The sequence below is a fragment of the Agaribacter flavus genome, from assembly GCF_042646125.1.
Lineage (GTDB): Bacteria > Pseudomonadota > Gammaproteobacteria > Enterobacterales > Alteromonadaceae > Glaciecola > Glaciecola flavus.
Genome location: NZ_JBHRSW010000004.1, coordinates 57672 through 288357 on the forward strand (window position 1 = coordinate 57672; position 230686 = coordinate 288357).

Here is a 230686-nt window from a genome sequence, read left to right on the forward strand (position 1 = left end):
CTCAAATGGTTAAAGTTTACAAAGTGTCAAAACGATTTGAAGACGATATTTCCGCGGTCTGTGCGGCCTTTTCTATTTGTTTAGATAGCAAGGGTTGTGTTCTCGAACTGAGTACAGGTTTTGGTGGCGTAGCAGCTACGCCAGTTCAGTGCTCTCATTTAAAGGAAGCGCTTGTCGGCAAACTATGGGCAAATAAACAAGTATTAGATGAGACAAAGAGCATTCTCGAAAACGCATTTACGCCCATAGATGACGTGCGTGCAAGCGCGCAGTACAGAACAACAGTGGTAGCAAATCTATGGCATCGTTTCTGGCTAGAAACCAATCACGCCACACAAGCAATTGAAACAAGAGTCATAAACCATGCGTAAATTACTTGAGCAAACAGGATCAACTCCAACAATCAAGCATGAGTCTCAAGAAGTAGGTAAAAGTACTCAACACGAAAGTGCGCAACGGCAGGTATGTGGCAGTGCTCGCTATGTTGATGATATGCCAGAGCCTGCGAACACAAAATATGCAGCGATTGGCATCAGCCGCGCAACGTGTGGAACTATATCCGCGATTAATCTCGAAAAAGTAAAGGCCAGCCTTGGCGTGATTGATGTTATTACCGCAAAAGATGTACCTGGGCATGTCGATATTGCCCCTGTATTCGATGGTGATCCTGTATTGGCTGATGGCGAAATCAAGTTTTCTGGTCAGGCGGTTTTTGCCGTCCTCGCAGACTCGATGATTAACGCGCGGCGAGCTGCTCTGCTTGGTGACATTCAGCTCATCGAAACCACCCCTATACTTGATGTTGATACTGCACTAAGCCATTCTTCATTTGTCCGTCCTACTCACGATATGATTGCCGGCAATGCAGGCCAAGCGTTAGCTGCAGCCGAAAACCGTATCAGTGGTCAACTTTCTGTGGGAGGACAAGAGCACGTCTATCTCGAGGGACAAGTGTCACTGGCCATCCCCGAAGAAGAAGACAGAATGCACATTTATACCTCCAGTCAGCACCCTAGCGAAGTACAAAAACTCGTGGCAGAGGTGCTGGATGTCAAACTCAACAGAGTCGTTGTCGATATGCGTCGCATGGGCGGAGGGTTTGGAGGAAAAGAGACCCAAGCGGCACAATGGGCCTGCATAGCCGCGCTTTTAGCTAGACGAAACAACTGCGCAGTCAAAATTCGTTTGCCTCGTCAATTGGATATGATCGCTACTGGAAAGCGTCATCCTTTTGAAAATGACTATGAAGTGGGTTTTGATGACAAAGGACGCATTCAATGTGCAAAAATTACAGTTAACGGAAACTGTGGGCATTCTGCTGATTTATCAGATGCAATTGTTGATCGCGCTATGTTCCACGCCGACAACGCATACTTTTTAGGTGAGAGCCACATTCAAGGGCACCGTCTCAAGACTAATATAGTTTCGCACACCGCGTATCGAGGTTTTGGCGGTCCGCAGGGAATGATAATGGCCGAAGCTATCATGGACGCGATTGCACGAAAAACCGGTCAAGATCCGCTGACCACCCGATTAAATAACCTTTACGACAATGCTGAAAGAAATACTACCCCTTATGGCATGAAGGTCGAGAACAACATACTCCCTGACATCCTCGAAAAGCTGAGCCAATCTAGCGAGTATTGGCAGCGCCGAGAAGCCATTACCACGTTCAATCAAGAAAACCCTATATTAAAAAAAGGCTTGGCACTGACCCCCGTAAAATTTGGTATTTCTTTTACCGCCAAACACCTCAATCAAGCAGGAGCACTGGTACACGTATATACGGATGGCAGCATTCAAGCTAACCATGGTGGCACCGAAATGGGTCAAGGGCTACATACAAAAATTGCACAAATCACAGCCAACGAATTTGGCGTTTCTATTGACGATGTAGAGGTCACCTCTACTCGTACTGACAAAGTACCCAATACTTCACCGACCGCTGCATCGAGCGGAACGGACCTAAACGGTAAAGCCGTACAAAATGCCTGCATTAAAATTAAACAAGCACTTGCTGAATTCTACGCTAGCCAATGTAAAGCAGAACCAACAGAGGTCGTATTCACAAACAATAAGGTATGTCTTGGTGAGCACAGCATCCCATTTGTTGAGCTTGTCCAACAAGCATATATGAATAGAGTCTCTCTTTCTGCCAATGGGTTTTATAAGACACCAAAAATACATTACGACAGAAACACAGGAAAAGGTCGGCCTTTCTTTTACTTTGCCTATGGTGCATCTGTGTCTGAGGTCACGATTGATACCTTGAGCGGTGAGTACGCAGTAAATCGAGTTGACATTTTGCACGACGTCGGAGCGAGTATTAACCCTGCCATTGACAAAGGACAAATAGAAGGTGGCTTTATTCAGGGTATGGGCTGGTTGACTAGCGAAGATTTACGCTGGAATGAAAAAGGCCATCTAACAAGCAATAATCTTGCAACCTACAAAATACCAGCGATTGGCGATACCCCTGAAATATTCAATGTCGATTTGTACGATCGTCCAAATGCAGAAGACAGTATTTATCATTCGAAAGCAGTCGGTGAACCTCCTTTTATGTTGGCAATCTCGGTGTGGTGCGCAATCAAAGATGCCATTTCGAGCTTAAGTGACTACCAGATTGATCCACAACTAGACACACCCGCGACGCCTGAACGTGTGTTACAAGCCGTAACCACAATCACTCAAGGGACGTCTAATGACTAGCATACGTCATCCTGCACAAGCCGGCATACCAATCAATACTTGGTTTGAAGCACTTTATCGGTGTCAACAACAAGGGCAAGCTTATGTATTGATAACTGTGTTGCATACTGCAGGCTCTACGCCTCGCGAAGGCGGCACAAAAATGCTCATCACCGAGGCCTCTCAGTTTGATACAATTGGTGGCGGGCATTTAGAATATGAAGCCATCCAAGAAGCCCGTTCCTTGCTCGCCGACGGCACCATGACGCAAAAAATAGTGTCGTATCCTTTATCGAGTAAACTTGGGCAGTGTTGTGGTGGTGCGATGAAGCTCTTATTTGAAGTTCACACTCAACATACCCAACATCTTGCTGTATTTGGTGCTGGCCATGTCGCGCAAGCACTTGTGCCAATATTGGCGCAGCTGCCCCTGCAAATAAAGTGGATAGATAACCGCGAGGATTATTTCCAAGGCGACATGCATGCTGAGTACTTGCCGAACGTTAAGAAAATCTTCGATGACGATCCCTGTATCGAAATGGAAAATTTACCCAAAAAAGCTTGGGCAGTGATCCTCACACACAACCATCAGTTAGACTATGATTTAGTAGAGACTGGAATTAAGCAAGGTAAATTGAGCTTTCTTGGCATGATTGGTTCAGAAACGAAAGCCAAACGCTTTAAATGTCGATTAGCTAATCGCGGTTATACACCCGAACAAATTAGTACGCTCGTCAGCCCTATCGGCTGCCGTGAAATCGCAGGCAAACGCCCTATCGAAGTCGCAGTATCAATCAGCGCACAACTGATCAAACAACTACAGCTCAAAGAGCAAACCTCAAATGAATCAGCCGAGCTTCCTAGCTTCAACGCCAGTCATGAGCAAACCGTATGACAATTGACGAATTAAATACACTGACGACAGTGGATGCCATTAATTGGTTTATGCAAACATGTACCGCCTCCCGTTGGTGCCAATTAATGGTTAGCAACCGCCCCTACAACGATGCAAAACAATTAAAACAACAAGCCGCGCGTTGTTGGGGCGATATGCTAAAAAACGATTATCTTGAAGCTTTCAGCGGGCACCCGATGATTGGCGACATTAACAGTCTACGAAAAAAATTCGCCAATACCAAAGCACTGGCAGCCAATGAACAAAGCGGTACCCAAGTGGCAAGTGACGAGGTGTTACAGTGTTTGAAAGCACAAAATAAAGCATATTTGGATAAGCACGGCTTTATCTTTATTGTTTGTGCGACAGGGCTTTCGGCACAAACTATGTTGAGTATATTAGAACAACGCTTAGTAAACAGCACCGAAGCTGAATTGAAAACCGCCGCAGCCGAACAGTTAAAAATTACACTATTGCGCATAGACAAAGCCTTTGGAGAAACAGAATAGATGAACAGCTTATCAAGCCACGTACTGGATACAACTTCAGGAAAGCCAGCAGCAGGCATGAAACTTTGCTTAACCACAGCAAGCGGCGATAGTATTGAAGCGGTGACTGATAACGATGGAAGATGCAAGCAATGGGGAGACGTGGAGTTTTCGGCGGGGATCTATACTTTGCGTTTTTACTGCAAAGAATATTTACTCGAGAAGCACGGCGAGAGCTTTTATCCCCATGTAGACATCGCGTTTGAAATACAAGAAAACGGCGGGCACTATCATGTCCCTCTGCTTATTTCACCATTCGGCTTTAGTAGTTATAGAGGCAGCTAACAGCGTGAGTGCGAACCTGTCTTCGTCATCAATGATTTTCCGAGGGAGTATTGCACACTTCCCCAAAGTGAGCACATCCCCAAAAGATGATATTGTTTATTTGCATGATGGCGCAATAGTGGTAGAAAATGGCAAAATCACAGCCATTGATGACTACAAACAAATTCAACAAACATTTCCCAGCATGCCGCTTACTGATTATAGTGGCAAGCTAATTGTGCCCGGCTTTATTGACAGCCACACGCACTTTCCACAAACCGAAATGATTGCCAGCTACGGCGAACAGTTACTTGCTTGGTTAGCCGAATACACCTTTCCAACCGAGCTAAAGTTTGCTGACAAGAGCTATAGTGAGAAAATGGCTGGCCATTTTATCCAACAGCTTGTGCGCAATGGTACGACTACCGCATTGGCGTTTTCTACTGTGCATGCTCATGCTTGCAACGCCCTCTTTTCAGCGGCTGCAAAACGCAATATGGCAATGATTACCGGTAAAGTATGCATGGATAGGCATTGCCCCGAAGATTTGCAAGATACCCCTGAACTTGCTTATCAAGAAAGCAAAGCATTGATAGAAAAATGGCATGGGAAAGGAAGAAGTTTATATGCCATTACGCCTCGATTTGCCCCCACAAGTAGCGACGAGCAATTGCAAGCGCTAGGGAAATTGGCCAGCGAGTATCCGGATGTTTTTATTCAAACACATCTATCAGAGAACAAAGACGAAATAGCATGGGTAAGTAGCCTTTTTCCACATTGCAGTAATTATTTGGGCGTTTACCAACACTATGGCTTAGTGCGTAAACGCGCTGTTTTTGGGCATTGTATTCACTTGCAAGATGAAGAATGGCAAGCCCTTTCATCTGCGGGTGCAACGGTCGCTTTTTGTCCGAGTTCCAATCTTTTCTTGGGCAGTGGCCTGTTTGACAAACAGACTGCTGACAAGTATCAAGTTCAACAAGCCCTTGCTAGTGATGTGGGAGCGGGCACCAGTTTCAATTTGTTGCGAACCTATGGTGAAGCCTACAAAGTAAGTCAACTAAAGGGGCAAGCCATTGACCCACTGCAAGGCCTATATATGATGACAATGGGTGCCGCTGCAGCGCTTGAGCTAGACAAAGACATTGGCAACTTAAATCCAAATACCTTTGCCGATTTTGTCGTCCTTGAGCCACATTTTAACAGTTTGTCAACGCTAAGAATAAACGATACGTCTGACTGCGCCGATACCTTATTTGCCCTTTCAATAATGGGTGACGAAAGATGCATAAATCAAACTTACATTGCAGGCATTGCGCAGTTAGGTACAAACAAAACAGTAGAGGAGCCGGTAAATGCCGTGGCTTGATTGGTTATCACTTTTCGTAAAATGGTTTCACGTTATTGCAGGTGTCGCTTGGATAGGTGCTTCATTTTATTTCATTTGGCTCGACAACAGCCTCAGAGAGCCACCTAAGTGGAAAAAAGACAAAGGCATAAAAGGTGATTTGTGGGCGGTGCATGGTGGTGGCTTTTACGAGGTGGCCAAATATGCCTACGGCCCGGAAAAAATGCCGAGTACCTTACATTGGTTCAAATGGGAAGCCTATACCACTTGGATAAGTGGCATGGCCTTGTTGATTATCGTTTATTATTTGGGCGCATCTGCTTATTTGATTGACCCTAGTGTTAAAGCGATGTCAGAAGGGCAAGCGATTACCTTGGGTCTAGCTTATATATTCGTTGGTTTAGCGATTTACGAAGCGGCTTGCAGAAGTCCACTCGGTCAATTCCCAAAAGCTTTTGCTCTGTGTTTAATGACTTTCATCACGGTAGCCACGTGGTTAGCTACAGAATGGTTTAGTGGCAGAGGGGCATATATTCACGTAGGTGCGCTGATTGGTACCATCATGGTAGGCAATGTATTTTTCAACATTATGCCTGCCCAGCGAAAAATGGTCGACGCCGTAGCCAATAAAAAAAATATCGATCCAGCTTGGGGTGCTGGGGCAAAACTGCGCTCAGTACACAACAACTATTTCACCCTACCCTTGCTTTTTATCATGATAAGCAACCATTATCCGATGACTTATCAGCATGAGTTGAACTGGTTGGTCTTAGTACTCATTATTGCTATCTCAGCTTGGATACGCCATTTTTTCAACCTCAAACACGCAGGTACAATTAAGCCTAGCATACTGATTTCAGGTTTTATCGCTATGCTTGCACTCTCCGCATGGGTTTCATGGCCAAAACAGAGTTCACCATCAGATATCGATAGCGCTGTAAATTCGGGTGTAGACATACCGACACAAGCAGTGGTGCAAAGTTTGATAAGCAAGCACTGTATATCTTGCCACTCTTCAACACCCACAGATGATATCTTTAAAGTTGCGCCATTGGGCGTAATATTGGATACGTGGGAAGATATCGAGCGCTTGGAAACGCAAATCATTCACCGAACGACCGTTACCCGTGATATGCCCTTTTTGAACAAAACACAAATGAGTGATGAGGAAAGAAATCTACTAAAGGCTTGGCATAGCAGAGAAAAAGAATAAAAATTATCCGCGCCGTTTGGTCGTTTGTTCACTTCGGACGTTGCACGGTAAATGGTGAGGTAATACCTGTATATTCATTTGCGCCAAGCCTAGCCAGCGGTGCTATTTTATCGGCGTGGATTTTTAAACGTTGTTTATCATCTCTCGAGGTGCTATCTGCGTTTATATACACCTGTTTAATTTCAACAAAAATGAGTACCTGAGAGGCGTTCTCGATATGTTTTACCTCAAACAATTCGCAAGCATATGCGATATCGCAGTCGGCCAACCTAGGTAAGTCAAAACCATCAAAATCTGCCGTACTCAACTCCTTGCCCGTTCCTTGAGATCGAATCATCGAAATCTCAGACTCACCGAGTTCAAGTGTTGCTGCAGTTTGAGTTACGAGTGCTGCTTGTGCACTTGAAGCAATATGAATCACTATTTTTTTATTCTCTAGCACATTGCTCAGGGTATCTTTGTTTTCACCAGACGGCTTTTTACCCACAGAAATCATCATTAATGCCGGCTCGCTGGATACAGCAGTAAAATATGAGAAAGGGGCAAGATTTAATATTTTATCACCAGACAAGTCAGATGCCGTCAAAGCCCAAGCTATCGGACGTGGAATGAGCGTTTGTGTCATCAAGTGATAACGCTCGCTTGAGGTATATGCAGTAAAATCGATTATCATATTTTGTGTCTTTTTATGGCTTGGTTTTGGTATTTCTAGTATCACATATTGTGAATGGCGTGCGTTTTAAAGCATGTATGCGCCATCAATAGGTCTGCTGACAGTACGAGCGTTGTCAGATTGTCTAATGCAATGCTAACACAATTTTGTTTTTTCGGCATGGCAGTAATGAAGTAGAATAACCTAACCATGATGGAAAATGTGTGATCCATATGTTTAAGATTTTAGCTGTGTTGAAACACTACTTAGTAGAGGATGTTTGTTGCAAGATAATAATTTTCAAGCACTAAAAGCGGTCGTGGAAAGTTACGCGCCTTTGTCGCAAAAAACTTGGAGAGTGTTCTCTGGACTTTGCAAGCCATTTAAATTGCAAAAAAGAGACTTGCTTTACAAAGCGGGAGAAGTCCCCACGAGTTTTGCATTTGTTGAGGAAGGATTGATCAGAGGCTATACCCTTAGTGAGCAAGGTCAAGAATACAACAAAAACTTTTTTTGCGAGGGGCGAGTGATTTTCTACCTTTGCCTTCAACCGTGTTTATTGATTGTTATAGCTGTATTGGCGTTTAATTTCGACCACTTCAACCGTGTATCTCTGATACCACTTTTTTTGTCCAAGTTGCTGTGCAATACGGTGTTTGGCATCTTGGTGCCAGCGCTGAATATCCTCCTCGTTAGACCAGTAAGAAATTGCAATTTCCTGTTCGCCCTCGGTCACCGCAATAAAGTCAACACAATTGTAATGTGTAATCGCTAGGTCTCGCATAACACCAACCGTTTGCGAATAGTGATCATCTTGCTGACCGATAACGGCTTTAAAAATTACTGCAAACATGTCAGTACCTCCTCCCTTTGGGTGTCAGATAAATCTGGTTACTAACGCTCAAGCATATTAATTGCTTCAGCGCATTGCGTTGTTCCGGCAACAATTGGGTTCGGTTTACCGTTGAGTATATTAGCGAGCGAGCTAATTGCTTGTGTAAGCCGATATTGCGCGCTGATTTTGCTCGCTTCCACAAGCTAAGAAAAGAAACCATCTACAAACGAAAACCTAACTCCGGTAGACAGTCTTAATCAAATGAAAGCCAAATTTGGTTTTTACTGGACCATGCACTTCAAACAAAGCCTTTTTGAAAACAATATCGTCAAAGGCTTTGACCATACCTCCACGACTAAACTCCCCTAAATCTCCTCCTCGTTTGCAAGACGGACAGATAGAATGCTTTTTAGCTAGCTGCTGAAAGTTAGCACCTTTGGCCAATTGCTGCCTGATTTTTTCGGCTTCTTCTTTTGTCTTCACTAGAATATGGTATGCGCTGGCACGTTGCATGATACTCTCCTCTGGCTGGCATTTGATCACTTAGCGAGGTGGTTCGCCAGTCTTCGTTAAAGTTGTGCATTTTTATGGCTCGCTTTTTTCCTTTTCTTCTTCAACGTTATCTGAACCTGTTTCTAGGTCATCTGAATCATCTGGATCGTCCGCATCATCTGCTTCTGGTTGTGTCTTGTCATTATCTGTTGATGTTTCATCTGAGCTTGGCTCTGGTTTATCATCTGCCGCTTGAATGCATGTTTCTTCGACAGACTCTTCAGAATGAGAGGGTAGCTCGTCTTCCTCAACCGCTTCTGTAAGATATTTTTCGTCAATCGATTTTTTAGAGCTAATCCCAAGCTTCTTAAACGACTGAGCTTGATTGATCAGGTTACCTCGACCTGTAGACAGTTTGTTCATTGCGGCCTCGTACGACTTGCTCGTTTGATCAATATGCTTACCAATTTTTTCCATGTCTAACACAAAGTTCGCGAATTTCTCGTACATCTTACGAGCTTGTTCAGCAATTTTTGCTGCATTTTGGTTTTGGTATTCGTACTGCCAAATATTGTGAATGGTACGTAGCGCCACGAGTAGATTTGTTGGGCTTACAAGTAATATTTGATTGTCTAATGCAAGTTTTACCAAGGTCTGGTCAGCCTCAATAGCCGCGATAAAAGCAGATTCTACCGGTACAAACATCAATACATAATCAAGGGTTTGTAAACCCTGTAAATCTTGATAGTCCTTTTTACTAAGCCCCTTAATATGGCCTCTAAGCGAATTCACATGCTCCTTTAAAGCCTGCTCACGTGCGGCCTTGTCTTCAGCATTCACGGCTCTTTCATAAGCGAGTAAAGACACTTTCGAATCGATAACGATGTCTTTATTGTCGGGTAGATGCACCACTACATCCGGTTGGTAACGTTTGCCTTCTTCATTTACTGCACTTTTTTGTACTTCATACTCATGCCCTGCGCGTAAACCAGACTCTTCTAACACTCGCTCAAGGACAATCTCTCCCCAATTCCCTTGTTGTTTATTATCACCTTTTAGTGCATTAGTCAGTGCTGAGGCCTCTTGTGTGATTTTTTGGTTTAATTCTTTTAACCCAAGAATTTCAGACTTGAGTGAAGCCCGTTCTTTACCTTCAGTCACATATTGATCGGTGATTTGTTTTTTAAAGTCATCAATTTGGTTTTTTAATGGACTGAGCAGCTGGCTTAATCCAGTTTCGCTGGTTTTAGTGAACTTCTCTGCCTTTTGTTCAAATATCTTATTGGCAATGTTTTCAAACTCTGAGCCCAAACGCTTTTCAGCTTTATTAACAAGTTCCAGCTTTTCTTGCATGTACTCTCTTTCTTTTTCAAGAGACGATTGAAGTACAGAATACCGCTCACTCAACTGTTGGTTTTTGTCCAAGAGTTGATCATATCGAGCTTGTAAATCTAGTCTTTCTTGCGCTATTCGCTCTAGATCTTCAATTTTTTGATGCATTTCTCCGATGGTTCGTTGGTTTTGCGTATTTAAGCTTTGCAAACCATCAATCTTGCCTTCAAAGCTTTGTTTATCAATGATTGCCTGTCGCTTGAGCTCGTCAAGCTGACTGTCCATTTCTTCTACTTTTTCACCACTTTGCAGGTATTGCACCTGTAAAACTTCGTAGTTTTTGTAACTTTCAACCAGTGCTAATTCGTTTTGCTTGTTCTTTTTAAGGACAATCATAAGCCAACACACACATACGATTAACAGCACACAAGGCAAAACGATGGCTAACTTTACAAGAACAGAAAGGGCAAGAAACGCGTCCATTTACTAACATTGACTCCGATGGGAAAGAACAAAAAATATTTAAGCGAATGGGGTGCTATGAAGGGAAAGCATCCCAATTGCTATGCAATAAAACACAAGGTCGTCTTCAATCAATTCAAGGGAAGATAATAAGACACCATGCCTTTTATTCTAGACTACATTGAGCATTGAAGAGACTGCAAACTGCTAATTTGGCTCACAAGCACAGCTTGCGAGCCTCAAACTTGGCAATTACTTGGCTAGTGCAGCGTCTAACTCAGCAATTTTAGCCTTCCAAATAGCAGGACCCGTTTGGTGAGCGTTCGAACCAGTGCTATCCACTGCTACGGTAACAGGCATATCTTCTACTTCAAATTCGTAAATGGCTTCCATTCCTAAATCTTCAAACGCCACGACTTTGGCTTGCTTAATCGCTTTTGAAACCAAGTATGCCGCACCACCAACAGCCATGAGGTATACGGACTTATGTTTAGCAATGCTCTCAACCGTTGCATTTCCGCGCTCCGCCTTACCTATCATGCCAATGATACCGGTTTCTTCAAGCATCAAGTCGGTAAACTTGTCCATTCTCGTCGCTGTCGTAGGCCCTGCAGGTCCTACGACTTCTTCACCCACTGCATCCACAGGGCCTACGTAGTATATAAATTTATTGGTAAAGTCCACGCCTTCTGGTAAACCTTCGCCGTTTTGCAGCATGGTTTGAATACGCTTGTGCGCCGCGTCTCTTCCAGTAAGCATTTTACCGCTGAGTAAAACGGTTTCACCGACTTTCCACTCTTGAATGTCTTCTTTAGTTAAGGTGTCCATATTTACGCGACGCGTGCCTTCGCTCACTTCCCAAGTTACTTCTGGCCAATCGTCCAAGGCCGGTGCTTTGAGCTCAGCCGGTCCACTACCATCTAAGTAAAAGTGTGCATGGCGTGTTGCGGCACAATTGGGGATCATGGCAACGGGCTTAGAGGCCGCGTGGGTAGGTACAGACTTAATTTTAACATCGACAACAGTGGTCAAACCGCCCAAACCTTGTGCACCTATGCCTAAGGCATTGACTTTATTGTAGATATCAACACGTAGTTTCTCTTCTGTGGTCTTAGCCCCACGCGCCAGTAGCTCAGGCATGTCAACGGGATCCATTAAAGACTCTTTAGCCAGTACTGCAGCCTTTTCTGCGGTACCACCTATACCTAAACCAAGCATACCTGGCGGGCACCACCCTGCCCCCATTAATGGTAAGGTTTTGACTACCCAATCTGCGATATCATCACTGGGATTGAGCATCACCATTTTTGACTTGTTTTCCGAACCGCCACCTTTTGCGGCAATCATTACTTCGATTTTTTCGCCGGCTACCATGTCGATATGCACTACGGCTGGGGTATTGTCTTTCGTATTCTTTCTTGAACCTGCTGGATCAGCCACAATCGAGGCACGCAAAGGATTGTCTGGGTTTAAATATGCGCGTCTTGTGCCTTCGTCGACCATTTCTTGCACAGTCATATCCGTCTTATCCCACTGCACGCCCATCCCGACTTTTACAAAGCAGGTAACAATGCCTGTGTCTTGGCAAATTGGGCGCTTGCCTTCTGCCGACATTCTTGAGTTGATCAGAATTTGTGCCATGGCATCTTTTGCTGCCTGACTTTGCTCTTTATTGTAAGCATCTTCTACGGCTTTAACGTAATCTAAGGGATGGTAATATGAAATAAACTGCAGGGAATCTTCGATACTGTCAATGAAGTCTTGTTGACGAATAATAGCCATGTCTTCCTCATAAAAATATGTTGCTGAGAGATTTTCGCACGTATACTACCGCTTAAAGTGTCAATACTCCAAGAAAACCTTTGTTGAATCTATGTCCACAAGTTCGTCTAAACCCAAGCTTACCATTGAAAAAATAGAAACGTTCGCTTCAACATGCCATGCCTTGTTTCAACGAGTACAGCATAAACCTTGGGCTATGTTGTTAGATACGGCAAATAACCGACTGAGTGACGGGCGTTACGATATTATCGTTTATGATCCCCTTGCTACTTATTCATACAAGGCCATAAACAACAAGGGAGACGCTACTTTTGAGGTCTTCAACAGCGCCTTTTCTTTATCCACACCAAGCGGCGACTGTCCATTTAGTAGTTTAGCCGAGTTGCACAACGAATTTACCAGCCAGATAAATTTGGCTCGAACTGCAACAAACGCTCCCCAATTGCCCTATAAACTGGGTGCAATGGGCTTGTTTTCATACGACATTAATACCGTTACAGATAACATAAAAGATGCCTTGCCGAGTCAATATACCTTGCCTGATATTGCAGTTGGCTTCTATAACCAATCTCTTATTGTAGATAATCAAACAGGCATTGTTTATCACTGTTCTGCCTGTCACTCTGAGCAAGAGAAAAAAGCGTGGCTACTCCCCTTTTTGAGCGACGAACGCACTTTGAGTCAATCCACTCCGGCGTTTAAGCTCAATTCGCCTTGGCAGTCGAATATGTCAAAAACCGAGTACGACGCAGGTATGCAAAAAATTGATGCATACTTACGAGCCGGTGATTGCTATCAAGTCAACTACGCCCAGCGTTTTAGTGCCACATACACAGGCTGTGAATGGGCGGCCTATAAAGCGTTGAGTGAAACCAATAAGGCGCCTTTTTCTGCGTTTATTCGATTGGAGAACGCGGCAATACTGAGCCTTTCCCCCGAACGCTTTCTACAATTAAAAAACCGTAAAGTACAAACAAAACCGATTAAAGGCACACGTAAACGCGCAGACGATCCAGTCAAAGACAAAGCCATGGCTGAGGAGTTGTTTAATTCAGAAAAAGATCGCGCCGAAAATTTGATGATTGTCGATTTACTTAGAAATGATCTGAGTAAACACTGCCAAGCATTTTCTGTCCAAGTACCGGCGTTGTTTTCTGTCGAAAGCTACTCTGCCGTTCATCATTTAGTCAGCACGGTAGAAGGTGAGCTCAAACAAGACGCTAGCCCCTTTGACTTACTTAAAGGCGCATTTCCGGGAGGATCAATCACGGGAGCACCTAAAGTGCGAGCGATGCAAATCATTCAAGAGTTAGAGCCCGACAAACGCAGTATTTACTGCGGAAGCATCGGTTATGTTGGTATTGATGGCGACATGGATACTAGTATCTGTATCCGAACGGTACTTGCAGAAAAGGGCGAGCTTTTCTGTTGGGCCGGAGGTGGAATTGTACTTGATTCAACGGCTAGTAATGAATATCAGGAAACACATGATAAAGTAGCAAGGATATTACCTATTTTATCCAACTACGGCGAATAACACAGTATAGATGGACACCCCCAGTTTTATTAAGGCTTTTCAACACCCTTGGTCGATACCCAAGCAATCTATTGTGCCTGCAGCAGAAAAATTGAGACCCGCGGCAGTATTGCTTTGCTTAAATCCAAAAGCTAGCGGCGCAAATGTAATCCTAACCGAGCGCGCCCACCACCTCAAACACCATGCAGGTCAAATTAGTTTTCCTGGAGGGAAAGTAGAAAGTAGCGATAAGAATCTGACTCATACTGCATGCAGAGAGGCCGAAGAAGAGATCGGTTTATTCTCAGATAAACTCACAATACTGGGCAACATGCCACCGTACACGACAGTGAGTGGTTTTTCAGTCACACCCGTTGTGGCTTGCCTAGAAAAGGCAATTGATATTTCAATTCATTTAAGCGCCGATGAAAATGAAGTCGCCTCTATTTTTGAAATACCCTTATCTTTCATCTTAGTCGGTAAGAACTACCAAAGCCTGAGCTTGACAAGAAAAAACAAGCAACAAATGGTGCATTTTATTCAATATGAAAACAGAACCATTTGGGGAGCCACTGCAGGCATTCTGTATACGCTGTATCAGCAGCTCTCTCTAGTAAGCTCGCAACAGACATAGAGATAGCTATAACCCATGTGTGTTTGCGATTTTAACTAGGGTCTGTTGACCTTTGCTATGATTTTTTAAGCGGGAAACTCACTTAACGGGAAGAGTTAAGCCTTTGAACATTTTTTCAACTTCTTCATTATTTTTTTGCATCATCGCCCGCTCAACCACGTCTTTTGTCAAATGTGGCGCAAAGCGCTCAATAAAGTCGTACATATAGCTGCGTAAGAATGATCCTTTTCTAAAGCCAATTTTTGTTGTGCTGTAATCAAACAAATGACTGGCATCGATTTTTACCAAATCAGAATCCAAGTTTTCATCCACGGCCATTGACGCAATAACGCCCACACCGACACCTAATCTTACGTAGGTTTTGATAACATCCGCATCAGTAGCAGTGAACACAATTTTAGGATCCAATCCAGCTTGGTTAAACGCACGATCCAACTCCGAACGACCATTGAAGCCAAATACATAAGTAACTAAAGAATACTTAGCTAAATCTTCCATAGTGATAGAAGTTTTTTTAGCTAGGGCGTGGGTTTTGCTTACAATGACAGAACGGTTCCAATGGTAGCAAGGCAGCATAACCAAGTCGTTGTACAAATGCAGAGACTCCGTCGCAATAGCAAAATCAGCCTCACCTTTTGCAGCCAAATCACTGATTTGAGACGGCGTGCCTTGATGCATATGAAGCGATACTTTGGGGTACTTGCTCATAAAACCTTGTATTACATCTGGCAGTGCATAGCGGGCCTGCGTATGGGTGGTCGCAATGTTAAGCTTACCTTGATCGGGTAAAGTATGTTCTCGTGCTACCGACTTGATGCTTTCAACCTTGGCCAATATCTCTCTAGCAATATTAATTACTTCATTGCCCGCATCGGTAACGTGGGTTAAGTGCTTACCACTTCTACCAAAAATTTGAATACCTAGTTCGTCCTCCAGCATCCGAACTTGTTTACTGATCCCTGGCTGTGAGGTGTATAGGTTCTCTGCCGTGGCTGAGACATTCAAATTATTATTTAATACTTCGACGATATAGCGTAGTTGTTGTAGCTTCATGAAGGACCTTGTTGAGAAAATCAAATGCGCGTCTAATTTTTTTGGCTTGGCTGCCGATATCTTGATACAAGCACTCGCTATAGATGATAGCGAATATAAAACTAAAATGCATAAGAAAATTACTTTTTTATCTGCATTTTACTTGTTTTCTAGTCACTAAACGGTTTGGCCTAACAACTATGTCGCAAATATCTACCGCAGAGTCAGCACACGTACCTGAACAAATTGAGTTCACCTCGGTAATGGCAGTAGCTATACACGACATGAAAAACAGCTTGAGTCTGCTGATTCAATCCATCGAACAAATGGCCAATAGTTTTCCTGAAGAGGCCGTGGAAGTACTCGATAAACTTAACGCTGTGCATTATGAAGCCAATAGAATGAATACCACACTCGTTCAAGTGTTGAGTTTGTATAAAGCGTCGGTAGAAGCGCTACCAATTAACGTAGACGAAGTTTACGTGGGCGACTTAATAGAAGAAATCATCGAATCTAACGCAGTGTATATAAAGCAAAAAGATATCCAAGTCAGTGCAGATGTCGATGAAGATTTGTCATGGTATTTTGACAGGGATCTGGTGTATATGTTGGTCTACGATGTCATCATTAACGCTATTCGTTACGGCTGCTCGTCAGTCAGCTTGCGCGCATACATTGACAATCAGCAGCTAGTGATTCAAGTAGAGGATGATGGCCCAGGTTATCCCCCCGCAATGTTAGAAATGTCTACAATTGAACTAACACAACAATGTATCAGCGAAGGCAGAACGGGTTTAGGCTTGTTTTTCGCTCGCCTGATTGCACAAACGCATAAAAACCAAGGCAAACAAGGAAACATCACACTGTCGAATAGCCCGATTACAGGTGGCAGTATATTTAAACTGCAGTTGCCGTAGTAAAGGATTGTCAATGAGCTATACAATAATCATCATATTAATTACCGCGATCATCGTAGGAGGCATTGCTGCTTCAGCTGTACAACAGCATAAAGAGCGCAAAGAAGCCCAAAAACGAGAGGAAATTAATAAACACAAACAAGTGTTTGATGAGACAGAAGTCGCCGTTTCTGCGGCACTGCAAATGCCAGTTTCGCAAGCCCTCATCGCAATTTTACGCAAGCGCGCTCTGTTGGCGCTTAAAGGCATGTATACACAATCACCTTCTACCGAACTAAAGAAAAAAATGAAAGAGCTGAGTACGGCACTTGATGAGCTCAACCTCGATGCACCTGCTCCTGAACTATCAAGTTTTACCTTGCCCTCTACTGACAAAGTCATCATAAAGTATATTCAAGCGGTAAAAAAACTACGCCAAATTTTGCGGATTGAAACCACCAAAGGCAATGTGAGTGCAGATATCCACGCTCGTGAAGATAAAGTTCTAGAGTGTTTGCAATTGCGGATAAATGTAGAAACGCTGCACAAACGAGGAAATGATTCTGTCACCGCCGGTATGCAAGGTTCAGCTCGGCAATATTTTGAAAAAGCCATTGCCGCTTTAAAAAACCACGCGCCACAAGACGAGTACACACAAAATAGAGCCGCTGAACTAAGCAAAATGATTATGCAACTGGAGAGCACCGTCAAAGACAACAACATGCAAAACATTCTTGCTAAGAAAAACAAAGACAGCGAAGAAATTGATAATTTGTTTGCACCGAAGAAAAAGTGGTAATCTTACTTAAATTTGTAAAAACCTTGCGATAAAAAATCATAATTTATTAACAAAATTTTTTTATATTTAAAACACTATTTTTACCATAGCATAATGAAAATCTGCGATGACTATGGAAGAACTACGTGAAAAACAACAAACTCATTTTAAGTGCCATTTTAAGTGGATTGTGCGCGGCTACGATGTCATGTACCAATACCACTGCTCCAGTCGATACAAAAAATCAAATCAAGGCCATGGTGCCTACCTTACAAGCAAAATCAATCATTGAACAAAATGGTATGATTGTTGTTGAAGCTGAAAACTATGCATCACAAACACTCAATGAAAAGCGCACTTGGTTTACCTTTGGAAACGCTCCCGGTCAGCTAAAAGATCATAATTTTGCCGACCCAGACCTCACGCACATTGAAGGCGCAAGTAATTCGGCCTATTTAGAAATATTACCCGATACTCGCACCAACCACGACGAACTATTAGTTCACGACGAAAACTTCACCAATGAGCCAGGTAAAATGGCCGTGCTTACATACCCTATTTATGTAAAAACCCCCGGACGCTACTATGTTTGGGCTAGAGCATTTAGCACCGGACCTGAAGACAACGGTATGCATGTCGGACTAAACGGCGCTTGGCCTGAAAGCGGTCAACGCTTGCAACTTTGTAAAGGAAAGTTTAATTGGACTTGGTCGAGTCAACAACGACGCCCTGAAAATCACTGTGGCACACCTAACACACTTTGGTTAGATATAGAGAAACCAGGCCAACACACGCTAATGATCTCGATGAGAGAAGATGGAACAGAAATTGACAAGTTTATTTTGACGCAAGACAAAAACTATACACCAGAAGGCATTGGTCCCAAGGAAACCGTTTATACCCCACCTATCATGCAAGAGCGCACGCAATTGGTTGATATAAAAGAGTACTATAAAATCTTTTATGCAACGGAAGGATTTGCTCCCGCTCCAGAGGCAAAACCGTATTTTTACATTGATAAAACGCGAGCGGCGGCGGCAATTAACGCTGTCAAGCCTGCGGCAAGGAATGTATTCTTACGATCTAGCTTCACAGTACCTAAAAAATTGTCTGACGAAGTGTTTGCCATGAAACTCGTGACCTTGTCGGAAATTGATGGCGAGTCGTCTTATCGCGTGTTTATTAATGATAAACTAGTGGGTGAATATACCAATGCAGAAACATCCGTTGATTATAGCGAAAATACCTTTGATTTAGGTACACACCCGCTCAAACAAGGCGACACTATTCATGTCGAAGCTAATGCGGTGACCAATGGAAAAATTCCAGAGGGTGATATTACTGCATTTTCGCGTGGCAGATGGCGTGCCTTGGTAATTCAGCACGTAGGAGAATAGTCGATTATGTGGTCATACGCGCAATAAGAGGTTTCGCGATGAAGAAAGTGATTGCAGGCATATTATGCCTGCTCTGTCTGTTTCCGATAGGCCACGCTTACGCGGCGTCTTCTATTGATGCTTTGCTAATTACAGGTCGCTCAAACAAATTTCACAATTGGCAGGCGACCAGTGCCGCTATCGAACAACATTTGCGAGATGCTGGCATTTTTAAACTTAGCAAAATAGTGACCTCACCGGGTGGCGAATCTTTGGACAACTTCGCGCCCAATTGGTCAGATTATGACGTAGTTATCCTCGATTATGAAGGTGAAGAGTGGCCTAGTACCACCAAAGCCGCATTCGTTAAGTACATTAAAAATGGGGGTGGCTTAGTACTGATCCACGCGAGTGATAATAGTTTTCCGAATTGGCAAGAATACAACGAAATCATAGGCCTAGGTGGATGGGGCGGTGCAAATTTGCATTCCCCGCCATTGTCAACTAAAGGCACCCCAAAAGGCAGTAATCGAGATGAACGTTGGGGGCCTCGGATCTATTTTAAACATGGTCAGCTAGTGAGAGACCACTCACCTGGTGGCACCTTTCATCCGCCCAGTCAGGACTTCTTGGCCACTACTCGGAATTTTACTCATCCCATTACCAAAGGTATGCCAGAAAACTGGTTATTGAGTAAAGATGAACTTTACTCTCGACTGCGAGGTCCCGCCAAAAACATTGAAGTGTTGGTAACAGGTAAGGCCAACCCCGCTATTGGTCGCACCTCCCCTTACCATGAGCCCATATTGTTTACTGTGCGTTACGGCAAAGGCAGGGTTGTTCATAATACGCTTGGGCATGCTGGCGCAAGAGATACCGCCAAAGCCGAGTCATTAAATAGTGTGCCTTTTATCACTTTTGTACAGCGCGGTACCGAATGGGCAGCAAGCGGTGAGGTGACTCAAGCCTTGCCCGACGATTTCCCCACGGCGTACACTAAATCTAACCGAATAACCGCCCTCTCAGAATGGACTAAGCTTTTGGATAGTGACTTGACGGACTGGGAAATATTCATGGGTGTGCCTGACAAAAGTGTAAAGTTTAACGGCAATACCGCAATTGATTACGACAAACCTATTGGCTTGAATAACGACCCCAAAGGGGTGTTTTCTACGCATCAGGAAAATGGTGAGATAATACTGCACATCACAGGAGAAATCTTTGCCGGCTTAACCAGTAAGCAATCATTTAAAAACTATCACCTCCAATTGAAGATGCGCTGGGGAGATAAGAAATGGCCTCCTAGGCTAAACAAAAAGAGAGACTCTGGTGTTTTGTATCACGCCCATGGCGAACATGGGGCTTTTTGGGATGTCTGGAAAAGCAGCTTAGAATATCAAGTACAAGAATCCGACATGGGTGACTTCATCACATTGGCCGGTCCCACCGCAGATGTGAGGTTGAGTAAAAAAGAAAATCGGCATGTCTTTGATCTCAACAGTCAATTCCAAACTTGGGAAGGATACCTACACGCGCAAGTAGAGGCAGACCGACCACTCGGCAAATGGAATACGCTAGACATTTATGTATTAGAAGATCAAGCCATTCATATGGTCAATGGTCGAATAGTGATGGCGCTAAAAAATGCAAGAGACAAACATGGAAACCCGCTGACGGAAGGCCAACTGCAAATTCAGTCAGAAGCCGCAGAAGTCGAGTATAAGGACATTAGGATCAGGAACATAGACGCTTTCCCCCCTTTGTTAAAACTAAGAGCGAAGCTATAGCACTTTCAAAGCACTGGTCTTTTTGAACGATATTAAACACATATTTGTTATCAATTTGTGAAGACTTTAATTTTTAAAAGGCCGATGATATTCGCATAAGCTTTCAACTAGGCGAACATCATGGATATAAAACAAACGGCTCTATTTTCTTTCACCCTAATTACTGTATCTTTACTGACGGCTTGTGGCGGCGGTGGTGGTGATGCACCCTCAGCTGCCGCACCGCCGGCCATTTCCACCCCTCCAACTCCGCCGCCTCCTCCGCCACCACCAGCTCCTGAACCAGAGCCTGAGCCTGAGCCTGAAACAGAAGACAATACTGAAGATGATTCTCAACAAAATGACGGCACAGTATTAACGGGGGTGTTTATTGATGCAGCCGTTGCCGGTTTGCATTTCAAAACTGATTCTCAAGAAGGTAGTACTAACGCGGAGGGCGAGTTTTCATTTATTTCGGGAGAAAAAATCGTTTTCTCTATCGGCGACATCACATTTCCAGAAGTGGAAGCCAGCGAAATGATTACACCGTTAACTGTCTTCAATACTGACAATACCCGCGACCCACGCGTACTAAACATGGCACGCCTCCTTCAAACACTCGACCAAGATGGCACACCTGGAAATGGTATCACTATTACTGATGACGCCCACAATCAAGCAAATGGGGTCAGCGTAGATTTTTCATCGAACGATTTCGACGCACAAGTCAATGATGTTATCGCAAATGCGGGTGCAGATAAGACAAGCCTGATTAGTGCTGAAGAGGCACTCACGCATTTAGAACTCAGTTTGGGCAATATGGAGATAAGCACTGACACTTGCGATATTGAAACCGACAAAAAAGGGTTTACTGGACAACTGTCAAGTTTTGCCTACGAGGTGGCTGGTACAGTCACTGTTATAGACGGGTGTACACTCGAAGTGACCATGTTCACCTATGTAGACGGTGGCGCACCCAAAGTGCAATTTTACACTGGTAATAATCTCAACTTTGTGGGTGCTAACTCGTATGGTTTAGGTCCCAATTTAGAAGGTAAAACCTTTAGAGAAGAAACCATAGTACTGTCTCTACCTGAAGGTCGCTCAGTGAATGACTTTAATAGTCTTAGCGTGTGGTGTGTTGATTTTAACGTAGACTTTGGAAGTACGGTACTTCGCGCACCTTAAGGTCGGTTGAAACAGTTGGTCAAAGTAAAACGCACTTTGACCAACTGGATAGCATAAAATCAATTAGTTAGAGCGGTTATGCATATCCTCTACTTCCTGAATAAAGTCTAACTTTTCAGGCATTTTAGGCTGAACAAGTAAGCCATTTTTACTCGCATTGTCCCTGAAGTTATACATTCGATACCCCATATCTCTTACACTATCAATCATTTCGGGGAAAGGTTTGTCAGCAAGGTCAACTAAACCAACATTGTAATTTTCGCCATCCCCTCTTCCCGTTGGCGGTTGCTCGCCATACTGAAACCAGTGAGTTCCAACAATGTAAGGATTTAACAGTGCACTTTCGACATACTTTGTGTACAAATCCGCACGTTCTGATTGACTAAATGCTTCCACAATACCTAAGTGCAACGCACCTCTATCTAATGAACCAAAGTGAAATTCACCAATCATAATCGGTTTATCTACCCCTTCGGGCAAACCAACGTTGGTGACATTGTATTGATACTTGTTCATACTGATTACGTCAGTATACTTTGCCGCCATTTTTATTACGATATCACTGTTTGCCCACGCTAAACGACAACCCAAATATAGGGCGTTTGGAGCAATAGCCTCAAGTTCGTTGTGAACGGTTGAAAAATAGGTCTCTACTATCTTTTTGTAAAACGCAAGAATATCGTCTTTTGCTTTGGCCAAACTTGGCGCTGTAGTTGACTTAATGAGTGCTTGCCACGACTTATGTTTGGTCCCCCAAACTTTGTTTAGCGCGTTGATTGAGTCATATTTGGCTTTCAAGTCTTTAACAAACTCAAGCTTTGCTGGTTGGTCTGCTGGACTTTCCAAAGCCGCAATCGCCAATGATCCCTCGGTTCCCCAAGACAACTCATTTTCAATAAAGAAACCCAAACACCACGGGTCATTGACCGCATGTTCACGCCCTTGAAGCGCTTTTTTTACTTGGCTGCGAAATGAGGGATCGAACACGTCATGAAATTTACCCCAATAACCTTTAGACGCTTCTATTTTGCGCGTACCAAATACCCATACAGTCTCAGTGTAAGGGGTAATGCCAGCTTCACATAACTGTCGGTCGGACGCCACAGCCAATGTGTTCATGCCCCAGCTTCGCAACCTGCTATGCGCCATTCGGTCAAACTCTTGTTTCCAGTTTTCACCGTACTTCTTATACAAGTTAGAAGCAGTAAAGTTATATGTGTCGCGCTGCGCCAAGGTAGAATAATAGCCGTGCGATGCGCGACCAGCAGTACCATAAAATTTACCGAACTCGGAATCTTTTGCAGGCAACCATTCAAAATAATCTTCGCGATCCGTTGTGCCAGTAATTGCGGTTCCTGGGTGCACAACACCAACACCATGAGACCAGAACAATCGTCCTTCAGGATCGACTAACCACCACGCACCATTATACTTTTGTGTCCTAAAAAAGCCTGTCGCTTCAAGTTGAGGGCCAGTCTTCCAGCCGCCATATTGGTTAAAGTCCTCTGGCCCTGGTATCGCCGCGAGTTCTCTATCTTCTTCTATTGCTTGCTGTTTCAAGTCGTCGATAGATAGTGTTTTTCCTGGCCAGTGTGCGTGTTTGTATTGGCCAAATTGATCGACAAAGGGCAAAAACCCTTCGTTACTTACCCAACGAATGGGGTTTGTTGCTCGAATATTATCGATCAACAACTTATGCTTATTCGCAGGGTAATTGATCGTAACTTTTACCTCATCAATCTCACTTAAATCTGTTTTAGCTTGACCGGGTGCTGCACGCATTGCTAATAAGTTCAACGATTCCGTAAACCGCCATGGGGTCGTCGCGATATCGTCTGATACAGTTTTTGTCTCTCCTGGCGCAATATCAAAGCGGATTTCCATTTGCCATGCTTCCATTCCATCAGCAGGGTCACCTACTTTGAATATTATTCTCGCAGGGTGTTCACCCATATTCGTTATGTCCATTTTCACATGGTAGTACGGGTTTAAATCCCAACTGCCGCGTCCTTTTTTTATGGTCACACCCGGCGAACCAGAACGCAAACCCGTTTCTAGCAACAATTGATTCGAGCCTTTGTATTCAATCAAACTCACCTTTGCATCGTCTGTTTCAGTTAACGCCAAATCAAAACTGTTTTCGAAATCAAACATCACGATGCTGTCTGCAACACTTTTTTCTGCTAGCGCATTGTTGCCCAAGCATGCTTGGGCAAGTATTAGCCCTGTACACAACTGCTGTATTTTGCCTAGAAACTTTCTCTTCATACTCTACCTTTCGTAATTTTTGTTATCGACGTTTTCCGCTCTCTAAGCGAAAGACATACCAACTAACAATTTTTAGTAATATCAATATGTTATTCATTAACTAGTCAAATAGCTATTACATATACGGGCACTTAGCGTTCAATATCGAACAGCGGTTTGCAAATGTTTGTCAAATAGCACGCATGCCTTTTAATACAGCCTGCTACCAGGGCTTTGTATCCAATTCTCTTTTACATATTCTGTATCATCGCAAGTGATGTGCAATGTGTACGCATGCCTTGATTTTTCGGATGTATTAGGTGCGCTAAAATGAGGTAATAAACCATTGAAGGCCACTAATGTTCCTTTTTTTACTTCAAGAGGCATCGCACTCTCGTCGGCAGGCCATGGCGTACAATCAAGTACCTTTAATTCAGTTGAATCATCGGCAAACCGCATAAATTGTTCGCGCAAGGGAGAATCAAAAAAGACCGCACTATTCGCATCAGCCGTTTTTGGTGCTTGTGCTTGCACTTGCAAACAACCATTTTCGATATTGGCATCTTCAACTGCCACCCAGAACGTGACAACAGAAATAGGATGTGTGTAAAAATAGGTAGCATCTTGATGCCAACGGATCACGCCACCTATTTTAGGCTGCTTAAAAATATACATCGACTGGCGAATACTGGGCGCTTGTATGCCAAGGTTGCGCGCTAATAGCTTTATTTTACTTGAATGGCTGAATGCCTTGAAAACTGGATGCAATATGTGTAGAGCATGTCCTATTTTGTTAATACTTAACGACTTTTCTTGCCGCAAATTGCCATGTTCATCAAAGGCCTCTTCTTCAAAAAAACAACGAACCTTGTCACTAGATCCCAAGAAATAGTCGTTTCTGGTTTTCTCGTGATCTTTAGTCGAAAAAATTGCGCGACTCTGCGAAGGGTCAAAGTCTTCAACAACTTGATTCGCGGCCGCTTGAATGGCATGCATTTCTTCTTCAGAAAAAAAATCCGCCAAGACCAGAAAACCATTTTTCTTATAGTCCAACAATTGTTGTTGATTCAGCATTATTTCCTCTTGTTTGGTAAAGCGTGTAATGTTGAGTTCTGCGTTCAATAAAATATACGAGTTTTGCTGTAGCTATACTCTACTCCAATTTAAAATAGCCATACTCTGAAATGTCAGTCGTTTAACAAGGTGTCACCGACTTGAATAAGGCAGCCTTCTCCTTTCGTTAAAATAGCATTGCCGCCAAAAAATGCCCCTGGATGATCCCTCATCGGGTTTAGTTCACGCAATACACCAAGAGGTTGGCTAGGCTCGAGTCTGTCACCATTAAGCTGATCGATGGTCGTCACCGGACAACGCTCACAAGGTTTACGGATAGACAATTGAAACTGACCATTAATGTCACTGCAGTTTTGATAAAACAACTCATGAAAAGCAGATTCACAGTTATCTATGACAATATTTGGGCGAAATCGCTCAATACCTATCGCCGAATATCCCTGCTCAACAAGTAGCGTATTCACCGCTTGCAAACTCACCATTGAAGTGATCAAATAAGGAAAGCCATCGGCAAAATAGGTATTGGCTAGCTCTTCATCAAACAAATATTTTTTCTTCAGCTCACGCTTGTGTTGTCTATCAAATCTAATCAATCGCAAAGCATGTCGTCTAAATAGACCGACTGTTTCAGTAAGCCACTCACTAACATGCACACCTTCGTCAAACCCATAAACCTGATCTGACCAAACACGCACAGAAATTTTGTTCCTTTCCTCATTGTTTGCCAGCGGAATTGTAACTTGACCAGTGAGTTTGTTAGATAGTATCAACTTCCCTTTAGACAGTTTTGTGCTAATCGTTGCTAACAGGGGCAGCTGTCTTTGGGTAACAAAATAACCATTTTTATCAACCAGCATCCACTCGCGATCATAAGGAAAGCCTTCCGTTTGCAAGGTAGCTTGCGATAACTCAATGCCTTGGAGAGATTTAACAGGATAAATAAATAAACGAGTAATTTTCATTTAAACAAAGAGACTTAATTTATATTCACATTTACAGAAGATTATACTTGTTCCTCGATGCTTAAGTATATTGACTATTTCCGTAGCAAAACGAACCGAACTAGTTTTAATATAGTGCAAATTTTGCGTTTTTAGTATCTTAAGCCTCTAAAATTCAAACAATATCGGCCTTGTCCTTTTGAGTCGTCAAGAAACCTTATATAATGAATGGATAAACCTACCACAATCTTACAAGCGAGCGTTTTCATTGCTGTTTTCTGACCTTCCACTCGATTTTAAACTGAAGAAATCCATCGAAATACAGGGCTTTAACGAATTAACAGAAGTGCAAACGCGCGCAATAACCAAGGGCTTGCTTGGTCAAGATTTAATGGTCGCGTCAAAAACTGGGTCAGGAAAAACCCTCGGGTTTTTAGTGCCCGCAATTAATCGTTTGTTGACCCAAAAGCCCTTATCGAAAAGAGACCCGCGTGTACTCGTATTAGCGCCAACACGAGAGTTAGCCAAACAGGTCTTTATGGTCGCTAAAAAGCTCATACAAAACACTCGGCTGTCCTGTGCATTGGTCGTTGGTGGCGAAAACTTCAATACCCAAGCAAAATATTTAAAAAAGAATCCCGACATAGTTATTGGCACGGCTGGGCGTATTGCTGATCATATTGATGCAAAGCATGTATTTTTTAATGGTCTAGAATTACTTATTCTCGATGAAGCAGATCGCATGCTAGAACTAGGCTTTAGTTCGCAACTCTCACTTATTCATGAGCAAGCTAATCATCGTAAACGCCAGACCATGATGTTCTCTGCCACAGTGGACTCTGCAGAAATGAGCAGGATGACCGATAACTTACTAAATTCACCTGAAAAGATAGTCATCGACAAGGTGAGCGTCCCCCACACGGGCATTGAGCAACGGTTTTATTTGTCTGATCATGTGGATCATAAAGACAAACAATTGCTTGCTTTACTGAGGCTTAGTGCTCGCCAACAGGCTATCGTGTTTACCGCAACTCGAGATGATACTGCACGTATTCAAACCGCATTGAATGAAAACGGTCACAATGCCCTATTTTTACACGGTGAACTGTTGCAAAACCAACGAAATGCCGTACTCAATGATTTTCTTAATAATAAAGCCGATGTACTCGTCACCACAGACTTAGCGGCTAGAGGCTTAGATATTCGTAATGTAGCACTGGTAATCAATTACGATTTGCCTAAACACGCAGACGAATACATACACCGAATAGGACGCACAGGACGTGCAGGTGACAATGGTATAGCATTGTCACTGGTTGGAAAACGCGACTGGTGGAGCTTTAAAGCAATTCAAACGCGATTAATGCAGAGTTTTAAATTCTCAGAACTTGAAGATTTTCCCGCTCGTTTCAAAGGTCTCGTTTCACCCAAAAAGCAAGCGCAAAAACCCCTCATCGATAAAAACCAAAAATGCAACAAAGCGTCTGAAAAAACTGTCGGAAAAGCCAAAATTGTGCGTAAAAAGCACGAGGCCAATGCTATAGACATTGGCAGTATGCCGATGAAGAAAAAACGTAAAGCTGAAGACTAGGGTCTGTACACCAAAGGTCAACAGCCCCTAATTTCGCCTACTAGAAATACCAATCAAGGCTGACTTGTAGGTGATCATCTTCACGAATGCTGTACAGTAAGTCGACACTTTCACTGCTTTGAATAATCCGGACATCGGCACTAAATTTAAAGCTATTTCCTAATCGCCGAGAAAACTCAAACAAGAACGACGATGTGCTGTGCTCCAAATCCGTCCCCAAACCCATCAATAACTCGCTGCTCTGGGCATCATTTAAGGCGACGCGGGTACCAATGTACAAGTCATTCTGAAAAATGGTGGTGATTTCAGTATCACTTCCCTCACCTCTTGAGTCCCATGCATGCTCCATTAACAAACCAACATCAATAACCGAATCAAACACCCCATAAAAAGTGTGCTCCAAACCTGCTTGCGAAGCCCAGTGATTGCCCGTATTGGTATTGCGATAAATCGCCTCTACCTTCCACAACGTATCACCTGTGATCATCTGGCCATCCAAGCCAAACTGCTCCATCTGCTGATAAAACTGGTGCAATGCTACTCCCTGTTCGTTTACATTTAAGGTGAGAAGAGGCTCTCGGTTTGTTCCTCTAAACCAATGGGTACCAATATCGATATCACCAATGCTATGACTCCAACGAATAGCAAAATCAACATGCTCATCTTCTTTAGAAGATTCATAACTGACCTGATCCGTATCTATAGGAAGCGCAGCACGTAAGCGACCATCTGTACCAGGAAAAGTACGCTCGCGAAAAAGGGGTAAAACGAAAACATCCACTATTCCCCAATCGTATACACCCGAAAAATTGAGCATGGCTTGACCCAATTTATCTTCACCATCAAAGTCTTCAACTGCGTCGGTTTGGTTGATGACGTCAACTAAATGTTGAAATTCGGTTACCCCCCAAAATTCTTTCCGTATTCCGGCTCTTAGCTCCCACCCATCGCTGGCATATATGTAAGAAAACTCTCTGATATCTCCGTGGTTTCGCTCTTCGTCTTGGCTATCAACACGATAAAAGGGTTTAAAGGTAAAGCTATTCTTGCCATTGTCTGATGACCAGTACAATTCCGGCTCTGCCAGCATCGACACTTGTGTGTTTTGCAATTGCCCCGCAAACAAAGGCTCATTGACAAAATAGCGACCTTCAATCCCTAGCCGACCACTGACTTCAAATGATCCAGCATAACTAAGGGGTACACACGCAAAGCAGGCAAATGCACTTAATATGCTTGTTTTATTATTCACGATTGACATCATTTTGCTCGCTTAAGCGCGTTCCGATTAAAATCTGATTCATCAAGACCGGTCTTAAACGCGTAATTACTCCACTCTAGTGTCGTACTCTTACCCGTTTGGTGATTGACCATTTCAGCTTTACCTGGTCGCCAAAATTTGCCTAAAAACTGTTGATAGTCTTCAAAAATCAATGTTTTAAGTAAACTGTTTTTGCGATCATAAAAGTCTATTTTTTGTGTACGATATTCTTCTTTGTCTAACCAAACTACACGTCTTGTGTAACCAGAATTTTCATCCACTGGGTACTGCTCTACTACATAATTATCTAGTTTATTGAACGCTTCATCTCGCAAATACTTATAGGTGTATTTTTCGACCTCGAAAGAGCTTAGATCTTCAAAAGAAAACTCAGTTCCCATAAATGGACCAGACTTGTTGCTCGACGAAATACGCTTTACGCGCTTTAGAGCTGGTAAGTATAACCATTGATCATCGGGTCCAATTGGGTGGGAAAAACTTAAAAATGCCGTGCCTTTAACATCTTTGGGTTTGTTAAAAATGGTTAAGCCTTTATCACCATCGTTTTCTTGTTCAAGCGTTTTTGATACGATTTCTCGCTCGCTTTCTTCACCTTGTTTATTGCGCAATACCATGCGCATATCAGCGTAGCTATCCTGCCAACCACGATCTCGGTTTTTAGCTTCAATGGCTATGCGCAAGCCCTTTTCTTCTGGAGTTTCAGCACTTACCATAGCAGCTGATCCAAGCGTAATAATAGCTAACATAGCACTTGTGCAGGTGTTCCAAAGCGCTGCCATTGACACCTTTTTATTCAATTTCATCGCACGATTCCTTATTCAAAATTCAAATTTGTTTAGCAACTGAGACTTGTTCACTTGCCTGAGATTGGTTTGGTTTGCCTTTGTTGTCCAGCCAAATCAACAGTGGTGGCAAAAAGAAAAAATCTACAACTAAGGCAATAATAATCGTCATCGCAGTGAGTAGCCCCATATCGGCGTTCATCACAAAACTCGACTGCGCCAGTACTGCAAACCCTGCCGCCAGTACAAACGTCGTAACAATCAATGCTCTTCCAACATTGTCAAAGGCATAGTGCACTGCATCAATAGCATCCAGTGACTTTTCTCTTTTAGCTCTGAGATATTTACTTAAAAAGTGTACCGTATCATCCACTACAATACCTAAAGTCATCCCCACAACCACTGACAATCCTAGGCCAACATAGCCATGGAAAAGTCCCCACATACCAAAACCAACCGCTGCAGGTACAAGATTGGGCACGAGACTAATCAACCCATACCGCCAACTCTTTAAAGCGATACCCAGCATCAATGAGATCAGCAGTAGAGCCAAACTTGTGCCCACAAGCATACTATAAATACTGCGCTGACCAATATGAGAGAACATTACACTTGGGCTCGCAACAACAGCAGTGTAGCCATTGCCATTTTCAACAAACCATTGATTAATTGCTTGCTCAAGTGCCAACATTTCATTGCTAGTGATGTTTTGCAATGTTACTGATATTTTTGACGCCGACTTATCTACATTTAATTGATTATTTAAGTCTAAGCCATAAGGTAAGGACATTTCATAAAGCAGTAAATATTGTGCGGATAAGGCTTGGTCGTTTGGTAAGGTATAATAGTTTTCATCATCCGCATGCATGTTTTTGTTCAAGCGCTTCAGTGTATCGGTTATGGTATTGACGTGATCAACTGATTCAATGTTTCGTAACCACTCAGCAAAATCAGCCACCGTTTGTAAGTATAATGGACTATTTATACCACTGCTTTCGCCAGACTCGACGGACACTTCTATTAGCGCCATACCTGAAATATTTCCTTGCATATAGTCAGCCGCAGTGCGAAATGCCACTGTTTCATCGAAATATTTGACGAAGTCGTCGTTTAATTCATTCTTAGGAAGGAACACCGAGCTCGCCATAATAATAGCAGCCATACTGGGCAAGAGTAGCTTCCTGTTCGAGACAACAAAACTCGACAATTTATGCATTTGATTGATTTTGCCCTCTTCGTCAACTTTCACCCTGATTGGTAATACACGCAGCATGGCAGGAAAAAGAGTGATAGAAAAGACAAAGGCCAGCATTACCCCGAGCGCAACCAAATTTCCCAGATCATGAAAAGGGGGCGAATCAGAAAAATTCATGCTCAAAAAGCCAATAGCGGTCGTCAAACTTGTTAAAAATATAGGTTGAAAATTTAATGCTAAGCTGCGTTTGATTGCATCTTGTTTTGTCGCACCTTTTCGCATTTCGTAAAACATAGAGGTCAAAATATGGATGCAGTCAGCAACGGCTAAGGTCAATATCATGGTAGGCGCAGAAGAAGATGGGCCTGTTAAATACATACCAGACCAACCGGCAAGTCCCATTGCAACCGCAATGCTGAGTATAATAATCACTACTGTCGCGATCGTTCCAGATATCGTACGTAGCAACACGCCAATGGTGACCACAACGATTAAAAACATAAGCGGTACTAGTGTCGCACTGTCATTTAAGGCCGCTTCAGTAAACGAGGTATTCATCATGACCATTCCGGCCAAATATACATCCGCATTAGGGTATTCGCTTAAATAAGTCGCTTTTATTTGTCGCGCACTTTCTGCCACTTCTGGCACTTCTTTACCAATATCCACACCGGGAAGCTGAACGGTTACATTGACAACCGACACATGCCCCGTAGGAGAAACCGTCTTATTAACCAAGAATGGCTCGTTTACCGCGATATCTTTGATCTTTGCGAGCGCAAGCTCATTGAGATTAGCCGTGCTTTCAACTAATTTTTCGACAATCATGTCATCTTCTTCAGCATAAGTATGCTGAAAATTTGTTACCGAATCGACTCGCGTTGAGTAAGGAATTTGCCAACTCGCTTTTGTCAGTGATTTGAGCGAGGCTAAGTGCTCAGCTGAGAATACATTTCCGTCTTTAGGTGCAACCACAAACGCCACATTGTCCGTTTTGCTGTATACATTTTGCATTGCCTCAAAGGCCAGTAATTCTGGATTGTTTTCACCAAAAAACACACGATAATCGCCCTTGAATACTAAATTTTGCGCACCCATCGCAGCCAAAAAAGCAAACACAATACTAAAAGCAATGACCCACAAAGGGTGCTTGTTTACAAAATCAGATAGTTGATTAACCATAATTCGATCCCTTGACATTATTGACGTTTCGTCATTATAAGTATTTTAAAAACGACTCATTGAGCCGTTCAGTTCATTGGCGATTGCAAACCGAAGATCACCAACATGTAAGAGGATACGTCTATAAATCTAAGCGAAGGCCAGCTTGCGCCAATTTTGCTAATTCCTCTGGGAATATCGTTTCCAATGCTTTGACTACCTCTTTCTTGTAGTCTCGGTCACCACTCAAAGGCAGCCATTGCATACCATCTAACAGAAAATTGTTGTTGTTAAACAGCTCTCTCTCTACTTTCAAACCGGCGCGAACATCACATTTCTCATCCTGTTGACTCAATAGCGAAATGATACCGTAAGCCATGGACCAATTTGAAAAACATACCTGTTCCACACCCATCGTTTCAGGCATCTTAAAATGCTGCTTGTCCACCGCTTCTTGAATGATACCGCCTATAATTAGTAAAAGAGTTGTTTGCTTAGCTTCAAATGTATCAATCCGCGTCTGAGCGCATCTTTCCAAAACACTTGGGCTCCTCGCGCACAACTCCACCGTAAACAAAACAGGATGTAATAGGGAATACATCAAATAAGAAAAATTCACCAACAACATCCTTTCTCTAGGCGAACCCTCGTATTTTGCCGCTCGAGCAAAAAAATCACACAGAATGACAAGTGATTGATTATTGATCGCTAGGATGACATCTTCTTTGCCATTAAAGTGTTTATATACCGTACCTTTGGAAAACGGCACTGACGCCACTACTTTGTCCATAGTGAAATTCTCTACACCCTCACGTTCAATAATATTTAACGCAGCCTCAATAATCATCTGCTCCCGAGCTAGCAGACTTTGTTCATCTAACACACGAGGTGACATCTAATTCTTAATCACTCTTATAAATCGCTTCAAACAAAAAAACCCAATAATGACGATTCGTCATTTATAGTGTAGATTAAAGAACATATTTGTCAACGGTAAATTCTGCAGAGTTCGGATTTAGCCTAGTAAAGCCCCAAAACAAAGTAACAGGGCTCGGATAAACACGATCATTAAAAGTCGCTAGGAATCCGCCCAGTAGTGATGTAATGCGCCCAATCGCTTCGTTTTCGAGCAGCACACTCTGCTGCAGCACGGTCAATATCATAGGGAACCCTTATGTGCTCGATAAACCAAGCAGCATTGTCGTTTTTTTCAATAAGCGCATAGGACGCAAAAGGGTTAAAATTTTCCATTGCATGTTTATAAGGTAAATCATCCGTGTAGGCCTGCAAGCCGACACTTCCAGGATTAACGATCCACTGTTTTGTACTCAAGTAAATAGCGCGCGGAATATGGGTATGACCACAACAAATCACCTTGGAGTTTTGTCCACCCGACAAGTACACTATATCTTTGTCTTCACGAATGCGCGGCCGACCTGACTCAACATTCTCCAAGAAATAAATCAAATCACTTTGTGGACTGCCATGACACAAATACACATCTTCAGTCAGCTGTTTATCAAAAGGCAGTGATTTTAGCCATGTGATCGCGTCTTTTTCCAAATCATCAAGAATAAACTGCATGGTAGGATTGGAGGCGATTTCGTCTTGCGTAGACTCATATATTTGCCGATCTTGATTGCCCGATATTGTCACAAAATCGTGTTGCATCAATAATTCAAACGTTTGCTTTGGCGCAATCGGCCCATACAAAATATCACCAAGGTTTGCACAAACATCCACCCCTCGCCTTTCTATATCCTTGATAACGGCATCTAAGGCATACACGTTGCTATGAATATCAGAAATCAGTGCTATTTTCATAAATCTATAGATGTTGAATAGGCGGTATTGTTTGCTTTATCAAATACCACTATACCCGATTGTTTTTCATCAAGAGAGGCTAAACAATTACCTTGCTCATCCCATATTGCACTGCAACCGAAAGACACAAAGTTATCAGCAGGACCAAGACCATTTGACATCATTACAGTAATGCCAAATTGCTTTGCAATCTTTGCATAATGCACATACCCTCGTTCGACGCCCTCCTTGTTCTTTGCAACGCTTGCAAGATAAAAATTAGCGTCGGCAGACACAGCTTGTTCAACATGAGGCATTAGCATTGATTCGTAGCAAATAGCAGGGGCGAGAATATTGTTGTCGCACCCAATGTAAACTGATTGCTCACCTGCGACAAAATAAGGCAGCTCATCTTCATGTAAGATTTGCTTGGCATACAAACTACGTGCTTGTTGGGGTTGAAAGATGACTTGTCCAATTTGCAAGGCCTTGTCTTTTTTAACAGGTATACCTAGACAAATAATGATGTTGTTTTCATCACTCAAGGTTTGGAAAACTTGCAGGTTTTGGTCGTCAACAGATATTGCTGAATCGCACGCGTTTTCCGCTTCGTAGTTAGAAAGAGAGAGTTCTGGGAAAAATATTAAATCACAGTTGTGCTCCACCGCAACCTTAGTTAACTTGATGTGCTTAGAGATATTCCCTTGAATATCTCCTGATTTTGACTGAAGCTGAGCTGCGGCTAGCTTCATCTATTACCCCACGAGTGACACCGTGCGTGGCTTAGTACTCCCACCAGCACTCATTCCACCAAGTAAGAAACTCTTCAAAATCAATGTAACCGTCACTGTTACCATCAATCAAATTAAAGCCTTCTTCAACATGACTGGCTTTTGTCTTTGGTGACAATATTGTCAGTAATTCGACAAACTCTTTTAAATCAATTTGACCATTTTTGTCTTGGTCAAAAAAATCAAAGTCTTTGCGAATTGAAGCGATTTGCTCTTGGCTTAATTTGTTTTCGGTACTTGTCTCGCTCATTAGCGCATTCCCCAACTATACTCTAAGTCTTAAGTTTACTCTGATACACAAGCCAGTGTCTAGCTAAAAGCCGCAATGGATATACTCGCAGCGGTTTTGCGGTAATAGAGGATGAACTTCCATGTATAACCCAAAGGCATTACCTATTTGATAATGCACGTTGTCGCTGTTCTTCTGCCTTTGCTTGGCGCTTTTGCAACATAACATCGCGTGCGCCTGTGCCGACGTGTTCTTCATCTCGTTTTTTAGCAAGGTTAACTTGTTTCTCGCGCTCTCTAAATCGCGCTAATTGTTCATCTGTGTGTGTCCCAAAGCACTTAGGACAACTGACCCCTTTCTCATACTGAGGGCTTTGTTTATCTTCTTCTGTTATCGGTAGTCGGCAGCCGTAACACTGGTCGTAGTGACTCTTCTCTAAGTCATGGTTGACTGCCACTCGGTTATCGAATACGAAACAATCGCCTTCCCACAAGGATTCTTCTTTTGGTACATCTTCCAGATACTGCAAAATCCCCCCTTCCAAGTGATAAACCTCATCAAAGCCTTTTTCTTTTAGAAAAGCCGTGGATTTTTCACAACGAATTCCCCCTGTACAAAACATCGCCACTTTTTTGTGCTTTTCAGGGTCGAGCGTGTTTTCTACGTATTCAGGAAACTCACGAAAAGACGCCGTATTGGGGTTAATAGCATGTTTGAAGGTACCGATTTCTATTTCGTAGTCATTGCGCGTATCAACGACTACTACCTCGGGATCAGAAATCAAGGCATTCCAATCTTGGGGTTTTACATAGGTGCCGACCGTTCTTTTGGGATCAATACCTTCTACACCCATCGTCACAATTTCTTTCTTTAACTTAACTTTTGTTCGATAAAACGGCTGTTCATCATGCCAAGAAAATTTGTGTGAAATTGGATTGATGCGACTGTCAGCATTCAAGTAATCGAGTAAGCTCTGAATATTTTCTCGGGTGCCGGAGACCGTGCCATTGATACCCTCAAGGGCTAGGAGCAAGGTGCCTTTTATGTTGTTTTTTTCCATAAACTCACATAGCGGTTTACGGATATCTTTGTAATTGTCGAGCGCAACAAATTTGTACATCGCGCATACAAGGTAATTTTTCATCTTTGATCCTTTGCTTGTTGGAACGTAAAACCAATGCAAAACTGCGGCGCGCAATCTAGCACAAAGCCTTTTACAAAGCGAGAAAAGCAAATGAAAACTTGATGTATATCAATCCATTTTTTTAAGTTTTAGTGCTTGCAGTATTTCATAGAGTTGAAGTGGGTCGGCAGTCATACCCTCACCTAAGTCGGCATCTTCGCCGTGCGCTAGTCGATTTTGAGCATGGTGTGAAGCATTGTGAACCACTTCATCTTCAATCTTATTAGCATTGTTGTGAATGGATAAAATGTCTGACCATAAGGCATTTGCGAGTGTAAAGCTGGCTACTTGCTTTTTATCCAAAAGCTCATTAAGTGCTTGTTGTTGCGCATACGTTGTGGGGTCAGCGGCAAGCTTATACGGTGTGTAATAGCCAGTACTCCTTTGACTAGTCACATCTGAAAACACATCAGTGTCCTCTAACGCAATATGCTCTCTCACCAACGCATCTTGCAAAATACCAGCAAACAAACCCAAAGTGGCTGTATTTGCATCGCCCACTTCGCCCAAATGCTTATTGAGCGATGTTTGATGTTCAATAAAATTGTCGAGTGAAATGAATTGCGGCATGAGCAAGTTTTGCCTATCAATTTGAGTTATTTTATACGCACGGCGTGTGCGTCTAGTTACTATACATGGCATGCCCTAAACATCGCCATGTATTTTGTTATCGGCCTTTACCACCAATACTCAAGGGAACACAATTTGGAACGATATATACATTAGCTACTAAACAAAAGCGCAATGCCGCGCCTCTTCCCTAAATCGAGCGAAAATTAAGTTCAATGGAAAAACTGGATTATTCAGATAAACGTTGCCTTCTGGTTGAAGATAGACGACCTTTTCTTTTATTACTCAAAGGCTTACTTAGTAACCTTGGAGCCAAACGCGTGACGACTGAACTGACCGCAGAAGGTGGTTTGAAAGCCTGTAAAAACACACGATACGACATAATCATTTGTGATCTCCACTTAGGAAATAACCGCAAAAATGGCTTTGAGCTCTTAGAAGAGATAAGAAAACGCCGCTTGGTAAAACCTTCTACTGTTTTTATCATGATTAGCGGTGACAGTGCCAAAAGCATGGTTTTAGGCTCCATAGAAAAACAACCCGACGACTACCTCATAAAACCCTTTTCCCAAGCGCAGCTTAATGCACGTATTACACGGGCAACTGCTAGGCGTGTCACTTTAGCGTCTTTGTACAGTCAAATAGATTACGAAAAATTCGACCTAGCAATAGAAAACTGCAAGCATTTTTTAGAAGTTGAACCTCGATACACCTCTCACTGCTTAAAACTACTCGTTAATTTGTATTGGAAAACGAAAAACTACCAAGCAGCCAATAAACTATTGCAAAAAATCCTAGATGAGCGCCCGATGCACTGGGCCGCTTGCGCTATGGCGAAAACACAGCTGTTGATGCAAAACTACGAAAAAGCAATCGAGCTTGGCAAAAAAGTGATTGATAATTCAGCCAATAGTGTCGAAGCCTATGACATCGTTGCCGAAGCGTATTTATTACTCGATAAAAAACCCGAAGCGCTGAAATACATTCAAGATGCGTTGAGCCTTTCCCCATTTTCCATCGAAAGACATTTCAGTGTTTGTGAAATTGCCAGAGAAAACGGTGATTACGAAATCGCCATGGATAGCGCAAAAGCCATCTACGACTTATCACGCCGCTCAGTACATAAAAATGTTAACCACTTATGTGGTTACGTAAGAAGTATTCTCGACTTTGCAGAGAATGCACCAGACAAAAAAATAAAAAATCGCCAAATTCAAGAAACCCTACTAACAATGCAGCGCCTGCAGCACGATGAATTGGTATCAAGCAAACGAGAAGATTTTGATTTTAAGATTTTCGAGCAAATTGTTGTAGCCCGCATGCAATATCTAGACGGTAAGCAAACCGAAGCTAAGCGAATTTTGGAAGAAGCACAAATCAAAATCGAAAAGGAATTTACTGAATACCCTGTATCCATGGCAGCAGATAGTCTTAAACTTATGTTTGATATGGGAGACTTTGAAGAGGCCAACAAACTTGTCAAACTCTTAAAACAAAATCCAAACAAAATCGATAGCGCCATTCGCTATTTAATGGAAACAGAGCAAAGTAGCGCAGAAACATCCAGAAATAAATACGTTGAGCATACCAAAAAAGGCATTGCGCTATACAGCAACGGAAACTTTCACGATGCATTTGAAGAGTTTCAGTTGGCGAAAAAAGTCGCCCCCCTTAATATCGGTGTTAACCTCAACTTGCTGCAATGCTTGGTTAAATTGATAAAAGCCAGTAAGAAGCCAGATCCAAACCTAATAAAAGATGCAAAAGACATACATCGCTTTGTAAAAAACATGCCACTTAAAAACACCCATTTAAAAAAATACGAAGAAATGAAAGAGGAAGTGTTTTCCACTGTTGGGGACTAGCGGTGGCGGATATATACCGAAAAAAAATGCCGTAAAGTTCAAGCGCCGTGACGCTTTCCTATACTAGCAATAATAGCTCCTAAAATAATCATACCAGCGCCAAAATAGGCAAGTAAATCCATTTCAGCGTCAAAGTAAACATCCGGCGCGATTACTATGGCGAGTTTATTTGCAAAATACGTAAATACCGGCGCTACGGCTACTATTGCACTCACTTTTGATGCTTCCCATATATGCATGGCACGTGTAAAAGCACCATATCCAACAATGGTATTCACACAACAAAACAAGAGCACCCACCATTGCCAATACGACAAATTTTGCAAACTTGAAAAGGTACTCAAGGGCGTCAGCAACACAGCACCAATAAGATAAATCAAAAATGTTAGTTGTCGGCTAGTAAATGCAATCAACAAACGTTTTTGCGCAAGGGCATACAGCGCCCATGCTGTCGCTGACAACACAACAATAAACACCCCTTCTATTGACTCTAGGCTAGATGACAAAATAACTGGAATACGTTGATTGAAAAATAATAGTAGTCCAACTAGTAAAAGCACTGCGCCAAACATTTGCCAAGCACTAAAGTGCTCCTTGTAAAACACGACTCCACCAACCAGCAAAATAAAAGGTGCAAGCTGCAGAATAAGCTGTACCGTTGCAGGGCTAATGTATTCCAAAGCAATAACATTCGTCACATAATTCAGCAATAAAAACAAGGTACTCAAGACTAGCAGGTACCACACTATGGGTTTAGCCTGCTTTAAACGAGGAACATCCCGACAAAACACGACCCCAACCGATACAAAGCCAAACGCAAAAACGAACCGTACAGCGGTAACGGTATATGCATCCAAAGCACTGAGTAGAAACTTAAGAAAAACAGGCAGCACACCCCACATCAATGCCGTTGTGCTTGCCAGCAAAAAACCTTGTACTGCTTTGTTCAAGTTATTCCCTTGTTGTCAGGTTTACCGTGTGTCGAAATCTAATCGCGAGACCAAGCCATAAGATCGATTAAATCTTGCCTGTAGTCATCGATTTCGTTTACGAGTCTTTTTTGCTGCTTATCAGTTGACAGTACTAACAAGGTTTGCAACATCACCATATTTGCTTGTGAATTTCGTTCAAAAGCCTGATTCAAAGCTTCAGAGCGATATACTTCAGGTTCAACTAACAAGGCATGCAGTCGCTCACTAAAAACCATCTTGTCGGCTTGTTCTTCAAATGTCTTCTTCAACTCACCTTGGTAGCGTCGATTGTAGTCAATCCACAACTGCCTAGAAGGCAAAATGCTGTCATAACTGTTCTCAATGTAGTTTTTTTGTTCCTCAGTTAATGAGCCAAGCCACTTACTGATTCGCTTTTTGTATTTTTTGACCCAATCTTTTTTACGTTTTTCTGGGGGCTTATCACGTAATTTTTTATAATCTTTTTCTTCGTCTTTTAACTCTTTTTCAAACGCTGTAAACATGTCTTCAATTTGCTTATCACTGAGCATAGGCGCTAATTCGACTAGATCTGGTGCAATATAATCGCGGGCTCTTTCCCAGTGCTCACGTGTTTTTTGTCGGTGATATTCCATCCGTGCAATACTCAACTGCTTTGTACTAATTTCATCGACAAGTTGATTTATATGCGCCAAGTATTTGGGCATCTCATTTGCTTTATGCCACGCTAACCACTTTTGCAAATACGTATCAAATGTCTCTTCTTGTTCATCAGTGAAATCAATAAAATCATCCAAATACCAATAGATCAGCCAATCAATATTCTTGTAAGCGAAGGTGGTCGAGCACCCCGCTAATATGAACACAGAAAAAAGCACGGCAAGTATTTTTTTCATCTGGATTACTTTCCTTCAGATATTGAGCTCTGCTAAATTAAATTTATGTTGGTTGTGTTCATTTTAGTGTTGAGTCAAAAGGCTGCAACAAAGAACAGATAGGCTATAATTGAACAAAACACATACAGCAAAGGTCGACAGACCTAACACATAAATTGTTATTTGTTGTTTACGACAGAATAAAGTAAAAGGGATGTATATGGCTATCAAAAAAATTGCCGTACTGACTTCAGGAGGTGATGCTCCCGGTATGAATGCCTGTATAAGAGCCGTCAGTCTCGCGGCCATTGGTGCAGGTGCAGAGGTTATTGGTTATAAATATGGCTACAACGGCTTACTGAAGCAAGAATACATACATTTAGATCCCTATGCCGTGCGTAATCTGCTGCAGCGAGGCGGTACGGTGTTGCATAGCGCCAGATGCGAAAAATTTAAACAAACGGATCAGCTGCACATTGCAGCACAACATCTAAATGACGCCGGCGTCGATGGCTTGGTTGTAGTCGGCGGAGATGGCTCATTTAAAGGCGCTGAACGGCTTCAGTCAATTTGGGACAAACCGATAGTGGGTGTGCCAGGCACCATTGATAATGACGTTGCAGGCACAGATTATACGGTTGGCTATCATACCGCCATTCAAACTGCGGTAGAAAGTCTGGACAAGGTACGAGATACCGCAGAGGCTTTCGAGCGCATTTTTGTTGTAGATGTAATGGGAAGAGAAGCAGGCTTTATTGCGTTAAACTCAGCGATATCAGCGGGTGCCGACCACGTACTATTGCCAGAAACCTTTACTACTGCAGCTGAAGAGCTGGTTAAAATTCTCGATAAACTCGACAAACGCAGAAAAAACAGAGCGAACAAAAGCCACATTATTGTGGTAACCGAAAACCTGTGGCCGGGAGGCTTGAACGTACTGGCGGACTCATTGCAAGCTGAATCGGGTGTCGACGTGAGAATTCTAACGCTAGGCCATGTACAACGAGGTGGCTCACCCGTTTGGCAAGATAGGCTACTAGCCACAAAACTCGGCACTTATGCGGTTGAAATAATTAAACAAGGTCAAAAAGGCATGATGTCAGCCATCAATCACCGTTTACCAGCCGCCGTTCCACTCAATGACGTGAGCATAGAACGAAAAGAACTGAACTCGTATTCTATGCAAATAAGAGATGAAATAAGCCTGTTGGGGTGAATGGGGGTATGCCCCCCTAAATTTTCAATACTGAATATTAACCCGTTTAAACCAATGCACCCACCACCACATTAGGCCAACCAATAGGTAGCGGAGGTCTTCAAAAAAGGAGGGCTTTTTGCCTTCAATCTTATGACCAACAAATTGCAATATCCACATAGCGACAAACAACGCTAGACAAAAATAAAGCACGTTTATTCCAACCGTCGCCAAGGCAGAAAGCCCGACAAATACGCCAATGGTCAATAGCGTCATTGCCGCTCCCATCGCGCCGGATAACTTAAAGTAATACATTAACGTGGGTACCACCAGAATGTGCGCCCAAGTGATATTAAATTGCGCAATAAAAGCGGGGACAGGTATAGACCAAATCAGACCAATCGTTACAAAGTAAATACTAGGTACCGCTATCGCATGAATCAACACATTGGTTTTATTTTGATGGCTTTCGCCATAATGTTTGATTAATCTGTCGACTTCTCTCATTTGCCTGACTCCCCTGCTCTTTTTACATTAATGTTACAAGCAAGCTACTGGTAAGACAAGTTGTTTTAATTGGTCATTGAAAAGCTTAAGTTTTATGTCGCTAGAGCCCACCACCTTTATGAGAACTTTCTGTTTATCACGGTGGTTTTATCCTTGGAAGTTCCCCTGCCTCGTCTGTCGCAAAACCGCTGCGAGTATATCCATATACGCTTTGATTTTTCATCCATGAAAAATAAATTTTGCGACAGACGAGGCAGGGGAACTTCCAAGGATAAAACCACCGTGAACTGAAGGCGTCTCGCCTTCCCTCTTTTCAAATACATTGGTAGTATTGCCAAAATTTTTCAGTCTTTGCTATATATGATCAAATATCGAATTACCCCTTTAAGTATCTCAGAGCATTTATTTGCAGTGTCAATGGTAGTGTCAGCGGGTGACCGACATACTGTCACACTGTCACTTCCCTCTTGGATACCCGGTAGTTATATGATCCGCGATTTTGCAAAAAACCTGATAGGCCTCAATTGCGCAAACAAAGAAGTCATTGTTACTCAACTTGACAAGCAAACATGGCGAGTTCAGCAATCCCGTGGACTACCTCTTGGCGACATTCAACTTGACTACCAAGTCTTTGCTTTTGATTTATCTGTTAGAGCCGCTTATATCAATGATGAATATGCTTTTTTTAATGGCACGAGTGTATTTCTGAAAGTGGTGGAATTTGAGCATACTGAGCATCATGTTTGTGTAGATAAATCGCATCTTAAGTCTTGGGAAAAGTTGGCTAACGCCATAGAAATTATCACCTCAATGCCATGTGTAGATAACAGCAATACCACGGCACAAACGCGCCACTTTTTGTGTTCGGACTATTTGACGATGGTCGATCATCCTGTTGTCATTGGTCAGTTTACTCGCGCGTCGTTTGAACTTGATGGCGTCACTTTTCATGCTGTCTTTACTGGCAACCATAAGCTAAATCTGGCGCGAATTTGCAAAGACTTGCAGCCGATTTGCAAACACCATATATCGCTTTTTAGCGAAATTCCGGTATCAGAATACTGGTTCATAACCTTATTGTGCAAAAATGGTTTTGGTGGTTTAGAGCACACCGCGTCAACTATTTTGCAGTATGCTTATGATGCTTTACCCAAGCCAAATGAGAACGACGGCATGGAAGAAGGCTATCGAGACTTTTTAAGTCTTTGTTCACACGAACTATTCCACACTTGGCACGTAAAAAGAAACAAGCCTGATGTATACCTTTCACCCGATTTAAGCCAAGAGGTGTATTCACCGCAATTATGGATATATGAAGGTTTCACCTCATTGTATGACGATTTAACATTGGCGCGAACAGGCCTGATCACACCTGAAGAATATTGCAAAATTGTCGGTCAAAATATTACTCGCCTATTGCGCAATCCAGGTCGCCACAAACAAAGTATTGAAGAGTCGAGTTTTAATGCTTGGACGAAATTTTATAAACAAGACGCCAATTCTGTTAATCACATTGTCAGCTACTATCTAAAAGGCGGTATCGCCGCCTTAGCTATTGACATAAAAATCAGGCAACTGAGTCAACAACAATATAATTTAGATCACGTCATGCAAGCCATATGGAATCAATTTGGCTCGAAAAATATTGGGACACCTGATGAGGTCATCAAGACTATCTGCCAAGATACCTTGGGACTGGATTTATCAGCATTTATCGATCTTACCAGTAAAACAACGCAAGACTTGCCTTTGTCCGAGTTGCTACAAACCATTGGCTTAAGTATGCATTTGCGTTCACGTACGGGTAACGATGACAAAGGTGGTATAGAATCTTCGGGGGAATCAACACGAGACTTTGGCGCACTATTAAATGACCAAACAATAGGCTGTAAAGTCACACAGATACTCGATGGTCGAGCGGCTAGTTTGGCAGGTTTGCAGCTAAACGATCACATCATTGCCCTCAACGGCTTAGAAGTTAATGCCAAAAGCTTGATGAGAGAGCTAAATACAATGGATGTTGGTACGGAAGCACAGATACATATACTCAGAGATGGCCGTCTTCTTTGTTTATCCCTACCGGTCATCGAGGCGGAAAAAGACACTTGTTACCTGAGTATAAATGATCAGAGCATGTTCGCTAAATGGTTAGGCATCGCATAAGGGCGAGCTGCACTAAAGGACTTGCACTTAATACACTAGCCTCGGGATGAGCTTGAACTCAGTATTAATAAGAGCATTACCAAAAATGACCAAATGTATTTTTAATTTTAAATCAGTCTACAAGTAAAGCAGGATCTACACGGGTACCAAACCAATTAATGCGCCAGTCTAGGTGTGAACCCGTTACCCGCCCCGTCGCGCCGATATCAGCAATACGTTCACCCTGCTCTACACGTTGTCCAACTTTTACATGTATTTTATCTAAATGAATAAATGTGGAAGACACGCCAAAGCCATGGTCAATGATAAGCGTGCCGCCCGAATAGTACATGTCGTCGTGAGCCAAACTTACCACCCCGCCTATTGGCGCAACCACCGGCTCACCAGTCTTATTGGCAATATCTAAGCCGTAATGTGGACGTTTGGGCTCACCATTAAAAAAGCGCTGGCTGCCGTAAACACCTGAAATACGCCCCTTAGCTGGCATAATAAGCTCAGATAAAAAATCTCGCAGTTCACTATTTGTTTTTCGCGCCTTGGCAATGGCTGTGTTTTCTTGTCTGATCCTATCTAACACCGCTTTTGGTGGACTCACATATTTACTCGGTACTCCCTCAATGCGCTCTATTTTATATTCTCGCTTTTGCAAAACTAACTGCATGGAGTCACGAGCAGGCATGTGTTGATGCTGCCAGCTAAGAGTATGTGTCAAAGCTGCATCCCGACCAAAGCCCATCACAAAATATCCATCGCTAGAGACTCGAATAACTTTGTCGTTCAACCAAACTTTGCTGCCAGCCTTGGTCTCGCCCCGGATCAAACTTCCTTGCATTAACTTGCCCTGTAGTTTGGGAACAGCTTGTTCTGCGAGGGCACGCGGCGTTACTGCAAAACATACCAGACTTAGTAGCAATAAATAAAAAAAGGTCGACTTATTCATTGTCTGACACGATGGCTCCTTTTCCGACGCCTTCAAAAGCACATACTTGAATGTTGTCAGGGTTTTCATGCTTTAACACTTCATACACATGCTGAGCAATACATTCCACGGTGGAGTCGTATTCAATTAAATCGCATGCTGACTTAGGCATAGCCAGTTCGAAACGCCCTTGAGATGACTCATATTGAAAACAAAGGTGAGTGTTGTCCGAAATCAAGGCACCTCGCTTGAGAAGCTGATCTGCCCCCACAAGATCCTCTGTCGTGCCAATGTATATATCCCGCCAACGCTCAGCCCATTGCTGTTCTAACAAGGTATCTCTCTCATGATTCCTAAAAATCATAATTTTTGATCGATGCCCATGTGCAATGCGCTGGCAATTGCCCTCATGTTTTTTTAATCCGTGGGTATAATGATAGTACGGACTGTTAATGAGTTCTTCTCTGAGTAGAATGTCGATACCATGCACATTTTCAGGCAAGTGAGTCGCAATAATATCTTTTAGATAAGAAATAACGCTTTGCATATCAATTTTATCGGCGTAAACAAATGCATAAGCTTCTGGTGGGCAACACAAATAGATAGATTTGTCCTCGGCATACTGGAAGTACACGTTAACTCTTCCGTCTGCACCACTATTTTCAATTTTTGAACCTGAGTATTCGGCTGGCACGACTAACTTATGATCCACATATTCATCGATAAGGCCTTTGAGCTGTTTTTTTACAATACCAAAGTCCTGAATCATACTTTCTTCATTTAAGCCACCATCCAAAACGATGTCGACAATCCAACTTTCGCCGACCATGCCTCGTTTTGGGCAAAGGTACGAAAAGTCCATAATGGTCAAATCGTTCACGAACAGCTTCATTCGTTATTTCCTTGTTGATCTGCCTTCAATAATTGGTCTTTTAGGTTTGGCGGTATGCCTTGTATCGTGATGCGGTCGTTCTGCAGATCAAAATGCACTCGCTCACCCAGTAGTTTTCGGTCAAAACTAATATTGACTCCGCCTCCGGCACCTGAAAACTTTTTCATTGCACTTAACATACTCCTGTCAGCCTGAAAGCTGGCTTCTAGAGGTTCTTGTTGCTGTGCGTTATACGAAGCAAAACCCGAATCACTCTCTTGCTTTTTAGGTAGTACGTCATTTAATTCTGCAATTTGAATATCTTCGCCCAGATCAACTTTTTGCTTGTAGTATTGCGCGAGAGCTTCGCGATGTTGATGTTTTTCGCTAGGATCAATTTGCTCAACAGCCAAAAATTCGTCTACTTGTTGCACTAAACGTTTGTTTTGTTGTTTGATATCGACAAGCTCCTCGCAACCAACAAACTGCATGAAAAAATCAGACACCTTGCGTCCCATTCTTCCCTTTAAAAACGAAATGTAACGATTCAACTCAGGTTGAACATCATAGTCAGTCAGGTCAATTCGTATCGCTATTTGCATTTTACTTAAGTCTAAATGCTGACTTTGGCTAATTTCTAAGTGCTGATTAACTTCAACATGTTCCTTTGTATCGAGCATGGCGATCAACAAATATCGTGTAGCTAAATATTCATACTGACTGAATATGACATAGCCCGTTTCAACCATTCCCTCATTGACAATACTCTCTAACAGTCGTGTGCCCGCTTGCAAACTGAATTCGTGAAAATCTATGTTCTGTTGTATACGATCGTCAAGTAGTGCTCGAAACTCTGGGGTGTCTTCAACAAACCCGCCTACACCTTTTCCAGGTTTGGCGTTAAACGTCGTATGCAGTTGCCCAGCTAAATGGCTAATATGATCGGTGATGTCAAACACGCTTCCGCGGGGTAAAAAATGCAGTTTACCGTCATCAGACAATAAAATTCGATGGACGACGAACTGCTCAACATTGGTACTCATAGAAAAAAGGGTGCCCTATATGTAGTGAATATATTTTTTGAATGTCAACCAAGCAACTATGCATAACATGCAACTACGCATAAATAGTGTACGAAAACAACAAAAGTTGGTGATTGACTTATCTAGCTTTATACTATTGTTCAGGCTTTGTTTCGCGATTATCAACACTTAAAGGAAACGCAGTCATTGCTTAACTGGCTGACCATCATTTTAATCTAGTGCAAAGCAGCCAAAAATAATTCACTAATTGTAACGAGTTTTCGTTAAAAAAACAGGACTATTAATGCCAATTCAGTCTCGCTATACCAATGAAGAATTCGAACTTTTGATGCAGGAAGTATTTGTTACATTAGAACGCAACAATGCTGATAGAGATTTGTCATTGATGGCTTTGGGCAATGTTATTTCAACAATATTTATGCAACAGGTGAACGAACAAGACAGAGATGCTATGGTAGAAAAATTCTGCCATGTGTTAAAAAAATCTACGTCGTCTAAATAATGATTTATACTGAAACACCGCGTCGCAAGCAAATTAATGCGAATGTAAGTTGGGGGCATTGGTTTGCTTTTGCCAATATTTTTATCGCTATTGGCATCGCATCGATCTATCTATTTTCTACACCTATTGCCGATACGCCAATTAGCTTCTTATACCTCATCACAACATGGCTCGGGCATACCAGTTTTATCACTTTTTTGTGTTTTGTGATTATTATACTGCCGCTTTGTTATCAACTCACTAACACACGAATACTAAGAGCAGTGGCTTCAACTGTATCCGCTATTGGGCTCGCCTTACTGGCTTTTGATGCGCTAATTTACAACAAAACAGGCTTTCACATTAGCTTTAGCTCTGCCGCGCTTATACGTTCCGAAACACAAGTTCAAGCCAGTGCATTTGGCTGGCTGCAATGGTTTTATTTGATTCTACTTTTTGTCATTTGGTTGATGCTCCAACTGGTCATAGCAAATGCTATTAATCACCGTCTTACCCGCTTAAAAAATATCAAATATACGCAGTACATTACCGCCTTTTTGGTCGTCTGCTTTGTCTCAAGTCACGGTATTCACGTATGGGCGGACGCTCGCTTATATACACCCGTTTTAAAACAAGACAACATGTTCCCCTTGTCGTATCCTGCGACGGCAAAAACCCTAATGGCTAGATATGGCTTACTCGACCTCGAAATGCGACAACAGCAAGCAGAGCTGCAGTACCAAGTTGGGAGTGGCTTTGTTTACCCACCTCAGCCAGTATATTGCAGCGTGAATTCTGGTGTGAAAGTCATCGTCTTAGCCTCATTAGAAAGTGCTGAGTATGCTGCACTGAGCAAAATAGAGAGCAACCAATATCATTTGGTTACCCACGAAGACAACAGTGACGCTTTTTTACGAAAGCTCACATATGGCATCCCCAATAACATGGCGGAATTAAGTTCAGTACCGCCGGTAATGACTGACTTGTTAGATGCGTTTAATGTACCCAATCAAGTGTACTTGCACTCCCCCGACATTGATGGCAAAGGCTTGCACATTCAAGATGATTTCAACAACTTTATTGCGGACATTGAAAAAAGTGACAGTGGTCTGTTTATTGGCTTACTCAATGCAAATGAATTAAAAACAATAGATCTTAGCCGCTACGCAAGTGATTCAAACTTGTTAGTCATTGCAAAACAAGACTCCCAAGCACATTTCATGTTGTATTCCAATTTTACAGATACATCGCAAGCCTCATCCAATGAGGATATCGCTCCTACTGTTTTACGTCAATTTGGCTGTTTAGCCGATGTGAATCGTTACTCTACGGGGCAAGCATTACAGTCCCCAACTCGTAATTGGATAGTCAGCACTAACGACGAAAACCTTGTTATTTTGCACTACCCTCGCTTGAGTGAAGTATCTCGAGATGGCAGTTACAAGGTTGTCGATGTCGTCGAACAAAAAGAATTACTGACTGATATAGATACTAACATGCTAAGCAGGAGTATCAGACATTTAGAAACTTTCACGCAAAAGTGACGATCACAATAAAAGTAACTATCACAATACTGTGAATAAAACGGCGTTTTTATAAAATAAAACGGAAGTTCTAACGAAATTATCAAGAAACATTTTAAATTTCTTCACTTCGAACTTGGGCATGTTGCGCTATCAATTGGCTGTGTATAGAGTGCATAACACAGTTTTTAAACCGACACCCTAAACAACTGATAAACGGAACATCTCATGACTGCCAAACCAATGAAGCTAAAAAAAATGAACTATACAAAATCACTTTGCTCACTCGGCGTTTGCTTAGCCCTATCCAGTATTAGCCAATTAAGCCATGCAGGTGCATGGGTGGCGGCAAAAGGAAATGGCTACAACAAATTATCCTACAACAGTTACAGTGCAGACGAATTTGAAGGCGAAAACGCGGATTTTGGTGAGTTTGACAGTACACAAGTTACTTTTTATGGCGAGTATGGCTTAGGCAACAACTTTGGTATTTTTGGTTCGCTTTCACACCAAGACTTAGAACAAACTGACGCTTCTGGTAACGCGACAACAGGCAGTGGTCTCAGTGACTTGGAGATTGGTATAAAATACCAATGGCAAGCGGATCCATTTGTACTCTCCACATCCCTCTTAGTTAAACTTCCCTATCTTTACGATGAAAATGATCCCCTACCAACAGGTAATGGGCAAGAAGACGTAGAATTCAAAGTACTGATTGGTAAAAGCTTGTATCCATATGGCTATTTTGGAGTGGAAGCAGGATATCGCTATCGTGCCGATGCCCCCTCTGACGAGTACCGTTACTTAATTGAATACGGCTATGATATTACTGAGCAGGTATATTTCCGCACCAAGCTAGATGGTATATTGAGTGCAAATAATGCGGATGCGGATCCTAACGCACCAGTGGGAAATTTATCGTTGGTACCCGAGTTTGACCTAGGAAAACTAGAATTAACTGTAGGCTATAATTTTAAACAAGGTAAGAGCAAGTCTAAATGGGGTATTGAGTTTACCTACACAGATGAAATATATGGTGACAATGCCCTTCAAGGTGAAACACTTTCATTAGGAATTACGCGTGTTTTCTAGTGATTTACCTTTATGGGGAGCAGTGTTGATGTCTCTCCATCTATGTTTATTAATTATGTTGTGTTTTTTTGGCATGCACCGTCTATCGATGGTGCTTCGCTGGTTTTATTACAAAAACAAACGTGCCGTTGTGAGCTCGCGATTTAAAACTTTACCTAAAGTAACGGTACAAATTCCTTTGTTTAATGAAAGAATGGTGGCCGAAAGGATTGTTGATGCAGTGTGTGCGTTTGATTATCCGAGCGAATTACTACAAATTCAAATTGTTGATGATTCGACCGACGAAACAGTCGGTATCACCGCTACGCGCGTGCAGTATTATAAAAAACAAGGCATCAATATTGAACACGTCACGCGTACCAACCGACAAGGTTACAAAGCAGGTGCACTAAAAAATGCAATGGAGACAGCAACGGGAGAGTTTATTGCCATTTTTGACGCAGACTTTATTCCCCACCCGAGCATTATTTTAGACACGATACACGAGTTTACCGATGAAAAAGTCGGTATGGTGCAGTACCGTTGGGAGCATTTAAATCGTCATAATAGTAAAATGACAGAAACTCAAGCTATGATGTTAGATGCCCACTTTAGCTTGGAGCAAACGGTTAGATGCAACAGCGGTATGCTACTTAATTTTAATGGTACAGCTGGAATATGGCGTACAAAAACAATTATTGACGCAGGACATTGGTCTGCGGACACCCTCACCGAAGACTTGGATTTAAGTTACCGCGCCCAACTAAAAGGTTGGAAAATGCACTACTTAAACGATGTCGTTTGCCACGGTGAATTACCCGCTGACATGAATGCATTTAAAAGCCAGCAACATCGCTGGGCAAAAGGCGGTATACAAGTTATGAAAAAGATGCTTGTTACCGTTTGGCGCGCACCTATTTCTTTAAAAATGAAGATTGAAGCAAGTTTTCATTTGTCTAACAACCTTGCTTATTTTGTGATGTTAGTCGACACCCTATTCTTTTTACTACCTAGCTTATGGTTACGCGAAAAATACCAAACCGAACAAATGCTCTGGTTAGATGTTCCCTTGCTATTACTCAGCTCAGGTGGTCACTTGGTTTATTTGTATTTTGGGCAGATAGCGCTCAATCACTCGCCTTGGCGGGCTTTGCTTCATATTCCACGGCTCATTGTGATGGGCATTCGCCTCGCATTCAACAATGCTAATGCCGCAGTAGAAGCATTACAAGGCTTAGAAAGTGAGTTTGTTCGCACCCCTAAAAGTGGCGAATTGAGCAAAGTCGATGTGCCGGTACCCGTCATCGAAAACAAGCCTGAAAAATCAAATTTTGCACTCAGCTTGTACCAAGCCGTGCCGCCCAAAGGCGCCTTTTTCGAACTGGCATTAGCGATCATTTATTGCATTGTCTTTGCTTGGGCTGTGCAACAAGAACTTTGGTTACTGCTTCCTTTTATATTTCTATTAATGTGTGGCTTTATTAGTGCAGCAAAACAGAGTTTTGTTGGGCAAATCAAGTTGTCTAAACAGTAAGGGAAGCCGTAATGCCAATTCGACAGCCTTTGCAAAACTTAAACAATAAAACGCTTGTTGCACTGGCTGTTTTATTGTTGTCGATATTGGCGAGTTTTCCTCTAGCCAACACAAATTGGGCGCAAGTAAAATCTCTAGGCTTGGGTTGGATGACCGTTGCACAATATATATCTGCCAGCCTTGCTATGATAATTGTATGGCGCTTCGGCCCACAATCTAATCGCTGGCGTGATTACGTCACTTTATTGATTTTTGCTATCGCCATTCGATTGTTCTTAGTACCTGTAGACACCTACACTTCAAACGATGTAGACAGGTACATGTTTGACGGTAAAGTTGCCTTAAGCGGTTATGACCCATATCGAGTCAATCACAATGCCCCTGAACTAGAGACGCTCAGACAAACATGGCCGACACCCGAAGAGCATGCTAAGTATCCGACACTCTATCCACCGGCAGCCATTGGCTTGTACGCGCTATCTGCCGCGAGTGGCTCTGAGTATGCAGAGTTAGTTTGGAAGTTTCTTTCGTTTGTTGCCAGTAGTTTAACTGTCGTTATTATGATGCTCGTACTGAAAGGAATAGGCAAGTTAAAGCACTTTTCCCTCGTTGCTTTTTCACCAATATTGATTTTTGAAGCCGGAGTAGGCGCGCACATTGACGCTTTTTCAAGCCTGGTGGTAAGTGCGGCATTGCTGGCATACCAGCGTAAAAACTTTGCACTGAGTGGAATGGCAATCGCTTTTGGTGCATTGAGTAAGTTAATGCCTATTTTATTGCTTATTCCTTTGTTTTTTTCAATGAACAAGCTTAGTCACGCATTAAAGTTTGCACTGGCTGCAGTGATTACTGTCGCGGCTGGGTATTTGATTGTTTTATCTTTGGGTATGCAAGCGATTGGTAGTACGCCCGTATTTTTCGAAAAATGGAGAAATGCCGCGCCATTGTTTGATGCCTTATCTCTGGTATTAAGCGGATACTATTTATTGGCGTTTATAGTGGCCACACTTTTTATTTCGTTTTGTCTTAACGTGATATGGACTTGGAAACACAGCCCCTCAACTGAATCAAATACCTTGTTAGCGGTTACCCCAGCGTTACAATGGATATTGATTGTGCCACTATTGCTCAGTCCAGTGGTGTTCCCTTGGTATTTAATGGTACTAGTACCTTTATTTGCCTTGCGCCCCACTTTTTTTCTAGCAGCTTGGTTTAGTCTACTACCATTATCTTATTTGGTTCTGAATCAATTTGCCTGCTGTCACATTTGGGCACCGCTCGAATGGACGAATTATTTACTTGCGGTCGGGCTCGTCTTAGGGCTTATTCTCGACCAACTTTATTTATCTTGTAACACAACGGAATCTTGTAACCATGGTCAACTTGCTTAAAAACTATACTCATTGGCTTCACGGTCAATGGCCCGACGGTAAAACGGAAACCTTACCTGCTATTGACGAAAACGGTAAAAGCTCTCTTAGTGGTGTGTACGTTGTTGGCGATTTGACCGGTATTCCACTGCTGAAATTTTCAGCTGACTCCGGCGCGAAAGCGGTAGCAGACATCACTCGGGACAGCAGCTTTCAAAAAAGAAGCGCAAGTGAAGATATATACGATATTGCTATCATAGGTGGTGGCGTAAGCGGATATTCTGCCGCAATAGAAGCACAAAAAGCCGGTCTAAAGTACGTGTTGATCGAAGCAAGTAAAGCGTTTTCAACCATTGCGAACTTCCCTAAAGGCAAACCAATTTATACTTACCCAACGGATATGAAGCCAGCAGGCGAATTGTCGTTTGAGCAAGATGTTTCTACCAAAGAAAAGCTTCTAGATAGCTTAATGCTGCAAGCAAGAGCATCTGGCATCGAGCCAACAATAGGCGTCGTAAACAAAATTGCTAAGCACGGCAGCACTCTCTCTTTAGATCTCGAAAACGACAAGGCAATTAAAGCGCATCGTGTGGTGGTCGCAATTGGTCGCGCCGGAAAATACCGAGAGCTGGGTGTAGAAGGTGAGTCTAAAGCAGTAAACCGCTTACATGATCCAGCAGACTACAAAGGTAAAGATGTCTTAGTCGTCGGTGGTGGTGACAGTGCAGTAGAATCGGCAATAGCGGTGGCAGAAGCAGGCGCAAATGTCACACTTTCATATCGTCAGTCAGAGTTTACAAGACCAAAACCAGAGAACCAAGATCGCCTTAAGCAAGCAGAAGCTGACAAACTTGTTAATGTTGTGACCAAAAGTGAAGTCAAACAAATTAACGATGATAGCGTGCAGCTTTATGTCCCCGACCAAGGGAGCGAGGTGGTCGTCAAAAATGACGCCGTCTTGACAATGCTGGGTAGAGAAGCGCCGTTAGCCTTTTTCAGAAAAAGTAAAATGGCAATACAAGGCGAAGGCACGGCACTCGGCTGGATTGCATTTGCTTTTTTCATGTTATTCGCTATTGGGGTCTACGACTGGAAAAACTGGGGCTTCTTAAATGGCTTATGGAGCTTAACGCAGTTTCCCAATACCATGCCTTCTGTGTTATCAGGTTTGGGAGAATGGTGGCAGAGTGAAATAGATGATCGCACAAGCTTGATAAGCACCATAGCCTACTCAATGAAAAGCCGTTCTTTTTACTACACGTTTGTATATACCTCGGCGATCGGTATTTTTGGTTACCTGCGGATCAAAAACCGCAATACACCCTATGTAAAAGTACAAACCATTACTTTGTTTTCTATACAAGCCATTCCACTATTTTTGCTACCCGAGGTCTTCTTACCTTGGATGGGCTACAATGGCGCATTTGATAGCGGCATAGGACAAAGCATCGCAAATAGCTTGTTCCCGAGTTATATTTCCGCTCAAGAGCTCGCCGCGCAACAATGGCCTGAGTGGGGACATCCTCGCGCATACTGGCACGCCTATGGCTTTATATTGGCTTGGCCACTCAACGTATATAACGTGTTTACCCCTACGCCTATTATGGGCTGGTTAATTATTAGCGCCATCCAAACTTTCGTTATCATTCCATTGCTTGTTTACAAATGGGGTAAGGGCGCATATTGCGGGTGGATTTGCTCCTGTGGTGCTTTGGCTGAAACGGTGGGTGATAAACAACGTCATAAAATGCCGCACGGCCCATTTTGGAACAAGTTAAACATGCTAGGACAAGCCATTTTGCTTGTTGCTTTTATCATGTTGGTCATTCGCATTACAGGCTGGATATGGCCTGACTCGTGGATGAATAATAGTTTCGTGTTCTTGCTAGAAGGTAAAAATTCAGATGGACAACTCACTAATCCATTTGCTTGGAAATGGATAGTGGATGTGCTGCTTGGAGGCATACTCGGTGTCGGCCTGTACTTTAAGTTTTCGGGCAGAACTTGGTGCAGATTCGCCTGCCCACTAGCCGCCCTCATGCATATTTATGCGCGTTTTTCTAAATTCAGAATTTTTGCAGAAAAAAGCAAATGTATTAGCTGTAATCAATGTACCAGTGTTTGTCACCAAGGCATCGATGTAATGAACTTTGCAAACAAGGGCAAGCCGATGGAAGATCCTCAATGCGTTCGCTGTTCCGCGTGTGTCAGCACCTGCCCTACTGGCGTGTTGAGCTTCGGCGAAATCAATAAGAAAACAGGCGAAATTGCACGTAAAGATTCACTCGCAGCCAGTAAAGTTCAAATGTCTGAAGTCATTTACAAAGCAAAAGTTTAAAAGGCGCGTATATGTACTTCGACAAAAAAGTCACAGTAGTGATGCCAGCTCTCAATGAGGCAAAAGCAATTGGTAAGGTAGTCAGCGAGTTAAAAGCCTTGAGGCATCAACACAAAGCCACGATAGATGAGATTATCGTATGCGACAATGGATCAACCGACGACACCGCCGCCGTTTGTGAAAGCCTCGGAGCAACAGTGGTGAAGCAAGTGATTGGCGGTTACGGCATTGCCTGCTTAACTGCCATAGATGCAATCGTTGATACTGACATTGTATTGTTTGTCGATGCTGATGACTCTTGCGACATATCACAAGCGCACTCTCTCCTTCAGGGAGTGATAGATGGAGCCGACCTTGTTATCGGCTCTCGCGTATTGGGTAATATCGAAAAAGGAGCATTGACTCCCTTACAGAGATTTGGCAATGCACTTTCTAGCGTACTCATTCGGCTCTTGTGGCACCACCCGATTACTGATCTTGGTCCTTTCAGAGCGATTAAAATGCACTCACTCAAACAACTCGACATGCAAGATAAAAAGTTTGGTTGGACAGTGGAAATGCAAGTAAAAGCTATTCAACTCGGTCTAATAGTCAGAGAGACGGCGGTTAATTCTAAGGTAAGGATTGGCAAGTCGAAAATAAGCGGCACGATCCGCGGCTCGATTGGCGCAGGTATCGGGATACTCTCGATGATAGCCAAACTTAGGTGGCAACAACGAGACTTTAGAAAAGCCAGTCTAGCGCAGTCTAACAATTAAGTAGGCTCTGGCAAGCATCAAGCAATACGGTGATATAACTAATGAAGAACAATCAAAAAAATAAACGAATCTTGTTTAAGGTGGCAAGTGCATTTTTTGTACTACTGGTGTTATTAGTTGGTTATAAAGGCTATGGGTACTACAAATTGATGGATCCCGATCCACTTACGTACTGGGATGCAAGCAACGAAAGTAACACGAGCAAAATTTCGCATCTAAAATGGCAACAAATTTTGAGTAAGTATGTTCATCCTTCTCCAGAGCTTGGTATTAATCTATTTGATTACGGTGGTGTGAGTGATGAGGACTATGAGCTGCTAGACACATACCTCAATGAAATGGCCGCTTTAGATCCAAGAGCTTATGCAAAGGACGAACAAAAAGCTTATTGGATTAATTTGTATAATGCGATCACGATTAAAGTTATCTTGGATGAGTATCCAGTCGAGTCGATCAAAGAGACGGGTGAAGGCTTAGTTGGTTCTGGTCCATGGGATGACAAACTCATTGCAATCAACGGGGTTGAGCTAAGCTTAAACAATATTGAACATGGTATTTTACGCAGAATTTGGAGCGATAATCGCATTCATTACGGCGTAAACTGCGCCAGTGTTGGCTGCCCTGATTTATCCGCTCAAGCTTATACTTCGGACACCTTGGATGCGCATTTAGCAGAATCAGCTAAAGGCTTCATCAATAACCCCAGAGGGGTTAACTTCACCGAAGACAAACTTATACTATCGAGTATTTTTAACTGGTTTGTATCGGATTTTGGCGGCAGTGAAGAAAACTTGCTCACAGATTTACAAAAGCATGCCACACCAGATTTGGCGAAACGCCTCAGCACTTACAAGGGCTCAATCAAATATGATTATGACTGGCGTCTAAACGATACCAGCCTCTTATTGCCAGAGTCTGAAGGAGACGAATAAATGAAGCTCAGTGAGATAGACGGTGAGCTTCCTACACTGGTTATTTTCTGTAAGCGTCCTTTACTCAATCAAGGTAAAAGCAGATTGGCAACAAGCCTAGGTGCAGAAAGCGCATTGAAAGTCGCCAATGGTCTACTCAACTGCGCACTAGAGGACGCGCTCGCCTGGCCGGGGCGCCTTGTGTTAACAATTTCAAACCATGCTGACATGGCATGGGCAGAACAACTACTGGATAGAAAACTACAAGTGTTGCCTCAAATTGAAGGTAACCTTGGCGAACGAATCAATCATATTGACCGAAAATTACGGCAAGAAGGGCACCAATCATTGGTGTTTATAGGTACGGACGCCCCCGTACTAGACGGCGATCACTACTACCAAACGATTCGCCAGTTGCAGAGCAAGCATTACGTATTTAGCCGAGCACAAGATGGTGGTGTGTGTTTAATGGCAAATGCGATCCCTTGGCCAACACTATCAGCGTTGCCTTGGAGTACCTCACGTTTATGCGATGCGCTTGCCAATTGTTGCGAACAAAATTTATGTAATACAGCCTCGTATAGGGAAGCAAACCGAGCGATAGCTTATGTTAAACCAAGCTACGATATTGATGAAGAAATCAGTCTCAATCAGCTTTATCAAGACTTAGAAAAAGACAGCCGCCCTGCACGCCGACAATTGCTCGCCACATTAGACGCTCTCAACTACATTAAGGAAAATAAGCAGTATGCCTGAGACTGAAATGCTAGCACAGCAAAACAACAAGCAATCGACGACTGAAAACCAAGTTAAAGATGTGGTAAAAGACTATTATGGCAAAGTGCTATCAAGTTCACACGACCTGCAAACTGACGCATGTTGCACAGATGCATTTATGCCTGAATACGTCAAAACCGCGTTAAAAAACATCCATGACGAAGTCCTAATTAAATACTATGGATGTGGCCTCGTACTGCCAGAGGCGCTAGACGGCAAAGTTATTTTGGATTTAGGCTGCGGAGCCGGTAGAGACTGCTATGCGCTCGCGCAACTAGTTGGTGAGTCTGGCAAAGTGATTGGTGTTGATATGACCGAGGAACAAATAGCTGTTGCCAAGAGACATGTCGAATATCATCGAAAAAGATTTGGCTACAAACAAGCCAACACAGAATTTAAACTAGGCTATATTGAACGCTTGAATGAACTGGATTTAGCAGATAACAGTGTTGACATCATTGTTTCCAATTGTGTGATTAATCTATCTCCCGATAAAAACAGTGTCTTAAAAGAAGCCTACCGCGTACTTAAACCTGGGGGAGAAATGTATTTTTCAGATGTTTACTCCAGTCGCAGAGTACCTTCTCATTTAGTGCAAGATCCAGAACTCTATGGTGAGTGCTTGAGTGGCGCTATGTATTGGAATGATTTTCATCAACTGGCCAAATGCGTAGGATTTTTAGATCCAAGAATCGTGACGGACCGGCGCTTAGAAATAAACAATGACAATGTCGCAAATAAAATTGGACATATAGATTTTTACTCAGCGACATACCGTTTATTCAAACTACCAGATTTAGAAACGCACTGTGAAGACTACGGTCAGGCCGTCATCTATAAAGGCGGTGTTCCGCATCACGAAGCCTGTTTTGTGCTGGATGGCCACCATCGTATTGATAAAGGAAAAGTTTTTCCCGTGTGTGGTAATACTTGGCGAATACTAAAAGATACAAGATTTTCCAAATATTTTGAGTTTATTGGTAATTTCGATACCCACTACGGTATTTTTGCGGATTGTGGTGATTTGATCCCGTTTAACGAGAGCAAAACGCAAAGCATGACAGGAGGTGGCTGTTGTTAACTAAATTGTCGTCTTTGTCTAAGGAAAACCATATAGCTTGTAAAACTTTGCAAGACGATACAACACGCTCCAGCCGTTGGAAATACACCCCATCAGGAGAGAAGGCAGGATTCATTCAACCCCACGGTTTAAAGGAGTTGTGGTTTCATACTGGCACCAAGTGCAATCTCTCTTGTGACTTTTGTCTTGAGGGATCATCACCACAGGACAAACGACTCGCCTCTCCTAAATTTGAGGAAGTCAAACCCTACATTGATGAGGCCTTAGAACTGGGCGTAGAGCATTTTTCTTTTACTGGTGGTGAACCACTGCTGGTAAAAGACATAATCGACATCCTCTCTTATGCGGCTCAACACAGACCCTGTTTAGTGCTAACAAATGGCACTGACCCGCTGATTAAAAGGCTTGAAAAACTAAAAATATTGAGAAATGCAAAACACCCTGTTTCATTTCGTATTAGTCTGGATTCCGCGGACGAAAAGACGCATGACATGGGACGAGGACAAGGGGAATTCAAAAAAGCATTGATTGGCTTGCGACGTCTGCACAACCTAGGCTTTAAAGTATCCGTCGCCAGACATATAGCAAAAGACGAAAACATCGATCAGGTCAACGCCGCTTTTGAAGCCTTATTTAGCCTAAATGGCCTACCCTCTTCATTAAACATTGTCGCGTTTCCTGATTTTTTAACGCCTGGGGCCTTGCCTGAAGTGCCGCATATTACTGAAAACTGCATGACTAGCTATCAAACTCAAGAACAACGCAAGCATTACATGTGTGCGAGTTCAAAGATGATCGTCAAAAAAGATAATAGAATGCAGATTTACGCTTGTACTCTCGTTGATGACGATGAGGAATACAGCTTTGGTTCTGACTTACGCGCTAGTTTACAACAACGAGTGAGCATGAAGCATCACCGCTGCTACAGTTGCTTTGCACATGGCGCAAGTTGCAGCGAAATGTAGATACAAAAAAAGCAAGGTACATTTCTATACCTTGCTTTTTTGAAAACAGTTCGGCTTATAGAGCGACGATGTTCTCTGCTTGAGGGCCTTTTTGACCGTCAGTGATAGTAAACTCTACCGCTTGGCCTTCGGCTAAGGTTTTGAATCCTGAACCTGTTATAGCACTGAAATGAGCAAATACATCTGGGCCAGACTCTTGTTCGATGAAGCCGAAACCTTTAGATTCGTTGAACCACTTAACGGTTCCTTTTACGGGTGTAGACATAGTAAATATCCTGAATGTTAATAAATTTTGCCAATAAAGGCCATGTATGCTTAAAAATGGAGACTTAAACTTAATACACTGCAGGACGTCTTGTTACGTAAAAATAACACCGAAATGTAGATATTAATTAGAGACTTATTTCTAGCTTAGTGTGCAGATTATAGGTATTGGTTTACTTTGTCGAGTATTATTTTAGTTTATTTTAATTTTATTAGGTATCTACGATTCTCTTTGCAAATTAAAGCCTTATGGCTTGAAATATGCTCTGCATTATCGCGCAAATTTGCACAACAATGATGCAAAACATCCCATCTAAGACAATTCTGTTATCTGCTCTCATACAGGATATATAAAGGTTGTGATAGCTTGTATTTCAGGAATTACGGAAAACTCACTTGCTCAAACGACTGAATAGATAAGCTTTGAAAGTGCCTATCAGGATGATTTGTCGCATTTGCATTCACCTTCCCACCTTTAAACAAATAAGCAGTGGCAAGATTTGCAGCTTCTGCAGCCTTGATATCGCTGAGCTTATCTCCGATCATAATACTCATGCTTAAATCAATGTCGTGCTTTTGTGAAGCCGCAAAAAGCATCCCTGGCTTTGGTTTTCGGCAATCGCAATTTAGTTTGTATTCGCCTAAAGACTCTGTCGGATGATGAGGGCAATAAAACACATCATCAATTACCCCTCCCTTGTTAGCCACTTTATGTCGCATCCAATCACTTAAGGCAAGAAATTGCAATTCCGAGTAAAAACCACGCCCAATACCAGACTGATTTGTCACGACTATTACCTTGTAATTTGCCCTGTTTGCCCGTTTTATTAGTGTAAAAATGCCATCTACCCAATCAAAGTTTTGTTGTTGGTAAACATATCCATGATTCACATTGATCACGCCATCGCGATCCAAAAACAATGCTTTGTTTTTCACACTTACCTACTACGCTGTTTCGAACTTAAAATATAATAACCTGAACTCGGGATAAGCAACTCCGTCCAGCAGCGCCCTAAATCCCGAACTCTGCGTTGCTCAAGCTTGAAATAACTCGTTATTCCTTCACTTGAGCGCCTTGATATCGAGCTTTAGGCCACTACTGGATAGTGGATTAGACAAATGAACAAAAAATTCAAGCGTTTGCAGAATTGCTTATCCAGAGTTCAGGTTATAGTACCTTGTTTAGTCGCTAAAAAAAGCGCTTTAGCACTAAAGGATAAGCAATTTTGGGCGCTAACACATGTATAGGATAATAAATATACAGTCAGTTTGAGCTACCATTTTGCGCGAATTACACCCACTTAAAATTGCAATCGTAGAAGACAATGCTACCGCAAGAACAAATTTACGCAGCCATTTACTGAGCCTTCAAAATTTTGATATCGCCAGTTATAGCAATGGTAAAGAACTGCGAAACGGGCTTCGCGTTACTGACTTTGACGCTATCTTTATTGACTATCACCTCGGTCAAAACAAAAACGGCGTTGAATGGATCCAAAGCCTGCGGGATACCAAGCTATTAAAACCTTCGACTGGACTCATCTTTATTACATCAGACTCTATGCCAAATACTATTGGGCAGATTCTAGATATGTATCCCGACTTGATTATTATAAAGCCTTATACAATTCGTAACTTGTTATCGTCGTTCAAACACTACATGAAAGTGCGTCAACAAACTAAACCGGTATTGGAATACATTAATAAGGCCTCCTTCGAATTAGCTTTAGATTATATTGACGAAAAACTAGATAATGGAATCGAAGCGCGCTTTCGCTCTGACTTTATAAAGCTCAAGGGACGTATTTTATTGCAGGCGCAGCAGTACGAAAAAGCCGCGGATCTATACAGTAAAGTGTTAAACAAATCTCAAAATGTCATGTGGGCGCATTGGGGCTTGATAAAAAGTGAGTTTTTCATTGGCAAGTGGAATCATTGTCAAGACATGCTTGATCGCTTAATCGAGCAAAGCTTAACTAAAGACAAAGCTTACGAGTGGCTTGCCAGTGTAGAATTGGGGAAAAAGAATTACGAAAAAGCCGAAGCCTTGCTAGACAAAATTAAAGAGAGTGAACTTAGCATTCAGGCTACACGCTTAAAAACAATGTGCTACAAAATGCAAGGCAAAGCGGATGCTGCAATAAAGCTTCTCGAACGCAAGATTCAAGGTAACCTGAGTATACGAGAGCGTATGGTCGACTACACCATGGAACTCGCCCGATACCATTTACACCTCGCCGACCAAGTGCTTAAACGCCATCAAAAGCAAGACGAGGTAAATGAAGCGAAAAAACTCATTGGTCGCGCGAGCCGCAATATTCTTGACAGACATGCCGAAATGCAAAAAGACTATATGCTAGCGCTGGCGCATTTGCTCGAAGACGATTCCCAAAAAGCCCACAAAATCATGCTTGCCAACGAGCAACTTTACCGCGTTGAAGACGCCAACATCGTCACAAAAGTTGATGCAGTTAAAGTCTGGTTTGGCTTGGGTGAAAAAGGCAAAGCAAATGAGTTGTTGGAATCGTGTGATGAAGTGCTAATGTCGCAAATCAATCATATAGACAGTATCGTGAGTAACGAGCTAATTACTAGCACCGAACAATCACTGGGCATAGAAAAAAACCGCGCAATGTCGGTAAATGAACAAGGCATGTCGTATTTTCAAAAAAATCAACAAAGTAAAGCGCTGCAATGCTTTCATCGCGCATATACTATGTTTCCGGGTGTCCCTGCTTTCGCGTTGAATTTGCTGCAAAGCCTCTATGAGTGTGGGCAATACGAATACAAGGGCGTCACAGCCGACATAATCATCAATGAACTGCAAAATCTAGCACTAAACGATAAAAATCAGCATCGCTTTAACATGTTGGCGGATGCCTTGAGTCATCAAGCAAAAGCGCAATAAATCCAAGTCGCCATCACCTTTTTCATTCAATACGTTTTAGACAATTTCTGTCATATATTCCATCATCGACTTTACTTGCTGTAAGCGAACTTGATCATCTTGCAATAAAAAATCGATTGACTGCACACTCTCCATTGATTCGACGTGATCTAAAAACAACACACCATTTAAATGATCTATCTCATGTTGAGCTAATGCCGAGTACTCTCCCTCTAATTCAAGCGTTTGGTCATTCCCCAATTCATCGGTGTACGCGAGACGAATACTTTGATGTCTTTGTACTTTTGCCCTGACGGCGTAAAAGCTAAAACACTCTTCCTCGTTTATACTTAAACCGTCGGATACGTCTATGATTTCAGGGTTAATCATCGGTACGAACATCCCATCAATGCGCAATAAAATCAGTCGAACTAGGTGACCCGCTTGTGGTGCCGATAAAGCATTACCATTAGTATCCGAGATGCTTTTTATGCCATCTAAGGTCTGCTTCATGGCCTTAATAATATTTTGAATGTACTCACTCTTTATCTCAGCTCGAGAAACAGGTGCCGATACTTGCCTTAACAGGGGGTCACCCAATTGCCTTATTCTCATTTTTATCTCTCAAAAGTCTTTTTGTGTGTACGGCTGCTCTATATTCGCTGTTTGCTCACGTACTTTTTTTATTTCTTCCGCTGATACATGACCGTCGATGTCAGCAGCATTCCCCCAACTATTCCTTATGTAAGTAGCAATAGCCGCCAGTTCTTCATTATCAATATCAGGGTGGTTTTTCAAACCAGGCATAACAGCCGGCGTATTAATAAGTCGTTTATTCACCCAAATCGGTCCAGACAATCCATGTAACAGTACTTTACCCAATCTTTCCTTACTTTCAATCACCCATTCACTTGACCAAAATGTTGGTCCTAATCCGTCCACGCCATCACCGTTAACACCGTGGCAACCAGCACAAGCTGCTTTTCCGTTGTACAAAGCTTTGCCTTTGTCATATAAAGCTTGCCCTAAACTGGAGAGCTGCGCGCGGTTAGTTCGCTCTTCAGGCCGCTTACCCAAGTTATTCATTATATTCATAAAAACTGAATTGTTTATCCGCTCTCTATACCCAGCCAAAAATCTTGCCGATTCTGTTCCTAAACCACTGGCTACAGCTTCTGCAACTAAGGGTAAACCAGAAAAGCTTTCAAGCGTATTAAAAGACACTAAAAATTTCTCTGGCGCATCAAAAGCGTACATATAAGCAGCGGCATTAAGGCTTAACTCAAAATTACCAGCCATTTCCTTTAGCAAGGCTTCAATAAAAGCGGTGTGTACATTTTTAGGCAACAGCACAGCCGTCGCGACCGCCGCAACTTTCACCTTAGTGTGAGTGTCACTGAGCGCATTCAGTGCCGTTTTTAAATCGACAGCCTGCAATCCATATAAGCTCCATAAGGCATTCACTTTAGCTCGGTGGTCGTGGGTATTTGAAAGCAATGCTTTGATGTCTGGTACAACGCTGACGTCATTACTCTGCACAATTAGTCGCCTTGCGGTGTCTCTCCACCAACCATTCTCATGTGCCAGATACGGCACCAGCTGCTTGCTATTTAGTGAGTGTAACTGAGGTTGACTAGCCAGCGCTTTTTCGGAATAACGCAAGCGATAAATACGTCCCATGGTATTGTTGTGCTTATCAAGTTCACGTGCGTGAATTTGCTCGCTCAGATATGTGGTCAAAAATTCTTTGTGTTGAAGGATACCGTGATACATATCCAACAAATAGAGGGAGCCATCAGGTGCTGTATATAAGTTTACTGGCCGAAAACGCTCATCCTTAGAAGCCAGTATTTCTTTATTTGGAAAAACCTCGATACCACTCAATTCCCCCTGATTTTCTTGAATATATCGCGCCGAAATCAAATTACCAGCGGGTTCTGGGGTTATCGCCATCCCATAGTACTGTTCAGGGAAGTTGTCACCTCGATAAACAACACTGCCACTCGCGGCCGTAAAACCTCTCAACTTTCCCCAGTGCTCTCCTTGCTCTTGAATAAGGATACCGTCCATATAACCACGATTAACGCCAGGATTCATTCTGACTGAATAAATCAAATTGCTACCGATCCACTTGGCTGGCATTTTCGGCCAATATTCTGGGTTGTGCCGCAACGCGCCCGGCATTAGGTATTCCCCACTAATCGGAGAGCTATTGCCATTGTGGTAGAGGCGACCATAGTCGTCCATGGATAAGCCCCACTGCCCTCGCCAATCGCTTTTCGCTTTTACTAAAATCCAATATTGATTTCTGTATATTTCGGTCGACGAGCTCGGAATAACACCACTATGTGGTACAACGCGATACTTATCGGCACTTTTTGCATTGTAATACCAGTTATCCATACCATACAGCATGGTATTTGGCTTGTGTTCTAAGTTACCACCTTTAGCATAGTCTGGGTCAGCGACTTCGCGAATACCCGCAGAAATTATACCATTCTCTTCGATAACTTCGGCGAAAAACAGCTGTGTATGATCCGCGTAAAATATGCCCCCTTTCACCAAGGCTATCGTTCTGGGTAAAACAATGTCACTTAGAAACACCGTGCGTTTATCAACTTTACCATCGCCGTCGACGTCCTCTAACACAGCGATATTTCCTTCTGGCACATGTTCGCCCGTGCCCTGTGTATCAGGCATATAACGAGTCATTTCTGCCACCCACATACGCCCATTGCCATCAAAACTCATTGCTACGGGATTAAACACATTCGGTTCGGCTACAACATTTTCTATCGCAAACCCTTCTTGAACAACAAAAGCATCTAGCGCTTGCACCACACTCAAAATGGGTGCAGGGGGGATCTTATCTTTAGGCACAATATCTTTCATCACGTGACTCGGGCGGTCACCTTTGTTTTTGGTTGGGGTGCTTGCGTACGACACGCTGGCTTGGAAAACGAGGCAAAACAAAACAAGAAATATACTTGTCTCTTTAAGCATATTCAGCGCCAGAGTTTTCGGAGCAATAGTCTTGTTCAATATCTTTGTTTTCCTTACCTATTGTGCGCCCATCATTAGACCTAATGCACAGCCGTTATCAACTGCGCAATACTACCTTACTTACTGGATACTTTTATTTGCGCGTATCCAATATGCAATGTACCAAAATACCCCACCCAGTATGAGCGAATAGACACTCACTTTAGCCATTATGGCATCGAACCAACTAAAAGCCTCCAATACGATTTGGCTATTTTGTATAAAAATAATACCCTTTTTATCATAAAACGTAACTAAGCCAAAATAATCAGACAGTGTATTAGACAAATAAGCGACATCAATGCCAAACAAACTTTCAGCCATAAATTCCAACAAAAACACAGTCAAAATAGGCAGTATTGCCCAAAGTGCCGGCGCCTTATTTGCGTATGCAGAGGCCATGAGTAGCCATGTGTAGACAGGAAAAAGCCATAAAAAAAATGGCACGATATGCAGGTATATTAAACCAAGCGTACTAAACACCCCAGCTTCAAGCATCCTCTTTAGCACTTCAACCTGATCGTTTAAAAAGGTCACGGCAAGGACACCAGATATCAACCAGACCAAAAGCACCAAAACTGCAAATACGGTCACAAACACCAAAGGAATACATAAAGCGCCCATAAATACCTTCACTGCTAAGGTCTTAAGATCTGAAAATGGTAAAGAGCGCCAGAACATTACAGACAAATCTTTTCTGTCGTCGTACAAACAGTGAGTAAAATAACTAAACTGCGCGAAAATCATGGTCACCACAAAGGGTAAGAACAACATTAAAATGCCAGAAAATACAATAAGGCTATAATTTGACCAATCTGCACTGTTCTGTATAAGCAAGACCTCCTCTAATCTTTTTATCTGATAGCTATCGAGACTCACAGCACCCAGCGCTAGCATGCTTAAAGCCAATAGAGCAATGATGATTGGTTGCCACACAACCATTCGCTTAAATTCCCAAAATTCGCGTTGCACCGCTATAATAAAAGATGAAACATTCATGCATTTGACTCCTGTCCAATAACGCCTACAAAAATATCGACCAGTGTTGGTGTACTCACTTTACCCAGAGATGGCAGATTGGGGCTAAGGTTTGCATCGAATAACATTGAGTGCATACCCATCATACTTTGACAATAAAGAGGATGATGAGACTTGGCGAGTTCCACAGAGTGATTATCAACTTGAACCAGTTTGTATTTTTCACGAATGTAATCAGTGCTTTCACTAAGCAAAATTCGACCATCGTGGATAAATGAAACATGCGTCAAAATATTTTCAATTTCTTCAATCTGATGCGTTGTAATCAGTATTGCTTTATCTTCAGAATAAAAGTTTTCGAGTAAATGGCTATAAAACTGGCGTCTAGAGACAATATCAAGACCCAGTGTAGGTTCATCTAAAATAAGGACTTTTGCATCGATAGCCATAATTAGCGCTAAGTGCAATTGAGCAACCATGCCTTTGGATAGCGTTTTTATCTTAGCTTGCATAGGAATCTTTGTTTTCGCTAAAAATGCCTTTGACTTTTCGAGATCAAAGTTGGGGTGCACACCACACATATACTTCAGCGCTTGACTTACTTTCAACCAATTAGGCAATACCGCCACATCCGAAACATAAGCAAGATCGCGAAGCATGGCATGGCGATTCTTTTTGGGGTTGTGCCCAAGCACATCAATACTACCCTCATATGGACGTAAACCAAGTATGGCTTGAAGGCAGGTTGTTTTGCCTGCACCATTTGGACCAACCAAGCCCATTATTTGCCCAGCTTCCAATGACAGCGACAGCCCTTTTAAGACTGCTTTATTTTGGTAAGATTTAGTTAAACCTTCGACTTGAATGAGTGGATTCATAGTTTGCCTCCACTGCCTTTTGGCAATAAGTCATCCAAGGACAAATGAAAGCGAGAGATTTTTTCTAGTACCCTTGGCCACTCATGCGTTAAGAAGTTGCTTCGCTCCCTTTCTAAAATATCTAGCTGCGCTCCGGCGCGCACAAATAAACCCTTGCCACGCACTTTTTCTACAATATTTTCGTCTTGCAACATTTGATATGCCTTCGAAATGGTAATGGGGTTGAGTTCATATTCTGCTGAAACGCGCCGTACAGAAGGTAAAGCTTCGCCCTCCAAGATATGCCCATCAATTATCCGCTGGATGACCTCTTGGTATAATTGAATATAGATTGGCGAGTCAGTTTGCCAATGTTTCACAGTATTGCACTCCCGACGTTTAAGATGCAATTGGTGTTTTACATCACCAGTACACTAAAACGCAAGTAAAATTTTAAAGGAAATGAATTGTTTTAAAATATGGGCGAGGTTTATTTTTTAGGGTCTGCTGGCCTTTGGTGTACAATTTTGCAGCGGTTTGTGCTTCATTTATACAATGCAGCGCGACTGTCGTGTAGTTGTCATACATCAAGGAGCGATAAAACACTAGTCAGCGGTAAAGTAATCCCACGCTGCTCTAGCAATATCAGCAATAATCCTCTCATTGGTATTAAAATCTTCTCTTGAGTCGGTGACAAAAACGCTGATGAAAAAATGCTCACCATTTGGTAAAAAGACAATTCCAACGTTATTCACCGCTGCGGTTACGCCCGTTTTTTTATTGCGACCTGACCAACCTGTCTTGTGTGCAACAACGGTTTTTTCTGGTAAGTAGCCTCTTAGCCTATTTTTACCGGTTTTTGTGCCCTTCATGACACCCCAGATAAAATTGTGACTTTGTGGAGAAAGCTCGTTGTTTTTGTTCTCAAAAAACCTAATTAGGATGCGATTGGACTCTGCGGGGCTTGTCCAATTGAGAAACTGTGAATCCCAATCACTTTGCATGGTTTCTTCGTTGATTTTCACTTCAAAATCTTTGAATCCCAAACCTGCAAAATAATTTTCGACAACCAACGGCCCTCCGAGTAATCTTAATAGCGCGTCACACCCAGCGTTATCACTCAAAGCCACCGTGTATTCAACAATTTCTGCCAAAGGAAGTGTTACGCCTTCGGGGTATTTTTCTCGAATGGGGCTCCACAAACCCGGCAAAAGTTGGCTTTTGTCTAGGGTGATGTTCTGCTCCAGAGAAAGCTTGCCCTTGTCCACTTCGGACAGCACAACCAGCGCAATGTGGAATTTAAAAACACTTTGCATGGGAAAGCGTGCATGACTGTTGATACTTACCACATCTTTTCTATGGGGGCCGACAATTTCGACCCCTACAGTGGCGTTTTTAGTCGCGAGGAGATCTTCAATGTTTTGTTTTAGGTTAGTCACATCTTTAGCTACGGCCTGCAGGCTGATGCTAAGTAACATCACAACTGATAGAGCAGTTTTTTTAATCATATTGTTCCTTTGTATTTGAGGATAGGCGTGTCTGTCACTTGTGACAACCTGAGGAGACTTTGTTGTGACTCTGGGGTTGTCGACAAGTTCAAGTAAAAACAACTATCCTCTCAACAGTCTATATTTACTTCTCAGCTTATCAACACTTAACTGACTCAATACCACGCCTGATAAAATAAACATTGCAGCGACGTATTTTTCATAACTGATCTGCTCTTGATAAAATATAACACTGCCAATTAAGCCAAATATAGGTACTAACATTGTCAAGGGAGAAACCGTAGACATTGGGTACTTGAGCAGTAAACGATTCCATATCCAATAGCCAAGTAGTGTTGTCGGGTACGCTTGAAATAGGATTGAAAACCATACTTCTTGATTGAGCTGACCTGGCAAGTCCACAAATACCTGACTCCCGTGAAAGCCAAAGGCCAAGCATGATAAGGCAAAAGGCGCAAACAACATCCCCCAAACACTAAAAGCGAAAACTTCAGTGGTACCCGATCGCTTTACTATGTAATTCATCACCGCCCAGCTCAATGCGGCTATGAGGATGAATACGAGGCCCTCCAAAGGAACAGAGCCATCTTCCAGAAATAAGCTAATGACTAAACCAATAACCGCAAAAAATGCGCCTAGCGATTTTTGCCATGAAATATGCTCTTTCAACAATAACCAAGCCAATAGCAAGCTGGCAACAATATTTAATTGTAAAACCAGCCCAGCCATTCCCGCTGACACACCAATTGTAATTGACCACGTCATCATGCCCCACACACCCACGCCAAAACAAAAACCGTAGCCTAAGATATAGCGCCACTTTACCTTGGGTTTAGCAATAAAAAATATAGCCGGAAGAATTGCAAAGGAAAATCGCATCGCAGTGAGCAAAATAGGATTGGTTTGATCAGCGCCCAGTTTGATTGCTGAAAAGTTAAACCCCCAGATTATCATTACACCCACACCCAGTAAGAAATCGCGTATCGTCATTATCTGCCTCCTATTGTTAAGGCACTTATAGTATGTGAGCAACATTTTTAAATACAGATACACTTTATTGTTATTTTTAGTATACAATTTGCATTTACAGGGGGATCTATGCGCTATAAACAAATTGCAGAACAAGTAATTGAAGATATCCAAAACGGTAAATTAGCAAAGGGGAGCCGAATGCCTTCTCTGCGAAAAATGGCGAACTTAAATAAGGTCAGTTTGACTACCGCGCAGAATGCGTTTCATCTGCTGGAAGAAGGTGGTTGGTTGTTAGCCAAACCACAATCAGGCTTTTTCGTTACCATGCCTTTTGTCGAAACTACACTGCCCACTATGCCGCAATTTTCGAGCAAAGCCATTGCGCCAAATGACAATCACCCACTTGAATTAAATGCAAAACCCGGCCCTTTGGGTGTTTCACAGCTTGCGCCTTGCCATATTCCCTACGAGGCCTTTAAACGCAGTATGAAACGAGCAGCCAATCAATTGGGCAATGACATCCATTTTTACCCCGAGGCAAAAGGGCTTGTGAATCTGAGGAAAGCCGTGAGCCATCAATTTTTGCAATATGGATTTCCGTTTCAAGCGGACGAGCTGGTTGTCACGAATGGCTGTATTGATGCAATTCGATTTTGCCTAGAAACCACCACTAAAGCCGGTGACGCAGTCGCCATCAGTTCGCCCTGCTTCAACGGAATTATCGATTTACTTTATGAGCTCAATAGGCAAGTAATAGAAATTCCTTGTTTACCAGAGGGCATCGACCTCGATCAGTTTGAGTGGCACCTCAAACGCCATTCGGTGCAAGCAGGATTGTTTAGTACGTCACACATGAATCCACAAGGTATTAGTTTGAGCATTGAGCAAAAAAAACGCCTAGCAGTGCTGGCAAATCAATACAAAACGCCGGTGATTGAGGATGACGTATACTTTGAGTTAAGCCATGCTAAAGTGCCCCCCCTACCTGCTAAATACTGGGATAAAAATGGCTACATAATGTGGTGTAATTCGATCTCTAAAACATTGTCAGCAGCCTTGCGCGTTGGGTGGTGTTTGCCGGGGCGATTTATTCAGGCCTACAACAGGGCTTCAAGCACGGCGCGACTTGGTATAAACAGCCATGCACAGGCGGCCATTGCAGATTTTATTAACACCGGTCAATACACCAAACATCTAAAAATACTTAGGCTGACGCTACGACAGCAAGTGCAAGAATATCGGAACTTAATCCTCAAATTGTTTCCAAGTGATACCGCAATCAGCGCGCCAGAAGGAGGAATGGTGTTATGGATCCAATTAAACAATTTTTGTCATAAAACTTTTACTGTTTTGGTCGCCGCTGCCAATATCGATCTGCGCTTAGGTGCTAATTTCACCACGCTAGATTTGTACAACGATTGTATTCGCGTCAATTGTGGGTGGCCTTTGGACGACAAAATAAAAAATCAGCTCACCGAGCTTGCTGAATTGATACTTCGTAGTCAGCTCAAGTAAGTTATAGTATTTGTTAATTTAATGTGTAATTATTGTTACACATTGAATGCAGCATAACTTTAATAAACAATATGAAAAAAATCGAAGCCATCATAAAACCTCACAAATTAGACGAAGTCCGTAAAGCACTCAGTGATGCCGGATTCTATGGCTTAACAGCTACGGAGGTAAATGGTTATGGAAGACAAAAAGGACATGCCGAAACTTACCGAGGCGCAGAATACAAAGTCGAATTTTTACCAAAAATCAAGCTTGAAATTGCCACTACTGATGAACACGCCGATAGATGCATAGAAGTGATATTGGCATCTGCGTCTACGGGAATTATTGGCGATGGAAAAATATTCGTCACCAAGCTCAACCACGTCATGAGGATCAGAACACAGGAAGTCGATGACGAAGCTGTTTAAAACAGCGCTAACGCTCTGATGTGCTCTAGTTTTTTGACTTTAGCTTAAGCACATCTCGCATTCTATCTTGCACCACTTCAACCAACATGTCGGGTTGAAATTTTGAAATAAAACGATTGCAGCCTACTTTTTCTACCATTGCTTCATTAAATCTTCCACTCAACGACGTATTCAAAGCAATAAAGAGAGAAGACAAATGAGGGTCGTCTCGGACTTCGGCAGTCAATCGATACCCGTCCATTTCTGGCATTTCTGCGTCCGTAAACATCATTAATATTTCATCATTGACATTTTTACCTTCCGCAACCCAAGACTTCAGTAAGTTAAGTGCTTGTAGTCCATTTTGTTGTTCAATAATTTCAATGCCCAATTGAGTTAAGGTGTCTCTCACTTGCCAACGCGCAGTGGCAGAATCGTCAACCACAAGTACCTTTTTGCCATTTAGGTGTTCTTTTACGTCTTTATCCAAAATTTCTTCATTGATCGTTGTATCGTACATAATAATTTCAGAGAGTACTTTTTCAACATCAATGATCTCGACCAACTGCTCGCGATCTTCTGTTTTGATCCGCGTTATTGCAGTTAAATAGTGGTTTTTACCGACGCCACTTGGAGGGGGTTGGATATCACTCCAAGAAGTATTAACAATGCTCATAATCGGGCCGATTAGAAAGCCTTGCACGCTGCGATTATATTCGGTAATGATGACATTTTCGGGTTTATAGTCTTCTCGTGCTTTCATTTTGATCGCCCAATTAAGGTCGATAAGTGGGATGGACTCACCTCGGTAGTTCATGACGCCTTTGATATTATTGTGCGAGCCCGGCATTTGATGAATTTTGGGAACAGTAATTACCTCCCTCACTTTAAAAACATTCAGCGCGAATGTGTGTCGGGAAGACAATTTAAACATCAATAATTCGAGTCTATTTTCACCAACAAGCTGTGTACGTTGGTCTACAGACGCCATGATATTGGACATACAGTCTCTCTTTATTCTTTGCTTTTATTACTCATCGCCGCTTGCGATGTCAGCATGTTTGACGCAGCCGCAGATTCTGTTGCGGAACAAAGCTGTCGGCGAACTACCGTTCCCTAACTGGAACAACAAAGTCAAACAGCCACATTTAATATTGACTATAGATATCGGCAGCTTGGCAGGAAATGCTTAGTTTTCTTTTATAATTAGGGTCTGTAAGTGGACTAAGCGCACTTTTTGATTAGGCAATGATAGTACTTTCCAAGGTATTTGTAGGGATGAGAGGCGCCGAATTTCTTTTCCATGCTCAAAATATCTTGATACCGCTCTTCAACTTTTTCTCTATCAAACATGTAATCATGGAAACAGCGCAAACCAGCATCATGCACGATCTCTACATTTGAGAACGCCCGCAAAATATCCAGAAATTCTGTTGGTCTTACAGGGTTTTGAGGATTCAATCTTACTTGATTTTTTACTTTCAAGCCTTTGTTTATGTAATCGAAGTTTCCATACAGCGCATTCGCGAATAGATTGGCATCGTGATTAAAAAAACTAAAAGACAAGTGACAATTTATCGGTGCCCTCTCGATTAGAGCCCGTACAACTCGCATAGGATCTGGCAACCACTCTAATACAGCATGACACAGGACTAATCCTGCGTTATCAAGTGAACCATTAGAAATGGACTCATAAATGCTTTGCTGTTTAATGTCGACATTTTGGTAGTCTGACAATCTGTGTTTGGCAATGGCTAATACGTCTTTTGAAATATCTGTTAGTAAAACACTGTGCCCCGATGCAGCAAACACCTTACTCATTACCCCCGTGCCGCCACCCAAGTCGACAACGTTTATGCTGTCAACCGAATCGACAAAGCCTTGCAAGTAGTGACATAGGAGTGCATGTCGCAATCTACCTTTGCTGGTACCGTATATATTTTTATCGAATTTGTTGGCTATTCCGTCAAAACTAGACACAAGGACATCCTATTGTTTAAGCCGGATTGTCAATATCAACAAATTGTACCTCTACATCGAAATGCTGGGCTAACCATTCCCCGACAGCTTTTACGCCATATCGCTCACTCGCATGATGACCAACAGCAAAGTAATCTATTCCCTGCTCTCGCGCTGAGTGAGTCGTTTGCTCTGAGATCTCACCAGAAATAAACGCATCAATGGGTTTACCCTCAACTTGTATATCCACCACAGCGTCAATGTAATTCTGCCCTCCGCCACTACACCATGCCAACTGCGAAATATTTTGTTTATCCCCAACAGAGACCACTTGTCGAGCAAAGACCGAAGACAATATGCTTGTCAGTTGTTGATGAGATATGGGCTGCGGAAGTCTGCCACTCATGACAATCCCTTGCGGGGTGATATCAGGCAAAGCCACAATGTTTTCCAATCCTAGGCGTTTGCCTATCTGCGCGTTATTCCCTAGCGTAGGATGAACATCAATGGGAAGATGATAGGCAAACAGGTTAATATCATTTTGAAAAAGGGATTTGATACGCTTGTGCTTCATACCAACAAGCACTTGCGCCTCGTTTTTCCAAAAATAGCCATGGTGAACCAAAATAGTATCGGCTTCTCGCTCAATTGCGCTATCAATCAATGCTTGGCTGGCGGTGACACCGCTTACTATTCGTTTTATTTCTTGACTGCCTTCTACCTGTAGTCCATTTGGACAATAGTCTTTTATCGAAGAAGCTGAAAGTAGCTCATCCAATACCTTGTTTAATTCTTGTCGACGCAAATTGGTTTCCTTAATTAGAGGCTGTTTATCTTTGTTTATCAGCAATGAATTATACTGACTGCCAAAAATGTGTCACCTAAGCTGCTTCGCTTATCTAAATTAACGAAATTAGACATTTGCTCAAATAATGTTTAAATTACAATAAAATAACAACAATTATACAAAAACAAGGTGCATATTCATTTATGAGCAAATTAGACAAAGATAGCGTAATCGAAAAATTTACTACAGCCTATACAAAAGCGAAGGGTAAAGCACCAGAAATTGAAGCCAAGGGTGGCTGGTACAGTGTAGATGGCGGAAAAAACCTACGCTTGGCTCAGCTAAACGAAATGGCAGATGAATTGTCAGATTCAAAAGCTGAAGACGATGCACCCAAAAAACAAGAAAAACCAGCTGAAAAGCCTGATAATGACACTAAAACAAAAAAAGCTAAGAAAGAGAAGAAAGCAGTTAGCACTTTTAGTGTAAAAGATTTTTATGCGGCGGAAGTGTTAGCTAAGAATCCCGGTTCACGGGCGCCGCGTTAAATCGATAGATAATAATTACCCACAAAAAAAGCAGCTTTCGCTGCTTTTTTTAATGGCTGAATATGACTCGAATAACATGCGACGTTTAAAACTTATTGTAGCGCATTAAACTGAATACTTTATCGCTAAGGTTATCAACAACAACATTTGCTGCCAAACCCAGCTTCTGTGCTAAAGTTTTCTTCGACTCATATTTCAGTTTAAACAGTTTGTAGTGTTCATGCGCCTTAAGCAAATAGTCATCAGATGTTTGCAATTCGTCCACAAGTGCCAACTCTTTGGCCTTCTGCCCATACCAATATTCGCCAGTTGCCACTTTATCTAAATCCAAGCTTTCGCGATTTGTTTTTACGTGCTCTTTAAAAAGCTCGTGGACGCCTTCAATTTCTTCCTTAAACTTTGCCCTTCCCTCGTCGTTATTTTCACCCAACATGGTCAAGGTTCGTTTAAATTGACCTGCTGTATGCATTTCAAAGTCAATATCATTTTTCTTTAATAATTTATTAAAGTTAGGCAGTTGTGCTATCACCCCTATTGAACCGACGATGGCAAAGGGTGCCGCAATGACTTTATCGGCAACACAAGCCATCATATACCCGCCGCTAGCCGCAACCTTATCAATACTGACGGTAAGCTTAATGTTTGCATCTTTCACCCTTTGTAACTGCGAAGCAGCTAGACCATAGCCATGCACAACACCTCCGCCACTTTCTACGTTGACCAAGATTTCATCTTCTTCTTTAGCAACGCATAAAATAGCCGTTATCTCTCTTCGCAAACTGTCGACTTCTTTAGCCATCGGTGAGCCAACAAAGTCAACAACAAACAAATTCGGTTTTTCCACATCATCCTTCTTTTTGCTTTCTTTTTTCTTCGATTTTTGCAGCTTTTTAAGTGCCTCTTTCGATAAAAGCATTTGCTCAGCATGTTGCTTAATATTGTCAAACTCTTCTGAGATTGATTCAAAAACCAGATTGCCTGCCCCTTGTTTTTGCTTACTAGCAAGACCAATAACCACAGCGACAACCGTAATAATTGCGATGACAAGTGTCAGTGCTTTGGCTAAAAATAAGCCATACTCAAATAAAAATTCCAAAAAAGTTACTCCGATTTTGCTTTTATTGAGCAAAGCTCCGTTTTAGTGTCGATGGAGCAATGCCTTTGAATGAAGTTTGATAAACCAAAACTTAAGACCTAAAGGTCTGTTGGGGACATGATATACGATCCCCTGTGCGAACGACAGGGGATGAGGCAACTAAAGACTACTCAAGACTAATTTTGGACAATGGCTTCGTTTGACACTTGGATCAAACGCCCCCCTGATGCCAGATAAGCCGCCACTTGCGTTTGCATTTCTAGTGTCACTGCGGGATCAGATACTGGATTAATGCTACTGGCATGGGCACCTGAAGTAAACTTAACAATTCCACCCGTGGGTTCAGCGAATGGCGTTGTAGTTGAAATAGTTTGCAAGTTCATCAACGCTGCGAGCGGCAACTGCCCTGCTGTGGGTAAGCCTGAGGTCACCGTAACAGGGATAACTTGGTCAGGGAGATTTTCCGCGCCATCGCCAACAACCGACATCATGTGTACCGGTGTAGTTTGACCTAAAGAAGCAAAATAGTTGATCGAGTCACCGGAATCGACAACTGTCTGTGCGGCAAATTTAAACTGACTCAGTAAGTTATCGACTGCCGCCATTTGTTCAGTATTTAAAGCAGCCATAAAACTGTCTTTTGCTTGCAGTAGCTCCAAATCAGTCGGACCATCCGGAAATTGTGCGTTAACAAAAGCAGCAAACTCATCACTGCCACCAAGCAGTAAATTGGCAATAATCAGCGGACCAAAAGAAGGTGAATCAAGCAGGAATGTTGCTAGACCGCCACCTGGAGACTCCAAGGATGCAGCGTCAACCGCAAACATATCACTTAGCGGTGCTAAATCACCAGTCAAAGGTTGGTTAGCGATAGAAACAAAATTTCCGCCTGTTATCGCGCCCAAAGATACCCCCATGAGCGTGACACTATCAGTATTAAGATCAACTAAATCAGTGTCAGTTTGATTTACCACTGCATTTAAGCCTAAACGCAGACCGAGTAAATCCGACACAGCCTGACGTGCGTTATCTCTAGCCGTGGGTAAGCTTGGGACATTCAAAAATACAGTGGGGTTGCCACCATCAACACGCGTTGCCGTAATTTCAATACCAGGTTGCAGTGGATTAATGTCAAAACCTCGCGCACCATGTAAGGGCAAATCGATAGCGACGGTAGCGATACCCGCTAGAGATAATGCACCTGAAATCGACAACATATCTTCTTTTCGAGACGTGATACCATGCACAAGTATTGCGACAGGCCAACCTGCTTGCGGTTTTTCAATGGCAAAACCTAGTGCACTGGCAACAGCTGGATTCGGCACAGTGAGTTGCACATCTATACTTTCTAATCCTTGTTGAGTGCCTTTCATCATCGGCACAGGATTGAACTTGGTGATATTCCGGTCTCGATCAACTTTTTCACCATTGATGCGTAGGTCACGTAAGCCAAGCGATTGGCACATTTGGTCATTTGGGCCTGGGCTAGCCGCAACGAGGGCACCAGCAGCCGCTTGCAAGACCACACCGGAGTCACAGGCAGCTTCCCAAAACTCGTTTAAAGGTGCCAAAGGGTTGTCTACGGTCGGTGTAGACAGATAGTACGGTAACGAAATATCACCACTTAATATGGTCGCCGCGCAAAGTGCTCCCGCTCCCTGCCCCAAAACCGCAGTACTAATAGTTTGCGCCAATTCATTTAAGCCTGCGTCGGCGGCAACGCTGAAGGATTGTCCAGTCGAAAGCGTAAATTGTCCTGCCGCTGAGGCCAATAAGCCGTTGCAAGTCGTCAACGAAGAAAAATCAGTAAGTTGGATGACTGGTACAAGAGGTGCTAAAGCAGGGGTAGACACAATAGCACTATCAACCGCAGCATCAATTGCCACTTGTTGCACAAGACCCAGTGTTTCAGTAGCAGGTTTACCAACTGTATCCACTGAAATTTGAGGCAACAATGCTGGGTTTTGCGTCGCAGCAAAAGGGGCAATGTGAAGTTGTTTAATCGTCGCAAGAATATTAGTGGTCGATTGCGTTGTAAATGCAGCGGCATAACTTATTTCTTCGCGCTGCAATCCTACTTGTGATAGGGAGTTTACGTGAGCGTTAATCAGTTGTTGAAGCAACAACTGGTCGTCAGATGACAAGGGGTTGGTGGCGATATCTTGCTTTACCAAATCCCAAGTTGTCGATCCTAATACCGCGTTTCCAGCCGTATCTTTTAAGGCATTAGTCACCACCAACATATGCCCTTGGCCTCCGCGTAGAGGTCGCAAAGGTACAACATTAATGGTATCGCGATCACCTAAAGTGGCAACAAAATCTTGCCCAAACACCAGTTCATCACCAATTTTACAACCAGCAGAAGGAAGCGTCACTGCAGCACAATCGGGATCGTTTCTGTCCAATCCTAAAGTCGCTTCGAAAATTCTAATACTTGCCGCTATTGTACTCTCATCCAGCGATAAGCCTGCGGGTACATCCACGTTAATCGGAAAGGGGGCATTGGTCGACCAGCCATCTAAGATATTCATCGCGTTTTGAGGGTCGCCAAAGTTATTGGGATCATCAACAGGGATGTTCAAGGTAAAGTCAAAAAAGCCGTCATCACCAGGTAACAAGAGTAAGTCATTCGGTACGTTTAATTCACTGTTTGCGGGATCGAATATGATGCGTGCAGACGGGCTGACTACTGGTGTATCATTTCTGATGTCTTCAATAGTTTCGCCACCACAGCCTGCCAAACCTACAGCGGCTATAATGCTTGTGCTTAGTAACAGTCTTTTCATTCTATCTCCCTACCAATACAGATATTATTTTCTCGTTTTATCTTGAACGGTACGTTCGTACAAACACATTACGAACGAAAACCATTGAGCCCAAGTAACAAGTATGACCAGTTGTGTGAGGCATATATTATTGGCTTTGGCCTCATTTTGCAAAGTGTTTGTAAATAATTTGTAATTGTTCAAAGCTCGTACAGTATAGACCGGTAAGCCTTAAAAATTTTTCTGCACAGAAGCATACGCTTTAGTATACTCTCGCATTATTTCGGCAATAAGCTAATTGTATGACAGCCAATCACCCTCACTTTTCCTTTGAAAGCCACGAAAAAAGTCTTGAAAACAAAGTCATATTAGTTACTGGAGCCGGTGACGGTATTGGCAAAGAGGCGGCGATTAAATATGCTAAATGTGGCGCTCGCGTAATATTACTCGGAAAAACTACGGAAAAGCTGGAACACGTTTACGATAACATCCTTGAATTAGGTGGCAAGCAACCAAGTATTGTACCTTTGGACTTATCAGGCGCAACACTCAGCCATTACGAAGGGCTCGCCGATACTATTGCAAGTGAATACGGAAGACTCGACGGCATTCTATTTAACGCCAGTATTCTCGGTAATTTATGTCCGTTTGGACAAATTAAAGAATCCGAATTTGATGAAGTGATACAGGTAAACGTAAAGAGTCAGTTTTTGATCGTTAAAGCCATGCTTCCGATACTAAAAATGTCGCCCGCCGCATCTGTTGTGTTTACCTCCTCTTCTGTCGGTTCAAAAGGACGCGCATTTTGGAGCACATATTCTGTGTCAAAATTTGCGACTGAAGGCATGATGCAAACATTGGCGGATGAATATAAAAACAGCCATATTCGTTTTAACAGTATTAATCCAGGCGCAACACGCACCAATATGCGAGCTAAGGCTTTTCCTGCAGAAGACCCCAGTGAATTGAAAACACCAAGCCAAATCATGCCGACTTATGTTTATTTAATGGATGATGTTTCTCGGGGTATCAACGGTCAATTATTACATTGCCAAGCAGGCAACTAGAGGCTGTTTACTTTAAATCGTCAGCCCCGACTACCGTTTCAACCAAATTGTTGCTGTCTTGATAGCTTGAAGCACGAATCAATTCATTTTGCATTTCGTAAATGATCTCATCTGCGGAGACAAGTGAGTTGTGCTGGCGTATTTTCGCGTCGCCACTCAAACTAATAATTCGATGTTGCGCCTGATAAATAATCGTTGACGCCTGCGCTTTAACTAATGAACCGTTTTCTAGACGCTGTTGATACCTTGCAGGGCTGCCAGTAATAATAATTTTGCCGTTGCGCTTTCCGTTGTGTGCGTCAAAGGCTAATCTATCTGCATTAATCAACAAACTGCCTTGTTTGACGACGACATTATCCACATAAACGGCCTCTTTGAGAATGCCATCCTGCTCGTGATTTCGCGAATCAATATTAATATCTTCTTGGAAGTCGGTCAGCATATTGGCTGTTGAAGCGACGTTCTGCCACGTAGACTCAGAAGCTTGAGCATGCCCAGCACAGACAATTGTGGAAAGCAGTGTAGCCATCACCGCATGGTGAAGTTTATTGACTAACTTAATCATGTATTCTACTTTTTGCACCGGAACCCAGATACTCAGGAGTTAAAACGCTAATAGTAATCCCTGCTGCCTTTCAAAACAATTCTATTTAGTGATTAAAGAAACACTTCCCTACGCTCACTTATATTTCCTTGTTCATCCAATAATCACAATGCGATTTATTTTTAATCGATACAAATATTTACATAAGTTAAATTACTGTTTAGTGTAGTGAAAAAAGCGCTCGTTTCGAAACGCAGAGCCTGAAAATCTGAATATTACTGATTTTCAGCAAAAATACATAACTCGCAGGAACAAAAATGCTTAACTATCGGGTACGTATTTTACGTACAGTGCTTAGGTGTAAATTCATTTTTACAATGCTGGTGTGCACTGGACTGTACCACTTCACCACTTACGCCAGCATTGCGCCAATACCAGCAATTGTCAAAAGTCACCTATCCTTAAACGACGAAAAAGCGCAAGTTACCGGAAGCTTGTCTAAAGTACACTTGATTTCAATTGACTTGTCATCAAAAGAGCAAGCGGTATTGGCGGTCGAACAAATCAACGCCGACCTGCGTGTCCGTATTTTTGATACGGGATATAGTGAAAACCAACTTTTAAAAGAAATAAGTACACCAGCAGACTATTGGCTGCCTGAAATTGTGTATTTGTCTAAGGAAATGTGCACGCAATGTATCTTAGAAATATCTCCCTTTGAAGCAATCGATGAAAATGGCACTTTTTCGCTCTCCTCAATAAGCATTGGCAATAATGAGACTGCCAGATTTGAGTCTTACAAGCTTCATAGTGAAGCTGGGGAGCTTTGGAATGTTATGTCTTCAGACAATACCATGCTAAACGAGCAGCTAGTAGCAATTCGCGCTATATATCAAGCAGCCTTTGACAAGTCATCTAACCACGATGATACAAAATTAGCTGAATTGAGTCTTTTCCGAGTAGCTTGTATTAATTACTTGATGGGTGATTACTCTGAGACTATGAAACAACTTGACGGACTCACATCAGGAACCAACACAGACTACAAGATACGTATCAGAGCCATATCATTGGGTGCGCATCTAGATACTTTTAGCAAAAGCCATATTGAACGAGCTAAGGCTGCCTTAAAAAGTTTAACGAATGAGAAGTTTCTAAAATCAGATTTACTCATGCACACAAATGTGAAATACCGTCTAGCGCAAACATACGAAGCAGAGGGTCAATTTATAATCGCAAAGCAACTACTTGAAGAGGCTACCAACGAGTTCATTGAATTGTCAGATATGCGAAGGGGAGTCATTGGACTCACTTATTTAGGCTGGCTGGAGTACAGAAAAGGGAATCCTATTCAAGCGCTAAACTTCTTAAGACAAGCTGAAGCTCTCTCTCCCCACGGCACGAGTAAATTTAAAATTGACATAAATATTAAGCTAGCAAAAGTGCACAGAAACCTAGGTGACTTTGAGAAAGCGAATTACTTTATAGAAAAAGCCCTGAAACACAGTTTTAAATACCCGCTAGAGATGTTTGATGGCTGGGCAAAACAAGAAAAAGCAAGAATATTGATGTATAGCGGTCAATTCGATTTAGCCGTCGACAGCCTATTTCAAGCTAAAAAGGCGTATCAAAACAATCATGCAAAGGTTGACGTAAACAACATTGATTATTTTTTAGGGGATATTTATTTACAGCAAGGGAACCTTAGCCTTGCGAAAACATACATTGAACGTGTACTGGCCTTTGATAAGACATCTGGTGGTCCTTACGAGATTGGCACGGGCTATTCAAAATTAGCCCGTGTCTTATTACACGAAGGAAAGTACCAAGAAGCCAATAGGCTGCAAGAAAAATCTCTGGAGTATTTGTCTTCTGTTGATGATGCAAGTGAACTAGGCCAAGCAATCGGGCAATTAGCTGCAATTCAAGTGATGAACAACGATGTTGAAGCTGCACAAAACAGCTTTGAACTTGCACTGAACAAGCTCAGTATAGCAGGCAATAGTACTGCTACATTAGGCGTAAGCTATCTGTATGCCGAAGCACTTGCAAAACGCAATCAGCACTCAGCCGCGAAACAAGTCATTGAACACACATTAGAAAGCTTAAACACCATCGGCATTACCATACAACGACCCGACCAAAAGCGCAGCTTTTTAGCTATCACGCAACAATCTGTAGATTTGTATATTCATCTTACATCACTGCTCTCACCTAGTGCAGACAATACCCCTGCCTTATTGCAATCTCAAGCGTTCAGAGCCATTACCCTGTCGGATAAACTAGCTTCACTGGGATCAACACACTCATTGTCAAACGAGACAAGCACTGAGCAAATTGCATTACTTAATCAATTGCACAATAACGCGGTCTTACTGCGTTCAAAAGACACGCCAAAAGAACGCGCGGGGATAGCGAGCGACATTAGAAAAATCACGGCTAAGCTATATAAATTAGATGCGAAGCGTTATGAGCTGAGCGATGCCCCAATGTCAGAAAAGGCATCCCATGCTCCTTTTACCCTGGATAGTTTGACTCATATCCAAACATCACTCTCAAAAAACGATGCCATCTTGTATTTTGATACCGGCCAATTGAGCAGTCATTTATGGCTAATTAAAAATCAAGACATCAAGCACTATACCCTACCCTCGTCGTCTGTCATTTCTAGCAGTATAAAACGCTATCATTCTAGTCTCGCTCAACAAATACACAGTGAAACTGAACAGAAAACCATGCTAGGCGAGATTAGTGAAATGTTGCTATCCCAACTTAATACCGCCGAATTGAATGGGCTTAAAAAATTAGTAATCGTGCCAAACGGCACCTTGAATTTGTTACCTTTTTCTGCACTTTACCTGCCCAAAACAAATCAGTCCTTACTCGAGCGTTTTTCCATTGCTTATTCACCTTCTTTGCAAATGATGTCGCAATCGAATATCAGCGATGCATTCAATAAGGAAGAACTAAGTATGTTACTGGTGGCAGATCCTGCCATGCAGACAAAAGAGAGCAACACAGAGATACATGCAAAGCTGGGCTTTGATTTAGAGGAACTCCCATACACTGCACTAGAGGCCGAGGATATCTTAGAAATAAAAAGCTTGAACACTACACAATTGTCTCGTGAACGCGCCAGCAAGGATCATGTCATCACCAGCTTAACGGAAGCGTTTGATATTGTTCATTTTGCGACCCATGGCGTATCCAATAGTCAATTACCTGCGATAAGTGGTCTGGTATTATCAAATTATAACAATGTTGATAATTTATTCATGGCGCCAGAAATTGCTGGCTTGAATATATCACCCACGTTGGCAGTATTGAGTGGTTGTGAAACGACACTGGGCAGTCTTGTAGACGGTGAAGGTTTTATGGGACTAAGCCGTGCATTCTTTGAGGCTGGCGCACAAAATGTCATTGGTAGCTTATGGGAAGTAAAAGATGACGCAACGGCGAAATTGATGGCAAAGTTTTACAAACTATTGATTGATGAGCAGCTACCGCCCATCGATGCTCTCCAACAGGCTAAGCTCTATATTAAGCATTATAGGCGTAAAAACGGTATGCGACCTTGGAAAGACCCATATTATTGGGCGGGCTTTGTTTTGCAAGGTAATGGGAGCTTGCTGAATGGATAATATGAGCGAGAGTGAGTTTGCACAATCAATCGTGGAGCGGATCATTGCTGGAGATGCTAAGGCCGAAAAAGAAATGGTCAAACGATATCAGCGTGGCCTGATGTTTATGCTTCGCAAACGAAGTGGCGACGAACACCTAGCCGCCGATGTATCTCAAGACACTTGGCGCTTAGTGATTGAAAAAGTAAGACAAGGCCAATTAAAAGACCCCAAAAAGCTGTCTGCCTTTATTGTCCAAATTGGCAAGAATCAGTTGATTATGCATTATCGCCGACCCGAAGCAAAAAAAACGGACAGCTTAGATGAAACACAGACTCGTGCAATGGAAGCCACTGAACAGCCCGAAAAAGTACTAGAAAACCACAACTTGGCTTTGATGGTGAGATCCGTGATTGGCGAGCTTAATACTCCCAGAGACCGCGAGCTTATATTTCGTTTTTTTATCGACGAACAAGAGAAACATGTCATCTGTCACGAACTTGATTTAGACAAAGTGCATTTTGACCGAGTGTTGTACCGAGCCAAACAACGATTTAAGCAACTGTGGGATTCGCAGTTTAATTAAATGGTGTTGACCGTGGAAGATTATATCTAACAGATGCAGCACCAGTGATGATACAAAAAATTATTACCAAGTGATGAGAGTTTTTCTTGTTCACGTACACCAAAAAATTAAATACGACAAACGGATTTGTTGTAGTGGAGACACACTTTGAATCAAAATGAAAAAATTGAACGATACATACTTAATAAGATGAGTGAAGAAGAGGCGAGTGAATTTGAAGCCTATTATTTGTCTAACGAAGCTTGTATTGAACAACTAGAATTAAGCGAAAGGCTGTACAGAGGTATCAAACTCATTACCCCTGAGCTTGATCGTGAAGACGAACTGTTAGGATCTAAGCGTGCCAATACTAGCCAAGCTTTTTGGCAAAAAAATGTGCCTGTTTGGTCTATTGCCGCCATGTTTATGCTGTTGTTACTACCAAATGTTTGGTATCTCAGCAAAATGGATGGTAGCTACCAAGATATACAAGTCGTCAATATCGATCTGTCTAGCGTGCGCGGCACAACAAGTGACGTGATAGATATATACCGAACAAATAAACAAACGGTTTTGGCTACGTATATCGATAGAGAAGCACCACATTTGCAATTTGAACAATATGGTTTTTCACTTACACCAATTGGTAAACAAGTGCCTGAGATTCAAGTGCTAGACGCGGAGATTTCACCGGACGATATGCTGTATATAAATCTAAAGGGAGTGGCTCCTGAAAACTATTCCTTAAAGATTTTTGGCCTGTCGGAAAGCTCTGACAAGGCGCTAATAAAAGAAACACAGATTAATTTAATACAACAGAAGGAAGGGTAAGATGGATCAACTTATTAAACAAATCACGCACAGTCGTTCTTTTTCAAGGGATTACCAAAAACTTATTTTGGAGCTAATAAAAGCCAACCCTTGCTTAACGTCAGGATTATGCCGTTCTGCTCGTTTGGTAGATATTCATTCTAGCTTTAATGACGATCCTTACCAAATTCTTCATGATCCTGCGATACCTGATTGGGAATACAAAAAGTTCTCAGTAGATTTAGTAAATGTGGCGGGCTCTGATATCGACATTGATATTACTTTTTTATCTAGCTCTCCACAAGTAACACGCTCACCAAACAAACCCACAGAGGTCTACTGTACAGACTTCGGTACACTGCTAGTTTACAGTTACCCCAAACATATTCTTGTATTGTTTATTTGTGACCCAAACGGAAGAAACGATTGCTGGTTTTTCTATTTAAATCTACCAAACATACCCTTTAATCCAGATGATATTGAAAACTTTTTAAACAGTATATTATCAAGCTATGAAAGCATAGATTCTGAATATGACATCGAAAGGATGCCCAGATATTCTGGGGGAACAGGTCGAGATTAATTCAGCCCTTAATTCTTTCAGTCAACTATTGGTTGGTAACAAAGAAAAAGGGAGACGATCCAAGTCTCCCTTTTAACTATAAAAACTAGGGTGTACTTTGCTCTACCTTGGCCCAAGTGTCTCGCAGCTCTACCGTTCGGTTAAATACTAATTTCTCAGCCGTGCTGTCTTTGTCGGCACAAAAATAGCCCTGACGCTCAAACTGATAAGACTGCAAGGTACTGAGATCTTTTTCCAATACTTCAGCCAATGCATGCTCGACTTTGGCCTGCTTAACAAGCAAGGAATCAGGGTTAATACAAGCAGCAAAGTTTTCTTCACCTGCAGGGTTCGCGACGGTAAATAAGCGATCGTACAAACGGATTTCTGCATCACGCGCATGCTCAGCACTTACCCAGTGAATCACACCTTTAACCTTACGTCCGTCGGCAGGATCTTTACCGAGTGTGTCCGCATCATAACTGCAAAATATGGTGGTGATATTGCCATCTGCGTCTTTTTCCACCCTATTCGCTTTTACCACGTAAGCGTTACGAAGCCTGACTTCCTTTTCTAATACCAGTCTTTTAAACTTCTTGTTAGCCGATTCTCTAAAGTCTTCTTGTTCAATGTAAATTTCTTTTGTGAAAGCAATTTTTCTGCAGCCCATTTCTGGATTATTGGGGTGGTTTGGTGCATCCAACCATTCCACATGCGCATCATCGAGGTTTTCAATCACCAGTTTAACAGGCTCTAAAACAGCCATTCTTCGCGGCGCATTCACATTTAATTCGTCGCGAATACAGGCTTCTAACATGCTCATTTCAACCATGTTTTCCATTTTTGTCACGCCAATACGACGACAAAATTCGCGCACGGCACTGGCGGTATAACCCCTACGACGAAGACCTGCAACAGTGGGCATTCTCGGATCATCCCAGCCACTCACATGCGACTCTTCTACCAGTTGAATCAACTTGCGCTTACTTAAAACCGTGTATTCAAGGTTTAAACGACTAAATTCGTACTGATGCGGAACTGAAGCTACCGACACATTTTCAATCACCCAATCATAAAGCCTGCGGTTGTCTTGAAACTCTAAGGAGCACAATGAGTGCGTAATGCCTTCAATGGCGTCCGACAAGCAATGCGTAAAATCGTACATGGGGTAAATGCACCACTTATCACCTGTTTGATGGTGGTGAGCAAATTTAACGCGATATAGGACAGGATCTCGCATACACATAAATGGAGAGGCCATATCAATCTTTGCACGCAAGCTACATTGCCCTTCTTGATATTCCCCATTTTTCATTTTTTCGAAATGCGCAAGGTTCTCTTCGATACTGGTATCACGATAGGGACTGTTTACTCCGGGCGCAGTTAAGGTCCCTCGCATTTCGCGTACTTGTTCCTGCGAACTAAAATCGACGTAGGCCAACCCTTTTTCAATCAGCTCTAGTGCATATCCATAGAGTGCATCAAAATAGTCAGACGAATAACGTTCTTTACCTTCCCATTGATAACCCAACCATTGCACGTCTTGCTTAATTGAATTCACATAATCAATGTTTTCTTTCTCGGGATTGGTGTCATCAAAACGTAAATTACAAGTGCCTTTGTAGTCCTGCGCAATATCAAAATTTAAACAAATTGACTTTGCATGACCGATATGAAGGTAACCGTTGGGTTCGGGTGGAAAACGGGTAGCAACCGTGTCGTGAAGACCAGAAGCTAAGTCTTTATCAATGATTTGACGGATAAAGTTGGTCGGACGTGAGGCAGTCTCGGCCATATAACGCTATTCCTTATTCTGTTGTTTATTTTGCAGTATAACACTAGAGGGTCTGCGCTATCATGTGGTTTTTTTAATTTCAGCAGGTATACCGGCAACTAAGGTATTGGGCGGCACATCTTTGGTGACAACGGCACCCGCGGCGACCACTGCATTATCGCCGATATTTACGCCATCTAGGATTTTGGCGCCCATGCCTATCCACACATTGTTACCAATATGGATAGGCTTGGCTGTTTCTAGGCCTTTTTTTCTTAATTCGGGATCGAGGGGGTGGCTTGCGGTAGAGATAAGCACACCTGGTGCCAGCATGACATCATCACCAAAAATGACTGGCGCAGCATCAAGTATCACGACGCCATGATTGGCGTAAAAGTTTTTCCCTGTAAATATATTGTAGCCATAGTCACAATAAAAATCTGGCTCTATCCATGCCCCTTTCGTTTCTCCAAACAAAGACTTAATTAATTTCCTGCTATTTTTTCTGTCATCAAGGTCATGCTGATTAAAACGCTGACATATACGTTTAGCCTGCGCGCGCTCATTTTGCAGTGTTTTGTCACTCGGAAAGTACAAGGCACCACTCAACATTTTTTCTTTTTCAGTTAGCGTTTGCTTGGTCATACTGGAATCAGCTTTTTTTCCACAAATTTTGCAATCTAGTGTAACTGAAAAACTCATGTGGATTCCAATAACTGGGTATCAAATCCAGTGTTTTTCTCTCTTCAAAATTTGATACTAATTTTTGTAAAATCTCATTTAATCGCTCCGGTTTTATTGTCTCAAGTCGCTTTTTGGCCACTTTAAAATAGAGGTTACTCTGTTTGCCAACCGTAAATACTGAGCCGGTTGCTATAAATGTCAGTTTTTTTGTTGCTATGCGACATAGAGGCTCGTGGGGATCGCTAGGGTTGAGCCCAGTTACGATGGCATATTCATAGCTATCAACTTGCTTTGTATCCGCTGGGATATAAGTAATACCAAAGCCTTGAGGGAAGTGACCAACAATATCTAGCAATTTATTCGCTACCATCTTACTGACAGCACCTTTTTCAGCAGCGTTCAACACAACTGTCGCCGCTTTAGACAAGTCCATATAATCGAAGTTTGGCTTTGACGAAAACACAATCGAGGTATAGATCTGCGGTATTTTGATCAGGTTTCCAATCCCCCCCTCTGGATTGAGGGCTTTTATCAATAGGGTGCGCGTAAAAGCCAAGCGTTGTTGCTGCTCTTTTTCAAATTGAGATTTTTCATCTTTAGAGTTTCCAATATATTGATCTTTACCAAGCCCCAGCGTGATGTAATCGAGTGTGCGCTCATAGTTTATTTTCAATAAAGCTTTTCTCTCTTCCACGTTTAATACGCGAAACTCATCTAAACTGCCGTCCTCTCCCTTTAATATTTTTTGTGCATCGGGGTGTAACAAACCGACATCTTGAAAAATCGCCGCAAGCACAACGGGCGCGACGATTTCTTGTTGAAAGGGTGTCATTTCACCTTCAATCCCTGAATAACGCTGCTCAGGTTCAAACTTGTTTACCACGTACTCATTATTAAAATCGCCGTCAAAAAGCAGCTTATCCAATAAGCGACAAGCCACGACAGCCTTATACAAAGGCTTGAAGCGCTGATGCAATTTACGCAAACTTTTTCCTTCGCAAGGCGACATGAGTTGTAGTGTCCCAAGCACGCGAGCGCTATTTATCTGTGTTTTATCCCAGTTATCACCCTCGCTGAGTTGAAGTAGGTTCTGGCAAACTTGGTTCACACTGGACAGGCGGGCCAATCTGGCCTTATTTCTCTCGTGAATTAAAGCTTTAAAAGAATGTTCAAGCGCTTTCAATTTCTCGACGTTTTCGCTTGTTTCAAGTGAAGTGGTTGAAGCTTTTAATTCTGTGAGTTCACGCTTTAGGGATGTGAGTTCTACTTTTTCTTTTTCAGCATTTTTAAAATAATGTTCTGCTTGTTTGAATAGCGACTGATATGAAGCATCACTGCTACAAATACTCTCGACTAAATCAGTAATTGATTTTGTGAAAAATGACTTCCCCGTTGGGCCGTGCATGCCACCACCGACTAATATTGACTAAAAAACCTAAGGCGTTTATGCGAAACACTTGCCTTTGTGACGCTACACCGCAAACAAAGACACACGAGCCTCCAGAACAGGAGAACGCCTATTATCTTAACGGCCACCTAAGATAAAAGCTTAATTGCTCCGAATTTAGCATGGGACATGTCGCTCTCTGCTGCACAAGTTCCTCTCAATGTGAGGTGCCCCCAGTGTAATATCTCCAAGTAAGCACGAGCACACAGCAAAGCCAAAAACGCAAGGATGCCTTTTTGGAGTGCCCATGGATGGGTTTACGACGACTTTGCTGTGTGCTCGTGCTTACTTGGAGACGTTACAAGGCGTTACACTGGGGCATCGCACATTTAAAAAAACCTTCCAAATCGAATCGGCGTTATCTGTTATTTACTGGCCAAAGCTTGAAAGGAATTCAAAACTTGCCATCCTTCTGTAGCTGGGTTGTGAAAACCCAGTTGGCGATAAAGGCGCTTAATTTCTCCACTCTTTTCAAGCTCTCTAATTCCGTGACCTATCGATTTTACAAGGCCTTTATCATCTCTTCTTTTTTTTGAGAACACTAATACTCGGCTTTCAGGAATGATCACTTTGACACCCTCTATGGGCATCATTTGTGCACCATGTAAGTCCAACGTTAGCTGCCCTCCTTGAGGAAACTCATGAAGCGTAAAATCACCACGTCCTGCCTCCAAGACCTTAACCAAAGAATCATATCGTAAAGTCGACACCACTCTGTCACTGATATCATTGAGAATTTGCCAATCGTGCTTCCAGCTTTTTATTGTCACGCCAGTATAATCATCAAGCTTACTCGTCTTTTGTCCTTTTACCAAAGGGTGTCCAGCAAGCGCATAAATGCCTTTTTCAAAATCGCCTACCGCCAACACAGGCGAACTAACATGCACCAAACTATCGTTTATGTCAGACAGCCAGACACTTTCAGCCATTGTGTCAACCAGTCCATCTTCAACCATTCGCAACGATCGGTAGTAACTGGGTGATTCCACCAATTGAATGGAGTAATCAATATTTTGCATGTCTAAGGCCGAGCAGATGATCATGATATCGACAGGAGGCCGCTCTATTTGCTCCTCGTATTTACGCAGTTTTTGACAAATATCACCTTCGACTAATTCAGGATGGAATTTAAGAACAGCACTGTTGATCGCAATTTTTAGTTCGATTGTTTGAGTTGTGTTGGGAACAATAACTGAGTGAGCGTAAACACGAGGAATACACCATATCGCGCACAGACAAAAGATACTCAGTCTCAGGCATAAGCTAGTTAAAACATCGCGTCTTAAGCAAAGAAGGGTTTTGGCTAATTGTATAACTCGAACGAATAAATTAATAACGCGATTGCTCCCAACTAGTAGAGGCTGTTACAAGAAAGCATCCACTGCTGGTTACATGCTAATTCAGACTGTATAGATGGCTATCATCAACAGCTAAAAAGAATATAGCGATATGAAATTAGCGATTCATACTTAAATCTAAGGCAATAGTTTAGTATTTTTCGGGAAAATGGTAAAGCGTCTTAGCCACCCTGCATTAATGCAGGCGCAGCGAGGATATACAGGCACTGGGTATATGGCGGCACGCATTCTGCGTTTTGTCTATGCTTACGCTGTAGCTTATAAGCAAATAAAAAATTAATGATATTAAGGGCTTGTACTGACAATTTCACAAGCCCCAAGCAATCCTCAATTACAAATCGTTTTCAGATGATTTTAAATAAATATCCTGATAAGCAGCGTGGATAGATGCATACGCTATTGGTACGACAACCAAAAACCCCAGAAACAGTGGAAGTGCAGCGATAATCATAAGCACGAACATCACAACGCCATATACTAAAAAAGGCAAAATGTTTTTTAAACAGCCAAAAAAACTTGCTTTCATAGCGGCAACAACAGGCATATCTTGCAGAACAATTAAAGCCGGTGCGAACCAAACAGCCATAAAGAGCGGGATCATAAGTGCGAATACAATCAGCATATTCAACATAAATGACATAAAATCAAAACTTTCAGGTACAGTATCCGCCCCTGCAAACATAAGATCGAAATAAACCTTTCCGACAAATATAAATACAATTGCGATAGAGACTAAGCCCACCAGAACAGACAAGCCCAATAGTTGCCCAAACTTGTTTTTAAAGCCCGCAAACAAATAGTTGACATCCATCTTTTCGCCTTGAGAAACTGCTTGGCATCCAAGCATCAGCCCCCCCATCCAAACATAAGTGGTAAACATTTGTACCAGCGAGCCAATGATTGGAATAATACTGATCAATATCATTATGACAAAACCAACTAACATTGTCACAAGCCAAGGCCCAGGGGACGCTTTAAAATTTTGATAGCCAGACGAAATCCAGTTGACTCCACTACCCGTTGGTCGACTTTGTGGTCCAATGTAAGTCGACGCCATCGATGGGTCTGTTGGTATTTCAAGATCAGCTTCTGGGGCTTGGAATGGGTTGTTATTTTCTTCCATATATTCACTTCCTTATTGAGGTTTTCATGTGGTTTATGCCTACCAGTGAATAGGCATTAGTTGTTAAACTGAACTGCGCTTTGCTGAACAGTATAATCCTTTCTTTTTTTGCAAGATACTAGGGACTGTTGACCTTTGGTGTACAAGTTTTGTTCAATTATAGTCTATCTGATCGCGGCGCAGACTTGCAGGCCTAATGGCTTAAGTCAAAAGGCTGCAAAAAGGAGCAGATAGACTATAATTGAACCCTTATGGGCAGGGCTTGTGCTTCATTTCTACTGCTTTATCGCTCCTTGATGTAGAACAACTAAACGACAGTCGCTCTGCGTTGTATAAATGAAGCACAAACCGCAGCAAAATTGCACACCAAAGGTCAACAGACCCTAAGCTAAAACACCATCATAAGTATTTGGAGAATTAAGGCAATAGCGAGCAGTGGCAATATAAACCTTGATATCTTTCCTGCTTTTTCTTGTGAAATGCTTAAGTTCGACTTTTCGATAAGCGGAATCAGCACGATTAAAGCCAAAAACAGCACGCCCAAAATGACAAACAAATTCATTGCTTATTTACTCCTCGTATCATAGCACGCTTTTTTTAGAGACCCATCGCATGTTTTAGCGCGATTTGTTTTGCCAAACCGGCTTTATCTGCCACCATCAGTGCGAGGTTTCTCATTATTTGTAGCGGTAAAACCTTGTTGCTAAAGCTTAAATATATCGCATCCATAAACGACATCACCGTTAAGTTTTGCATGCGTCTGCTTCGCGTGTACTGCTCAAATACACTCGTATATTCATGCAAACCTTTGTCGGCTAATGCATCCAATAATGCGCTGAGATCTTTAAAGCCTAGGTTTACCCCCTGCCCCGCCAGAGGGTTAATACTATGAGCCGCGTCGCCCAGTAAAACAAGACGAGAACGATAGTAGCGATTAGCATGACTTCTAGTTAATGGAAAGCTACCTCGGTCAATTAGTTCAAACTCGTCCAATTCATCTGGAAATGCATTTTGTATACATTGCTTCAATGTATCATCTGACATTTGAGCCAAGTTTGCTGAAAATGATTGATCGGCGTACCACACCAAACTTGCATAATCTTGGTACATGGGTAACAAGGCCATGGGGCCCGTTGGCGTAAATTGTTGCCATGTAATATCAGGACCGATATTTTTTAACCTAACTGAAAACACATTGGCGCGTTGCTTATATCCCCACCCCGTAGAGCCAATACCTGCCATGGTTCGGCTCCGTGAATTAGCACCATCGGCGGCAATAATGATTGACGCACGAATTTGTGTTCCATCGTCTAAACTCACCTGCCCATTTTCGCAATCTACATGTTTTGCATTCACGTTGGTTAATATGGATACACCGTCAGCATGTGATAAGCTGAGCTCTTCTAACAAGGCCAGTTGAACAATGCGATTTTCGACAAAATACCCCATTATCGACTGCTTTACGTCTTGGGCATAAAAGCTTGTTCTTGCTTGTGGAGATTCCCAGCATTCCAGCCCAAGATAAGGTCGGTAGCGCATGTTTTCTATATGCTGCCACGCACCGAGGGATTGCAATAAGTTAACGCTATGCAGGTTGATAGCAGAAACGCGTAAATCCGGATCTTGCTGCGGTTCAAATGTTTGCGGCATATGAGCTTCGATAAGACATACCGACAAACCTTGTTTAGCACAGCCGATTGCACTGGCGGCACCAATCATGCCTCCGCCTATGATGCACACATCTACATTTTTCATCTACACGAGTTCTACTTAGTTTTAACAACACAAAAACTATATTTGTGCAAAGTATGCCACATTGAAGGATAGATGAGTATAGCCCGATACTCACGAAAAAAAGGAGACAAGAACTGGCGTTTACCAGTGCACCGGTTTATGCCCAACAAAGCCCGTGTTGGGAATTTTGACTATTCGTTGATCTAATAAGCAACCCAAATACATGTCATCGCAGTTTTTTCCACCAAACGAAAGTGAGGAAATGTTTTTAAGTGCAGCGGGATTGTTGTCTAAATGTTCTCTACCCATCGCATAATCAAGATAGGCCTTTTCTGCCTTTTGCACATGCTCCTCGTTCGATTCTTCTAAAAAAATCTGACTGCGCCCGTCAGGAAAAACACAAATCACACGGTTGCTCACTATGCTCGTCACCCAGAGGTTACCTAGCGTATCACCCACCAAGCCATCGGGAAAGGTGCCTTCTGAAAAAGTAGTAAAGAGTTGTTTATTAACAAGTGCGCCTGTCGGCGTAATCGTCCATTTAAACAATTCTCGCGAAAATGTCGCATTCGCATAAAGCGTCGTACCATCTGGACTAACCCAACACTCATTGGTGTATCCCAGATTGTCAGCCACCACTGAGGCCTTACCTTTGTCCACCAACACGATAAAGCCATCTTTACACAATGGACTGTAGCCTCGCGATCGTGGTCGCATACGTGTACTTACTGTGATCCAAATTCGGCCTTGATGATCAATATGCACAAAATTGGTTGGGGGTAAATCAATGCCATCAATATTTTGCAGAAATGGCGTAATTTGCTTGTCACGACTTAAGCGATAGACCCCGCCTGAATTTGCCCCTAAATGCGCCACCAAAAACGAACCATCGTTTTGTATCGCAAAACCGTTGGTTTGCAACAGCCCATCTTCAATATCTGTGCTTTCACCTGAATATAGGGTTTGTTTACCCATCGTATCGATGCACGTCACACCGCCACGAAAATCAGAGACATATATCTCACCATTGGCTTTTGTCAGCACACACTCAGGTCGCACTAGGTCTCGCCCAACAAACTCAAACGAATGCGAAAATTGATTAACGGCAGCCATGCAGAAACCTTCCTTTAAACAGAAATGACGCGCTTTTCGTCATTCGATCGATACACTGCATCCTCAATTTCGACATTTCGAAGATATTCTGCGGCTGTATTTTCTATCGCAGTACCTGAAACAAAGTGCTCAACCACATGTTGTGTAAACAAATACACACAATCACCACCAAAGCCTTTATCCTGCCAGTGATATTGTTGCTCTTCACTCTTTTCACTGCCAAACAGACGTAAATAAATCGTGCCGTTGCCACTGAGGCTAATCGAACCTAATGTACCCTCGACCAACATTTCACCCATCGTTCTACGTTGATTACTGGCAGCATGATCCAAGCAACGGTTGCCATCAAACAACCCTTGTGCGCCATTTTCGAAATCAAAGCTAATCAACCCTGAATCTTCACCTAAGATCACTGGGTTGCACCGACGCAAGCGTGCACTAACATCAGTGACTTCGCCCATCAAAAAACGAAAGGTGTCGATTAGGTGGATAGCCGTTTCGTGCACCAAGAATCTCGGCATCTTTTGAAAATAAGGCTGTCGACTTAAGTACGCATCCTCACCTTGACCATCTCCTGGGCGCAGGCGAAACGTAATATTAAGTATCTCACCAATAGCCTTATCATCCAGCAAATTTTTTATTTTGCGATACCATGGCATGAAACGAAAATTTTCATGCACAATTAGTTGCCGATTTGCCTGCTCCGCCATCGCAACCATTCTCGCCGCGGCGGCGGCGTCTTCACCGAAGGGTTTTTGACAAATAACATGTGCACCATGCTTCAAACACGCATCTACGTATGCTTCATGAGTATTGGGTGGCGTAATAACGTCCACAATATCGGGCTTTGTTGACTTGAGCATGTCTTCAAGATCATCAAATGCATCCCCTATCTGATAGGTTTCTTTAAATGTTTCCGCATTAGACAATGTTCGGTTACATACCCCAACTAGATCAACTTTATCTATCCGCGTCCAAGCATCATAGTGAAATTGACTAAAATACCCTGTCCCCACACATGCGACTTTCAGCCGCTCAGGTGTTTTCACGTAAACTCTCCTTTCACACTGATTAAGAAGCGTCTAGTAGCTTTGAGATTTTATTGAAAATATCGTCGGTGCCATGGCTACCACCGAATTCGAATGGACGCAGTTCACCTGACTCATAGGCTTTTTCGACGGCTTCATTTAGCCGTTTTGCCGCCTCGCATGCCGCGGGAACATCGTGCTTGTCACCCAACCAATCTAACATCATTGCAGCAGACAAAAACATCGCGGTGGGGTTAGCTTTACCTTGCCCAACAATATCTGGTGCACTGCCATGGCAAGGCTGGAACACCGCATGTTCGTCACCGATATCGGCAGACGGCGCCATGCCCATTCCCCCCATTAAACCGGCTCCTAGATCAGATAAGATGTCACCAAACATGTTTTCAGTGACCATAACGTCAAAAATCCAAGGTTGTCTTACAAGCTGCAAGGCCGCCGCATCAACGTATATATGATCTGCAATAATATCGTCATATGGCTTAGCAACTTCATCAAAGACTTGACGGAAAAAGTAAAATGAACCAAGCACGTTAGCTTTGTCCACGCAGGTCACTCTTCCCTCATAACCTTTTGACTTTCTGCGCTGTGCCATTTTGCAAGCAAAATTAAACACCCGTTCGCTGCCCTTTCGCGTAATGACTTGTGTATCTTCAGCACGTTCGTTATTAATGATTTTGCCATTTTCGCGTGAAGCAAAAAGACCCTCAGTTGATTCTCTAATGAGCACAAAATCCAATGCTTGCGCCCTATCATCACCCAATGGCAGGGGTAAGCCCTTTAAAGTTTTGACTGGGCGAACACCAGCGTACAAATCCAAGGTTTCTCGTAATTCAAGTTGTGGCGCAATTTCTCTACCATCGGGATAGCGAATACTCGGCATCCCCATACACGCAAGCAATATTGCATCAGCAGATTTTGCAATATTCATCGCATCTTCCGGCAAGGATACCCCATGCTCTGCATAATGTGCGGCTCCCGCGTCTAGTACCTTGTATTCGCATTTAATGCCAATTTGCTCGCATACTTTATCAAGTATAGTTAGGGTAATGGGGGTGATTTCACTGCCGATGCCGTCACCTGGAAATACTGCGATGGTGAATGTAGATTGTTCTTGCATTTTATCCTCTAAAACTAATTCTCATAGTCTGTCTAAATCAAACTTCCTAATAATACCGAGCAAATTCTGCATGCCTTTTAAGCGATGTTCAGCATGTAATTGGAAAGCCAAATCCGCATTACCAGCTTTAATTGCATTTAGTAGCGCAACGTGGTCATCCGTTGAGTCCACTGGCTTTTTTCGGTATGGCAAGGTAAACAAACGCGCTCGGTGTGCTTGTCCCCAAAACTGCAATACCACATCAGTCAATCGCTGATTACCACATAATACTAACAAGGCATAATGAAATGCTTCGTCGGCCATTGCCCAATCGTACAAATTGTCATTAATCAGCGCGTTTTCCATGTCTATCGTGGTTTGCTCTAAATACTTAGCATCCTCTTCGCTTAGCAATCCTTTTGCTGACTTTTCAGCGACAAGCCGAGCAGCCTGAGGCTCAAGTGCACACAATATATCATAGATCTCGCTCATATCCTGTTCATTGATGGGCTTAATCGATACGCCGTGGCGAGGTGTAATTTCTATTAAGCCTTCACGTTCTAACTGAATACATGCTTCTCTTACCGGCGTGCGGCTCATATCCAAAGATTTCGCCAGCTCAGTCTCGAGTATTTTTTCCCCTGCTTTGAAGGAATTATCTAAAATCTTCTGCCGTAAAATTCGATAAGCTAACTGCGTTCTCGACGTCTTACTCGTACTGCCGTTAACTGTATGTTCATCGATTCGTAGTTGTAAAGTCATACTTTAGTGAACCCGTTTATGTTATTTTATCAATGAAACATCATTTTTATGTTTACAATTTATCTCAATTGAAAAATAATGTATACATTAATTGTTAAAAAGTTTTAAAATGTTTTCTACGATATTGGTCAATACAGCAGAAAACGCCTAATAATGGTGATTCATGGTAGCAGAAAAAACAAAAAAGGAAGCGGTTAATCCAATATTAGGCTGTATCGCTGACGATTTCACTGGCGCGTCAGACATGGCCAGTTTTCTTCGCAAAGGCGGCTTAAATACAATCCAAATAAATGGTGTGCCCGACGAGACGATAGATATCGATACAGATGTTGACGCTATCGTTATTGCACTTAAGACTCGCACCTGTGATAAACAAGTAGCAATTAATGAAAGCTTGCGCTCATTGTCATGGCTACAAGAAAAAAAATGCCATCGTTTTTATTTTAAGTACTGCTCTACCTTTGATTCAACAGAAACAGGCAATATTGGACCGGTGATTGATGCATTGATGGACGCAATTTCATGTTCTCAAACGCTCGTCTGTCCAGCCTTACCCGTTAATGGACGCACGGTATACAATGGACACTTATTTGTACATGGCGAGCTTTTAAACCGAAGCCCTATGGCTGATCACCCTCTGACGCCGATGAAAGACAGCGATCTTTCCGTTTTGCTCAACCAACAAGTGGCACCAGAATTTCGCGGCACTTGTGGTCACATTCGTTACCCTGAACTTAGTCACTTAGACACCCAAACGCAAGTACCTCCAGCACGTTACATTATTGCCGATGCACTTGACACTGAACATCTACGAATTCTTGCAAATTACTTTGCCACTCACGCTGATTTTCCATTGTTAACAGGGGGTTCTGGCCTAGCTGAATTTTTGGGACAGGCCTACCGACAAAAAGCTTGGCTAAACAAAACGTCGGCAGCAATGAAAGAAACACGGCTGCCTTCTCCAGTGTTGATTATTGCGGGAAGTTGTTCAAAAGCGACCCAAGGCCAAGTTGCGCATATAAAATCAAGCATACCGTCTTTGAACGTAGATCCAAATGCACTGGTTAGTGGAGAGCAAGATGCGACAAGTATCGAACAATGGCTGAGTGAACAACAAAGCAAATCAGTGATCTTGTATTCGACTGATAAGCCCGAAAATGTGAGCGCTAATCAAGAAAAACTCGGACAAGCCCACGCGGCTGAAATAATTGAGCATGCGCTGGCTGCGGCGGCAAGGTATGCTGCTAAATCTGGGCAATTTCGCAATATCATTGTTGCGGGAGGTGAAACCTCAGGTGCCGTTGTTTCGGCGCTCAATATAAAACGTTTTGTAATTGGCGAAAGTGTCGCGCCAGGCGTCCCCCTGATGCGCGCACAAACGGTATATGGTGACCTTCAGCTCGCACTTAAATCGGGTAACTTTGGCGATTTCGACTTTTTCTCATCTACTATGGAAGCAATGACACTATGAGCAACAACTCTGTAATAACGATTGAACAGGCCAAAAAAGACATCATTGATGTTGGAAAGTCGATTTTTGACCGAGGTTTAACTTGTGGCTCTTCCGCTAATATTAGTGTAAAAATCCAAGACGGCTACGTCGTCACGCCAACAAACTCATGTATCGGTTTTTTAAAACCCGACACCTTGTCTGTTTTAGATAGTGATGGAAAGCTTGTCTCAGGTGACAAACCATCAAAAGAATTTATTTTGCATGAAGCCTTTTATCAACAACGTCCCGATGCGAATTCGGTTATACATCTACATAGCTCTTATGCAACAGCCGTATCATGCTTTGACAAATTAGACGAAAACGATGTGGTCACTCCCTACACCCCGTATTTGATCATGAGGCTGGGAGCCATTTGTCTCATCCCCTACTTTCCACCGGGTGACACCTTGCTGGCAGATGCCGTGGCGCAAAAAGCGGCCAATTACGCAGGAATACTGATGGCTAACCACGGTCCAATTGTCGCTGGGAATAACTTGTGGAGTACCATGTATGCCATAGAAGAGTTAGAGGAAAGCTGCAAAATGATGGTGCTACTTCAACAACACCAGACGCGACAATTAAGCCCAGCTGACCGCCAAACCCTGATTGACAAATTTAAAAAATAGAAAAGGATAAGCATGTTTGTTGTTACCGTAGAGTTTGAAATTGACCCAAGCCATATTCAAGACTTCATGCCAGCGATGCTAGAAAATGCTGAAAAAAGTAAAACACTAGAAGACGGTTGCATTTATTTTGATGTCTGCCAAGATCAAGACGCTTCGCATTTAGTTTTTTTATACGAAATATACAAATTAGAAAGTGATTTTACTTTGCATCTACAAAGCCAGCATTTTCAGGATTTTGATAAGCTAGTTTCCCCATGGGTACAAAAAAAATCAGTAAAAACATGGACTAAATGCGATTAACTCAAATGACTATATGGAGTATTCGTGTCCTCATCTCTCAACGATACAAATTTTAAGGCAATTCAAGCCCTTAGTGCGGATAAACGTTATCAATACCTGATTAAGCAAGCGTTGCTCAACAAGGAAATTTGGATCCTTAAAGATACACATGGTTGTGTGATGCTCAACTCTGATGAAGAAGATTGTATTCCCATCTGGCCTCATAAAGAGTTTGCCGATGCTTGGGCGACAGACGACTGGAAGGGGTGCAAAGCACAAGGGATTGAATTGGACACATGGCTCAGCCGTTGGACTGAAGGGCTACTCGAAGACGGCATTGCCGTTGCAGTGTTCCCAGATGCAAATAGCGAAGGGCTCGTGGTGTACCCTGATGAATTTGACGCGTCCTTGCGTAAGACCTAAAAGCTTAACAACTCACTGGTCTAAGTATATCGTTGCGCCAATTTTGCAGTCTACGCCAATAGTCATTTAGCTGCAGTTTGACGCTACGGTTTAATCGAAGTTTCAACTGGGGAGCTAGACCTTTATAAAACAGCACAGACGAAACAAACAACAACGCTAATATCGCAAGCTTGCTGAGTTTAACGGTTGTGATTAGCGAAGCTAGCATCAAAAATACACTGACAACAATACCAGCAGTCCCTAACAGCAAAGCTAAATCCCTGAAGTTTTGTCTCACATTTGTGTTCATTTCACTCCCCTTGACGTTTAAGTAAGCAAATGTATCGAGTATTGAGATAAGAAGCAACACAGCTACTTGCTTTAAATGTAAGAATCTATGACATTGTCGCGAGTAGCCAAACCTAACGTGCTCAAGCTATGCGTTCTCTGGCCTATCATCGATTGCATTTGCCAACACACTTAGTTGAAGCTCTACCCGTTTTATTTCTCTAATCACCGACAAACGATTTAGCTCCATGAAGAAAAACAGCCTAGCGATACCAAAAGCAATACTCGCCACTATCACTCCTGCCAGCCAATTAAGTTTGATGGCTAAATCCGCCTCGTGAAACATCTGATAGGCGAAGTAGACAGCAAAACCTGCGCATACTATTTGAATGAGCACAACAACCGCAAACGTTAAGCGAAAAGAGCCCTTAAAACTGCGTACTATTAATTGCAATGCATTTGCTTGCTCTTCTATAGACTCATCTTGTTTTTCCGCGCTATCACGGATAGCATCGAGTAGCTTTTGATCTAATTTATTCATCTTACCCTCTAAAATATTTACGTTTTTAATGTTGCGCTTTAAGAATCCTACCCCTAGTTATCTCAAACCATTCAGCATGGTTAAAATAGCGACAAGTAAAGCAATGAGAATATCTACAATTGTCTCCATGAGCTCACTCGCCATTGAGTCGTATAGCGAGCTGCTCTCTCGCTTTGTAAAGTCGAGACTTTATTGTGCCGACAGGCACGCGTATTACCTCTGCAATTTCTGTCATGGTTAATCCTTCTAAATAATGTAAATAGACAAGTTGATAGTGCTCAGGGGATAAACATTTTACTAGATCGTTAAGCGCTCCCTGGTCTTCATCACTTTCTACATCGTAATGTTCAGTTTGCTGTTGCTCAGACAAAGTCGACGTTAATTTTTCTTGCCGATAATGCTCTCGCATTAAATCCGTACATTTTCGTTGTAAAATGCTGTAGATCCATTTGGGAAAACTTCGCGGATCACTTATTTTACTGATAGATTTTGTCAAGGCTTCAAAGCTCAACTGCACAGCATCCTCAGCTTTAGAACGATCACTTATCCTGCTATTCGCATAAGCCAATAGCTTTGGATACCAAAGCCGCAAAAGCGCTTCCAAGGCCTTTTCGTCTCCTAGCTGGCAGTTGATTACCAAATACTCTGTAATAATTTGTTCGTTAGTGCGCTTCATATAGTAAAGGTCGTCGAACGTATGCTTTCGGTTCATTTAATTTTTTAATTTATGAATATGGTGCGTTGATGGCAAATGATCCAGTTTGGGAGACGCAAATCCTATTGGGGTGGATACGGGTACTGACAGAGCTTACCCAGTCAATAGTCGGGACATTGGCTAGCAACTACGATTTATGAGCGAAGCGAAAAATACTTTAACAACAACTCTGGAAAGCGTCGCCAAGCGAACGTCCTTTGGGAATGCAGTAATTGAACACTCTCATATTTTAGTCTCTACAGTGCATTTCACACACACTAACTGCTTTCCCATTGTACTTAGCATAAAATTCATCGGATATTACAAAGCCATAGCTTTTATACAGTTGAATGGCGGGTATATTAGATCGCGTTACCCAAAGGCTAGTATTGCCAAGGGATTTTGCTAGTAGACACTCCAATAGTGACTTACCTATTCCTCGTCCACGCGCACTTGGTGCAACAAAGAGTGCCCTAATTTCAGACTTTAGAATTGCACCAAAACCCAGTACTATCCCATCTTCATAGACGAAAATGTTTGATTCCATTACCTTTGGAAACCTTTTCGGATCCTCTTCAAGTCTGATTAACACAAATTCTCCCTCTTCAAAGCGAAGTTCATCGAGTTTGGATTGTGCGTATATCTCAAATATTTGCGGCAGATCGTGCTGCTCAAATGGTCTGATTTTCATTTTTGTTATTCACCAAATACAAGCAAAGGCTTAAAGCCCTTGCTTGTATTAACAGAAGTTGATTACTTCTAAGGATTCAACTGTAAACTAAATCTATGTTTATATTCGCTATCCAGCAAGCGATACTTTTTGATCGGTGCCGCATTGGGCGTCCACGAGTTAGTACCACCGACTCCTGCTTGGGCTAAATCAATATTCAGGGTGTAAAACCCTTGTTCTACTAGTTTGTAAGTATGCGTGGCGCTATCCAAATTTTCCGCTGACCAAGGCCACACTGAGATACTTAGTTCATTGTCACTGTCAACTTTTAGACCGTGCTTTTTGCTCTTGTCGTGAAGTGTCAACCAATCAACGGCTGTGCGATTAGCACTTTCCTGCGGCCGCACATAGTGTTCTAAGAACGTTTCTACGGCACCCTCATAAATGCTGATTTCAGCACCGGCCGAACGATCGACATAGTTTTCCCAAGGGCCTTTACCATAATACTTCATTTGCGCAAATTTTTTGTTTACCCCCATGCTCATGCCAACACGCAGTAGGCCATGTTCGGTGAAATAGTCAGAGGCCGATTCGTTAATGTTTACCGCCATTTCTACATCAATTATACCCTTGCCACTCAGCGTGTACCGATATTGAATGGTCACTGCTTTGTCTATTGATTTTTGTACCGACACCAAGGCTTTGTTTTTGCTCAAACGTTTTGCCTCGACGCGATCAATATTAAGCTGAGAGGGCAATGCCTGCCATACCGCATGATGTGTTTTGGTATCCCAGCCCATGCGATCATTGTCAGTTTGTGGACGATAAAAGTTCTCGACCAAGGGGCTTTTTAAGACTTCCTCTGTGGCTGAGCGCCACGCAATCAAATTACCGCTTAGTTTTGAAAAGCTTGCACTGAACACGGCATTGTCGATGGTGATAACATCACCTTCATCACTTATGTTTATATCTTGTTGCGCCGTTTCAACAGGCTTTTTCGCTTTGTAATAGGGTAACTCGTAACGTTCTTTTGCCACTTCATAGCCTGCTTCAGCCCACAGACTGTCAGTTTTGGTGTGTACACTCAATCGCAACCAATATCGTTGCCCTGGTACAATTTTGGGTTTCTTGAAAGGAGCTTTAATGGTTTTAGTTTGACCCGGCGCGAGAGCCTCATCGCGCAGAGCACCCGAATCTAACAAAGTATTGTCAGCATACAACGACCAGCGGAGCTCGTAATCGGCTAAATCAACAAACGACAAACGGTTGGTGATAGCCACTTTACCGCGTGACAAGCGCTTTGGCTCAAAATCAAAAGGCTGAAAAACATACTTTGCTTCTTGTGCCATCGCTTTTGGTTGGCGATACGAGTCAACAATACCATTAATATTGAAATTACTGTCATTAGGCGTGTCACCATAGTCACCGCCATATGCCAAAAACACTTGCCCGCCTTCCGTTTCTTTAACCAGCCCTTGGTCAATCCAGTCCCAAATAAAACCGCCCATTAGATTGGGTTTTGACCAAACTAGATCCCAGTACTCTTGTAAATGACCCAAGGAGTTCCCCATGGCGTGAACATATTCACACATTAATACTGGACGCTTGTCATAGCCTGAACTGGATAAGCGGTCTAATTCATCAAGTCTAGGGTACATCCGGCTTACTACGTCCACGTATGGGTAATCCGTTGGATAATTCATCATGGACGCGCGTGTTGTAGGCGTTAGCTTTTTGTCTGCAATATGTAGAGGAACATAATTAGGATCGCGGCTATCGCCTTGCACGCTTTCGGCATGGACAAAACGCGTGGGATCATATTCTTTTAACCACGCCACCGCTGCTGCATGCGAAGGCCCCGCACCCGATTCGTTGCCGAGAGACCAAGAAATAATTGAGGGGTAATTTTTGTCTCGCTCGGCCATTCGCGTTATTCGTTGCATTATCGCGCCCGTCCACTCAGGATCATTGGCCAGCCGGGCACCAATGCCATGTGTTTCGATATTGGCTTCATCCATCACATATAAACCATATTCATCACATAGCGACAAAAAGTAGGGATCATTGGGATAATGTGCTGTCCTCACGGCATTAAAATTAAGTTGCTTCATTAAGATGACGTCTTGCCGCATATCCTCCCGCGTCAAAGCTTTACCAAGCACAGCATCATGATCGTGACGGTTTACGCCAATAAGCTTGACAGGTACGCCATTAATCAATAATTCACCAGAGTCGATAATTTTCACATCTCTAAAGCCCACACGCGTACTGCGAGACTCAACGTGCCTACCCTTATCATCTTTTAGGCTTAATACCAATGTGTATAGGTAGGGGGTTTCTGCTGACCATAAGTTCGGCTCATTGATAGCGATTGATAGATGAGTAAAATCAAATGCACCTCGGTGAGGATGTTTTCTTGGATTGAGAATGTCAGCCATAATGCTAGAAGGCTCTGACAACACAGCTTTACCAGTGTTATCAAACAACTGCGCTTCTACTTGCCATTTTTCTAGTGTTTGGTATTCCTGTTTGCCAAGTTCGATATTAAGTTGCAAATTGGCCTTGGTATAATCTTCGTTTAATACTGTTCTCACTGCAAAATCGTTGATTGACACTTTTGGCTCTGCAAACACCAATACTTCTCTGTGGATACCACTCAAACGCCAGTGGTCTTGATCTTCAAGGTAACTGCCGTCTGACCAACGAAAAACTTGCATGGCAATCGTATTGTTGTCTGCGTTTTTATTCACGAACTCAGTAATATCAAACTCTGCGGGTAAATGACTCCCTTGGCTGTAGCCCACATGTTGCCCGTTAATCCAAAGATGAAATGCTGATGACACCGCACCAAAATGCAATATTATTTTTTGTTCGCTACCCCAGTCTTCTGGCAATGCAAAAGATTTTAAGTAATAGCCTGTTGGGTTTTCTGTGTCTATATACGGTGGGTTAATCGGAAATGGGTAAGTATGGTTGGTATAAATAGGCGTACCATAACCAAGTAGTTCCCAATTTGAAGGAACCTTAATTACATCCCAAGACGAAGCATCAAACCCCAATGAATAAAAAGCTTGATTGAGCGGTTTATCATCGGGTTCAAAATGAAACTGCCAGTCACCATTTAAGTTGAGCAATTTAGCGCGCGTGCGATCACGAAGCAAAGCATCTTCAACACTTTGATAAGAATAGGATGTCGCACGCGCAGGCAATTTGTTTTTAGAGACAAACTGCTCGTTTTCCCAAACATTTGCATAGCCAAAATGAAAGCCACTAAGCAAGAATAAAATACTAAAGGTTGAAAACCATATAAAGGTTATTTTTTTGTTAAAATCATTAAGATTTATTTTTAACAAATATGGCCAAGCTGACCTCATAAATCGCCCCATTTTTTTATATATAAATATGCATTCCCGAGTAAATTGCTTTTACTCTGCTTTAAAAGATCAAAGAATAAACAGCATTTAGACTGCTTGCAATAGCGCAATGAACCTAACAATTTCAACATTTTCACAAATAAAACAGCCGCTACACTAAGTAAAATCAAGACGATTGAAGGATCAACTAACGCTTTTTGTAGCGAACACAAATAAAATAAAATAAGCGTATTCTAAAATTAAAGAACAATGTATACATTCACAATCAATTGACAATTTGCTAACAATACACAAATGAAAAAATATAATTAAGGATGGATTTAGCAGTGCTTTCACTTCCCATTATCTTCACGATAGTTTCCATGGTCGTTTTACTCGTACTGGTACTAAAAATTAAGCTACCGGCATTTATTGCACTTCTGTTGGTAAGTATAGGCTTTGGCCTTGGTGTACAAATGGCAACTGAAGATGTAATAGAGGCTGTAAGATCGGGTATGGCGAGTACACTGGGCTTTGTCGCCGTAGTGGTTGGGATTGGCGCCATGATGGGTGCGTTGTTGGAGCACTCTGGCGGTGTCAACGCGATATCTACTACTCTCCTCAATAAGTTTGGCGAAAATAAATCTCAGTATGCACTGGCTCTAATTGGATTTATCGCTTCGATTCCAGTGTTTTTAGACATTGCCTTTATCATATTAATGCCTGTGCTTTTGGGTATACAACGAAAAACGCGTAAACCTCTAGTTTATTACGCCATCCCTCTACTCGCTGGTTTGGCAGTCACCCATGCTTTCATTCCACCAACACCAGGGCCTATTGCCGTCGCCGATATTCTCAAGGCTGATTTAGGTTGGGTCATAGTATTTGGCACCATTGCGGGGTTACCTGCTGCTATTATTGCAGGTCCTATTTTTGCAAAAAAATTGGCTCAAATGTCGATGTTTCAAACAGATGCAAAACAGGAATCAAGTGAGCAAGCTGATGTGAGCAACGACAATACACCCCCCATCAGTTTTGGCGCAGCAATCACAGTCATTTTATTACCACTCGTTCTAATTTTAGCTAGCACATTAATAAAAATCGGGGAAGAAACAAGTAGTACCGACAATGTCATTGTACAAACTATTATCTTTGTTGGTCACCCTTTTGTCGCGTTACTTATAGGATGTTTAGTGGCTTGGTACTTTATTGGTATCCGCAGGGGCATGCCTGCAACAGCCTTAAATGAAGCAATGGTCAAGGCATTGCAACCCGCTGGTACGGTGATTCTTGTAACGGGTGCTGGCGGTGTATTTAAGCAAATTTTAGTTTCTTCTGGTGCAGGTGCAGACCTCGCAGCAATGCTGCAAGCCAATGCTCTCCCCATCGTATTTTTTGCTTTTTTTGTTTCCGTAATTATTCGCGTTGCGCAAGGCTCTGCTACTGTTGCGATGATAACCGCTGCTGGTTTAACCGCACCAGTGTCCGAAGCAGCAGGGTTAGCTGGTTCTGAACTCGCGCTACTTGTCGTAGCAATTGCGGCGGGAGCAACAATGCTCTCACACGTGAATGATTCTGGTTTTTGGCTGGTAAGCCGTTACTTGAAGTTTAGCGAATCTCAAACCTTACGCAGTTGGACGGTTTCTACAACTATTATCGGCATCGTTTCTTTTGCCATCGTTTGTTTACTTTGGATGATGGTTTGATTACAAACTAGCATGCATTTGAGTGCCTCCTTCTATCTATTGAATTGGGCACTCTTGTTGGATCAGCTGTCATTTCTGGAGTGATATATTGGTATATAGCTACCAAGGTCGACTTATAAAAAATGCGGCTAAACTGCCAACAATTAAAACAACACCCCAAAAGGATCCGTCTCACCTTCAAGCTCTTCTAAAGTAAAAGCCGCGTTAATTTCTGTCAGGCCAACTTCTAAAAAGCCTAAATCGTGGTCTTGAGCGACTTTTACCCCAGTGGATAATGTCGTCCAATTGTCCCAAGTCGCGGCTAGACCTTTGATTGGAATGATCGATACCCACATTTCAAAGCGAACAGGTAGAGCATTTTCACCAACAACCCATAAGTAACTGTCACCGGGTGTTACACCACCAGAATCATAACTCACTAAGAGTCCTCTCAACCCTTCTTCCATTGGGATAAATTGGCGCGAAGTACCTTGATCGAAGACCTTTGAAACAGGATTTAGCCAGAAGCTATCGTTTGCCCAGTGCGCCCATGCTTGTTCTAAGTATTTTTCTTTATCCTCATCAATGATTTGGCCATCCCTATACACCACGCCTTCTCGTGTGCTTAAATTAATTACAACCTCTAGCTTATCCCATTTGACACGCGCTAAATGGCGGCTTTTGTCCCACAAATGCTGTTGACGGCCTGCAAAATGCCACCTAATGGCACCGGTTTTAAGCCAAGCTTCGTGATTAATGGCTTGCAGCATGTCATTCGCAAGCGCATCTGCAACTGGACCTGATTCGCCTGTAGGCAGTGCCTTACTTTTGATTTTGACATAGCCAATCAAACTAAGCGCGATAGCCAAGAAAACGGCAAAAACAATAACTAAGGCTCTTTTCAATGGTATCTCCTATGTGAGTTCTATTTAGCTACATTTGTATTTAGTGAAGTATAAAGTGCAGTAGCTATTGCATATCGAGCAGTTAATGAGAAGTGTAATTGTATGGTGTTTGATATGTCCAATACTAGGGGAATCACATTGACGGAACAAGATATTTTAGAAGGCAGAATAGAGGCTGTTGAATGGTATTGGTGTCTACATACAACACATAGGCACCAATATTTAACGGAGAAGGAGGTCTTTTTTCAGCTAAAACCGTTATCTACCTTCCTTCAATCCTGAGACAGAAATGGATAATCCGTATAGCCAGTGTCGTCACCGCCATAAAATCGCTCAAAGTTCAGTTCATTAAACGCCGCGTTTTGCTTAAAACGCTCAGGTAAATCTGGATTGGCAATGAAATAGCGACCATAGGTAATCGCACTCGCTTTACCTTCTGTTATCGCTGCAGTCCCAGAATCCAGATCATAATTGCCGTTGGCAATATAGGTACCTGACCAAATCTTTCTTAAATCATCTATGATTGATCGTTTTTCTGGAGACAGCTGGCTAAATGGCATTTCTTCATTGACTTCTAAAAACGCTAAGCCATATTTGTCCATTTGGCTGTACACATAGCTGAAGGTTTCAAGAATATTGCCGTCACCAACATTGTTATACTCGCTCACGGGTGACAACTTAACCCCTACCCTATCTGCACCCCATATTTCAATTGCGTCTTCAGTGATTTCTTTTAAAAAACGAAAACGATTTTCCAGCGAACCGCCATATTGATCCTTGCGTAAGTTTGTCGTGTCCTGCAAAAAAGTATCAATAATAAAACCACCAGCCGAATGAATTTCTACTCCGTCAAAACCGGCCTCGAGTGCATTTCGACTGGCATTTGCAAAATCTTCACGCAGTTCGGCTATTTCGTCTAAGGTAATTTCTCTCGGTGGAGTTGGCGTTGCCATGCCATTTTCTATCATTACCTCTTGCGTAATCGGTATCGCACTGGGCGCCACTACATCTCTGCCTTCAGGCATAAGTGACTCATGGCTTGCACGCCCCGCATGCCATAGTTGCAAGAATATTAGGCCACCTTCTTTGTGTACCGCTTCCGTCGTTTCTTTCCACGATTCGACTTGCTCTTTAGTATAAATACCTGGGCAGTTAATTCCGCCTGACCAATTGTTTACGCGTGTTGACTCAGCAACAATAAGACCTGCCGAAGCCCGCTGGCGATAATACTCTGCTGTAGACGGTGGGTTGATTCCGCCAGCTAGCGCGCGATAACGACTCATGGGCGCCATGAAAATTCTATTTTTTGTGGCGTATCGACCGACCTTTCTCGGTTCAAAAAGTACTGACATTGTTATTTTCTCTACTATTAATGTATTTGATTCGCTTACTTTTCGTCGGAGACAAAGCTACCGTTTATCGGGTAACTCTCTTTCATATTTCGGTAGTAACGAATGCCCATCAACATCGAAGCCAAAGGGGGGCGCGCAAACGGCACATTTGATACATCAATCATTTGCAGTTGACCGTTTTCATTAACAACAAAAAGTCCTGGCTCGGCAAAAGGCCGGTCAGCTCCCATACCTAAACGAGGGGAAGATACATACAAACCAAGCGTCCGCATTTGCTGAATACTTAAGTCGTAAGCCACATCAAATTTGGGTTCGACTTCTGCAAGTTGTGCTTTCGCTTTTTCGAGCGAGTCTCCCGATACGGCGACAACATCAACACCAAGCGCATTAAACTCAGGTAAAAGTGCATTTAAGTCTTTTAAGTAATTAGTGCATAAAGGGCAGTGTTTGCCTCGATAAACAACGATCAACTTCCAATCAAAACCATCCCCTGATTTTGCTAAATCTGTTTCTAAACCATCGATCGTTTTAACCAAGACGGATGGAAATGTTTCACCCGCCTGTAAAATTTTTACACTCATAAAATTCACCTTTAAATTATGTATCAATCAATATATAATTCATAGTAATAATGAAACTAAGTGTATGTCAAGGATTATATATTGAACGATACAAAAAAAATCGGAAGGCCTAGAAATTTTGATGCCGACGAAGCACTTTTAGCGGCAATGCAAGTGTTTTGGAGTAAGGGATATGATGGGGCTTCACTAAAAGATCTCACCCGAGCCATGGGAATAAGTGGGCCAAGTATGTATGCCGCTTTTGGCGACAAACGCGAACTCTATTTGAAGACCATAGACCGCTATTCTGATGTTAACGGCTGTGCGCCAATTATTGCATTTGAATCAGAACCTAACTTAAGGCAAGCGGTGCGTGGATTTTTTGAAGCCGTCATTAATTACTCAACCGACCATGAAAACGGCATGCGGGGCTGTTTTCTAGCATCATGTGCAGCAACAAATGTGGGTGAAATTGAGGGTGTCGAAGCGCGAATGGTGAACGCCATCAATGAAACAGATACACGACTAGCTAAACGCTTCGATGCAGAAAAAGCAAAAGGAAACTTACCCGCCGACTTCCCTTCTTTGGCGCGCGCAAGACTGATGTTCGACATGCGGCAAGGTTACGTATTTAGAAGCCGCGCAGGATGGAAAGCGAATGAATTGTTAGAGGATATAGAACACAGGATCGACATGATAGTTAGTGCATAATGTTTACAATCGCGATAAAATACGCAGCTATTTTAGATATATTGATTTTTGTATTTTATGAGTAAAAAGCTATTTATAAAAACGTGGGGCTGCCAGATGAACGAGTATGACTCGGACAAAATGGCCGATTTGCTCGACGCTACCCACGGTTATTCAATGGCTGAAGAAGCAGAAAACGCTGATGTTATCTTGCTAAATACTTGCTCTATTCGCGAAAAAGCTCAAGAAAAAGTATTCCATCAGCTTGGTCGTTGGAAAAACCTGAAACAATCCAATCCAGATTTGATTATTGGCGTAGGTGGCTGTGTTGCTTCACAGGAAGGGGATGAAATCAGAAAACGCGCGCCTTACGTAGATATCGTGTTTGGTCCGCAAACACTGCATCGCTTGCCTGAAATGATTCAGCAAATCAAAGGCGGCGAATCATCTGTTGTAGATGTCAGTTTCCCTGAAATTGAAAAATTTGACAGGCTGCCAGAGCCGCGTGCCGACGGTCCAACTGCCTTCGTTTCTATCATGGAAGGCTGCTCAAAATACTGTACGTTTTGTGTTGTACCCTATACACGAGGGGAAGAAGTTAGCCGTCCAGTCGATGATGTTATATTAGAGATCGCACAATTGGCCTCTCAAGGCGTCAGAGAAGTCAATTTACTTGGGCAAAACGTTAACGCTTATCGTGGTGAACAGCACGATGGCAGCATTTGTCGTTTTGCAGAACTACTTGAACTCGTTGCATCTATAGATGGCATTGATCGTATTCGTTACACCACCTCTCACCCAGTAGAATTTACAGATGATATTATTGAAGCCTACAAAAACATACCAGAGTTAGTGGATCATCTACATTTGCCTGTACAAAGTGGCTCAGACCGTATACTCAACTTGATGAAACGCGGACATACCGCTATCGAATACAAAAGTACAATACGCAAGCTGAAAAAAGTTCGCCCGAACTTGTGCATGTCTTCCGATTTTATTATTGGCTTCCCAGGCGAAACAAATGAAGACTTCGAAGCAACAATGGATCTAATTAACTACGTTGGTTACGATCTAAGTTTTAGCTTTATCTACTCTGCTCGTCCAGGTACGCCCGCTGCTGACGCCGTGGATGATGTCTCTGAAGACACCAAAAAACAGCGTTTGCAGATATTGCAACAACGTATCAATCAAAATGCACAGCAAATTGCTCGAAATATGCTAGGGACTGTGCAACGCGTACTCGTCGAAGGGCCGTCTAAAAAAGACCCTCAGGAACTTACCGGCCGCACAGAAAATAATCGCGTCGTCAATTTTGTCGGAGCGCCAGATATGGTCGGTGAATTCGTTGATATTGAAATTAGCCACGTGTATGCTAATTCCTTACGTGGAGAGCTTATTAGACGTGAAAATGAGATGGGCTTGAGAATAGCGCGCTCTCCAGAGAGTATTCTCGCCAGTCAACCGACTCCTGACAAGCATGGCGTCATCCAAGTTATGCCAGCATAAAGAAAAGGAAGTAATTTGAGTACTGTAGTAACCAATCAATTAGTATTAGAGCCATCGGACAACAAACGATTAGCAAGCTTATGTGGACCATTCGACGACAACATTAAACAAATTGAACGTCGTTTAGGGGTTGAAATCACCTACCGCGCAAATGAATTCAGTGTACTTGGTGACCCTTTGCAAGCTAACGGAGCAAGCGAGTTACTCAAATTATTGTATATAGAAACACAGCCTGTCAAAGGCAGTGTACCTGAGCTCGATCCCAATCAAGTTCATCTAGCCATTCAAGAAGCGAAATGCCTTGAGCGCGCTGAAGCCGGCGATTACGCAAAAGAAGTTCAGATAAAAACGAAGCGCGGTGTCATTAAACCAAGAAACCCCAACCAGTCTAGATATGTGGCCAATGTACTCAACCACGATATCACCTTTGGTGTCGGCCCAGCGGGTACCGGTAAGACATATTTAGCGGTCGCCTGTGCTGTCGACGCTTTGGAAAAACAAGAAATTCGTCGTATTTTACTTACCCGCCCTGCCGTTGAAGCGGGTGAAAAGCTGGGCTTTTTACCGGGTGACTTATCACAAAAGGTCGATCCCTATTTACGTCCTTTGTACGATGCCTTGTTCGAAATGTTAGGCTTTGAAAAAGTCGAAAAACTGATCGAAAGAAACGTAATCGAAGTCGCTCCCCTCGCCTATATGCGTGGCCGCACTCTGAACGACGCATTTATCATTCTGGATGAGTCTCAAAATACCACCATTGAACAGATGAAAATGTTTTTAACGCGTATCGGGTTTAATTCAAAAGCGGTGATAACCGGTGATATTACACAAATTGACTTGCCGAGAGGTGCGCGCTCAGGTCTTCGCCACGCGATTGATGTACTCAGTAGCGTGAATGATATTTCTTTTAACTTTTTTACTGCCAGTGACGTTGTCAGGCATCCGGTTGTCGCGCGCATTGTTCAAGCTTATGAAGACTATGAAAGTGAGCAAGAGGCAATAAAGTTAGCTAAGCGGAATGAGCAAGGTGGAAACCAAACGCAATGAACAAACAAACACACGTGTTTGTTGATCTGCAAATAGCGGATGATCTTGACAAAGCGCATCCCTTTTTTACTCAGTTTGCATGCTCAGATATTACGCCATGGTTTGAACTAGCATTAAAACAGCTTGATCACAAACAAGCTGTTGAATGTACCGTGCGAATCGTATCAAAAAAAGAATCACAAAGCCTAAATTCGCAATATCGACAAAAAGATAAACCAACCAACGTTCTATCTTTTCCCTCAGATATTCCTGACTTCGTTGAATCGTCATATATTGGTGATATGCTGATATGTATAGATATCGTATGCGAAGAAGCCCAAGCGCAAAATAAGTCGATACGCGCACATTTTATCCACATGTGCATTCACGGACTCTTGCATTTGCTAGGTTATGACCATATTGAAGACAACGATGCTGAAGAAATGGAAGCTTTAGAGCGCGCCATTTTACAAAAATTAGGTGTTGACGACCCCTACGATGTTCAGTAAATATTGCGTGTAGGCGACACTAAAACAGATTAACTATTAGTCGGCGAGATTTTTTAAGCCATACACTATCAACAGTGACAGGAAATGAGCGAAGATAACCCCTACTCTAGCAACGGTTCAGCTAACAAAGGTTGGCTTGAGAAACTACTCAACAACTTTAAAGGTGAACCGCAAAATAAAGAAGAATTATCAGAAGTCATTTCTGATGCTGAGCAACGTGATCTGATTGACCCTCAAACAAAAGAGATGATCGAAGGGGTAATGGAGGTCAGCGAAATGCGAGTGAGGGACATCATGATCCCCCGCGCGCAAATGATCACCATTGATGTAGAGCAAGGGATAGACGAATTCGTCCCTACCATGATCCAATCCTCGCATTCACGTTTTCCTGTTATAAATGAAGACAAAGATCATATAGAAGGCATATTGCTCGCCAAAGACCTACTCTATTACGCGTTTAATCAAGACAAAGACTTTTCTTTAAAGTCACTGCTTCGAGAAGCCATTATCGTGCCCGAGAGCAAGCGTCTTGACGCGTTGTTAAAAGAGTTTCGTCAACAGCGTTACCATATGGCGATAGTCGTTGATGAATACGGTGGTGTGTCGGGTCTGGTTACCATAGAAGATATTCTTGAGCTCATCGTCGGTGAGATTGAGGATGAATACGACGAAGAAGCCAATGAAAATGACAATATTCGCCCTCTAAACAAATCCACCTACTCCGTGAAAGCACTGACGCCGGTAGACGACTTCAATACTTTTTTTGAAACCAGTTACAACGAGGAAGAATCCGATACGATTGGCGGAGTCATACTGAGAGCTTTCGGTCACATGCCTAAAACTGGCGAAAAAGTGGATATTGACAATATTCAATTTGAAGTCACTAACTCCGACAAACGTCGTCTTTTACAACTAAAAGTGTACATTCCAGAATTGGAGAAATAGCCTGAACACTTTTGCTGTAAACGCTATTGCTACGCTATTAGGTGCATCACTCACATTTGCCTTTGCACCTTTTGGTCAGTGGTATTTGGTGTACATTTGTTTGCCACTAGGGCTATACCTTTTACATCAATATTCGAGTAAACCTGTACAAACTGCTTGGTGGTTTGGCTTGGGGTATTTTGGTGCGGGTATCTCATGGGTGCATGTCAGTATTGCTACTTTTGGCGGGCTGCCCCTCGTTGTATCCTTGTTTTTGATGCTCTTACTTTGTGGCTATTTAGCTCTTTTCCCCGCCATTTGTGTGGCAATATTGTCTAGGTTTTTCACCTTTGCTTTGTGGCCTTTAGCTATCCCTTTGGTTTGGTTAGTCACCGAATGGGTGCGAGCGCACTTTCTGACAGGCTTTCCTTGGTTATCCATCGCTTATAGTCAAATCGACTCGCCTCTGTCGGGTATGCTACCCGTTATTGGGGAAATCGGTGTCAGTGCCCTTGTCCTATGCATAAGTGCTTCTATTGCTGTCGGTATAGCGCATAAAAAATGGCTACCTCCCGTTTTATTGTCACTATTATTGTTTACGCTGGGCTGGACAACAAAGTCAATAAATTGGGTAACAGAAAGCAACGAAAAAATAAGCGTAGCCCTCGTTCAAGGCAATATTGAGCAATCAATACGTTGGCAGCCTGAACAAGATATTCCTACAATCGAAAAATATAAACGCCTCAGCGAGACACATTGGTCGAGTGACATTGTCATCTGGCCAGAAGCGGCTATTCCAGTGCTTGAGTCAATGCCGCTTGCGCTTGAAACACTGCGTTCTTTGGATGAGCTCGCCACGAGCCATAACACAGCTCTGATTACCGGCTCCGTTGACTATCAAGGCCGTACCCAAGAGGCCTATAATAATTTGCTTGCTCTAGGCATGGATATTAAGGGCAAAAACACAATACCTTATTCGTACAGGCACGAAAATAGGTTTTCCAAGCATCATCTATTGCCTATTGGCGAATTTGTGCCATTCGAATCCTTATTGAGACCACTCGCCCCAATTTTTGATCTACCCATGTCCTCATTCAATCGCGGTGATTTTGAACAAGAAAATTTACTCGCAAATGGCTATCATCTAGTGCCAGCCATTTGCTACGAAATCGCGTTTCCCAAGCAAGTAAAGGCAAACATTAAAGTACATTCAGATCTATTGGTGACCGTCAGTAATGATGCTTGGTTTGGAGATTCTCATGGTCCTCATCAGCACCTTGAAATCGCGAGGATGCGAGCCATCGAATTCGCCCTTCCGATTGTTAGAGCGACCAATACTGGCGTGACGGCAGCATTTGATCACAGAGGTGACAACTTAGGTCAACTTGATCAATTTGTTGATGATGTTCTCAATGTCAATATTGCCCTAGTTGAGGGACGCACACCCTACTTTGTTTTCGGGGATATTCCCATTTATTTGCTCAGTACTGTTTTATTTGTCATCGCTTGCTTTGTATCGACGCGTTCAAAAGCGTGAAAGAAGATAAAAGCATAGCCTGAAAAAATCATGCTTACAAATGAACTAAGTTTCAAATAGTTCGTATTATTCGAAGTTCATATATCAATTAATCGACTTTTCTTGAATAAACACAGGGCTTATAAAGATAGTTCGAATACGATGGAGATTTTATGGTAGACAGTATTAAACGACTATTTAAGCATGATGCGGCGGGCGGTGTCCTCTTGGTCATTGCAGCAGCCCTTGCGATGATAATGGCAAATACACCATTAAACAGTTTATACGGAGATTTTTTAAACACAACAGTCACATTCAAATTTGGTGGGTTTGAGATAAATAAACCACTCTTGCTGTGGGTAAACGATGGCCTAATGGCAATCTTTTTCTTCTTGGTTGGTTTGGAAGTAAAGCGAGAAATTCTCGAAGGCCATTTGCAATCAAAAGAACAAATTATGCTCCCCGCCATTGGTGCTGTTGCGGGTATCGCGGTTCCCGCACTTATCTATGTAGCGTTTAATATTGACGAACCAATTGGTATCGATGGATGGGCAATTCCAGCTGCAACCGATATCGCTTTCGCCTTAGGGGTTTTTAGCCTTTTTGGTCGTATGCTCCCCATTACATTGAAGCTATTTTTGCTATCCGTCGCAATATTTGACGATATCGGCGCTATCATTATAATCGCCTTGTTTTATTCAGCCGAACTGAGCACAACGTCACTTGTCGTCGGTGCATTAGGATTATGCATCCTGTTTGTATTTAACCGCTTACAACTGAAATCAAGCGGTGTTTACCTACTGGTCGGCGTAGTGATCTGGGCTGCTGTGTTAAAATCGGGTGTGCATGCTACCTTGGCAGGCTTTGCTATCGCACTGTTTATCCCGTTAAATGGCAAAAACAGAAGCGGCCAACGAATGCTGGGGCATTTAGAGCACATGTTACACCCATGGGTATCTTTTTTAATATTACCCATTTTTGCCTTTGCAAATGCGGGTGTCACACTCATTGGTACAACATCAGAGCAAATTTTTAATCCTATTGTTATTGGCGTGATGGTGGGGCTCTTTGTTGGTAAGCAAGTAGGCATATTTGGTGCGTGTTACCTTGCCGTCAAGTCAGGACTGGCAAGACTGCCAGAAGGTGTGACCTTACAGCAACTATACGGTGCTTCCATATTGTGTGGTATCGGTTTTACAATGAGTTTATTTATCGGTAGCTTGGCATTTGAAACAGTCAGTGTAGACTACTTAAACAGTGTTAAGGTGGGTGTACTAGCTGGTTCGATATTATCCGCTATCCTCGGGGGGATAGTGATATCGCGCTCCGCCAAAAAAAGTATACCGGAGAGCGCCGGCGCGTCTCAACACGCGTAAATATCGCTTAACATAAAGGCGCTTTATAAGCGCCTTTTTTTTGAAATTAATATTCGCCTTACCGCTGAACGTAGCGGTTATAATTATAAGTAGAGAGAAGTACATTGCGCATATTCAATTTAATTCATACCAAAAACCTGAAAGGCGACCTGATGGGCGGTGTAACAGCAGCCATAGTGTCTTTGCCGCTGGCATTGGCTTTCGGTGTTGCTTCGGGCGCAGGTGCTGAAGCGGGTTTATACGGCGCAATTATTATTGGCTTGTTTGCCGCTTTGTTTGGCGGTACGCCCACACTTATTTCTGAACCAACGGGGCCAATGACGGTAATCATGGCTGCGGTCGTCACCTCTATGCTTGCGCAATACCCAGACAAAGGCCTCGCAATGGCCTTTACTGTTGTGATGATTGCAGGCGCAACACAAATCATTTTTGGCGTACTTCGCTTAGGGAAATATATTACACTTATGCCCTACAGCGTCATTTCAGGTTTTATGTCAGGGATTGGGTGTATACTTATTATCATGCAGTTTGCACCCGCCGTGGGTGTTGCGGCACCTGCAGGTGGGGTAACAGGTGCCCTGTCCTCACTACCTAACACTATCGCCAACATCAACCCAATCGAGGCAGCCATGGCTTTGGCTACCTTGCTACTAATTTTTTTTACACCTCGCAAAATAAAACACTTTGTACCGCCGCAACTCATCGCCTTAGTACTCATTTCTGTTGTCGCTGTTTTCTTGTTCAACGACGCCAACATAAAACGCATTGGCGAAATCAACGTTAGCCTGCCTAGCCTCGTATTTCCGACGTTTACTTCTACGCAATTACAAACCATGATTCTCGATGGTGTTGTTCTTGGAATGCTCGGCTGTATTGATTCAATGCTAACCTCTGTAATTGCAGACAACCTTACCCGCAGCGAACACAAATCAGATAAAGAATTAATAGGCCAAGGTGTCGGTAACTTGTTATCTGGTTTATTTGGCGGCCTTCCTGGTGCAGGTGCAACCATGGGCACAGTTGTTAATATTCAAACAGGTGCGCGTACCGCATTATCGGGGATCACTCGTGTATTAGTGCTTATCGTCGCTGTCTTTGGCGCGTCTAGCTTAATATCCACAATACCCATTGCCGTATTAGCTGGAATTGCAATAAAAGTCGGGATCGACATTCTCGATTGGAGCTTTATTAAGCGAGCGCACAAGGTGTCTAAACAAACCAGCTTAATAATGTGTGCAGTGTTATTGTTAACTGTGTTTGTCGACTTAGTGGTCGCAGTTGGCATCGGGGTGTTCATTGCCAACATTATCACGATTGAAAAATTGAGCGCCTCGCAAGCCAAGAATATTAAGGCAATCAGTGATGTAGATGGTCGTCTTCCCTTAAATCGTGAAGAACGTCGTTTGTTAAACAGAGCCAAAGGGCGCGTTTTGTATTTTTACCTAAGTGGCACAATGATATTTGGTGTATCTAAAGCACTTTCGCGTGAAATAGGCTCGTTGGGCGAGCATGAAGTGGTGATCATTGATTTATCCGATGTTTCCTACTTGGATGACACCATTGCCCTCACGATTGAGAACTTAGTTAAAGATGCACAGCAGAAAGACATGAAAATTTTGATGCTTGTCAATAACAAAGAAAAACAACGAAAACTCATGCATATGGGTTTTGAGAACTTGCTGTCAGATGCAGATTTTATTGACGGCAGAAAAGAAGCCCTTGAGCTAGCTAACCAAAAAATAAATGCAAATGACTCGTTTGCAATGAATATGTAGGAACAAATTATGAATGTCTGTGGCGTGGAAATAAAAGGAAGTGAAGCAATACTCTGTTTGCTATCGTTAGAAGACGATGTCTTTCATTTACCTGAATGTAGAGCCAGAAAACTTACCTTTGGCAAAAATGGTTCAGCGAAGTCACTAAAAGCCTTTCAAGCTGAATTTGCAAAACTCATGCAAGACTATAAATTTACCCATGTCGTCATTAAAGAGCGCCCAACTAAAGGCAAGTTTGCTGGGGGTGCCGCGGGATTTAAGTTAGAAGCGGCAATTCAACTGATTGACGAATTAAACGTGGAACTATTATCCCCTACCGACAAAAAGGCTCTGTTAAAACGAAATCCTATCCCTATTTCATTTAACGAAACTGGGTTAAAGATCTTTCAACAAGAGGCCTTTGAAACCGCCTACGCATTGCTGATGCAAATAAAATACCCCAATGCTATTGAACAAGACTAGGGGCTTTTTATTTTCTTAGTTAACAGGATAAATCAACGGAAAATACTTAGTATTTAATGGTTGTCCCTTAGGCACTCGAATATCGGTGCCTCTGAGCATGATGTCGTCAGTATCACTTATCGTTCCATCGGCAAACACATTCAATACCATTGCGCGTCTGCTGCGTTCAGATTTGTTTTCATATGACCCATGAACCATTAAAGGGTGATGGAAACAAGCATGCCCTTTTTTTAGCTCCATAGGCACTGGCTTAATTTGTGCGCGTTGCTCTTCGTCTAGCTGTTCAAATAAGGCATCCATTTCCCCTCCTAATTCTAATCGCTTGAGCAATCCCCAACGATGACTACTAGGCACATAATTTAAACAACCATTTTCTGTTGACGCGTCATCCAAACCTATCCAACAGGTTAAGTGCTGCATCGGGACTGTGCGGATCCAGTAAGAATAATCTTGGTGCCAAGCAACAACACCGCCATGACCGGCTGGTTTGCAAAATAACTGGTCATGCCAAAATCGTACAGGCTTGTCACCTAAGAGCTGACTAGCAGGTTTAGTGAAAGCTGGGTTCCAGAGCGCATCATGAAAGGCTTCAGAAATTCGCCAGTGTCCCAAGGAGTGGAACAAAACTGTATCTGGATTAGTCGAATGATTACCATGGAATTCATAAAATAGCTCTCTTGCCGGATGATCGGGCGCTTGGATTTTGTCTAACTCAGCGCGCAAGATATCGACTTGCTCTTCGTCATAAATTTTGACATTCGTGACATAACCATATTCTTCAAAGTGTTCAACTTGTTCTTTAGAAAGTGCGAAAGGTTCATAGTCTATTTTGCTTTTTATTTCAGCAAACAACGTTGATACAGGATGATGAAAATCTGCTAAATCTCTGATACTCATTAAATTTATTCCTTGTGTGCACTTACATATAATTATTTAAGCAGACTAGCATAAATCACACCTCAATTTAATATAAATTACACATTATTTACATTTTATCTAACTATTTATTTGATATTGCTGCTAATTTTATCCCATAAGCATCTTCAGCAAATCGGCATCTTATTCAAAGCGCAATGCCTATTTTTTACGAGTACTTCTGTGCTTACGCATGATAAGATCATATTATTGAAGTGCGCAATGCCATTAAACAGACTGAGAGCTGTATGGTATTTTCTGCGCTTATCACACCATAAAAAAACTTTATAAGTGAGAGACTACCTTGCCTCAATTGAAAGAGAGTATTTGGCTAAAATCACCTGCGGCTATTTTTACTGCCAATACCCATAATGCCGAAAATGGCTTGGTGATCCAAGGGGATCGCATTATTGAACTCGTAGCTTCAGGGCAAACACCAATGAGCCAAATTGATAAGTATATCGATTGCAGCGACTATGTGATTACACCTGGCTTAATCAATACCCACCATCATTTTTACCAAACCTTGACGCGTTGTGTACCCGGCGCGCTTAACAAACCCTTGTTCCCGTGGTTGAAGTTTTTGTATCAAGTTTGGCAGCACCTCGACGAAGAAATGATTTATAGTGCGACGCAACTCGCCAGTCTTGAGCTAATGATGTCGGGCACTAGCTGCGTTGGCGATCACCACTATGTTTTTCCCAAAGGCTTAGAAAATGCGATAGACATACAAGTTGAAGCTTTAAAAGCCTTGTCTTGCAGAGCAACATTGACCCGAGGTTCAATGAGTCTGGGAGAAAGCAGCGGTGGATTGCCACCCGATAGCGTTATTCAAACTGACGATGATATCTTGCTAGACAGCGAGCGTTTGATAGACAAATACCATAAAAACGATCCTGAGGATATGATTGAAATAGCCTTAGCTCCCTGCTCGCCATTTTCAGTTTCAACTGAATTAATGAAGGAAACAGCCCATCTCGCCGAACGCAAAGATGTGCTCCTGCACACACATCTAGCCGAAACAGAAGACGAAAATAGATTTTGCGAACATAAATTTGCCATGCGACCACTTGAGTATTTGTCACATTGCGGTTGGTTAAACGACAGAACTTGGTTAGCTCATGGTATTCACTTCACACAAGACGAAATAAAACAACTAGGTGATGCCAATATGGGTATTGCGCACTGCCCTAGTTCCAATATGCTTCTAGCCTCGGGGATTTGTCCAACCGTTGATTTAGAAAATGCAGGATGCCGAGTTGGATTAGCAGTAGATGGTTCAGCCTCGAATGACTGTTCAAACATGATCCAAGAAGCCAGACAATCGCTTTTACAACAAAGGTTGAAATATGGCGCCAAACAAATTACCGCTGAACGCGTCCTTGGCTATGCAACCAAAGGCTCCGCGTCTGTATTTAAGCGCGATACACTGGGTGAGTTGCGCATTGGAGCAAAGGCTGATCTGGCATGCTTTAAAACGGATGCACTGCGCTTTTCAGGCGCAGGCGATTTAATTGCTGCTTTGGTGACTTGCGGCGCGCACCAAGTTGACAAGCTCATGATCAATGGAAAATGGCTTATCATTGATGGGCAACATGTGTCCATCGACGCACGCGCATTGGCCCAAAAGCATGCACGTTTAGCTAAGAAGATTCAAATGCTCGAATAGAAATAGTTTTAGCGTAAGTGAATTTATGAATGCTTCCCCCATCGCTTCACATTGGGAAGAAAGCGATAAAGTATCGCGTGATAAATACGCTGCGGAATAAACTTCTTCATCAATTTAAATAAAACTGCGTCAAACGTACCGGACACGCGCAGAGGAGGATTTGACGCCTTAATTACTTTTACTACTTTACGCGCGACACTAGCAGAGGTAGAGGGCGTGAGCTTCATAATGCGCTCAATAAATCCTTCCATATTGATGTAGTGTTGGTGATAAGCCGAATCACTTTGTTTAAATGAATGCTCACTAAGCTTCGTCGTTCTGACTTTCTCGAACCCTTTAGAATTAATAAAGCCTGGTTCTACTAAGACAACATTTATTCCCCAAGGTTTGAGCTCATACCAAAGGCTTTCTGACGCACCTTCAAGGGCATGTTTTGAGGCACTGTACACCGCCATCGTTGGCATCGCCATTTGTCCACCTACTGATGAGATGTTAATAATTTTGCCTCGACGCTTTTTTCTCATACTTGGCAAACACAACCTAGTGAGCTCCATGGGCGCACGAAAATTAGTATTCATTTGGAGTAGACGATCTTCTTCCGACACATCCTCCACTACAGCACGAAAAGTAAAGCCTGCATTATTTATTAATATGTCTACACCACCATATTTTTCTTCAAGCTCATTGATTAGCTCGGCTCTCATCTGAGCATCAGTAACATCAAGTGGACGCAATAGTAGTTTTTTGCTCGCTTCTATTCCTTCTTCAGCAAATCGCTTGATCGAATTTGGCCGCGCAGTTAACACGAGAATATAGTGATCAAGCGGTATCAAGTGCCTCGCAATCTCTAAACCCAAGCCCGCGGAAGCACCTGTTATCAAAATGACTCGATTAGTATTCATACCTTAAAAACCAAGTTGTTACCAAGCGGACGCATTGGCCATATCCATGTCAAAGCGCCAATCAATCGGGGTAGTTTCATTGCTGAGCAAAGCACCACTTTCTAGTGTGGGATACAATTGCGCATAGCTTTTTACTTCTGTCCCTTTTATGCGCCTGTGAATATGCTTTGGCTCCAACTCATGAATGCCATTTAAACCTGCTGCACCAACCAATTCCACTAAGTTTTTCACGGTTTCTTTATGAAAATTTGCTACGCGTTGTGATTTATCCGACACCACGATCGCTTTGTTTCTTGACGGGTTTTGGGTTGCTATGCCCGTAGGACAATGATCTGAATTGCACGTTCTTGCTTGGATACAACCTAAGGATAACATCATACCTCTGGCAGAATTGACAGCATCAGCACCCAATGCCATGGCTCGCAAAATATGGAAGGCTGAAAACATTTTTCCTGATGCGATAACGCGAATTTTGTCGCGTAAACCAAAACCAATAAGTGCATTATTTACAAAGATAAGTGCGTCTTTGACAGGTGTGCCAACAGAGTTGGTCATTTCAGTTGGGGCTGCCCCTGTCCCACCTTCGCCACCGTCTACGGTGATAAAGTCTGGTAATATGCCGGTTTCAATCATTGCTTTACATATGGCTAAAAACTCGTCTCGACGACCAATGCACAGTTTAAACCCAATAGGTTTACCTTTAGACAGTTCTCTGAGATTTTTAACAAATGCCAATAATTCAATCGGCGTACTGAATGCACTGTGTGCAGGCGGTGATACAACGTCTTTCCCCATAGGCACGTGCCGGATAGCCGCAATTTCTTCGGTAAGTTTTGCCGCAGGAAGAATACCACCATGCCCTGGCTTTGCACCCTGAGATAATTTTATCTCAATCATTTTTACGACATCTTTGGCAGCATTTTCTTCAAAAGTTTTCGGGTTGAAATTGCCCTCTTCATCCCTACAACCAAAGTAACCCGTGCCAATTTGCCAAACAATATCACCGCCGTGTTTAAGGTGATATGGACTCATACTACCTTCACCTGTATTGTGCGAAAACCCTCCTATTTGTGCACCTTTGTTTAAAGCCATAATCGCATTCTTACTCAGTGCACCGTAGCTCATGGCCGAAATATTTAAGGGCGAAGCCATATAGGGTTGCGTGCAATCCGGCCCACCAAACTTCACTCTTGGATGCAAATCAGTTAAATGCTTCGGTTGAATCGAATGATTTACCCATTCGTAGCCATCACGATTGACGTCAAAAATTGTTCCAAATGGGCGCGTGTCTCTGTCTCCTTTGGCTCGTTGGTAAACGAGTGAACGAAACTCCCTAGGTATAGGAGTGCCGCTGATATCTGACTCAACAAAGTATTGCTGTATTTCGTCGCGAAATGACTCTAATAAATACCTAAAACGCCCCAAAACAGGGTAAAGCCTTCGTACACTGTGTCTGGATTGATACATGTCGTACAAACCGAGCGCAATAATTGGCGCGACAATGACAAATAACCACAACCAATCTGTAGATACTGTTGAAAGCGTTACTATTGTGCCTATTGCTATCACTGCAAAAGCGATAAATTTTTGCCGTACCGTCATAAAAGATGTCCAAAATTTGATATAAGAGGGGCGCAATACTGCGTTTATAGTTAGTTTGTTGAAAAGACCTAGGGCATATTGAAAAACTTTCATCTTTAACAATATCGTTCTGCTATGAAAGTCAAACCTAGGTAAATTATGGTATTCCAAAGCTAAATGAACGATTTTTATTTTGTTCCGCGAGAATCAATAGGCTGTTTTTCAGCTTTAGGGTGAGAGGTATTTGTTTTTTTTACACTTAGTTCGAGAAAAACAAACCCAAATAGGAACACATACATGAAGCATTTCTCGCTATTTATTTTATTGGCGCTATTTACACAGGTCGATGTATATGCCGATGACGGCGCCCCATCTTCTCAACTTCATAAATGTGAAGTTAACAATCCAATTGCAGCTTCCAGTGGCTCTAGCCTTGACAAATGGAAGGTAAGTCACAAAACAGCCGTCAACAAAAGAATTAATAAAGTCGTCACATGTTTAGTCACAATAGATAATCGAACGGAAGAAGAGGAAAGGCTATTTCAAACATATTTAAAGAAATACTACGAAGCAAATACACCTGAAAAGCCAAAATTTGAATTGGAAACGGTCAAGTCAGATACCCACCTGATCAGCACATTCGAATTTGGCTCTATGTTTCTACCGGACTATGAAGACGGGAGTAATGCAGGTTTTACCGATGTAAAACCCTATTTTGATGCCTATATTGATGGTCGGTATGATTTCTATGACACTAGCGAAAAAGAAGAGAAAAAGCGCAAAAACCTATTATTAAATGCCACATTTTTCGCATCTTTCTATGGAATTGGTGTCATCGAAACACCAGAAAGCAATGACTCACCAAACGGTGAGCCGCCAAACGGGAACAATAATGGATTTCAGCTACCTACAAGTTTTAATCAAGTATCAGATACATTAGATGCAAGCTTCGGATTACGCGCTTCATTTTCGCACTGTGTTGGAGGAATAAGTTGCTTCTTCAAAAGTAAAAGCCGGCGTTCAGATCTCGGCGTGATCCTAAGATATGGTTTCGTGAATCACGAAGAGCGGCTTGCTAACCAGGATACAGTCAATGACTACTGGGGATATGGATTAAACTATCGATATTACCGCTCTGACATTCAAGCATCAGAAAACGCGATTCCAGACTTTGTAGTGACTTACATGCGAGCAGAGTTCGAGCAGTATGGCGTAATGAGGCTTGACGATTCATGTGATGTTGAAGAGGCCGGTTGTTTAATTCCAATGAAGGATCAAAAAAGACATTTATTCCACTTAAATTACAGACTTATAGACAACAAACCAATATTCATTGGCTTTAGACTGAATGCAGGCGAAGGACCAGACAGTTATGGATTGACGCTCGGTCTTCGTAAAAATGGTGCAGATCTTCTAAAATTCTTCGGGATAAACTAATACGTAATTTGAAAAGATGGCTGTTTAAGACTTTATATAAACAGCCATTTTTTCTAATTCACACCCTCAAGCCAAACACCAACCTAAGCGCTTTCACGCGGCGTATTAAGGCAAAACTCAAGTAACAACTCACAAGGGTGAGCGTCAAAATACCCATAGCTTCAATAGCTGGGTGAAATTCAAAAAGGCTCAAGTTAGCAGCAAATAATATAATCAAACTCTGATGTAAAATATACCAAGGAAGCACTGCTTCATTTGCATAATTCAACAGTGCAGATGGCTGGTTGAGGTACCGGCCGACGTAGCCGATACAAGCAAGTATCCAACACCACATATCGCCAATCACAACCGAACCATAGGCAAATTGAACCAACGCATAGTTTTGAAATGCCTCGCCCATAAAGGGAAAAGCTTCGTTTCGGTCCAATACTATGAAGGCATAGCAGGCTAAACCTACATAAACAAATATGCGTCTTCTTTCAATTATTGTATTCCAAATATCTAAGCGGTGAGCAAACAAGTAACCAAACAGCATAATCGGAAAATACTTTACATGACTCCACCAGTCGTCGATGAGTGCATGAGTAGTAGGAAACTTCGGTCGAATATACACCCAAACCACTAACAAGTAGACGCTAAAAACTAAGAAGAATGGAACCGCACGAATGTGTTTAAAGACTGTTGTTTGCGTTAATTTATTTACTTGCGGTGCGACAGCCATAAAGACTACTGTGTAAACGAATAGATAAAGTAAATACCACAAGTGATTCCAAGTATACAAACCGATGATGCTTTGTCGCTCAATAGCTAAATCAGTGTTTATATTCAGATAACTCAGCAAAAATACCCCATAGTGTTCAATATCCTCGTATTGTTCGAACACGCCTTGTGCACTGAACTCGTAATAGACCTGCACCGGCACAATGAAGCACATACCAAAAATCAAAGGTAAAAATAAGCGCATAAATCTGGTTTTAGCGAGATCTCGCATTGAATACTTGTTTTTGATAAGTGCTATGCTGATTCCAGAAACAAAAAATAACAAATTCATTCGCCAGATACTGCTAAATACCATGATGTTTTGTAGCGCAGCACTTTGTGTATCGCTTTTAATATGCCATTCCCATTCATAAACGTAGTACATTCCTATATGGTAAAAAATAAGCAGTAAGAGCGCTAAATTTCTCAACCAATCAATGTCATACCGCCGAATCTGTCTATTTGATACATGGGCTTTTGTTTGCTTTTTTTTCACGCATTCAATCCTTATTTGCAATGCCAGTTTATTTGCGTACACTGCATGCAAGATTTACGAATACCAAGTCCAAAGTGCCTAAACTACAGGCCTCTGTGATAAGCGGTGGAACACAGGGATGAAAAACAAGCAAGCCAGTCTTTTTGAGCGATTCGATAGGCATCCACTAATATATAGCTGGGTAGCACTGTCGATTTATATATTTGTTAACAACTCTATCAATGTATTTTCGAAGATAACCGAGTCAACACGAAATCAGCGGATCCCTACTTTTGAAATTTGGGAACCCTTTGTCTGGGAATACACTAGTGCATTCAGCATTGTTCTGTTGCTCCCCTTATTGTATTGGTGGTTTAGCCGTAGCCACCGCAACTTTGCAAACATCCCTAGTTGGCTAGCTCAGCAAGCGCTGGCATCAGTTACATACTCTGTATTACATGTAGGTTTGATGATAGTAATGCGACAAATGATCTATTCACTAGCAGGCGCGAATTATGACTTTGGTGATACGGTAACTGAGTTTATTTACGAGTATCGTAAGGACTTCATGGCTTTCAACTGGTTTATGGGCGTCTACTATGCATTCACCTTAATATATGAAAGACTTAAAGGAGAGGCAAATCTCATTCAAGAAGCAGATAATGCAGAAAGTACTGAAAGTGTAAAAAGTGTAGAAAATGCTGAGACGCCAAAACATAGCCCCACTTCGACAGCCTCTCCTCAATACTTTTTGGTAAAAAAATTGGACAAGGAGTTTATCGTAAAAACCAGTGATATCGAATGGTTAGAATCAGTCGGAAACTATGTAAACTTGCATGTAAACGGAAGGATTTACCCACTACGTTCGACACTCTCTGGCCTTCTTGAGCGATTATCTGAACAAGGCTTCGTCCAGACTCACCGCTCGTTTGGCGTCAACCTCAGCTTTGTGGCAAGTGTATCACCTTTACCAAGTGGAGACGGCGAGATACATATGAAAAATGCTAAAACACTCGGTTTATCAAGGCGTTACCGAGAAAATTTTAAACAGCGCCTAATATGAGAGCCCAACTCTATCTCACCCTACAATAAATCGCCCAATACAAGCTTTAGTTCATCAAGCTGGGAGCCGTAGCGCTTCCACCTCCCGATAGAGCCAGAATACAAAGGCTTACGCACTTGTACAGAGCTTGCAGTTGATACTGCGGCTGTGTTTTCGTGAAAACGCAAACAAGCCTCGTCCCAATCCAATCCGCAAAAATCCAGTAATCGTTTAGTTTGCTTGACCTGGTCAAAAACAATGTCTTCGTAATGCACTTCTAAAAAACGCTCAGCAGGCAAATGATGGCGCCAGTGGCAAATCAAGTCATCAAAACTACGGTAAAATTCGGCAATACTATTAATGTCATAAGTGTAGTTGTAATATGCATGTTGAACAGTTAATAGCTGTCTATAGTTGCTTAAACAACTGTCCATAGCATGCCGACGAAGCACGATAATACGAGCATTGGGTAAAGCTTGGTGGATCAATCCGGCGTAAAAGAAGTTTAGGGGCATCTTATCGGTAAAAATACGTGATGCGCGGCGCAGTTCAGCAGTAGCCTCTAGATACATCTGCCCAATCGCATCCATATCTAGTTTTTTTGAAGCATCAAAGGTCTCCGTATCCATGACCAAATTTGACTGTGTTTGCGCTAATTTTTTAACGATGTTTGCGAAGGTATTTAACTCTCCCGCCGCGGTCACAGCCTGATGACTAGAAAGAATACGGTCAACTAAGGTTGTGCCTGTTCGTGGTAACCCAACAATAAAAATAGGCCGAAGCGCCTCATTATCATTTATGTCAAACCGCCTTTGCGACGCCGAGCCCCTGAAAGCCGTGTCTTTAGAAACCGTGCCTTTGGCCGCAGTAAATATTTTTTTATAATCGAGCGTAGACGATGCTTTTAACTTGTCAGCTTTAGCTTTACGCAGCCATGTAAAACTTTCGCTGTAATCGCCTAAGTCTTCATATATTTTGGCCAATGCATGACCCAAATGCAACTTAGCATCTGGATTGTCGTCGTATAGCTCAAAATTCTTTTGCAGTTGATCGACAATATTGTCTTGGGTAGTTTGTTTTTTCAAACTCACCAGTGCGGACAAAGCACGATAATGACTAGGCTGTCGACGCAGAACACTTTTGTAAGCTATTTCTGCATCTTCAAACTTGCCCAAAAACTGCAATGAGGCAGCTAAGTTGAAATGGTAATTGACTGGTTCAGGATCAAGTTGAATAGCCTTTCTGAACCATGGCAGTGCATTTTCGTGAAAACCCGTGATACTGTGAACCACACCAATAGTGTCACATAAATGCGCCGATTGAGCTTGCCCCTTTTCAGCCAAAGTTAGGTACTCTCTTGCACGAGCATGCTCACCTAACTTAGTCAAAGTTTGCGCAAAGTAAGTCAAGGCATACTCGTTTTGCATATCTAACATCAAGGACTTTTCAAAAAGCTCTGCGGCTTTTTTATAGTTTTGGTGATCTAAACAGAGTTTTGCCAACAAAAAATAAGGCAATGGATCACGTGTATTTTTATGAATAAGCGCAATAGCACTGGCGTGCACTTGTTCGTACTTTCCCTGGGCCATTAATAGAAGGTGAGCTTCCACTTTTTCTCTATCAATATCGTTCATAGTACTCCATTCATCGAAAAAACTGTTCAGTTCAACTTTGTATCCACACTATTCATGGATTGACAAAACCCGTTTGAATAGCGACACTGCAAGCTGAGGACACAGACAAGTAGTCAGCTTACACGCACTTACAACACTCAAAGCCAGATTATTTATCTAAACATAACAAATAAAAGTGTATCTCGTTGAAACTAGGGAGATTAAATGATTAACCGCATATTTGCACCCAATTTAATTGTCAGAGCGATGGCACTGACTACCGCATGTTCCGCAATATCAATGCCAGCCATGGCGCAAGACGAAGACAAACTCGCAGAAGTCGAAAAGATTACCGTCACCGCTACCCGTCGCGCCGGCTCGGTGCAAGACGTACCGATTAACATTGCCGCACTAGATGGCGCGCAACTTGAACAAAAAGGCGTTGGGGATGTATCTGAGCTGCTTCGTTTTGTTCCCGGCATCGTCGCAATTGACCAAGGGGGACGTAATGGTAACCCCATAATTGTGCGTGGTATCAATGCTGATCCTCTAGGTCAAGGCAGTGGTTCAGATCAAGGTGGTACCGTTGCAACCTATTTAGGTGAAATTCCCTTAGCGATAGATTTACGGATTACCGACCTAGACAGAGTCGAGGTGCTACTTGGACCTCAAGGTACACTTTATGGTGCCGGCACCTTGAGTGGCGCAATTCGCTACATTCCAAAAAAACCACAATTTGACGAAACAGAGTATTCGTTTAGGGGTGACTTTTTTCAAACGAGTGAAAGTGATGACTTAGGCAATGATTTTGGTATCACGTTGAATCTACCGCTTTCAGATTCTTTTGCCTTCAGAGCTGCGTTAGATCGTTATGACGACCCAGGTTTTATTGACCAACCGTTTATAGTGAGAGAAATTGGTGTGTCGGAACCGGACTCACCGAGAGGCAGCGATCAGCTTGCACCTCAGGAAGACGTAAATGGCCAAGAATCATTAACCGGAAAAGTAGGCATTCGATGGATGCCTATTGATGAGGTAGACATTAACTTAACTTATTATTTTCAGGATGAAGAAAATGAGGGAAGAACGATTTCCAGTCATCGCGGAGAGCTGCCTACCGGTCTTTTTGAAAATGCGCAACGCGTAGTCGAGCCGAATGACGAAAGTACCGATTTACTTGCATTAGAAATCGTGGCGGACTTGGGCTTTGCTGAGCTGACCTCTGCTACAGGTTCTTCAAACTATGAAGAGACGGGACAACGTGATCAAACTGATTTGCTGATTTCATTAGAGTATTCATACGAGACCTTCCCAACATTTACTGCTTTTACTAGAGAAGAGGAAGAAGAAGAAACATTTAATCAGGAAATCAGGCTAGTATCTACGTATGAATCAGACCTAACATGGATTGTCGGTTGGTTTTACAATAAGTTGGAAAATGTCGGATTTTCAGCAGAATTCACGCCTGGCTACGCCCAATTTGCAGGCTTTGATCGCCCAGATAACTTAGAGTACTTTTCTGCTAGTTCAGAAAAAATAACCGAACGTGCATTTTACGGCGAATTGGCTTACCAAATTACCGACGACTGGCAAGTTACAATTGGCGCACGTCACTATAAATATGCAATACAAAGCCAGCAAACGGTTGACTTTCCTTTATTTGATCCCGGATTTGTTGCTGCCAGCTTGGATGAAATAGAAGCACGTGAATTTGATCCTACGCTTGGACAAAATGATGATGGTTCACTATTCAAATTTAATACTTCCTATGCTATTTCTGATGATATAAACCTATATTTTACCATCAGTGAAGGCTTTAGAATCGGTGGCGTAAATGGCGGAGGCCCCTGCCCTGATTACGATCCAGATGCCCCTCAAGGAAACTGTAACCTAGCACCTGGACAACAATTTGGCCCAGGTCCAAACGATTTTGCACAGTTTGACGAAAGAGCTTATGGTCCGGATACCACGCGAAATCATGAACTAGGTATTAAGAGTCAATGGCTAGATGGTCTGCTGACTGTCAATGGTGCTGTATATCAAATTGACTGGGAAGACAATCAACTCTCGTCTGCCACAGTCAATGCGTCTGTCCCCATTACAATTAATGCCAACGGTGCAGAATCAAAAGGTTTTGAGATGAGCTTTAAGTGGCTTGCTGCAGATGGCCTAAGATTAAACGGCTCGTTTAGCCGCGTGTTGAGTGAACTTTCTGCAGACGTACCGTCTTTGGTGCGTTCAATCGAACCACCGGGTTTTACTACGCGCTTTATTGATGGTCGAAAAGGCGACCGTTTACCCGGCTCACCCGAAACCCAGGCTTCATTTTCTGCAACTTATTCGCAAGAACTGTCAAATGATGCCGAGCTCTTTTATAGCGCTGATTTTGCTTGGCAAAGTGATATTTTATCGCGTACTGCTGGATATGGCAGTAGCTTTACACTGCCGAGTTTTGGTGTAGCGAACGCAGGTATCAGTTATATTACTGATGACTGGACGGTCACCGCATATGCGAACAACCTGTTCGATAAGTTTGCAGAAACCGGTGTACAAAGCACAGAGTTAAGTAATCAAACGGTAAATGGTGCGAGTGTGCGAAGCTTCGTTACCAATGTTTTGCGCCCCAGAACCTTTGGTGTGCGATTCACTTATACCTTCTCTGACTAAATCAAAGACAAGAGCAATCTGATAAAAGCGGCATTTTCTTTGCCGCTTTTATCATTGTCTTCTTTCACACAAGCTTTACCAATTCAAACGAGTGAAACATGAACAGCATCAAACTCACCAAATCCAAAGCCCTCACATATTTACTCAGCACTATTGTATGTTTTTTGCTTAACGGTAATGCCTTAGCTACTAACAAATATTTGCTGGCAGATGCCATGCTTGACGTCAATTCGGGAAAGTTAATTCAGCAGCCTTTAATAGAAATCTCTGAAGGAAAAATCGTCAGTATCCAAACCAAGCCATCGAGTCTACCTGCAAATACTATTGATTTATCAGGTCATACTTTGTTACCTGGCTTAATGGATATGCATGTGCATCTTACCTCTGATGCCAAACAACATGGATACAAGCGCTTATCATCATCACTGCCCAGAGTGACTCTCACCGGTGTCAAACATGCGAAGCAGACCCTACTTGCAGGTTTTACAACGGTTCGCAATGTCGGTGCGCCTGGCTTTGCTGATGTTGCATTACGTGACGCCATCAATGATGGCGATATTATTGGTCCTAGAATGTTTGTTGCAGGACGCTCTATCGGTGTGACTGGTGGACATTGTGACAATAACCTTCTCCCCTATTTGTATAAGGCCAAAGCAGGGGGAGTCGCTGATGGTCCCTGGGCAGTAAGGGAGAAGGTAAGGGAAAATATCAAATATGGTGCCTCCGTTATCAAGTTTTGTGCTACTGGCGGCGTATTATCAAAAGGAACAAAAGTAGGTGTTCAACAGCTAACTTTTGAAGAAATGGCCGCGCTCATTGACGAGGCACATATGCGCGGCTTAACGGTCGCTGCACACGCCCATGGAACGGATGGTATTTTGACCGCAATCAAAGCAGAGGTTGACTCTGTAGAACATGTCAGCTTTTTGAATGACGAAGCAATAAAATTAGCAAAAAAAAAGGGCACCTACTTCTCAATGGATATTTACGTCACTGAGTACATTTTGGGTGAAGGAGAAAAGGCCGGTATCTTAGAAGAAAGCTTAGCGAAGGAACGAACTGTGGGTAAAAAGCAGCGTGATAACTTCCGCAAAGCCGTCAATGCCGGTGTAAATATGGTGTTTGGCAGTGATGCAGGTGTCTACCCGCATGGCGACAACCCAAAGCAGTTTTCTCGTATGGTGGAATTTGGTATGACACCTTTACAAGCAATCCAAGCGGCAACCATCAATCCTGCTACGCTACTGAAGCATACAGACACGATCGGCAGTATTGAAGTGGGCAAAGCAGCAGACATCGTCGCGGTCAAAGGTAACCCTTTGAAAAATATTAGCCTATTGGAAGAAATTAAGTTTGTAATGAAAGACGGAGTTGTTTACAAGCAAGATAAATGATTTCTGCGCGATTAGATGTAGAAGATTAGGTCTGTTGACTCTAGTTTAGCGAATACGCAGCGTCAACCGCGCATTCGCTAAAACTACGTTTTTCTATGCAGTAGCCTCAGCTGCTGCTTCTTTCATGACCGTTGCCAATACCGTATAAACCTCTACCCAAGCAGCTTTTACCTCATCAGTAAAGTCATCGCCTAAGCCTTGTTCAAGTGTCCATAACAGCGCTTCAGCAACCGTATCATAGTGTTTGTCCTCTACTCCATAGCCAACATGGCGCTCGCCAAGGCTTTGCACAACAGGCACCAATGCATCAAGATTGTTCAGACTGTTTACAGCCGTACCAATCATCTTCATTAATTTTGCCCCTTGTTCCTTCATGTCACCACTAAATAATGATTTCAAAGTCGGATCAAGTTCAAACAACTTGCCATAAAAAAGCTCCGCAGCCGTTTCTGCAATAGGTGCCACTTTGGCAAAAGTGCCTTGCACCAATTCAATAGTTTGTGTATTCATTTTGTTATCCTTAGTTATTCGCTGCTGTTTGCGACCATATAGTCCACAGCTAGTTTTACTTGTTCATCAGATAGCGCAGGATTGCCACCTTTGGCAGGCATATCTCCCCACCCCTCCAATGCATGTTGGTAGAGGCTTTCTTTGCCACGGGCTATCCGCTTTGACCAAGCCTTTACATCGCCAAATTTGGGTGAACCCGCAAGCCCAACCGAGTGACATACTTTGCAGGTTTCTTCCCAAATTGCTTTACCGGGATGTTCTTCTGCGGGTTTGCACGCACTTAATACAAGTAGCGAACAAATGCCCGTAACTACCTTTTTATCCAAGTGCATAGTCTCCCCCTATACTTATTTGTCTAATGGGACACGGATAACTACACCACCCATGACTTCACCGATTTTAAAATCGGTCTTCGGAGAATCTTTATGGTCATTGTGACATGAGGTACAAGCCGGCGAAACCGCAACATCAGGGTATACTGCCGTAAAGTAAGTCACACCACCCAACTCTTCTTCACCGTAGAAGTTTTCGCCTGGATTATCTGCAATGTAAGTTAAGCCTTCTTTTTCTAGCGGTGTTTTTGGTGCATTTTGTTTATTTACGGGCCACAAAGACTGTAATGAATACGTGAACTTATCGGTTACTTCTGCCACACCTTCCGCGCCATATCTGAACATCTGTGCGGGTAATGGGGCACCATCTGTTTTATCTTCCCAATGCTCATCTGGTTTGATGAATCCACCTTTGTTTGGCCCCAAACGTTGAACGATTAGCTTTGTGTAATTGGTTCTATCTGACTTCATCACAGCAAATAAGGAATCAGTAAAAACGCTTGGCTCAATACCTGCTTTTGCTTCTTCTTTCCCGCCACAAGCGGTAATGGTGAGTACGCTGCCTGCTATTGCAGTCGCGATAAGTGCTTTTGCGTAGTGCATTTGTGTTTCTCCAGTTGGTTGTAAATCGATTTTATTTCACACGTTCCAAGGACATGTCTATGCTTTCAATATGCTTCGCTGGCTTGCCAGTAAAGTTGTTTTTTATCAAAGTTTTATCCGCTAAAGCGTCGATTGAAAAAGCCAAACTATGACAAGACATACACACCGGCCGTATCATCTTTTCATTGGGTCTTAACACTGCGTTTTGATTGTGTTGAACCAGCACTCTATCGATGCCCATTTCATTGACGGTTATTCTCGGCATGTGACAACTCGCACAGCTCACCGCCTCAGTATCTGCAATCTGGCCATTTTCATAGGCTTGCCAAAGTTGCCCATGAGGAGAATCAAGAAACGATTCACTGTGTTGATCAGAGTGGCAACTCAAACAACTATTGACTGCCGCTTGCTTCACATCAACAATGTGTGGGTTGTGGCAAGTGTTGCAAGTAAGAGGCGTGTTCGAATTCGCTTCATGGAAAGACAGGGTACTATTGCTTGTTCTAGACATAGCAGGCGTCATGGGTGTCATACCCACGGCTAAACGCATGCCGTGTTTTCCGCTGGTAAAGCCATCAAACTCTTGCTGATGACAGTTTTGACACTGCTGCATAGGAGGTTTATCCAACCAATTGTCTTCAGAGCCATGACAATTGACGCAAGCTATATTGCTTTCATAGTGTTTAGAATGAGTCCAATCAGTCATTGCTGACAGTTCGGCATCATTCATTTGAGTTTTCACCTGTGGTTTGTCTTCAGGCACATTACCGGTTGCTTGCAAATAAGCCTTTAAATCTCGATTGATTGTTTGATAGTCGTCGTGTAACCAATGCCCCTGAGCATTATCAACTAAAAACTCTTCGTACAGGGCTCGGTTGTCATGATAATTGTGACACCCAGAAGAGGCACAGGTGTTGAATTCCATACCTTGGTGAGATGGCCTGTCTTCTGCAATATCTTGGTGGCAATGAAAACAAAAATCTTCGGGCAGACTCACCCCCATAGGGTGTGTAATTTCAGGATTGTGCTCAACATGGCAGGCAATACATTGACGCGCGTCAATGACTGCTAATCTATCGGCATTGCGCGGATCGGTAAACTTGCTCTTGGGGTGTGAGTCATGTGAGGCTTTTAGTTCTTCTGCATGACAGGATGTACACGCATTTTGCAACACTTCTGGCCCACCAAATGGCGATTCGTGGCAGGCGACACACTGCAATTCTATTTGATAGTGTCCGTGACTTGACTCACCAATCAAAAAATCAGGCTTTTGTTCTTCAGTAAACATTTGCGCACCTAAATACCCCGCTAAACCCAGAGCAACCAACAACCACGTACACCAAATTAATACAGACTTTAACTTCACGCCTTTCCCCTAAAAGTAATACACGGACAAAACGTGGTAAGCCAAGAGAATGGGAAACGGCCAAAATGCAAGAATATGCCCCCAAACCAACTTGCGTTTTATGGATTTCAATGTAGACGACGCCCAGTAACCCTCCATAGATGCTGTTATGCCAGATAAGACGCCCACGGCAATGATCGCGACGAAGTTAACGATTAACCAACGATTAATCCCCTCTCCCATTGATATGCCTGTGTGAGCAAATAAGGTGGCGAGGGCGATAGCGGTCAAAATAACATGCCATCCGCGCCAAAAATCAAAACTTAACCACGTGATTTTTGTCATGCGTTTTCGCAAAGAAAAGAGCAAACCTAGTGCCGTCAAACCGAGTATGACAAACCCGCTTATCTGCCTAGCTAAACCGTCCGTCCATAGCCAACTAATGTTAGTATCTTGAACAGATTGGGGAGCGAGGGGTGAGGGTAAAAAGACCAGTAGAGCGGCCACTATTGCAGCCAAAATCGAACTCACAAGCAGTACTTTTTTAACTGGCAATTGCTCAACCTTTTGATCGAGCATAGCCTGCACCAATGGTTTACAAGTACCACATACCTTACTGACACCCAGTGTGTCTTCCACGATGGCGATGTTATTGTTGTTTAATTTGGCGCATTGCCTGATTTGTCCAGCCGTCACTTGTTGGCAGTTACAAATCACTGTGTTGTCGGAGAAGCTTGCTGGACTTGTAGATTTATCGCTAAATAACCGCCCAAACGACATAAAGCGCTTTTTGTTCCAAGGCAAAACACGAGCGCGACTTTCTACGGCCTTTTGTAGCTGCTTTAATTCAGGCGAATCACCAACACAAATCGCGCCTACCAGACGCCCCTTATATAAAAGTAAACGACGGTACACTTCTTCATCTTGATAGATGATGTTTTCGTCTATTTGCGCTTCATATTCTTCACCGACTAGACCCATCGAAAACACACTCAATCCCATCACCTTGAGTTCGGTAATCAATGAAGCGCCTTTGTACACAAAGGATTTTCCAGTTAAATTATTGGCTAGAATAGAGGCTTGCTCAAGGCCGGGTGCCACCAAACCATAGACTTGCCCGTTAAAGTCTGCGCACTCCCCTATCGCATATATGTTTTGCGCGCTCGTGGACAATGTCTCATCTATCTTGATCCCTCTATTTACGGTAATACGGGCATCCATGGCTAGCTGCGTGCTTGGGCGAATACCTGTCGTGAAAATTACCGTGTCACAGATGATTTCTTCAGTGTTGTTTATTACGATTGACTGTACCGTGCGCTCACCCACGATTTTGCTCACTTGGCAGCCAACACGCACCTTAATCCCAGTCGATTCGGCATAGTCTTGTAAGCGCCTTGCCGCTTCGTCATCTAATTGCCTGTTCATAAGGCGTGGCGAATGATGCACGAGCAAGACTTCGGTGGAATACTTAAGCATGGCTTTTGCGGTTTCTAAACCCAGCAGACCACCACCAATCACCACTGTTGTGCGAGATTTCAAGCGCCTTGCATAGAGCGCTTGGGTATCTTTCATGTTTCGAAAACAATACACGCCTGTGAGCTCGCTTCCTTCTATTTGCGGCACATGAGGCGTTGAGCCAGTCGCTAATACAAGTTTCTTGAAGCGATAGCTGATACCCTGCTGGTCTGTGACAATTTGTAGCGCAGGGTCAATGTTCTCAATTCTACAATGCAGGTGTTCAACAATGTTGCTTTGTGCGTTTATTGGATTGTCTAAGGCAGAAAGCGGCATGTCACCATTTAAAAATGACGAGAGCTTGACCCGATTGTAAGGACCACATTCTTCCTCACCAAAAACCGCGATACTGCCCTCATAGCCTTGCTTATGCAATTGATTGACAAAATGCACACCAACAGGGCCGTTTCCTACCACGATAAGATCATAGGGAACAGTCTCAGATGTGTTGCTTGCTTGCGGAGTCTCTACTGCCAGCGTCATTTTTTAGCCTTTTAAAAACAAAAAAAACGCCATACTGCGTGAGCAGTATGGCGTCTTTGCCGGTATTCCAAATTGTTAGTTTGCTACTTTAACTCGGTAAATTTGAGCACTAAGCTTGAATGGCTATTTACATGCTTTAACTTACATACAGTGATAAGTAGGCTTTTAACGAAGTACGGAGAATGTCTACATATTCTCTACATAACGCCTTTGTTATATCACGTACTCGCTTAATTATGTCGAGACTGCATTATTTAAGCCAAAAATATATTCCAATACAAAACAAAGACTTAATTAATTTAGTTTCAAATAAATCACAAAATAGTGCACCATTTTGAGAGTGTTTACGCAAGGTCTTCCCTGAAAAAGGGCAGTTTCACTAATTCAAGTTTCCGTCAAACAGGTATGGAGTAGCTTCAATGTTTAATACTACCGCCTTGGTAAGTTGCCAAGCCCTTAAGCAACATTTGGGTAGTCCGAAATTACTTGTGCTCGATGCCAGTGTGCAAAAAGTAGTAGGCAAAACACCGATCGATTACGACGCATTTTACTGTTTGCCAAATAGCCAGCATATTGATCTTGACGATAGTTTTCACGATAAGTCTTCGTCATACGCGCACACGATGCCCAGCGCCGAACAATTTAATGCTCAAGCACAGGCCTTAGGCGTAAGACGCGATAGCACCATCGTTATATATGACAACCAAGGTATTTACTCAGCGCCTCGCGCTTGGTGGATGTTTAAAGTGATGGGCTTTGAACAGGTTTATGTGCTTGACGGTGGATTACCTGCATGGGTAGCAAACGATTACGCTGTAGACACCAAGTACACATCTGTCCCTCTAGGCGATATTCAACTGACTAGCAGCCCAAAAAAAGTCAGTACGTTTACCGATGTCCTCGCCAGCATAGCAAAACAAGATACCCATATCGTTGATGCACGCAGTGCGGGGCGATTTAATGGCACAAGCCCAGAACCTCGAGCAGGTTTGCGTAGTGGACACATCCCCTCCTCTATCAACTTACCTTTTGCACGGGTATTAAGCGATGATGGATTACATTTTCGTGATGTAACCACCTTAAATCAGCTATTTGAAGACATGGCTATAGCAAACAAATCACAAAACCTTATTGCATCATGTGGATCGGGCATGACCGCCTGTATTGTGATTCTGGCTGCTTATCTGTCCGGATACCGCAATCTGAGCCTCTATGACGGTTCATGGAGCGAATGGGGAGCAAACACAAGCCTGCCGATAGAGTAAGTCGCCGTGTTGCAGCTTTACGACATGTTTAGTAACAAATATAAATATCTGTTTTTATCGCAATAGATATACTACAGCTTACGACAAGCTTTGCTTTCACTAAATAATACTCGAGGGAATTTTAATGGTAACAACAAGTGGTGCGCGATATTTTCTGAATGGTTTTGAGCTCATCAAAACCAAAGGTATCAAACGCTTTGTATTTGTGCCGTTTGCCGTCAACCTTGTTTTATTTTCATTCGCTTTTTACTTTATATTGGGCTACATCCAAAGCAGTGTAACCTACATATTGGATCTTCTTCCCTCTTTTATGAGTTGGTTGAGTTATTTGCTTTGGCCAATAGCAGTGATTGCCGTTTTGTTGATTTTTACATTAGTATTCGGCACCTTAGCTAACTGGATTGCCGCCCCCTTCAACGGTATTTTAAGCGAAAAAATTGAGTTGCATTTGCGCAAGCAACCTCTAGGCAATGAGGGTTTGGGCGCGGTTATTAAAGATATTCCACGAACCCTTGGGCGTGAGCTAGCAAAACTTGGCTACTTCTTACCAAGAGCGTTTGTGTTTTTGTTAGCATTTTTCTTTCTTCCCGTTATTGGCCAAATTTTGTGGTTTTTATTTGGTGCATGGATGATGGCGATTCAGTATTGTGACTATCCCTTTGATAATCACAAAATTGGCTTTAAACCAATGCGTCAACAATTAGCCGAAGACAAAAGTCGCAGTTTTAGTTTTGGTATTTTGGTGAGTGTGTTTTCACTCATTCCAATTGTCAATTTTATCGTGATGCCTGTGGCAATCTGCGGAGCAACACAAATGTGGGTAGAGCAAATGCGCGAGGAGGCGCTGGCAAGGCGTTATGGCTAAGCTAAATGAACCATGTTTGTTCAAGGTTTGGATCTTGACCTTTTAAAGCGAATAGTATGCATCTGCCCAGAAATCAATTAAATCAGCATCTTTACTCTGGTTGGCTGCTTCTAAAAACAGCTTAATCAAAGGTTTTTCGGCTGCTTGTTGTTGTAATAACGCTTGCCACATCAACAAGTACAGTTCGGGGATATTCTCAGTATCATGATGCTCTAAAAACGTAATATCTGCGCTGGGCTTAAACACTTGTAAATCTAATTTTTTGCAGGAGCGGCTGGGCGCTATGCTTAGACTAGGTATGACATTTTGCTCTGAGGCTTGTTGGCTATCCATGTTTCCAACTTTGTCTTCGTTCTCAACGTAGTTAGTATTTTCAGTTAAAGATACAAACTGCTGACTGTTTTTTCGCTGCTCTAACGCGCCTGCCTGAGCTTGAGCAAACTGAGTCTGAGCAAACAAGCGGCGCCACCAATCCAATTTTCCTTTTGCTTTTTCGCTAATGGGATCATGCACTAACAAATTTGGCGCGGTGTCCGCTAAGCAATAATGTTCGGCCGCAGATTCACTCAAGGTGTATTCGTCAACAAAGCCAACAAAATGCGCCAATTCATGTACAAACACAGAGTATTCATCGGCGAGGTCAATGTACATCGCCCCGTTGTTTACATAGGCCTTGCCACGCTCAACAAAAAACACGAGATGGCTGAAGCTAGGAGCAGACTTTTGTGAAACCAAAGGATAAAAATCACAGGTATTTCTGCCACTTTTAGGATCAAATGCACAACGCACTTGCTCGCCATCTAGCCAAATTGGCTTTTGTAAACAAATGCCTAAGCTTGACATTCTATTATCGACTAAAAACTTCTCACGCATTTCTACCGCTTGCAACATCGATTCTAGAGAAAAAGCCAAGGCTTGGACTTCTTGCAAACATTTAGTTTGTTGTTGCTGCGGCGCAAACACCGATGTCACTGGCTGCACAGCGTAATTTTGCAATATATCAATATAACGGTCCGCTCGCGTACTACCAATCTCCTTCGCCAGCATAAACTTGGCAATTGCTTGTTCCTTGTTATTTTTATTCCACAAGCGTTTGGCTTGCTTTATCGCACTTTCGGCGTCCAGCAATGAGGCTTTTTCCAACCAATACAATACCTCATCTTCGTTAACCTTGTCGTTTGTATACTCATTTGCATGTAAATGTTTTGCGTATGCTATGATAGCGGGTGAATATGCTTGTTTAGCTGAAGCTTTTAAAAACCTTAACATCCCATTGATATTTGTATCGTGTAGGAGTGCATATTCAAACTGAGCCCTAGCATGACCTTGTTGTGCAGCTAAGGCGTAATATTTGGCTTGGGTTTGTTTGTTAGTGGCATTATCTGCCAAATAAACAGATGATATTACATGACCACTTTTTGCCAACATAGCTAGCCAAGGCTCTGGGGAAGATGCGCTAACACTGTACTCAAAAAGCGCATCATCTGCGTCTTCAGCGCCGAGAACATATGCCTGCCAAAGCAAATATGGCTGCTGTTTTTCTAGCCCTTGAGATAAAAGAAAAGCGGGGTTTAAATGCGAGCTACTCGACACAAAAACAAAAGTGAACAGCAACAATGCACATTGAAACAAACGTAAACGCATAGCCAGTGACTAAGGCTCTTCCGTTCGAGTTCTTAAGTTGCCCAGTTCTATTCTGGCATACTTATGTTCAACGTATTCATGCACGTTTGTGCTTAAGGACAATTTAAAATAATTGGTGGCAACCATCTCGTTACCCCGTGCGGCATGGTATTTACCCAGATAAAAATAGGCTTCACACAATCGATTATTTAATTCAGTTTGCGAACTCACATTGTCGAGTAAACTCGCAATCACGGCTTTCTCATCGATTTTGCCTAAATAGAAATCGACGATACTCGTCGCCCAATTGTCGGAGTCGAGTTGTAAACGGTTTTCTGATAACTCATTGTGCGCGGCAATTGGGTCAACTTTATTTTCAGTAATAAATCGCCACAACACCCGATATGGGTCTGATTTATCTTTTTGTAAAAATGCGGCAGTATCGACGGAAGCCAACTCAGCCCGACCAGCGTAATAAAGCGCGATCCCTCGATTTAACAAAGCAAAATCGTAATCAGGATTAATATCCAAGGTTGAATCGAAGGCTTCAAATGCCTGTAAATAATTACCTTGCTGGATGTAGTGTACACCAACAGAGTTGTAGGCTGCCGCCATGTCTGGCTTAAGACGCAGGGCTTCTGTGTAGTCAAGTCTTGCTAAACTTGTCAAGCCAATTGCATCGTAGGCAATACCACGTTGAAACAGCAACTCGGCTTTTTCTTCGTCACTGAGCGGTGCTTTGTACAAAATATGCGTATATCTAGCAATAACCATTTGAGAGCGCTGGCTAGTTGGCTCTGGTTCCGCCAATAAAAGGCTATTCATCAGCGTAGGTCTGACCGGCGCAGTTTGACATGCCGTTAAACTCAAGACCAATAAGCATAGCCATAATAGATTAGTACGCTTCAATGTCGCTTCCGCTCCCGTTTTAAGTGATGGGTCAATCCCTCACGCTGAGAGTAACAAAAACAGTAAAGCCTTTCAAAGGCGAAAAGTGATTTTGATCTTTTTCTAAATAGTGCCTCTAGTCTTCAATTTTTTGAAAAGGGGGTACAACAGTTTAATTAATTTGTGATTTTCGAGTGGTGCTTTTGACCGCAAGTTATATAGTTTTTGGAACGACATGATACCTTCGTATTGCGCCGTTTAATAGGTGTTTGGACGATTTGCACGTAAGGAAAAAGTTAGTGCCCGTTTATGATCATAAGCGGCATTTTAGTGTTTTTTCTTAATGCGATGCAGTGGGTAAAACCACCGTAGTCAGGATTGTTCATATTAAGACTAAAATATGTTTTTTTAGCTTGTGAGGTGTTTTACTCCAAATAAAATCCTCAATCATAAATAGCTTTCCATCGTTTTTTTCGCATACCGTTTTTTTGGTGCAAGAAATCACAGAACTGAGTCAAAAATTTAGAGAACAAAAATTAGTTACTTCCATGAAAAAGTTATCCTTGTCGTATAAGAGCACTTTTCCGACATTAGAAATCAATCACCACACTGTGAAAAAACGACATTCCACAGAACGCTTGCCATATACGGTATGAGGAAATATAGTGAAGAAAGAAGAAATTTTATACGCGACCTTGGGACAGAAAACTTATCCACAGGTACGCTTACAATAAATTGTTAGAGTGCAATCAGTGCTATGGAAATTCTTGGCGTATACCCAATCAATGCAGCAGAGCCTTGCCATTTGGTAGAGGTGATAGTTAGCACAGATATAGATGAATTTGACTGGGGAAAAGTGACACAGGAAGGTGAAGGGCAACCATTAGAAAACTGGCAGATAGCATACGATGAAAATCCAATTAATGTAGAAAAAGGGCATTGGGTTTTCTTTTTTCACTATTTGAACTTATCTAAACCACTAATTACACCAGAAGGGAAAACGAAAATACCTAAACCTAGCGAGTTGCCAGACCGGTTGAAATATATAGAATATGAAGAACCTTAATAAAATGTACTCTAACAAGCCGCTCCAGATGGACGATGCGCACTCCGCATTTTTGTGTTGCTCGCTTCGCTCAAACAATAACACAAAACCACTCCGCGCACCTCGCCACTGAGCGGAGCGTTGAGACTGTAGAAAAAGTCGTTCTATATTTTCATTTTAAAAAGTTGTGTAAATATTGAGCTTTTTCAGCGTTGCTACTTAAATTACAGATAGGTTCAACCATTGAACTATAAAAATAATTAACGTAGAGCGCGAAGTTTTTTCGCGTTTTAGCTTTTCTACAGCCTCATTAGTTTTTCATGATATATCTTCATTCTTTTCAATGCTATTATTCATCGAGGTAAGTTAGGAGACTGCAAATGAAGAGTGATTCAAATACTTTACTCGAAGATGTTTTAGCATTACCCGTGAATCAGCGAATAGAAGTCGTTGAAAAACTGCTGCAAAGCTTAGATATGCCCAGTAAGCAAACCGAAGAAATTTGGGCTGAAGAAGCAGATAGCCGAGTTGAAAGCTATGAAGATGGAAGACTCGGTTCATTGGCTGCTGAAGAGGTACTGCAAAAATATAAATGAAAACCAGATTTCTAAGTATTGCAGCTACTGAACTAGATGATGCTTATTCGTATTATGAAAGTGTTCATGTTGGATTAGGCCGGACTTTCATTGAAGAATTTGAATCGACCCTAGTGAGGTTAAAAAGAAATCCTGAAGCTTGGCAACGATTGAGTAAATTTACGAGACGTTGTTTGATGAACAAATTTCCACACTCAGTCATTTATCAAATTAGAGTTGATGAGATTCTAATCGTTGCTGTTGCTAACAATCATAGAAAACCGAATTATTGGGCTGAAAGGTATGAAAACTGACATGATATCTATGTCGCTGCGCTGTGACTCAGGACCTGACGGCGCTGCGCACCCTAATTAGGAGTTGAAGTTTTAGAAAAAAACAAATCAGCCCAAAAAACATCACTTATTACTTCCTCCAGTTCACGCTTTTTGATCAAATAGATATTGCCAAACAGGCTCATGAAGCATTGGTTATTCCGCGCTTTAAGCCCATCAATTGTCAGCAATAACTCGATGGTAGTGAGATCGTAAGCGTCGTTAGAACCACACTAGCCTAGTTCAACATTCCAAGGAAGCAATTGTTCCGGTTCAACGTTATCTTGCATGATTTTTTCCATCACATGCATGAGATAATCGTAAGGTACTAAGCCATTAGCGAATGCCGTTTGTACAATCGAGTAAAGGATTGCTTGTGTTCGCACCGTTGGCTGTTTTAGAGAATAACCAAGCCTTACGTCCAGTAACGAAGGGTTTTACTGCTCTCTCACAGCGATTGTTGTCGATGTCTAGTCGACCATCATCGACACGCATATTTTAAACGGTGGTGCTCCTCAATCTTGGTGGTCTCGGGCTCAAACACACATTTTTCAGTCACATCTTTGCCCATGACATGCATTTGACCTTGGCAGTACTCACAGACTTTATCCGCCTCATCAACATCGTGGATAATGACTTCACGCATTATATGAGCAGCAAAGGGCTTAGTATGTCGGGTGCGTTTCTTTTTCTCTTGAGCCGGCGCTTGCTCATCATCTGTTTGTTCACTATTCGCCTGTTCAAGCTCAAGCGCCGCAATCTCTTCCACTTCGTTAAATAGATCGTCATGCTTTGGTTGCACTTCACTGTTACTGGCAAAAAGCTTATGACGAGCTAAGCGAAACTGCTCCTCTAAAAAGTCTAATCTTGCTTCTTGCAAAGTAATCAGAGCGTCTTTTTCAGTCGTCGTTAAGCCTTGCTCATCGCGCTTTTGCTTGAGCAAGACTATTCGCTTACTTGACTGTTCGAGGCTTAATTTCATGGCCCGTACTTTACCGTAAAGCTGGGTTAAGGTGTTGTTTTTACTTAGACTAAATCGTGAACGATAATCGCTATTTATGAACTGCTGTTTTCCCCGTGTTGCTACTTAAATTTAAGATAGCTTGAACAATTGAACTATAAAAATAATCAACGTAGAGCGCGAAGTTTTTTTCGCGTTTTAGTTTTTCTACAGCCTCGTTAGGTATTACCATGCTCAGAGCTATCATTAACACTCTTTAGCACTTTTTCATTTAACCTCATTTGCTCAGGAAAGTAGAGTTGAGATTTGGAATTCTGACAAAACAGCTTCTGCTTCATGTGTTTTAAATAAATTCCCAGTTTGCCAGATCGTTTCAAATGATAAAATTATCGACGTCACTCCTGTAACCTATCAAAATATAGCTAAGCTCGGGATAAAGAAAATTAATCAATATGAAAAAGTGGTTACTGAACCCATAGAGTGGATCAAGAACGCCGAAGACACTCAAATGGTTCTCTTTAGGACACAAGCATGGAGTGAAGGAGAGAGATATACCGTCACTGAACCCGTAGTCGTCATAAATGGCAAATACATCAAGCGATGATAATATGTCTATACAAGCCGTTCGAGACACTGCAGCTAAAAGCAGATTGATTTGCGATAACAAAATACGTGTCAGTCAACACAACATCACCTAGTCGAGTTTAACGTTCTAGGGTAGCGTGCAACTGTATTGATTGACACGATGGTGCCATCAATCGCTTTTCTTAGATGCCTGACGCGCTTCAAATGCCGCCATTTGCTCAGGTGTTGCAGGTATCTGATGATTTTCTTTCCACTCTGAATAAGGCATACCGTAGATTGCTTCTCTGGCTTGATCATAATCCATGTCTATCCCTTGCTCTTTCGCAGCGGCCATATACCACTTTGACAAGCAATTCCGACAAAAATCAGCCGTTATCATTAAGTCTATATTTTGGACTTGCTTATTTTCGTCTAGATGCTCAAGTAAGCGTCTAAACGCGGCAGCTTGAAGCTTCTCTGAATCAAAATTTTTATCAACCATACTATTACCTCGTTACTTACTTAACAAATTCGTCGTTTCTGTGTTCTTTGTGAATGGCTGCTCAAAGGAAGCATCACCAATTAAAAAGGAGCCCCCTAGGCTCCTTTTTTGACTAAAACCAAAAAAAATTATTCAGCGTCACTGTCCGAATCTTGAGTATCGGCAGCCTCAGGTGCTGGCTTTTCAATAAGTTCTTTCATACTCAAACGTACACGATTTTGTCTATCAATATCCATGACTTTAACGTCAACCATTTGCCCTTCAGACAAATAATCTGTCACTTTAGCGACACGCTCGTGTGCGATTTGAGAAATGTGTACCAGCCCGTCTTTACCAGGTAGCACTTCTACAAAAGCACCAAAGTCGGCGATACGCGATACTTTACCGTGGTAAACTTTGCCAATTTCAACTTCAGCTGTAACCGCTTCGATTTTAGAAATAGCAAGATCGGCTTTCGCTTTTTCGGTAGCAAAAATCTTAATCGTACCGTCATCTTCAATTTCAATGTTGGTATCAGACTCTTCGGTGATCGCGCGAATAGTGGCTCCACCTTTACCAATGACATCTCTGATTTTATCTGAATCAACTTTCATTTGATAAATTCGAGGGGCAAACTCAGACATTTCATCTCTGTGGCCAGAAATAGCCTGATCCATTACACCAAGAATATGCAAACGCGCTTCTTTTGCTTGTTTCAATGCAATTTGCATGATTTCGGTTGTTATACCTTCGATCTTGATATCCATTTGTAAAGCAGTGACACCCTCGGTAGTCCCAGCTACTTTGAAGTCCATATCGCCTAAGTGGTCTTCATCACCTAAAATGTCAGACAGTACAACAAAGTTCTCGTCTGACTTAACCAGACCCATAGCGATACCGGCTACAGAGGCCTTTATAGGTACACCAGCATCCATAAGTGCTAGAGACGTACCGCATACTGAAGCCATTGATGAAGAACCGTTTGATTCCGTGATTTCTGACACCACTCGTACAACATATGGGAATTCTTTTTCAGACGGCATTACTGCTTGAATACCGCGTTTGGCAAGCTTACCGTGTCCGATTTCTCGACGTTTAGGTGAGCCAATCATGCCTGTTTCACCCACGCAATATGGAGGGAAGTTATAGTGCAACATAAAGCGGCTGTTGGTGGTACCTGTTAGCTCTTCGATAAGTTGCGCGTCACGCTCATTTCCTAATGTCGCGACAACAAGTGCTTGTGTTTCACCGCGAGTAAACAATGCAGAACCGTGGGTTCTAGGTAATGCACCCGTTGCAACATGCAAGGCACGTATTGTTTCTGGATCACGGCCATCAATACGCTTTTCACCGGCCAAAATACGCGAGCGAACAATGTCACTTTCTAGCTCATGGGTCAGTTCGGCGATTTCCGTTGCGTCAAGTTCTTCGTCTTCTGCGACCAGAGTTTCAATTGTTTTTTCGGTAATCGCGGTGACTGCGTCTTTGCGCGCTAACTTATCAGAAATTTGATAAGCCTCGGTCATTTCAGACTCGGCGATCGCTTTAATTTTGTCTTTTAATGCTGTGTTGGCCTCTGGTGCAACCCAATCCCAAGGCGTGACATTGACTTCTGCAGCAAACTCATTAACCGCATTTACAACTGTTTGAGACTGCTCGTGACCATATACGACTGCACCTAGCATGACATCTTCAGGTAAGATTGCTGCTTCAGATTCCACCATCAATACGGCGCTTTGCGTACCCGCAACCACTAAGTCTAGTTGGCTGTCGGACATTTCACTTGTGCGCGTGTTCAGTACAAACTCATTGTTAATATAACCGACGCGTGCAGCACCGATTGGACCGTTAAAAGGGATACCCGAGATAGCAAGCGCTGCTGATGTACCAATCATTGAGATAATATCTGTTGGAATTTCTGGGTTTGCAGAAACCACAGTAATAACAACTTGGACATCGTTCATGAAACCTTCTGGGAACAGAGGGCGAATAGGTCTGTCGATCAAACGAGCGATTAATGTTTCGCTTTCAGATGGGCGCCCTTCCCGCTTGAAGAAGCCGCCTGGGATTTTACCTGCAGCGTAAGTTTTTTCTTGATAGTTTACTGTCAGTGGGAAAAAGTTTTGCCCAGCTTTTGTTTCTTTTTTTCCGACAACTGTCACTAATACAGAGGTGTCGTCCATGCTCGCAAGAACTGCAGCAGTGGCTTGTCTAGCAATTACACCCGTTTCGAGTGTGACAGTATGTTGACCATACTGGAATGTTTTTGTAATAGGAGTCACTATTTATCCTTTAAAATTAATAACTATATGCTTTTAAACGCGCGCGTAGTATAGCCACATATACTCACCAATGCCATAAATCTAGCCCGTAAATACAAAAAATACCGCAATTTGTACTTTACTGTTGCACCTGCACCACTGTTTCATCCCGAAACTTCAATACCGAAGTATAAAAATCCAGATCTAAATACGCATATGAACGCTCGATACTAAGTTAGAGAAGGGAAACAAACTCGAATTGTCGAGTTATCATAGCGGAGGTTATCGCGATGCTAACGTTTAAAAAAATCAATGATTTTCAACCTACCCTCGGCATGGTCGAATACGGTGTTTTGCTTTGTGTTGTCGCTGTCTGCACGATTGCTGGCATCCTTTCACTTAAAGAAAGTGCTTCAGGCACAGTCGCGTTACTCAGCTTACTGATATTTGTTGGCGTTTTCGTCACATTCACTTTTTGTCATCTTCAAAGACGAAAACGCGCAATCAGCTTTTACACAGAATGGTTGCAGTCTTTGAGCAATGAAGAAATCAGTACCTTACAAAATCGACTTAAACCACAATCTGAGGAATTACTTATTATTGCGCGCTTGCAGAAACAATAAAATTGATTTCCTAGCAGATACAAAGGTACTAATTGAATATTATGTCTCTGGCTGTACTGCAAATCGCGGCAACGGCCGGATGGGTAACTTTTCGCTCTGCTGATATTGCATAAAACTTTTGGGTGATTTCACTCAAAGAGCCAATGATTTCAACACCAAAACTCTCTACGACCTCCTGTTCGATGATGCTTGGCATAAAAAATATACCAAAGCCTGCTCTGCCAAAACTCTTCATCAAAGCACTGTCGTCATATTGCCCTCTCACAATCGGGAAAATATTGGAATCTTGGCACCATTTGTCAAAGAGCTGTCTAACTGCATATTGCTTGGTGGGCAGCAATATTGGCTGGTCGTTTAAACAGGCTGGAAAAGTTCCGCTTAACTGCTTGGCTAAGTCCGGTGATGCAAAAAACGTCAGGCTGGACTGCCCTAAATAGTGATTATAAGCTTTGATGCTATATGCACTTGATAAGGGCGTATCTGTTAGTACCATATCAACTTCGTGCACCGCCAACTCACCCAATATCGTTTCTACCGGCCCTTCTTTACACAGGATGCTTAAATCTTTGGATAAATTGAGTGCAGGCTCTAAAATTTTGTACACAATGGTCTTCGGTAAAGCACTCGCCGCACTGATAATGAATTCTGATGTACCGACCAACGGCGCGCCTCTCAGTACATCATTTAATTCCTTGCCCAGCTCAAATATTTCGTCGGCGTAACGCAAAACTAAACGCCCAGTTTCGGTCAATCGCAATCGTCTCCCAACGCGGTCAAAAAGCGGTTGACCAATGCGCTCCTCCAACATACTTAACTGACCACTTATCGTCTGTGGCGTAATGAATAGTTTATCGGCAGCACGAGCAATACTCCCTTCTGTTGCCACAACCCAAAAGTAGTGCAGGTGTTTATAGTTAAAATTATCTGCCATTAATTATTGTTCCAAGGGATCCATCATTTTTTTCGATTGTTTCTTATACTTTTAATCGAATTTTTTTGTTCACTTTTTGTTGTTATGTTTAAGTCATCGGAGAAAGTAACTAATAGTCGGACATGCAACATAAACTCAATTCCGCGCAATTCAAGATAAGCGAAACAGACAGGAATATGATTGATACTCGCTTAGCGCTCAGCCTCTCGCGCTATGTTTCAGTGATCGACAACTTCATCATTGATGTAAAAGAAGAAACTAGCGCAGATGGCAGTCAATTAATTGTTACCGAGACAAAGTTCAATCTATCTGGCACAAATAAAATTCACCTAAAAGTTAAAGCTGACAATCTCGAAAATGCGATAACGCAACTGACAAACAAGGCCAAACGCACAATCGACCGGCATCTCAAACATCGCCAACTACATCGCATATCAACACAATCCGTCAGTCGCTTGTAGCTTTACGATATCGCGTATTCCTATCCAAAATCCCCGTGGTTCCGATATTTTTAGTCGGCACTTGTTAATTCATTGTTAATGCCTTATAGTCGAAAATAACATCACTAGTTGATGTAGTGTGTGCTTGGCCATTGCTCTTAGGATAAGAGACGACCAAGTTTTAGATTTGAGCGAGCATGAATCGCTTTTATTTAGGAGCAATATTTGTGATATTAAATCATTTGTTTGGTATTTACACCCACCCCAAAGAAGAGTGGAAAACCATTGACAAAAAGCATGAATCCTATGTGTATGCGTTAACACACATACTATTCATCGCGCTTATTCCATCTGGAATGGCGTATTATTCATCAAGTGTACTAGGTTGGAGTATTGGTGCAGGTGCAACTGCTGATACAATAAAACTTACCCATGACAGCGCTCTAGCAATGTCTGTTGCTATGTATTTTGGACTCATCGTTGGCGTTATTGCTCTAGCGATTCTCATTCACGAACTCGCAAAGTCATTTGACGCAGAGCCTAACTATACACAAAGTCTCGAAATTGCTGCATATACCGCTACACCGCTATTTATGGCAGGATTTGGTGCTTTCTACCCCGAACTGTGGTTTTTAATGATAGTAGTACTTGTGGGTATTTCTTACTCAGTTTATCTTTTGTACTCAGGCGTACCTATAATGCTGCACATCCCTGAAGAAAAAGGTTTCATATTTTCTAGCTCGGTAGTCACTTGTGGCTTAGTACTAATGGTTATACTAATGGCGGGGTCTGTTATTTTGTGGAGCTTAGGATTAGGTCCGCAATATGCCTAAGCGGAAGTCTTTATTTTTTTGTTGATCCCACAAGTGCAGATTATTTAGTTAATACAAATAATCTGCTGGGCTATGTTCCAAACCGTCAAAAGCGTGCCAACGTGATTTCACGGTGATTTCTTGGACATAGCCGCTACTGCTTAGTCTGTCCCCATATTGTGCATTTCTAGATTTGTCAGCTCTGCCTGAATACGCGGTGCGCTCTTAGCAGACTCACTTCTAGCTTTATCAATTGACTCCAGATACGCTTGATCTACATCGCCTGTCACGTAGTCGCCATCAAATACCGAAGTTTCAAACTTGGTTATGGCTTTATTTTCCAATGACACTGCGTCGACAAGATCGTCAATGTTTTGGAAGATTAAACCGTCGGCTTTAATACAATCCTTTATTTGTTCGATTTCTCTGCCGTACGCAATCAACTCTACCGCAGAAGGCATGTCGATACCATATACGTTAGGAAACCTGATTTCTGGCGCAGCAGAAGCAAAATACACTTTATTGGCACCCGATTCTCTAGCCATTTCAATAATTTGCTCAGACGTTGTGCCGCGTACAATTGAGTCATCCACCAGCAATACATTCTTGCCTTTAAACTCTGATGATATAGCGTTAAGTTTTCGTCTAACTGATTTACGGCGCATTGTTTGCCCAGGCATAATAAAGGTGCGTCCGATGTAACGGTTTTTTACAAAGCCCTGTCGATAAGGCAAGCCAAGCGTATTGGCAATTTGTAGCGCCACGTCCATCGATGTTTCTGGGATCGGAATAACAACATCAATATCTTTATCAGCCCACTCGCGCTTGATTTTCTCGCCGAGCTTTGTCCCCATATTTACGCGAGAAGCATAGACAGAAATGCCATCAATAAATGAGTCTGGTCTCGCAAAATAAACGAATTCAAAAATACAAGGGTGACACACGGGATTTTTAGCACATTGACGCGTATACAACTGACCTTCTTCAGTCACGTAAATAGCTTCACCGGGTGCCACATCCCGCACAAACTGAAAGCCGACTGCGTCTAAAGCCACACTCTCTGAGGCCACCATATACTCGTCACCTTTTTCTGTCTGGCGTTTACCCAAGACCAAAGGACGAATACCATGCGGGTCACGAAATGCGACCATACCGTAACCAATCACCGCAGCAACTACTGCATAGGCACCACGAATTTTTTCGTGTACTTTTTCTACCGCGTCAAAAATGTCATCGGGTTGAATACTCAGGCTAGCATTGGACTGCAGCTCATGCGCGATAATATTTAAGAGTAACTCGGAGTCTGAACTGGTATTAATGTGACGACGGGCAATGCGAAATACTTCTTCTTGTAATTCGTGGGCATTGGTCAGGTTGCCATTGTGAGCAAATGCAATACCAAAAGGAGAATTAACGTAAAATGGCTGGGCTTCTGCAGAACTCGATGTACCGGCAGTTGGGTATCGACAGTGCCCAATGCCCACATTACCACTTAATCGCTTCATATGACGAGTGTGAAATACGTCTCTGACCAAACCATTTGCTTTGCGCAAATTAAACATATTGTTTTCAATTGTCATAATGCCCGCAGCGTCTTGTCCTCTATGCTGCAATACGATAAGTGCGTCATAAATCGATTGATTTACTGGCTCTTTTCCGACAATACCGACAATACCACACATACAAAGACCTTTACTGTTGAGGCGAAATAAAGCTTGAGCCTTTTTTCACAAATTCAAAAAACCATTCAATAATAAAACCAAACTCAGGAATAAGAATGGAAGACACCCACCATTCTGCTTCTGAGGCAGAGGTAAATGTATCTAAGAAGAATAAAGCGGCACTCACGAATAATACTCCGCGAATGGCACCAAATACAGCGCCCAATGCTCGGTCTGTGCCAGACAAGCCAGTGACTTTGACGAGTTGGGAGATAATATAATTGAGCAGCGCACCCGCCAAAAGGGTGCCAAAAAACAAAATGGCGATAGCAACGCCATTTCTTACAAGTTCATCTTCAAATCTTGTAAGTAAGTGAGACAGGTTTGGATAAAATTGGCGTGCAATAAAAAAAGCGGAGATCCAAACAACAAGCGATATGGCTTCTTTAACAAACCCTCTAACGATACTGATAACGGCGGAAAACGCAATTACGCCCAATATCGTGAAGTCGAACCAATTCATTTATTGATGATCCCAAATAAATTAAGTGCCACATAAATTTGGCGCGAAGTTTATCAGATAAGATTACTGAGCGCTAACCTCAAATTCAGTTATTTTGCCACTTAAGCCGGTAATTTCTTTTAAATGAGGCAAGGCATTTTCTAATTCTGATTTAACTAACTCAGGCCCCACAAACACCTTTGTCAACACGCCCAAGCGAGTTTGAATGGGTCTACTGTAGACTCTGTACCCTGCACTTCTGACATTGCGCATCAGTTTTTTTGCATTAGCTTGATCACTAAAACTACCGAGCTGAATAACCCAACCTGAGTTTTTTATCTCAATTTGCGGCAATTCTTCTTGCAACTCAGGGGCATTTTGCTCTTTTGTTGCCGCTTCTTTTGCTACGCTTTCTTCTCGAATGCTAGAGCTAGCAAGCTGGCTTGCTGACGAATCTGTAGAATCAACACGACTATCATCACCAATATTTGAAGTAGCACCTTCCGGTGTAACGGCAATTTCCCCACCATCGACTGGCTGTTCATCGACAATATCCAAAGGGCGACTCACTGTTTGTTTAATGGCCTCTCGGTCAAATTCACTCTCAGCAGGGATTTCGAGCTCTGCAGGGGCTGGCGGCACGTCAACAAAAGACTTGTTGCTAACATTTTTTTCGCCGTCCAAAAATTGAGGCAATAAAATGACAGCAAGCGCAACCACGATCACTGTGCCAACAATTCTGTTCTTTAGTGCGCTAGACATTTTACAAAACTTCCCTATCTACAAATCGAGGAATAGCTTCAGCCACGGTTAAAAATGACCCGAATACACATATAATATCAGTTGATATGGCGCATTCAAGCGCCTTATCAAGCCCCGCTTCAACTGAGTCAAAAGGGCCGACAATATCCTGCCCATTACTTTTCAAATACTGAATCAAACGTTCAGCAGATTCACCGCGTAATGAACCAAGTGTACAGGGATACCAACGCGCCTTAATTGCGCTCATGGCTTGTAAAGTGGTGTCAATATTCTTGTCTTTTAGCATACCAACGACAAAGTGAAAAGTAAGGTTTTCAGCCAAATGCTCGTTAAGATTCTCAATACCCTGCGGTAAACACTGTAGCTGAGAGGCCAAATACTCTGCCGCTTGCTGATTGTGTGCCACGTCAGCTAAAACCAAAGGCGAAGTAGAAAGCGTCTGTACCCTTCCCAATAAACGCACTTTTTGAATACTCGTTTCAATCCGTGTTTTGTCAAGTAGACAATGTAGCAGTCGTTCTCGCTTTTGTTTTTCAAGTACATAGGTCAATTGCCAAAGTGCAGCAATAGCCGTCATCACATTTTGATTCGGGACTTGTTGATTCTGCCAAACATACTCTATAGGTGCGTCTAGTTCTGTTGCAGTTGGCACTAGCTGCGGATTGATTAGCCCTCGGCTTTTGTCGAATTTAGCATCATCATGCATCGCAGCGTCACCCGCCTCAAACAGCTTAAAATCGACACCCGCTTGCCATATACTGTTGTCACCATTCGCCTCGGCTTGCAGAGGCAATGACAAGCCAACTTCTTCAGCTTTAAAACCAAGCACTACTCGAGACTTTGGTTTAATAATACCGGCTTTTTCACGAGCAATTTGCTGCAATGTGTCACCCAACCAGTCTTGATGATCAAAGCCGATACTGGTGATAACCGCTACATTTGCATCGAGTACATTTGTTGCATCTAAACGGCCACCTAAGCCCACCTCAAGCACAATTACATCGACCTTAGCAGAGACAAAACAAACTAACGCCGCTAGGGTTGCATACTCAAAATAGGTCAGTGGTATGGCTTTTTGTGCATTGCATACTTGCTCGAAAGCGTAGCATATATCCGCGTCATCGGCTTCTTCACCATTTACCACTATCCGCTCATTAAAGCGCAACATATGAGGAGACGCATATCTGCCGACAGTTAAGCCACTGGACTGTAGGACACTTTCGATAGTCGTACATGTCGTGCCTTTCCCGTTGGTACCGGCGACAGTAACGACCCGAGTATTTGACATATCTAGACATAGTCTATCAAGTACTTGCTGTGTTCTTGATAGACCCATGTCGATTTCACTTGGGTGGTTTTGCTCAATGAAACGTAACCACTGAGCTAAAGTCTTAGGCATTTTAATAGCGTTTAGGCATCGTCGCTTGCAGGTAACTCTGCGACGGGGCTGGCACTCACGTGAAGTTTAGAAAGAATTCGATGTAAAGTATCTTTCATTTCACGCCTGTCAACAATCATATCAATCGCGCCTTTTTCTAACAGGAATTCACTCCTTTGAAAGCCTTCAGGCAATTTTTCGCGAACAGTTTGCTCAATCACTCGCGGCCCTGCAAATCCGATTAAGGCTTTGGGCTCAGCAACATTTATATCACCAAGCATAGCTAAGCTAGCGGATACACCGCCCATTGTCGGATCGGTTAACACCGAAATGTACGGTAAACCTCGCTCACTTAATTTCGCTAAAGCAGCACTCGTTTTTGCCATTTGCATTAGTGATAACAAGGCTTCTTGCATACGTGCGCCGCCAGAGGTAGAAAAACACACAAAAGGACAGTTGTTCTTGATTGCCGCATTGACCCCAGCGACAAACTTTGCCCCCACAACAGACGCCATAGAGCCGCCCATAAACGCAAATTCAAAAGAAGCGGCTACCACGGGCATACCGTTTAGTGAGCCTTTCATTACGATCAATGCGTCTTTTTCATTAGTATTTTTTTGCGCAGCTGAAATTCTATCTTTGTAACGTTTAGAGTCTTTGAACTTAAGTATATCCTGAGGCTCTAGATCAGCGGCAATTTCCTCACGACCCGCACTGTCTAAAAAGGCATTCAATCGAGCCCGTGCGGTAATACGCATGTGGTGCCCACACTTAGGGCATACTTCTAACTGTTTTTCTAATTCAGACTTATACAATACAGACTGGCAGGACGTACACTTCGTCCAAATGCCTTCTGGTACATTACTTTTAATTGATGATTTGGTTTTAGGCAGTATCTTTTCGATCCAGCTCATTCATAAATCCTGTTAATTTTTATTCGAAGCGCGAGCGCTTTTTAGCTAAAACTCGGGCGTACCTAGACAAGGCGCGCAATTGCGCCCAATTAAATCACATTACTCCCAACTAAAAAACCTAATTCATAGAAATCTGATCAGTAATTTTCAAGCGTTTAATTTAGAAACAAGGGACCTAAAGGAGGCTGTGGAATGTTATAGCAAGATGGGTAGGTCACTTTCACCAAATAAAGACCATTGGGTTTTGCCGTCGCCGCCGCTTTTGTTCGATCTCTTAAGGCTAATAGTCCGGTAAACCAAGCTACGCTTTGCTCTCCAGCGCCGACTTCTATCAGTGATCCCACTATATTTCGCACCATATGATGCAAAAAGGCATTGGCCTCAACTTCGACAACAATATATTGACCTGCGCGTTTGACTGAAATTTCGTTCATATGGCGACAAGGCGAATTTGATTGACAATGAGCCGCACGAAAACTAGTGAAATCATTTTCACCAAGTAAGCACTGTGCAGCTTCGTGCATAATTTCGGCATTTAAGGGGCGATGCACATGAGTAACACCACATGATAAAATACCAGGCCTTAATGTGTGATTAAAAATAATATAGCGATACCGACGTGCAGTTGCACTAAATCGAGCGTGAAAATCACTTTTTACTTCCTGCGCCCAACGCACAGCAATGGTACTCGGCAAATTGGCGTTCATTCCAAGCGTAAACGCGCTGACAGGACGCGTTTTATCGGTATCAAAATGGACAACTTGATTGGTTGCGTGCACCCCAGCATCGGTGCGCCCAGCGCAAACTACATCAACTTTTTCAGTAAGGATACCAGCCAAACAACGCTCAATGTTGCCCTGTACGCTACTTACGTTCGCTTGTCGCTGCCAACCTTTAAACGCTTCTCCTTGATATTCAATTCCTAAGGCAACACGCATTATTTTTGGCTTCTTGTTTTTGTCCGGTGACGCTGCCCAAGCACTTTTGTTTGCTTGTGTTTACGCAAAGAACGGCGCATTCGGCTAAGTTTTGTATGATCGAGCTTATCTTGGTCATGCACTTTGGTTTCTGTTTCGGGCGCAAGTTTTGCCATTTTTCGTAGTTCATTGACATTGCTTAAATCAAGCTCTACCCAAGCTCCCTGAGGCAATCGTTTGAACATTTCCAAATTCCCATAGCGCACACGCATCAAACGGCTGACCTTTAAGCCTTGCGACTCCCACAAGCGGCGTACTTCGCGATTCCGCCCTTCACTGAGCGTTACGTTATACCAGTGGTTCAATCCTTCATCTTCACCTGCACGCACATGGATAGAATTGAACTTTGCTAATCCGTCTTCTAGCTCGACTCCATTTGTCAAGCTGCGTAATATAGCGGGTGTGACTTCACCAAATACGCGCACCGCATATTCTCGCTCAATTTCATATGAGGGATGCATCAAACGGTTCGCAAGCTCTCCGTCATTCGTAAACAGTAACAAACCACTGGTATTGATATCCAATCTACCAATACCTATCCACCGCTCACCCACCAAACGGGGCAAGCGTTCAAACACCGTTGGCCTGCCATCTGGGTCTTTGAGTGAACAGATTTCACCTTCTGGCTTGTTGTACATCAATACGCGACAAGGAGACCTCTCCTTTTGCCTAGATATTTGATGACCGTCAACGCGAATTTGGTCGTTTATTTCAACACGGTCACCCAGCGTAGCAATCTTGCCGTTAACAGATACTCTCCCTTGTTCAATCCACTTTTCCATTTCTCGTCGTGAACCAACGCCGTTGTTCGCCAAAACTTTTTGTAGTTTTTCTGATGTATTTTTTTCAGGCATGTTATGTAATGTCACTCAATGTAATTTTTCTGCTGATTCGGGCTTTGCTGTTTCTTCCAGCCTGTCATCCAGTAATATTTCTTGCTGTTCAATGGCACTTTGCTCATCTATTGCAATATTTGCTGCTTTGTTATTTGCCTCATCCTTCGTTTCACCGAGCGCATGGCTGCTATCATGCTTATCGCCCTGCCCTTCAAACAGGGTGGCAGAGGGCAGTTCGGATAATGATGAAAGGGCAAAGTAATCCAAAAAGGTATTTGTCGTCGCGTATAATGCAGGCCGCCCCGGCACCTCTTTATGCCCAACAATTTTTATCCATTCGCGTTCGGACAAGCTTTTAATAATGTTACTACTCACTGCAACACCTCGAATCTCTTCGATTTCACCTCTTGTTATCGGCTGCCGGTAAGCGATGAGAGATAGAGTTTCTAGCATGGCTCTAGAGTATTTGGGCACCGTTTCTTGCCACAATCGACTCAATAACTGTGATAGTCCCGCATTAGACTGAAAGCGATACCCTGAGGCTACCTTGACCAACTGAATACCACGCGGCGCGTAGTCAAGTTCAAGCTCCTTAAGAGCCTTATTTAGCTGCCGAGTAGATACCGTGAGTTCACTGAGCACCGTCGCTCGCAGCTTGTCGGTAGACAAAGGTTCATCAGCAACAAAAATAGCAGCTTCTAATAATTGTTTGAGTTGCAGATCAGATATCTTGCTCATAAGCGCCCAGTTTAACATGTATATTTGCATAAGGCTTGGCTTGCTCAATCACAACCAATCCTTCTTTTGCTAATTCTAACATAGCAATAAAACTCACCACGACACCTGCTTTTCCTTCTTCTGCGCGTATTAGCTCGTCAAAGCGTGTGTAGCGGTCGTGTCTTAAACGCTGCAAGAGCATACTCATGCGCTCTCGGGTTGAAAGGACTTCCTTCTCTATTTGGTGGTGCTCAAACGCTTTTGCTCGCTGCATTACCCCAGCAAATGCCAAAGCCAACTCTTGCAAACTGACTTGGGGTAAATGCTTAATTGGTTGTACTTCATCGCTAGCTTCAGCTTTTGCTGGGTGAAAATCACGTTGCATCCTTGGGGCTCCATCCAAGGCTTCGGCCGCTTTCTTTATTAACTCGTATTCCTTCAAGCGACGAATCAGTTCGGCTCTTGGATCGCCTTCATCTTCGTCATCTGCTTCATGTTTGGGTAATAATAGTCGGCTTTTAATTTCTGCCAACATAGCGGCCATCACCAGATACTCTCCCGCCAGCTCCAACTTGATATCTGTCATTAACTCAACGTATTCCATGTATTGCTTGGTAACTTGAAGCACAGGTAATTCGACAATATCAAATTTTTGTTTGCGAATTAGATATAGAAGCAGATCTAAGGGGCCTTCAAATGTCTCTAAGATGACCTCCAAGGCATCGGGAGGTATATACAAATCTTCGGGTTTCTCGATAAGCGCTTCGCCATTGACGAAAGCTAATGCGAGCGGTTGTTGTTGTGTGAGTTGTTCTGAAACCTTGGTTTCGCTCGCCTGTTCAGGTGATTCGACCGTACTCACGATGCTTACTCGTTCTAGTCTTCAAAAGGCAAAGTGTCACCACTGCCTTCTCGTATGATAAGGGCTTCTCCATCCGACAAGTCGATAACCGTTGTCGGTTGCTCTCCAAGGTAGCCCCCATGAATGATTAAGCCGACTTGTCTTTCTAATTTTTCGCGTATTTCGTCGGGATCAGACTCAGCAACATCTTCATTTGGCAAGATCAGTGTAGTAGACATCAAGGGCTCACCCAACTCTTCTAAAATAGCCAAGGCTATGTTGTTATCTGGCACCCGAATACCAATGGTCTTGCGCTTGGGGTTTTGTAAACGTTTGGGAACTTCTTTAGTCGCTTTCAAAATAAAAGTATAGGGGCCTGGTGTATTGTTTTTGATTTGACGAAACGCAATATTATCAACCCTTGCATATTCTGATAACTCAGACATGCCGCGACACATCAAGGTGAAATTATGATCCTTGCCGATATTTCTAATCCGACAAATTTGTTCCAGCGCCTTCTTATTTTCCATTTGGCAGCCTATTGCATAACCAGAATCCGTGGGGTATACGATAACCTCCCCTTTTTGCACGAGTTCGCAAGTTTGCTTAACCAAACGTGCCTGGGGATTGTCAGGGTGTATGTAAAAAAATTGACTCATGATTAAAACGGATGCACGCAGGTAAGTACTTGATTGTAAGTATACCAAACAACTGGCATACCTGTTGAATTTACTTATATTTTTATTGCGGCGCGAAAAAAGCGCGTAAAACCCGCTCCGAAGGTTTATTTTGCGGTGTAAACCTATTGTCGAGTTCACCTCCAGCCTTGTCGTGGTAAGTAAACCATTTCCAGATAAAACCACCTGCAAACCAAGGCTCAGACCACAAAGAAATGAGCGTACCCTCGATAGCAGAAGCTTGACCAGCTAAGTTAGGAGCAGATAGCTTCTTTGAATGATCCCAAGGCGCTTTTGCGGTGTGATCTACGCTGCGAAAGCCCCATTCGGTAAATAATATAGGCCGTTTGAAACCTTGCGCTGTATCAGCCAATTCAGGTTTCCATTTCTCCCACGCTTGCACGATGTTATCAATACTTGGGGTATGTGCATCGCTCAATGGAAAGTAGCCATCTACGCCTATATAGTCCAACTGTGTCCAAAACGGCACGTGTGTATATTCATCCCAATTTGCAGCATAGGTGAGTTTGCCTGAATAAACATGCTTGATTTTTGATATTAACGCGCGCCAATATTTGGGTCGTTGTTTTACAAAGGTTTCTAACTCGGTTCCAATACAAAAAATATCGACTTTTTCATCTTCCGCTACTTTGGCGTAAGTCATAATAAAATGTGAATATGCTTGCTCAAATGCCTGCCATTGTTGTTCTGACTGAAAACCTAAATGTCTAGTGTAAACGCCACCGCGCAGCCACAAGTGAGGTTTAAGCATCGTTTTAATCTTATTGCTTTTCAGTTGCTTTATTACATCTTTTACGCCTACTATTCTTTCCCCATACCACTGTCTGTCGGAGTTAAAAATAACAGTTGGAGATTCATTTGAAGGAACGTAACCATACGGCATAACTGCAGCATAGTTAGCATAAGTATTAACTAAAGGCGCGATATGTTCTTGCTCAGTTTTATCGCGAGAGGCAACAAAGCTGATGCCATTTATTTTCGGCTCACTTGCCAAGGCAGGTAATGCAAATAAAACAACAAACGCAAGTAAGGTAAATAAGCAACGCCTCATTGAGTAACAGTCCCTTTGCTTTTGAAGGAAAAGTCATTGAGGCACACCGACGAAAGCGAAAAAGCGCCCCCGCTGATGTCGAAAACATTGTGGGTTGCGCATACCAATACTTTGAGCATTACACTAAGGCTGTTTTAAACAATGCCAACATTCGAGCCCAAGCTTTTTCGGCTTGTTGTTCGTTGTATACACTCGAATCTGGCGGACACCAACCATGCAAGGTACCTTTGTACACCTCTATTTCCGCAGGTACACCCGCAGCTTTATAGGCCTTTGCAAGATCATGCTTTACAGAGGGGAAGCGTTCATCATCGTTTTCTGCAATGGCATGTAATACATGAGCGGGTGAATTTGCAATCAGTAAATGTGGACTATCGCTTTCTTCAGTTACTAAACCACCCCCATGAAATGATGCTGCCGCACCAACTCGTGTTGGCACTGCACCCGCAGTACGCATAATAAGTGGCCCCCCCATACAATAACCAGCTGTGCCAATTTTTCGAGTAGTATCGACTGCACTCTGTTTATCAATAAACGCAATGTAATCGCGAGCGTCAGACATGCTCGCTTGATGATTGAGATTCCGATAAAAAGGGATCAACCTTTCCCGTACCTTGGGATCACTAAATTGCTCACCAGGACTAACAACTGGCGCTTTTGCGTCTCTATAAAAAGGATTAACGACTAAAACGGCATACCCTTCAGCGGCCAAGCGCCTAGCCATTGCCTTAAACGCTGGACGAAGTCCTCGTATATCAGGCCACAACAAAATACCCGGATATTGCCCCTTTGCAGGATGAACAAAATACGAGTCAGACACGCCGTTTTGCATAGGCACGTCTACTTCTGATTCAGTCAGTTCGGTGCTTAGCACTGCTGAGGCATTGGCAAGCCCTCCAAAACAAAGTGAAACTACAGCAGCAACACTTAACTTACTGAAATCTCGGCGGTTGAATTGTCCACCTGCTTGCCTGAATTTTTCATTGTCTTGTTCGGTAAAATCATCACACATGTTATTCCCCTAAGTATTCGATATTTTTATTGGTATGATATTTTTGCATTTACATCATCAACTACAAATGATGATGGGTTCATACTGTTTTATACAATAACAAGTCAAACTAGGTTTTAATTTAACCCTGTTGGCTCCAACAAATCCCATTTGTTACCCAAACAATCTTTAAATACCACGACCTTTGCGTAAACCTCGTTTCTGGGCGCTTCACAAAATTCCACGCCTTGTTGCAACATATCTTGATAACTGGCATCAAAATCATCTGTATTGAGAAACATCAGGACGTCATCACCGGCTTGCTTTCCTATGTACTTGGCATTCTCACCAGTGACTCTATTAAGTACAATAGACAAGCTGGCGTCCTTACTTGGTGCTAGGCGCACAAACCGCATGTCTTCCGTCACTACTTGATCAACTAATACCTCAAAATTCAAGCACCGCGTGAACCATGAAATGACGGAGTCATACTCTTCTACCAAAATTGAAACTGCACTCAGGTACTGCATGCCTAGCCTATACAAATAGTTTAAAACTGTAAGGTAGCATAAAAAACGTCTAAAAACCTTTAGCTCTCTTCTGCCACTTCAGCGTCAGACAAAATGTTCTCGGTCGTCAGATCGACTTTTGTTGCGTCAATTACAGAAACATCGGTAATCCCCACAAAAGCCAACACTTGCTTTAAATATTTGGTCGCGAGATCCATTTCACTTTCAATTGGTACGCCCCCAGAAGCCATCACCAAGTAAGCTTTTTTACCCTTTAATAAACCCTCTGGTCCTTTATCAGTATAGCGAAAAGTCAATCTTGCTCTCGCGATTAAATCTACCCACGCTTTCAAGACCGCAGGAATGCTAAAATTATACACTGGTGATGCAATCACGATTTTTTCCGCAGCCTGCAATTCTTCTACTAAACTATCTGAAAATGCCAGCTTTTCTTTCTGAGTAGCTTCTCTTTCAGCGGGATCGGTAAAATTTGCATTAATCCACTGTTCGTCGATAAACGGCAAGCCCTTCGCCAAATCGCGACTATTTACGCGCAATGTTGGTGAAGCAGCTTTTAATTCTTCAATCAATTTCGCCGAGACCTGTCGTGTAACTGAGCCCTCATAGCGGCCACTAGAATTAATCGATAAAATGGTATTTTGTTGAGACTGAGACATTGTTTTCACCTTTTATGTTGAGCTATGTTCACTATTTTACGGTTGCTAAAAAAAAGAAAAACACTGTAAAATCGAATTTATTGTTCTTTTTATTTGAACAATAAATAGGGAATTACGAGAATGAATCAATTTGAAGATATGCAAACCTTTGTTCGTATTGTAGAAGCGGGAAGCATTACCAAAGCAGCAGAGCAATTAGATACCGTAAAGTCGGCAGTAAGCAGGCGCTTAAGCGAATTGGAAAAGCGACTGGGTGTAACATTACTTACTCGAACAACTCGCTCACAAACGCTGACCGAATCGGGAAGATCCTATTATCAGCAATCCATTCGCATCATTGAAGATTTGGCGGAAATTGAATCGAGTATCAAAGACCAGCACTATGCACTCAGCGGCAACATTAGAGTTTCGGCTCCATTTTCATTCGGCATTAAACATCTTGCACCAGCTTTACGTCAATTCAACGACCAGCATCCCGACATCAAGTTTGACCTTGACTTCAACGATAGAAAAGTCGACTTGATTGAAGAAGGTTATGACGTAGCGATAAGAATTGCCAAGCTTTCTGATTCTAATCTCATTGCCAGGCGGCTTACCCAAGTGCGACCGGTATTGTGCGCCAGCCCTAGCTATTTGCAACGCTACGGTGAACCAAGATCAGTGGACGATTTATTAACACAAGGGCACGTTCGCCTTCGCTATAGCCTCGTACCCGACAGTTGGCAGTTAGTAGCCAAAGATGGGAAAGAAGTCTCCATCAAAATCCCCGTGATACTTAGCGCTAACAATGGTGATTATTTGTGCGATGAGGCAATTGCCGGAAGAGGTTTGCTGTTTACGCCTGACTTTATCTGTTATGACGCAATCAACGCAGGGCTGCTCAAACCTTTACTCTGTGATCAAGTGCAAGGTAAATCAATTGATGCATATGCGGTTTATCCACAGACGCGTCATTTATCACAAAGGCTTAGGCGCTTGATTGATTTTCTCGTGAGTTATTTTGGTGATGAACCTTATTGGCATTTAGATTAAGCATGAGCGCCTTACAAAGACTCCAGCCGTTTTGAAGCAACAGCGAGCACATGCTCTCGCAAGATCATTAAGGGCGGGCTTTCTGTTTGCCAATAGTGCCAATACAATGCCACATCAACCCAGTGACCGGGCATCAAATCAACGAGTACTCCTGATTCAATCGTATTCGCCAGTTGCAATGCTGGCAACAAGCCAAAGCCTAAACCAGCCAATGCCGCTTGTAAAAACCCTTCTGTCGACGGGCAATAATGCACAATAGTTGGCGACTGTGCGCCAAGATCGGCTAAAAACTGGTGCTGTAATTTGTCGTTTTCATCAAATACCAAACAAGGCAGTTTGGCAAGCTCACTTGGGTTTGAATAACGATAGGTATCAACAAATCGAGGACTCGCAACAATGTGATAGCGCATGGCGCCCAAAGCTAAGGATTTACCGCCATTGACGGGGGTTTTACTCGAACATACGCAAGCCATCACTTCACCCGACTTCATGCGTTTTAATGCAACGCTTTGATCGTCAACCACAATATCAAACTGGTATTGCTGCGCGGTTTTTTCTCGTGAGACGGCCAATGCTTCTGGCAGCCACGTCGCCAACGAATCAGCATTAGTCGCGAGCTTGACTAACAGGGGCGGACTAGGCTTTGTTTGTTCGTCCAAATTCGGTAGCGCTAAGGCAATTTCTAACTGTCTTACTTGTTGGTAGTGATTGAGCAGTCGCTGACCGAATGGAGTAGGCATCGGCGGTTTATTGCGAATGATTACAGGCTCACCCATTGATGACTCCAAGTGATGAATACGCCTACTGACTGCAGATTGCGTAATAAATAAGGTTTTGGCTGCACGTTCAAACCCACCTTCGGAGATGACTGCATGCAAAGCTTCAAGCAAGTGATAATCAATCATGAGTTTAGCGCATTAAACAATAAAATTATTCATTGGATTTATACTAGCACGCTGCCTAAGCTACTCACCACCAAAATCATCTCTTTTGAGGATATGAGCGTGTCGTTTTTATCTGGTGCTTCTGTAGGCCTAAGTTTGATCATCGCCATAGGCGCACAAAATATTTGGGTGCTGAGCCAAAGCATGGCCGGCGCAAATCGTTTAGCCATTGCTGGTGTTTGTATAGTATGCGATGCGTCACTCATCGTACTCGGGGTATTTGCCGCAAATGAAATTAAGCTATGGTTACCCAGCATTTTACCGTGGTTCACTTGGGGTGGGATTGTCATGCTGTGTTACTTAGCCTTTAGTTCATTGAAACGCGCTATAGTCGGCACTTCAGGTTTACAACTGACTGACACCACAGCTGCCCCATGGCAGCAAACGGCGTTCACAGCGCTGGCAATAAGTCTGTTAAATCCACATGTTTACCTCGATACTGTGTTATTGCTTGGTAGTATAGGCGCAGTGCAAGCGTCCCCCATGTTATTTGCCATGGGAGCATGTCTCGCATCACTCGTTTGGTTTAGCAGTTTGGTGTTATTTTCGCCCAAGCTAAAAGTCTTGCTTAGCTCACCGACGCGTTGGCGAATATTCGATACCACAATTGCGATATTATTAAGCATCGTTGCACTGCAACTTTATGCGCTCACCTGAATCTTTCGGAAAGGGCTGCAATTCGCCCCTTAAAAACTAGGGAGCATGCTCCCTATCCCATACACCAAACCAAAGGTACTGACACCTAATAAAACAGGGATCCCAAGCCCACCAAACTTTCGCCAAATTATGACCGTACCAACTACAGCAATAATCGTTGCTACCCAGCTTTCTGCGGAAATAGATTTTGGAATAAGCGACACGCCGAGCATAGATGCAATCATTAATGGTCCGAGTACACTTATCCAAACAGGCAGTTTTGCGTCACCATGGTTATTATCGCGTTTGCTCAAGTGGCGTTGAGTCCAAATCAAAGGGATAACTCGCAAGGCGTAGGTACCCAGCGCAACAATCACAATTACCATCCAAATTTCACTTCGCAATTGTTTGCCTCCGCTTGCAATCATAGTTAAGAATAAAAAAGCTGATCGCCCCAGCAGCAGCCGCTAGAGGGATTGCGGCATGCTTAAACGCCGACATTGTAATAAACAATGCAAAAACAATAGTCAGGGACAGAGCTATACACCAAGATTTGTCTGAAAAGCGTGGAGCCAGCAGTACAATAAACAACGCAGGTAAGGCAAAAGGTAGCACAACGTCCAATAAAGGCCATTGTTTGCTTAAGGTATCTCCCATTACCGCACCCAATGCTGTGCCACCGATCCAACTGAACCAAGCGATGAGCGACAAACCCTTGAACCAATTTAACTTTTGGCACTCTTCTAATGTGGGTAAACGCGTATGCGCAAGTGCAAAAACTTGATCAGTCAAGCCATGCATTAACCAAAGCCAAGCCTTGCTTTTGCTTAAGTGAGGCGCTAAATTTGGCGCATATACCACGTGCCGAACATTGACTAATAAGGTCATACATACAGCCAACCACAACGGTGAACCCGCAGCCACCATAGCCACCAATAAAAATTGCGACGCACCTGCATAAACTAAGGCCGAAATAAGCGTAGCCTCTATAGCTGTAAACCCAGCCTGAGCAGCAATCACACCAAAAGAAATGGCAACTGGAATGTAGCCACCCAGCAAAGGCAACCCATCTATGAAGCCTAGCTTCCAGCCGCTCTCCTCTTGCACACTATTGATTTTCATTATTTTCCTTGCTTGCTGGAAAGCTTTACTCTGCTTGATTTGGTTATTGTTGGGGGGATTGGGTGTATTTTTTTTGGAAGTGTAACTGACTTAGGATTTATCTGCAAAAGTTCTCCTCCAATCATTAACGATCAAATTTCACTCAAAAGTAAAGATATTATCTCAAGTACATCGACATTCGTCCGATATAAAGGCGTATAGGGCAAATTTGGCCGGCAAACCTAAAGGACTCGAGGCGTTAATTGATCGGCTTACATTTAATTTAATGTGGGTTGATGCAACGCCACACTGTTTTTGGAGCTCGGTCGTGAGATTTTTTTATTTAGTTAGATTTACTTTACTTATTCCATTCACTCTATTTATTGGTGTAGCCAGTGCATACGCCAACCAAAGTGATTTCAACTGGTCATTTGATGCTGGGTTTTTGCACTTGAGTCCAAACGACAGCAGCAGTGAAATTTCAGGTCCAGGTCTGCCACCCGGAAACGCGGTAGACGTGGGAAGCTCTTCTTCTGTATTTGGCAGCCTTACTTACTATTACAATGAGAATTGGAGCAGTAAGATATATTTAGCGCCATTTATGGATTTTGACGTCTATGCCGCTGGCTCACTCACCGGCGTTGGTCAGATCGCAAGTGTGGAAGCATTGTTTCCCACGGTATTTGTCAATTATACCCACACGTCGCTTTGGAAAGGTGTCCACCCATATATTGGTGTTGGGCTCAACTATACTCTATTTGACGACGAGCAACCCACGGCTATTCTGAATGGTGCACTCGGTGGCGAAACGACAGTAAGCTTAGACAGCTCTGTAGGTTTGGCGGCACAACTAGGCTTAAAAGTTAAGTTATCTCCGCAATGGTATTTGGACATTGGCTACGTATATATCGACGTAGATACCACGGCTAATTTGTCTACTGCTGCCGTAAACACGCAAAGAAGCGTCGATGTATCGGTCGATCCAGCAGGCACGTACTTGAAGTTTGGCTATCGGTTTTAAGTGTTATTGAGCTAGTTTTTTTGTTGCCAAAGCAAAGAAGTTAGGGAGAAAAGATTATGTTGCGCAAGTTATACAACCTGTCTATGGCTTCAAAGTCTCGCGTGCTCATTTCAGCCTTGTTATTTCAAGTAAGTATAGTGCTAATCAGTGTGTATGAGCTGGCTAAAATACAGACCTTTACACAATTGCAGGGTGAGCACTATTTTGCGGTAAACGAGGTGCAAATAAGAGCAATCGCCCTTGAAGACACATCCAACCCAGAAATATTCAATGAACTGCTTTTTGCTCGCTCAAACGATGTCAAAAAGCAAGGTATCGAAAGCTTAATGAAACGAGCAAACGAAATCGTGCAGATTTGTTTGGATAGGCTCAATTTTGCCGAGCGACTTTTGTTTCAAGCGGTTGGATTTGGCGAAACGATTGAAATTTGTAAGTCAGGCTTAAAAGATACTGCTGAAGCCCTCAAGGTTATCCAGCTGTTAAGAGAACCTGCCTTTTCTCAAGACTCAAACACCCTCAATCGATTGATTAATCTGGTTGAAAAAAACGCGAGAGAATCCAATCAATTTGCAGTATTAATGCCTGAAGTGGCGAGTTTTGTACGCGGATTTGTATTTAGCGTGGTGCCCATATTGTCGATTATTGCTGCGAGTTGTTTGTTAATCATTTTAAAAGACATGCGCAAAAAATTGACCTTACTATCATCAAAAATGCAAGTCATGCGAGAAACTAACACGCTGTCTGAAAGAATTACGCTCACGGACTGTGACGAAGAAACAACAAAAGACGAAGTGGTCTTAGTATGCCGAGATTTCAACGCAATGGTAAATCAGTTTGAAACAGTGATAAAAGACATCTCAAACATGAGTGAAATTTTATACGTCGCCACAAAACCGTTGTACGATTCGTCTCAACAGTCTAAATCGAAAATGGCTGAACAAAGCTCTGTTGCCGATAAGATCGTGATCTCAATGGAAGGGTTTGTTGGCGCAATCAACGAAATTGGAGAAAACACGAACAACACATCCAATTCTGCTAATCAAGGTTACGAAGAGACACAGGCTGGCCGCTCAGCGATATTAAAAGCAAAAACATCGGTTGAACAATTGTCAGATAGTGCGAAAGGCATGCAAGACGCCATCACGTCGTTAAACTCTAGCTCAAGTGAAATTGCCCTGATTATCGATGTCATCCGTGATATTTCAGAACAAACCAACCTGCTCGCTTTAAACGCCGCGATCGAAGCAGCTCGAGCTGGAGAGCAAGGCAGAGGCTTTGCAGTAGTAGCGGACGAAGTACGCTCGTTGGCATCCAGAACTCAACAATCTACAGAAAAAATTGATGAAATGATCACCACCTTACAAAGTGGCACTGCCGATACCGTCACACTCATTGACTCAAACGGCAAACTTGTAAGCGAGTTGATGGGCGAAATGAATTCGGCGGATTCCGTGTTAGATAGTATTGCCTCATCCACTGAACAAATTAAAGACATGAATGTACAAATTGCAGCCGCTACTCAGGAACAAATATATACCGTTGGTGAAATCCAGCAAGGCGTCACTCAAATGAAAGATATTTCCACTGACACGTCTGACGCGGTGACTGAAGTACTGCAAAGCTTTGAACAGATTTCAAGCGTCATTAAAAGCATGAATTCAACAGTCGAAACATTTAAGGTTTCAAAATAAGGAGTGCTGTGCTTTATGACGCAGACCTAAGGCTTACTTACCCACCCAATCCGTCCAAACGCCTTGCAAACCCTCTGGCAAGTGGGTGGTTTTGCCTAATTCACACCAACGGGAGGGTGCGTGAAAATCCGAACCAATACTTGCCTTAAGTTTGTATTCGATCGCCAAGCTTGCAATAAAGTCACGTTTGCTTGGTGAGATATTACGGTGGGTGACTTCCGTTGCATCCCCTCCAGCTTCGGCAAAGGCCACAAGCAATTTACGTAACCATTTAGCTTTCATGTCATAGTGAAAGGGATGCGCCAATACAGCAGCGCCCCCAGCCTGCTGAATCACTTTTACTGCCTCATGCATCTCAACCCAATCAGGCTGCACATAAGCACGCTTTTTTGCGCCAATAAATTTGTTAAAGGCCTGTTGTAAATCCTTGCAATGGCCTTCTTCAACAAGGACTTCAGCGATGTGCACGCGCGATACAATACCCGCTGTTTTACTTAGGCATTTTTGGTACAAGTCATCGATGTGCAAAAAAGCCAATTTTTCAGTTATACGTCTGGCGCGAGTGATGCGTTTTTCACCCTGCTCCGCAAGTAATTGTTTAAGCCCAGTGTGGTTTTCGTCAAAGTGTAAACCCAATACATGAATTTCAAAACCGTGCCACCTAGTGCTGATTTCTACGCCGTTTATTAATTGAATTTTAGCCTTAAACGCCTTAATTGCCTCTTGTGCTTGGGAGATTGCATCAATGTTGTCATGGTCTGTAATCGCCAGCATATCGACTTGCATTTGCTGCGCTCGCATGATCAGTTCTTTGGGGCTCAATTGCCCATCTGAGCATGTAGTATGGGAATGTAAATCTACCTTCAAGCAATAACCTTTGCTGTTTAATTATAAGAAATGCAAATATTTGCGGTTGACATCGGCATCGTTTTGTATTCTCCTATGCACCAGAAAATCAAAATAGATTTTAGTGGATAGTATTATATGAATTCGAACAACGTACGCAACAACTGGTGGTGGTGCAACCGGACCTAGGGCTCTGGCGGCATATGTGTGCACGAATTCCAAGGCCCATTTTAAGGGCCTTTTTTGTTTCCGACAATTGGCCCCTCACTGGCGACTAAGTAGTAACATAACAACGATAGCAAAGGAATAAACATGAGTTTGTCGGCGCTGGGGCAAAGCCCCGGAACAGTAGAAACTATTTCGAAAACACTCAGCTATATTGCTGATCCCCTCATTGCTTATAAAAAAGTAGCGGGAGAAAACTCGCTCTTACTCGAATCTGCAGAAATCGATAGTAAAGACGATCTAAAGAGTTTAATACTCATTGACGCCGCACTGCGAATAGAGTGTAAAGGGCAAGAAGTAGACATTGTTGCCACCTCTGAAAATGGCGAGTCGCTGCTGCCTTTTTTAAGGCAAAGTTTGGGTGATTTTGTAAAATCTACAAGCAACAAAAATGTATTATTCTCGTTTCCAGAGCCCAATAGTAACTTGGATGAAGACACACGCCTTAAACAACCAGCCGTCTTAGATGTACTGCGCACGATATCAAAACAAGTCAACGCGATTCGCGATATTGATCACGCAGTATTTTTGGCCGGTGTCTTTGCTTATGACTTAATCGCGACCTTTGAGCAACTGCCCGAGGTCAAGGCAGGTAAAAATACCTGTGCCGATTATGTATTTTATCTCGCTGAAACCTTGCTATTAATCGATCATCAAACAAAAACAACCGAGTTACTCGGTAGTGTGTTTTCTGGTGAAGATGTCGCGCAGCACTACTTTCAGGTTAGCCAACAAGTAGAAACGCTGTGCCATGCATTAGAAGATTTATCCACAGTTTCATTTACCGAAAACATGGTAGATGCGCCTTCAGTCAACTGTGATAAATCCGACGAAGAATATTGTAAAGATGTATCAGACTTGCAAAAGCACATTTTAGATGGTGATATTTTTCAAGTTGTACCCTCGCGCACTTTCTCGATGTCTTGTACCCAACCCCTACTCGCTTACAAGCGTTTAAAGCAAACCAATCCCTCGCCTTACATGTTTTATATTCACGACAAAGATTTTGTTATCTTTGGTGCGTCACCAGAATCGGCCTTAAAATATGAAAAAGCCACCAACCAAGTAGAGATTTATCCGATTGCTGGCACCCGCCCTCGAGGCAAACGATCCGATGGTAGCATCGATCTAGATTTAGATAGCCGCTTAGAACTCAATTTACAGCAAGATCAAAAAGAAAAAGCAGAGCATATTATGCTTGTAGACCTCGCGAGAAACGACGTAGCCAAAGTGTCTGTGCCAGGTACACGTTTTGTCAAAGATCTTTTAAAAGTTGATCGTTATTCGCATGTCATGCATTTGGTCTCTCGAGTAGTCGGGCAACTGCGTGATGATCTCGACGCCCTGCACGCTTACCAAGCTTGTATGAATATGGGGACGCTCGTTGGTGCACCTAAGGTTAGCGCCGCTTCATTGATTCGTACCACCGAAAAAGCAAGGCGTGGCAGTTATGGCGGTGCGGTAGGCTACTTTAACGGGCATGGTGATTTTGATACCTGTATTGTGATCCGCAGTGCTTTTGTACAAGACGATATAGCTTATGTTCAGGCCGGCGCAGGTGTTGTCAAAGATTCGATACCCCAATCTGAAGCCGACGAAACACGCGCAAAAGCACAGGCGGTGATTCATGCGATAAGCACCGCAAACAGTGCCTTAAGTCAAGGAGAAGAGTAAAATGACTAAGCCCGCTCATGACAATCAGGCCTTCGACATTAGTGCACTGCAAGTTATCCTTATCGATAATATCGATTCATTTACCTACAACTTAGTTGACGAGCTTCGCGTGTTAGGTCTTAAACTAAAAGTGTATCGCAACACAGTGGATGCGCAGCATATATTGAACGAGCTAGCACATGCACAAACACAAGGCCCATGTGTGTTGATGCTGAGTCCAGGACCCGGCGCACCCAGTGCAGCAGGTTGTATGCCAGCTGTGATAAAAGGCGCACAAGGCAAATATCCCGTACTTGGTATTTGCTTAGGGCATCAAGCCATTGTAGAAAACTATGGGGGAACCGTCGGCCATGCACCCGAGGTCATGCATGGAAAATCGTCACTGATGCGTTTTGAGCCACACCCGATTTTTAACGGGCTCTCCATGCCTTTGAGTATTGCACGATATCATAGTCTTGTTGCCACTGATGTACCCAATTCTTTGCAAATGATCGCGGAAATTGACGGCCTGCCTATGGCTATATTAAATGAGACTGATAAGATGCTCGGCTTTCAATTTCATCCAGAATCTATTTTAACGTGCGAAGGGAGTAAACTCTTGCAACAAGCCCTTTTATACTTAGCCAATATAGACTCGCAGGAATAAACGCGAATGGATACCAATACACTACTTGAACGACTGTATGCCAAGCAAGATTTGTCGCAAGACGAAGCGCATTTGCTGTTTGCTCGTTTGATGCGCGGCGAACTCAGCGAAATAAGTATCACTGCCCTTCTTATTGCACTAAAATTAAAAGGAGAATCAAGCGGCGAAATTGCCGGTGCCGCCGCAGCCATGATTGAGCACGCGAAGCCCTTTTCTCGTCCAGATTACGCCTTTAGTGACATAGTGGGTACAGGTGGAGATGGTCACAATACTATCAACATATCCAGCGCAGCAGCATTAGTCGCAGCATCATGCGGCGTCAAAGTCGCAAAACATGGAAACAAAAGTGTATCTAGTAAATCGGGTTCATCTGATTTATTTGCTAATTTTGGTTTAGCATTGATGATGTCGCCCGAAACCGCTCGACAATGTTTAGATGAGGCTAATTTCTGCTTTTTAGCCGCACCCAATTATCACGCAGGTGTAAAACACGTTATGGGTGTAAGAGGCGAACTAAAAACGCGCACATTGTTTAATATTCTCGGTCCCTTGGCGAATCCATCGAGGCCGACTCATGGCGTTTATGGTGTGTATTCTCCCGACCTTGTTAGTGTATACGCTGAGGTGTTGCATGCGCTTGGACACGAGCATGCGCTGGTTGTGCATGGTTCAGGTCTCGATGAAATTGCGCTTCACGACAAAACAACAGCGATACACCTGCAAAACGGACGCTTTACCGAAATGACCTTGACCCCTGAAGATTTTGGCGCTTCGCGCAGTAAACTTGAATCGATAAAAGGGGGTGAACCGGCTGAAAATAAAAATATGATAGCAGCCGCTTTGTCAGGAAAAGGCCAACAAGCTCATGTTCATGCCATAGCAATGAATGCCGCAGCCTTGCTTTGGGTTAATGCACCAGAACGCGATTTAAAAGCGTGTTTTGCGCAGGCAGTCGAAAGTATGAACAGTGGCCTGCCATTGCAAACCATTCAACAAGCCGCCTCTTTGAGCCAAGGGAATTAAGCAGTATGCCCAACGTATTAGAAAAAATCGTCGCTGATAAACGTGTAGAAATTGAGCAAAGAGAAGTGACGCTGCCGCTTTCGAGCTTTAAAGACAATTTGGTACCGTCCTCAAAGTCTTTTTTAGCCGCTTTACAAAAAGAAAAAGCGGGCTTTATTTTTGAATGCAAAAAAGCATCGCCTTCTAAAGGTTTGATCAGAGAGCACTTTGACTTAGATGAAATCATCCAAGCTTATGAGAAAGAAGCCGCTTGCTTTTCAGTACTAACAGACGAAAAGTACTTTCAAGGTAAATTTGAATATCTTGATTATGTGTGTTCTCGAGTATCACAACCCGTATTGAATAAAGACTTTTTTGTTACGCCCTATCAGGTCTACCTCGCGAGACACCACAATGCCGACGCGATTTTACTGATGCTATCAGTACTCTCTGACCAAGAATACACGATTTTGCACGAGATAGCGGATACCTTGTCGCTGGACGTGCTGACAGAAGTGAGTAACGAAGAAGAAACACATCGAGCCCTCACACTGGGTGCCAAAATTATTGGTATAAACAATAGAAATCTCCGCGATCTCAGTACTGACTTGAGTATGACAGAAAAACTTGTGCCACTAATCAGAGCCAATGAAAGATTTAATGGTGTGATTATTTCAGAATCGGGCATTTACACAAATGCTGATTTACAGCGTTTAAACCCGCTTGTCGACGGTTACTTGGTGGGTAGTTCGCTAATGGCTAAACAAGATCTCGATGCAGCTGTAAACAGCCTCGTATATGGTGAAACAAAAGTATGTGGCATCACGTCTGTAGAACAAGCTAAACTGGTTTCAAGCTATCCTGTGAATACGCTTGGTCTGATTTTTGTCGAAGCGTCAAAGCGCTATGTAAGTATAGATAGCGCCACACAGATTATCGCTAGTGTAAATGCTAATGGCTCAAATAACGCGAAACGCTTTGTTGGGGTATTTCAAGACCACTCCCTGGCTCAAGTAGCTGAGTACGCAAAAGTGCTGTCACTGCATGCCGTGCAGCTTCATGGAACGGAAAGTAACGAATACATCCGAGATTTACGACCACTGCTCCCTAAAAATTGTGAAATCTGGCGAGTGATATCGATTGATATTAACGATGCAGAAATGCAGCTCCCCGAGCTCGACGCCGGTTTGATTGATAAATATTTACTGGATACCAAAGTTGGCAAGGCAAAGGGAGGCACAGGCAAAACCTTTAATTGGCAAGTGCTTGAGTCCCTAAAAAATAAACAAAGCTGTATTTTAGCGGGGGGGATCACCCCCGACAACGTGTTACAAGCGAGACAAACAGGGCTAGCATGTTTAGATATAAATAGCGGCGTAGAATCTGCACCTGGCGTAAAAGACCAAGCAAAGTTAAACGCACTATTCTATGCACTACGGGTTTAACTGACACATACCCGTATCGAAAAATTGGTGAATCAATGAATAAATTAGATACAAAATTTGGTGACTTTGGTGGAATGTATGTTCCAGAATTGCTGATCCCAGCTTTGGATCAGCTTGAGCAAGCATTTTTAGATGCAAAAGAAGACCCAAGCTTTAACGAAGAGTTTTTGTCCCTATTAAAAGACTACGCGGGACGCCCAACGTCAATGACCTTAACCAGAAATCTCATTTCTAATCCGAAGGTCAAACTATACCTAAAGCGCGAAGATCTTTTGCACGGCGGCGCGCACAAAACAAACCAAGTATTGGGCCAGGCATTATTAACTAAGCGCATGGGAAAAACCGAAGTCATCGCTGAAACTGGCGCAGGTCAACACGGCGTTGCAACAGCACTTGCCTGTGCCCTACTCGGCTTGAAAGCACGCATATACATGGGAGCAAAAGACGTTGAACGACAAGCCCCTAATGTGTTTAGAATGCGTTTAATGGGTGCAAAAGTGATTCCTGTAGATGCCGGTTCTGGCACGCTGAAAGACGCCGTCAACGAAGCCATGCGAGATTGGTCGGCAAACTATGATAAAGCGCACTATTTACTCGGAACAGCAGCTGGACCTCACCCTTTCCCTACAATAGTAAGAGAATATCACCGCATGATAGGCGAAGAAACGCGCCGCCAGATCATGGAAAAAGAAGGGCGATTGCCAGATGCTGTAGTCGCTTGTGTGGGTGGCGGCTCAAATGCAATCGGAATGTTTGCCGATTTCATCGACGAGCCTTCCGTCAGATTAGTCGGCGTTGAACCCGCCGGTAAAGGCATGCATACCAAAGAGCACGGTGCAACAATTTGTAAGGGAACCAAAGGCATTTTGCATGGCGCGTTTACGTTCATCATGCAAGATGAAGTGGGCCAAATCGAAGAATCTTATTCAGTCAGTGCTGGCCTAGACTACCCCGCCGTTGGCCCCCAACACGCATATTTACACGATATCGGCCGCGCGGAATATCATGCGGTGACAGATACTGAAGCCTTAAACGCCTTCCAGCTTCTAGCTAGAAAAGAAGGCATCATTCCGGCGCTGGAATCTTCTCACGCGCTTGCCCATGGTATTAACATGGCCGAAGAAGCAGAAGACGGTTCGATTATTGTTGTTAATTTGTCTGGTCGTGGCGACAAAGACTTAGCTCATGTCATCAATATATTGGGAGACGAAATATAATGGAACGGAAGAAATTTGACGGGACGGGACGATACAGCAAGCTATTTGCTCAACTCGCAACAAAAAATGAAGGCGCTTTCATCCCATTTGTGATGCTCGGTGATCCAGATAAAGAGACCAGTTTCGCGATCGTCAAGACGCTTGTCGACGCTGGAGCTGATGCCCTTGAACTAGGGATCCCTTATTCTGATCCAATTGCAGATGGTCCAACGATTCAAAAAGCTAGTATCCGTGCCTTGGACAAGGGAATTAAGCCGCAAGATTGTATGGACATCATTGCTGCCATAAGAGACGCTTACCCAGATATTCCAATCGGTCTATTGCTATATAGCAATTTAGTGCTCGCAAGAGGAATGGACACATTTTATGCCGAAGCCGAAGCAGCAGGAGTGGACTCTATTTTGATTGCTGATGTACCTATCCGCGAAGTGGCTCCATTTGCGCAAATAGCGTCCGCCCATAACATTCAACAAATATTGATTGCCCCTCCCAATGCCAGTGATGAAACGCTTGCCTCTTTGGGCGAGCTCTCCACTGGCTACACCTATTTACTCGGGCGAGCCGGGGTAACCGGTGCCGAAACAGAAGTCGACATCCCTGCCAGTGCATTAATTGATAAATTAGCGGTATACGGAGTGGCACCACCCGTTTTAGGCTTTGGCATATCTAAGCCTGAGCAAGTAAAAGCGGCAATCGAAGCTGGAGCAGCGGGCGCGATATCGGGGTCAGCAACGGTAAATATTATTGCTGATAACTTAGATGATAAGGCAGGCTTAGCAGAGGCCTTACGAGCCTTTGTACAAGAAATGAAAGCCGCCACATTACGCTCAGTATAGTGCTCAATAAATAGAGGAACTAACAAATGTTTTACGTTATTTACGCAGAAGACAAGGAAAACAGTTTGGCTGCGCGCAAATCAGCCAGACCTGCGCATTTAGAACGCTTACTTGCACTAAAAGAGCAAGGCCGCTTATTGGTTTCAGGGCCAACACCTGCAATTGAAGCTGAAGATCCGGGTGAAGCAGGTTTTACTGGCTCTGTTATCATTGCCGAATTTGCCTCGCAGTCAGACGCCGAGCAATGGGCGGAGCAAGATCCTTACGTGGCAGCGGGTGTATATGAAAAAGTGACAATTAAGCCCTTTAAGTACGTTTTACCCTAAAAACAGTTAAACGAGCACATTCTTTAACAGCGGCTTTTATTTGGCCGCTGTGATCTTGTCTCGTCCCGCATCTTTTGAGGCATAAAGTGCTTTATCCGCGCGCTCTACCCAATCTGTGACAGATTCGCCCTCGCTTAACTCTGCTACACCGAAAGACATCGTATACGGCGGTAGTTTATCGCTTCTATTTTCGGCCACGAACTCACGTAAATCACGCGCTAAAACAAGCCCATCATCCAAACTGCAATTTTTCATGAGGATACCGAACTCTTCGCCACCTAAGCGGTATATTTTGTCAGTCCGTCGCAAACGTTTAGACATCAAGCGAGTTGATTCTTTCAGCACTTGATCACCTACCCCATGACCATAACTATCGTTCAGCCGTTTAAAGTAATCCATGTCGAACACGATCAATGCGGTAGCACTTTGATTTTTTAATTTGGCGCTGATGCACTGCTCGGCGTCTCGATGAAACGCGCGGCGATTGCCTGTTTGCGTGAGGTAATCTTCTATTGCTTCGGTATTTAGTTGTTCAAAACGCAATTGCAATTCCCTAACAAAATAATACACGAAAAAAATACTTGCCCCCAAAGTAGCGGTAAGCACAAAAATAGTATCTAGGGATGTCTTATTTGAAAGAACAGGAAGCAGTGCAGAGCTCATACAAATTAATAATACCAGCGCCCGTCGAGGTTGTAGCATAGAGAATATCCCTAAGGTACCAGGAAACAACCAGTATAGAGTGGCGTCACTACCATAGTATGAGGCCAGCACCATCCCACAAGCTAGCGCGACTCCAATTATTCCCTTGATGTAGTTCCCGTACTGATTTAGGTATAAAAATACAAGTGATAAACAGGCAACGACAATTAATCCAAAATCGATAATCATCATTGGGTAATTGCCTTGCAGGTAACGAAAAACTGTCATTGGCGAAAGCGCGACGATGATCAGCAATACAATACTCATCGCTACACGGTCGCTAACAGAGCGACTAGAAAATTCGCGGAATAACAAAATCATAGATATCTATCTAACCACTCTCATATCGCCTAATTAGTATTGGCAATCATTTGCTCACAATTTAGTCTAATATCGGCCAAATTTTAAATTGTATAAGTCCTCGATCTTCTTGACCTTTTTGTGGTTTATAGCTTCACAGTACTGTCACTGTCATCAGACAGCAAAATAGCTAACCATTTACTCTCCTCTCTAGATTCAAGCGCAATTTTTACCACCATTGTCAAAGGTACACTCAGCAACATGCCAACCGTGCCTAACAACCACCCCCAAAAAATCAGGGATAAAAATACAACAAGGGTGGAAAGGCCTAAGCCTTTGCCCATAAATCGAGGTTCTATAACATTACCCATGACCGTATTGACAACAATAAAGCCCAAGCCCGCCAGCCCTGCTTTAGCAAAGCCAAATTCAACAAAAGCCATTAGCACAGCAGGGATAGCGGCGATAATAGAGCCTATATTGGGAATAAAATTAAGCATAAAAGCCAAGACAGACCAAAGCATAAAATGGTCTACGCCCAAAGCATACAGCCAAATACCAATGAAAATACCAGTACCAAGGCTCACCACCATCTTGATAACCAAATACTGATTCACAGAGGCCAAAAATCGGTCGATATGCGTCAAGCGCATATCGGGATCCGCCAAAGCTATGTGCACGCGCTTGGGCATCGACTCCGCCTCAAACAACATAAAAATAACGGTAAGAAGGATTAAAAATACGTTTGATAAGACCGTCCCCATCCCTGTGATAAAGTTAGATGCCATTGTCATTGCCATACCGGGATCGAGGTACGACACGATTAAACTTTTATCTAAATCGATGTTAAGTACGGTCAGTTTTTCTATAATCCACGTAAATTCACCGGACAGTTGTTCTCGGTAAATTGGCATGTTTTGCCTAAATTCAGCTAGTGATTGCGTGATCAATCCTGCTAGCATAAAACCAATCACTACAATTAGCAGTATAACTAAAGTAACCGAGAGCCATCTGGGCACTTTATATTTTGCCGACCAGTTGATTAACGGACTAACGGCAATAGCGATAAAGGCAGAAAGTAAAAAAGGGACAACAATAACACTAGCAGCTTTAATACCGGCTAACACAATCACGAGTGCTGCCATAACAAGCAGTGCTTTTACGGTAGGTGATTTAAGCTCCAATTAATTTTTCCCTATTTAATTACATCGCTCTTGTATTATAAGCATAAAACTACCACAAGGAATACAACAACATATGAATCTTGATCTTGCTAAAATTCGCATTAAAAACTTAAGGTTACGCACCTATATTGGTATTAACGAGGACGAAATTAAAAATCAGCAAGACGTGATTATTAACATCACCATTCATTATGACGCAAAAAAAGCTACCGATACGGACAACATGGAAGACGCGCTCAATTACAAAACCATTACCAAGGCAATCATCCGTTTGGTAGAGGACAACCGCTTTTCACTGTTGGAAAAACTGACCGCAGACGTCTTAGATCTAGCTGCTGCACACCCATGGGTAAGCTATGCAGAAGCTGAAGTAGACAAACCGCATGCACTGCGTTTTTCGGATTCAGTTTCTCTCTCACTGTCTTGCACAAAAGGGTAAAGATTCATGCAACATTTGTTAATCTCTGGCGGCACTGGATTAATCGGTAGAAACTTGATCAAGCGCTTAACATCCATTTACCAAATCACGCTCATTTCTCGTGATCCCATGCGAGCAAAGCGTTTACTTGGTGAAACGATCACAGTAAAAAAGCTCTCGGAGATTAACGATGTCGAAAACATCGACGGAATTATCAACTTAGCAGGCGAACCTATCGCAGATAAACGCTGGACGGACGCGCAAAAGCAACAAATTTGCGATTCTCGCTGGGACATGACAGCAAAATTGGTTGAATTAATTAATCAGGCCACAGTTAAGCCCAAGGTGTTTATTAGTGGTAGTGCGGTTGGCATATACGGTCGTCAAGGCGATACGCCAATTACGGAAGACTTTAGCGAATATCATGAGGAGTTCAGCCGTCAAGTATGCCAGCGCTGGGAAGAAATCGCACTTGGCGCAGTCAACAGCACGCGGGTGTGTCTATTGCGCACGGGGATTGTTCTTGCGGAAGAAGGCGGCGCTTTACAAAAAATGCTCATGCCTTTTAGATTGGGGTTGGGTGGGCCGATCGGTACAGGCAAACAATTCATGCCGTGGATACATCTCGACGACATGCTGCGCGCTATTATCTTTTTATTAGAAAATGATGCTTGTCATGGTCCATTTAACCTGACTTCCCCAAATCCCAATACCAATCATTTCTTTTCACTAAAGCTGGCTGCGCGATTACAACGCCCTTGTCTATTTAAGATCCCCGCAAGCGTGATTAAGTTTATGATGGGAGAATCGTCAGAGCTCGTGCTCTACGGTCAAAAAGTGCTGCCACAACGCCTCCAAAACGCTGGCTTTGTGTTCAATTATCCAACGCTAGTAGAAGCCTTAGATGCCTTAGACATCTAAGGCATATCGTTTGTCCATATAAAACTCGTTGTCCACTACACCATTTTACGCAATAGCGCACTGGTATTTAGAGACAGCAACCGCCAACAACCAAATGCACCGAGTATACCCACTACTATCGCGCCAGCAATAGGCGCAATGACCCAGTATTCCATATGAATAGACGCTGGCATCTGGAATACATTGGACTGCAGTAAATACAAACTAAATTCGTTAGCAAGCGCCGCCATTAAGCCAGCGACAACACCAATAATAACGAATTCGTTTACTACGCTAAATCGTATTCTTCTGCCTTTCAGCCCTAGGGTTCTCAATATCGCTAATTCTTGTAAGCGCTCATCCATGCTGGCTTGAACTTGCGCAATCAAGACCAAGCCTCCCGCGACTAATACCAAGACTAGAATAAACTCAACGGCCATCGACACTTGATCGATAATTTCGCGTAACTGATCAAGTCGAGCATCCACATCAAACAAGGTAATACTTGCAAAGGGTGCCAACAGTTTTGATATATCTGCTTTTCTGGATTCATCCAAATGAAAGCTCGTGATATAGGTAGGATTGAAGTTTTTCATTGCTTGTGGGTGTAAAACAAAGAAAAAATTGGGCTGTAGGGTCTGCCAATCGACCGTCCGAATACTTGTTACCGTCGCTGTGATCACCTCACTTCCGACATTAAAGGTAAGCTTGTCTCCCATCTGGATACCAAGGTTTTCCGCTAGTTCTTTTTCGATAGAAAGCGGAATATCCTGACTGTCTGTGCTTGTAGGCGACCATTGTGCATGCCACACCCCCTCAGCAATTTCGTTGCCTTTTTGTAACTCAGTGCTCCAAGTTAAATTAGCTTCGCGTCCCAAGCCTTGGCGACCTTCGTCAGCGACTTCTTCATCCTCTTTGGTAATGTCTGTACGAATTTTTTCGTCATTTATTGCCACAAACCGCCCACGTACCACCGGAAAAAATTTATCATACTCGACATTGAAGTCCTCAAATTGCTGAGTTAAGCCGGCCTTTTGGTCTTCGGTTACATTCGAGATAAAGTAGTTAGGCGTCCCTTCTGGTAGTTGGTCTCGCCATTGTTTTACCATATCATTTCGCATCACCAACACGACTAGCAGCAACATTATCGTGATAGCAAAGCTAATCAATTGCACCGAGTTACCCATTGCACGACGACGAATTCTGGCCCAAGCCAATGTCCAAGCACCCATGCCACCAGAGCCTAATTTCCGTCCCAACATAATCAACAAATAGGTCATGCCAAGTAAGGAAGCAACGAGCACAATACCCGATGAAAACAGTATGCCACTGATCACTGGGTCACCACTGTAAAACAGCATCAGCAAGAACACGGCTGAACCTGAAAACAAAAACTGTAAAGCTCTAGAAGACAGCGTTGCGTCAATATCCTTGCGCAACACGCGCAAAGGAGGCACCGAAAACAACTGTAAAAGAGGATAAAGGGAAAACAACAACGCACAGGTTATACCGGTAAACACGGCAATACCCAAGGGTCGCCAATGCCATGCATCCAGCGCAACAGGCACGGAATCAGCTAACAAAGCAACCACAGCTTCTTGCAATAAAAACCCAATAACAATACCTAGCACGATACCAAGCGCGGTGATGAAACAAATTTGAATGAGGTAGATTTTACGCACTACTTGCTTACTTGCACCCAGTGTTTTCATGACAGCAACTGGGTCAAAATGACGTTGACTAAATCGCTGAGCGGCAACCGCTATGGATACTGCTGCAAGGATGATAGCCAATAAACTCGCAAGCAGGAAAAACTCTTCGGCGCGCGCCACTGAACGACCTATAGGCGAATCATCATCTTCGATACTTTGCCAGCGATGAATTTCTCTATCCAACTGTGGCCGCAACCAATCATAATACGCTTCGATATCATCCGACTCACCAGCAAAATAATACTTGTAAGTGACACGACTACCTGGGCCAATGATACCTGTCGCTTCGAGATCATCTGCAGAGATCAAAATCATGGGTTCGGTGTTGAATACACTAAATCCCCCATCGGGAATTTCGTTTAAGATTTGACTGACGACCAATGTTTTATCACCGACATCAATGCTACCACCGACGCTGACACCCAGAAGCTGTATCGAACGAGAATCAATCCAAGCTTCTCCAGAACGTGGAACCTTGTCAGTCGGTTTGGCTTCGCCAAAGGGTTTATCAGACAACTTTATTTGTCCTTTTAGCGGGTAGTCATCGTTGACCGCGCGCAAATCAGACAAAGACAAGTTGTCACCCGCAAAGGCCATTGACCGAGTGGAAAGCTGAAAGGCGGTGTTGAGTCCTCTGTCTTTCGCTTCTTGAAGCCATGCCTCATCTACTGGGTTACGTGAGCGCAACTGACTATCGGCAGCGATAAATTCCGCAGAGCGATCCGTTAAGGCTTGCTGTAAACGCTCACTGAACAAGGAGAGCGCCAGTACGGATGTAACTGACAGCACAATTGCCAGTAGTATTATGGTGAGTTCTCCACGTCTCGCTTCATGCTTGAACAAGCGCCATGCGAGAGATACTGCCATATTGTTAGATGAGCCCACTACTACTTACTCCCCGCCACGGCCTTTAGTTTTGGCGACACTTCACTTAATTCGCCGGCATTCATGCGAAGTTGCCTTTGGCATCGCATGGCCAGTTCGTCGTCATGTGTCACCAGCACCAATGTTGTTTTTAGGTCGGCATTCATGGCAAACAACAAGTCTTCCACTTTCTCTGAATTTGCTGAATCTAAGTTGCCTGTTGGTTCATCAGCAAAGAGAATTTTAGGTTGTGTAATAAACGCTCTGGCAATTGCCACTCGCTGTTGTTCGCCGCCCGATAACTGGTTAGGAAAATGGTGTGCTCGATGTTCTAACCCGACCTGCTTAATGATCTCCATCGCGCGTGACTTGGGGTCGTCTAAACCCGCGATTTCAGCAGGCAACATGATGTTTTCGAGAGCAGTTAAACTTTGTACTAGCATAAAACTTTGGAAGATAAACCCTACCTTTTCGCCTCGCAATCTGGCGCGTGCTTCTTCGTCCATATTGTGTAAAGGTTCACCATCAAGATAGATTTCACCACCACTAACTTCATCTAAACCAGCCAATAATCCCAATAAGGTCGATTTTCCTGAGCCCGAAGCGCCAATAATTGCAATCGTTTCGCTAGGCTTGACTTCAAAACTGATAGGATGAAGAATCTGAAGTGAACCTTCGCTCGTATTTACTTTCTTAATCAGACTTTTCGTTTTAATCATAGTAGAGGTATTGCTCATAGTGTCTGTAATCTCATTGTTTTCAGTAGTTCAGCGCCTAAACACTGCAAAATGGCTATTTGTTAGTTTACTGTCGTTTAGTCTTTTATTCCCCTTATATGTTCATTCAGATCAGGGAATAGACAAGCAGGAAAATGTAACAAAGCATAAATTACTTGTACTGGGTGACAGTCTGAGTGCCGCATATGGCTTAACTGAAAACCAAGGCTGGGTAGCCATTTTGGCAAAAGAGTGGAAAACAGACAAGCGCCCGATTGAAGTCGTCAATGCCGCCATCAGTGGCGATACGACAGACGGTGGTCTAGCGAGGTTACCCCGCCTATTGGCATTACATTCGCCCAGTCACCTTTACATAGAATTGGGCGGTAACAATGGTTTGCAAGGGCACAATCCCAAAAAAATTAAAAACAACTTAGCTAAAATGATTGAACTTGCACAAACGCAGGGGATAGCGGTAATACTTCAAGAGGTACAAATACCGACCAATTTTGGACGCAGGTACACCCAAATGTTTATCGAAAACTACCACCAACTGGCCGAAGAGTACGCTGTCCCATTAGTCCCATTTTTTTTACAAGACATCGCACTAGATGCCTCTTTGATGCAACGGGATGGGATCCACCCCACTTCGGAGGCACAGCTATTAATTGTCGATTTTTTAAAGCCTAAATTAGAAGCTCTCATTCTCTAGGGCTTTATCAACAGCAGACATGGCGTGAATCGCTGTCGTATCAAAGAGTGGCACGACAGTGTCTTGCTGTTTTACTAGCAAGGCGATTTCGGTACAGCCTAAAATCACACCTTGTACCCCTTGCTTGTGCAGATTGTCAATGATGCGTAAGTACTCAATTTTAGCATCCTCGCTAACCACACCTTTGCACAGTTCATCATAAATAACGGCATGCACTATCTCGCTGTCTTCATGATTAGGTACCACTACCTCAATACCATACTTTTCTTGCAAACGACCTTTGTAAAAATTTTGCTCCATCGTAAACCGTGTACCTAGCAGACCTACTTTAGTGATGTTCTGACTCAGCAGTACTTGTGCGCAAACATCGGCAATGTGTATGATGGGAATCGACACACCGCGCGCAATATCTGGTGCAACTTTGTGCATTGTATTGGTACAAATTAGCAAAAAATCGGCACCTGCTCGCTCCATTGACTTTGCAGCATTGACTAAAATTTCAGCGGTTTCCATCCACTGTCCTTTGTGTTGCAATTGTTCAATTTCAGCAAAATCGACGCTGTACAAGCATATCTTAGCGGAATGCAGACCTCCTAAACGACGCTTTACTTCTTCATTGATGGCTTTATAGTAACTCAGTGTCGATTCCCAACTCATCCCACCGAGTAGTCCTATTGTTTTCATACTTTACGCACCTTCTTTTGAATCGCCAGCTACATCAATGCACTCAATAACCGCCACCGCTTCTAGCACTGCAGTATCCCGCTCATGTAAGCCTGTTTGTGACAGAGAATAAGGCTTTCCTGAGTATACAATGCGCTCCCCTTTCCCTTTTAGTTTAAATGCAAAGTTATCCGCGCCACATATATCTCTTGCCCTCGCATACGCCCTTTTCTCTAACGCAAGTTTACCGTCTGTTGTCTTGCCAATTACGGTAATGCGGTATTCATTATCACTCAGAGTCTCTACTTCAGGGATGCCTGAAGCACAAGCCGATATCAGCACGCATAAACTTAAATTTAGCTGTTTCATGCATTCCTTCTCCTTAAGATTGAGCGGGCTTTTAAGCTTTGCTGTCACCACTTATTCGGCTTGCGATCGCACCGTCTTGATTTCGATATTTTGCATCTGTACGTGCATTGTATGGTTTTTCGCAGTAATCGCTTAAAACTTCAAAGCTGATCGCGCCTATTTTCATACCAGGACGAAGCGCGAGGGGCAATTTACCCGAGTTAAAAAACTCCAAAACAATATTGCCAGACCAGCCGGGATCAATTCGATGTGCAGTAACATGCACCATTAAACCCAAACGCGCCAACGAAGAGCGTCCATCTAGCCACCCTACAATATTACTCGGTAATGTAACCGATTCGTAAGTCACCGCCAATGCAAGTTCGCCAGGATGAAGAAAAAATGCCTCGCCTTCACCAATATCTATTTCATCGCTCATTACGCGATCCATCGCGGCTTGTACTTCGTGTTTTGGACCACTTAAGTCGATATACGGCGCATTGTGATCTTGAAATACCCTGAACTTGTTGCCTAAGCGCACATCCACTGTCACGCCACTCACCTCACGCAAGTCAGGCTCGGGTTTTATCCCAATATGCCCGTCTTGCAAATACTTTACTATGTCCTTGTCACATAAACGCATGTCGTTTCTTCTGTTGTAGTTAGTATTTTTGTGCCCTTTACCGGGGAATTATGCGGCTCACCCATAAATGTTGCAACAGCCTCTAATCAAGTCTCGTAATATCAATACCGACATTTGCGGCTTTCGCAACATCAGATAAGGCCACGTTGTTTGCCATATTGATGCTCATTTGACGTGCTGCTTGCAAATAGATGTTTTGCAAACCCACACAATTTTTGTCATCGAATAAAGATTTTCCATTGTCCGCGTTTTGCCTGATATGCATGTCAATTGGCACTTCAGCCAATACTGGCAAGTGATAACGCTTTGCTAATTTACTTGCGCCGTCTGTAGAGAATATAGGAGATTGAGTCGCACAATTGGGACACTCAAAATAACTCATATTTTCGATTAAGCCGAGTACCGGTATCGACAGTTTTTCGTACATGGCAATGCCCTTGCCGGCATCTGCTAGCGCGATGTCTTGAGGAGTGGTGACGACGACCGCAGCAGTCAACGGTATTTGCTGTGCCATGGTAAGCTGAATATCTCCAGTACCAGGTGGCATATCAACGATTAAATAATCCAAAAGTGGCCACTCGGTTTCATTAATCAATTGTTGTAAAGCTTTACTTGCCATTGGTCCACGCCAGATAGAGGCGTGTTCATTATCGACTAAATACCCAATCGAGTTAGACACAAGTTTGTGAGCATAAATCGGCTGCATGGTCTTATTGTCTTCCGTATCAGGTGACTTATTAGTGGTGCCCAACATTAGCGGAACAGAGGGGCCATAAATGTCTGCGTCTAATACCCCTACTCTCGCCCCTAACTTGCTCAAGGCCAAAGCGAGATTAACGGCTGTAGCAGACTTACCTACGCCCCCCTTACCTGATGAAACTGCCACAATGTTTTTCACGTTGCGAACCAAAGGCTGCTTAGTGGCAAACATCGGGATATTGCTGACAAACTTGCAAGTTAAGTCCGAGGGCAAGGCAATAGTGTCACACAATTGCGAAGCCAATTGTTCAGCATCCTTCTCACATGGAAAAGGCAGACTAACCGTAATGATGCGTTTGTGTAGGGCAACGTTAAACAGTGTTTCATCAGGCAAGGCAAAATGCCTCTGAACAAAGTTTTTGATTTGCGACATCACAGTTTCTATTCCAACTGCACTGTTTACTGTGTCTGGCAATTTTGACTTTTTTTTAAAAAACATACTTACCCAATTATATTTGCTCTCAGGGCGAGTTGATGGTGCATTCGACTCGCGTTTGCGCTACCATCTGCGCTTTATTTTTAACTGTCATTTATATCGGGGAAAATTCGCAGAATGCAACAAGCTCAGCGCCGAATTTTAGTCACCAGCGCCTTGCCGTATGCCAACGGCTCTATTCACCTAGGCCATTTATTAGAACATATTCAAACAGACATATGGGTGCGATTCCAACGCTTACGTGGCCATGAATGCCATAGCGTGTGTGCGGATGACGCACATGGCACACCCGTTATGCTAAAAGCACAAGAACTTGGTCTAACGCCAGAAGAAATGGTAGCGCAAACTCGAGACGAACACGACAAAGATTTACGCGATTTTTTAGTCGACTATGACAATTACTACATTACGCATAGCCCAGAAAACAAAGCATATTGCGAATTGATTTATAACAAGCTGAATGATGCAGGTTATATTTCAAAAAAAACCATCAATCAGCTATACGACCCAGAAAAAGAGATGTTCTTGCCCGACCGTTTTGTAAAAGGTGACTGCCCCAGTTGTGGCGCACTCGATCAAAACGGAGACAGTTGTGATGTCTGCGGCGCAACCTATAGCCCAACCGAAGTAAAAAACCCACGCTCTGTCGTATCGGGCGCAAGCCCTATTCTAAAAGATTCCGAGCATTACTTTTTTGACTTACCCAAGTTTGAAGAAATGTTAAAAGGCTGGATCCGCTCTGGCGCCATCCAAAATGAGATGGCCAACAAGTTGGAAGAATGGTTTGAGCAAGGTTTGCAACAATGGGACATTAGCCGAGATGCCCCTTATTTTGGTTTTGAAATACCTGGAGCACCGGGAAAATTCTTCTACGTATGGGTCGATGCACCAGTAGGTTACATGGCCAGCTTTAAGCATTTTTGTGATAAAGCCGGTTTGGATGACATGGACTTCTGGCGGGCAGATTCGGATACTGAGTTATATCACTTTATTGGTAAAGACATTACCTATTTTCACTGCTTGTTCTGGCCAGCGATGCTTGAGGGCGCAGGGTTGCGCAAGCCAACCGGAGTCAATATACATGGTTTTGTGACGGTCAACGGCGCAAAAATGAGTAAATCTCGTGGTACCTTCATTAAGGCGCGTACATATTTAGAACACTTACAGCCAGAATATTTGCGGTACTACTTTGCGAGTAAACTTAACGACAGTGTGACTGATATTGATTTGAACTTTGAAGATTTTGTGCAAAAAGTCAATGCCGATCTTGTTGGCAAAGTTGTCAATATCGCTTCTCGCTGTGCCGGCTTTATTAGCAAGCGCTTTGATGCGACCCTGTCTAACAACATTGAAAATCCCAGTTTACTCGCCGAGTTTCAAGACGCGGCAGACGATATTGCAGACGCAATAGAAAAGCGGTTGTACAATAAAGCCGTAAGAGAAATTATGACACTGGCTGACAAAGCCAATCAATATATTGATGCACAAGCACCATGGGTCACGATAAAAGACGAAAGCAAACAAGCGTTAACACATGATGTTTGCTCAATGGGTATTCATCTTTTCAGAATACTCATGGTCTATCTAAAACCCATCGTACCGAACTTAGCCGCGCAATCTGAACAGTTTTTAGTTGATGAGCTTAGCTGGTCTAGTATTAATGAGGTAAAAACAGGCCATAAAATCAATAAATTTAAGGCCTTAATGCAGCGTGTTGACCCTGACAAAGTTGCCGCCATGATCGAAGCAAGCAAAGAGAGTTTGCAACAAGCTACTCCAGTTACACAGGAAAAACAGTCTGTTTCTGGTCCACTGGCAGACGATCCCATTGCAGAAACCATTTCATATGATGAATTCGCAAAAATCGACCTACGTGTCGCTAAAATCGTCAAAGCAGAAGCAGTAGAGAAAGCAGATAAACTCCTACGATTGGAGCTGGATTTAGGTGGTGAAACACGCCAAGTATTTGCTGGGATCAAATCTGCTTACACGCCAGACCAGCTGGAAGGCAAACTAACGGTAATGGTGGCGAACTTGGCTCCGAGAAAAATGCGCTTCGGTTTATCGGAAGGCATGGTGCTTGCCGCAGGGCCTGGAGGTTCTGACTTATTTGTCCTTCAGCCAGACGAAGGTGCACAGCCGGGTATGCGAGTTAAATAAATCCTCACCATTGACTAGGCTGAAGCGTTTGACTTTGCTTCCGAGGTGCAGGTATTGGGGCAAAAATAAAGCTTCAAAAGCATGGATGCTTTTGTAGAGTCCCCATGGATGGGTTTACGACGTCTTTATTTTTGCCCCAATACCTGCACCTCGGAAGCAAAGTCAAACGCTTCGGCTCAAATCAAATTCGACTATCACGGTGGGACTATCGTTAGCGCCTTCGAGCACTTGCCGTATTGCTCATTGTCGCAGTAGCTGGCGCGTTATTAAACTTGGGTTTGAGTTTCCATTTGGACTTAATCGGTGACAAGGGAATTTCTCGTTTCCGAGCAACAATAACGTACATTGATGAAAACCAAGGCATATACTGCTTGCACCAGCGCATCACTCGACTTTTTTCACTTAAACTCTTGCGCATAAATAACGCCGAATAGATAAGGTGTTCTTGTTGAACAATTTCAAAATCCAGAAGTTGCAACCAATCTTTAACGCGAGCCGCCGTAAAAAAACGCCCTTGATGAAGTAAATTGTTCCGGTTTATCGGTAAGTATTTCATGATACCTGCGACGCTAAATGGATTAAATCCAGCTATCACTACATGTCCATTTGCAGTTATGGTGCGATCGATTTCTCGCACTATCTGATGCGGATCTTGGGCAAAATCTAACTCAGCTAAGACAATGAAGGCATCCACACTGTTATTTTGAAAAGGCAATTGATTGGATTGGCCACAAAGGTGAATGTGCTTAGAAGCTTTTGTCGCGAAATTGACTTTGTGCTTGATAGGGCTTGATGCCAATTCAAGTTCACTACTCAAGGAGCCCACTTTTACCAAATAATAGCCAAATAAGGTTTCTACCACTGGCGACAGTGCTGATTCAAGCTCTTCTTTTACACGTTCGCCCTGACTCAAATACTCCCATTTTTCAGGGTATTTGGGCGTTTTTAGGCGTTTAGCTGCACGCAACAACATGTCACTTTCACTTTATTTGTTACCGTTCATCAATGAGTCTACCGGTATTGACTACCGCCACGATAATTCTTCATAGCAAAGCTTACGTTAAAATAGAGTAAAAAAAAACAACAAAGCTGCACCATCAGATGCTAGTATAAGTTGGAAATCAAAATACTTTGTATAACGTTAAAATAATAAAAATGAAGTTAAACATTTCTCCCATTCCAGCCTTGAGTGACAACTATATATGGTGTTTGTCGATTGCAGACAAAGCCGTGGTCGTTGATCCCGGCGAAAGTGCGCCTGTGCTGGCATATTTAAAGCAAAATAATCTCAAGCTTGACGCAATCATTGTGACACATAGGCACCACGACCACATAAACGGTATTCCTGAACTAACAAACGCATTTCCAGACATCAAGGTACATGGTCCAGAAACCCCGCGCATTACAACCATTACTGATCCAGTATGGGACGGCGATACAGTGTCCCTATTTGATGACCAGCTGTTACTATCTGTTATAGAAGTACCGGGGCATACCTTGGATCACGTCGCTTACTTCAATGAAGCGTATTTGTTTTGTGGTGATACCTTGTTTTCCGCAGGTTGCGGAAGAATGTTTGAGGGGAATCCAGAGCAGTTTTGGCAATCGTTAAAAAAATTAAGTTCTCTTGGCGAAGATATCAAGGTTTACTGTACTCACGAATATACACAGGCAAACTTGAAATTTGCGGAATATCTAGAGCCAGACAACCTAGACATAAAAACACATATCCGTTGGGTGAATGAAAAACGGCAACTCAATTTACCAAGCTTGCCAAGCACAATATCGAAAGAGAGACAAATCAATCCTTTCCTTCGTTGCCACTTACCGGAATTTGTTGAAAGTATTAAAAAAATTTTGAATATTAATAATCATAATGCTACTGCGGTATTTGCCGCCGTGCGCGCAGCAAAAGACAATTTTTGATGAATAAAAAAAATAACAAAACCTTATCCTCCCTCGTACTTATTTTAAGTACCGGTGTTGGGCTATCAGCGTGTAACATTACACAAGAAACGAGTGATATTGATAAACAAACAACGCTATCTGTAAATACAGAGTCAGAGCATGTCCTACTTGATTGTTATGCCTCTGAAAGCAGCACTTCAGAGTCCGAAAGTTTTAAGCAAAGCATAGACTGTGAACCGCCTACGGAGGGTGTGATTGAAGTTGTTCACCCTGTTACAGAAATTGACGAAACACTTTCCAGTACGCTTCAACCTAGCAAGGACGACGCGAGTGCTAACGATGACGAAGTGCAATACTCCAATCTTTGGTTTTACATCGCTGATCAACTTGAGTTTGATGTACCTGAAGGTCAACGGCGCATCAGTGTCCAAAAAAATTGGTATTTAAAGCACCCCAATTACATGCAGCGCGTATCAAACCGCGCTGCGCCATTTCTCTACTATATTGTCAAGCGACTTGACGAAGAGAACATGCCTTTAGACATTGCCTTGCTACCTATTGTAGAAAGTGCGTTTGATCCCTTCGCCTACTCTCATGGCAGAGCCGCAGGTATGTGGCAATTTATACCTGGTACAGGCAAGAACTACGGAATGAAACAAACGTGGTGGTATGACGGACGCCGAGACGTTATTGCTTCTACAGACGGCGCCATAGCCTATCTGAAACGCCTGCATAAGATGTTTGACGGTGATTGGTTACATGCATTGGCAGCGTACAACAGTGGCGAGGGTCGAGTAATGCGCGCCATTCGCAAAAACAAACGCGCCGGAAAAGCCATTGATTTTTGGTCTTTAGACCTGCCTCGTGAAACACGTGCCTATGTCCCCAAATTGTTGGCGCTGACTGATATTTTGCGAAATCTCGATACTAATCAATTTGCGTGGCCCACTATCGCCAACGCGCCTGTTTTAGAAATTGTTGATGTCAATGCGCAAATCGACTTATCAAAAGCCGCGAATATGGCCGGACTGACAACCGCTGAACTGCAGGCTTTAAATCCCGGTTTCAACAGGTGGGCGACAGATCCAGAAGGCCCACACACTTTGCTCTTACCCATACAACAAGTCGAACAATTTAAGCTAGCCCTAGCAAACACCTCTGAGAATGAGATGCTAAATTGGGTGCGTTATAAAATTCGTTCAGGGGATAGTCTCGAAAAGATTGCCAAAAAATATAACACCACTACTGATGTTATAAAAGAAATCAACGATTTACGCTCATCAAGGATATATGCAGGTAAGCACTTGTTAGTGCCAGTGGCATTAAAATCTATTGAAGAATATGCCCTGTCTGTTGACCAACGTCTTTTAAAAACACAGTCAATCGCGAGGGGAAGTCACAAAACAAACCATAAAGTACGCAATGGCGATACACTTTGGGATATAGCAAGAAAACACAAAGTTTCTGTTCGCGACTTGGCAAAATGGAATAAAATGGCACCCAGAGATCCACTAAAAATTGGTATGAATTTAGTGGTATGGACAGGTAAGCCCGATCTAAGCTCTACACAAAAGAGTATCAATCGAAATATCACTTATCGAGTGAAAAGTGGCGACTCCTTGTCTCGCATTGCGCAACGCTTCAAGCTAAAAATCAACGACATTGTGCAGTGGAACAACTTGCAAGGTAAAAAATATTTACAACCTGGTCAAAAGCTCAAACTTACTATTGACGTGACAAAGACCTAAGCTTGAAATCGGAGGGATGAATGAAAAACAAGTTTGAACTCTTGGGTGAATTAGGTGCTGACGAATTCAAACACATAAAGGGATCACTTTTACAGCACTTACAAGGGACACGTAATTTGCTGAATCAGTGGGATGCGCCATTATTTTTACAAGACGCAGGCTTGTATCATGCAGTATATGGTACTTCAGGCTTTGATGCTTCACTACTATCAGTAAAACAACGCTATGATGTCGCACAAATTATTGGCGATGATGCCGAAGAGCTTGTATATCAATATTGCGCATGCTCGCGAAGAGATTTTTTCACCAAACTCCTCGACGGAGTTGAAAAGCCTGAGCTAATCAATCGATTTACTGGCGATGCATACTATTTGTCTGATGAATTGTTGAAGAATTTTTGCGAATTAACTGCCGCGAATGAAGTGGAAATAGCCACAAGTAATCCTGCGTTCATTGATAAACATGGCACATATTTGCATCGACTATTTACACAAATGGCGCCATTTTTATCCGAGGCAGCGGCGGCCAAAACTCAGTCAACTTTTTTAGCTGACTAGTTTTCGCCACTTCGTCCCATCCGCGCTGTCTTCTAGTACCACGCCTAGCGCATTGAGTGCGTCTCTTGCCGCATCAGCCTCAGCCCAGTTTTTGTCAGCTCGAGCCTGATTGCGCTTGGCGATTAAGGATTCTACTTGGTTCGCAAATTCTGAATCGGCGTTTCCGCCCTGTAAGAATGCTTCTGGCTCACCCTGCAACACACCAAGAATGTTTCCTAGCCCTTTTAACACACCTGCTAGTTTTTTCGCTTCGTCACCCGTGGCCTTGTTTAAAGATTTAGCCACGTCAAATAACACGGATAAGGCAACCGGCATATTGAAATCATCGTTCATGGCAGCTTCGAACTTTTCTAAAAACCCGCCGAAAGCTAAGTCAGTCATATCAATCTCTTGCACATCCCGTAAACTTGTATAGAGACGTTCTAAACTGGCTCTTGCCTGATCGATATTGTCTTGAGAATAACTTAATTGACTCCGATAATGAGCCGACATTAAAAAGAAACGCAAGGTTTCAGCGTCATGCTTTTGCAGAACGTCACGCAAGGTAAAAAAGTTACCGAGAGATTTAGACATTTTCTCATTGTCTACTTGCACCATACCAGTGTGCATCCATGTATTCACGTATGGTGTATCAAACGCACAACACGACTGAGCAATTTCATTTTCGTGATGTGGAAATATCAGGTCAGAACCGCCACCATGAATATCAAAATGCTCGCCAAGATGTTTATGATTCATTGCTGAACACTCGATATGCCATCCGGGGCGCCCTTCTCCCCAAGGCGATGACCAACTCACTTCCCCTTCTTTCGCGCTTTTCCACAGCACAAAGTCGAGCGGGTCATGCTTGTCACTCGTTGTTTCTACGCGAATACCAGCTTGAAGCTGTTCCAAATCTTGTTTGGAAAGGCGGCCATACTGCTCATAAGCAGACACATCAAACAACACATCGCCACTTTCTGACTGATAAGCAAAGCCTTTATTTATTAGAGCTTCAACGACATTAATGATTTCTGGCATGTGCCCTGTCACTTTTGGCTCAATATCAGGCTCACATAAATTGAGCGCAGCAAAGTCTGCATGCATATCAGCAATCGTTCGCTTGGTTAACTGCTCAGGCGTTTCTTGGTTTTCAGCCGCGCGCGCAATTATTTTATCGTCAACATCGGTAATATTGCGCACGTAAGTGACATCATACCCTAGATGACGCAGATACCGCACAATGATATCAAAGCTCAAATACGTGCGTGCGTGCCCCATGTGGCAAAAGTCATACACAGTAATACCGCACACATATATGCCAACATGATTGGCTTTAATAGGTGTAAACGCTTCTTTTTTTCGCGTTAAGGTATTAAAAATATGCAATTGAGACATAAAACACTACTTCCGTTATTAGCTAAAACAACAGATTTCAGTTATTGAGAGGAAGGCGATACCCCCACTAGATAAAGTCACTGTAAACCCATTCATGGGCGCTCCACAAAGGCATCCTTGCCTTTGAGGCTTTATCTAGTGGGGGTATCGCCTTCCTCTCAATAACTGAAATCTGGTCAAATAAATTACTGAGCCGAGCGGCGCAAATTCTAGCATTCACTAGCCCTTTTACGCCAGTCACTTTTACGCTAGTATTAGCGCCCTTATTTTATCCTTAAAAACGAGGGACACATGGTCGTTTTAAAAACAAACTTCGGTGAAATTAAACTAAAACTAGAAGCCGAAAAAGCACCCAAAACGGTGGAAAACTTTTTACAATACGTAAAAGAAGGCTTTTACGATAATACTATTTTTCATCGCGTCATCGGTAACTTCATGATCCAAGGCGGTGGGTTTGCCCCTGGTATGGAACAAAAGTCGACCAATGCTGCAATCGAAAATGAAGCGGACAATGGTCTTAGTAATAAGATCGGCACCATTGCTATGGCGCGTACTAACGATCCTCATTCAGCTACCGCTCAGTTTTTTATAAATGTAAAAGACAATGACTTTCTCGACTTTTCAGCACCCAATGCTCAAGGTTGGGGATATTGTGTGTTTGGCGAAGTAGTAGAAGGCATGGATGTAGTCGAAAAAATTAAAAGTGTTGAAACGGGTAATGCTGGTTTCCATCAAGATGTCCCACTAGAAGACGTGTTGATTGAGTCCGCAACCATCGTCGAATAAAAAGCAAGCAGTGGAAGGGATAACCTACTTTATATCCGACTTGCATTTGAGTGATGATCGCCCTGACATCACTCAATGTTTCAGCAAGTTTATGGCAGATGAAGCGCACCAGGCTGACAAACTGTACATATTAGGCGATTTATTTGAAGTGTGGATTGGCGACGACGATCAGTCTTCATTTAATCAACACATTGCCTCAATTATTGCCAATGTCGGCAAGAAGATACCCGTTTACTTTATTCATGGTAATAGAGATTTCGCCTTGGGTAAAAAGTTTTCGAAGCAAGCGCATATGCAAATTTTACCGGAACAAACTGTAATAGACTTATACGGTCGACCTACTTTGATCAGTCATGGTGATGAATTGTGTACGCGAGACCTTGAATATATGAAATTCAGGAAAAAGTCCCGAGGTTGGTGGTGGCCAAAATTAATGCTATCCCTGCCCCTAAGCTACCGTAAAAAGATCGCAGAAAAAGGGCGCAAAACCAGCCATTCGAACAAGCAAATGCTCGCTTCTGAGATCATGGATGTGACCCCGTCTGAAGTTGAAAACGTCATGCAAACCCATCAAGTCGACCTGTTTATTCATGGGCATACCCATCGCCCCAACATACATAACTTTGTCAGCCGGAACAAACAGCGTCAACGCATTGTATTAGGAGACTGGTATACACAAGGGTCTATTTTAACTGCAAGTCCTAGCTCTCTGAAATTAGAAAACCGAAACTTCATCTAGTGCCTGTTGGCACTAACAAGCCCATACTCTCGTCTAAATAAACAGTAAAGAGTAATAATCCTTCGCAGTAAAACAGCTTTCAAAAATTTTACAAATCATTAATAATTAACCTCAACTCGGGATAATTAACCTGAACTCTGGATAAGCAATTATGCAAACTCTGGAATTTATTGTTCTTTCGTTTAATCCACTATCCAGTAGTGGCCTAAAGCTCGATATCAAAGCGCTCAGGTGAAGGAATAATGAGTTATTTCAAGCTTGAGCAACGCAGAGATCGGGATTTAGGGCGCTGCTGGACGGAGTTGCTTATCCCGAGTTCAGGTTAATTACTAAAAAAATAATAAATAAAGGACTCTCAGGTGTTCAATCGAAGCGTAAAATACATAATATTGCTTGCTATAAATATAGCCGTTTTACTTATGTTTTATCCCGATATGAAAAATAGAGGCGATGGCATATTCGAGACGGGTTTTGTGATCGACCTAATTGCAGAAAGAGATGCATTAAAAAAGCAACTCAACGCTGCTCAAAATGAAAGTACCATTGCATCGACAAAAGCAACCAGTGCCAGCTTGCAGCTTGAGCAAACACAACGTTTGATTTTGCAAAGTGAAGACAAGTACAGACAATGTGTGCAAGAAAAAAATAACTTAGTTACCGCTGCGGCAAAAGCATCAGAAGAAATAAAAAGGCAACAGTTAGCAGCAGAGCAATCAAGCGCTTCGTTTCAAGCCTGTGAAGTTCAATCGCGAGAAATCGCTTTGTTTAAAGCGCAATTAAAACAAACGGAAGAGGCACTCAAACAAACCCATTCGCAAAAAGCACAACTCAACAACAAAATTTTCGAGCTCGAAAAGCAGTTAAACGAGCAGCTCGAAAGCCTCACACAGCCTCAAGAAAAAAATGAAGCACTCATTTCTCAACTAAAAGCCCGCATCGCCAAACTCGAAGCAGATATTGAAAATCCAATCTATTTAAAATCAGCCTACCTATCGGGAAAAGCTTGTGATAATTCTAGGTTTGAGGATTTAGTCTGTATCGAAGAGTTTATTGTTCGTCCTAAGTTTAGTAAAGCACCCATCACTGAGGTTACCGTCAACATTTATGCGCCAGATAGGCGCAGAGTGGCACAAGGCACCTTTGCGTCAGAGCGAACTCAACTTGTGCGGCTACCTTTAGGAAGAGCTAGGGATCTGCTTGCAGGCGAATACAGTGCAGAATTCATAGTAAACAATGAAACACTTGTCAGCAATGGTCATCTTATCGTCAAACGTTAGGGACTGTTTACCCTAGGCTTTAAATTTTGTTTGGTTGTCACTAAATCGAGTAAGACCTTTTTGGTAATTTGCTTTTTTGCCACCTCGCTTTTTAGCATATGCTTTATTGCCAGAACGCTTAGCATACTCGCGATGTTCCCTCCCCTTCAATTCATGTCTACTTTCATGAGGAACAAGACATTTCGCCGAATTGCCAATAAGGTATGCCTTCCCCATTTTTTTCAATGCTGTTCGAATTAAAGGCCAATTAGCGGGATCATGGTAACGCAATAAAGCTCGATGAAGCCGTCTATGTGTTTCCCCTTTGGGTACCTCAACGACTTCGCTCTTGTGATTGACCTTGTGGATCGGGTTTTTATTGGTATGGTACATCGTGGTGGCATTCGCCATAGGAGATGGATAGAAATTTTGTACTTGATCTAGCCTAAAATTATGTGCTTTTAACCACAGGGCTAAATTCAACATATCCTCATCAGTGGTACCTGGGTGGGCGGAAATAAAGTATGGAATGAGAAATTGCTCCTTCCCCGCCTCTTTTGTGAACCGATCAAACATCTCCTTGAAGCGATCATAGGTCCCCATACCCGGCTTCATCATTTTATCTAAGGGGCCTTTTTCGGTATGCTCTGGCGCGATCTTGAGATATCCCCCAACATGATGTGTCACTAGCTCTCTTACGTAGTCTGGATCTTCTATTGCAAGATCGTAACGCACCCCTGAGGCGATAAGAACTTTTTTCACGCCCTTTACCGCTCTCGCCTTTTTATACAATTCTGTCGTTGGTGATTGGTCAGTGTCCAGATGACCACAAATATCCGGCCACACGCAAGACAGACGACGACAAGTTTGCTCAGCCTTGGGGCTTTTGCAACGCAGCTTATACATATTTGCTGTAGGTCCACCTAAGTCTGAGATTACACCAGTGAAACCCGGCACCTTATCTCGAATCTCTTCTATCTCACGTAAAATAGATGCTTCTGAACGGCTTTGAATAACACGGCCTTCGTGCTCGGTAATTGAGCAAAATGTGCAACCACCAAAACATCCTCGCATAATATTAACCGAGGTCTTGATCATGTCGTACGCAGGAATTTTCGCTTTTCCGTAACTGGGGTGTGGCACCCTCGCATAGGGTAAGTCAAAGACCGCATCCATTTCTTCTGTTTCAAGCGGAAAGGCAGGCGGGTTTATCCACACTAAGCGATCACCATGACGCTGAGCAAGCGCTCTTGCACATCCTGGATTAGTCTCTTGGTGCAAAATTCTCGACGTGTGCGCATAGTGTGTTTTTTCAGCACGCACCACATCGTATGGAGGCAGCAAGACATAGGTTTTTTCCCAAGGTTTGCGTCGTGTTTTTTTAGAGACATAGGGTTGAACAACTATTGGCTTTGCTTGTTCAGCTTCTGCGCCATTTTGCTGTGGCTCTTTTTCGCCAATGGCGCACTTGTCTTCGACCATATCATAAGGGCTGGGTATAGGGTCAATCTTACCTATCGTATCTACATGCGTCGAATTGACACCTTGCCAACCCGGCAACGGGGTCCTGCGAATAACGGCAGTTCCGCGAATATCTTGCATTTCTTCAATGGTTTCACCCGCCGAAAATCGATGAGCCATTTCAATTAAAGGGCGCTCCGCATTGCCAAACATCAACATATCAGCTTTGGAGTCAAACAACACCGAACGCTTCACTTTATCTGACCAATAGTCATAATGCGCAATACGTCGCAAGCTTGCCTCTATACCACCGATGACAACTGGCTTTTTGTACGCTTCTTTACATCGCTGCGTATATACCGTCACTGCTCGGTCGGGGCGTTTGCCTCCCTCGTTGTTAGGAGTATAGGCATCGTCATGGCGAAGTTTCCTGTCCGCCGTATAACGATTAATCATTGAGTCCATATTGCCCGCAGTCACACCAAAAAATAAGTTGGGCTCACCTAATTTCATGAAATCATCTTTTGAGCGCCAGTCGGGTTGAGCGATAATACCCACTCTAAACCCTTGTGCTTCGAGCGTTCGCCCAATCACTGCCATACCAAAACTCGGATGATCCACATAGGCATCGCCCGTCACAATAATAATATCGCAGCTGTCCCATCCCAAGGCATCCATTTCCGCACGAGACATGGGTAAAAACGGCGCTGGATCAAAGCATTCTGCCCAATACTTAGGAAATGAAAATAGGCCTCTATCCGCTTTCATTCTCGGAGTATGGGTTTTTCGATTTATTGGAGACTTAGTTGCCATGAAATATCTCAGTTAAACAGCTTCAAGCGTTAAGCTTACCGGTTTTGTTGGCAAGCCACTATGAAATTTAAAATCGTCATCGTCTGACTTAATCAAATTGGCTTCTATTTCTGCAAAATAGTCGATACGTGTTGAAATATCTGTGCCTGCTATCTCTGTGGCTAATTGAAGATAGTCTTGGTAATGCCTAGCTTCTGAGCGCAATAATGAAATATAAAAATCGCTCAATTTTGCATCCAAATGAGGGGCAAGTTTTGCAAATCGTTCACACGAGCGCGCCTCAATGAAAGCCCCACATATCAATTTATCAATCAAAGCGTCTGGCTCATGGTTTTTTACATGTCTTAATAGCCCTTTTGCATAGCGACTTGAGCTAATGTTTTCATACTCAATGCCATACTCATGCATAATTTCGAGTACTTGGTAAAAGTGATGTAGCTCCTCTTTTATCAACAATACCATTTTATCAACTAAATCTTGGCTATATGGCGCCTCAGACTTAATCATCATTGACTTTTTTAACTGCAATTTATCAAGTAAGCGCCAGTCACCTTGCTTGCGATACGTGAAATCTTCATACGGTTTTAACCAGTCAAGTAAAGCGCTTGCACTATCTGCATCGACGGCGTAGCGACGAATTAAAAACATCGCACTTTGTGCTGCCTTTAACTCGCACACCAAATGATCAAGTAGTAGCACGGATAGGTGTTCGGGCTTAGTTGCTTCAACTACCCACTCATGGGGGGTTTCACATCGAAGAAACTGTTTGATAGGAGCTAGCAATTCGTCCAAATGTTTAGCCTTGTAAAAGAATGTTTAAAGATTATTTTCGCCCGTAGTGTAGCAAAATCGGTTATTAGATTGAATCTGGCTTCGTAGGATTTTCAGTCTTTGGCCATACAAAAGCGGTACTCGAAATCAGAGATAGAACACAAAGAAAAATAGCAACCGTTTTATTGCTAGGGGACAAATGAAAACTCCCACCAATAGTCGCCGCTAACATAAGGAGTGCAAAAGCCAATAAAGAAATTGAGAATACTAGGATACCGAGAGCGCGTGCAAGTGTATTTAAAGATGGAAAAAAATTCGATATTACAAAGATTAAGCTACTTATACAAAACACTACCAAAGCTTCGTTTGTTCCAAATATTCGTGACAAATAAATGCATCCAAAAACTATAACCAGCGTCAACAGCCACTTAAATAGTGAACTAAACATAGCTACAGCCCCCTTGCATCATTAGTCTCGCGGAATAATAAACAACACGCTAATCAGTAACCTGAACTCTGGATAAGTAAAGCTTGTTTTCGAATTTCTGTAAAGCATCGTATCCATCGTATGCTTTTTCTAAGGGCAGATCTGCAACAAAGTTACCCGCAAAATAAATCGGCGATATGGCTTTAGGAGAACTTATCATTTATGGAACAAGATCGTATTGGTGAATAGAGTTAAATCGGTAGTTTGATTCTGAAATAATGGTGTGTGCACACAAAATACAGTAGACAACTACCGTTTATTTGATATATTTAGTCAAAATAAGTAACAAACTACCGTTAATGATATGAAAACAGTGATTCTAGAGCTTTTCAACCGAGGGCGATGGTGGGATGCCGCAGAAGTGTCCTTCTCTGGTAAGGAGATGAGTAGTGGCGTCACTATTTCTTACATCAATGATTATATAGGTGAATCTACAACATATGAAGCCATAGATAATAGTGCTTTTTCAGTCAATGCGCCTTTAAGTATTATCCCCGTAGAATACTCCCATTGGCCGTCACTGTTCGACGACATACTACCAGTAGGTAAATCCAGAGAATGGTGGTTACATTACTTGAACGTCAGCCGGCAACCTGAGTTCATCCAAAACTATGCATTGCTCACTCACGCATGTAGCGCTCCTGTAGGACATTTACGCGTTAAAAATATCGATGACCAAGCTGCGCGTGAAGCAGAAAAACGTTTTAACATTATAGATGTCATTAAACTTCAATATAACTTTCTAGAGTATGCGAATGAACATGGCGCAGCTGTTGGCGGCGCGACTGGTGCAGGCGGTATTGCACCAAAGCTACTATTGATGGTGGAACAAGATCAGGTATTCATTGACGGTGATTTTGCTGGTAAGAAGTTATCTGCACAGCCCTATCTTACAAAATTTGCAAGGAACACTCGTAGTGAAATTGACAATAATATTCTTAAGGCTGAAGGAGTATTTTATAAAATACTCAGCGACATTCTGGATGGTACAGGGATTGAGACGATCAATACTGTTGACATGAAGCTACTAGAGCATCAAGGACAGATCAGCTTGTGGTTGCCGAGGTTTGATATCGAACTACGAGATGGTATTGCACACAGAATTGGGTTAGAAAGTATTTATTCAATGATGAATGCCACACTAGGTAGCTATCAAGATCACTTCAAAGTCATCGATGTCATTTGGAACAAAATTCAAAATTGTACCAGCATGACGAGCGAACAATTCATTCAAAATTATGTGGCGAGAGACTTATTAAATCTCGTATTTGGCAATTCGGACAACCACGGTAGAAACATTTCTTTTTTGAAAAGAGAAGGAGGTATTACATTTGCACCAATCTACGATTTTGCGCCGATGAAAGCTGATCCGGAGATGGTAACTAGGTTGTTTAAGTGGCACAGAGCTTGCGAACATAGCGGAGAGGTTGATTTTAACAAAGTCGCTTGGGAACTATCAGAAAAATGCGACCCAGATAAATTACTGGCATTTTTGAAGATTCTCGCCACAAGAATGTTAGATTTGCCCAAGCAACTTAACGATCATGGCTGTCCAGAACAAATTATTAACTTCCCAGCAATAGGGTTCCACAATACGAAAAATAAACTAATTAATATGGGGGTACTCGATGCTTAACCTTTCCGCGAATGAACGTAGAGCGATTATCAATAAGTTAGAACAGTCGCTGATGAACGGTGAAGAGCATATTGGGATCATCATCAAGTCAATACGAACTGAGCTGTACGGTATGACACAAACCCAATATGCGAAGTTTGTCAAAGTGTCTGATAAGACACTCAGAGACATAGAAAAAGGCAATACTGATCCCCGTATTTCGGTTGTGAATAAGCTTCTTAAACCCGGGGGATTTAGACTCTCGGCAAGAAAAGCAGCTCAAATCTCACTATGAGGTATATATCTCAGGCTTTCCCGAGCAAATCATCAAGCTCCATAATATCTATTTGCTCAGGAGGCACATAATACACCCCATTCTTGGCACAGTTTATTTGTTCGTTAGTCATACCTCGCAAATACAAATACATCACACCGCCAAAATGCTTGTTGTAGGAATAATCTTGGATTTTTTGCTTCAACAGTCTATGCAGCGCAACCGCGTAGATATGGTACTGCAAATCATAATAGTGCGATTGCATATGTGAGAATAATTGAGCATTGTCATAATCAGAAAAACGATCACCCAAAAAGCTCGATTTATAGTCTACTAGGTAGTATCTCCCCTCGTGCTCAAATATTAAGTCAATAAAGCCCTGCATTAAGCCATGTAAAGGTATATTACCCGCTAAATTCAGTGGCATATAGGGCAGCTGCCAATATTCGGATAGTGTTTTTCTGTGCTCAGTAATTATTGCGTTTAGCTTAGTGACGGAAAGCCCATCTAGTGGAAAGAAAAAGTTGCTTTCTCGCAAAGTCTGCTCAAAAGCTAAGTCTTTCAAACACAAGCCATTTTCCATAATTGGCGTTTGCAAGCATGCCTGTAACCACTCGAATAAGGCGTCTTTTTGCGTCTCATCAAACCAAGAATACTTATGCGCCAAACTCTGCCACGAGTGCGCAAAGTCAGGGGAGCTAAAATCCGTCAACTCTAACAAATCATGCAACAGGTTCCCGGCATCAGCCCCAGGCGTTAAACTAAAACGCAGCATCGGTGACTGTGGTGTATAGTTTGTCGATGCTTGTTTAATCACAGCAGGATCTTCGAGATCGCGTGACAAGCTTTGCACACCTGAGGTATCTGAATGTGCTTGCGCTATGGCACTAAAAGAACGTAAAGCCCAAGTTTCAGGGGGCGCTACACTGACTTTTTTGAATGTTAAATCAGGTAGTTGTCGTTCCGGCATATACTGACTACTGTTTTGTTCAAGCACCTGATGAATGCAAACCACATCCATAACCGCCTTGAGTTCGCACCTAATAGCCTTGGCGAGCATATCCCAAGGACTAGCTTTCAGCTCAATATCACGCTGGGTATCACCTGAATTATTAAGCCCTAATGCCTTGTGTAAAGCGCTGTCCATACTCGCTTGCGCGCAAAGCATACCCAAATAACAACGATGAGTAGAACGGGTCACCGCCACATAAAGCAGGCGCATCCGTTCAGCTTGTTCTTCTTTAAACGCGCGAGTATATGCGTCGTTTGAAAATCCTAATTGCGTGGTCAGTCGCCCTTCTTTGTTGTGATACACCAAAGTCTCTAGATTGAGCGAAGGCGCGCCTGCATTGGCAAAGGGCACAAAAACAATGGGATATTCAAGCCCCTTGGATTTATGTTGTGTAATAATTTTTATCAGCGCTTGATCACTTTCCAGTCGAATTTCACTCGTGTTGGCATCCTTACCGCTAATTTGTTTTTGCAACCACAATAATTGTGCTTTAGGCGTGTGTTGGATCACAGCCACACTGGCCAACTCTTCTGCTAAATGCATAAAGTTGGTCATCACCCGTTCTGCATCCAATATTGGCACTACGTTGGTACGCACAATACCATTTACAAGCGAAAACACGCCTTCCTGCCACCATCTCTGCTTATATTCAGCCATCAACTTATAAACAACTTGCCAATTAGGGTGATCTTCGTCTTCGAAAAGCGCTTGCACCTTTATACCAGCGTCGTTTGGAAGAAGAACGCCGGTCGCTAACGCAGCCCGCGTTTTAGTCATGTCATTTAGGGTATTGATTGCATCGAGTACATAAAAAAGGTGCTTTGCCTGAATCGATTCAAACAAAGCGGTCCGCTCACTTAAGTACACGCTTTTTAGCCCTGCTTTGGCGAACGCACTGCGAATCAAATTAGCTTCATGCCCTGTCCTCACCAAAATAGCAATATCCCTAGCTCTAACAGGCTCATTAGTGCTCACTTGACTATGTTGACTTGGCTCATCATTGCTAACTGGTCTAAATACATAGTGTTCAAGTAAATCGATGATCTCTTTGATCATCCATTGAATAATCAATTGTATTTGCTGATATTCTTGATCTTTGTTTTTTGCAGTTTCAGGTACATCTGCTATCGCAAAATGTAAGGCGGTAGTCTGTGCTTGTTCAGTTTGCGCATTGTATAGAGCTACGCTGGCTGCTTTTGCAGATGGCGAGGCTTTGACAGGCACATAATCGATGCCAAATGAAAACTTACTGTCATTGTTACTTGATTGAATTTCCGCTTTTGTGTTGTGTATTGCTGGCGGCGTATCGCCGTTTAAGCTATTAGAAAACAAAGCGTTGTACGCTTTCACCATGCCTTGTGTGGATCGCCAATTGGTATCCATTGACCACAAATAATCCGCGTCATGTTTCGCGCTCAAATAAGTAAAGACATCGCCGCCGCGAAAGCCATAAATAGCCTGTTTTGGATCACCTATCATGTATAAGGCAAGATCTTTCGCTGCTAAAGTTAAGTTGTTGCCGTCTGTGCCTTCTGTTGCGCCCAATTGACTCGACGCGCTTGAAAAGGCACTATCCGTTTGATATTTTTTCCTGCCATAGAGTGCGTCTAAAATGGCATATTGATTGTCATCCGTATCTTGAAATTCATCGACCAAGGCGACAGGGTAAGTATTACGGATTTTTCTTAATAAATTCTCGCGATTATCCTGCTTACACAACCCTTCAGCCACTTTACTGATCATTTGATCAAAGCTGAGTAAGCCTTGCCTGTCTAATTCTACATTGACCTTTTCTTTGATAGCCAACAATTTTGGCGCAAGCAATTGGTACAAGCCCAACTTACCCAATCCTTTGAATATTTTTTTACCATTTACGGTGTAAGCTTGACTAAAGATGCGTTGTACGGCTTCACTTTGCATTGTCAATTTGTCTGCAAATTCGGGGGTATACTTTTTCTTGCGACCAGCACTTGTCAAGATTAGGAAGCCCTTTGCAACAAAGAGCTTATCTACATTTGCTTCTTTTTCACTTTCTAGCGCCTGACATAAGGTAGCAAAGAATTCACTTTGGCTATCATCATTATCGAAAACCATCTCAAATGACGAACACGGTGAGGGTAACGCTAACCAAGCGAGCGCTTCATCCACTTCCTTATCAATTTTTTCTTTGTTTGCTGGCTTATCCGCTAGCCCCAGATAAAAATCCGTTCGGTTTTCACGAAAAAACTGACTCAAGGTTTCCCGCGTATCTTCTGCATCTTGCCAAGCTTGAACCAAGGTTTTCATCAGTCCCGAAGCAATATCCTCAAGGTTAACTACCCGCAAATGCGTATGCTTGTTGAAAACCGCATAGAACCTAGTGTACAAGCCCGCAGGAGTGTGAAGCTTCGCCTCTTCTAGTTGCTCAAAAAACGGCGTATCTTGGCGCCACAATAGTAATGCATCGGTAATGGCCTGAGTGTAGAATGCCTCTGTAGTAGTCTGGATCAGCGCTTCGGTATTGTATTGAAAACTGGAGGCAAACTGTGCCAATAAGCGCTGACAAAAACCGTGAATAGTAAAAATACTGGCATCATCAATTTCCAAACGAGCAATGTTTAAAAGCTGCTCGCCACGTATTTTGCTAACACGCGTTTGCATGGCCTGCAGCATGGGATCAGTAGGCGAGTGCCACTGTGCTAGCACTTCATCGATGTAATCAGCGACTCTGCCTTTGATTTCTTCCGTTGCCGCTTCGGTAAAGGTCATCACAAGTATTTGCTGTACACTGAGTTCGCGTTCAAGTAATAAACGTAAGTAAATACGCGTGATATTAAAGGTTTTTCCAGTACCTGCACTGGCTTCAATCAAGTGTATGCCGTGCAAAGGTATCGTGTCTGGCGATAAATTTAAGGCTGCTTCCTGTGCAGCTTTGCTAGTAGATTGACGCCGAGTTTTGTCACGCAGAGCGTGTGTATTTGTCTCGTCCATTTATGAAAAAGCCTTTAAATAGGTGTCAAAATATACCTGTAACAAATCTTCACTCAAGTCCGGAAATACGCCGCCAAATAGACATTGCACATACAAATCGTCAGCTAGCCCCATTGGGTTAGCTTTCGATTTCGTTTGCGTCCTTTTTCGCCAACTGTTTTTTACACCCTCATCTTTTAATGCTTCTTGCGCCGTCGCCACTTTTTGTAAATCTTTTGCAAAAGGCATATGCAGCAGCATTGGTTGTTCACTACCTAAAATAAAATACTTCACAAACCCCTGAAGTTGCGCAAATGCCTCATCCTTCGACTCGATAGATACCGCTACTTCTTCAAGTTTTGGCTTACCGCGATACATACGCGCATAAAACGCTTTTGTTTCGCACTTGCCAAATTGCACGGCATAACACAACATGTGTAAATAAATGTCTAGATACTGATAATCAGACAATTCATTATCAACGCTAAAAAACAAGGGACAATCATCTGCATCAACTTGCACGGTGTAAATAAAATCGAAACCTTCTACATTGACTTTCCCGTCAATGCTATTTGTAAGTGTCGCTTTTTTGTCTGTGACCAGTTTCATCAAAGCGGTTTCTTGCGATACGACATCATCCAAATACGTTAAATTAGGTAGATCACCACTTTCTAAGAAATACTGATTAAGTCGAGATAAGCTCGCGTTTTGTATGTTCAACACAGCAGTTTGGTCTCTTGCATTCTCGTGGCTATCGCCAAATATTCGCTGATTTGCAGAAAGTTGCCTTAGCAGAAGTGTCCTAACCTTTCGGCGATGATTGTTGGTATAGTCAAATGCTTGTTCACCCCCCTGCTTTTCAAGAGACGGAAAATACACTTGCAAGCGTTTGTTAGCAAAATACCGAATAGGGTTTTGATAAAACCGAATCAACTCATTTAAATGAACGGTAGTTTTCAAAGGCGCAAGGCGATAAGGAGTTTGAATCTCAGACTTTTTGCTTTCTTGCGTGTTCAGTAGCGCTTGAGCTCTACTGAACCAAATAGCATCAGTGCTCATGAAATACTTATGTGGTGATGTTTCAGATGAGTTTTTCTCAGAAGATCCAGTGGGATTGGCAAACTCTGCCACTGAAAAAGGATGCAGGCCGTGATATTGCACGGGTATATTAGCCTCGCCAAATCGTTGGTGGCAATAATCGAGCAACTCAGTCAGCACTAAGCTCGGTAAACGTTCCGCATTGTCTTTAGCGCTTCGGTACAAATAACTCAAATACAGCGTTGATTCAGCCGATAAAATCGCTTCTAAGAATAAATATCTATCGTCATTTGCGCGAGAACGGTCACCCAACTTACGCGGGGAAATCGACATCAAATCTAATTCTGACAGCACGCTTTTACGTGGGTATTTGTCTTGGTTTAACCCCAATACACCAATGATCTTAAACGGCACACTGCGCATCGGCATCATGGAACAAAAGGTGATCTTTCCCGCCATGAACTTTGCTTTTGTTTCTGGGATGGACAATAACTGTTTGAGTGCAGTAACGATACTCACCCACGAGCAAGTTAAATCGGAACAAGTCGCGATGGTAATATTCTGTGATAGCTCGTTAATAGCAGTTTGTATCAGGCTTACGCCAAAAGCAGCGTCATCGCCAATACGATATTGTTCCAACACTTTACTTAGGCGTTTCACCCATTTAGCTAAATTCCTTGTATCGCCAAACTGTTCGTTAATCGCCAACAACCATTCAAGATAAGCAATAAACCGCCCTAAAATTACTTGATTTAAGCCTTCTATGCCTTCAATACACGCAATTTCGTCCGCCCATTTTATGTTTTCCTGGTTGACTGCCCCCATTATTAGCCGCGCCAATCCCTGCGACCAAGTGTGCGAATGTTCAGCTTCTGTACTACCCAATATTTGTGCTTTGTTTTTGCTGTCTATCCCCCACATTACTGACGCACTCTCGAGCCAATGCTGTACTTTTTGCAGATCGTCATCCGTCAAAGAAAAACTGCTGGCCAAGCCTTTATCTACCAAAGGCGACATCACCGCATCCAATGAAAAGCGCGTTTTGTTTAAGCTAATAACTTGAATAAAACTCTCCACCGCTGTTTCACTTTCGATTGGGCGGCGATCAGAAATACTGACAGGTAGTGAATGCGAGCCCGCATCATCTGATTCAAAAACGGCACGAATAAAGGGTGCGTAGTCTTCTATGGCTGGGCACATGATAAGCACGTCCCGAAGTGCCAAACTACTATCTTCTGCAAAGCGATTCACCAGAAAGTCTTTTAGAACTTGCAACTCTCTCAGTTGACTATAATTTCCGTGCACTTGTATCGTGGCGTCCGGTTTTGCACAATGATTAGTATGTTCGGGTACGGCATTAATATTCGCGTTCGTTCCCCGTCGAATGTCGTCTTGCAAAAGCTGCAGTAGACTTGGATTTTGCGAATCATCGTGAGACGCAAAGGATGAGATTTCGAGGTAGTCTTGTGCCAACACTTGATTGATCATCTCTTTTCCCTGCTGCCCCATGTTTCTGAGCAAGGGGTTTAGATCATCGAGTTCAATAGGCGCTAATTGCGTGTTTTTCTTTAGCTGATAAGCAATTTGTTTGTTTGATTGCGCATCCCCCCAATAGTTTTCGCAAGGATTAAGCATAAAAAAGTGAACGTTCGTTACTTCAGCTAATGCGGTAAAAAAAGAAAAATACTGCACTGGCAATGTATTGATGGCAAATATATAAATATCTGCTGGCAACACCTGTTGAGCTTCTTTAAGCCGTGTTAAGGCGCTTGCTTGCAAGTTGACAGGGTGCTGAGGCGCTTGCAGCGTCAGTTCTTGCCAAATCCATCTTTGCCACACACTCAAGTGCTTAAACGATTCTTGGCTTTCTAGATTATCAACAATATCGCTTGCTTGCGCTTCCCATGCACTTATCCATTCAGGACGAAATACAATATATTGCTCAAAGACATCCGCCACTTGTCGCGCGAAAGCAAATATGATTTCGTCATCAAGTAGTGCACCATCATCTGCTCGAATAAAGCGGTCAATTTGCGTCTTAATCGATTGTTCATTTGGCTGAGTATTTTTCAATATTGTTATAATTCGCCAAACCAATATTTCTCGTTTATAGGGCGACTGTTTTGGGATTAAATCATCACCTAGTAAATCCCGACAACAAGACCAGACAAAGCGCGTAGGCAAAGGAAACGATAAGTTCATGGCAATGCCATTTAGCTCGGCGAGCTTTACACTTAACCAATGTTGCATACCGGTATGTTGCACTAATATTTGCGTCGGGGCTAAAGGGTTGGCATGTCTACTGTTGATAACCGCATTCAACATTTCAGCTAAATGCTGTAAGCGATTAGATGGGTAGAAGTAAAACAAGTAATGATCCCTAAATAATAATGAAAAATCCTAGCCGTATTCCCGCTTAATATTGATGTACAAAAAGGAAAGAAGCCAGTTTTATTAATATAAGGATATAAGAAAATAGGTAGGAAGTCTGCACAGACCGGGGACACACCGGTCTGTGCAGGAAACTTTAGTTAGTCTAGATTCCATCTATAAAACTCACTAAAGCACACACAACACTTTTACTAAAGCAAAAGCATTGCCAGTTTTGTTTTTTCTTTATTTTCAATAACTTAATTATTTAGGGAAATTAAAAAATAAAACTACTGATTAAAATAAGTGCATAGTTTTTGGTCTTCGCACCAAAAGACAGCATACACACAGTACATTGTCTTTTGCCTGTGCTATATACCTATAAGTTCACAGCCTTCACTGAATCCGTCAATGAAGAGGAGTCGATATACCCAATAACACTAGGATTTTTTGTGACTAGATCAATCACTTCTGCATCACTCGATACCTCTTTGGGCGGTATGCCTTTTCCGGTAAATACGAGTTTTGACCAATAGGCAGAGACCTGACTAGAGCTTCGGCCGACTACTGTCTCATCAAACGACTGACGAATAGCACTGTCAGCAGATTGATTAACCGGTATTGTCGGCGAGCCATCACCGAATTTCTTCGTTTTACCCAAAAATATACGTTGTACCAATTTGCTATCCAAAGCATTCGCATTGTCTTTGTTCACAATCACGATAAGCTCTGCATTTACACTAGAAGCAGCTAGTATTAACGCTAAAGAACTGAATAATTTTTTAAACATATTAATATCCCCCCGCAGCTTAAAAAACGTAACTTGCGGCAACTCTAAAGATTTCACCGTCTAGTTCATCATTTAATCGATCGTTATACTGTATTACTTCACCTTTTAGGGCAATTTGCGAATCCACATCGTATCTCAAGCCGACGCTTAAGATTGAGAAGTCATCAAATTGTGCAATTTGAAAGGCAGAAACAGTTGCCGCGACAGTCGGCTGCAAAGGCGCTGGTAACGCTGCCACGCGGTCTAGAAATTTAATTTCGCCCGCACCATCTCTTCTCTCATAAGTTACCGAGGGGGTATACTTACCAAATCGACCACCCGTTGTCACATAATAGTTTGTATCTTTAGGCGTATTGGAATCTGCAACTTCAGCTACGGTGTATTCAGCGGAAGCAAAGTAATCAAAATTATCAAAACCAAGAGAAAATCCGTAAAATACGCCGGTATCTTCATTAAAATCAAATAGGTCAGCTAATACTGGATCAAATTGATTGAAACTAGCCACCGCCTGACTCAGGCTTTCAAATGGCAAAGATACGGTCGAACGACCATATACGGCTCTCAGCTTGTAGCTTTCATAAGCTGCTTGTGCAGAAAATAAAACTGTATCTGTTCCTTTAAGATCAGCAACAATATCTCCGTTGCCACCAACATCAATACCTTTGTTTTCTATCACGCCATAGGCACCCTGAAACTCATAGTCGATACCTGCGCTGTAGCCAGTGTGTCTTACACGTAATCCGTCTAAATTGTTAAATAGTATTCCATATACTGTTTGTGGTGCAGTAATCCAATGATATGAGTATCCGACATCCAATGATTCGCTATATAAAAATAATGGCAAGCGCAAGCGTCCTGCTGATATCTCGGTATTATCCGATAAGCTGTATGTTAGATATGCCCATTCAAATGAAGTATCAAAATCATTGCTTCCACGGGATATGATTTGTGCAGTTGCACTCACTTTTTCGTTAACATCGCCGCTTAACTGAACCGCAAATAAGCTTTGATTAGAGAAATCAACACTATCCGAAAAGCCATAGATATCTGGGTCTGCGTCGGTGTTTGAATATCCTCCAACTAAGTTTGCAAATCCATTTATGCGAATGTCAGCTAAGCTTGACGGTGAGTAAAATGAAGCAGCGATAGCTGCACTCAATAGTATTTTTTTCATGGTGTTTTCTTATCCTATTGCTGTGGCAATTATTGTGGTTTTTACCTAAGCCGTACTTTCTTTAATGAACCAAGAAAGTGTCCAAATAGGTAAAACCTAGCAATGGTATCGACTGCACCAGACTCAACTTTAGTATGAAAGACTTACAGAAATGGCGGAAATGGGGTCAGGAGTAGAAATGACCCCATTTCTGCTGTTAGTTTATCCAAACAACACGCTCATGATACGACGCTTTGATTATGTTGCTAAAACGCTCTTCAATCACGTGACGCTTTACCTTTAATGTCGGTGTGAGCAAGTCGTTTTCGATGGACCAAGTCTCTGAGAATACAATAATACGATCCAAGCGCTGATGGCTTTCGAGCGTCGCATTTATCTTATCCAGGCTGGCTTCTAAGGACTGGCTTATTGAATCTTGCGACTCAAGCTTGGCTTCTTCCGAGAGCACTAGCAAAGCAATGGGCTGCGCTAAATTTGTTCCAGTCACACACACTTGCTCTACTATAGGATTTTCCATAATTTTTGCTTCGATAGGTGCAGGCGTCACGTATTTCCCTTTTGCTGTTTTAAAAATATCCTTTAAGCGCCCAGTAATTCGCACATACCCCTCGGCATCTATCGCCCCCTTGTCTCCCGTACGAAGAAAACCATCGTTAGTAAACACACCAGACGTTTTCTCCTGATCTTTATAGTAGCCAAGCATATTACTGGGTGACTTTGTTTGAATTTCGCCGTCCTCAGCAATGCGAATGTCGACGCCTTCAAAGACCTTGCCAATGGCGCCAATCTTGTCTGGTCTGTAAGGAAAATTTGCTGCTCCGTAGGCGGCATTTTCAGTCATCCCCCAACCTTCTGAAATATTAATTCCAAGTCGCGCAAACCACTCAATCGTAGCGGGTGCAAGCGGCGCAGATCCAGACGCCCATACTCTTGCGCTACCAATACCGAGTTCATGTCTAATTTTTTTGGCAATAAACTTTCCAAGTAGTGGAATATGCAATAAAAAATTTAGTTTTTCTTGCGGCAATTTAGCCAATACCCCCATCTGAAACTTTGTCCATAATCGAGGCACAGATATAAACATGGTGGGTTGGCAACTTTTTACATCTCGCGTAAATGTATCGAGGGACTCGACAAAATGAAGGCAGGTGCAGGCATACAGGCTCGCCAATTCAATTAACACTCGCTCGGTGATATGTGCCAAAGGCAAATAACTCATCAAGCGATCTTTATCTATCATTCCCAAGGCATTGGCAAAGGCATTCGCCCCCCAACAGATAGAGTGGTATGTATGCACAACGCCTTTTGGTTGTCCGGTACTACCAGAGGTGTAAATAATAGTCATAATGTCGTTCATATCTGGCTGTGGATTGCCATCAAGTGGAGGTAAGTTTGTAAATTCCACCCATGACATATCGGCTTTAATGCCATCATAAGGAAACGCTACTGTTTGAAGCTTATTAAAAGCGAACTCGCCTTGTTCGCCTTCTTTGTTGACTATACTTTCAATTGCCTCATAACTATCGAGTTTACCAATGAAAATGAGCGGACAATTCGCATGGGAAAGGACATATGCAATCGTATCTTTGCCTGCTGTAGCAAAAATCGGCACTGAAACATAGCCGGCCATCATAATTGCATAGTCGACAATCAACCACTCTGCAGAGTTTTTCGCTAAAATCGCAATACAAGTGCCTTTGGGATAATTGTAAGACTTTAGTTTGGCTGCGATTTTTCGTGCTAAGGTAGCAGTTTCAGCCCATGAGTAATTGACTAAACCACCCGATGTTGGTTGCTGTAAGTAGGTATGATTGGATTTTTCTTTTTCCCAGCGATACAGCATACTTAATGGGGAATTTAACTGTTGAGAACCTTCAGCCACGACCGTCGACATAAATACCTACCTATTAAATGTTGCGTCTTACTTGACCCGTAATTAGCAAACTCTCAGAATTCAACTCATACGAGAACACACTGCTATCAGCGACCCGTTCGAGATGTTCAAAGCCACAAACCACAGCGCTTTTATCCTTAAACCTAGCTCATATACGTGAGAAGGTACAAGTTTGATCTTGGCACAGTCATAAACAAGTCTCGGCGTGAGCCTCTTTTGCTCGTGTATTGTGGCAACGTTCATTTTAACGCGACTCTGCCTACTTTTACTTTGCTTCTTATTAACGCTATACGAGGCGCCAAGCTAAACAAGTCACCGTTCATCCCAACCAATTGTTGTTTGACTCCCACCGCCTTAGCAAGTTCAGCGTTTGCTAGCATGTGTTTTTGTTCACCATGGGTTGGCACAGCTATCTGAGGCTTTACCCAAGCGTACATGTCTTTTAAGTCTTCTTCATTAGGATGACCTGAGGCATGAATGGGCGCGTCCGTATCATTAGATTGAATAACACGCACACCTTTGTCTTTAAGTTGTTGGCAAACTTTGGACACATAAGGTTCATTGCCAGGGATAACAATACTGCTAAATATCACTGTGTCATTTTTTTCTAAACTGCAATGACGAAAACTATCCATTGCCATTTTATGCAAAGCCGACTTTGGTTCGCCTTGACTGCCGGTCGCAATAAGCAAAATTTCATGAGGAGGCAAATAGCCAATATGCCTTAAAGGTGTAAAATGCAATTCCTCCGGCCAGTAGCCTGTTAACCTCGCGATACTAACCATATTTTCTAGTGAACGTCCTGCAAGTGCCAGATAGCGCCCCGAGGCCTTAGCAATTTTTGCCAGAGTAAGTACTCTTGCCAAGTTACTCGCGAAACAACTCACGACAACCCTACCCTTTGCTTTGCTGATGAGTTCGCCCAAGCCTTTTTCACAGGCACGCTCAGATATGGAATAACCGGCTTGCAAAGCATTTGTCGAATCGCAAACCATTGCCAAGACGTTTTTTGTCGCAAGGGATTTGAACCTTGACGGCTTAAACTTAAGACCGACAACAGGCGAGGCGTCTATTTTCCAATCCGCAGTGTGAAAAACATTGCCAACTTGTGTGCTGATCAACAAAGCTTGTGTTTCTGGGATTGAATGTGTAATGGATAACCAACGCACTGTATAAGGCCCAATATCCAATTCAGCTCCGGTCGCAACTTCTACTAATGGTAAGTCTACGTACTGCTCGTTAGCGTAAAATTTTCGACGAATAATCTCGGCAGTAAATGCGGTGGTATAAATCGGGCATTGAAGTTTTGGCCATATATTTATCAATGCGCCAATGTGATCCTCATGCCCATGGGTAATTACTATACCTGCCAGTTTATCTGCCTGCTGATAAATAAAACTGGCATCGGGAATAACACAATCTTCTCGTTTTACGTCGTATCGCTGATCATTTTGCGGATCTAAGGGGACATTGAAGGTGATACCGCAATCAACCATCAACCAACGACCAGAGTGACCATATAGGTTCAAGTTCATCCCAATTTCGCCCGTACCACCAAGTGGCAAGAACCAAAGATCCTGCGAGCTGGGAATGAGTTTATTTTGAATACAATTCATCCCATCAATGTATCACGGTTCGTCCCAATCTTGTTGATTATTATTGTTATTTTAGTCGCTGTCGACACGAAGCACTGCTTAAGCAAAGATAACCATTAACTATTTTTAATCATATTTTTAACATAAAAATTAATCTAATCAGATTTACCGGCGGTATGTTGAGAGGCATTTCTGAACAAAAACTATCGAGGGAACAATGAATAAGTTAAAAACGACTCTACTGATTTTGGGCAGTACTTTACTCATGTCTGCTTGCAACGACGATGATGATCCTGTTTCACCCATGCCGGTGCCACCCGCGCCCCCTGCGCCACCAGCCATGACAGAAGTTCGTGTCATTCACGCGTCTCCAGATGCACCTGCAGTGAATATACTGGCAAATGGTGCGGCAGTTGAAGCTTTGGCTGGCTTAGATTATCAGGCAGCAAGCGGGTTATTAAGCTTAGATGCAGGCGAATATACTTTTGTTGTTGATGCTCTGCTCCCCGGCGATCAAACTGCTTCTGTCATCACAGTAGAAGCCATGTTGGAAGGCGAAAAAGAATATAATGTACTGGCTGTTGGCGATACCGCAAGCATCGAAGCCTTGCTAGTAGTTAATGACAACACAGATGTAACAGAAGGAAATGTCAGAGCTCAAGTCGTGCATGCAGCACCGGATGCGCCGACGGTAGACGTGTATGTGACTGCTGTCGATGCCGATATAGAAGCTGAACAACCGTTAGCCACATTGGCATTTAAAGACTTTACACCACAAGTTGAAATCGCTGCTGGCGACTACCAGATAAGAATTACGCCTGCTGGAACGAAGACAGTCGTATTTGATTCTGGAAGCGTAACACTCAGTGCAGGTGCAGACTTGCTGATTTCTGCTACAGAAAACGTCGCAACGGGCATGTCACCCGTTAAGTTATTGGTTGCGGATGGTAGCTCGTCATCCAAAATCATGGATGTAAACACACCCGCAGAAGTGAGGGCTATCCATGGTATTGCAGACGCACCGGCTGTTGATGTATTGGCTTTGCCCTTTGACGCCGCAGGTGTACTCTTGTTTGATGGTGCGCCATTTAAAGGGGTGACAGATTACTTAGCCGTTGAGGCAACCGACTACATACTAACTGTCGTGGCAGACGCGGACAATAACGTTGTAGCGATTGACGATGTTAACCTCAGCCTAGAAGCCGGTGTTCGTTATACAGCTTTAGCAAACAATACGCTTGCGAATGCAGATTTAGACACGATTATTGATGATGGCCGCCGTGTTGCTACCGCCGCTCTTGTTCGTATATTTCACGCATCTCAAGCAACGCCCGGCGTAGATATTTACGTTACCGCAGATGGCGAGATTGACAACGTTGATCCTGCATTTACCAATGTAGAATACAGCACTGACATGTTAGCTGAAACCGGTTATGTTTCGTTGGCTGCTGGAGACTATGTCGTCACCGTCACCCCAACGGGAACTAAAACAAAAGCGATAGAAACAGGTGTGTTAAGTTTGGAAGTCAATAAAATATATACAGCAATCGCCGTTGATGGGGATATGGCGGGCGACGCGCCGCAGCTCATTTTGGCTGATGATTTTATTAACTAAGGATAGTGATGACTGAAAAGGCGCTCAATCGAGCGCCTAATGAACGAATTTTAGCTATGCCCAGTGAGAGTGCGTACATAGCCTAACTTTTTACTAGAACTTAACTCTTACACCAAAGCGATAAATTGCGCCGGTGTTCCATTCGCGAAGTGTCCGTCTGTCGGTCGCGCTATCAAAGGCACTGCCTTCTCCACCTGCCTCAAGTCCTAAGGCTTCTAACATCGTGTTATTTGACACCACAGTAAAATACTGACGTATAACGGTATCAGTAATATTTACTGCATTGAAGTTAAATGATAACCAATCATTTACCTCATAACTTGCCGATAAATCTAAGGTTCCTGAGCCTTCTTGCCATAGCGCAGTGCCATCTCTGAACGAACGATTAATGAGTACGTCACTGGCGTAGTTATAGGCCAATCTAACCAAGTGACCATCTTGTTCCCAAAATACTGTTGCATTGAAACTTTTCTCTGGGCTTCGACTTAGCGGTAAAGCAGGTAAGAATGTTCCTTCAATCGTGCCTTCTTGGCGCTCTGCCTTTGTTTCTTGGAACGTAGCATTAATGGCCGTACCTAAGCCACTCAAAAAGCCCGGTAAAAATGTATAGTTTTGCTGGTATCCAAATTCGAAACCGTTGACCTTTGCGCCTTTACCATTGATCAAACGACTGACCTGCAATTCGTGACATTTGTCTACGTACTTATCAGCATAGGGGTCTGCCCACCAGTGCGGACGATTAGGCAAGCACTGTGCAAGATCGGGTGTAGCTAACAGCACATCATCTGCCGTAATGCCTTCGAGCTCAGCCGCATCGCGCCCTCTCACGTCCTGTATGTACATACCTACCGTTTCAGATTCCTCAAAGTTTTCAAAATCTTTTCTAAAGAAGGCTGCTGAGAGTAAACCGCCGGCCTCATCAAAATACCACTCAAGTGATAAATCTAAGTTTTTAGATTCTAGAGGTTGTAGATTCGGGTTTCTAATTGTGCCATTACCCGTGCCACGCCATACATTCTCTCTAAGACGGAAAGCTGATTGTAACGAATCCATTTCAGGTCTGGCCATGGTTTTAGATACGGCAAAACGGGCTACCAACTCATCATTTATGTCGTAGTTCAAGTTCAAGCTAGGCAATAACAAATCGCTTTCGCCACTGCCAGTAACCGCAAAATCATAGTCTTCTACGAAAGGCTGTTGTGGAGCCAATCTATTTTGGCTACGGTTGTCACGAAACACTAAATCGTAACAATGTCCGCGATCAGCAAGTTCCTGATCGCGCACGGCTGCATACGCTTCTGCTTCTGAGCGACTCACTCCTGACGGTGCTGTATATACAGTATTAGGATCTGAAGTATCTAAACCACGTGCATTACCCCAATCAATAGATGCCTGACACACTGGATTGTTTGGATTGAGCACGCCTTCAAGGGTGGGAATATCGTGTAACCATTGATTTTGTAAATCGATAGAAGAAAACCCTGTTGAAGCATTTTCTGTCTTGACATAACGCAAGCCAATGTCACCGCGTAAGTCACCCTCTAAGTATTCAAAATTACCTTTCAGATAAAAAGATTCTGTATCAACCTGAATGTTTCGGCTACCAGCACGATCATACTCTGGCATCAAGTTTGGCGCGTTGCCGAAGATAATGTCATAGGCTTTTCGTGCGTCAAGAGTAGGCCAGTTTTGCACTACATCATCGGCGTAACCTAAGCCAGAAAGGAAATTGTTAAAGCCCAAATCACCGCTGTGAATTTCTGTTAACGGGATACCGGAGATCCCAGAAGGATAAATGGACTCATCAATGTTAAGTTGTACTGACGGTACATTGTTCTGGTTATTGCCGTTAAATTGCGCCGTTTGATTGACTAAGTCTTTCTCACGAGAAGAATACTTATATCCAAATTCAACTTGGGTAATACCAAATGCGTCAACATCCCAATCAACATCAAAGAATACGCTGTCTGCTGTATCAGTGTAGGCCTGATTGCGCATGAATACTTGCTGAATATAGCGGCCATTGAGATCATGAGGGTTCAAACCCGTTGTCACAAAGTTGTCCCTTTGCGTAGTTGGGTCGCCATCGCCAGAGTCCAATAAACCTTGACCAACAATGGTGCGGCATTTACCGTCAGAGCAATCGTAACCAACCGGCTCAATTTCACTGGAGGAAACACCATAGAGCAAGGCTGAACTAACGTAGTCGCCGTTTATGGTATTAAAATCGAGGAAAAATTCGTCTTGTACATCGGTTTTGGAGCGCCCTGCCCTTAAGTTCAAGGTAAAGTCACCCAACCTTTGCTCTATGTCTAAACCAAGAATAGTGTTGGTACTATCCACTTCTGCATCTGTTTTGTGCACGCGACCAAAGCCATTTCTGCTGAGGAATTTGGTAAACATACCCAATTCCGTATCAAACACGTGCCAATCTCGAAGCGGATCACTAGCAGGAGGATTTGCATCCCACACTTCTTGTCCCCAAATATCGACAACGGCAGATTCTGCAGCATTATTCATCAAACCAGTAAACGAAAAGCTATTTTTGTCTTCAATCGTCGTTTGTACTGAATAACTTGCATCAAACTGAATATTGGTCGAATCCGTGGGTTGATATTGAATACCAAGCGTACCGCCCTGTCTGTTACGCTGATTAATGTATGCCTCATGGGATGCTGAGCCAAAGCCAATACCAGTGAAGTTTTGGATGACTTCGCCACCCTGCCCGTCAGATTCTACTCGGGTTAAGGGATTACCATTTTGATCGACAACTTGGTCGGAGCGAACTTGGTATCGGTCTAAGCCGCCCATTGACACCTGATCTTTTCTGATTGTTTGGGTTTCATCAAACAGCGTAGTCACAATACCGAGAGTATCGTCCAAAAACTTGTGAGAAAACGAACCACTTAATTTGTGATCATTGGTTTTTGCAAGATCGTGATACCGATGCTGAATTTCTATCGAGCGTAGGTTTTCTTTAGCATCTAGTGGTCTAAAGGTATGCAGCACAACGCCACCCCCTAAGCTACCTTCATCCTGATCGGCACTCGAAGTTTTATTGATTTCTATTCGAGACAAAATATCGGATGAAAAGGCGCTCAAATCCACCGTGTTACTTGCACCCGGACTGGTGAGCGAAATACCATTTAATGAGATATTGTTTAACGAGGGCCCCGCTCCGCGGATGGATATGCTTGTGCCTTCGCCATCTGTTCTTGACAAAGAAACACCCGTCACTCGCGACAGTGCCTCGGCAATGTTTTGGTCTGTTGACTTACCAATATCTTCTGCATAGATACTGTCTGTTACGCCTTCGGCAAAACGTTTATTGTTTATTGAGCGGACTAAACTGGCTTTAAAGCCTTGTATTTCAATAACCTCAAAGTTTGCATCCTCTTTGCTCTCTTCATTTGAGCTATCTTGCGCAAACACATTATTAATACCTAACGCAGAAATAACTGCGACTGCTAAGCTGGTTTTCTTTAATTGCATATTCATAGATTTTTCGTTTTGTGTGTAGTTGGTGTGAGTAGCTTTAATGTATACATTAAAGCAGTTTGAAAAATCCGCTCAATTATTAAAATTTCTTTAACAATTAATTTAATTTATCTCTAATTACATTTACAAAGTTATTACATATAAAACTGAGTAAGGAGAATCATTTGTCACGATTGTGTATCGATATCGATACTTTTTTATGGCTTTTATACTTATTAGCTTTCCCACTGAATACTACAATGTTAGTTTTCGGTCATATTGTTAAAGATGACGATGGAGAATCTGTATGAAATTTATTGCCGTGGCGATATCAGTGGCTATTGCGAGTGCAGGCTTATACCCCGTGCTGGCAGATGATGGCATTGCCACTCAGAAAATTTCTCTGCAAGAAACTCAAACTAGAATGACAGTAGTCAAATCGTTTGATAACCCAAGTAAAACCCACAATCGGGTAAAGTTTAACTTCGAACCCAATTTACCGGCCGGTGAATACACTTACATTGTCGAACTTGTATCCCCTGCCATTGCGCAAGATACAAAAATGGTCTACGCACTCAAACAGCGTAAGGTAAGCCGTCACGCCAATTCAAGTACCAATCAGCAAGTAAACAAATTCATCCTTGATTACGAAAAAAGCCTTAAAAACAAACAAGGCAAAATGTTGAGCGAAATGCGATCAATAAAGGGCGATTTAAAAGTATTGCACGCTTACACCTATGCCCTAAACGGCTTTGCTGTTGAGATGACACAAAAGGAAGCCTTGAAAGTATCATCTTTAGCCGGTGTAAAGCGCGTGAGTCGCTCAAAAGTGCGAAGAGTCGATACAGATCGCGGCCCTGAATTAATTGGCTCGCCCAGCATTTGGCAAGGGCAACTCCCTTCACTACCGCAAACACAAGGTGAAGGCATTGTCGTCGGTGTGATTGATTCGGGCGTGAACACAGACCACCCGTCGTTCGCAGAAGTCAGTGGTGATGGTTATGTACACACCAATCCCTTGGGTGATGGTGTATTTTTAGGCGATTGCGCAAGCAACTTCCCCGAACTCTGTAACAACAAATTGATAGGCGTGTACAGCTACCCAGTGATCACCAACAATTACACCGATACTGAGGTTTTCCCTGAAAACCTAGCGCAAAATGGTGAAGACTATGGAGGGCATGGCTCCCACGTCGCAGCTACCGCCGTAGGTAACGTACTTAACAACGTAAACGAATCCATTCCCGAAGCCAATGCTGAAGAAAGTGATGGCGTACAGACAGAGTTTGTCTTTGACCAAATCAGCGGCGTCGCACCTAGAGCAAACCTTATTTCTTATCAAGTTTGTTTTGGCGGTACAAGTGCTGATGGCGACACTTATGCTGACTGTCCGGGTGCGGCTATTGCCGCTGGGATAGATTCAGCGATTGCAGACGGTGTTGATGTGATCAATTTTTCGATAAGTGGCGGCGGTAACCCATGGAATGATCCCGACGAATTAGCTTTCTTATCTGCCATGAATGCCGGTATTTTTGTTGCTACTTCTGCCGGAAACAGTGGTCCAAACCCTCAAACCAGTGAAAAAAATGCCCCTTGGTATACTTCAGTTGCCGCAGCAGAACATGGTCGCGAAAACGCTTTTGTTAAAGAGTTGACCGACTTTTCTGGTGGCAACACACCCCCTCCGCCATTAAGTGGTCAAAGCAATACAGGGAGTATTACCGCTTCCATTGTTTACGCGGGAGACTTTTCGAATCCCAATGATCCTGGCAATGACCCTGCTCAATGCTTGCAACCTTTTCCTGCCAACACTTTTGCTGGGCAAATCGTTGTATGTGACAGGGGGCAAATAGCAGGAGTAGATAAAGCGATAAATGTAGAGGCTGGTGGTGCCGGAGGCTACGTGCTCGCAAATGTAGATGGCGGCGATACATTTTTAGCAAATGACCAATATGTGGTACCCGGTATTCATATGAATGCCGAAAATGGTAATCGTTTGAAGGCATGGTTAGCCAGTGGCAGCAATCATCGCGCAACGATCACCACCGGTATGCCTAACCAAACATTGGATCCAGAAAGAATCGATAATTTAGCTAACTTTTCTTCCCGCGGACCCAACGCTACCAACAGCACTTTGACGCCTACATTGACCGCACCCGGCGTGAATATATTTTCAGCCTATGCAGATCAGCAATTTGGGCATGATGGACAACCTCCCGCCGCTGGCGACTTTAGTTACTTATCCGGTACATCTATGTCAAGCCCACATGCAGCAGGTTCAGCAGCGCTACTCAGTGCGCTTCACCCTACTTGGACGCCAGACAATATCCGCTCAGCTTTGTCTATGACAGCCAACACTCAGCTTAAACGGAATAATGCAACAGAAACCGCTGATTATTTTGATATGGGTGCAGGTCGCATTCAAGTTGATCAAGCTGCCCAAGTTGGCTTGGTACTTGACGAAAGCTTTGCTAATTACGTTGCAGCCAACCCTGCTAGGGGCGGTGATCCAAGACAACTCAATTTACCAAGTATCACGGATTCCGAGTGTCGAGGCATTTGCGAATGGACCAGAACCTTTACCGCGACTCAAGACGGCAGTTGGGAGGTGTCTGCTGAGAGTTTTGACAACGACACGGTAATAACGGTAGAGCCTACAAACTTTAATATTGTGGCAGGTCAATCTCAAGATGTCCGAGTCACCATCAATAGTTTAGCCGCCACAAAAACTGAATATATTTTTGGCGCACTGCGTTTATCGGCATCAAATAGTCCAAATTTGAGCTTACCCATCAGCGTTTTATCAACTTTAGGCGATATTCCAACAACCTCAAAAGCTACGGCTAGCCGTGCAGTGGACGAGACGCGGATAGAAAATATAAAAGCGATTTCTATTCCTGAATTTTTTGTTACCTCGTTCAGTCTTAGCAAAGCAACTGTCGTCACAGATGAAGTCAGTGAAGATTCTGACAACGAGGATTACCTCGATAACATTCAAGATGGCGTCGTTACTTTTCCAATAACAGTGCCAGATAATGCAAAACGTTTAATCACTAAGATTGTGAGTTCAAGTGCCGTCGACCTAGATCTGTTCCTACTGTTTGATGCAGATGGTGACGGCGAGTTAGTGAGCTCTGAAGAAATTGCTCGGAGCACCTCACCAAACGAGATTGAAGAAATCGCTGTCAACTTTCCAGACGCTGGTGACTACGTCATTGCCGTACAAAGTTTTACAGCGTCTAATGCAGGCACTGATGCATTTGAGCTGCGCTATGTGATAGTGACTGACGATCAAAATGACACACTTCAGGTACAGGCTCCAGCAAGCATTGAAGAGGATGTGCCATTTAATATTGATGTGGCGTACAAGCTTGATGAGATACAAAATGGCGATGAATACTTTGGCGCTATTGGCTTGAGCAACAATGCAGCGATTGCAGATAAGCTCGGTCTCATCGAGCTTAACTTGGATGTGGGTGACTTAGACACCCGACTTATTGCTACCCCCAGCCGTTTGCAGCAGGGTGATAGTGCACCACTTACCATTCAAATAGCCGGCAACAATACTGATAAAAGCAGAAGCTACCGTGTGAGTCTAGCTATTCCAAATGGCACCAGTATCTCAGATACAAATAACGCAGAAGGCCTGACAATCAGCGATGACAATTTGATCTGGCTTGTCACTAAGGCGACAGGCGATACGCAAGTATCCACATTGGATTTATCACTGCAAGTGAATGCAAATATGCCACCGGGTCCGATTGCACTTAACTTGAGCAGTGCCTTGCTAAATCGAGATTTTGAGAGCGTGCTAACGCTCCCGAGTTTTGATCAATTGCAAGTCGAAGGCGCACCCCAAATTACGTTTACCGGTATCGCCAATAACCAATTACAAGTTACGGAAACCCAAACGCTGACCATTCCTATTGTCGTCAGTGATCCCAACAATGATGCAGTAACAGTTTCATTTATCCAAACAAGTGGAACAGATACAGAGGTGATTCAAGACGAAAACGGTACTCGCCTTATTGCGCCCAGCGTTGAAAACGACGAGACCCTTGTTTATACAGTGGTTGCCACTGACGCATTTGAACAAGAGACAAGCCAAACTCTATCAATTTTGGTAAACAACAATCAAGCACCGGTTATCGAAAGTATCACCTCTCCTGATAGTGGCAACGGTGGTGAACAAATAACCCTGAGTTTCACGGCTAGTGATCCTGAACAAGACAGTTTGAGTTTTAGCATCAATGGTATAGCTGGAAGTAGTCGTACCTTAACCCTTCCGAGAAACAGCACAAGCTTAACAGTAGAGTTTGCGGTAAGTGACGGTGTCAGCACCACGACTGAATCGCGCTCTATCAGCATTGTGCAAGCGCCTACTCCACCGCCGTCCTCAAATGGTGGTGGCGGTAGCCTCTCGTTATGGCTATTTGGCTTACTTGCTATTATATCCAGCTTGAGGGAAATAAATGTGCGCTACGCTAAGCGCTAGGCGCATCATGCTCGCAGCACTGAGTGCTGCTTACTGTTTGCCGCGTATTCAACTTTTTTTGTATATACAAGACTCGGGCGGTCATCATAATGGCCGCCGAGCTTAAGCCCACAATAAATCCAATCCAAAACCCCTTAGCCGCCATTTTAGGTACAAGCCAATCCGTTAAACCCAAGGTTAGGGCAACCGGAAATCCAATCCCCCAATATGCTATAAGGGATATCAACAACATGGCTTTGTTGTCTTTGTATCCGCGTAAAGAATTCGCACCAATCACTTGAATTGCATCAGGAAATTGAAAAATAGCCGCTAGAATCAGCAAACTAATCGCGAGTGAAATTACTTCTACTTCAGCGGTATACATCGTCACTATCCAAGAAGCATTCACTACTGTAAACGTAGTAGTAAAAAATACCGTACTGACAGCCATCGCCATGGCAGCCTTGTAGGCCATTTTTGCTTGTTCCCTATTGTCCTCGCCAAGTGAGTAGCCAATTCGTATCGCCACTGCTAAGCCAATACTCAGTGGTAACATAAATATCAATGCACTGAAATTTAAAGCGATTTGATGCGCAGCGACCGTTTGTGCACCAAATGGAGAAAGTAAAATTGCACTTATTGCAAATAGTGTCACTTCAGCAAGCAAGGTAAA

At 42.9% G+C, this 230686-nt stretch carries 203 protein-coding genes and 1 pseudogene (2 of these 204 only partly in view); 90 read left to right on the plus strand and 114 right to left on the minus strand.

The features are described from left to right. The 7 genes in view from xdhA to ACFOHL_RS00325 are tightly spaced (at most 31 nt apart) and all read left to right on the plus strand, a layout consistent with a single transcriptional unit that may run on beyond the window. Nucleotides 1-371 carry the final stretch of a xanthine dehydrogenase small subunit gene (gene xdhA, locus ACFOHL_RS00295; protein ID WP_376918197.1) on the plus strand. 1081 nt of this gene lie to the left of the window's left edge, so 371 of the gene's 1452 nt are visible here — the last part of the coding sequence; its start codon lies beyond the left edge, outside the window; the stop codon is at nucleotides 369-371. After that, entirely contained in the window at nucleotides 364-2712 is a 2349-nt protein-coding gene (xdhB, locus tag ACFOHL_RS00300; protein WP_376918198.1) for a xanthine dehydrogenase molybdopterin binding subunit, read from the plus strand. Before xdhA ends, xdhB begins: the two co-directional genes overlap by 8 nt. Next, the gene (xdhC, locus tag ACFOHL_RS00305; RefSeq protein WP_376918199.1) at nucleotides 2705-3586 is read left to right on the plus strand and encodes a xanthine dehydrogenase accessory protein XdhC; all 882 of its coding nucleotides are present in this window, start codon (nucleotides 2705-2707) and stop codon (nucleotides 3584-3586) included. Before xdhB ends, xdhC begins: the two co-directional genes overlap by 8 nt. Beyond that, nucleotides 3583-4095 (plus strand): 2-oxo-4-hydroxy-4-carboxy-5-ureidoimidazoline decarboxylase, encoded by a 513-nt coding sequence (gene uraD / locus ACFOHL_RS00310; protein WP_376918200.1) that lies wholly within the window; start codon nucleotides 3583-3585, stop codon nucleotides 4093-4095. Before xdhC ends, uraD begins: the two co-directional genes overlap by 4 nt. Next, a complete protein-coding gene (gene uraH, locus ACFOHL_RS00315) occupies nucleotides 4096-4419 on the plus strand; it encodes a hydroxyisourate hydrolase (protein WP_376918201.1) in 324 nt (107 codons plus the stop codon). It begins immediately after the preceding gene. A gap of 31 nt (nucleotides 4420-4450) precedes the next feature. Further along, nucleotides 4451-5767, plus strand: coding sequence for a guanine deaminase (gene guaD / locus ACFOHL_RS00320; protein ID WP_376918556.1), 1317 nt, complete (start codon nucleotides 4451-4453; stop codon nucleotides 5765-5767). Further along, nucleotides 5754-6959 carry a urate hydroxylase PuuD gene (locus ACFOHL_RS00325; RefSeq protein WP_376918202.1) on the plus strand — a complete coding sequence of 402 codons (1206 nt, stop codon included), beginning with the start codon at nucleotides 5754-5756 and terminating at the stop codon, nucleotides 6957-6959. The genes guaD and ACFOHL_RS00325 overlap by 14 nt, the downstream gene beginning before the upstream one ends. Nucleotides 6960-6987: 28 nt before the next feature. Here ACFOHL_RS00325 and ACFOHL_RS00330 read toward each other — a convergent pair whose 3' ends face one another. The 5 genes from ACFOHL_RS00330 to ACFOHL_RS00350 all read right to left on the minus strand — a co-directional run bounded on the left by ACFOHL_RS00330 (nucleotide 6988) and on the right by ACFOHL_RS00350 (nucleotide 12514). Then, nucleotides 6988-7632, minus strand: coding sequence for a flavin reductase family protein (locus tag ACFOHL_RS00330; protein WP_376918203.1), 645 nt, complete (start codon nucleotides 7630-7632; stop codon nucleotides 6988-6990). A gap of 535 nt (nucleotides 7633-8167) precedes the next feature. After that, nucleotides 8168-8464, minus strand: coding sequence for an antibiotic biosynthesis monooxygenase family protein (locus ACFOHL_RS00335; RefSeq protein ID WP_376918204.1), 297 nt, complete (start codon nucleotides 8462-8464; stop codon nucleotides 8168-8170). 216 nt (nucleotides 8465-8680) lie between these two features. After that, on the minus strand, nucleotides 8681-8959 hold the full coding sequence (locus ACFOHL_RS00340; RefSeq protein ID WP_376918205.1) for a peptidylprolyl isomerase: 279 nt from the start codon (nucleotides 8957-8959) through the stop codon (nucleotides 8681-8683). A gap of 72 nt (nucleotides 8960-9031) precedes the next feature. Beyond that, nucleotides 9032-10666 (minus strand): DNA recombination protein RmuC, encoded by a 1635-nt coding sequence (rmuC, locus tag ACFOHL_RS00345; RefSeq protein WP_376918206.1) that lies wholly within the window; start codon nucleotides 10664-10666, stop codon nucleotides 9032-9034. 318 nt (nucleotides 10667-10984) lie between these two features. Then, entirely contained in the window at nucleotides 10985-12514 is a 1530-nt protein-coding gene (locus ACFOHL_RS00350) for a fumarate hydratase (protein WP_376918207.1), read from the minus strand. Nucleotides 12515-12605: 91 nt separating this feature from the next. Between ACFOHL_RS00350 and pabB the strand changes: the two genes are divergently transcribed. Both pabB and ACFOHL_RS00360 read left to right on the plus strand, forming a co-directional pair. Further along, a complete protein-coding gene (gene pabB, locus ACFOHL_RS00355) occupies nucleotides 12606-14051 on the plus strand; it encodes an aminodeoxychorismate synthase component I (protein WP_376918208.1) in 1446 nt (481 codons plus the stop codon). A 10-nt stretch (nucleotides 14052-14061) separates the two neighbouring features. Next, complete coding sequence (locus ACFOHL_RS00360) at nucleotides 14062-14664, plus strand: CoA pyrophosphatase (protein ID WP_376918209.1); 603 nt, start codon at nucleotides 14062-14064, stop codon at nucleotides 14662-14664. A 78-nt stretch (nucleotides 14665-14742) separates the two neighbouring features. Here ACFOHL_RS00360 and cysB read toward each other — a convergent pair whose 3' ends face one another. Further along, a complete protein-coding gene (cysB, locus tag ACFOHL_RS00365) occupies nucleotides 14743-15717 on the minus strand; it encodes an HTH-type transcriptional regulator CysB (RefSeq protein ID WP_376918210.1) in 975 nt (324 codons plus the stop codon). A 179-nt stretch (nucleotides 15718-15896) separates the two neighbouring features. On the opposite strand from cysB, the gene ACFOHL_RS00370 reads away from it, so the two are divergent. The 5 genes from ACFOHL_RS00370 to ACFOHL_RS00390 all read left to right on the plus strand — a co-directional run bounded on the left by ACFOHL_RS00370 (nucleotide 15897) and on the right by ACFOHL_RS00390 (nucleotide 21700). After that, complete coding sequence (locus ACFOHL_RS00370) at nucleotides 15897-16613, plus strand: sensor histidine kinase (RefSeq protein WP_376918211.1); 717 nt, start codon at nucleotides 15897-15899, stop codon at nucleotides 16611-16613. Between the two features lie 13 nt (nucleotides 16614-16626). Then, nucleotides 16627-17391, plus strand: a complete 765-nt coding sequence (locus ACFOHL_RS00375) for a hypothetical protein (protein WP_376918212.1) — start codon at nucleotides 16627-16629, stop codon at nucleotides 17389-17391. 125 nt (nucleotides 17392-17516) lie between these two features. Continuing rightward, nucleotides 17517-18767: a hypothetical protein gene (locus ACFOHL_RS00380; protein WP_376918213.1), complete on the plus strand. Its 1251-nt coding sequence runs from the start codon at nucleotides 17517-17519 to the stop codon at nucleotides 18765-18767. A 38-nt stretch (nucleotides 18768-18805) separates the two neighbouring features. Then, nucleotides 18806-20533, plus strand: coding sequence for a family 16 glycoside hydrolase (locus ACFOHL_RS00385; protein ID WP_376918214.1), 1728 nt, complete (start codon nucleotides 18806-18808; stop codon nucleotides 20531-20533). Nucleotides 20534-20653: 120 nt separating this feature from the next. Then, nucleotides 20654-21700: a DM13 domain-containing protein gene (locus ACFOHL_RS00390; protein WP_376918215.1), complete on the plus strand. Its 1047-nt coding sequence runs from the start codon at nucleotides 20654-20656 to the stop codon at nucleotides 21698-21700. A gap of 63 nt (nucleotides 21701-21763) precedes the next feature. On the opposite strand, the gene ACFOHL_RS00395 is transcribed toward ACFOHL_RS00390, so the two are convergent. The 3 genes from ACFOHL_RS00395 to ACFOHL_RS00405 all read right to left on the minus strand — a co-directional run bounded on the left by ACFOHL_RS00395 (nucleotide 21764) and on the right by ACFOHL_RS00405 (nucleotide 25983). Continuing rightward, nucleotides 21764-23968 (minus strand): beta-agarase, encoded by a 2205-nt coding sequence (locus tag ACFOHL_RS00395; protein WP_376918216.1) that lies wholly within the window; start codon nucleotides 23966-23968, stop codon nucleotides 21764-21766. A gap of 189 nt (nucleotides 23969-24157) precedes the next feature. After that, nucleotides 24158-25021, minus strand: coding sequence for a phytanoyl-CoA dioxygenase family protein (locus ACFOHL_RS00400; RefSeq protein ID WP_376918217.1), 864 nt, complete (start codon nucleotides 25019-25021; stop codon nucleotides 24158-24160). Nucleotides 25022-25134: 113 nt separating this feature from the next. Further along, nucleotides 25135-25983, minus strand: a complete 849-nt coding sequence (locus ACFOHL_RS00405) for an MOSC domain-containing protein (RefSeq protein ID WP_376918218.1) — start codon at nucleotides 25981-25983, stop codon at nucleotides 25135-25137. Nucleotides 25984-26161: 178 nt separating this feature from the next. On the opposite strand from ACFOHL_RS00405, the gene ACFOHL_RS00410 reads away from it, so the two are divergent. Next, nucleotides 26162-27553, plus strand: a complete 1392-nt coding sequence (locus ACFOHL_RS00410) for a DEAD/DEAH box helicase (RefSeq protein WP_376918219.1) — start codon at nucleotides 26162-26164, stop codon at nucleotides 27551-27553. A 40-nt stretch (nucleotides 27554-27593) separates the two neighbouring features. On the opposite strand, the gene ACFOHL_RS00415 is transcribed toward ACFOHL_RS00410, so the two are convergent. The 9 genes from ACFOHL_RS00415 to ACFOHL_RS00455 all read right to left on the minus strand — a co-directional run bounded on the left by ACFOHL_RS00415 (nucleotide 27594) and on the right by ACFOHL_RS00455 (nucleotide 36549). Continuing rightward, complete coding sequence (locus ACFOHL_RS00415; protein ID WP_376918220.1) at nucleotides 27594-28817, minus strand: hypothetical protein; 1224 nt, start codon at nucleotides 28815-28817, stop codon at nucleotides 27594-27596. Further along, on the minus strand, nucleotides 28814-29638 hold the full coding sequence (locus ACFOHL_RS00420) for an outer membrane lipoprotein-sorting protein (protein WP_376918221.1): 825 nt from the start codon (nucleotides 29636-29638) through the stop codon (nucleotides 28814-28816). The genes ACFOHL_RS00415 and ACFOHL_RS00420 overlap by 4 nt, the downstream gene beginning before the upstream one ends. A gap of 22 nt (nucleotides 29639-29660) precedes the next feature. After that, the gene (locus ACFOHL_RS00425) at nucleotides 29661-31994 is read right to left on the minus strand and encodes an efflux RND transporter permease subunit (protein WP_376918222.1); all 2334 of its coding nucleotides are present in this window, start codon (nucleotides 31992-31994) and stop codon (nucleotides 29661-29663) included. A 121-nt stretch (nucleotides 31995-32115) separates the two neighbouring features. Beyond that, nucleotides 32116-32868: a TetR/AcrR family transcriptional regulator gene (locus ACFOHL_RS00430; protein WP_376918223.1), complete on the minus strand. Its 753-nt coding sequence runs from the start codon at nucleotides 32866-32868 to the stop codon at nucleotides 32116-32118. A 173-nt stretch (nucleotides 32869-33041) separates the two neighbouring features. Next, the gene (locus ACFOHL_RS00435) at nucleotides 33042-33797 is read right to left on the minus strand and encodes a metallophosphoesterase family protein (RefSeq protein WP_376918224.1); all 756 of its coding nucleotides are present in this window, start codon (nucleotides 33795-33797) and stop codon (nucleotides 33042-33044) included. After that, a complete protein-coding gene (locus ACFOHL_RS00440) occupies nucleotides 33794-34528 on the minus strand; it encodes a carbon-nitrogen hydrolase family protein (RefSeq protein WP_376918225.1) in 735 nt (244 codons plus the stop codon). The genes ACFOHL_RS00435 and ACFOHL_RS00440 overlap by 4 nt, the downstream gene beginning before the upstream one ends. Nucleotides 34529-34559: 31 nt before the next feature. Further along, nucleotides 34560-34817 carry an EF-hand domain-containing protein gene (locus ACFOHL_RS00445; RefSeq protein ID WP_376918226.1) on the minus strand — a complete coding sequence of 86 codons (258 nt, stop codon included), beginning with the start codon at nucleotides 34815-34817 and terminating at the stop codon, nucleotides 34560-34562. Between the two features lie 139 nt (nucleotides 34818-34956). Next, on the minus strand, nucleotides 34957-35940 hold the full coding sequence (gene trhO / locus ACFOHL_RS00450) for an oxygen-dependent tRNA uridine(34) hydroxylase TrhO (RefSeq protein WP_376918227.1): 984 nt from the start codon (nucleotides 35938-35940) through the stop codon (nucleotides 34957-34959). Nucleotides 35941-36048: 108 nt separating this feature from the next. Then, nucleotides 36049-36549 carry a VC2046/SO_2500 family protein gene (locus tag ACFOHL_RS00455; RefSeq protein ID WP_376918228.1) on the minus strand — a complete coding sequence of 167 codons (501 nt, stop codon included), beginning with the start codon at nucleotides 36547-36549 and terminating at the stop codon, nucleotides 36049-36051. Between the two features lie 215 nt (nucleotides 36550-36764). Here ACFOHL_RS00455 and ACFOHL_RS00460 point away from each other — a divergent pair, with 215 nt between their 5' ends. Further along, entirely contained in the window at nucleotides 36765-38414 is a 1650-nt protein-coding gene (locus ACFOHL_RS00460; RefSeq protein WP_376918229.1) for a response regulator, read from the plus strand. A 38-nt stretch (nucleotides 38415-38452) separates the two neighbouring features. Here ACFOHL_RS00460 and ACFOHL_RS00465 read toward each other — a convergent pair whose 3' ends face one another. Next, nucleotides 38453-39364, minus strand: a complete 912-nt coding sequence (locus tag ACFOHL_RS00465) for a DMT family transporter (RefSeq protein ID WP_376918230.1) — start codon at nucleotides 39362-39364, stop codon at nucleotides 38453-38455. 38 nt (nucleotides 39365-39402) lie between these two features. Next, on the minus strand, nucleotides 39403-40260 hold the full coding sequence (locus ACFOHL_RS00470; RefSeq protein WP_376918231.1) for a DUF6279 family lipoprotein: 858 nt from the start codon (nucleotides 40258-40260) through the stop codon (nucleotides 39403-39405). A gap of 199 nt (nucleotides 40261-40459) precedes the next feature. On the opposite strand from ACFOHL_RS00470, the gene ACFOHL_RS00475 reads away from it, so the two are divergent. Next, nucleotides 40460-41455, plus strand: a complete 996-nt coding sequence (locus ACFOHL_RS00475) for an ATP-dependent 6-phosphofructokinase (RefSeq protein WP_376918232.1) — start codon at nucleotides 40460-40462, stop codon at nucleotides 41453-41455. 24 nt (nucleotides 41456-41479) lie between these two features. On the opposite strand, the gene ACFOHL_RS00480 is transcribed toward ACFOHL_RS00475, so the two are convergent. After that, nucleotides 41480-41941 carry an Mpo1 family 2-hydroxy fatty acid dioxygenase gene (locus ACFOHL_RS00480; RefSeq protein WP_376918233.1) on the minus strand — a complete coding sequence of 154 codons (462 nt, stop codon included), beginning with the start codon at nucleotides 41939-41941 and terminating at the stop codon, nucleotides 41480-41482. Nucleotides 41942-42301: 360 nt separating this feature from the next. Here ACFOHL_RS00480 and ACFOHL_RS00485 point away from each other — a divergent pair, with 360 nt between their 5' ends. Continuing rightward, on the plus strand, nucleotides 42302-44104 hold the full coding sequence (locus ACFOHL_RS00485) for a M61 family metallopeptidase (protein WP_376918234.1): 1803 nt from the start codon (nucleotides 42302-42304) through the stop codon (nucleotides 44102-44104). A gap of 112 nt (nucleotides 44105-44216) precedes the next feature. On the opposite strand, the gene ACFOHL_RS00490 is transcribed toward ACFOHL_RS00485, so the two are convergent. The 3 genes from ACFOHL_RS00490 to yejK are packed head-to-tail and all read right to left on the minus strand — an operon-like array spanning nucleotide 44217 to nucleotide 46937. Further along, on the minus strand, nucleotides 44217-45044 hold the full coding sequence (locus ACFOHL_RS00490; RefSeq protein ID WP_376918235.1) for a M23 family metallopeptidase: 828 nt from the start codon (nucleotides 45042-45044) through the stop codon (nucleotides 44217-44219). Beyond that, complete coding sequence (locus tag ACFOHL_RS00495) at nucleotides 45037-45915, minus strand: hypothetical protein (protein WP_376918236.1); 879 nt, start codon at nucleotides 45913-45915, stop codon at nucleotides 45037-45039. Before ACFOHL_RS00495 ends, ACFOHL_RS00490 begins: the two co-directional genes overlap by 8 nt. Continuing rightward, nucleotides 45912-46937, minus strand: coding sequence for a nucleoid-associated protein YejK (gene yejK / locus ACFOHL_RS00500; RefSeq protein WP_376918237.1), 1026 nt, complete (start codon nucleotides 46935-46937; stop codon nucleotides 45912-45914). Before yejK ends, ACFOHL_RS00495 begins: the two co-directional genes overlap by 4 nt. A 283-nt stretch (nucleotides 46938-47220) precedes the next feature. Between yejK and ACFOHL_RS00505 the strand changes: the two genes are divergently transcribed. From ACFOHL_RS00505 to ACFOHL_RS00555, 11 genes are all read left to right on the plus strand, one after another. Further along, nucleotides 47221-47439 (plus strand): YejL family protein, encoded by a 219-nt coding sequence (locus tag ACFOHL_RS00505; RefSeq protein WP_376918238.1) that lies wholly within the window; start codon nucleotides 47221-47223, stop codon nucleotides 47437-47439. Continuing rightward, complete coding sequence (locus ACFOHL_RS00510) at nucleotides 47439-48962, plus strand: DUF3413 domain-containing protein (RefSeq protein WP_376918239.1); 1524 nt, start codon at nucleotides 47439-47441, stop codon at nucleotides 48960-48962. The genes ACFOHL_RS00505 and ACFOHL_RS00510 overlap by 1 nt, the downstream gene beginning before the upstream one ends. Nucleotides 48963-49169: 207 nt before the next feature. Continuing rightward, nucleotides 49170-50033, plus strand: a complete 864-nt coding sequence (locus ACFOHL_RS00515; RefSeq protein ID WP_376918240.1) for a hypothetical protein — start codon at nucleotides 49170-49172, stop codon at nucleotides 50031-50033. After that, nucleotides 50023-51546 carry a glycosyltransferase gene (locus tag ACFOHL_RS00520; protein ID WP_376918241.1) on the plus strand — a complete coding sequence of 508 codons (1524 nt, stop codon included), beginning with the start codon at nucleotides 50023-50025 and terminating at the stop codon, nucleotides 51544-51546. The genes ACFOHL_RS00515 and ACFOHL_RS00520 overlap by 11 nt, the downstream gene beginning before the upstream one ends. An 11-nt stretch (nucleotides 51547-51557) precedes the next feature. Further along, complete coding sequence (locus ACFOHL_RS00525) at nucleotides 51558-52937, plus strand: hypothetical protein (protein ID WP_376918242.1); 1380 nt, start codon at nucleotides 51558-51560, stop codon at nucleotides 52935-52937. After that, nucleotides 52921-55254: an NAD(P)-binding domain-containing protein gene (locus tag ACFOHL_RS00530; RefSeq protein ID WP_376918243.1), complete on the plus strand. Its 2334-nt coding sequence runs from the start codon at nucleotides 52921-52923 to the stop codon at nucleotides 55252-55254. The genes ACFOHL_RS00525 and ACFOHL_RS00530 overlap by 17 nt, the downstream gene beginning before the upstream one ends. Nucleotides 55255-55265: 11 nt before the next feature. Further along, nucleotides 55266-56012, plus strand: a complete 747-nt coding sequence (locus ACFOHL_RS00535; RefSeq protein WP_376918244.1) for a glycosyltransferase family 2 protein — start codon at nucleotides 55266-55268, stop codon at nucleotides 56010-56012. 41 nt (nucleotides 56013-56053) lie between these two features. Further along, on the plus strand, nucleotides 56054-56944 hold the full coding sequence (locus ACFOHL_RS00540) for a DUF547 domain-containing protein (protein WP_376918245.1): 891 nt from the start codon (nucleotides 56054-56056) through the stop codon (nucleotides 56942-56944). Continuing rightward, nucleotides 56945-57679, plus strand: coding sequence for a TIGR04282 family arsenosugar biosynthesis glycosyltransferase (locus ACFOHL_RS00545; RefSeq protein ID WP_376918246.1), 735 nt, complete (start codon nucleotides 56945-56947; stop codon nucleotides 57677-57679). It abuts the gene before it with no gap. Next, nucleotides 57672-58781: a methyltransferase domain-containing protein gene (locus ACFOHL_RS00550; protein ID WP_376918247.1), complete on the plus strand. Its 1110-nt coding sequence runs from the start codon at nucleotides 57672-57674 to the stop codon at nucleotides 58779-58781. The genes ACFOHL_RS00545 and ACFOHL_RS00550 overlap by 8 nt, the downstream gene beginning before the upstream one ends. After that, nucleotides 58775-59746, plus strand: coding sequence for a radical SAM protein (locus ACFOHL_RS00555; protein WP_376918248.1), 972 nt, complete (start codon nucleotides 58775-58777; stop codon nucleotides 59744-59746). Before ACFOHL_RS00550 ends, ACFOHL_RS00555 begins: the two co-directional genes overlap by 7 nt. 55 nt (nucleotides 59747-59801) lie before the next feature. Here the strand turns inward: ACFOHL_RS00555 and ACFOHL_RS00560 are convergent, their stop codons facing one another. After that, on the minus strand, nucleotides 59802-60011 hold the full coding sequence (locus ACFOHL_RS00560; RefSeq protein ID WP_376918249.1) for a cold-shock protein: 210 nt from the start codon (nucleotides 60009-60011) through the stop codon (nucleotides 59802-59804). Nucleotides 60012-60391: 380 nt separating this feature from the next. Further along, the gene (gmhB, locus tag ACFOHL_RS00565; protein ID WP_376918250.1) at nucleotides 60392-60946 is read right to left on the minus strand and encodes a D-glycero-beta-D-manno-heptose 1,7-bisphosphate 7-phosphatase; all 555 of its coding nucleotides are present in this window, start codon (nucleotides 60944-60946) and stop codon (nucleotides 60392-60394) included. Between the two features lie 346 nt (nucleotides 60947-61292). Between gmhB and ACFOHL_RS00570 the strand changes: the two genes are divergently transcribed. After that, a complete protein-coding gene (locus ACFOHL_RS00570) occupies nucleotides 61293-62918 on the plus strand; it encodes a response regulator (RefSeq protein WP_376918251.1) in 1626 nt (541 codons plus the stop codon). Nucleotides 62919-62954: 36 nt separating this feature from the next. On the opposite strand, the gene ACFOHL_RS00575 is transcribed toward ACFOHL_RS00570, so the two are convergent. The 7 genes from ACFOHL_RS00575 to ACFOHL_RS00605 form a co-directional block, all read right to left on the minus strand. Continuing rightward, nucleotides 62955-63512 carry a peptide deformylase gene (locus tag ACFOHL_RS00575; protein ID WP_376918252.1) on the minus strand — a complete coding sequence of 186 codons (558 nt, stop codon included), beginning with the start codon at nucleotides 63510-63512 and terminating at the stop codon, nucleotides 62955-62957. Between the two features lie 9 nt (nucleotides 63513-63521). Beyond that, on the minus strand, nucleotides 63522-65939 hold the full coding sequence (locus ACFOHL_RS00580) for a PVC-type heme-binding CxxCH protein (protein WP_376918253.1): 2418 nt from the start codon (nucleotides 65937-65939) through the stop codon (nucleotides 63522-63524). 81 nt (nucleotides 65940-66020) lie between these two features. Beyond that, nucleotides 66021-66938, minus strand: coding sequence for a hypothetical protein (locus ACFOHL_RS00585; protein ID WP_376918254.1), 918 nt, complete (start codon nucleotides 66936-66938; stop codon nucleotides 66021-66023). Then, nucleotides 66935-67795 carry an ABC transporter ATP-binding protein gene (locus tag ACFOHL_RS00590; protein ID WP_376918255.1) on the minus strand — a complete coding sequence of 287 codons (861 nt, stop codon included), beginning with the start codon at nucleotides 67793-67795 and terminating at the stop codon, nucleotides 66935-66937. Before ACFOHL_RS00590 ends, ACFOHL_RS00585 begins: the two co-directional genes overlap by 4 nt. Continuing rightward, the gene (locus tag ACFOHL_RS00595; RefSeq protein WP_376918256.1) at nucleotides 67792-68154 is read right to left on the minus strand and encodes a GntR family transcriptional regulator; all 363 of its coding nucleotides are present in this window, start codon (nucleotides 68152-68154) and stop codon (nucleotides 67792-67794) included. The genes ACFOHL_RS00590 and ACFOHL_RS00595 overlap by 4 nt, the downstream gene beginning before the upstream one ends. A gap of 225 nt (nucleotides 68155-68379) precedes the next feature. Further along, nucleotides 68380-69282, minus strand: a complete 903-nt coding sequence (gene bla / locus ACFOHL_RS00600; RefSeq protein WP_376918257.1) for a class A beta-lactamase, subclass A2 — start codon at nucleotides 69280-69282, stop codon at nucleotides 68380-68382. 102 nt (nucleotides 69283-69384) lie between these two features. Next, nucleotides 69385-70272 carry an EamA family transporter gene (locus ACFOHL_RS00605; RefSeq protein ID WP_376918258.1) on the minus strand — a complete coding sequence of 296 codons (888 nt, stop codon included), beginning with the start codon at nucleotides 70270-70272 and terminating at the stop codon, nucleotides 69385-69387. 108 nt (nucleotides 70273-70380) lie between these two features. Here ACFOHL_RS00605 and ACFOHL_RS00610 point away from each other — a divergent pair, with 108 nt between their 5' ends. Both ACFOHL_RS00610 and ACFOHL_RS00615 read left to right on the plus strand, forming a co-directional pair. Then, complete coding sequence (locus tag ACFOHL_RS00610; protein WP_376918259.1) at nucleotides 70381-71769, plus strand: aminotransferase-like domain-containing protein; 1389 nt, start codon at nucleotides 70381-70383, stop codon at nucleotides 71767-71769. A 71-nt stretch (nucleotides 71770-71840) separates the two neighbouring features. Next, on the plus strand, nucleotides 71841-72179 hold the full coding sequence (locus tag ACFOHL_RS00615; protein ID WP_376918260.1) for a P-II family nitrogen regulator: 339 nt from the start codon (nucleotides 71841-71843) through the stop codon (nucleotides 72177-72179). A gap of 25 nt (nucleotides 72180-72204) precedes the next feature. Here the strand turns inward: ACFOHL_RS00615 and ACFOHL_RS00620 are convergent, their stop codons facing one another. The 3 genes from ACFOHL_RS00620 to ACFOHL_RS00630 all read right to left on the minus strand — a co-directional run bounded on the left by ACFOHL_RS00620 (nucleotide 72205) and on the right by ACFOHL_RS00630 (nucleotide 74922). Beyond that, entirely contained in the window at nucleotides 72205-73161 is a 957-nt protein-coding gene (locus ACFOHL_RS00620; protein WP_376918261.1) for a chemotaxis protein CheV, read from the minus strand. Between the two features lie 221 nt (nucleotides 73162-73382). Further along, the gene (locus ACFOHL_RS00625; RefSeq protein WP_376918262.1) at nucleotides 73383-74138 is read right to left on the minus strand and encodes a methyltransferase; all 756 of its coding nucleotides are present in this window, start codon (nucleotides 74136-74138) and stop codon (nucleotides 73383-73385) included. A 16-nt stretch (nucleotides 74139-74154) separates the two neighbouring features. Continuing rightward, nucleotides 74155-74922 (minus strand): Nif3-like dinuclear metal center hexameric protein, encoded by a 768-nt coding sequence (locus ACFOHL_RS00630; RefSeq protein WP_376918263.1) that lies wholly within the window; start codon nucleotides 74920-74922, stop codon nucleotides 74155-74157. Nucleotides 74923-75107: 185 nt separating this feature from the next. Here ACFOHL_RS00630 and ACFOHL_RS00635 point away from each other — a divergent pair, with 185 nt between their 5' ends. Beyond that, nucleotides 75108-75452, plus strand: coding sequence for a hypothetical protein (locus ACFOHL_RS00635; protein ID WP_376918264.1), 345 nt, complete (start codon nucleotides 75108-75110; stop codon nucleotides 75450-75452). Between the two features lie 85 nt (nucleotides 75453-75537). Here ACFOHL_RS00635 and sohB read toward each other — a convergent pair whose 3' ends face one another. Together sohB and ACFOHL_RS00645 are read right to left on the minus strand one after the other, a co-directional pair. Continuing rightward, complete coding sequence (gene sohB, locus ACFOHL_RS00640; RefSeq protein WP_376918265.1) at nucleotides 75538-76548, minus strand: protease SohB; 1011 nt, start codon at nucleotides 76546-76548, stop codon at nucleotides 75538-75540. A 176-nt stretch (nucleotides 76549-76724) separates the two neighbouring features. Then, complete coding sequence (locus ACFOHL_RS00645) at nucleotides 76725-79334, minus strand: VolA/Pla-1 family phospholipase (protein WP_376918266.1); 2610 nt, start codon at nucleotides 79332-79334, stop codon at nucleotides 76725-76727. 281 nt (nucleotides 79335-79615) lie between these two features. Between ACFOHL_RS00645 and ACFOHL_RS00650 the strand changes: the two genes are divergently transcribed. Continuing rightward, nucleotides 79616-80380 carry a YciK family oxidoreductase gene (locus tag ACFOHL_RS00650; RefSeq protein WP_376918267.1) on the plus strand — a complete coding sequence of 255 codons (765 nt, stop codon included), beginning with the start codon at nucleotides 79616-79618 and terminating at the stop codon, nucleotides 80378-80380. Between the two features lie 7 nt (nucleotides 80381-80387). On the opposite strand, the gene lptA is transcribed toward ACFOHL_RS00650, so the two are convergent. Beyond that, nucleotides 80388-80945, minus strand: coding sequence for a lipopolysaccharide transport periplasmic protein LptA (gene lptA / locus ACFOHL_RS00655; RefSeq protein WP_376918268.1), 558 nt, complete (start codon nucleotides 80943-80945; stop codon nucleotides 80388-80390). Between the two features lie 296 nt (nucleotides 80946-81241). On the opposite strand from lptA, the gene ACFOHL_RS00660 reads away from it, so the two are divergent. The 4 genes from ACFOHL_RS00660 to ACFOHL_RS00675 all read left to right on the plus strand — a co-directional run bounded on the left by ACFOHL_RS00660 (nucleotide 81242) and on the right by ACFOHL_RS00675 (nucleotide 86502). Beyond that, the gene (locus ACFOHL_RS00660) at nucleotides 81242-84565 is read left to right on the plus strand and encodes a CHAT domain-containing protein (RefSeq protein WP_376918269.1); all 3324 of its coding nucleotides are present in this window, start codon (nucleotides 81242-81244) and stop codon (nucleotides 84563-84565) included. After that, nucleotides 84558-85130, plus strand: coding sequence for an RNA polymerase sigma factor (locus ACFOHL_RS00665; RefSeq protein ID WP_376918270.1), 573 nt, complete (start codon nucleotides 84558-84560; stop codon nucleotides 85128-85130). Before ACFOHL_RS00660 ends, ACFOHL_RS00665 begins: the two co-directional genes overlap by 8 nt. A 147-nt stretch (nucleotides 85131-85277) precedes the next feature. Continuing rightward, nucleotides 85278-85940 carry a hypothetical protein gene (locus ACFOHL_RS00670; RefSeq protein ID WP_376918271.1) on the plus strand — a complete coding sequence of 221 codons (663 nt, stop codon included), beginning with the start codon at nucleotides 85278-85280 and terminating at the stop codon, nucleotides 85938-85940. A 1-nt stretch (nucleotide 85941) separates the two neighbouring features. Next, nucleotides 85942-86502 carry a hypothetical protein gene (locus ACFOHL_RS00675; RefSeq protein WP_376918272.1) on the plus strand — a complete coding sequence of 187 codons (561 nt, stop codon included), beginning with the start codon at nucleotides 85942-85944 and terminating at the stop codon, nucleotides 86500-86502. A gap of 85 nt (nucleotides 86503-86587) precedes the next feature. Here ACFOHL_RS00675 and glnS read toward each other — a convergent pair whose 3' ends face one another. From glnS to ACFOHL_RS00730, 11 genes are all read right to left on the minus strand, one after another. Continuing rightward, nucleotides 86588-88276: a glutamine--tRNA ligase gene (gene glnS / locus ACFOHL_RS00680; protein WP_376918273.1), complete on the minus strand. Its 1689-nt coding sequence runs from the start codon at nucleotides 88274-88276 to the stop codon at nucleotides 86588-86590. Between the two features lie 60 nt (nucleotides 88277-88336). Further along, a complete protein-coding gene (locus ACFOHL_RS00685; protein WP_376918274.1) occupies nucleotides 88337-88900 on the minus strand; it encodes a sugar O-acetyltransferase in 564 nt (187 codons plus the stop codon). Between the two features lie 7 nt (nucleotides 88901-88907). Next, nucleotides 88908-90344, minus strand: a complete 1437-nt coding sequence (locus ACFOHL_RS00690) for a hypothetical protein (RefSeq protein WP_376918275.1) — start codon at nucleotides 90342-90344, stop codon at nucleotides 88908-88910. 407 nt (nucleotides 90345-90751) lie between these two features. Next, complete coding sequence (locus tag ACFOHL_RS00695) at nucleotides 90752-91405, minus strand: hypothetical protein (protein ID WP_376918276.1); 654 nt, start codon at nucleotides 91403-91405, stop codon at nucleotides 90752-90754. 670 nt (nucleotides 91406-92075) lie between these two features. Further along, nucleotides 92076-92867, minus strand: coding sequence for a BPSS1780 family membrane protein (locus tag ACFOHL_RS00700; RefSeq protein WP_376918277.1), 792 nt, complete (start codon nucleotides 92865-92867; stop codon nucleotides 92076-92078). 388 nt (nucleotides 92868-93255) lie between these two features. Further along, nucleotides 93256-93429: a hypothetical protein gene (locus ACFOHL_RS00705; protein WP_376918278.1), complete on the minus strand. Its 174-nt coding sequence runs from the start codon at nucleotides 93427-93429 to the stop codon at nucleotides 93256-93258. Nucleotides 93430-93464: 35 nt separating this feature from the next. Beyond that, nucleotides 93465-94622: an FAD-dependent oxidoreductase gene (locus tag ACFOHL_RS00710; RefSeq protein ID WP_376918279.1), complete on the minus strand. Its 1158-nt coding sequence runs from the start codon at nucleotides 94620-94622 to the stop codon at nucleotides 93465-93467. Between the two features lie 120 nt (nucleotides 94623-94742). Next, the gene (locus ACFOHL_RS00715) at nucleotides 94743-95714 is read right to left on the minus strand and encodes an SMP-30/gluconolactonase/LRE family protein (RefSeq protein WP_376918280.1); all 972 of its coding nucleotides are present in this window, start codon (nucleotides 95712-95714) and stop codon (nucleotides 94743-94745) included. Nucleotides 95715-95728: 14 nt separating this feature from the next. Then, nucleotides 95729-96763, minus strand: a complete 1035-nt coding sequence (locus tag ACFOHL_RS00720) for a Gfo/Idh/MocA family protein (protein ID WP_376918281.1) — start codon at nucleotides 96761-96763, stop codon at nucleotides 95729-95731. 22 nt (nucleotides 96764-96785) lie between these two features. After that, nucleotides 96786-97880, minus strand: coding sequence for an isocitrate/isopropylmalate dehydrogenase family protein (locus ACFOHL_RS00725; protein WP_376918282.1), 1095 nt, complete (start codon nucleotides 97878-97880; stop codon nucleotides 96786-96788). Between the two features lie 21 nt (nucleotides 97881-97901). Beyond that, on the minus strand, nucleotides 97902-98621 hold the full coding sequence (locus ACFOHL_RS00730; RefSeq protein ID WP_376918283.1) for a GntR family transcriptional regulator: 720 nt from the start codon (nucleotides 98619-98621) through the stop codon (nucleotides 97902-97904). A 163-nt stretch (nucleotides 98622-98784) separates the two neighbouring features. Between ACFOHL_RS00730 and otnK the strand changes: the two genes are divergently transcribed. Genes otnK through ACFOHL_RS00750 form a run of 4 tightly spaced genes read left to right on the plus strand, consistent with a single transcriptional unit; the run spans nucleotide 98785 to nucleotide 101441 of the window. Then, nucleotides 98785-100092 (plus strand): 3-oxo-tetronate kinase, encoded by a 1308-nt coding sequence (gene otnK, locus ACFOHL_RS00735; protein ID WP_376918284.1) that lies wholly within the window; start codon nucleotides 98785-98787, stop codon nucleotides 100090-100092. Further along, nucleotides 100089-100739, plus strand: coding sequence for a 3-oxo-tetronate 4-phosphate decarboxylase (otnC, locus tag ACFOHL_RS00740; protein ID WP_376918285.1), 651 nt, complete (start codon nucleotides 100089-100091; stop codon nucleotides 100737-100739). The genes otnK and otnC overlap by 4 nt, the downstream gene beginning before the upstream one ends. A 12-nt stretch (nucleotides 100740-100751) precedes the next feature. Then, on the plus strand, nucleotides 100752-101039 hold the full coding sequence (locus ACFOHL_RS00745; RefSeq protein WP_376918286.1) for a putative quinol monooxygenase: 288 nt from the start codon (nucleotides 100752-100754) through the stop codon (nucleotides 101037-101039). 24 nt (nucleotides 101040-101063) lie between these two features. Further along, on the plus strand, nucleotides 101064-101441 hold the full coding sequence (locus tag ACFOHL_RS00750; RefSeq protein WP_376918287.1) for a DUF2750 domain-containing protein: 378 nt from the start codon (nucleotides 101064-101066) through the stop codon (nucleotides 101439-101441). A gap of 4 nt (nucleotides 101442-101445) precedes the next feature. Here the strand turns inward: ACFOHL_RS00750 and ACFOHL_RS00755 are convergent, their stop codons facing one another. The 5 genes from ACFOHL_RS00755 to ACFOHL_RS00775 form a co-directional block, all read right to left on the minus strand. Further along, the gene (locus ACFOHL_RS00755) at nucleotides 101446-101730 is read right to left on the minus strand and encodes a hypothetical protein (RefSeq protein ID WP_376918288.1); all 285 of its coding nucleotides are present in this window, start codon (nucleotides 101728-101730) and stop codon (nucleotides 101446-101448) included. Nucleotides 101731-101856: 126 nt separating this feature from the next. Further along, nucleotides 101857-102249: a DUF6768 family protein gene (locus tag ACFOHL_RS00760; RefSeq protein ID WP_376918289.1), complete on the minus strand. Its 393-nt coding sequence runs from the start codon at nucleotides 102247-102249 to the stop codon at nucleotides 101857-101859. Nucleotides 102250-102382: 133 nt separating this feature from the next. Continuing rightward, entirely contained in the window at nucleotides 102383-102925 is a 543-nt protein-coding gene (locus ACFOHL_RS00765) for an RNA polymerase sigma factor (protein ID WP_376918290.1), read from the minus strand. A gap of 268 nt (nucleotides 102926-103193) precedes the next feature. Then, complete coding sequence (locus ACFOHL_RS00770; RefSeq protein ID WP_376918291.1) at nucleotides 103194-103634, minus strand: GNAT family N-acetyltransferase; 441 nt, start codon at nucleotides 103632-103634, stop codon at nucleotides 103194-103196. Between the two features lie 68 nt (nucleotides 103635-103702). Continuing rightward, the gene (locus ACFOHL_RS00775; RefSeq protein ID WP_376918292.1) at nucleotides 103703-106987 is read right to left on the minus strand and encodes a glycoside hydrolase family 2 TIM barrel-domain containing protein; all 3285 of its coding nucleotides are present in this window, start codon (nucleotides 106985-106987) and stop codon (nucleotides 103703-103705) included. A 314-nt stretch (nucleotides 106988-107301) separates the two neighbouring features. On the opposite strand from ACFOHL_RS00775, the gene ACFOHL_RS00780 reads away from it, so the two are divergent. Beyond that, the gene (locus tag ACFOHL_RS00780) at nucleotides 107302-108672 is read left to right on the plus strand and encodes a GntP family permease (protein WP_376918293.1); all 1371 of its coding nucleotides are present in this window, start codon (nucleotides 107302-107304) and stop codon (nucleotides 108670-108672) included. A gap of 143 nt (nucleotides 108673-108815) precedes the next feature. On the opposite strand, the gene ACFOHL_RS00785 is transcribed toward ACFOHL_RS00780, so the two are convergent. The 3 genes from ACFOHL_RS00785 to ACFOHL_RS00795 all read right to left on the minus strand — a co-directional run bounded on the left by ACFOHL_RS00785 (nucleotide 108816) and on the right by ACFOHL_RS00795 (nucleotide 111489). Continuing rightward, on the minus strand, nucleotides 108816-109556 hold the full coding sequence (locus ACFOHL_RS00785; protein ID WP_376918294.1) for a hypothetical protein: 741 nt from the start codon (nucleotides 109554-109556) through the stop codon (nucleotides 108816-108818). A 272-nt stretch (nucleotides 109557-109828) separates the two neighbouring features. After that, nucleotides 109829-110908, minus strand: coding sequence for an alkene reductase (locus ACFOHL_RS00790; protein WP_376918295.1), 1080 nt, complete (start codon nucleotides 110906-110908; stop codon nucleotides 109829-109831). 35 nt (nucleotides 110909-110943) lie between these two features. Beyond that, nucleotides 110944-111489, minus strand: a complete 546-nt coding sequence (locus ACFOHL_RS00795) for a peroxiredoxin-like family protein (protein WP_376918296.1) — start codon at nucleotides 111487-111489, stop codon at nucleotides 110944-110946. 81 nt (nucleotides 111490-111570) lie between these two features. Here ACFOHL_RS00795 and ACFOHL_RS00800 point away from each other — a divergent pair, with 81 nt between their 5' ends. The 9 genes from ACFOHL_RS00800 (at nucleotide 111571) to ACFOHL_RS00840 (ending at nucleotide 121252) form a co-directional block, all read left to right on the plus strand. Further along, nucleotides 111571-112179 carry a TetR/AcrR family transcriptional regulator gene (locus ACFOHL_RS00800; RefSeq protein ID WP_376918297.1) on the plus strand — a complete coding sequence of 203 codons (609 nt, stop codon included), beginning with the start codon at nucleotides 111571-111573 and terminating at the stop codon, nucleotides 112177-112179. A gap of 57 nt (nucleotides 112180-112236) precedes the next feature. Further along, nucleotides 112237-113664: a tRNA (N6-isopentenyl adenosine(37)-C2)-methylthiotransferase MiaB gene (miaB, locus tag ACFOHL_RS00805; RefSeq protein ID WP_376918298.1), complete on the plus strand. Its 1428-nt coding sequence runs from the start codon at nucleotides 112237-112239 to the stop codon at nucleotides 113662-113664. 15 nt (nucleotides 113665-113679) lie between these two features. Beyond that, the gene (locus tag ACFOHL_RS00810; RefSeq protein ID WP_376918299.1) at nucleotides 113680-114711 is read left to right on the plus strand and encodes a PhoH family protein; all 1032 of its coding nucleotides are present in this window, start codon (nucleotides 113680-113682) and stop codon (nucleotides 114709-114711) included. Next, nucleotides 114708-115199 carry an rRNA maturation RNase YbeY gene (gene ybeY / locus ACFOHL_RS00815; protein WP_376918300.1) on the plus strand — a complete coding sequence of 164 codons (492 nt, stop codon included), beginning with the start codon at nucleotides 114708-114710 and terminating at the stop codon, nucleotides 115197-115199. Before ACFOHL_RS00810 ends, ybeY begins: the two co-directional genes overlap by 4 nt. Before the next feature lie 84 nt (nucleotides 115200-115283). Beyond that, a complete protein-coding gene (gene corC / locus ACFOHL_RS00820) occupies nucleotides 115284-116144 on the plus strand; it encodes a CNNM family magnesium/cobalt transport protein CorC (RefSeq protein ID WP_376918301.1) in 861 nt (286 codons plus the stop codon). Nucleotide 116145: 1 nt separating this feature from the next. Further along, on the plus strand, nucleotides 116146-117660 hold the full coding sequence (lnt, locus tag ACFOHL_RS00825; protein WP_376918557.1) for an apolipoprotein N-acyltransferase: 1515 nt from the start codon (nucleotides 116146-116148) through the stop codon (nucleotides 117658-117660). Between the two features lie 152 nt (nucleotides 117661-117812). Beyond that, the gene (gene nhaA, locus ACFOHL_RS00830; RefSeq protein ID WP_376918302.1) at nucleotides 117813-119015 is read left to right on the plus strand and encodes a Na+/H+ antiporter NhaA; all 1203 of its coding nucleotides are present in this window, start codon (nucleotides 117813-117815) and stop codon (nucleotides 119013-119015) included. Between the two features lie 104 nt (nucleotides 119016-119119). Beyond that, on the plus strand, nucleotides 119120-120790 hold the full coding sequence (locus ACFOHL_RS00835) for a SulP family inorganic anion transporter (protein ID WP_376918303.1): 1671 nt from the start codon (nucleotides 119120-119122) through the stop codon (nucleotides 120788-120790). Between the two features lie 9 nt (nucleotides 120791-120799). Beyond that, nucleotides 120800-121252: a DUF3010 family protein gene (locus tag ACFOHL_RS00840; RefSeq protein WP_376918304.1), complete on the plus strand. Its 453-nt coding sequence runs from the start codon at nucleotides 120800-120802 to the stop codon at nucleotides 121250-121252. A 15-nt stretch (nucleotides 121253-121267) separates the two neighbouring features. Here the strand turns inward: ACFOHL_RS00840 and ACFOHL_RS00845 are convergent, their stop codons facing one another. After that, nucleotides 121268-122149, minus strand: a complete 882-nt coding sequence (locus ACFOHL_RS00845) for a phytanoyl-CoA dioxygenase family protein (protein WP_376918305.1) — start codon at nucleotides 122147-122149, stop codon at nucleotides 121268-121270. Between the two features lie 322 nt (nucleotides 122150-122471). Here ACFOHL_RS00845 and ACFOHL_RS00850 point away from each other — a divergent pair, with 322 nt between their 5' ends. After that, on the plus strand, nucleotides 122472-123836 hold the full coding sequence (locus tag ACFOHL_RS00850) for an 8-oxoguanine deaminase (RefSeq protein ID WP_376918306.1): 1365 nt from the start codon (nucleotides 122472-122474) through the stop codon (nucleotides 123834-123836). A 23-nt stretch (nucleotides 123837-123859) separates the two neighbouring features. Here ACFOHL_RS00850 and ACFOHL_RS00855 read toward each other — a convergent pair whose 3' ends face one another. Beyond that, the gene (locus tag ACFOHL_RS00855) at nucleotides 123860-124738 is read right to left on the minus strand and encodes an SDR family NAD(P)-dependent oxidoreductase (protein WP_376918307.1); all 879 of its coding nucleotides are present in this window, start codon (nucleotides 124736-124738) and stop codon (nucleotides 123860-123862) included. Between the two features lie 18 nt (nucleotides 124739-124756). Then, nucleotides 124757-126340 (minus strand): FMN-binding glutamate synthase family protein, encoded by a 1584-nt coding sequence (locus ACFOHL_RS00860; protein WP_376918308.1) that lies wholly within the window; start codon nucleotides 126338-126340, stop codon nucleotides 124757-124759. A 276-nt stretch (nucleotides 126341-126616) separates the two neighbouring features. On the opposite strand from ACFOHL_RS00860, the gene ACFOHL_RS00865 reads away from it, so the two are divergent. After that, the gene (locus ACFOHL_RS00865; protein WP_376918309.1) at nucleotides 126617-127756 is read left to right on the plus strand and encodes a hypothetical protein; all 1140 of its coding nucleotides are present in this window, start codon (nucleotides 126617-126619) and stop codon (nucleotides 127754-127756) included. A 58-nt stretch (nucleotides 127757-127814) separates the two neighbouring features. Here ACFOHL_RS00865 and ACFOHL_RS00870 read toward each other — a convergent pair whose 3' ends face one another. Then, a complete protein-coding gene (locus ACFOHL_RS00870; RefSeq protein ID WP_376918310.1) occupies nucleotides 127815-129011 on the minus strand; it encodes an acyltransferase family protein in 1197 nt (398 codons plus the stop codon). 118 nt (nucleotides 129012-129129) lie between these two features. Here ACFOHL_RS00870 and ACFOHL_RS00875 point away from each other — a divergent pair, with 118 nt between their 5' ends. Beyond that, nucleotides 129130-130053: a LytR/AlgR family response regulator transcription factor gene (locus ACFOHL_RS00875; RefSeq protein WP_376918311.1), complete on the plus strand. Its 924-nt coding sequence runs from the start codon at nucleotides 129130-129132 to the stop codon at nucleotides 130051-130053. Nucleotides 130054-130073: 20 nt separating this feature from the next. Here the strand turns inward: ACFOHL_RS00875 and ACFOHL_RS00880 are convergent, their stop codons facing one another. Beyond that, a complete protein-coding gene (locus ACFOHL_RS00880; protein WP_376918312.1) occupies nucleotides 130074-131666 on the minus strand; it encodes a tetratricopeptide repeat-containing sulfotransferase family protein in 1593 nt (530 codons plus the stop codon). Nucleotides 131667-131870: 204 nt separating this feature from the next. Between ACFOHL_RS00880 and ACFOHL_RS00885 the strand changes: the two genes are divergently transcribed. Both ACFOHL_RS00885 and ACFOHL_RS00890 read left to right on the plus strand, forming a co-directional pair. Continuing rightward, nucleotides 131871-134312, plus strand: coding sequence for a TonB-dependent receptor (locus ACFOHL_RS00885; RefSeq protein WP_376918313.1), 2442 nt, complete (start codon nucleotides 131871-131873; stop codon nucleotides 134310-134312). 98 nt (nucleotides 134313-134410) lie between these two features. Continuing rightward, complete coding sequence (locus tag ACFOHL_RS00890; RefSeq protein WP_376918314.1) at nucleotides 134411-135706, plus strand: Xaa-Pro dipeptidase; 1296 nt, start codon at nucleotides 134411-134413, stop codon at nucleotides 135704-135706. 93 nt (nucleotides 135707-135799) lie between these two features. Here the strand turns inward: ACFOHL_RS00890 and ACFOHL_RS00895 are convergent, their stop codons facing one another. From ACFOHL_RS00895 to ACFOHL_RS00915, 5 genes are read right to left on the minus strand one after another with little or no spacing between them, the layout of a single operon-like run. Beyond that, entirely contained in the window at nucleotides 135800-136216 is a 417-nt protein-coding gene (locus ACFOHL_RS00895) for a globin family protein (RefSeq protein ID WP_376918315.1), read from the minus strand. 14 nt (nucleotides 136217-136230) lie between these two features. Then, nucleotides 136231-136542, minus strand: a complete 312-nt coding sequence (locus ACFOHL_RS00900; RefSeq protein ID WP_376918316.1) for a c-type cytochrome — start codon at nucleotides 136540-136542, stop codon at nucleotides 136231-136233. Nucleotides 136543-136563: 21 nt separating this feature from the next. Then, nucleotides 136564-137151 (minus strand): Tll0287-like domain-containing protein, encoded by a 588-nt coding sequence (locus ACFOHL_RS00905; protein ID WP_376918317.1) that lies wholly within the window; start codon nucleotides 137149-137151, stop codon nucleotides 136564-136566. 31 nt (nucleotides 137152-137182) lie between these two features. Beyond that, nucleotides 137183-138517, minus strand: a complete 1335-nt coding sequence (locus ACFOHL_RS00910) for a cytochrome c3 family protein (RefSeq protein WP_376918318.1) — start codon at nucleotides 138515-138517, stop codon at nucleotides 137183-137185. 9 nt (nucleotides 138518-138526) lie between these two features. Beyond that, entirely contained in the window at nucleotides 138527-140494 is a 1968-nt protein-coding gene (locus ACFOHL_RS00915; protein WP_376918319.1) for an FAD-dependent oxidoreductase, read from the minus strand. A 419-nt stretch (nucleotides 140495-140913) separates the two neighbouring features. On the opposite strand from ACFOHL_RS00915, the gene ACFOHL_RS00920 reads away from it, so the two are divergent. Continuing rightward, entirely contained in the window at nucleotides 140914-141759 is an 846-nt protein-coding gene (locus ACFOHL_RS00920) for a sulfurtransferase (protein ID WP_376918320.1), read from the plus strand. A 124-nt stretch (nucleotides 141760-141883) separates the two neighbouring features. Beyond that, nucleotides 141884-142624, plus strand: a complete 741-nt coding sequence (gene cysZ / locus ACFOHL_RS00925) for a sulfate transporter CysZ (protein ID WP_376918321.1) — start codon at nucleotides 141884-141886, stop codon at nucleotides 142622-142624. Nucleotides 142625-142666: 42 nt separating this feature from the next. Here the strand turns inward: cysZ and ACFOHL_RS00930 are convergent, their stop codons facing one another. Further along, the gene (locus ACFOHL_RS00930) at nucleotides 142667-144268 is read right to left on the minus strand and encodes a hypothetical protein (protein WP_376918322.1); all 1602 of its coding nucleotides are present in this window, start codon (nucleotides 144266-144268) and stop codon (nucleotides 142667-142669) included. 9 nt (nucleotides 144269-144277) lie between these two features. Beyond that, the gene (gene nlpI / locus ACFOHL_RS00935) at nucleotides 144278-145156 is read right to left on the minus strand and encodes a lipoprotein NlpI (protein WP_376918323.1); all 879 of its coding nucleotides are present in this window, start codon (nucleotides 145154-145156) and stop codon (nucleotides 144278-144280) included. Nucleotides 145157-145892: 736 nt separating this feature from the next. Between nlpI and ACFOHL_RS00940 the strand changes: the two genes are divergently transcribed. The 3 genes from ACFOHL_RS00940 to ACFOHL_RS00950 all read left to right on the plus strand — a co-directional run bounded on the left by ACFOHL_RS00940 (nucleotide 145893) and on the right by ACFOHL_RS00950 (nucleotide 147069). Next, entirely contained in the window at nucleotides 145893-146201 is a 309-nt protein-coding gene (locus tag ACFOHL_RS00940; protein ID WP_376918324.1) for a hypothetical protein, read from the plus strand. 359 nt (nucleotides 146202-146560) lie between these two features. Beyond that, on the plus strand, nucleotides 146561-146776 hold the full coding sequence (locus tag ACFOHL_RS00945) for an addiction module protein (protein WP_376918325.1): 216 nt from the start codon (nucleotides 146561-146563) through the stop codon (nucleotides 146774-146776). After that, entirely contained in the window at nucleotides 146773-147069 is a 297-nt protein-coding gene (locus tag ACFOHL_RS00950) for a type II toxin-antitoxin system RelE/ParE family toxin (RefSeq protein WP_376918326.1), read from the plus strand. Before ACFOHL_RS00945 ends, ACFOHL_RS00950 begins: the two co-directional genes overlap by 4 nt. Before the next feature lie 251 nt (nucleotides 147070-147320). Here the strand turns inward: ACFOHL_RS00950 and ACFOHL_RS00955 are convergent. From ACFOHL_RS00955 to pnp, 4 genes and pseudogenes are all read right to left on the minus strand, one after another. Continuing rightward, nucleotides 147321-147576 (minus strand): annotated as a pseudogene (locus ACFOHL_RS00955) (IS66 family transposase); the annotation flags it as partial. Further along, complete coding sequence (locus ACFOHL_RS00960) at nucleotides 147569-148069, minus strand: IS66 family transposase zinc-finger binding domain-containing protein (RefSeq protein WP_376918327.1); 501 nt, start codon at nucleotides 148067-148069, stop codon at nucleotides 147569-147571. The pseudogene ACFOHL_RS00955 and the gene ACFOHL_RS00960, both read right to left, overlap by 8 nt. A 733-nt stretch (nucleotides 148070-148802) precedes the next feature. Beyond that, nucleotides 148803-149114 (minus strand): DUF1244 domain-containing protein, encoded by a 312-nt coding sequence (locus ACFOHL_RS00965; RefSeq protein ID WP_376918328.1) that lies wholly within the window; start codon nucleotides 149112-149114, stop codon nucleotides 148803-148805. A gap of 128 nt (nucleotides 149115-149242) precedes the next feature. Then, nucleotides 149243-151375, minus strand: coding sequence for a polyribonucleotide nucleotidyltransferase (gene pnp, locus ACFOHL_RS00970; protein ID WP_376918329.1), 2133 nt, complete (start codon nucleotides 151373-151375; stop codon nucleotides 149243-149245). A 269-nt stretch (nucleotides 151376-151644) separates the two neighbouring features. On the opposite strand from pnp, the gene ACFOHL_RS00975 reads away from it, so the two are divergent. Next, nucleotides 151645-151977: a hypothetical protein gene (locus tag ACFOHL_RS00975; protein WP_376918330.1), complete on the plus strand. Its 333-nt coding sequence runs from the start codon at nucleotides 151645-151647 to the stop codon at nucleotides 151975-151977. Nucleotides 151978-152005: 28 nt separating this feature from the next. On the opposite strand, the gene nhaR is transcribed toward ACFOHL_RS00975, so the two are convergent. Beyond that, nucleotides 152006-152908, minus strand: a complete 903-nt coding sequence (gene nhaR, locus ACFOHL_RS00980; protein ID WP_376918331.1) for a transcriptional activator NhaR — start codon at nucleotides 152906-152908, stop codon at nucleotides 152006-152008. Between the two features lie 122 nt (nucleotides 152909-153030). On the opposite strand from nhaR, the gene ACFOHL_RS00985 reads away from it, so the two are divergent. Next, nucleotides 153031-153369, plus strand: coding sequence for a hypothetical protein (locus ACFOHL_RS00985; RefSeq protein ID WP_376918332.1), 339 nt, complete (start codon nucleotides 153031-153033; stop codon nucleotides 153367-153369). A gap of 206 nt (nucleotides 153370-153575) precedes the next feature. Further along, complete coding sequence (locus ACFOHL_RS00990; RefSeq protein ID WP_376918333.1) at nucleotides 153576-154181, plus strand: Yip1 family protein; 606 nt, start codon at nucleotides 153576-153578, stop codon at nucleotides 154179-154181. Nucleotides 154182-154321: 140 nt separating this feature from the next. On the opposite strand, the gene purF is transcribed toward ACFOHL_RS00990, so the two are convergent. From purF to ACFOHL_RS01060, 14 genes are all read right to left on the minus strand, one after another. Further along, the gene (purF, locus tag ACFOHL_RS00995; RefSeq protein ID WP_376918334.1) at nucleotides 154322-155842 is read right to left on the minus strand and encodes an amidophosphoribosyltransferase; all 1521 of its coding nucleotides are present in this window, start codon (nucleotides 155840-155842) and stop codon (nucleotides 154322-154324) included. 10 nt (nucleotides 155843-155852) lie between these two features. Next, nucleotides 155853-156344 carry a CvpA family protein gene (locus ACFOHL_RS01000; RefSeq protein WP_376918335.1) on the minus strand — a complete coding sequence of 164 codons (492 nt, stop codon included), beginning with the start codon at nucleotides 156342-156344 and terminating at the stop codon, nucleotides 155853-155855. Between the two features lie 63 nt (nucleotides 156345-156407). Further along, nucleotides 156408-157085 (minus strand): SPOR domain-containing protein, encoded by a 678-nt coding sequence (locus ACFOHL_RS01005; protein WP_376918336.1) that lies wholly within the window; start codon nucleotides 157083-157085, stop codon nucleotides 156408-156410. A gap of 1 nt (nucleotide 157086) precedes the next feature. Continuing rightward, on the minus strand, nucleotides 157087-158484 hold the full coding sequence (locus tag ACFOHL_RS01010; protein ID WP_376918337.1) for a bifunctional folylpolyglutamate synthase/dihydrofolate synthase: 1398 nt from the start codon (nucleotides 158482-158484) through the stop codon (nucleotides 157087-157089). A gap of 11 nt (nucleotides 158485-158495) precedes the next feature. After that, on the minus strand, nucleotides 158496-159377 hold the full coding sequence (gene accD, locus ACFOHL_RS01015) for an acetyl-CoA carboxylase, carboxyltransferase subunit beta (protein ID WP_376918338.1): 882 nt from the start codon (nucleotides 159375-159377) through the stop codon (nucleotides 158496-158498). 155 nt (nucleotides 159378-159532) lie between these two features. Further along, nucleotides 159533-160315, minus strand: coding sequence for a tRNA pseudouridine(38-40) synthase TruA (gene truA, locus ACFOHL_RS01020; RefSeq protein WP_376918339.1), 783 nt, complete (start codon nucleotides 160313-160315; stop codon nucleotides 159533-159535). Further along, nucleotides 160315-161208 (minus strand): 23S rRNA pseudouridine(2605) synthase RluB, encoded by an 894-nt coding sequence (gene rluB / locus ACFOHL_RS01025; RefSeq protein WP_376918340.1) that lies wholly within the window; start codon nucleotides 161206-161208, stop codon nucleotides 160315-160317. Before rluB ends, truA begins: the two co-directional genes overlap by 1 nt. Before the next feature lie 15 nt (nucleotides 161209-161223). Further along, nucleotides 161224-161928, minus strand: a complete 705-nt coding sequence (gene scpB / locus ACFOHL_RS01030) for an SMC-Scp complex subunit ScpB (RefSeq protein WP_376918341.1) — start codon at nucleotides 161926-161928, stop codon at nucleotides 161224-161226. After that, nucleotides 161912-162772, minus strand: coding sequence for a segregation and condensation protein A (locus ACFOHL_RS01035; RefSeq protein WP_376918558.1), 861 nt, complete (start codon nucleotides 162770-162772; stop codon nucleotides 161912-161914). The genes scpB and ACFOHL_RS01035 overlap by 17 nt, the downstream gene beginning before the upstream one ends. A gap of 11 nt (nucleotides 162773-162783) precedes the next feature. Continuing rightward, complete coding sequence (locus ACFOHL_RS01040) at nucleotides 162784-163407, minus strand: L-threonylcarbamoyladenylate synthase (protein ID WP_376918342.1); 624 nt, start codon at nucleotides 163405-163407, stop codon at nucleotides 162784-162786. An 82-nt stretch (nucleotides 163408-163489) separates the two neighbouring features. Continuing rightward, nucleotides 163490-164497: a glycoside hydrolase family 113 gene (locus ACFOHL_RS01045; RefSeq protein ID WP_376918343.1), complete on the minus strand. Its 1008-nt coding sequence runs from the start codon at nucleotides 164495-164497 to the stop codon at nucleotides 163490-163492. Between the two features lie 118 nt (nucleotides 164498-164615). Further along, nucleotides 164616-165509 (minus strand): dienelactone hydrolase family protein, encoded by an 894-nt coding sequence (locus ACFOHL_RS01050; protein WP_376918344.1) that lies wholly within the window; start codon nucleotides 165507-165509, stop codon nucleotides 164616-164618. Between the two features lie 116 nt (nucleotides 165510-165625). Next, nucleotides 165626-166018, minus strand: coding sequence for a VOC family protein (locus ACFOHL_RS01055; protein ID WP_376918345.1), 393 nt, complete (start codon nucleotides 166016-166018; stop codon nucleotides 165626-165628). A gap of 59 nt (nucleotides 166019-166077) precedes the next feature. Then, nucleotides 166078-166674, minus strand: a complete 597-nt coding sequence (locus ACFOHL_RS01060; protein ID WP_376918346.1) for an FMN-dependent NADH-azoreductase — start codon at nucleotides 166672-166674, stop codon at nucleotides 166078-166080. Between the two features lie 120 nt (nucleotides 166675-166794). Here ACFOHL_RS01060 and ACFOHL_RS01065 point away from each other — a divergent pair, with 120 nt between their 5' ends. Beyond that, nucleotides 166795-167706, plus strand: coding sequence for a LysR family transcriptional regulator (locus tag ACFOHL_RS01065; RefSeq protein ID WP_376918347.1), 912 nt, complete (start codon nucleotides 166795-166797; stop codon nucleotides 167704-167706). 11 nt (nucleotides 167707-167717) lie between these two features. Here the strand turns inward: ACFOHL_RS01065 and ACFOHL_RS01070 are convergent, their stop codons facing one another. Continuing rightward, nucleotides 167718-168611, minus strand: a complete 894-nt coding sequence (locus tag ACFOHL_RS01070) for a LysR family transcriptional regulator ArgP (RefSeq protein ID WP_376918348.1) — start codon at nucleotides 168609-168611, stop codon at nucleotides 167718-167720. Here ACFOHL_RS01070 and ACFOHL_RS01075 point away from each other — a divergent pair. Continuing rightward, the gene (locus ACFOHL_RS01075; RefSeq protein ID WP_376918349.1) at nucleotides 168579-169307 is read left to right on the plus strand and encodes a LysE/ArgO family amino acid transporter; all 729 of its coding nucleotides are present in this window, start codon (nucleotides 168579-168581) and stop codon (nucleotides 169305-169307) included. The genes ACFOHL_RS01070 and ACFOHL_RS01075 overlap by 33 nt on opposite strands. 29 nt (nucleotides 169308-169336) lie before the next feature. Here the strand turns inward: ACFOHL_RS01075 and ACFOHL_RS01080 are convergent, their stop codons facing one another. Both ACFOHL_RS01080 and ACFOHL_RS01085 read right to left on the minus strand, forming a co-directional pair. After that, nucleotides 169337-169690 carry an AzlD domain-containing protein gene (locus tag ACFOHL_RS01080; protein ID WP_376918350.1) on the minus strand — a complete coding sequence of 118 codons (354 nt, stop codon included), beginning with the start codon at nucleotides 169688-169690 and terminating at the stop codon, nucleotides 169337-169339. Then, nucleotides 169680-170408, minus strand: a complete 729-nt coding sequence (locus ACFOHL_RS01085) for an AzlC family ABC transporter permease (RefSeq protein ID WP_376918351.1) — start codon at nucleotides 170406-170408, stop codon at nucleotides 169680-169682. The genes ACFOHL_RS01080 and ACFOHL_RS01085 overlap by 11 nt, the downstream gene beginning before the upstream one ends. A gap of 307 nt (nucleotides 170409-170715) precedes the next feature. On the opposite strand from ACFOHL_RS01085, the gene ACFOHL_RS01090 reads away from it, so the two are divergent. Beyond that, nucleotides 170716-171408, plus strand: a complete 693-nt coding sequence (locus tag ACFOHL_RS01090) for an OmpW/AlkL family protein (protein ID WP_376918352.1) — start codon at nucleotides 170716-170718, stop codon at nucleotides 171406-171408. A 56-nt stretch (nucleotides 171409-171464) separates the two neighbouring features. Beyond that, on the plus strand, nucleotides 171465-173099 hold the full coding sequence (locus ACFOHL_RS01095) for a methyl-accepting chemotaxis protein (protein ID WP_376918353.1): 1635 nt from the start codon (nucleotides 171465-171467) through the stop codon (nucleotides 173097-173099). A gap of 33 nt (nucleotides 173100-173132) precedes the next feature. On the opposite strand, the gene ACFOHL_RS01100 is transcribed toward ACFOHL_RS01095, so the two are convergent. Then, entirely contained in the window at nucleotides 173133-173966 is an 834-nt protein-coding gene (locus ACFOHL_RS01100; RefSeq protein ID WP_376918354.1) for a PHP domain-containing protein, read from the minus strand. A gap of 291 nt (nucleotides 173967-174257) precedes the next feature. Between ACFOHL_RS01100 and ACFOHL_RS01105 the strand changes: the two genes are divergently transcribed. Genes ACFOHL_RS01105 through ACFOHL_RS01135 form a run of 7 tightly spaced genes read left to right on the plus strand, consistent with a single transcriptional unit; the run spans nucleotide 174258 to nucleotide 181316 of the window. Continuing rightward, nucleotides 174258-175844, plus strand: a complete 1587-nt coding sequence (locus ACFOHL_RS01105) for an anthranilate synthase component 1 (protein WP_376918355.1) — start codon at nucleotides 174258-174260, stop codon at nucleotides 175842-175844. Nucleotide 175845: 1 nt separating this feature from the next. After that, nucleotides 175846-176490 (plus strand): aminodeoxychorismate/anthranilate synthase component II, encoded by a 645-nt coding sequence (locus ACFOHL_RS01110; protein WP_376918356.1) that lies wholly within the window; start codon nucleotides 175846-175848, stop codon nucleotides 176488-176490. 6 nt (nucleotides 176491-176496) lie between these two features. Continuing rightward, nucleotides 176497-177513, plus strand: a complete 1017-nt coding sequence (trpD, locus tag ACFOHL_RS01115; protein ID WP_376918357.1) for an anthranilate phosphoribosyltransferase — start codon at nucleotides 176497-176499, stop codon at nucleotides 177511-177513. A 5-nt stretch (nucleotides 177514-177518) separates the two neighbouring features. After that, entirely contained in the window at nucleotides 177519-178937 is a 1419-nt protein-coding gene (gene trpCF / locus ACFOHL_RS01120; RefSeq protein ID WP_376918358.1) for a bifunctional indole-3-glycerol-phosphate synthase TrpC/phosphoribosylanthranilate isomerase TrpF, read from the plus strand. A 35-nt stretch (nucleotides 178938-178972) separates the two neighbouring features. Then, complete coding sequence (trpB, locus tag ACFOHL_RS01125) at nucleotides 178973-180154, plus strand: tryptophan synthase subunit beta (RefSeq protein ID WP_376918359.1); 1182 nt, start codon at nucleotides 178973-178975, stop codon at nucleotides 180152-180154. Next, the gene (trpA, locus tag ACFOHL_RS01130; RefSeq protein ID WP_376918360.1) at nucleotides 180154-180990 is read left to right on the plus strand and encodes a tryptophan synthase subunit alpha; all 837 of its coding nucleotides are present in this window, start codon (nucleotides 180154-180156) and stop codon (nucleotides 180988-180990) included. The genes trpB and trpA overlap by 1 nt, the downstream gene beginning before the upstream one ends. 26 nt (nucleotides 180991-181016) lie before the next feature. After that, nucleotides 181017-181316 carry a YciI family protein gene (locus tag ACFOHL_RS01135; protein ID WP_376918361.1) on the plus strand — a complete coding sequence of 100 codons (300 nt, stop codon included), beginning with the start codon at nucleotides 181017-181019 and terminating at the stop codon, nucleotides 181314-181316. A 36-nt stretch (nucleotides 181317-181352) separates the two neighbouring features. On the opposite strand, the gene ACFOHL_RS01140 is transcribed toward ACFOHL_RS01135, so the two are convergent. After that, nucleotides 181353-182339, minus strand: coding sequence for a GGDEF domain-containing protein (locus ACFOHL_RS01140; RefSeq protein WP_376918362.1), 987 nt, complete (start codon nucleotides 182337-182339; stop codon nucleotides 181353-181355). A 125-nt stretch (nucleotides 182340-182464) separates the two neighbouring features. Further along, entirely contained in the window at nucleotides 182465-183502 is a 1038-nt protein-coding gene (locus tag ACFOHL_RS01145) for an AI-2E family transporter (protein ID WP_376918363.1), read from the minus strand. A gap of 73 nt (nucleotides 183503-183575) precedes the next feature. Here ACFOHL_RS01145 and folX point away from each other — a divergent pair, with 73 nt between their 5' ends. After that, complete coding sequence (gene folX, locus ACFOHL_RS01150) at nucleotides 183576-183941, plus strand: dihydroneopterin triphosphate 2'-epimerase (RefSeq protein WP_376918364.1); 366 nt, start codon at nucleotides 183576-183578, stop codon at nucleotides 183939-183941. Nucleotides 183942-183947: 6 nt separating this feature from the next. After that, nucleotides 183948-184841: a TIGR01777 family oxidoreductase gene (locus ACFOHL_RS01155; RefSeq protein WP_376918365.1), complete on the plus strand. Its 894-nt coding sequence runs from the start codon at nucleotides 183948-183950 to the stop codon at nucleotides 184839-184841. Between the two features lie 35 nt (nucleotides 184842-184876). Here ACFOHL_RS01155 and ACFOHL_RS01160 read toward each other — a convergent pair whose 3' ends face one another. Both ACFOHL_RS01160 and ACFOHL_RS01165 read right to left on the minus strand, forming a co-directional pair. Further along, nucleotides 184877-187399: an ABC transporter permease gene (locus tag ACFOHL_RS01160; RefSeq protein ID WP_376918366.1), complete on the minus strand. Its 2523-nt coding sequence runs from the start codon at nucleotides 187397-187399 to the stop codon at nucleotides 184877-184879. Between the two features lie 20 nt (nucleotides 187400-187419). Beyond that, complete coding sequence (locus tag ACFOHL_RS01165; RefSeq protein ID WP_376918367.1) at nucleotides 187420-188115, minus strand: ABC transporter ATP-binding protein; 696 nt, start codon at nucleotides 188113-188115, stop codon at nucleotides 187420-187422. Between the two features lie 19 nt (nucleotides 188116-188134). Here ACFOHL_RS01165 and ACFOHL_RS01170 point away from each other — a divergent pair, with 19 nt between their 5' ends. After that, a complete protein-coding gene (locus tag ACFOHL_RS01170; RefSeq protein WP_376918368.1) occupies nucleotides 188135-188824 on the plus strand; it encodes an arylesterase in 690 nt (229 codons plus the stop codon). Here the strand turns inward: ACFOHL_RS01170 and ACFOHL_RS01175 are convergent. The 4 genes from ACFOHL_RS01175 to apbC all read right to left on the minus strand — a co-directional run bounded on the left by ACFOHL_RS01175 (nucleotide 188804) and on the right by apbC (nucleotide 191676). Next, entirely contained in the window at nucleotides 188804-189508 is a 705-nt protein-coding gene (locus ACFOHL_RS01175) for an aspartate/glutamate racemase family protein (protein ID WP_376918369.1), read from the minus strand. The two genes, ACFOHL_RS01170 and ACFOHL_RS01175, sit on opposite strands and share 21 nt — an antisense overlap. Nucleotides 189509-189511: 3 nt before the next feature. Further along, the gene (locus ACFOHL_RS01180; RefSeq protein ID WP_376918370.1) at nucleotides 189512-189856 is read right to left on the minus strand and encodes a hypothetical protein; all 345 of its coding nucleotides are present in this window, start codon (nucleotides 189854-189856) and stop codon (nucleotides 189512-189514) included. A 31-nt stretch (nucleotides 189857-189887) separates the two neighbouring features. Next, nucleotides 189888-190478: a dCTP deaminase gene (gene dcd, locus ACFOHL_RS01185; RefSeq protein ID WP_376918371.1), complete on the minus strand. Its 591-nt coding sequence runs from the start codon at nucleotides 190476-190478 to the stop codon at nucleotides 189888-189890. A gap of 82 nt (nucleotides 190479-190560) precedes the next feature. Next, a complete protein-coding gene (gene apbC / locus ACFOHL_RS01190; protein WP_376918372.1) occupies nucleotides 190561-191676 on the minus strand; it encodes an iron-sulfur cluster carrier protein ApbC in 1116 nt (371 codons plus the stop codon). Nucleotides 191677-191790: 114 nt separating this feature from the next. Here apbC and metG point away from each other — a divergent pair, with 114 nt between their 5' ends. Next, nucleotides 191791-193833: a methionine--tRNA ligase gene (gene metG, locus ACFOHL_RS01195; protein ID WP_376918373.1), complete on the plus strand. Its 2043-nt coding sequence runs from the start codon at nucleotides 191791-191793 to the stop codon at nucleotides 193831-193833. A 211-nt stretch (nucleotides 193834-194044) separates the two neighbouring features. On the opposite strand, the gene ACFOHL_RS01200 is transcribed toward metG, so the two are convergent. Next, the gene (locus ACFOHL_RS01200) at nucleotides 194045-194806 is read right to left on the minus strand and encodes a methyltransferase domain-containing protein (protein ID WP_376918374.1); all 762 of its coding nucleotides are present in this window, start codon (nucleotides 194804-194806) and stop codon (nucleotides 194045-194047) included. A 182-nt stretch (nucleotides 194807-194988) separates the two neighbouring features. Here ACFOHL_RS01200 and gloB point away from each other — a divergent pair, with 182 nt between their 5' ends. From gloB to ACFOHL_RS01215, 3 genes are read left to right on the plus strand one after another with little or no spacing between them, the layout of a single operon-like run. Beyond that, nucleotides 194989-195759, plus strand: a complete 771-nt coding sequence (gloB, locus tag ACFOHL_RS01205; protein ID WP_376918375.1) for a hydroxyacylglutathione hydrolase — start codon at nucleotides 194989-194991, stop codon at nucleotides 195757-195759. Then, a complete protein-coding gene (locus tag ACFOHL_RS01210) occupies nucleotides 195759-197489 on the plus strand; it encodes a LysM peptidoglycan-binding domain-containing protein (RefSeq protein ID WP_376918376.1) in 1731 nt (576 codons plus the stop codon). The genes gloB and ACFOHL_RS01210 overlap by 1 nt, the downstream gene beginning before the upstream one ends. A gap of 20 nt (nucleotides 197490-197509) precedes the next feature. After that, nucleotides 197510-198046: a DUF6817 domain-containing protein gene (locus ACFOHL_RS01215; RefSeq protein WP_376918377.1), complete on the plus strand. Its 537-nt coding sequence runs from the start codon at nucleotides 197510-197512 to the stop codon at nucleotides 198044-198046. Here ACFOHL_RS01215 and cysS read toward each other — a convergent pair. After that, complete coding sequence (gene cysS, locus ACFOHL_RS01220; protein ID WP_376918378.1) at nucleotides 198035-199423, minus strand: cysteine--tRNA ligase; 1389 nt, start codon at nucleotides 199421-199423, stop codon at nucleotides 198035-198037. The genes ACFOHL_RS01215 and cysS overlap by 12 nt on opposite strands. Before the next feature lie 291 nt (nucleotides 199424-199714). On the opposite strand from cysS, the gene ACFOHL_RS01225 reads away from it, so the two are divergent. The 3 genes from ACFOHL_RS01225 to ACFOHL_RS01235 all read left to right on the plus strand — a co-directional run bounded on the left by ACFOHL_RS01225 (nucleotide 199715) and on the right by ACFOHL_RS01235 (nucleotide 202225). After that, nucleotides 199715-200209 (plus strand): peptidylprolyl isomerase, encoded by a 495-nt coding sequence (locus ACFOHL_RS01225; protein ID WP_376918379.1) that lies wholly within the window; start codon nucleotides 199715-199717, stop codon nucleotides 200207-200209. Next, on the plus strand, nucleotides 200184-200948 hold the full coding sequence (lpxH, locus tag ACFOHL_RS01230) for a UDP-2,3-diacylglucosamine diphosphatase (RefSeq protein ID WP_376918380.1): 765 nt from the start codon (nucleotides 200184-200186) through the stop codon (nucleotides 200946-200948). Before ACFOHL_RS01225 ends, lpxH begins: the two co-directional genes overlap by 26 nt. A 359-nt stretch (nucleotides 200949-201307) precedes the next feature. Then, nucleotides 201308-202225: a hypothetical protein gene (locus ACFOHL_RS01235; RefSeq protein ID WP_376918381.1), complete on the plus strand. Its 918-nt coding sequence runs from the start codon at nucleotides 201308-201310 to the stop codon at nucleotides 202223-202225. A gap of 12 nt (nucleotides 202226-202237) precedes the next feature. Here ACFOHL_RS01235 and ACFOHL_RS01240 read toward each other — a convergent pair whose 3' ends face one another. The 3 genes from ACFOHL_RS01240 to ACFOHL_RS01250 form a co-directional block, all read right to left on the minus strand. Continuing rightward, nucleotides 202238-204478 carry a YgiQ family radical SAM protein gene (locus ACFOHL_RS01240; RefSeq protein WP_376918382.1) on the minus strand — a complete coding sequence of 747 codons (2241 nt, stop codon included), beginning with the start codon at nucleotides 204476-204478 and terminating at the stop codon, nucleotides 202238-202240. A gap of 12 nt (nucleotides 204479-204490) precedes the next feature. After that, complete coding sequence (gene miaE / locus ACFOHL_RS01245) at nucleotides 204491-205270, minus strand: tRNA isopentenyl-2-thiomethyl-A-37 hydroxylase MiaE (protein WP_376918383.1); 780 nt, start codon at nucleotides 205268-205270, stop codon at nucleotides 204491-204493. 476 nt (nucleotides 205271-205746) lie between these two features. Continuing rightward, nucleotides 205747-205896: a hypothetical protein gene (locus ACFOHL_RS01250; protein ID WP_376918384.1), complete on the minus strand. Its 150-nt coding sequence runs from the start codon at nucleotides 205894-205896 to the stop codon at nucleotides 205747-205749. 144 nt (nucleotides 205897-206040) lie between these two features. Here ACFOHL_RS01250 and ACFOHL_RS01255 point away from each other — a divergent pair, with 144 nt between their 5' ends. Together ACFOHL_RS01255 and ACFOHL_RS01260 are read left to right on the plus strand one after the other, a co-directional pair. After that, nucleotides 206041-207372: a HipA domain-containing protein gene (locus tag ACFOHL_RS01255; protein ID WP_376918385.1), complete on the plus strand. Its 1332-nt coding sequence runs from the start codon at nucleotides 206041-206043 to the stop codon at nucleotides 207370-207372. Beyond that, nucleotides 207365-207646, plus strand: coding sequence for a helix-turn-helix transcriptional regulator (locus ACFOHL_RS01260; RefSeq protein ID WP_376918386.1), 282 nt, complete (start codon nucleotides 207365-207367; stop codon nucleotides 207644-207646). The genes ACFOHL_RS01255 and ACFOHL_RS01260 overlap by 8 nt, the downstream gene beginning before the upstream one ends. A gap of 10 nt (nucleotides 207647-207656) precedes the next feature. Here the strand turns inward: ACFOHL_RS01260 and recB are convergent, their stop codons facing one another. The 6 genes from recB to ACFOHL_RS01290 all read right to left on the minus strand — a co-directional run bounded on the left by recB (nucleotide 207657) and on the right by ACFOHL_RS01290 (nucleotide 220387). Further along, nucleotides 207657-211607: an exodeoxyribonuclease V subunit beta gene (recB, locus tag ACFOHL_RS01265; protein WP_376918387.1), complete on the minus strand. Its 3951-nt coding sequence runs from the start codon at nucleotides 211605-211607 to the stop codon at nucleotides 207657-207659. Further along, nucleotides 211608-214994 carry an exodeoxyribonuclease V subunit gamma gene (gene recC, locus ACFOHL_RS01270; RefSeq protein ID WP_376918388.1) on the minus strand — a complete coding sequence of 1129 codons (3387 nt, stop codon included), beginning with the start codon at nucleotides 214992-214994 and terminating at the stop codon, nucleotides 211608-211610. A 379-nt stretch (nucleotides 214995-215373) separates the two neighbouring features. Next, nucleotides 215374-215784 carry a phosphate ABC transporter substrate-binding protein gene (locus ACFOHL_RS01275; RefSeq protein WP_376918389.1) on the minus strand — a complete coding sequence of 137 codons (411 nt, stop codon included), beginning with the start codon at nucleotides 215782-215784 and terminating at the stop codon, nucleotides 215374-215376. A 19-nt stretch (nucleotides 215785-215803) separates the two neighbouring features. After that, complete coding sequence (locus ACFOHL_RS01280; RefSeq protein WP_376918390.1) at nucleotides 215804-216958, minus strand: topoisomerase IV; 1155 nt, start codon at nucleotides 216956-216958, stop codon at nucleotides 215804-215806. A gap of 196 nt (nucleotides 216959-217154) precedes the next feature. Then, nucleotides 217155-218852 (minus strand): AMP-binding protein, encoded by a 1698-nt coding sequence (locus ACFOHL_RS01285; RefSeq protein ID WP_376918391.1) that lies wholly within the window; start codon nucleotides 218850-218852, stop codon nucleotides 217155-217157. A 239-nt stretch (nucleotides 218853-219091) separates the two neighbouring features. Next, entirely contained in the window at nucleotides 219092-220387 is a 1296-nt protein-coding gene (locus tag ACFOHL_RS01290) for a ribonuclease J (protein WP_376918559.1), read from the minus strand. A 277-nt stretch (nucleotides 220388-220664) separates the two neighbouring features. On the opposite strand from ACFOHL_RS01290, the gene ACFOHL_RS01295 reads away from it, so the two are divergent. After that, entirely contained in the window at nucleotides 220665-222062 is a 1398-nt protein-coding gene (locus ACFOHL_RS01295; RefSeq protein WP_376918392.1) for a DUF4397 domain-containing protein, read from the plus strand. A gap of 93 nt (nucleotides 222063-222155) precedes the next feature. Here the strand turns inward: ACFOHL_RS01295 and ACFOHL_RS01300 are convergent, their stop codons facing one another. Beyond that, nucleotides 222156-225560 carry a TonB-dependent receptor gene (locus tag ACFOHL_RS01300; RefSeq protein WP_376918393.1) on the minus strand — a complete coding sequence of 1135 codons (3405 nt, stop codon included), beginning with the start codon at nucleotides 225558-225560 and terminating at the stop codon, nucleotides 222156-222158. 286 nt (nucleotides 225561-225846) lie between these two features. Between ACFOHL_RS01300 and ACFOHL_RS01305 the strand changes: the two genes are divergently transcribed. After that, nucleotides 225847-230034 carry a S8 family serine peptidase gene (locus ACFOHL_RS01305; protein ID WP_376918394.1) on the plus strand — a complete coding sequence of 1396 codons (4188 nt, stop codon included), beginning with the start codon at nucleotides 225847-225849 and terminating at the stop codon, nucleotides 230032-230034. Here ACFOHL_RS01305 and ACFOHL_RS01310 read toward each other — a convergent pair. After that, nucleotides 230024-230686 carry the final stretch of an MATE family efflux transporter gene (locus ACFOHL_RS01310; RefSeq protein ID WP_376918395.1) on the minus strand. The gene runs 762 nt beyond the window's last position, so 663 of the gene's 1425 nt are visible here — the last part of the coding sequence; the start codon falls outside the window, past its right edge; it ends in the stop codon at nucleotides 230024-230026. The two genes, ACFOHL_RS01305 and ACFOHL_RS01310, sit on opposite strands and share 11 nt — an antisense overlap.

Excerpts from the sequence above, each read along its gene's own strand:
- xdhB (WP_376918198.1), top strand. The coding sequence starts at position 364 with ATGCGTAAATTACTTGAGCAAACAGGATCAACTCCAACAATCAAGCAT.
- xdhC (WP_376918199.1), top strand. The coding sequence starts at position 2,705 with ATGACTAGCATACGTCATCCTGCACAAGCCGGCATACCAATCAATACT.
- uraD (WP_376918200.1), top strand. The coding sequence starts at position 3,583 with ATGACAATTGACGAATTAAATACACTGACGACAGTGGATGCCATTAAT.
- uraH (WP_376918201.1), top strand. The coding sequence starts at position 4,096 with ATGAACAGCTTATCAAGCCACGTACTGGATACAACTTCAGGAAAGCCA.
- guaD (WP_376918556.1), top strand. The coding sequence starts at position 4,451 with ATGATTTTCCGAGGGAGTATTGCACACTTCCCCAAAGTGAGCACATCC.
- ACFOHL_RS00325 (WP_376918202.1), top strand. The coding sequence starts at position 5,754 with ATGCCGTGGCTTGATTGGTTATCACTTTTCGTAAAATGGTTTCACGTT.
- ACFOHL_RS00330 (WP_376918203.1), bottom strand. The coding sequence starts at position 7,632 with ATGATAATCGATTTTACTGCATATACCTCAAGCGAGCGTTATCACTTG.
- ACFOHL_RS00335 (WP_376918204.1), bottom strand. The coding sequence starts at position 8,464 with ATGTTTGCAGTAATTTTTAAAGCCGTTATCGGTCAGCAAGATGATCAC.
- ACFOHL_RS00340 (WP_376918205.1), bottom strand. The coding sequence starts at position 8,959 with ATGCAACGTGCCAGCGCATACCATATTCTAGTGAAGACAAAAGAAGAA.
- rmuC (WP_376918206.1), bottom strand. The coding sequence starts at position 10,666 with ATGATTGTCCTTAAAAAGAACAAGCAAAACGAATTAGCACTGGTTGAA.
- ACFOHL_RS00350 (WP_376918207.1), bottom strand. The coding sequence starts at position 12,514 with ATGGCTATTATTCGTCAACAAGACTTCATTGACAGTATCGAAGATTCC.
- pabB (WP_376918208.1), top strand. The coding sequence starts at position 12,606 with ATGTCCACAAGTTCGTCTAAACCCAAGCTTACCATTGAAAAAATAGAA.
- ACFOHL_RS00360 (WP_376918209.1), top strand. The coding sequence starts at position 14,062 with ATGGACACCCCCAGTTTTATTAAGGCTTTTCAACACCCTTGGTCGATA.
- cysB (WP_376918210.1), bottom strand. The coding sequence starts at position 15,717 with ATGAAGCTACAACAACTACGCTATATCGTCGAAGTATTAAATAATAAT.
- ACFOHL_RS00370 (WP_376918211.1), top strand. The coding sequence starts at position 15,897 with ATGTCGCAAATATCTACCGCAGAGTCAGCACACGTACCTGAACAAATT.
- ACFOHL_RS00375 (WP_376918212.1), top strand. The coding sequence starts at position 16,627 with ATGAGCTATACAATAATCATCATATTAATTACCGCGATCATCGTAGGA.
- ACFOHL_RS00385 (WP_376918214.1), top strand. The coding sequence starts at position 18,806 with ATGAAGAAAGTGATTGCAGGCATATTATGCCTGCTCTGTCTGTTTCCG.
- ACFOHL_RS00390 (WP_376918215.1), top strand. The coding sequence starts at position 20,654 with ATGGATATAAAACAAACGGCTCTATTTTCTTTCACCCTAATTACTGTA.
- ACFOHL_RS00395 (WP_376918216.1), bottom strand. The coding sequence starts at position 23,968 with ATGAAGAGAAAGTTTCTAGGCAAAATACAGCAGTTGTGTACAGGGCTA.
- ACFOHL_RS00400 (WP_376918217.1), bottom strand. The coding sequence starts at position 25,021 with ATGCTGAATCAACAACAATTGTTGGACTATAAGAAAAATGGTTTTCTG.
- ACFOHL_RS00405 (WP_376918218.1), bottom strand. The coding sequence starts at position 25,983 with ATGAAAATTACTCGTTTATTTATTTATCCTGTTAAATCTCTCCAAGGC.
- ACFOHL_RS00415 (WP_376918220.1), bottom strand. The coding sequence starts at position 28,817 with ATGATGTCAATCGTGAATAATAAAACAAGCATATTAAGTGCATTTGCC.
- ACFOHL_RS00420 (WP_376918221.1), bottom strand. The coding sequence starts at position 29,638 with ATGAAATTGAATAAAAAGGTGTCAATGGCAGCGCTTTGGAACACCTGC.
- ACFOHL_RS00425 (WP_376918222.1), bottom strand. The coding sequence starts at position 31,994 with ATGGTTAATCAACTATCTGATTTTGTAAACAAGCACCCTTTGTGGGTC.
- ACFOHL_RS00430 (WP_376918223.1), bottom strand. The coding sequence starts at position 32,868 with ATGTCACCTCGTGTGTTAGATGAACAAAGTCTGCTAGCTCGGGAGCAG.
- ACFOHL_RS00435 (WP_376918224.1), bottom strand. The coding sequence starts at position 33,797 with ATGAAAATAGCACTGATTTCTGATATTCATAGCAACGTGTATGCCTTA.
- ACFOHL_RS00440 (WP_376918225.1), bottom strand. The coding sequence starts at position 34,528 with ATGAAGCTAGCCGCAGCTCAGCTTCAGTCAAAATCAGGAGATATTCAA.
- ACFOHL_RS00445 (WP_376918226.1), bottom strand. The coding sequence starts at position 34,817 with ATGAGCGAGACAAGTACCGAAAACAAATTAAGCCAAGAGCAAATCGCT.
- trhO (WP_376918227.1), bottom strand. The coding sequence starts at position 35,940 with ATGAAAAATTACCTTGTATGCGCGATGTACAAATTTGTTGCGCTCGAC.
- ACFOHL_RS00455 (WP_376918228.1), bottom strand. The coding sequence starts at position 36,549 with ATGCCGCAATTCATTTCACTCGACAATTTTATTGAACATCAAACATCG.
- ACFOHL_RS00460 (WP_376918229.1), top strand. The coding sequence starts at position 36,765 with ATGGAAAAACTGGATTATTCAGATAAACGTTGCCTTCTGGTTGAAGAT.
- ACFOHL_RS00470 (WP_376918231.1), bottom strand. The coding sequence starts at position 40,260 with ATGAAAAAAATACTTGCCGTGCTTTTTTCTGTGTTCATATTAGCGGGG.
- ACFOHL_RS00475 (WP_376918232.1), top strand. The coding sequence starts at position 40,460 with ATGGCTATCAAAAAAATTGCCGTACTGACTTCAGGAGGTGATGCTCCC.
- ACFOHL_RS00480 (WP_376918233.1), bottom strand. The coding sequence starts at position 41,941 with ATGAGAGAAGTCGACAGATTAATCAAACATTATGGCGAAAGCCATCAA.
- ACFOHL_RS00485 (WP_376918234.1), top strand. The coding sequence starts at position 42,302 with ATGATCAAATATCGAATTACCCCTTTAAGTATCTCAGAGCATTTATTT.
- ACFOHL_RS00490 (WP_376918235.1), bottom strand. The coding sequence starts at position 45,044 with ATGAATAAGTCGACCTTTTTTTATTTATTGCTACTAAGTCTGGTATGT.
- ACFOHL_RS00495 (WP_376918236.1), bottom strand. The coding sequence starts at position 45,915 with ATGAAGCTGTTCGTGAACGATTTGACCATTATGGACTTTTCGTACCTT.
- yejK (WP_376918237.1), bottom strand. The coding sequence starts at position 46,937 with ATGAGTACCAATGTTGAGCAGTTCGTCGTCCATCGAATTTTATTGTCT.
- ACFOHL_RS00505 (WP_376918238.1), top strand. The coding sequence starts at position 47,221 with ATGCCAATTCAGTCTCGCTATACCAATGAAGAATTCGAACTTTTGATG.
- ACFOHL_RS00510 (WP_376918239.1), top strand. The coding sequence starts at position 47,439 with ATGATTTATACTGAAACACCGCGTCGCAAGCAAATTAATGCGAATGTA.
- ACFOHL_RS00515 (WP_376918240.1), top strand. The coding sequence starts at position 49,170 with ATGACTGCCAAACCAATGAAGCTAAAAAAAATGAACTATACAAAATCA.
- ACFOHL_RS00525 (WP_376918242.1), top strand. The coding sequence starts at position 51,558 with ATGCCAATTCGACAGCCTTTGCAAAACTTAAACAATAAAACGCTTGTT.
- ACFOHL_RS00530 (WP_376918243.1), top strand. The coding sequence starts at position 52,921 with ATGGTCAACTTGCTTAAAAACTATACTCATTGGCTTCACGGTCAATGG.
- ACFOHL_RS00535 (WP_376918244.1), top strand. The coding sequence starts at position 55,266 with ATGTACTTCGACAAAAAAGTCACAGTAGTGATGCCAGCTCTCAATGAG.
- ACFOHL_RS00540 (WP_376918245.1), top strand. The coding sequence starts at position 56,054 with ATGAAGAACAATCAAAAAAATAAACGAATCTTGTTTAAGGTGGCAAGT.
- ACFOHL_RS00545 (WP_376918246.1), top strand. The coding sequence starts at position 56,945 with ATGAAGCTCAGTGAGATAGACGGTGAGCTTCCTACACTGGTTATTTTC.
- ACFOHL_RS00550 (WP_376918247.1), top strand. The coding sequence starts at position 57,672 with ATGCCTGAGACTGAAATGCTAGCACAGCAAAACAACAAGCAATCGACG.
- ACFOHL_RS00560 (WP_376918249.1), bottom strand. The coding sequence starts at position 60,011 with ATGTCTACACCCGTAAAAGGAACCGTTAAGTGGTTCAACGAATCTAAA.
- ACFOHL_RS00575 (WP_376918252.1), bottom strand. The coding sequence starts at position 63,512 with ATGAGAATAAGGCAATTGGGTGACCCCCTGTTAAGGCAAGTATCGGCA.
- ACFOHL_RS00585 (WP_376918254.1), bottom strand. The coding sequence starts at position 66,938 with ATGAATGTTTCATCTTTTATTATAGCGGTGCAACGCGAATTTTGGGAA.
- ACFOHL_RS00590 (WP_376918255.1), bottom strand. The coding sequence starts at position 67,795 with ATGAATCCACTCATTCAAGTCGAAGGTTTAACTAAATCTTACCAAAAT.
- bla (WP_376918257.1), bottom strand. The coding sequence starts at position 69,282 with ATGATTAAAAAAACTGCTCTATCAGTTGTGATGTTACTTAGCATCAGC.
- ACFOHL_RS00605 (WP_376918258.1), bottom strand. The coding sequence starts at position 70,272 with ATGACGATACGCGATTTCTTACTGGGTGTGGGTGTAATGATAATCTGG.
- ACFOHL_RS00610 (WP_376918259.1), top strand. The coding sequence starts at position 70,381 with ATGCGCTATAAACAAATTGCAGAACAAGTAATTGAAGATATCCAAAAC.
- ACFOHL_RS00615 (WP_376918260.1), top strand. The coding sequence starts at position 71,841 with ATGAAAAAAATCGAAGCCATCATAAAACCTCACAAATTAGACGAAGTC.
- ACFOHL_RS00620 (WP_376918261.1), bottom strand. The coding sequence starts at position 73,161 with ATGTCCAATATCATGGCGTCTGTAGACCAACGTACACAGCTTGTTGGT.
- ACFOHL_RS00635 (WP_376918264.1), top strand. The coding sequence starts at position 75,108 with ATGAGCAAATTAGACAAAGATAGCGTAATCGAAAAATTTACTACAGCC.
- ACFOHL_RS00645 (WP_376918266.1), bottom strand. The coding sequence starts at position 79,334 with ATGAAAAGACTGTTACTAAGCACAAGCATTATAGCCGCTGTAGGTTTG.
- ACFOHL_RS00650 (WP_376918267.1), top strand. The coding sequence starts at position 79,616 with ATGACAGCCAATCACCCTCACTTTTCCTTTGAAAGCCACGAAAAAAGT.
- lptA (WP_376918268.1), bottom strand. The coding sequence starts at position 80,945 with ATGATTAAGTTAGTCAATAAACTTCACCATGCGGTGATGGCTACACTG.
- ACFOHL_RS00660 (WP_376918269.1), top strand. The coding sequence starts at position 81,242 with ATGCTTAACTATCGGGTACGTATTTTACGTACAGTGCTTAGGTGTAAA.
- ACFOHL_RS00665 (WP_376918270.1), top strand. The coding sequence starts at position 84,558 with ATGGATAATATGAGCGAGAGTGAGTTTGCACAATCAATCGTGGAGCGG.
- ACFOHL_RS00675 (WP_376918272.1), top strand. The coding sequence starts at position 85,942 with ATGGATCAACTTATTAAACAAATCACGCACAGTCGTTCTTTTTCAAGG.
- glnS (WP_376918273.1), bottom strand. The coding sequence starts at position 88,276 with ATGGCCGAGACTGCCTCACGTCCGACCAACTTTATCCGTCAAATCATT.
- ACFOHL_RS00685 (WP_376918274.1), bottom strand. The coding sequence starts at position 88,900 with ATGACCAAGCAAACGCTAACTGAAAAAGAAAAAATGTTGAGTGGTGCC.
- ACFOHL_RS00690 (WP_376918275.1), bottom strand. The coding sequence starts at position 90,344 with ATGCACGGCCCAACGGGGAAGTCATTTTTCACAAAATCAATTACTGAT.
- ACFOHL_RS00695 (WP_376918276.1), bottom strand. The coding sequence starts at position 91,405 with ATGCAAAATATTGATTACTCCATTCAATTGGTGGAATCACCCAGTTAC.
- ACFOHL_RS00700 (WP_376918277.1), bottom strand. The coding sequence starts at position 92,867 with ATGGAAGAAAATAACAACCCATTCCAAGCCCCAGAAGCTGATCTTGAA.
- ACFOHL_RS00705 (WP_376918278.1), bottom strand. The coding sequence starts at position 93,429 with ATGAATTTGTTTGTCATTTTGGGCGTGCTGTTTTTGGCTTTAATCGTG.
- ACFOHL_RS00710 (WP_376918279.1), bottom strand. The coding sequence starts at position 94,622 with ATGAAAAATGTAGATGTGTGCATCATAGGCGGAGGCATGATTGGTGCC.
- ACFOHL_RS00715 (WP_376918280.1), bottom strand. The coding sequence starts at position 95,714 with ATGGCTGCCGTTAATCAATTTTCGCATTCGTTTGAGTTTGTTGGGCGA.
- ACFOHL_RS00725 (WP_376918282.1), bottom strand. The coding sequence starts at position 97,880 with ATGCAAGAACAATCTACATTCACCATCGCAGTATTTCCAGGTGACGGC.
- ACFOHL_RS00730 (WP_376918283.1), bottom strand. The coding sequence starts at position 98,621 with ATGACTTTACAACTACGAATCGATGAACATACAGTTAACGGCAGTACG.
- otnK (WP_376918284.1), top strand. The coding sequence starts at position 98,785 with ATGGTAGCAGAAAAAACAAAAAAGGAAGCGGTTAATCCAATATTAGGC.
- otnC (WP_376918285.1), top strand. The coding sequence starts at position 100,089 with ATGAGCAACAACTCTGTAATAACGATTGAACAGGCCAAAAAAGACATC.
- ACFOHL_RS00745 (WP_376918286.1), top strand. The coding sequence starts at position 100,752 with ATGTTTGTTGTTACCGTAGAGTTTGAAATTGACCCAAGCCATATTCAA.
- ACFOHL_RS00755 (WP_376918288.1), bottom strand. The coding sequence starts at position 101,730 with ATGAACACAAATGTGAGACAAAACTTCAGGGATTTAGCTTTGCTGTTA.
- ACFOHL_RS00760 (WP_376918289.1), bottom strand. The coding sequence starts at position 102,249 with ATGAATAAATTAGATCAAAAGCTACTCGATGCTATCCGTGATAGCGCG.
- ACFOHL_RS00765 (WP_376918290.1), bottom strand. The coding sequence starts at position 102,925 with ATGAAGCGCACTAACGAACAAATTATTACAGAGTATTTGGTAATCAAC.
- ACFOHL_RS00770 (WP_376918291.1), bottom strand. The coding sequence starts at position 103,634 with ATGAAAATCAGACCATTTGAGCAGCACGATCTGCCGCAAATATTTGAG.
- ACFOHL_RS00775 (WP_376918292.1), bottom strand. The coding sequence starts at position 106,987 with ATGAGGTCAGCTTGGCCATATTTGTTAAAAATAAATCTTAATGATTTT.
- ACFOHL_RS00780 (WP_376918293.1), top strand. The coding sequence starts at position 107,302 with ATGGATTTAGCAGTGCTTTCACTTCCCATTATCTTCACGATAGTTTCC.
- ACFOHL_RS00790 (WP_376918295.1), bottom strand. The coding sequence starts at position 110,908 with ATGTCAGTACTTTTTGAACCGAGAAAGGTCGGTCGATACGCCACAAAA.
- ACFOHL_RS00795 (WP_376918296.1), bottom strand. The coding sequence starts at position 111,489 with ATGAGTGTAAAAATTTTACAGGCGGGTGAAACATTTCCATCCGTCTTG.
- miaB (WP_376918298.1), top strand. The coding sequence starts at position 112,237 with ATGAGTAAAAAGCTATTTATAAAAACGTGGGGCTGCCAGATGAACGAG.
- ybeY (WP_376918300.1), top strand. The coding sequence starts at position 114,708 with ATGAACAAACAAACACACGTGTTTGTTGATCTGCAAATAGCGGATGAT.
- corC (WP_376918301.1), top strand. The coding sequence starts at position 115,284 with ATGAGCGAAGATAACCCCTACTCTAGCAACGGTTCAGCTAACAAAGGT.
- nhaA (WP_376918302.1), top strand. The coding sequence starts at position 117,813 with ATGGTAGACAGTATTAAACGACTATTTAAGCATGATGCGGCGGGCGGT.
- ACFOHL_RS00840 (WP_376918304.1), top strand. The coding sequence starts at position 120,800 with ATGAATGTCTGTGGCGTGGAAATAAAAGGAAGTGAAGCAATACTCTGT.
- ACFOHL_RS00845 (WP_376918305.1), bottom strand. The coding sequence starts at position 122,149 with ATGAGTATCAGAGATTTAGCAGATTTTCATCATCCTGTATCAACGTTG.
- ACFOHL_RS00855 (WP_376918307.1), bottom strand. The coding sequence starts at position 124,738 with ATGAATACTAATCGAGTCATTTTGATAACAGGTGCTTCCGCGGGCTTG.
- ACFOHL_RS00860 (WP_376918308.1), bottom strand. The coding sequence starts at position 126,340 with ATGACGGTACGGCAAAAATTTATCGCTTTTGCAGTGATAGCAATAGGC.
- ACFOHL_RS00865 (WP_376918309.1), top strand. The coding sequence starts at position 126,617 with ATGAAGCATTTCTCGCTATTTATTTTATTGGCGCTATTTACACAGGTC.
- ACFOHL_RS00875 (WP_376918311.1), top strand. The coding sequence starts at position 129,130 with ATGAAAAACAAGCAAGCCAGTCTTTTTGAGCGATTCGATAGGCATCCA.
- ACFOHL_RS00880 (WP_376918312.1), bottom strand. The coding sequence starts at position 131,666 with ATGAACGATATTGATAGAGAAAAAGTGGAAGCTCACCTTCTATTAATG.
- ACFOHL_RS00885 (WP_376918313.1), top strand. The coding sequence starts at position 131,871 with ATGATTAACCGCATATTTGCACCCAATTTAATTGTCAGAGCGATGGCA.
- ACFOHL_RS00890 (WP_376918314.1), top strand. The coding sequence starts at position 134,411 with ATGAACAGCATCAAACTCACCAAATCCAAAGCCCTCACATATTTACTC.
- ACFOHL_RS00895 (WP_376918315.1), bottom strand. The coding sequence starts at position 136,216 with ATGAATACACAAACTATTGAATTGGTGCAAGGCACTTTTGCCAAAGTG.
- ACFOHL_RS00905 (WP_376918317.1), bottom strand. The coding sequence starts at position 137,151 with ATGCACTACGCAAAAGCACTTATCGCGACTGCAATAGCAGGCAGCGTA.
- ACFOHL_RS00915 (WP_376918319.1), bottom strand. The coding sequence starts at position 140,494 with ATGACGCTGGCAGTAGAGACTCCGCAAGCAAGCAACACATCTGAGACT.
- ACFOHL_RS00920 (WP_376918320.1), top strand. The coding sequence starts at position 140,914 with ATGTTTAATACTACCGCCTTGGTAAGTTGCCAAGCCCTTAAGCAACAT.
- cysZ (WP_376918321.1), top strand. The coding sequence starts at position 141,884 with ATGGTAACAACAAGTGGTGCGCGATATTTTCTGAATGGTTTTGAGCTC.
- ACFOHL_RS00930 (WP_376918322.1), bottom strand. The coding sequence starts at position 144,268 with ATGCGTTTACGTTTGTTTCAATGTGCATTGTTGCTGTTCACTTTTGTT.
- ACFOHL_RS00940 (WP_376918324.1), top strand. The coding sequence starts at position 145,893 with ATGGAAATTCTTGGCGTATACCCAATCAATGCAGCAGAGCCTTGCCAT.
- ACFOHL_RS00945 (WP_376918325.1), top strand. The coding sequence starts at position 146,561 with ATGAAGAGTGATTCAAATACTTTACTCGAAGATGTTTTAGCATTACCC.
- ACFOHL_RS00950 (WP_376918326.1), top strand. The coding sequence starts at position 146,773 with ATGAAAACCAGATTTCTAAGTATTGCAGCTACTGAACTAGATGATGCT.
- ACFOHL_RS00960 (WP_376918327.1), bottom strand. The coding sequence starts at position 148,069 with ATGAAATTAAGCCTCGAACAGTCAAGTAAGCGAATAGTCTTGCTCAAG.
- ACFOHL_RS00965 (WP_376918328.1), bottom strand. The coding sequence starts at position 149,114 with ATGGTTGATAAAAATTTTGATTCAGAGAAGCTTCAAGCTGCCGCGTTT.
- ACFOHL_RS00975 (WP_376918330.1), top strand. The coding sequence starts at position 151,645 with ATGCTAACGTTTAAAAAAATCAATGATTTTCAACCTACCCTCGGCATG.
- nhaR (WP_376918331.1), bottom strand. The coding sequence starts at position 152,908 with ATGGCAGATAATTTTAACTATAAACACCTGCACTACTTTTGGGTTGTG.
- ACFOHL_RS00985 (WP_376918332.1), top strand. The coding sequence starts at position 153,031 with ATGCAACATAAACTCAATTCCGCGCAATTCAAGATAAGCGAAACAGAC.
- purF (WP_376918334.1), bottom strand. The coding sequence starts at position 155,842 with ATGTGTGGTATTGTCGGTATTGTCGGAAAAGAGCCAGTAAATCAATCG.
- ACFOHL_RS01000 (WP_376918335.1), bottom strand. The coding sequence starts at position 156,344 with ATGAATTGGTTCGACTTCACGATATTGGGCGTAATTGCGTTTTCCGCC.
- ACFOHL_RS01005 (WP_376918336.1), bottom strand. The coding sequence starts at position 157,085 with ATGTCTAGCGCACTAAAGAACAGAATTGTTGGCACAGTGATCGTGGTT.
- ACFOHL_RS01010 (WP_376918337.1), bottom strand. The coding sequence starts at position 158,484 with ATGCCTAAGACTTTAGCTCAGTGGTTACGTTTCATTGAGCAAAACCAC.
- accD (WP_376918338.1), bottom strand. The coding sequence starts at position 159,377 with ATGAGCTGGATCGAAAAGATACTGCCTAAAACCAAATCATCAATTAAA.
- truA (WP_376918339.1), bottom strand. The coding sequence starts at position 160,315 with ATGCGTGTTGCCTTAGGAATTGAATATCAAGGAGAAGCGTTTAAAGGT.
- rluB (WP_376918340.1), bottom strand. The coding sequence starts at position 161,208 with ATGCCTGAAAAAAATACATCAGAAAAACTACAAAAAGTTTTGGCGAAC.
- scpB (WP_376918341.1), bottom strand. The coding sequence starts at position 161,928 with ATGAGCAAGATATCTGATCTGCAACTCAAACAATTATTAGAAGCTGCT.
- ACFOHL_RS01040 (WP_376918342.1), bottom strand. The coding sequence starts at position 163,407 with ATGAGTCAATTTTTTTACATACACCCTGACAATCCCCAGGCACGTTTG.
- ACFOHL_RS01045 (WP_376918343.1), bottom strand. The coding sequence starts at position 164,497 with ATGAGGCGTTGCTTATTTACCTTACTTGCGTTTGTTGTTTTATTTGCA.
- ACFOHL_RS01050 (WP_376918344.1), bottom strand. The coding sequence starts at position 165,509 with ATGTGTGATGATTTTACCGAACAAGACAATGAAAAATTCAGGCAAGCA.
- ACFOHL_RS01055 (WP_376918345.1), bottom strand. The coding sequence starts at position 166,018 with ATGCAGTACCTGAGTGCAGTTTCAATTTTGGTAGAAGAGTATGACTCC.
- ACFOHL_RS01060 (WP_376918346.1), bottom strand. The coding sequence starts at position 166,674 with ATGTCTCAGTCTCAACAAAATACCATTTTATCGATTAATTCTAGTGGC.
- ACFOHL_RS01065 (WP_376918347.1), top strand. The coding sequence starts at position 166,795 with ATGAATCAATTTGAAGATATGCAAACCTTTGTTCGTATTGTAGAAGCG.
- ACFOHL_RS01075 (WP_376918349.1), top strand. The coding sequence starts at position 168,579 with ATGCAAAGCTTCAAGCAAGTGATAATCAATCATGAGTTTAGCGCATTA.
- ACFOHL_RS01070 (WP_376918348.1), bottom strand. The coding sequence starts at position 168,611 with ATGATTGATTATCACTTGCTTGAAGCTTTGCATGCAGTCATCTCCGAA.
- ACFOHL_RS01085 (WP_376918351.1), bottom strand. The coding sequence starts at position 170,408 with ATGAAAATCAATAGTGTGCAAGAGGAGAGCGGCTGGAAGCTAGGCTTC.
- ACFOHL_RS01095 (WP_376918353.1), top strand. The coding sequence starts at position 171,465 with ATGTTGCGCAAGTTATACAACCTGTCTATGGCTTCAAAGTCTCGCGTG.
- ACFOHL_RS01105 (WP_376918355.1), top strand. The coding sequence starts at position 174,258 with ATGAGTTTGTCGGCGCTGGGGCAAAGCCCCGGAACAGTAGAAACTATT.
- ACFOHL_RS01110 (WP_376918356.1), top strand. The coding sequence starts at position 175,846 with ATGACTAAGCCCGCTCATGACAATCAGGCCTTCGACATTAGTGCACTG.
- trpD (WP_376918357.1), top strand. The coding sequence starts at position 176,497 with ATGGATACCAATACACTACTTGAACGACTGTATGCCAAGCAAGATTTG.
- trpCF (WP_376918358.1), top strand. The coding sequence starts at position 177,519 with ATGCCCAACGTATTAGAAAAAATCGTCGCTGATAAACGTGTAGAAATT.
- trpB (WP_376918359.1), top strand. The coding sequence starts at position 178,973 with ATGAATAAATTAGATACAAAATTTGGTGACTTTGGTGGAATGTATGTT.
- trpA (WP_376918360.1), top strand. The coding sequence starts at position 180,154 with ATGGAACGGAAGAAATTTGACGGGACGGGACGATACAGCAAGCTATTT.
- ACFOHL_RS01135 (WP_376918361.1), top strand. The coding sequence starts at position 181,017 with ATGTTTTACGTTATTTACGCAGAAGACAAGGAAAACAGTTTGGCTGCG.
- ACFOHL_RS01140 (WP_376918362.1), bottom strand. The coding sequence starts at position 182,339 with ATGATTTTGTTATTCCGCGAATTTTCTAGTCGCTCTGTTAGCGACCGT.
- folX (WP_376918364.1), top strand. The coding sequence starts at position 183,576 with ATGAATCTTGATCTTGCTAAAATTCGCATTAAAAACTTAAGGTTACGC.
- ACFOHL_RS01155 (WP_376918365.1), top strand. The coding sequence starts at position 183,948 with ATGCAACATTTGTTAATCTCTGGCGGCACTGGATTAATCGGTAGAAAC.
- ACFOHL_RS01160 (WP_376918366.1), bottom strand. The coding sequence starts at position 187,399 with ATGGCAGTATCTCTCGCATGGCGCTTGTTCAAGCATGAAGCGAGACGT.
- ACFOHL_RS01165 (WP_376918367.1), bottom strand. The coding sequence starts at position 188,115 with ATGATTAAAACGAAAAGTCTGATTAAGAAAGTAAATACGAGCGAAGGT.
- ACFOHL_RS01175 (WP_376918369.1), bottom strand. The coding sequence starts at position 189,508 with ATGAAAACAATAGGACTACTCGGTGGGATGAGTTGGGAATCGACACTG.
- ACFOHL_RS01180 (WP_376918370.1), bottom strand. The coding sequence starts at position 189,856 with ATGAAACAGCTAAATTTAAGTTTATGCGTGCTGATATCGGCTTGTGCT.
- dcd (WP_376918371.1), bottom strand. The coding sequence starts at position 190,478 with ATGCGTTTATGTGACAAGGACATAGTAAAGTATTTGCAAGACGGGCAT.
- apbC (WP_376918372.1), bottom strand. The coding sequence starts at position 191,676 with ATGTTTTTTAAAAAAAAGTCAAAATTGCCAGACACAGTAAACAGTGCA.
- metG (WP_376918373.1), top strand. The coding sequence starts at position 191,791 with ATGCAACAAGCTCAGCGCCGAATTTTAGTCACCAGCGCCTTGCCGTAT.
- ACFOHL_RS01200 (WP_376918374.1), bottom strand. The coding sequence starts at position 194,806 with ATGTTGTTGCGTGCAGCTAAACGCCTAAAAACGCCCAAATACCCTGAA.
- gloB (WP_376918375.1), top strand. The coding sequence starts at position 194,989 with ATGAAGTTAAACATTTCTCCCATTCCAGCCTTGAGTGACAACTATATA.
- ACFOHL_RS01210 (WP_376918376.1), top strand. The coding sequence starts at position 195,759 with ATGAATAAAAAAAATAACAAAACCTTATCCTCCCTCGTACTTATTTTA.
- ACFOHL_RS01215 (WP_376918377.1), top strand. The coding sequence starts at position 197,510 with ATGAAAAACAAGTTTGAACTCTTGGGTGAATTAGGTGCTGACGAATTC.
- cysS (WP_376918378.1), bottom strand. The coding sequence starts at position 199,423 with ATGTCTCAATTGCATATTTTTAATACCTTAACGCGAAAAAAAGAAGCG.
- ACFOHL_RS01225 (WP_376918379.1), top strand. The coding sequence starts at position 199,715 with ATGGTCGTTTTAAAAACAAACTTCGGTGAAATTAAACTAAAACTAGAA.
- ACFOHL_RS01240 (WP_376918382.1), bottom strand. The coding sequence starts at position 204,478 with ATGGCAACTAAGTCTCCAATAAATCGAAAAACCCATACTCCGAGAATG.
- ACFOHL_RS01250 (WP_376918384.1), bottom strand. The coding sequence starts at position 205,896 with ATGATAAGTTCTCCTAAAGCCATATCGCCGATTTATTTTGCGGGTAAC.
- ACFOHL_RS01255 (WP_376918385.1), top strand. The coding sequence starts at position 206,041 with ATGAAAACAGTGATTCTAGAGCTTTTCAACCGAGGGCGATGGTGGGAT.
- ACFOHL_RS01260 (WP_376918386.1), top strand. The coding sequence starts at position 207,365 with ATGCTTAACCTTTCCGCGAATGAACGTAGAGCGATTATCAATAAGTTA.
- recB (WP_376918387.1), bottom strand. The coding sequence starts at position 211,607 with ATGGACGAGACAAATACACACGCTCTGCGTGACAAAACTCGGCGTCAA.
- ACFOHL_RS01275 (WP_376918389.1), bottom strand. The coding sequence starts at position 215,784 with ATGTTTAAAAAATTATTCAGTTCTTTAGCGTTAATACTAGCTGCTTCT.
- ACFOHL_RS01280 (WP_376918390.1), bottom strand. The coding sequence starts at position 216,958 with ATGAAAAAAATACTATTGAGTGCAGCTATCGCTGCTTCATTTTACTCA.
- ACFOHL_RS01285 (WP_376918391.1), bottom strand. The coding sequence starts at position 218,852 with ATGTCGACGGTCGTGGCTGAAGGTTCTCAACAGTTAAATTCCCCATTA.
- ACFOHL_RS01290 (WP_376918559.1), bottom strand. The coding sequence starts at position 220,387 with ATGAACTTGAACCTATATGGTCACTCTGGTCGTTGGTTGATGGTTGAT.
- ACFOHL_RS01295 (WP_376918392.1), top strand. The coding sequence starts at position 220,665 with ATGAATAAGTTAAAAACGACTCTACTGATTTTGGGCAGTACTTTACTC.
- ACFOHL_RS01300 (WP_376918393.1), bottom strand. The coding sequence starts at position 225,560 with ATGAATATGCAATTAAAGAAAACCAGCTTAGCAGTCGCAGTTATTTCT.
- ACFOHL_RS01305 (WP_376918394.1), top strand. The coding sequence starts at position 225,847 with ATGAAATTTATTGCCGTGGCGATATCAGTGGCTATTGCGAGTGCAGGC.